Annotated in this window: 228 protein-coding genes, 10 tRNA genes, 1 other RNA gene and 1 pseudogene (2 of these 240 cut by a window edge); 103 read left to right on the top strand and 137 right to left on the bottom strand. The window is 56.3% G+C overall.

Translation table 11 applies throughout. The features are described from left to right. On the bottom strand, nt 1-1,326 hold the 5' portion of the coding sequence (locus tag HZ995_RS13625) for a nitrite/sulfite reductase (RefSeq protein ID WP_209356209.1). 342 nt of this gene lie to the left of the window's left edge; 1,326 of the gene's 1,668 nt are visible here — the first part of the coding sequence; the start codon lies at nt 1,324-1,326; its stop codon lies off the left edge, out of view. Between the two features lie 3 nt (nt 1,327-1,329). After that, nucleotides 1,330-1,632, bottom strand: a complete 303-nt coding sequence (locus HZ995_RS13630; protein WP_209356210.1) for a DUF2849 domain-containing protein — start codon at nt 1,630-1,632, stop codon at nt 1,330-1,332. 222 nt (nt 1,633-1,854) lie between these two features. Here HZ995_RS13630 and HZ995_RS13635 point away from each other — a divergent pair, with 222 nt between their 5' ends. Further along, nucleotides 1,855-2,316: an Lrp/AsnC family transcriptional regulator gene (locus HZ995_RS13635; protein ID WP_209356211.1), complete on the top strand. Its 462-nt coding sequence runs from the start codon at nt 1,855-1,857 to the stop codon at nt 2,314-2,316. Nucleotides 2,317-2,337: 21 nt separating this feature from the next. Here the strand turns inward: HZ995_RS13635 and HZ995_RS13640 are convergent, their stop codons facing one another. The 7 genes from HZ995_RS13640 to HZ995_RS13670 all read right to left on the bottom strand — a co-directional run bounded on the left by HZ995_RS13640 (nt 2,338) and on the right by HZ995_RS13670 (nt 7,916). Beyond that, a complete protein-coding gene (locus tag HZ995_RS13640) occupies nt 2,338-3,519 on the bottom strand; it encodes a cytochrome P450 (RefSeq protein WP_209356212.1) in 1,182 nt (393 codons plus the stop codon). Nucleotides 3,520-3,524: 5 nt separating this feature from the next. Continuing rightward, nucleotides 3,525-4,262, bottom strand: coding sequence for a triose-phosphate isomerase (gene tpiA / locus HZ995_RS13645; protein WP_209356213.1), 738 nt, complete (start codon nt 4,260-4,262; stop codon nt 3,525-3,527). Between the two features lie 102 nt (nt 4,263-4,364). Further along, nucleotides 4,365-4,715 carry a HesB/IscA family protein gene (locus tag HZ995_RS13650; RefSeq protein ID WP_209356214.1) on the bottom strand — a complete coding sequence of 117 codons (351 nt, stop codon included), beginning with the start codon at nt 4,713-4,715 and terminating at the stop codon, nt 4,365-4,367. A gap of 22 nt (nt 4,716-4,737) precedes the next feature. Then, a complete protein-coding gene (locus HZ995_RS13655) occupies nt 4,738-5,469 on the bottom strand; it encodes a DUF3307 domain-containing protein (RefSeq protein ID WP_209356215.1) in 732 nt (243 codons plus the stop codon). After that, nucleotides 5,462-6,100: a hypothetical protein gene (locus HZ995_RS13660; protein WP_209356216.1), complete on the bottom strand. Its 639-nt coding sequence runs from the start codon at nt 6,098-6,100 to the stop codon at nt 5,462-5,464. Before HZ995_RS13660 ends, HZ995_RS13655 begins: the two co-directional genes overlap by 8 nt. A gap of 136 nt (nt 6,101-6,236) precedes the next feature. Next, nucleotides 6,237-7,436, bottom strand: coding sequence for a glycerophosphodiester phosphodiesterase family protein (locus HZ995_RS13665; protein ID WP_209356217.1), 1,200 nt, complete (start codon nt 7,434-7,436; stop codon nt 6,237-6,239). Nucleotides 7,437-7,553: 117 nt separating this feature from the next. Then, entirely contained in the window at nt 7,554-7,916 is a 363-nt protein-coding gene (locus HZ995_RS13670; RefSeq protein ID WP_209356218.1) for an SUF system Fe-S cluster assembly protein, read from the bottom strand. Between the two features lie 175 nt (nt 7,917-8,091). On the opposite strand from HZ995_RS13670, the gene tgt reads away from it, so the two are divergent. Both tgt and lon read left to right on the top strand, forming a co-directional pair. Then, nucleotides 8,092-9,222, top strand: coding sequence for a tRNA guanosine(34) transglycosylase Tgt (gene tgt, locus HZ995_RS13675; RefSeq protein ID WP_209356219.1), 1,131 nt, complete (start codon nt 8,092-8,094; stop codon nt 9,220-9,222). A gap of 218 nt (nt 9,223-9,440) precedes the next feature. Continuing rightward, nucleotides 9,441-11,846 carry an endopeptidase La gene (lon, locus tag HZ995_RS13680; RefSeq protein ID WP_209356220.1) on the top strand — a complete coding sequence of 802 codons (2,406 nt, stop codon included), beginning with the start codon at nt 9,441-9,443 and terminating at the stop codon, nt 11,844-11,846. 64 nt (nt 11,847-11,910) lie between these two features. Here lon and HZ995_RS13685 read toward each other — a convergent pair whose 3' ends face one another. Further along, a complete protein-coding gene (locus HZ995_RS13685; protein ID WP_209356221.1) occupies nt 11,911-12,120 on the bottom strand; it encodes a hypothetical protein in 210 nt (69 codons plus the stop codon). A gap of 173 nt (nt 12,121-12,293) precedes the next feature. Between HZ995_RS13685 and HZ995_RS13690 the strand changes: the two genes are divergently transcribed. Genes HZ995_RS13690 through HZ995_RS13705 form a run of 4 tightly spaced genes read left to right on the top strand, consistent with a single transcriptional unit; the run spans nt 12,294 to nt 17,113 of the window. Further along, nucleotides 12,294-15,095, top strand: coding sequence for a glutamine-synthetase adenylyltransferase (locus HZ995_RS13690; protein ID WP_209356222.1), 2,802 nt, complete (start codon nt 12,294-12,296; stop codon nt 15,093-15,095). Beyond that, a complete protein-coding gene (locus HZ995_RS13695) occupies nt 15,067-15,345 on the top strand; it encodes a hypothetical protein (RefSeq protein WP_245168675.1) in 279 nt (92 codons plus the stop codon). The genes HZ995_RS13690 and HZ995_RS13695 overlap by 29 nt, the downstream gene beginning before the upstream one ends. Before the next feature lie 41 nt (nt 15,346-15,386). Beyond that, nucleotides 15,387-16,577 carry an RSP_2647 family RNA methyltransferase gene (locus tag HZ995_RS13700; protein WP_209356223.1) on the top strand — a complete coding sequence of 397 codons (1,191 nt, stop codon included), beginning with the start codon at nt 15,387-15,389 and terminating at the stop codon, nt 16,575-16,577. Further along, complete coding sequence (locus HZ995_RS13705; protein ID WP_209356224.1) at nt 16,574-17,113, top strand: RSP_2648 family PIN domain-containing protein; 540 nt, start codon at nt 16,574-16,576, stop codon at nt 17,111-17,113. Before HZ995_RS13700 ends, HZ995_RS13705 begins: the two co-directional genes overlap by 4 nt. On the opposite strand, the gene HZ995_RS13710 is transcribed toward HZ995_RS13705, so the two are convergent. The 6 genes from HZ995_RS13710 to HZ995_RS13735 all read right to left on the bottom strand — a co-directional run bounded on the left by HZ995_RS13710 (nt 17,110) and on the right by HZ995_RS13735 (nt 22,142). After that, a complete protein-coding gene (locus HZ995_RS13710) occupies nt 17,110-17,796 on the bottom strand; it encodes a M48 family metallopeptidase (RefSeq protein ID WP_209356225.1) in 687 nt (228 codons plus the stop codon). The genes HZ995_RS13705 and HZ995_RS13710 overlap by 4 nt on opposite strands. A 26-nt stretch (nt 17,797-17,822) precedes the next feature. Then, on the bottom strand, nt 17,823-18,428 hold the full coding sequence (locus HZ995_RS13715; RefSeq protein ID WP_209356226.1) for a DedA family protein: 606 nt from the start codon (nt 18,426-18,428) through the stop codon (nt 17,823-17,825). Nucleotides 18,429-18,566: 138 nt separating this feature from the next. After that, a complete protein-coding gene (locus HZ995_RS13720) occupies nt 18,567-19,754 on the bottom strand; it encodes a vWA domain-containing protein (protein WP_209356227.1) in 1,188 nt (395 codons plus the stop codon). A gap of 3 nt (nt 19,755-19,757) precedes the next feature. Then, nucleotides 19,758-19,925, bottom strand: a complete 168-nt coding sequence (locus HZ995_RS13725; RefSeq protein WP_209356228.1) for an apolipoprotein acyltransferase — start codon at nt 19,923-19,925, stop codon at nt 19,758-19,760. 6 nt (nt 19,926-19,931) lie between these two features. Then, nucleotides 19,932-21,296, bottom strand: a complete 1,365-nt coding sequence (locus HZ995_RS13730; RefSeq protein WP_209356229.1) for a DUF2927 domain-containing protein — start codon at nt 21,294-21,296, stop codon at nt 19,932-19,934. 6 nt (nt 21,297-21,302) lie between these two features. After that, on the bottom strand, nt 21,303-22,142 hold the full coding sequence (locus tag HZ995_RS13735; RefSeq protein ID WP_209356230.1) for an AAA family ATPase: 840 nt from the start codon (nt 22,140-22,142) through the stop codon (nt 21,303-21,305). A gap of 181 nt (nt 22,143-22,323) precedes the next feature. Between HZ995_RS13735 and dksA the strand changes: the two genes are divergently transcribed. Then, on the top strand, nt 22,324-22,746 hold the full coding sequence (dksA, locus tag HZ995_RS13740) for an RNA polymerase-binding protein DksA (RefSeq protein ID WP_209356231.1): 423 nt from the start codon (nt 22,324-22,326) through the stop codon (nt 22,744-22,746). A gap of 71 nt (nt 22,747-22,817) precedes the next feature. Next, nucleotides 22,818-23,990: an FAD-dependent monooxygenase gene (locus HZ995_RS13745; protein WP_209356232.1), complete on the top strand. Its 1,173-nt coding sequence runs from the start codon at nt 22,818-22,820 to the stop codon at nt 23,988-23,990. On the opposite strand, the gene xth is transcribed toward HZ995_RS13745, so the two are convergent. Continuing rightward, a complete protein-coding gene (xth, locus tag HZ995_RS13750; RefSeq protein WP_209356233.1) occupies nt 23,987-24,766 on the bottom strand; it encodes an exodeoxyribonuclease III in 780 nt (259 codons plus the stop codon). The genes HZ995_RS13745 and xth overlap by 4 nt on opposite strands. 39 nt (nt 24,767-24,805) lie before the next feature. Next, a complete protein-coding gene (locus tag HZ995_RS13755; protein ID WP_209356234.1) occupies nt 24,806-25,129 on the bottom strand; it encodes a HesB/IscA family protein in 324 nt (107 codons plus the stop codon). Nucleotides 25,130-25,229: 100 nt separating this feature from the next. Between HZ995_RS13755 and HZ995_RS13760 the strand changes: the two genes are divergently transcribed. Then, nucleotides 25,230-26,381, top strand: coding sequence for a deoxyguanosinetriphosphate triphosphohydrolase (locus HZ995_RS13760; RefSeq protein WP_209356235.1), 1,152 nt, complete (start codon nt 25,230-25,232; stop codon nt 26,379-26,381). On the opposite strand, the gene HZ995_RS13765 is transcribed toward HZ995_RS13760, so the two are convergent. After that, on the bottom strand, nt 26,365-26,739 hold the full coding sequence (locus tag HZ995_RS13765; RefSeq protein ID WP_209356236.1) for a VOC family protein: 375 nt from the start codon (nt 26,737-26,739) through the stop codon (nt 26,365-26,367). The genes HZ995_RS13760 and HZ995_RS13765 overlap by 17 nt on opposite strands. A gap of 153 nt (nt 26,740-26,892) precedes the next feature. Here HZ995_RS13765 and argS point away from each other — a divergent pair, with 153 nt between their 5' ends. The 6 genes from argS to HZ995_RS13795 are packed head-to-tail and all read left to right on the top strand — an operon-like array spanning nt 26,893 to nt 32,289. Then, nucleotides 26,893-28,638, top strand: coding sequence for an arginine--tRNA ligase (gene argS, locus HZ995_RS13770; protein ID WP_209356237.1), 1,746 nt, complete (start codon nt 26,893-26,895; stop codon nt 28,636-28,638). A gap of 48 nt (nt 28,639-28,686) precedes the next feature. Continuing rightward, a complete protein-coding gene (locus tag HZ995_RS13775; RefSeq protein ID WP_245168676.1) occupies nt 28,687-29,610 on the top strand; it encodes an SPOR domain-containing protein in 924 nt (307 codons plus the stop codon). After that, nucleotides 29,607-30,599 carry a beta-N-acetylhexosaminidase gene (nagZ, locus tag HZ995_RS13780; RefSeq protein ID WP_209356238.1) on the top strand — a complete coding sequence of 331 codons (993 nt, stop codon included), beginning with the start codon at nt 29,607-29,609 and terminating at the stop codon, nt 30,597-30,599. The genes HZ995_RS13775 and nagZ overlap by 4 nt, the downstream gene beginning before the upstream one ends. Nucleotides 30,600-30,602: 3 nt before the next feature. Further along, nucleotides 30,603-31,391, top strand: coding sequence for a segregation and condensation protein A (locus HZ995_RS13785; RefSeq protein ID WP_209356239.1), 789 nt, complete (start codon nt 30,603-30,605; stop codon nt 31,389-31,391). A 1-nt stretch (nt 31,392) separates the two neighbouring features. Further along, on the top strand, nt 31,393-32,064 hold the full coding sequence (gene scpB / locus HZ995_RS13790) for an SMC-Scp complex subunit ScpB (protein ID WP_209356240.1): 672 nt from the start codon (nt 31,393-31,395) through the stop codon (nt 32,062-32,064). Between the two features lie 60 nt (nt 32,065-32,124). Further along, complete coding sequence (locus tag HZ995_RS13795; protein ID WP_209356241.1) at nt 32,125-32,289, top strand: hypothetical protein; 165 nt, start codon at nt 32,125-32,127, stop codon at nt 32,287-32,289. On the opposite strand, the gene HZ995_RS13800 is transcribed toward HZ995_RS13795, so the two are convergent. The 8 genes from HZ995_RS13800 to HZ995_RS13835 all read right to left on the bottom strand — a co-directional run bounded on the left by HZ995_RS13800 (nt 32,290) and on the right by HZ995_RS13835 (nt 37,686). After that, nucleotides 32,290-33,369, bottom strand: a complete 1,080-nt coding sequence (locus tag HZ995_RS13800) for a 2'-deoxycytidine 5'-triphosphate deaminase (RefSeq protein ID WP_209356242.1) — start codon at nt 33,367-33,369, stop codon at nt 32,290-32,292. A 56-nt stretch (nt 33,370-33,425) separates the two neighbouring features. After that, a tRNA-Pro gene (locus HZ995_RS13805) sits at nt 33,426-33,502 on the bottom strand. A gap of 62 nt (nt 33,503-33,564) precedes the next feature. Continuing rightward, nucleotides 33,565-34,257: a MerR family transcriptional regulator gene (locus HZ995_RS13810; protein ID WP_209356243.1), complete on the bottom strand. Its 693-nt coding sequence runs from the start codon at nt 34,255-34,257 to the stop codon at nt 33,565-33,567. Between the two features lie 11 nt (nt 34,258-34,268). Further along, on the bottom strand, nt 34,269-34,571 hold the full coding sequence (gene ihfA / locus HZ995_RS13815; RefSeq protein WP_209356244.1) for an integration host factor subunit alpha: 303 nt from the start codon (nt 34,569-34,571) through the stop codon (nt 34,269-34,271). A gap of 114 nt (nt 34,572-34,685) precedes the next feature. After that, the gene (locus HZ995_RS13820; RefSeq protein WP_209356245.1) at nt 34,686-35,657 is read right to left on the bottom strand and encodes a beta-ketoacyl-ACP synthase III; all 972 of its coding nucleotides are present in this window, start codon (nt 35,655-35,657) and stop codon (nt 34,686-34,688) included. 3 nt (nt 35,658-35,660) lie between these two features. After that, the gene (gene plsX / locus HZ995_RS13825) at nt 35,661-36,761 is read right to left on the bottom strand and encodes a phosphate acyltransferase PlsX (protein WP_209356246.1); all 1,101 of its coding nucleotides are present in this window, start codon (nt 36,759-36,761) and stop codon (nt 35,661-35,663) included. Nucleotides 36,762-36,783: 22 nt separating this feature from the next. Continuing rightward, on the bottom strand, nt 36,784-36,990 hold the full coding sequence (gene rpmF, locus HZ995_RS13830) for a 50S ribosomal protein L32 (protein WP_209356247.1): 207 nt from the start codon (nt 36,988-36,990) through the stop codon (nt 36,784-36,786). Between the two features lie 141 nt (nt 36,991-37,131). Further along, complete coding sequence (locus HZ995_RS13835; RefSeq protein ID WP_209356248.1) at nt 37,132-37,686, bottom strand: YceD family protein; 555 nt, start codon at nt 37,684-37,686, stop codon at nt 37,132-37,134. Nucleotides 37,687-37,772: 86 nt separating this feature from the next. Between HZ995_RS13835 and HZ995_RS13840 the strand changes: the two genes are divergently transcribed. The 3 genes from HZ995_RS13840 (at nt 37,773) to HZ995_RS13850 (ending at nt 40,871) form a co-directional block, all read left to right on the top strand. After that, entirely contained in the window at nt 37,773-38,222 is a 450-nt protein-coding gene (locus tag HZ995_RS13840) for an outer membrane protein assembly factor BamE (protein ID WP_209356249.1), read from the top strand. Nucleotides 38,223-38,292: 70 nt separating this feature from the next. Then, on the top strand, nt 38,293-39,024 hold the full coding sequence (locus tag HZ995_RS13845; protein WP_209356250.1) for a GNAT family N-acetyltransferase: 732 nt from the start codon (nt 38,293-38,295) through the stop codon (nt 39,022-39,024). 41 nt (nt 39,025-39,065) lie between these two features. Beyond that, on the top strand, nt 39,066-40,871 hold the full coding sequence (locus HZ995_RS13850) for an ABC-F family ATP-binding cassette domain-containing protein (RefSeq protein ID WP_209356251.1): 1,806 nt from the start codon (nt 39,066-39,068) through the stop codon (nt 40,869-40,871). Nucleotides 40,872-40,922: 51 nt separating this feature from the next. Here HZ995_RS13850 and HZ995_RS13855 read toward each other — a convergent pair whose 3' ends face one another. Next, entirely contained in the window at nt 40,923-41,678 is a 756-nt protein-coding gene (locus tag HZ995_RS13855; RefSeq protein WP_209356252.1) for an SDR family NAD(P)-dependent oxidoreductase, read from the bottom strand. 131 nt (nt 41,679-41,809) lie between these two features. Continuing rightward, nucleotides 41,810-43,060 carry a tyrosine--tRNA ligase gene (tyrS, locus tag HZ995_RS13860; protein WP_209356253.1) on the bottom strand — a complete coding sequence of 417 codons (1,251 nt, stop codon included), beginning with the start codon at nt 43,058-43,060 and terminating at the stop codon, nt 41,810-41,812. A gap of 61 nt (nt 43,061-43,121) precedes the next feature. Here tyrS and HZ995_RS13865 point away from each other — a divergent pair, with 61 nt between their 5' ends. Then, a complete protein-coding gene (locus HZ995_RS13865) occupies nt 43,122-44,228 on the top strand; it encodes an anhydro-N-acetylmuramic acid kinase (RefSeq protein WP_209356254.1) in 1,107 nt (368 codons plus the stop codon). 76 nt (nt 44,229-44,304) lie between these two features. On the opposite strand, the gene HZ995_RS13870 is transcribed toward HZ995_RS13865, so the two are convergent. From HZ995_RS13870 to eno, 3 genes are all read right to left on the bottom strand, one after another. Next, complete coding sequence (locus HZ995_RS13870; protein WP_209356255.1) at nt 44,305-44,727, bottom strand: cupin domain-containing protein; 423 nt, start codon at nt 44,725-44,727, stop codon at nt 44,305-44,307. Beyond that, nucleotides 44,724-45,314: a GNAT family N-acetyltransferase gene (locus tag HZ995_RS13875; RefSeq protein WP_209356256.1), complete on the bottom strand. Its 591-nt coding sequence runs from the start codon at nt 45,312-45,314 to the stop codon at nt 44,724-44,726. The genes HZ995_RS13870 and HZ995_RS13875 overlap by 4 nt, the downstream gene beginning before the upstream one ends. 112 nt (nt 45,315-45,426) lie before the next feature. Then, complete coding sequence (eno, locus tag HZ995_RS13880) at nt 45,427-46,704, bottom strand: phosphopyruvate hydratase (protein ID WP_209356257.1); 1,278 nt, start codon at nt 46,702-46,704, stop codon at nt 45,427-45,429. 331 nt (nt 46,705-47,035) lie between these two features. Between eno and HZ995_RS13885 the strand changes: the two genes are divergently transcribed. Beyond that, nucleotides 47,036-48,103, top strand: a complete 1,068-nt coding sequence (locus HZ995_RS13885; RefSeq protein WP_209356258.1) for a PAS domain-containing sensor histidine kinase — start codon at nt 47,036-47,038, stop codon at nt 48,101-48,103. 15 nt (nt 48,104-48,118) lie between these two features. Here HZ995_RS13885 and HZ995_RS13890 read toward each other — a convergent pair whose 3' ends face one another. Together HZ995_RS13890 and HZ995_RS13895 are read right to left on the bottom strand one after the other, a co-directional pair. Beyond that, a complete protein-coding gene (locus HZ995_RS13890; RefSeq protein ID WP_209356259.1) occupies nt 48,119-48,985 on the bottom strand; it encodes a DMT family transporter in 867 nt (288 codons plus the stop codon). A gap of 3 nt (nt 48,986-48,988) precedes the next feature. Further along, entirely contained in the window at nt 48,989-49,408 is a 420-nt protein-coding gene (locus tag HZ995_RS13895) for a Fur family transcriptional regulator (RefSeq protein ID WP_209356260.1), read from the bottom strand. Nucleotides 49,409-49,697: 289 nt separating this feature from the next. Here HZ995_RS13895 and HZ995_RS13900 point away from each other — a divergent pair, with 289 nt between their 5' ends. After that, the gene (locus HZ995_RS13900; protein WP_209356261.1) at nt 49,698-51,281 is read left to right on the top strand and encodes a DEAD/DEAH box helicase; all 1,584 of its coding nucleotides are present in this window, start codon (nt 49,698-49,700) and stop codon (nt 51,279-51,281) included. Here the strand turns inward: HZ995_RS13900 and HZ995_RS13905 are convergent. The 5 genes from HZ995_RS13905 to mazG form a co-directional block, all read right to left on the bottom strand. Beyond that, nucleotides 51,278-52,120, bottom strand: a complete 843-nt coding sequence (locus HZ995_RS13905; protein ID WP_209356262.1) for a PhzF family phenazine biosynthesis protein — start codon at nt 52,118-52,120, stop codon at nt 51,278-51,280. The two genes, HZ995_RS13900 and HZ995_RS13905, sit on opposite strands and share 4 nt — an antisense overlap. Nucleotides 52,121-52,194: 74 nt before the next feature. Then, on the bottom strand, nt 52,195-53,601 hold the full coding sequence (locus HZ995_RS13910) for a protein adenylyltransferase SelO (RefSeq protein ID WP_209356263.1): 1,407 nt from the start codon (nt 53,599-53,601) through the stop codon (nt 52,195-52,197). A gap of 37 nt (nt 53,602-53,638) precedes the next feature. Then, on the bottom strand, nt 53,639-54,583 hold the full coding sequence (locus tag HZ995_RS13915) for a nucleoside hydrolase (RefSeq protein ID WP_209356264.1): 945 nt from the start codon (nt 54,581-54,583) through the stop codon (nt 53,639-53,641). A gap of 139 nt (nt 54,584-54,722) precedes the next feature. After that, a complete protein-coding gene (locus HZ995_RS13920; RefSeq protein WP_209356265.1) occupies nt 54,723-55,733 on the bottom strand; it encodes a Fe(3+) ABC transporter substrate-binding protein in 1,011 nt (336 codons plus the stop codon). An 85-nt stretch (nt 55,734-55,818) separates the two neighbouring features. After that, nucleotides 55,819-56,640, bottom strand: a complete 822-nt coding sequence (gene mazG, locus HZ995_RS13925) for a nucleoside triphosphate pyrophosphohydrolase (protein ID WP_209356266.1) — start codon at nt 56,638-56,640, stop codon at nt 55,819-55,821. A gap of 62 nt (nt 56,641-56,702) precedes the next feature. Here mazG and HZ995_RS13930 point away from each other — a divergent pair, with 62 nt between their 5' ends. Both HZ995_RS13930 and HZ995_RS13935 read left to right on the top strand, forming a co-directional pair. Beyond that, on the top strand, nt 56,703-57,866 hold the full coding sequence (locus HZ995_RS13930; RefSeq protein WP_209356267.1) for a M20 aminoacylase family protein: 1,164 nt from the start codon (nt 56,703-56,705) through the stop codon (nt 57,864-57,866). 76 nt (nt 57,867-57,942) lie between these two features. Continuing rightward, nucleotides 57,943-58,347 (top strand): DUF1499 domain-containing protein, encoded by a 405-nt coding sequence (locus HZ995_RS13935; protein WP_209356268.1) that lies wholly within the window; start codon nt 57,943-57,945, stop codon nt 58,345-58,347. Here HZ995_RS13935 and HZ995_RS13940 read toward each other — a convergent pair. Then, a complete protein-coding gene (locus HZ995_RS13940) occupies nt 58,285-58,599 on the bottom strand; it encodes a hypothetical protein (RefSeq protein WP_209356269.1) in 315 nt (104 codons plus the stop codon). The genes HZ995_RS13935 and HZ995_RS13940 overlap by 63 nt on opposite strands. 61 nt (nt 58,600-58,660) lie before the next feature. On the opposite strand from HZ995_RS13940, the gene prfA reads away from it, so the two are divergent. The 3 genes from prfA to HZ995_RS13955 all read left to right on the top strand — a co-directional run bounded on the left by prfA (nt 58,661) and on the right by HZ995_RS13955 (nt 61,310). Then, the gene (gene prfA / locus HZ995_RS13945; protein ID WP_209356270.1) at nt 58,661-59,716 is read left to right on the top strand and encodes a peptide chain release factor 1; all 1,056 of its coding nucleotides are present in this window, start codon (nt 58,661-58,663) and stop codon (nt 59,714-59,716) included. Further along, on the top strand, nt 59,713-60,546 hold the full coding sequence (gene prmC / locus HZ995_RS13950; RefSeq protein ID WP_209356271.1) for a peptide chain release factor N(5)-glutamine methyltransferase: 834 nt from the start codon (nt 59,713-59,715) through the stop codon (nt 60,544-60,546). The genes prfA and prmC overlap by 4 nt, the downstream gene beginning before the upstream one ends. A 215-nt stretch (nt 60,547-60,761) precedes the next feature. After that, the gene (locus HZ995_RS13955; RefSeq protein WP_209356272.1) at nt 60,762-61,310 is read left to right on the top strand and encodes a DUF4167 domain-containing protein; all 549 of its coding nucleotides are present in this window, start codon (nt 60,762-60,764) and stop codon (nt 61,308-61,310) included. A gap of 24 nt (nt 61,311-61,334) precedes the next feature. Here the strand turns inward: HZ995_RS13955 and rsmA are convergent, their stop codons facing one another. The 6 genes from rsmA to lptF form a co-directional block, all read right to left on the bottom strand. After that, nucleotides 61,335-62,177, bottom strand: coding sequence for a 16S rRNA (adenine(1518)-N(6)/adenine(1519)-N(6))-dimethyltransferase RsmA (rsmA, locus tag HZ995_RS13960; protein ID WP_209356273.1), 843 nt, complete (start codon nt 62,175-62,177; stop codon nt 61,335-61,337). 21 nt (nt 62,178-62,198) lie between these two features. Next, entirely contained in the window at nt 62,199-63,194 is a 996-nt protein-coding gene (pdxA, locus tag HZ995_RS13965; protein WP_209356274.1) for a 4-hydroxythreonine-4-phosphate dehydrogenase PdxA, read from the bottom strand. After that, on the bottom strand, nt 63,191-64,402 hold the full coding sequence (locus HZ995_RS13970; protein ID WP_209356275.1) for a peptidylprolyl isomerase: 1,212 nt from the start codon (nt 64,400-64,402) through the stop codon (nt 63,191-63,193). The genes pdxA and HZ995_RS13970 overlap by 4 nt, the downstream gene beginning before the upstream one ends. Before the next feature lie 25 nt (nt 64,403-64,427). Beyond that, nucleotides 64,428-66,515 carry an LPS-assembly protein LptD gene (locus tag HZ995_RS13975; RefSeq protein ID WP_209356276.1) on the bottom strand — a complete coding sequence of 696 codons (2,088 nt, stop codon included), beginning with the start codon at nt 66,513-66,515 and terminating at the stop codon, nt 64,428-64,430. A 97-nt stretch (nt 66,516-66,612) separates the two neighbouring features. Then, on the bottom strand, nt 66,613-67,710 hold the full coding sequence (gene lptG, locus HZ995_RS13980) for an LPS export ABC transporter permease LptG (RefSeq protein WP_209356277.1): 1,098 nt from the start codon (nt 67,708-67,710) through the stop codon (nt 66,613-66,615). Next, complete coding sequence (gene lptF / locus HZ995_RS13985) at nt 67,707-68,855, bottom strand: LPS export ABC transporter permease LptF (RefSeq protein WP_209356278.1); 1,149 nt, start codon at nt 68,853-68,855, stop codon at nt 67,707-67,709. Before lptF ends, lptG begins: the two co-directional genes overlap by 4 nt. 128 nt (nt 68,856-68,983) lie before the next feature. Between lptF and HZ995_RS13990 the strand changes: the two genes are divergently transcribed. After that, complete coding sequence (locus HZ995_RS13990) at nt 68,984-70,447, top strand: leucyl aminopeptidase (RefSeq protein ID WP_432417977.1); 1,464 nt, start codon at nt 68,984-68,986, stop codon at nt 70,445-70,447. 3 nt (nt 70,448-70,450) lie between these two features. Continuing rightward, nucleotides 70,451-70,918 carry a DNA polymerase III subunit chi gene (locus HZ995_RS13995; protein ID WP_209356279.1) on the top strand — a complete coding sequence of 156 codons (468 nt, stop codon included), beginning with the start codon at nt 70,451-70,453 and terminating at the stop codon, nt 70,916-70,918. A 9-nt stretch (nt 70,919-70,927) separates the two neighbouring features. Here the strand turns inward: HZ995_RS13995 and HZ995_RS14000 are convergent, their stop codons facing one another. Genes HZ995_RS14000 through HZ995_RS14015 form a run of 4 tightly spaced genes read right to left on the bottom strand, consistent with a single transcriptional unit; the run spans nt 70,928 to nt 74,426 of the window. Continuing rightward, the gene (locus HZ995_RS14000) at nt 70,928-71,509 is read right to left on the bottom strand and encodes a retropepsin-like aspartic protease family protein (protein WP_209356280.1); all 582 of its coding nucleotides are present in this window, start codon (nt 71,507-71,509) and stop codon (nt 70,928-70,930) included. 44 nt (nt 71,510-71,553) lie between these two features. Next, nucleotides 71,554-72,168, bottom strand: coding sequence for a MarC family protein (locus HZ995_RS14005; RefSeq protein ID WP_209356281.1), 615 nt, complete (start codon nt 72,166-72,168; stop codon nt 71,554-71,556). An 11-nt stretch (nt 72,169-72,179) separates the two neighbouring features. Next, nucleotides 72,180-74,027, bottom strand: a complete 1,848-nt coding sequence (locus HZ995_RS14010; protein ID WP_209356282.1) for an ABC-F family ATP-binding cassette domain-containing protein — start codon at nt 74,025-74,027, stop codon at nt 72,180-72,182. A 42-nt stretch (nt 74,028-74,069) separates the two neighbouring features. Next, on the bottom strand, nt 74,070-74,426 hold the full coding sequence (locus HZ995_RS14015; RefSeq protein WP_209356283.1) for a winged helix-turn-helix transcriptional regulator: 357 nt from the start codon (nt 74,424-74,426) through the stop codon (nt 74,070-74,072). Nucleotides 74,427-74,615: 189 nt separating this feature from the next. Here HZ995_RS14015 and ndk point away from each other — a divergent pair, with 189 nt between their 5' ends. Continuing rightward, on the top strand, nt 74,616-75,038 hold the full coding sequence (gene ndk, locus HZ995_RS14020) for a nucleoside-diphosphate kinase (protein ID WP_209356284.1): 423 nt from the start codon (nt 74,616-74,618) through the stop codon (nt 75,036-75,038). Nucleotides 75,039-75,116: 78 nt separating this feature from the next. Here ndk and HZ995_RS14025 read toward each other — a convergent pair whose 3' ends face one another. The 3 genes from HZ995_RS14025 to HZ995_RS14035 are packed head-to-tail and all read right to left on the bottom strand — an operon-like array spanning nt 75,117 to nt 77,569. Then, nucleotides 75,117-76,208, bottom strand: coding sequence for a flavin monoamine oxidase family protein (locus HZ995_RS14025; RefSeq protein ID WP_209356285.1), 1,092 nt, complete (start codon nt 76,206-76,208; stop codon nt 75,117-75,119). Then, nucleotides 76,208-76,888, bottom strand: coding sequence for an SDR family NAD(P)-dependent oxidoreductase (locus tag HZ995_RS14030; protein ID WP_209356286.1), 681 nt, complete (start codon nt 76,886-76,888; stop codon nt 76,208-76,210). The genes HZ995_RS14025 and HZ995_RS14030 overlap by 1 nt, the downstream gene beginning before the upstream one ends. Nucleotides 76,889-76,897: 9 nt before the next feature. Next, nucleotides 76,898-77,569, bottom strand: coding sequence for a cupin domain-containing protein (locus tag HZ995_RS14035; RefSeq protein ID WP_209356287.1), 672 nt, complete (start codon nt 77,567-77,569; stop codon nt 76,898-76,900). A 105-nt stretch (nt 77,570-77,674) separates the two neighbouring features. Here HZ995_RS14035 and HZ995_RS14040 point away from each other — a divergent pair, with 105 nt between their 5' ends. Then, nucleotides 77,675-78,214 (top strand): TetR/AcrR family transcriptional regulator, encoded by a 540-nt coding sequence (locus tag HZ995_RS14040; protein WP_209356288.1) that lies wholly within the window; start codon nt 77,675-77,677, stop codon nt 78,212-78,214. 27 nt (nt 78,215-78,241) lie between these two features. Here HZ995_RS14040 and HZ995_RS14045 read toward each other — a convergent pair whose 3' ends face one another. From HZ995_RS14045 to HZ995_RS14075, 7 genes are all read right to left on the bottom strand, one after another. After that, a complete protein-coding gene (locus tag HZ995_RS14045; protein WP_209356289.1) occupies nt 78,242-78,574 on the bottom strand; it encodes a TfoX/Sxy family DNA transformation protein in 333 nt (110 codons plus the stop codon). Between the two features lie 36 nt (nt 78,575-78,610). Then, nucleotides 78,611-78,811: a hypothetical protein gene (locus HZ995_RS14050; protein ID WP_209356290.1), complete on the bottom strand. Its 201-nt coding sequence runs from the start codon at nt 78,809-78,811 to the stop codon at nt 78,611-78,613. 172 nt (nt 78,812-78,983) lie between these two features. Next, on the bottom strand, nt 78,984-80,324 hold the full coding sequence (locus HZ995_RS14055) for a branched-chain amino acid ABC transporter permease (RefSeq protein ID WP_209356291.1): 1,341 nt from the start codon (nt 80,322-80,324) through the stop codon (nt 78,984-78,986). Further along, nucleotides 80,321-81,331, bottom strand: a complete 1,011-nt coding sequence (locus tag HZ995_RS14060; protein ID WP_209356292.1) for a branched-chain amino acid ABC transporter permease — start codon at nt 81,329-81,331, stop codon at nt 80,321-80,323. The genes HZ995_RS14055 and HZ995_RS14060 overlap by 4 nt, the downstream gene beginning before the upstream one ends. Before the next feature lie 3 nt (nt 81,332-81,334). Next, complete coding sequence (locus HZ995_RS14065) at nt 81,335-82,048, bottom strand: ABC transporter ATP-binding protein (protein ID WP_209356293.1); 714 nt, start codon at nt 82,046-82,048, stop codon at nt 81,335-81,337. Beyond that, entirely contained in the window at nt 82,045-82,827 is a 783-nt protein-coding gene (locus tag HZ995_RS14070; protein WP_209356294.1) for an ABC transporter ATP-binding protein, read from the bottom strand. The genes HZ995_RS14065 and HZ995_RS14070 overlap by 4 nt, the downstream gene beginning before the upstream one ends. A gap of 85 nt (nt 82,828-82,912) precedes the next feature. Beyond that, nucleotides 82,913-84,115, bottom strand: a complete 1,203-nt coding sequence (locus HZ995_RS14075) for an ABC transporter substrate-binding protein (RefSeq protein WP_209356295.1) — start codon at nt 84,113-84,115, stop codon at nt 82,913-82,915. Nucleotides 84,116-84,662: 547 nt separating this feature from the next. Here HZ995_RS14075 and HZ995_RS14080 point away from each other — a divergent pair. Further along, on the top strand, nt 84,663-85,778 hold the full coding sequence (locus HZ995_RS14080) for a PQQ-dependent sugar dehydrogenase (protein ID WP_209356296.1): 1,116 nt from the start codon (nt 84,663-84,665) through the stop codon (nt 85,776-85,778). On the opposite strand, the gene HZ995_RS14085 is transcribed toward HZ995_RS14080, so the two are convergent. Next, the gene (locus HZ995_RS14085) at nt 85,775-86,779 is read right to left on the bottom strand and encodes a GlxA family transcriptional regulator (protein ID WP_209356297.1); all 1,005 of its coding nucleotides are present in this window, start codon (nt 86,777-86,779) and stop codon (nt 85,775-85,777) included. The two genes, HZ995_RS14080 and HZ995_RS14085, sit on opposite strands and share 4 nt — an antisense overlap. A gap of 155 nt (nt 86,780-86,934) precedes the next feature. Between HZ995_RS14085 and HZ995_RS14090 the strand changes: the two genes are divergently transcribed. The 11 genes from HZ995_RS14090 to phoB all read left to right on the top strand — a co-directional run bounded on the left by HZ995_RS14090 (nt 86,935) and on the right by phoB (nt 97,941). Then, the gene (locus HZ995_RS14090) at nt 86,935-88,305 is read left to right on the top strand and encodes a class II 3-deoxy-7-phosphoheptulonate synthase (RefSeq protein ID WP_209356298.1); all 1,371 of its coding nucleotides are present in this window, start codon (nt 86,935-86,937) and stop codon (nt 88,303-88,305) included. A gap of 140 nt (nt 88,306-88,445) precedes the next feature. Further along, entirely contained in the window at nt 88,446-89,324 is an 879-nt protein-coding gene (locus tag HZ995_RS14095) for a YicC/YloC family endoribonuclease (RefSeq protein WP_209356299.1), read from the top strand. A gap of 2 nt (nt 89,325-89,326) precedes the next feature. Continuing rightward, nucleotides 89,327-89,971, top strand: coding sequence for a guanylate kinase (gene gmk / locus HZ995_RS14100; protein WP_209358279.1), 645 nt, complete (start codon nt 89,327-89,329; stop codon nt 89,969-89,971). After that, nucleotides 89,968-90,489: a gamma carbonic anhydrase family protein gene (locus HZ995_RS14105; protein ID WP_209356300.1), complete on the top strand. Its 522-nt coding sequence runs from the start codon at nt 89,968-89,970 to the stop codon at nt 90,487-90,489. Before gmk ends, HZ995_RS14105 begins: the two co-directional genes overlap by 4 nt. 87 nt (nt 90,490-90,576) lie before the next feature. Next, entirely contained in the window at nt 90,577-91,605 is a 1,029-nt protein-coding gene (locus tag HZ995_RS14110; RefSeq protein WP_209356301.1) for a sensor histidine kinase, read from the top strand. A 139-nt stretch (nt 91,606-91,744) separates the two neighbouring features. Beyond that, nucleotides 91,745-92,782 (top strand): substrate-binding domain-containing protein, encoded by a 1,038-nt coding sequence (locus tag HZ995_RS14115; protein WP_209356302.1) that lies wholly within the window; start codon nt 91,745-91,747, stop codon nt 92,780-92,782. Between the two features lie 95 nt (nt 92,783-92,877). Then, nucleotides 92,878-94,350, top strand: coding sequence for a phosphate ABC transporter permease subunit PstC (gene pstC, locus HZ995_RS14120; RefSeq protein ID WP_209356303.1), 1,473 nt, complete (start codon nt 92,878-92,880; stop codon nt 94,348-94,350). After that, the gene (pstA, locus tag HZ995_RS14125; protein WP_209356304.1) at nt 94,347-95,690 is read left to right on the top strand and encodes a phosphate ABC transporter permease PstA; all 1,344 of its coding nucleotides are present in this window, start codon (nt 94,347-94,349) and stop codon (nt 95,688-95,690) included. Before pstC ends, pstA begins: the two co-directional genes overlap by 4 nt. Before the next feature lie 23 nt (nt 95,691-95,713). Continuing rightward, on the top strand, nt 95,714-96,511 hold the full coding sequence (pstB, locus tag HZ995_RS14130; RefSeq protein WP_209356305.1) for a phosphate ABC transporter ATP-binding protein PstB: 798 nt from the start codon (nt 95,714-95,716) through the stop codon (nt 96,509-96,511). A gap of 5 nt (nt 96,512-96,516) precedes the next feature. After that, nucleotides 96,517-97,236, top strand: a complete 720-nt coding sequence (gene phoU / locus HZ995_RS14135) for a phosphate signaling complex protein PhoU (RefSeq protein WP_209356306.1) — start codon at nt 96,517-96,519, stop codon at nt 97,234-97,236. 15 nt (nt 97,237-97,251) lie between these two features. After that, entirely contained in the window at nt 97,252-97,941 is a 690-nt protein-coding gene (phoB, locus tag HZ995_RS14140; protein ID WP_209356307.1) for a phosphate regulon transcriptional regulator PhoB, read from the top strand. A gap of 53 nt (nt 97,942-97,994) precedes the next feature. Here phoB and HZ995_RS14145 read toward each other — a convergent pair. Beyond that, nucleotides 97,995-98,071 (bottom strand) — tRNA-Ile (locus tag HZ995_RS14145). Nucleotides 98,072-98,135: 64 nt separating this feature from the next. Further along, complete coding sequence (locus HZ995_RS14150; protein ID WP_209356308.1) at nt 98,136-98,813, bottom strand: tyrosine-protein phosphatase; 678 nt, start codon at nt 98,811-98,813, stop codon at nt 98,136-98,138. A 153-nt stretch (nt 98,814-98,966) separates the two neighbouring features. Here HZ995_RS14150 and purM point away from each other — a divergent pair, with 153 nt between their 5' ends. The 3 genes from purM to rnd all read left to right on the top strand — a co-directional run bounded on the left by purM (nt 98,967) and on the right by rnd (nt 101,850). Further along, the gene (gene purM / locus HZ995_RS14155) at nt 98,967-100,013 is read left to right on the top strand and encodes a phosphoribosylformylglycinamidine cyclo-ligase (protein ID WP_209356309.1); all 1,047 of its coding nucleotides are present in this window, start codon (nt 98,967-98,969) and stop codon (nt 100,011-100,013) included. A gap of 41 nt (nt 100,014-100,054) precedes the next feature. Next, complete coding sequence (gene purN / locus HZ995_RS14160; RefSeq protein ID WP_245168808.1) at nt 100,055-100,594, top strand: phosphoribosylglycinamide formyltransferase; 540 nt, start codon at nt 100,055-100,057, stop codon at nt 100,592-100,594. Nucleotides 100,595-100,692: 98 nt separating this feature from the next. Continuing rightward, nucleotides 100,693-101,850, top strand: a complete 1,158-nt coding sequence (rnd, locus tag HZ995_RS14165) for a ribonuclease D (protein WP_209356311.1) — start codon at nt 100,693-100,695, stop codon at nt 101,848-101,850. A 6-nt stretch (nt 101,851-101,856) separates the two neighbouring features. Here the strand turns inward: rnd and HZ995_RS14170 are convergent, their stop codons facing one another. Beyond that, nucleotides 101,857-102,363, bottom strand: coding sequence for a hypothetical protein (locus tag HZ995_RS14170; RefSeq protein WP_209356312.1), 507 nt, complete (start codon nt 102,361-102,363; stop codon nt 101,857-101,859). Between the two features lie 126 nt (nt 102,364-102,489). On the opposite strand from HZ995_RS14170, the gene HZ995_RS14175 reads away from it, so the two are divergent. Then, complete coding sequence (locus HZ995_RS14175; protein WP_209356313.1) at nt 102,490-102,897, top strand: SufE family protein; 408 nt, start codon at nt 102,490-102,492, stop codon at nt 102,895-102,897. Between the two features lie 53 nt (nt 102,898-102,950). Here HZ995_RS14175 and HZ995_RS14180 read toward each other — a convergent pair whose 3' ends face one another. From HZ995_RS14180 to HZ995_RS14225, 10 genes and pseudogenes are all read right to left on the bottom strand, one after another. Further along, the gene (locus HZ995_RS14180) at nt 102,951-103,169 is read right to left on the bottom strand and encodes a ribbon-helix-helix domain-containing protein (RefSeq protein ID WP_209356314.1); all 219 of its coding nucleotides are present in this window, start codon (nt 103,167-103,169) and stop codon (nt 102,951-102,953) included. Next, nucleotides 103,166-103,342, bottom strand: coding sequence for a DUF4169 family protein (locus HZ995_RS14185; protein ID WP_209356315.1), 177 nt, complete (start codon nt 103,340-103,342; stop codon nt 103,166-103,168). The genes HZ995_RS14180 and HZ995_RS14185 overlap by 4 nt, the downstream gene beginning before the upstream one ends. Beyond that, entirely contained in the window at nt 103,342-104,736 is a 1,395-nt protein-coding gene (fumC, locus tag HZ995_RS14190; RefSeq protein WP_209356316.1) for a class II fumarate hydratase, read from the bottom strand. Before fumC ends, HZ995_RS14185 begins: the two co-directional genes overlap by 1 nt. Before the next feature lie 140 nt (nt 104,737-104,876). After that, complete coding sequence (locus HZ995_RS14195; protein ID WP_209356317.1) at nt 104,877-105,437, bottom strand: class I SAM-dependent methyltransferase; 561 nt, start codon at nt 105,435-105,437, stop codon at nt 104,877-104,879. 86 nt (nt 105,438-105,523) lie between these two features. Continuing rightward, a complete protein-coding gene (locus HZ995_RS14200; RefSeq protein ID WP_209356318.1) occupies nt 105,524-106,018 on the bottom strand; it encodes an SspB family protein in 495 nt (164 codons plus the stop codon). Nucleotides 106,019-106,097: 79 nt separating this feature from the next. Next, a pseudogene (gene chrA, locus HZ995_RS14205) lies at nt 106,098-107,336 on the bottom strand (chromate efflux transporter). 1 nt (nt 107,337) lies between these two features. After that, nucleotides 107,338-108,141, bottom strand: a complete 804-nt coding sequence (locus HZ995_RS14210; RefSeq protein WP_209356319.1) for a chromate resistance protein ChrB domain-containing protein — start codon at nt 108,139-108,141, stop codon at nt 107,338-107,340. Nucleotides 108,142-108,260: 119 nt separating this feature from the next. After that, nucleotides 108,261-108,617, bottom strand: a transfer-messenger RNA (tmRNA) gene (ssrA, locus tag HZ995_RS14215). A 50-nt stretch (nt 108,618-108,667) separates the two neighbouring features. Then, nucleotides 108,668-108,892: a hypothetical protein gene (locus HZ995_RS14220; protein ID WP_209356320.1), complete on the bottom strand. Its 225-nt coding sequence runs from the start codon at nt 108,890-108,892 to the stop codon at nt 108,668-108,670. 34 nt (nt 108,893-108,926) lie between these two features. Next, on the bottom strand, nt 108,927-109,664 hold the full coding sequence (locus tag HZ995_RS14225; protein WP_209356321.1) for a FadR/GntR family transcriptional regulator: 738 nt from the start codon (nt 109,662-109,664) through the stop codon (nt 108,927-108,929). Nucleotides 109,665-109,768: 104 nt separating this feature from the next. Here HZ995_RS14225 and HZ995_RS14230 point away from each other — a divergent pair, with 104 nt between their 5' ends. The 10 genes from HZ995_RS14230 to HZ995_RS14275 all read left to right on the top strand — a co-directional run bounded on the left by HZ995_RS14230 (nt 109,769) and on the right by HZ995_RS14275 (nt 118,712). Beyond that, complete coding sequence (locus HZ995_RS14230) at nt 109,769-110,551, top strand: DUF2182 domain-containing protein (RefSeq protein WP_209356322.1); 783 nt, start codon at nt 109,769-109,771, stop codon at nt 110,549-110,551. Between the two features lie 3 nt (nt 110,552-110,554). Continuing rightward, complete coding sequence (locus HZ995_RS14235) at nt 110,555-111,259, top strand: DUF1326 domain-containing protein (RefSeq protein ID WP_209356323.1); 705 nt, start codon at nt 110,555-110,557, stop codon at nt 111,257-111,259. A 40-nt stretch (nt 111,260-111,299) separates the two neighbouring features. Continuing rightward, a complete protein-coding gene (locus tag HZ995_RS14240; protein WP_209356324.1) occupies nt 111,300-112,403 on the top strand; it encodes a dimethylsulfoniopropionate demethylase in 1,104 nt (367 codons plus the stop codon). Nucleotides 112,404-112,415: 12 nt separating this feature from the next. Continuing rightward, nucleotides 112,416-113,408, top strand: coding sequence for an acryloyl-CoA reductase (gene acuI / locus HZ995_RS14245; protein ID WP_209356325.1), 993 nt, complete (start codon nt 112,416-112,418; stop codon nt 113,406-113,408). A 73-nt stretch (nt 113,409-113,481) separates the two neighbouring features. Next, the gene (locus HZ995_RS14250; RefSeq protein WP_209356326.1) at nt 113,482-113,895 is read left to right on the top strand and encodes an HIT family protein; all 414 of its coding nucleotides are present in this window, start codon (nt 113,482-113,484) and stop codon (nt 113,893-113,895) included. 12 nt (nt 113,896-113,907) lie between these two features. Further along, complete coding sequence (locus HZ995_RS14255) at nt 113,908-115,140, top strand: aminotransferase class V-fold PLP-dependent enzyme (protein ID WP_209356327.1); 1,233 nt, start codon at nt 113,908-113,910, stop codon at nt 115,138-115,140. A gap of 64 nt (nt 115,141-115,204) precedes the next feature. Continuing rightward, on the top strand, nt 115,205-115,645 hold the full coding sequence (locus HZ995_RS14260; RefSeq protein WP_209356328.1) for a TrgA family protein: 441 nt from the start codon (nt 115,205-115,207) through the stop codon (nt 115,643-115,645). A 3-nt stretch (nt 115,646-115,648) separates the two neighbouring features. Further along, on the top strand, nt 115,649-116,764 hold the full coding sequence (locus HZ995_RS14265; protein WP_209356329.1) for an NUDIX domain-containing protein: 1,116 nt from the start codon (nt 115,649-115,651) through the stop codon (nt 116,762-116,764). Between the two features lie 73 nt (nt 116,765-116,837). Next, complete coding sequence (locus tag HZ995_RS14270; RefSeq protein WP_209356330.1) at nt 116,838-117,872, top strand: cysteine synthase A; 1,035 nt, start codon at nt 116,838-116,840, stop codon at nt 117,870-117,872. A 120-nt stretch (nt 117,873-117,992) separates the two neighbouring features. Next, a complete protein-coding gene (locus tag HZ995_RS14275) occupies nt 117,993-118,712 on the top strand; it encodes an alanyl-tRNA editing protein (protein ID WP_209356331.1) in 720 nt (239 codons plus the stop codon). Between the two features lie 13 nt (nt 118,713-118,725). Here HZ995_RS14275 and HZ995_RS14280 read toward each other — a convergent pair. Then, nucleotides 118,726-118,815, bottom strand: a tRNA-Ser gene (locus HZ995_RS14280). Nucleotides 118,816-118,940: 125 nt separating this feature from the next. Between HZ995_RS14280 and HZ995_RS14285 the strand changes: the two genes are divergently transcribed. From HZ995_RS14285 to HZ995_RS14320, 8 genes are all read left to right on the top strand, one after another. After that, on the top strand, nt 118,941-119,777 hold the full coding sequence (locus HZ995_RS14285; RefSeq protein WP_209356332.1) for a DUF2059 domain-containing protein: 837 nt from the start codon (nt 118,941-118,943) through the stop codon (nt 119,775-119,777). Nucleotides 119,778-119,976: 199 nt separating this feature from the next. Then, nucleotides 119,977-120,621 (top strand): 50S ribosomal protein L21, encoded by a 645-nt coding sequence (locus tag HZ995_RS14290; protein WP_209356333.1) that lies wholly within the window; start codon nt 119,977-119,979, stop codon nt 120,619-120,621. A 23-nt stretch (nt 120,622-120,644) separates the two neighbouring features. Continuing rightward, nucleotides 120,645-120,914: a 50S ribosomal protein L27 gene (rpmA, locus tag HZ995_RS14295; protein ID WP_209356334.1), complete on the top strand. Its 270-nt coding sequence runs from the start codon at nt 120,645-120,647 to the stop codon at nt 120,912-120,914. Nucleotides 120,915-120,993: 79 nt separating this feature from the next. Further along, complete coding sequence (locus HZ995_RS14300; RefSeq protein WP_209356335.1) at nt 120,994-121,599, top strand: LysE family translocator; 606 nt, start codon at nt 120,994-120,996, stop codon at nt 121,597-121,599. Further along, on the top strand, nt 121,596-122,135 hold the full coding sequence (locus HZ995_RS14305) for a GNAT family N-acetyltransferase (RefSeq protein ID WP_209356336.1): 540 nt from the start codon (nt 121,596-121,598) through the stop codon (nt 122,133-122,135). Before HZ995_RS14300 ends, HZ995_RS14305 begins: the two co-directional genes overlap by 4 nt. 62 nt (nt 122,136-122,197) lie before the next feature. Then, on the top strand, nt 122,198-123,235 hold the full coding sequence (obgE, locus tag HZ995_RS14310) for a GTPase ObgE (protein WP_209356337.1): 1,038 nt from the start codon (nt 122,198-122,200) through the stop codon (nt 123,233-123,235). After that, nucleotides 123,223-124,329, top strand: a complete 1,107-nt coding sequence (proB, locus tag HZ995_RS14315) for a glutamate 5-kinase (protein ID WP_209356338.1) — start codon at nt 123,223-123,225, stop codon at nt 124,327-124,329. Before obgE ends, proB begins: the two co-directional genes overlap by 13 nt. A gap of 70 nt (nt 124,330-124,399) precedes the next feature. Continuing rightward, on the top strand, nt 124,400-125,665 hold the full coding sequence (locus tag HZ995_RS14320) for a glutamate-5-semialdehyde dehydrogenase (RefSeq protein ID WP_209356339.1): 1,266 nt from the start codon (nt 124,400-124,402) through the stop codon (nt 125,663-125,665). A gap of 5 nt (nt 125,666-125,670) precedes the next feature. Here the strand turns inward: HZ995_RS14320 and HZ995_RS14325 are convergent, their stop codons facing one another. Continuing rightward, on the bottom strand, nt 125,671-126,258 hold the full coding sequence (locus HZ995_RS14325) for a histidine phosphotransferase family protein (protein WP_209356340.1): 588 nt from the start codon (nt 126,256-126,258) through the stop codon (nt 125,671-125,673). A 27-nt stretch (nt 126,259-126,285) separates the two neighbouring features. Here HZ995_RS14325 and HZ995_RS14330 point away from each other — a divergent pair, with 27 nt between their 5' ends. From HZ995_RS14330 to tsf, 5 genes are all read left to right on the top strand, one after another. After that, nucleotides 126,286-126,468 (top strand): DUF3553 domain-containing protein, encoded by a 183-nt coding sequence (locus HZ995_RS14330; protein WP_209356341.1) that lies wholly within the window; start codon nt 126,286-126,288, stop codon nt 126,466-126,468. Nucleotides 126,469-126,601: 133 nt separating this feature from the next. Next, entirely contained in the window at nt 126,602-127,381 is a 780-nt protein-coding gene (locus tag HZ995_RS14335; protein ID WP_209356342.1) for a GNAT family N-acetyltransferase, read from the top strand. After that, nucleotides 127,378-128,226, top strand: a complete 849-nt coding sequence (locus HZ995_RS14340; protein ID WP_209356343.1) for a lysophospholipid acyltransferase family protein — start codon at nt 127,378-127,380, stop codon at nt 128,224-128,226. The genes HZ995_RS14335 and HZ995_RS14340 overlap by 4 nt, the downstream gene beginning before the upstream one ends. Before the next feature lie 176 nt (nt 128,227-128,402). Then, nucleotides 128,403-129,185, top strand: a complete 783-nt coding sequence (rpsB, locus tag HZ995_RS14345; protein ID WP_209356344.1) for a 30S ribosomal protein S2 — start codon at nt 128,403-128,405, stop codon at nt 129,183-129,185. A 66-nt stretch (nt 129,186-129,251) separates the two neighbouring features. After that, nucleotides 129,252-130,127, top strand: a complete 876-nt coding sequence (gene tsf / locus HZ995_RS14350; protein ID WP_209356345.1) for a translation elongation factor Ts — start codon at nt 129,252-129,254, stop codon at nt 130,125-130,127. A 337-nt stretch (nt 130,128-130,464) separates the two neighbouring features. Here tsf and HZ995_RS14355 read toward each other — a convergent pair whose 3' ends face one another. The 3 genes from HZ995_RS14355 to panD form a co-directional block, all read right to left on the bottom strand. Next, nucleotides 130,465-131,226 (bottom strand): LuxR family transcriptional regulator, encoded by a 762-nt coding sequence (locus tag HZ995_RS14355; protein ID WP_209356346.1) that lies wholly within the window; start codon nt 131,224-131,226, stop codon nt 130,465-130,467. A gap of 4 nt (nt 131,227-131,230) precedes the next feature. Beyond that, nucleotides 131,231-131,668, bottom strand: coding sequence for a type II 3-dehydroquinate dehydratase (aroQ, locus tag HZ995_RS14360; protein WP_209356347.1), 438 nt, complete (start codon nt 131,666-131,668; stop codon nt 131,231-131,233). A gap of 261 nt (nt 131,669-131,929) precedes the next feature. Continuing rightward, the gene (panD, locus tag HZ995_RS14365) at nt 131,930-132,373 is read right to left on the bottom strand and encodes an aspartate 1-decarboxylase (protein WP_209356348.1); all 444 of its coding nucleotides are present in this window, start codon (nt 132,371-132,373) and stop codon (nt 131,930-131,932) included. A 328-nt stretch (nt 132,374-132,701) separates the two neighbouring features. On the opposite strand from panD, the gene HZ995_RS14370 reads away from it, so the two are divergent. From HZ995_RS14370 to HZ995_RS14380, 3 genes are all read left to right on the top strand, one after another. Continuing rightward, nucleotides 132,702-133,121 carry a DUF2852 domain-containing protein gene (locus HZ995_RS14370; RefSeq protein WP_209356349.1) on the top strand — a complete coding sequence of 140 codons (420 nt, stop codon included), beginning with the start codon at nt 132,702-132,704 and terminating at the stop codon, nt 133,119-133,121. Between the two features lie 78 nt (nt 133,122-133,199). Beyond that, nucleotides 133,200-133,649, top strand: a complete 450-nt coding sequence (locus HZ995_RS14375; protein ID WP_209356350.1) for an RDD family protein — start codon at nt 133,200-133,202, stop codon at nt 133,647-133,649. A gap of 71 nt (nt 133,650-133,720) precedes the next feature. Beyond that, nucleotides 133,721-134,539 carry an arginyltransferase gene (locus tag HZ995_RS14380; RefSeq protein WP_209356351.1) on the top strand — a complete coding sequence of 273 codons (819 nt, stop codon included), beginning with the start codon at nt 133,721-133,723 and terminating at the stop codon, nt 134,537-134,539. 67 nt (nt 134,540-134,606) lie between these two features. Here the strand turns inward: HZ995_RS14380 and HZ995_RS14385 are convergent, their stop codons facing one another. The 3 genes from HZ995_RS14385 to HZ995_RS14395 all read right to left on the bottom strand — a co-directional run bounded on the left by HZ995_RS14385 (nt 134,607) and on the right by HZ995_RS14395 (nt 139,078). Then, nucleotides 134,607-136,961, bottom strand: a complete 2,355-nt coding sequence (locus HZ995_RS14385) for a TRAP transporter large permease (RefSeq protein WP_209356352.1) — start codon at nt 136,959-136,961, stop codon at nt 134,607-134,609. Nucleotides 136,962-136,980: 19 nt separating this feature from the next. After that, complete coding sequence (locus HZ995_RS14390) at nt 136,981-137,892, bottom strand: TRAP transporter small permease subunit (RefSeq protein ID WP_209356353.1); 912 nt, start codon at nt 137,890-137,892, stop codon at nt 136,981-136,983. Between the two features lie 103 nt (nt 137,893-137,995). Further along, complete coding sequence (locus tag HZ995_RS14395; protein ID WP_209356354.1) at nt 137,996-139,078, bottom strand: TRAP transporter substrate-binding protein; 1,083 nt, start codon at nt 139,076-139,078, stop codon at nt 137,996-137,998. A 241-nt stretch (nt 139,079-139,319) separates the two neighbouring features. Between HZ995_RS14395 and HZ995_RS14400 the strand changes: the two genes are divergently transcribed. The 4 genes from HZ995_RS14400 to ilvN all read left to right on the top strand — a co-directional run bounded on the left by HZ995_RS14400 (nt 139,320) and on the right by ilvN (nt 144,050). Continuing rightward, nucleotides 139,320-140,750, top strand: a complete 1,431-nt coding sequence (locus tag HZ995_RS14400; RefSeq protein ID WP_209356355.1) for a cache domain-containing protein — start codon at nt 139,320-139,322, stop codon at nt 140,748-140,750. Beyond that, complete coding sequence (locus HZ995_RS14405) at nt 140,747-141,388, top strand: response regulator transcription factor (RefSeq protein WP_209356356.1); 642 nt, start codon at nt 140,747-140,749, stop codon at nt 141,386-141,388. Before HZ995_RS14400 ends, HZ995_RS14405 begins: the two co-directional genes overlap by 4 nt. 331 nt (nt 141,389-141,719) lie before the next feature. Beyond that, nucleotides 141,720-143,474, top strand: coding sequence for an acetolactate synthase 3 large subunit (locus HZ995_RS14410; protein WP_209356357.1), 1,755 nt, complete (start codon nt 141,720-141,722; stop codon nt 143,472-143,474). Nucleotides 143,475-143,486: 12 nt separating this feature from the next. Further along, complete coding sequence (gene ilvN, locus HZ995_RS14415; protein WP_209356358.1) at nt 143,487-144,050, top strand: acetolactate synthase small subunit; 564 nt, start codon at nt 143,487-143,489, stop codon at nt 144,048-144,050. A 112-nt stretch (nt 144,051-144,162) separates the two neighbouring features. Here ilvN and prfB read toward each other — a convergent pair whose 3' ends face one another. The 4 genes from prfB to HZ995_RS14435 form a co-directional block, all read right to left on the bottom strand. Next, the gene (prfB, locus tag HZ995_RS14420; protein ID WP_209356359.1) at nt 144,163-145,290 is read right to left on the bottom strand and encodes a peptide chain release factor 2; all 1,128 of its coding nucleotides are present in this window, start codon (nt 145,288-145,290) and stop codon (nt 144,163-144,165) included. A gap of 93 nt (nt 145,291-145,383) precedes the next feature. Continuing rightward, entirely contained in the window at nt 145,384-147,936 is a 2,553-nt protein-coding gene (locus HZ995_RS14425) for a penicillin-binding protein 1A (RefSeq protein ID WP_209356360.1), read from the bottom strand. Between the two features lie 98 nt (nt 147,937-148,034). After that, nucleotides 148,035-149,267 carry an N-acetylmuramoyl-L-alanine amidase gene (locus HZ995_RS14430; RefSeq protein ID WP_209356361.1) on the bottom strand — a complete coding sequence of 411 codons (1,233 nt, stop codon included), beginning with the start codon at nt 149,265-149,267 and terminating at the stop codon, nt 148,035-148,037. 57 nt (nt 149,268-149,324) lie between these two features. Further along, complete coding sequence (locus HZ995_RS14435; RefSeq protein ID WP_209356362.1) at nt 149,325-150,476, bottom strand: pyridoxal phosphate-dependent aminotransferase; 1,152 nt, start codon at nt 150,474-150,476, stop codon at nt 149,325-149,327. Here HZ995_RS14435 and HZ995_RS14440 point away from each other — a divergent pair. After that, the gene (locus tag HZ995_RS14440) at nt 150,475-151,860 is read left to right on the top strand and encodes a M48 family metalloprotease (protein ID WP_245168677.1); all 1,386 of its coding nucleotides are present in this window, start codon (nt 150,475-150,477) and stop codon (nt 151,858-151,860) included. The two genes, HZ995_RS14435 and HZ995_RS14440, sit on opposite strands and share 2 nt — an antisense overlap. Nucleotides 151,861-151,871: 11 nt before the next feature. Continuing rightward, a complete protein-coding gene (locus tag HZ995_RS14445; protein ID WP_245168679.1) occupies nt 151,872-152,645 on the top strand; it encodes a DsbA family protein in 774 nt (257 codons plus the stop codon). Here the strand turns inward: HZ995_RS14445 and ispG are convergent, their stop codons facing one another. From ispG to hemA, 3 genes are all read right to left on the bottom strand, one after another. Next, nucleotides 152,646-153,767, bottom strand: a complete 1,122-nt coding sequence (ispG, locus tag HZ995_RS14450; protein ID WP_209356363.1) for a flavodoxin-dependent (E)-4-hydroxy-3-methylbut-2-enyl-diphosphate synthase — start codon at nt 153,765-153,767, stop codon at nt 152,646-152,648. A gap of 107 nt (nt 153,768-153,874) precedes the next feature. Next, on the bottom strand, nt 153,875-155,068 hold the full coding sequence (locus HZ995_RS14455) for a helix-turn-helix domain-containing protein (protein WP_209356364.1): 1,194 nt from the start codon (nt 155,066-155,068) through the stop codon (nt 153,875-153,877). Between the two features lie 116 nt (nt 155,069-155,184). Then, the gene (gene hemA, locus HZ995_RS14460; protein WP_209356365.1) at nt 155,185-156,408 is read right to left on the bottom strand and encodes a 5-aminolevulinate synthase; all 1,224 of its coding nucleotides are present in this window, start codon (nt 156,406-156,408) and stop codon (nt 155,185-155,187) included. Nucleotides 156,409-156,643: 235 nt separating this feature from the next. Between hemA and HZ995_RS14465 the strand changes: the two genes are divergently transcribed. Both HZ995_RS14465 and HZ995_RS14470 read left to right on the top strand, forming a co-directional pair. Continuing rightward, nucleotides 156,644-158,023 (top strand): M20/M25/M40 family metallo-hydrolase, encoded by a 1,380-nt coding sequence (locus HZ995_RS14465; protein WP_209356366.1) that lies wholly within the window; start codon nt 156,644-156,646, stop codon nt 158,021-158,023. Between the two features lie 113 nt (nt 158,024-158,136). Then, nucleotides 158,137-158,226, top strand: a tRNA-Ser gene (locus HZ995_RS14470). A gap of 45 nt (nt 158,227-158,271) precedes the next feature. On the opposite strand, the gene HZ995_RS14475 is transcribed toward HZ995_RS14470, so the two are convergent. Beyond that, nucleotides 158,272-159,585, bottom strand: a complete 1,314-nt coding sequence (locus HZ995_RS14475; protein ID WP_209356367.1) for an ATP-binding protein — start codon at nt 159,583-159,585, stop codon at nt 158,272-158,274. A gap of 39 nt (nt 159,586-159,624) precedes the next feature. On the opposite strand from HZ995_RS14475, the gene HZ995_RS14480 reads away from it, so the two are divergent. Then, a complete protein-coding gene (locus HZ995_RS14480) occupies nt 159,625-160,530 on the top strand; it encodes an MBL fold metallo-hydrolase (RefSeq protein ID WP_209356368.1) in 906 nt (301 codons plus the stop codon). A gap of 80 nt (nt 160,531-160,610) precedes the next feature. Then, nucleotides 160,611-160,685 (top strand) — tRNA-Asn (locus HZ995_RS14485). A 64-nt stretch (nt 160,686-160,749) separates the two neighbouring features. Here the strand turns inward: HZ995_RS14485 and HZ995_RS14490 are convergent. Beyond that, complete coding sequence (locus HZ995_RS14490; RefSeq protein WP_209356369.1) at nt 160,750-162,297, bottom strand: helicase HerA-like domain-containing protein; 1,548 nt, start codon at nt 162,295-162,297, stop codon at nt 160,750-160,752. A gap of 395 nt (nt 162,298-162,692) precedes the next feature. Here HZ995_RS14490 and HZ995_RS14495 point away from each other — a divergent pair, with 395 nt between their 5' ends. Beyond that, a complete protein-coding gene (locus tag HZ995_RS14495) occupies nt 162,693-163,247 on the top strand; it encodes an invasion associated locus B family protein (RefSeq protein ID WP_245168680.1) in 555 nt (184 codons plus the stop codon). Nucleotides 163,248-163,249: 2 nt separating this feature from the next. On the opposite strand, the gene HZ995_RS14500 is transcribed toward HZ995_RS14495, so the two are convergent. The 4 genes from HZ995_RS14500 to HZ995_RS14515 are packed head-to-tail and all read right to left on the bottom strand — an operon-like array spanning nt 163,250 to nt 167,506. Continuing rightward, complete coding sequence (locus tag HZ995_RS14500) at nt 163,250-164,458, bottom strand: beta-ketoacyl-[acyl-carrier-protein] synthase family protein (RefSeq protein WP_209356371.1); 1,209 nt, start codon at nt 164,456-164,458, stop codon at nt 163,250-163,252. Nucleotides 164,459-164,487: 29 nt separating this feature from the next. Continuing rightward, nucleotides 164,488-164,745: an acyl carrier protein gene (locus HZ995_RS14505; protein ID WP_209356372.1), complete on the bottom strand. Its 258-nt coding sequence runs from the start codon at nt 164,743-164,745 to the stop codon at nt 164,488-164,490. A gap of 31 nt (nt 164,746-164,776) precedes the next feature. Next, the gene (gene lpxD / locus HZ995_RS14510) at nt 164,777-165,871 is read right to left on the bottom strand and encodes a UDP-3-O-(3-hydroxymyristoyl)glucosamine N-acyltransferase (RefSeq protein WP_209356373.1); all 1,095 of its coding nucleotides are present in this window, start codon (nt 165,869-165,871) and stop codon (nt 164,777-164,779) included. 27 nt (nt 165,872-165,898) lie between these two features. Further along, nucleotides 165,899-167,506 carry a L,D-transpeptidase family protein gene (locus HZ995_RS14515; protein ID WP_209356374.1) on the bottom strand — a complete coding sequence of 536 codons (1,608 nt, stop codon included), beginning with the start codon at nt 167,504-167,506 and terminating at the stop codon, nt 165,899-165,901. A gap of 334 nt (nt 167,507-167,840) precedes the next feature. Between HZ995_RS14515 and HZ995_RS14520 the strand changes: the two genes are divergently transcribed. Beyond that, complete coding sequence (locus tag HZ995_RS14520) at nt 167,841-168,410, top strand: YcbK family protein (RefSeq protein WP_245168681.1); 570 nt, start codon at nt 167,841-167,843, stop codon at nt 168,408-168,410. A gap of 63 nt (nt 168,411-168,473) precedes the next feature. Here the strand turns inward: HZ995_RS14520 and HZ995_RS14525 are convergent, their stop codons facing one another. The 6 genes from HZ995_RS14525 to pcaD form a co-directional block, all read right to left on the bottom strand. Next, on the bottom strand, nt 168,474-169,775 hold the full coding sequence (locus HZ995_RS14525; protein ID WP_209356375.1) for a lyase family protein: 1,302 nt from the start codon (nt 169,773-169,775) through the stop codon (nt 168,474-168,476). Between the two features lie 22 nt (nt 169,776-169,797). Continuing rightward, nucleotides 169,798-170,634: a 3-keto-5-aminohexanoate cleavage protein gene (locus HZ995_RS14530; protein WP_209356376.1), complete on the bottom strand. Its 837-nt coding sequence runs from the start codon at nt 170,632-170,634 to the stop codon at nt 169,798-169,800. 67 nt (nt 170,635-170,701) lie between these two features. Beyond that, on the bottom strand, nt 170,702-171,325 hold the full coding sequence (pcaG, locus tag HZ995_RS14535; RefSeq protein ID WP_209356377.1) for a protocatechuate 3,4-dioxygenase subunit alpha: 624 nt from the start codon (nt 171,323-171,325) through the stop codon (nt 170,702-170,704). Between the two features lies 1 nt (nt 171,326). Next, a complete protein-coding gene (pcaH, locus tag HZ995_RS14540) occupies nt 171,327-172,055 on the bottom strand; it encodes a protocatechuate 3,4-dioxygenase subunit beta (RefSeq protein WP_209356378.1) in 729 nt (242 codons plus the stop codon). Nucleotides 172,056-172,100: 45 nt separating this feature from the next. Further along, nucleotides 172,101-172,457 carry a 4-carboxymuconolactone decarboxylase gene (pcaC, locus tag HZ995_RS14545; RefSeq protein WP_432417993.1) on the bottom strand — a complete coding sequence of 119 codons (357 nt, stop codon included), beginning with the start codon at nt 172,455-172,457 and terminating at the stop codon, nt 172,101-172,103. Nucleotides 172,458-172,473: 16 nt separating this feature from the next. Next, nucleotides 172,474-173,262 carry a 3-oxoadipate enol-lactonase gene (gene pcaD / locus HZ995_RS14550; protein WP_209356380.1) on the bottom strand — a complete coding sequence of 263 codons (789 nt, stop codon included), beginning with the start codon at nt 173,260-173,262 and terminating at the stop codon, nt 172,474-172,476. Between the two features lie 74 nt (nt 173,263-173,336). On the opposite strand from pcaD, the gene pcaQ reads away from it, so the two are divergent. Then, nucleotides 173,337-174,290, top strand: a complete 954-nt coding sequence (gene pcaQ, locus HZ995_RS14555; RefSeq protein ID WP_245168682.1) for a pca operon transcription factor PcaQ — start codon at nt 173,337-173,339, stop codon at nt 174,288-174,290. A 5-nt stretch (nt 174,291-174,295) separates the two neighbouring features. Here the strand turns inward: pcaQ and HZ995_RS14560 are convergent. The 11 genes from HZ995_RS14560 to HZ995_RS14610 all read right to left on the bottom strand — a co-directional run bounded on the left by HZ995_RS14560 (nt 174,296) and on the right by HZ995_RS14610 (nt 182,550). Further along, a tRNA-Arg gene (locus tag HZ995_RS14560) sits at nt 174,296-174,372 on the bottom strand. 84 nt (nt 174,373-174,456) lie between these two features. Then, nucleotides 174,457-175,677 carry a cysteine desulfurase gene (locus tag HZ995_RS14565; RefSeq protein WP_209356381.1) on the bottom strand — a complete coding sequence of 407 codons (1,221 nt, stop codon included), beginning with the start codon at nt 175,675-175,677 and terminating at the stop codon, nt 174,457-174,459. Nucleotides 175,678-175,689: 12 nt separating this feature from the next. Continuing rightward, nucleotides 175,690-176,307 carry a Yip1 family protein gene (locus HZ995_RS14570; protein ID WP_209356382.1) on the bottom strand — a complete coding sequence of 206 codons (618 nt, stop codon included), beginning with the start codon at nt 176,305-176,307 and terminating at the stop codon, nt 175,690-175,692. Then, nucleotides 176,259-176,744 (bottom strand): YIP1 family protein, encoded by a 486-nt coding sequence (locus HZ995_RS14575; protein WP_209356383.1) that lies wholly within the window; start codon nt 176,742-176,744, stop codon nt 176,259-176,261. The genes HZ995_RS14570 and HZ995_RS14575 overlap by 49 nt, the downstream gene beginning before the upstream one ends. Beyond that, the gene (locus HZ995_RS14580; RefSeq protein ID WP_209356384.1) at nt 176,744-178,030 is read right to left on the bottom strand and encodes a SufB/SufD family protein; all 1,287 of its coding nucleotides are present in this window, start codon (nt 178,028-178,030) and stop codon (nt 176,744-176,746) included. Before HZ995_RS14580 ends, HZ995_RS14575 begins: the two co-directional genes overlap by 1 nt. Then, nucleotides 178,030-178,785 (bottom strand): Fe-S cluster assembly ATPase SufC, encoded by a 756-nt coding sequence (gene sufC, locus HZ995_RS14585; RefSeq protein WP_209356385.1) that lies wholly within the window; start codon nt 178,783-178,785, stop codon nt 178,030-178,032. Before sufC ends, HZ995_RS14580 begins: the two co-directional genes overlap by 1 nt. A 204-nt stretch (nt 178,786-178,989) precedes the next feature. Further along, nucleotides 178,990-179,304 (bottom strand): heavy metal-binding domain-containing protein, encoded by a 315-nt coding sequence (locus HZ995_RS14590; protein WP_209356386.1) that lies wholly within the window; start codon nt 179,302-179,304, stop codon nt 178,990-178,992. Next, nucleotides 179,301-179,507: a hypothetical protein gene (locus HZ995_RS14595; protein WP_209356387.1), complete on the bottom strand. Its 207-nt coding sequence runs from the start codon at nt 179,505-179,507 to the stop codon at nt 179,301-179,303. Before HZ995_RS14595 ends, HZ995_RS14590 begins: the two co-directional genes overlap by 4 nt. Continuing rightward, nucleotides 179,507-181,027: a Fe-S cluster assembly protein SufB gene (gene sufB / locus HZ995_RS14600; protein WP_209356388.1), complete on the bottom strand. Its 1,521-nt coding sequence runs from the start codon at nt 181,025-181,027 to the stop codon at nt 179,507-179,509. Before sufB ends, HZ995_RS14595 begins: the two co-directional genes overlap by 1 nt. A 15-nt stretch (nt 181,028-181,042) precedes the next feature. Then, nucleotides 181,043-182,092: a cysteine desulfurase family protein gene (locus tag HZ995_RS14605; RefSeq protein WP_209358284.1), complete on the bottom strand. Its 1,050-nt coding sequence runs from the start codon at nt 182,090-182,092 to the stop codon at nt 181,043-181,045. After that, nucleotides 182,089-182,550 carry an Rrf2 family transcriptional regulator gene (locus tag HZ995_RS14610; protein WP_209356389.1) on the bottom strand — a complete coding sequence of 154 codons (462 nt, stop codon included), beginning with the start codon at nt 182,548-182,550 and terminating at the stop codon, nt 182,089-182,091. The genes HZ995_RS14605 and HZ995_RS14610 overlap by 4 nt, the downstream gene beginning before the upstream one ends. A 169-nt stretch (nt 182,551-182,719) precedes the next feature. On the opposite strand from HZ995_RS14610, the gene HZ995_RS14615 reads away from it, so the two are divergent. The 3 genes from HZ995_RS14615 to HZ995_RS14625 are packed head-to-tail and all read left to right on the top strand — an operon-like array spanning nt 182,720 to nt 184,764. Then, the gene (locus tag HZ995_RS14615; RefSeq protein ID WP_209356390.1) at nt 182,720-183,373 is read left to right on the top strand and encodes an alpha/beta hydrolase; all 654 of its coding nucleotides are present in this window, start codon (nt 182,720-182,722) and stop codon (nt 183,371-183,373) included. A gap of 3 nt (nt 183,374-183,376) precedes the next feature. Further along, nucleotides 183,377-183,598 carry a hypothetical protein gene (locus HZ995_RS14620; protein ID WP_209356391.1) on the top strand — a complete coding sequence of 74 codons (222 nt, stop codon included), beginning with the start codon at nt 183,377-183,379 and terminating at the stop codon, nt 183,596-183,598. Further along, nucleotides 183,595-184,764: an HD domain-containing protein gene (locus HZ995_RS14625; RefSeq protein WP_209356392.1), complete on the top strand. Its 1,170-nt coding sequence runs from the start codon at nt 183,595-183,597 to the stop codon at nt 184,762-184,764. The genes HZ995_RS14620 and HZ995_RS14625 overlap by 4 nt, the downstream gene beginning before the upstream one ends. On the opposite strand, the gene HZ995_RS14630 is transcribed toward HZ995_RS14625, so the two are convergent. After that, on the bottom strand, nt 184,761-185,555 hold the full coding sequence (locus tag HZ995_RS14630; RefSeq protein ID WP_209356393.1) for a class II glutamine amidotransferase: 795 nt from the start codon (nt 185,553-185,555) through the stop codon (nt 184,761-184,763). The genes HZ995_RS14625 and HZ995_RS14630 overlap by 4 nt on opposite strands. 190 nt (nt 185,556-185,745) lie before the next feature. On the opposite strand from HZ995_RS14630, the gene typA reads away from it, so the two are divergent. After that, nucleotides 185,746-187,563 (top strand): translational GTPase TypA, encoded by a 1,818-nt coding sequence (gene typA / locus HZ995_RS14635; RefSeq protein WP_209356394.1) that lies wholly within the window; start codon nt 185,746-185,748, stop codon nt 187,561-187,563. Nucleotides 187,564-187,618: 55 nt separating this feature from the next. On the opposite strand, the gene HZ995_RS14640 is transcribed toward typA, so the two are convergent. The 6 genes from HZ995_RS14640 to recA all read right to left on the bottom strand — a co-directional run bounded on the left by HZ995_RS14640 (nt 187,619) and on the right by recA (nt 193,083). Then, a complete protein-coding gene (locus HZ995_RS14640) occupies nt 187,619-188,008 on the bottom strand; it encodes a VOC family protein (RefSeq protein ID WP_209356395.1) in 390 nt (129 codons plus the stop codon). Nucleotides 188,009-188,091: 83 nt separating this feature from the next. Next, nucleotides 188,092-188,379: a DUF1330 domain-containing protein gene (locus tag HZ995_RS14645; RefSeq protein WP_209358285.1), complete on the bottom strand. Its 288-nt coding sequence runs from the start codon at nt 188,377-188,379 to the stop codon at nt 188,092-188,094. After that, nucleotides 188,379-188,666, bottom strand: coding sequence for a DUF1330 domain-containing protein (locus tag HZ995_RS14650; protein WP_209356396.1), 288 nt, complete (start codon nt 188,664-188,666; stop codon nt 188,379-188,381). The genes HZ995_RS14645 and HZ995_RS14650 overlap by 1 nt, the downstream gene beginning before the upstream one ends. Before the next feature lie 17 nt (nt 188,667-188,683). After that, a complete protein-coding gene (alaS, locus tag HZ995_RS14655) occupies nt 188,684-191,350 on the bottom strand; it encodes an alanine--tRNA ligase (protein ID WP_209356397.1) in 2,667 nt (888 codons plus the stop codon). A gap of 99 nt (nt 191,351-191,449) precedes the next feature. Continuing rightward, nucleotides 191,450-192,001, bottom strand: a complete 552-nt coding sequence (locus HZ995_RS14660) for an MOSC domain-containing protein (RefSeq protein ID WP_209356398.1) — start codon at nt 191,999-192,001, stop codon at nt 191,450-191,452. A 5-nt stretch (nt 192,002-192,006) separates the two neighbouring features. Beyond that, on the bottom strand, nt 192,007-193,083 hold the full coding sequence (recA, locus tag HZ995_RS14665) for a recombinase RecA (protein ID WP_209356399.1): 1,077 nt from the start codon (nt 193,081-193,083) through the stop codon (nt 192,007-192,009). A 193-nt stretch (nt 193,084-193,276) separates the two neighbouring features. Between recA and HZ995_RS14670 the strand changes: the two genes are divergently transcribed. Then, nucleotides 193,277-193,882, top strand: a complete 606-nt coding sequence (locus HZ995_RS14670) for a gamma-glutamyl kinase (RefSeq protein WP_209356400.1) — start codon at nt 193,277-193,279, stop codon at nt 193,880-193,882. Here HZ995_RS14670 and HZ995_RS14675 read toward each other — a convergent pair. The 5 genes from HZ995_RS14675 to HZ995_RS14695 all read right to left on the bottom strand — a co-directional run bounded on the left by HZ995_RS14675 (nt 193,853) and on the right by HZ995_RS14695 (nt 199,869). After that, nucleotides 193,853-195,502 (bottom strand): ATP-binding protein, encoded by a 1,650-nt coding sequence (locus tag HZ995_RS14675; protein ID WP_209356401.1) that lies wholly within the window; start codon nt 195,500-195,502, stop codon nt 193,853-193,855. The genes HZ995_RS14670 and HZ995_RS14675 overlap by 30 nt on opposite strands. Before the next feature lie 15 nt (nt 195,503-195,517). Next, on the bottom strand, nt 195,518-196,174 hold the full coding sequence (locus HZ995_RS14680; protein WP_209356402.1) for a hypothetical protein: 657 nt from the start codon (nt 196,172-196,174) through the stop codon (nt 195,518-195,520). A gap of 107 nt (nt 196,175-196,281) precedes the next feature. Continuing rightward, the gene (locus HZ995_RS14685) at nt 196,282-197,436 is read right to left on the bottom strand and encodes an RsmB/NOP family class I SAM-dependent RNA methyltransferase (RefSeq protein WP_209356403.1); all 1,155 of its coding nucleotides are present in this window, start codon (nt 197,434-197,436) and stop codon (nt 196,282-196,284) included. Next, on the bottom strand, nt 197,436-198,884 hold the full coding sequence (gene guaB / locus HZ995_RS14690; protein WP_209356404.1) for an IMP dehydrogenase: 1,449 nt from the start codon (nt 198,882-198,884) through the stop codon (nt 197,436-197,438). Before guaB ends, HZ995_RS14685 begins: the two co-directional genes overlap by 1 nt. Before the next feature lie 79 nt (nt 198,885-198,963). After that, the gene (locus HZ995_RS14695) at nt 198,964-199,869 is read right to left on the bottom strand and encodes a DMT family transporter (protein WP_209356405.1); all 906 of its coding nucleotides are present in this window, start codon (nt 199,867-199,869) and stop codon (nt 198,964-198,966) included. 265 nt (nt 199,870-200,134) lie between these two features. Between HZ995_RS14695 and HZ995_RS14700 the strand changes: the two genes are divergently transcribed. Further along, complete coding sequence (locus HZ995_RS14700) at nt 200,135-202,177, top strand: ASKHA domain-containing protein (protein WP_209356406.1); 2,043 nt, start codon at nt 200,135-200,137, stop codon at nt 202,175-202,177. A gap of 54 nt (nt 202,178-202,231) precedes the next feature. After that, nucleotides 202,232-202,305 (top strand) — tRNA-Gly (locus tag HZ995_RS14705). 19 nt (nt 202,306-202,324) lie between these two features. Here HZ995_RS14705 and HZ995_RS14710 read toward each other — a convergent pair. The 3 genes from HZ995_RS14710 to HZ995_RS14720 form a co-directional block, all read right to left on the bottom strand. Then, on the bottom strand, nt 202,325-202,684 hold the full coding sequence (locus HZ995_RS14710) for a hypothetical protein (protein WP_209356407.1): 360 nt from the start codon (nt 202,682-202,684) through the stop codon (nt 202,325-202,327). Nucleotides 202,685-202,957: 273 nt separating this feature from the next. Further along, nucleotides 202,958-203,034 (bottom strand) — tRNA-Asp (locus HZ995_RS14715). Nucleotides 203,035-203,081: 47 nt separating this feature from the next. Beyond that, nucleotides 203,082-203,158 (bottom strand) — tRNA-Asp (locus HZ995_RS14720). 217 nt (nt 203,159-203,375) lie between these two features. Here HZ995_RS14720 and HZ995_RS14725 point away from each other — a divergent pair. Both HZ995_RS14725 and HZ995_RS14730 read left to right on the top strand, forming a co-directional pair. Then, nucleotides 203,376-203,451 (top strand) — tRNA-Val (locus HZ995_RS14725). 138 nt (nt 203,452-203,589) lie between these two features. After that, entirely contained in the window at nt 203,590-203,766 is a 177-nt protein-coding gene (locus HZ995_RS14730; RefSeq protein WP_209356408.1) for a hypothetical protein, read from the top strand. 16 nt (nt 203,767-203,782) lie between these two features. Here the strand turns inward: HZ995_RS14730 and HZ995_RS14735 are convergent, their stop codons facing one another. The 3 genes from HZ995_RS14735 to HZ995_RS14745 all read right to left on the bottom strand — a co-directional run bounded on the left by HZ995_RS14735 (nt 203,783) and on the right by HZ995_RS14745 (nt 206,103). Continuing rightward, on the bottom strand, nt 203,783-204,145 hold the full coding sequence (locus HZ995_RS14735; RefSeq protein ID WP_209356409.1) for a hypothetical protein: 363 nt from the start codon (nt 204,143-204,145) through the stop codon (nt 203,783-203,785). 85 nt (nt 204,146-204,230) lie between these two features. Further along, nucleotides 204,231-204,938: an RlmE family RNA methyltransferase gene (locus HZ995_RS14740; protein ID WP_209356410.1), complete on the bottom strand. Its 708-nt coding sequence runs from the start codon at nt 204,936-204,938 to the stop codon at nt 204,231-204,233. Between the two features lie 52 nt (nt 204,939-204,990). Continuing rightward, the gene (locus tag HZ995_RS14745; protein WP_209356411.1) at nt 204,991-206,103 is read right to left on the bottom strand and encodes a Ppx/GppA phosphatase family protein; all 1,113 of its coding nucleotides are present in this window, start codon (nt 206,101-206,103) and stop codon (nt 204,991-204,993) included. Nucleotides 206,104-206,346: 243 nt separating this feature from the next. Between HZ995_RS14745 and HZ995_RS14750 the strand changes: the two genes are divergently transcribed. The 3 genes from HZ995_RS14750 to HZ995_RS14760 are packed head-to-tail and all read left to right on the top strand — an operon-like array spanning nt 206,347 to nt 208,691. Next, nucleotides 206,347-206,643 (top strand): virulence factor, encoded by a 297-nt coding sequence (locus HZ995_RS14750; protein ID WP_209356412.1) that lies wholly within the window; start codon nt 206,347-206,349, stop codon nt 206,641-206,643. Between the two features lie 35 nt (nt 206,644-206,678). Then, complete coding sequence (locus tag HZ995_RS14755) at nt 206,679-207,602, top strand: methylenetetrahydrofolate reductase (protein WP_209358286.1); 924 nt, start codon at nt 206,679-206,681, stop codon at nt 207,600-207,602. A gap of 9 nt (nt 207,603-207,611) precedes the next feature. Then, nucleotides 207,612-208,691 (top strand): methyltetrahydrofolate cobalamin methyltransferase, encoded by a 1,080-nt coding sequence (locus tag HZ995_RS14760; protein WP_209356413.1) that lies wholly within the window; start codon nt 207,612-207,614, stop codon nt 208,689-208,691. Nucleotides 208,692-208,803: 112 nt separating this feature from the next. Here the strand turns inward: HZ995_RS14760 and pgi are convergent, their stop codons facing one another. Genes pgi through zwf form a run of 3 tightly spaced genes read right to left on the bottom strand, consistent with a single transcriptional unit; the run spans nt 208,804 to nt 212,520 of the window. Further along, nucleotides 208,804-210,399 carry a glucose-6-phosphate isomerase gene (gene pgi, locus HZ995_RS14765; RefSeq protein ID WP_209356414.1) on the bottom strand — a complete coding sequence of 532 codons (1,596 nt, stop codon included), beginning with the start codon at nt 210,397-210,399 and terminating at the stop codon, nt 208,804-208,806. Between the two features lie 4 nt (nt 210,400-210,403). Next, complete coding sequence (pgl, locus tag HZ995_RS14770) at nt 210,404-211,075, bottom strand: 6-phosphogluconolactonase (RefSeq protein ID WP_209356415.1); 672 nt, start codon at nt 211,073-211,075, stop codon at nt 210,404-210,406. Then, nucleotides 211,072-212,520 (bottom strand): glucose-6-phosphate dehydrogenase, encoded by a 1,449-nt coding sequence (gene zwf, locus HZ995_RS14775; protein WP_209356416.1) that lies wholly within the window; start codon nt 212,518-212,520, stop codon nt 211,072-211,074. The genes pgl and zwf overlap by 4 nt, the downstream gene beginning before the upstream one ends. Before the next feature lie 171 nt (nt 212,521-212,691). On the opposite strand from zwf, the gene HZ995_RS14780 reads away from it, so the two are divergent. Together HZ995_RS14780 and gyrA are read left to right on the top strand one after the other, a co-directional pair. Continuing rightward, a complete protein-coding gene (locus HZ995_RS14780) occupies nt 212,692-213,633 on the top strand; it encodes a radical SAM protein (RefSeq protein WP_209356417.1) in 942 nt (313 codons plus the stop codon). 119 nt (nt 213,634-213,752) lie between these two features. Continuing rightward, complete coding sequence (gyrA, locus tag HZ995_RS14785; protein ID WP_209356418.1) at nt 213,753-216,494, top strand: DNA gyrase subunit A; 2,742 nt, start codon at nt 213,753-213,755, stop codon at nt 216,492-216,494. Between the two features lie 72 nt (nt 216,495-216,566). Here the strand turns inward: gyrA and HZ995_RS14790 are convergent, their stop codons facing one another. From HZ995_RS14790 to HZ995_RS14800, 3 genes are all read right to left on the bottom strand, one after another. Then, entirely contained in the window at nt 216,567-218,042 is a 1,476-nt protein-coding gene (locus HZ995_RS14790) for a carboxypeptidase M32 (protein WP_209356419.1), read from the bottom strand. Beyond that, on the bottom strand, nt 218,043-219,182 hold the full coding sequence (gene ctaA, locus HZ995_RS14795) for a heme A synthase (RefSeq protein WP_209356420.1): 1,140 nt from the start codon (nt 219,180-219,182) through the stop codon (nt 218,043-218,045). A gap of 67 nt (nt 219,183-219,249) precedes the next feature. Then, the gene (locus tag HZ995_RS14800) at nt 219,250-219,999 is read right to left on the bottom strand and encodes an RNA methyltransferase (protein ID WP_209356421.1); all 750 of its coding nucleotides are present in this window, start codon (nt 219,997-219,999) and stop codon (nt 219,250-219,252) included. A gap of 128 nt (nt 220,000-220,127) precedes the next feature. On the opposite strand from HZ995_RS14800, the gene HZ995_RS14805 reads away from it, so the two are divergent. Both HZ995_RS14805 and HZ995_RS14810 read left to right on the top strand, forming a co-directional pair. Continuing rightward, nucleotides 220,128-220,457, top strand: coding sequence for a TfoX/Sxy family protein (locus tag HZ995_RS14805; protein ID WP_209356422.1), 330 nt, complete (start codon nt 220,128-220,130; stop codon nt 220,455-220,457). 63 nt (nt 220,458-220,520) lie between these two features. Beyond that, the gene (locus HZ995_RS14810) at nt 220,521-221,141 is read left to right on the top strand and encodes a thiamine phosphate synthase (RefSeq protein WP_209356423.1); all 621 of its coding nucleotides are present in this window, start codon (nt 220,521-220,523) and stop codon (nt 221,139-221,141) included. Between the two features lie 52 nt (nt 221,142-221,193). On the opposite strand, the gene HZ995_RS14815 is transcribed toward HZ995_RS14810, so the two are convergent. Further along, the gene (locus HZ995_RS14815; RefSeq protein WP_209356424.1) at nt 221,194-222,333 is read right to left on the bottom strand and encodes a HupE/UreJ family protein; all 1,140 of its coding nucleotides are present in this window, start codon (nt 222,331-222,333) and stop codon (nt 221,194-221,196) included. Between HZ995_RS14815 and HZ995_RS14820 the strand changes: the two genes are divergently transcribed. Then, nucleotides 222,332-222,634, top strand: the beginning of a protein-coding gene (locus tag HZ995_RS14820) for a DUF4198 domain-containing protein (RefSeq protein WP_209356425.1). Its footprint extends 504 nt past the window's final position; only the first 303 of its 807 coding nucleotides appear in the window; the start codon lies at nt 222,332-222,334; its stop codon lies off the right edge, out of view. The genes HZ995_RS14815 and HZ995_RS14820 overlap by 2 nt on opposite strands.

The raw sequence follows: 222,634 nt of genomic DNA on the forward strand, positions 1-222,634 counted from the left end.
TTTCAGCTCCTCAAAGCGCGAGGAAATACCCTGCGCCACAGGAATCGAGCGCGCGGTTGCCAGCGCACAATAGTCCATGCCGGGGCAGGCGATGATGTCAGAGATCAGGCCGATGTTTGCGGTATGCAGATCATGCGCCTTCAGTTCTTCGTAAACCGCTGGCAGATCGGCTTTATGCACGTTTGGCAGGATCACGTTCTGCTCATGGGAAATGCGCAGCTCGTCATGGCCGTATTTGCGGGCGATATCCGCCATTGCACGCATCTGAGCAGCCGTCGCGTCGCCCGGGGTCTCGCCGTGTTTCTTCAGCGAGATCGTCACGATCGCGTAATCCGCTTGCTTGTGCGCGGTCAGGTTGGTGTCTGCCCAGCTGCGGAACATCGCGTCGTCACCATAGGCCGCGTCATAGGCATCCGTTGGCACGTTGCGATAGGCCGGTGCTGCGAAATGGGTTTTGATCTCGTTAAAGAGGTCAACGTCAAAGCCTTGGAACGTCGGGCGGATCGCTTTGTAGCGTTCTTCCACGCGTTCGCGGATCTCTTCGATGCCATGCTCATGCACGGTAATCTTGATACGCGCTTTGTATTTGTTGTCGCGGCGACCCAAGAGGTTCCACACAGAGACAGTCGCCTCAAGATAGGACAAGAGGTCCTCTTGACTGACCCAGTCTTTCAGAACTTTGCCGATCATCGGCGTCCGGCCAAGACCACCGCCCACGATGATCTGATAGCCCAGCTCGCCTGCGTCATTGTTCACAAGGTAAACACCGATGTCATGCGCCTTAACCACCGCACGGTCGTTTTCACGCGCGCCAGAGACGGCGATTTTGAACTTGCGGGGCAGGGCCTGGAATTCAGGGTGATCGGTGGACCACTGACGGATCAGCTCGGCCACGGGACGAGGATCTGCGATCTCATCTGCTGCCGCGCCTGCGAAATGGTCAGCGGTCACGTTGCGGATCGTATTGCCCGAGGTTTGGATCGCATGCATGCTGACTTCGCCCAGAGCGTCCAGCATATCAGGGACATCTTTCAGCTTTGGCCAGTTGTATTGGATGTTCTGACGAGTGGTGAAGTGGCCGTAACCCTTGTCCCACTTTTCCGCCAGCAGCGCCAAAGTATCCATCTGCGCGCCGTTCAGCGTGCCATATGGGATCGCAACGCGCAGCATGTAAGCGTGCAGCTGCAGATAGAGGCCGTTCATCAAACGCAGCGGACGGAATTCCTCTTCGGTCAGAGAGCCATCGATGCGGCGTTCTACCTGCGCGCGGAACTGTTTGTTGCGCTCGGCCAGGAAGGCTTTGTCAAAGTCGTTATACTGATACATCTCTTACGCCTCTGCCTGCTTGCCATGGAAATAGTTCGACGGGCCGGTGCGGCGGAACTCTTCACGGAAATGGGTGGGTTCAGGACGACCGTCTGTGCCCGCTTTGGCATCGGCCAGATAGGCGCCAACGGTGACGTCTTTTTGCTGTTGCGCTTCGATCAGGCGCAGATCGGCATCTGCTTCGTCCGTCAACAAAGCGGCCTCGGCCAGATTGCGCGTCCAAGCGCCGGCGTCTGTCATATAGATGACATCGCCTTCGAGCAGGTGGTTGGCCGTGATGACCTTTGGGGTAAAGGCGCGTGGCATGGTGAGCGAGCTCCTGAGTACTTTTGATCGAGGCGGCGCGGTATTCCGATTTATTTCCCCTCTCAGAAGGGCATTTGGAACGGTCGTCTCTTTTCATGTTTACTTTGGAGCTAATATAGGAAATATTCCCGTCCGGTCGCTAGATGGCGATGCAAATAGAAATGTTCGTTCCGTTTAGCGAGGGGTTGGCGAACAGCGTTCCGGTTTGAAGGGGAAAATAGAATGGCGTCTGGTATAGACGATATGGATCGGAAAATCCTTGATACCTTGCAAGAGGATGCCTCGCAGTCTTTGGACGAAATTGCACGGCGTGTGGGGTCCTCTAAGACCCCGGTCTGGAACCGAATTCGCAAGCTGCGTGAGTCGGGGATCATCAAGCAAAACACGGTGATTCTGGATGCAGAGGCGCTTGGGTTTGAGGCTTGTTTCTTTGTTCTGATTCGCACGTCAGAGCACGAGGCCGCTTGGCAGGCAAAATTCCTGCAAGCGCTGCAGGACCGTCCCGAAGTTCAGGAAGCGCACCGTCTGGCGGGGGATATCGATTATATCCTGAAAGTCCGCGTCGCGAATGCGCGTGCCTATGACACCTTCTATCAGGCGCTGATTTCCGAGGTGCGGGTGCACAATGTGACCGCGCTTTTGTCGATGGAAGAGATCAAGTCGACCGCCCGCCTGCCGCTGTAACTCTTTAGTCCCTGCGGTCCTTCATCGTGTCACCATGAGCTCTTGCAGCCCATGGAAGTGATATACGTTGGCGTATTGTGGCTGTTGCGTCAGCGCGAGGTTTGGGCAGCGTTCAAAAAGGACCGGTAAGGCGATCTTTAGCTCAAGCCGAGCCAAAGGGGCACCGACGCAGAAATGCAGCCCCGCGCCAAAGGCCGTATTGGTTTTGATCGGACGGGATGGGTCGAATGTTTCGGGGTTTTCCCAGACGGCTGGATCTCTGTTGGCTGCTCCCAGCAGCAACGCGATCTGGTCGCCGCGGTTGAAGGTCTGACCTGCGACCTCGATGTCCTCATAGGCATAGCGCGTGAACATATGCAGCGGCGGATCAAAGCGGATGAGTTCCTCGACGGTGGCGTCGATTTTGTCCTCTGCAAGGAAGCCGTGATCGGTGTCATGTTCCAGCAAGCACTTGATCGCATTGCCAAATGTATGAACCGTCGCCTCATGCCCTGCGTTCAACAGCAGGATACAGGTTGTGATGAGTTCGTCGGTCGACAGCTTTTCGCCGTCTTCTTCGGCGGCGATCAGTTCCGTCAGCAGATCATCCCCGGGCGTTGCGCGTTTTTCGTCCACATAGGAGCGGATGAACTCAGCAAACTCGGTTGAGGCTTGTGCGGCGGCCAATTCGGTTTCATGCGTGCGGCTGGCCATATACATAGACACCATCGCGTTGGACCATTTCAGCAACTGATCCGCCATGGATTCAGGCACGCCCAGCAGGCGGCAGATGATCACCACGGGAATACGGGTTGCGAAAGCGGGCAAGAGATCAAACTCACCCTCGGGAAACTGATCGATCAGCTGATGCGTCAGCTCCGTGATGTCAGGTGCCAACGTCTTGATACGCCGAGAGGTAAAGGCGCGCATCACCAGACCCCGCAGGCGTGTGTGGCGCGGAGGCTCCAGTTCCAGCATCGAATGGGATTCGATTTTGTAAAACGGCACCGTATGAGGAGCGGGTTCTGTCGCCAGTTCTGCAGGGACTTCGCGGCCGAACCTGCGGTCCTTAAGAACCGCACTCACCTCTGCATGAGAAAACGCCGCCAGCATGTCGTATTCATTCCAGAAATGTAGCGGCGCTTTCGCGCGTTTATCTGCATAAAATCCGTAGGGGTTCTGGACGAACTTCGGCTCTGTCGGAGACTGGCTGACGGCGGTCATAGGATTCAGGCTGCGTCCAAAGCCGCGATGATTGCGGTGAAATCGCTGGCCTTAAGGCTTGCGCCGCCTACGAGGGCACCGTCGACATTTGAGGTCGCAAAGATCTCTGCCGCGTTGCTGGGTTTGACCGAGCCACCGTAGAGCACGCGCATGCCGCTGCCTTCAGCGCCAAAGCGTGTTTCCAGCTCAGCGCGGATGAAATCATGGACCTCCGCGATTTGCTCGAGCGTTGGGATTTTGCCCGTGCCGATGGCCCAGATCGGCTCATACGCGATGACCGTATTGGCCGCTGTCGCCCCATCAGGCAAAGAGCCAGCGAGTTGGGTTTTGATCACGTCCAGAGTCGTGCCGCCTTCGCGTTCCTCAAGACTTTCGCCAAGGCAGACCACCGCGACCAGATGAGCACCCCAAGCCGCTTCGGTCTTGGCCGCCACATCCGCGTCGCTTTCGCCATGATCTGCCCGGCGTTCGGAGTGTCCCAAGATCACATGGCTCGCGCCTGCATCCTTGAGCATTTCGGCCGAGACATCACCTGTGTGCGCGCCAGAAGTGTTCGCATGGCAATCCTGACCGCCAATCGCAACAGAGCCAGCCTCAGGAACTGCGCGCGTGATCAACGTCGCAGGCGGGCAGATCAAAACGTCGGTCTGAGTGGTCGCCGCAGCAGCAATACCGCCCAATTCGGGCAGGCTCACGCCCAGACCATTCATTTTCCAATTCCCGGCGGCCAGTTTGCGACGCATCTGCAGATCTCCTCAAATATCGTTGCGCGTGTTTTCAACCCTAGACCGGTGAGGGTCAAGGGTTGGCGCTAACGTATTTTGCTGGAACGGCAGAGAAGGGGGCTACATGCCCTCAAACTTGATCGATTCACCACAGCCGCAGGCCTCGGTGACATTCGGGTTGTTGAATTTAAAGCTCGCTTCCAAAAGCGAGACCTCATAGTCGATCTGCGTGCCAAAGAGAAACATCTGCGCCATCGGCGCGATCATCACGCGGGCACCGTCCTGTTCAACGACCTCATCCAATGGATCCTGCGTGTCCACATAATCCATCGTGTATTCCATACCCGCGCAGCCGCCTTTCTTGACGCCAATGCGCAGCCCCTGATGCCCCTCGCGGTCCATCAGTTTCACGATCTGCTTTGCTGCGGCCGGGGTGAGTGTCACCGCCTGTTTGCCTGGAATGCCGAACATGATGTTCTCCTTTGCCCCTTATTTAGGGTGCCCCGAGCAGGAAGCCAAGGGGTGGAAGCTGTAATAGAATAACATGAATTGCGAGGGTCACAAGAATGGCCCAGCCAAAGGATGCAAGCGTGCCGATGATGACATATTCCGAGCGTCGGCGGTTGGTGATCTCATCGCCATCGCGCGTGGCTTCAAAGCGCAGGACAGACTTTGCCGCCACCAGAAACCCGATGCCGATAGGATTGCCCGAAAGGATCAAGATATAGATCAATCCACGTTCTAGGAGGCCGATCATCTGGCCGCCGCCAGGCAGGGAATCCTTTGAAAATTCAGAGCCATAGGGAGCCATGAGAATTCCTATCGCAAAGCCTCCAGCTCGCGTGACGTAGATCGCGCCGCTGAGGAGCAGAAGAAAATGAGAGACCCAGTTCGGGGCAGAGCTCCAGAGGCCATCTGCCCAGAGGGTTGGGGCGAGGCCTGCGACGGTTGTCAGAGTGATGAGATGGGCGAGCTGGTCTGTGAGGTGGCTCGTGATTGTGGTTTTAGTACGTGCTTTGATCGCATCCGTTGTGATGTGGAGCGTCGCAAGAATGAAGATCGGGGCGGCGATGGATCCGGTGAAAAGGACCGCAAGGGCTAGGACAACAGCGCCATGGTAGGCGAGATGGGCAAATTCGTGTTTGTTCTCGGCGGTGCGTTTGGATTGAAACACGTAGTCGGCAAAGACATGGGCCGCGAGGAGAGCGGTGAGGGTTTCAATCATGGTCGTTCTCGAGGCTGTCAAGTGCGGTCTCTACATAGAAAAATCCGGCGCTTTCAAGAGATTTAGAAACGGCCTGGCGCGAAATGCCTAGTTCGTCTCCGACTTGGGAGTATGTCGTGTTCTCATTCATTAAGAAATGATAGACGGCGCTAGCTTGTGCTTTGGTCCATCTATTTACAATCTGATCAGCGAGGCTAGAAATTGCGATGGTTTGATCATCGTTGAAAATTGCCATCCGTCGTCCGTGTTTTGCCTCTCGTTTAATCAATTCCAAAAAACGACCAGAGTAAGTGAAAACTGGTTCAGTGTATGTATTGAGATCTTGCTGCTCTGTGAACTCTACATCGCCGTCAAGAAGCGACATGTAGGTATCGAATTCGCCAGCGATAGCCTTCAATCCCGCCCGAAACACCAAAGCACTCCGCAACGCAAACTTCGGCTCTCGTAGAACAACCTGCCAGCCATCCCCACGGTGCCGCGTAAAGAGCAGGCTCCCGCCGTGCCAAGCCTCCAGATCCTTCGCGACCTCTTGCAGGCGCTCAAAGGCGATCTCCACCTTTTCAGCGCCCAGCGCGGTGGAGTTGACCAGATCTCCGGTCAGTACCGTAACTATTTGTGTGTTTTCAGTCATTGCGCATCCAAAATAGGTTGCGAAATACAAAATGCAACCAAAAAAGGTTGCAACATGTAGTTCGCAACCTAAAAAGGTTGCATGCAAAACGGCCCAGCGTTTCCACTGGGCCGCGTTACGTTGTACTTTGTGAAAATTACTTACCCATGCAGTTCGCGTAATAGGTCACCGTCGCTGGCCAGTCAGAGAAGATGCCTTCGATACCAACGTCTTGCGCCAAGACATCCAGCAGTTCCATATACATCGCGTCGTTGTTGGTGACCTCTTTGATGGTCTGGAAGTACCAGCCGCCACCGTTCGCCAGAGGGCCTGAACGCTCAAGCGTCCAAGTGATCAGCTTGAGGCCTGCCGCTTTGGCTTCTTTGGTGTAGACGGAAGGCACGATCTTGCCGTCTTCGACCGCGACCAGCATCCACATTGGAGGCGCGATGTAGTTCACGCCTTCTGCGTGCAGCTCTGCGAAATCATGAGGGAAGGTTGAGGCATCATTCAGGTTGAACCCTTCTATGTTGTAGGACGCATCCAGAAAGACAGCCTGTTTGCCGAATTCTGGCTCTGCTTTGATCCAGTAGAGCACGTCATCGAGGTTAAAGGACTGTGCCCAGACGTCAGAGGCCGGGATTCCGGCGGCTTTGTATTCGTCGATCAGCGCTTGGGCGTAGTCTTCTTGGCTGTAGCCGTCAAAGGGCATCTCAACGGATGGGGACTTCAGTTCTGGGGTAAATTTCGCGCCAAGGTCTTTGAAGAGCTGGATGGACTCAGCGTGGGTCATCAGGGTGCCGGTGGTGGCGTAAAGATCGGTGCGCCAGTTCGCGGTGCCGTCCATATATTCGGCAACCGTTTCACCCATTTTGTTGGCCGCATCCATCTTGCCGTTCAGAGTTTGATACTCGGCCAGCGTGATATCAGAGGTGCGGCATTCCGCTTTGGCCGCTTCGCCATTCTTCGCGCCTTCAAATGGCGTGGTGCATTTGGATGCCAGATCGGTCGCAAGGATATTGGTGGTGGTGTGTAGGTCGTTTTGCGCGTGGCGGCAGACCAGTTTCTTGTCCTTGGTGAAGGTCACGTCGCATTCCAGAATGCCTGCGCCCATACGCGCGGCGGCGACGTTGGATTCAATGGTATGTTCTGGGAACAGCAAAGGCGCGCCGCGGTGGCCGATTGAGAAGTCGGATTTTTTAAATTCCATTGACGCGCAGCTTTGTAGCTTTGTTTTCAATGGGCTATCGGCCATGCGGTCGATCAGGAAATAGGGGCGCGGGCCCAGTTCGACATCAGCAGCTGTCGCGGAAACGGGCAGGGCAACGCCTGCCGCAAGGATAAGAGAACGCAGCATCAAGTAACTCCAAAATTGTGCTGCGATCTGGATCTCAGCGGCGTGTGACCGCCGCGTGAGAAATTTGTTAAATCTTCATTTAGGATTTATGGCAATGAGGCGTCACCGAGGTAACACCTACATGAAGCCGAGCTCGAGCCGCGCTTCGTCGCTCATCATATCCATGCCCCAAGGCGGCTCCCAGACGAGGTCAACGTCGACCGTGCGGATGCCGTTGACGCCCATGATGGCCTCTTGCACCCAGCCCGGCATTTCGCCCGCCACTGGACAGCCCGGGGCGGTCAGGGTCATGACGACTTTGGCGTCGTTTTCGGCGTTCAAGTCGATCGTATAGATCAGGCCGAGGTCATAGATATTGACTGGAATTTCCGGGTCAAACACGCTGCGGCAAGCCTCGACACAGAGGTCGTGCAGCGGGTGATCGACGCTGGACGGTTGGATCAGGGGCACGCCTTCCATAGGATGAGACGGATCGCTCATGGGATGTCCTTCATAATTCTTGACTGTTGATATAGGGAAAGAGGATCGGGGCGTCCAGAGGGGTCGATGCTTTGTCGCAGCCCGAGGGACTTGAGTATTTTTGGCAAGATGAAGCGGGCTTTGGTTGCAAAGCGTGCGTTTTCGAGCCTAAGAGGCGCAAAAAAGGGTAAATGAGATGACCGCGCGTTTTGAATTTGAACTGAAGGCGACAGATGGCAAGGCTCGGACCGGGGTGATTTCGACGCCCCGTGGCGAGATCCGCACACCTGCCTTTATGCCGGTTGGAACGGCGGCGACGGTCAAGGCGATGATGCCTGAGTCGGTGCGCGCGACCGGCGCGGATATTCTACTGGGCAATACATATCATTTGATGTTGCGCCCCACGGCGGAACGGATTGATCGTCTGGGCGGTTTGCACAAGTTCATGAACTGGGACCGCCCGATCCTGACGGATTCCGGTGGGTTTCAGGTGATGAGCCTTGCGGGGTTGCGCAAACTCACTGAGGAGGGCGTGACCTTTAAGAGCCATATTGATGGGTCCAAGCATAAGTTGACACCTGAACGGTCGATGGAGATTCAGCGGCTGTTGGGCTCGGATATTGTCATGTGTTTTGATGAATGCCCTGCGCTGCCGGCGGATCGGGACCGGATTGCTGAGTCCATGCGCCTGTCGATGCGGTGGGCGGAACGCAGCAAGGTGGCTTTTGGGAATCGTCCGGGGCATGCGCTCTTTGGGATTATGCAGGGCGGGCTGGAACAGGATTTCCGTGAGGAAAGTGCCAAGGCGCTGCGCGAGATTGGCTTTGACGGCTATGCGATTGGCGGTCTGGCTGTGGGCGAGGGGCAAGAAGCGATGTTTGACTGCCTGGACTATGCACCAGACATGCTGCCCGTGGACAAGCCGCGCTATTTGATGGGTGTGGGCAAGCCCGATGACATCGTGGGCGCTGTGAAGCGTGGCGTGGATATGATGGATTGCGTCTTGCCAAGCCGCTCGGGACGCACGGGGCAAGCGTTTACGCGCCGGGGTGTCGTGAATATCAAAAACGCGCGTCATGCAGATGATCCGCGACCGCTCGATGAGAGCTGCAGCTGTCCCGCCTGCAGCAATTATTCCCGCGCCTATCTGCATCATGTGTTCCGCAGCAATGAAATGATATCTGGCATGCTGCTGACATGGCACAATCTGCAGTATTTTCAGGACATCATGGGCGAAATGCGGGTTGCGATTGCAGAGGGTCGGTTTGAGGCCTGGGAAGACCAGTTTCACGCGATGCGGGCGATGGGGGATATTGATCCGCTTTAACCAGCCCTTAAGCAAAAATGCACGCAAGCTTAAATCTGGGTAAAATAGCGCGGATCTGCTCTTGTGGTCCCCGAGCCATGACGGCATTCTGATGCAAATCGCGGCATATGTGGGTTGAAACCTCGTCCCAGCCGCACCACGTTGTTAATCCGTTGAGGAGATGACAAGTGCTGCCGCCAAGCGGGGCCAGGTCATCTTGCCAAGAACAAGGAACGATTATGCAAGAGCCACTCAATTCCTCCTATCCGGTCCTGCCGCTGCGCGACATCGTTGTGTTTCCACATATGATCGTGCCGCTGTTTGTTGGCCGTGATAAGTCGGTCCGCGCGCTTGAAGAAGTGATGCAGGACGACAAGCAAATTCTGCTCTCAAGCCAGATTGATCCAGCCGATGATGATCCAAATACCGATGGCATCTATCGCACCGGCGTGCTGGCGAATGTGCTGCAGCTGCTCAAGCTGCCTGATGGCACAGTGAAAGTGCTGGTCGAGGGCCAAGCCCGCGTCACCATCACCGATTTCATTGAAAACGATGTGTTTTTTGAGGCCTCTGCCGAGTATCTACACGAAGAAGACGGCGATCTGGCCACGATCGAGGCGCTGCTGCGCTCGGTTGGCGACGAATTCGAACGGTACGCCAAAGTTAAGAAAAACATCCCCGAAGAAGCGCTGAGCGCGGTTGCCGAGGCGCATGAACCTGCGCGTCTGGCGGATCTTGTGTCTGGCCATTTGGGTGTTGAAGTCGACCAGAAGCAGGACCTTCTGGAAACCCTGTCTGTCTCTGAGCGGCTGGAAAAGGTCTTTGGCCTGATGCAGGGCGAAATGTCCGTGCTGCAGGTGGAGAAAAAGATCAAAACCCGCGTGAAGTCTCAGATGGAGAAGACCCAGCGCGAGTATTATCTGAATGAGCAGATGAAAGCCATTCAGAAGGAACTCGGCGACGGCGAAGAGGGCGCGTCCGAGATCCAGGAACTCGAAGAAAAGATCGCGGGCGTTAAGCTTTCTAAAGAGGCCAAGGAAAAGGCGGATGCCGAGCTGAAGAAGCTCAAGAACATGTCGCCCATGTCTGCCGAGGCCACTGTGGTGCGCAATTATCTGGATTGGATGCTGTCCATTCCATGGGGCACTAAGTCGCGCGTTAAGAAAGATCTGAATCGTGCCCAGAACGTGCTGGATGACGATCACTTTGGTCTGGAGAAGGTCAAAGAGCGGATCGTGGAATATCTGGCGGTTCAGCAGCGCTCGAAGAAACTGAAAGGCCCGATCCTGTGTTTGGTTGGCCCTCCGGGTGTTGGTAAGACCTCGCTGGGTAAATCCGTTGCGAAAGCAACCGGGCGCGAATTTATCCGGATTTCTCTGGGTGGAGTGCGCGATGAAAGCGAAATTCGCGGTCACCGTCGGACCTATATCGGCTCGATGCCCGGCAAGATCATTCAGGCGCTGAAAAAGGCGAAAACCACGAACCCGCTGATCCTTTTGGACGAGATCGACAAGATGGGTCAGGACTTCCGTGGCGACCCTGCATCAGCGATGCTTGAGGTGCTGGATCCTGAACAAAACTCTACTTTTGTGGATCACTATCTGGAGGTCGAATATGACCTCTCAAACGTGATGTTCCTGACCACCTCGAACAGCTACAACATGCCTGGTCCACTGCTGGATCGGATGGAGATCATCCCTCTGGCAGGCTATACCGAGGACGAAAAGGCAGAGATCGCGCATCGTCACCTGATCCCGAAACAGGTGAAAAATCATGGGCTTAAAGAGGGTGAGTTCACTCTGGAGCCTGAGGCCCTGCAAGAGATCATCCGCACCTACACCCGCGAGGCGGGCGTGCGGAGCCTTGAGCGCGAGATCGGTAAACTGGCGCGGAAAGCTGTGACCAAGATCGTGCGCAAGGCTGAGGATTCTGTCACCGTGACTGCCGACAACCTTGATGACTTCTTGGGTGTGAAAAAATTCCGCTATGGCTTGGCGGAACAGCACGACCAAGTCGGTGTTGTCACCGGTCTCGCGTGGACCTCGGTGGGCGGCGACCTGCTCCATATCGAAGCGCTGAAACTACCCGGTAAGGGTCGTATGAAGACCACCGGTAAGCTTGGCGATGTGATGAAAGAGTCCATCGACGCGGCGTCCTCTTATGTGCGCTCGATTGCGCCTGAGATCGGTGTGAAACCACCTCAGTTCGAGAAATGGGACATTCACGTGCACGTGCCCGATGGCGCGACGCCAAAAGACGGCCCGTCCGCAGGTCTGGCGATGGTGACGTCGATTGTGTCGGTGTTGACCGGTATTCCGGTGCGCAAGGACATTGCGATGACCGGCGAGGTGTCTTTGCGCGGGAATGCGATGCCAATCGGCGGTCTCAAAGAGAAACTTCTCGCAGCACTGCGGGGCGGCATCAAAACCGTGCTGATCCCGCAGGAAAACGAAAAGGATCTCGCAGATATTCCGGATAACGTTAAGGAAGGTCTTAACATCATTCCGGTAACGCATGTGTCTGAGGTGCTGAAACAGGCGCTCGTTGAGGTGCCTGAGTCCATCGAATGGGATGAGGCCGCCGAAGAAGCCGCTGCTGCGGCGCTTAAGACGGCGGAGCCAGGTTCGGGCGCTGTCGCGCACTAATCGGATCTAAGAAATGAAAAAGGCGCGTCCGGTTGGGCGCGCCTTTTTCTTTGAAGTACAAAACTTAAAGCGGTAGCGGTGCGGTTGTCCCATTTCCACCTAGTGCAGCGCCGATCACCGACAGTATGAAGATCAGGACAAGGATGCCTTCGCCAGCAGAGCTTGCAGCGGCAGCGTTGGCGATTTCAGAAGAGCTGACTCCGCCATTTTGGGCCCACGCAGGCAGCGCCGAAAACGCAACGATCATCGCAGTTGTTATTGTTAGTTTTTTCATGGTTCCTCCCCAGGTTAACCGGCCATTAACCTCGCAATGGAACATACGGACTGTCAAGTTATAGGAAAAATTGAATATATTAGTGTGACATTGTTTTTTTTTGCCACGCAGTTTCAACGAGATACTAGGGCTTTCGCATTGACCCCACCTCGTTAAAGCCGCAGGTTTGTCTCATGAGTTTTTCTAGTAAGATTACGCGCCTCCCGCGCGCTTTCTCTCCGGACATAGCGCAAGAGATCGAAACTCTGGCACCTTTCGCCAAAGGAGAGACCCGCGAGCTGTTGGAAGGTGCAATTGGCAGCAGCCCGTATTTGCATGCTTTGGTGGCGAAAGAAGCTGAATGGCTAGAGGGGGCGCTTGAGACCCCCGAGTCCTCGTTGGATGCGCTCTATGCGGCCTTACCAACCCAAGACACAAAAGCGCTACCTGATGCGTTGCGCCAAGCCAAACGCCGCGTGGCTCTGTTGACGGCACTTGCGGATCTTGGCGGGGTTTGGCCCTTGTTGACTGTCACGCAGGCGCTCAGTGATTTCGCGGATCTTGCATCAGATGTGGCCGTTAAGGCGATGATTTCGCAGGAAATACAGCGCGGCAAGCTGCCAGGTGCAACAGAGGATGACGTCGCCAGCGCTGCAGGGCTTGTCTGTCTGGCCATGGGCAAAATGGGCGCCGGAGAGCTGAACTACAGCTCAGACATCGACCTGATCTGCCTTTTTGACGAAACCCGATACGACCGAGACGACTATCTGACCGCGCGCAGCGCATTGGTGCGGGCGACCCGCAAAGCGATGGCCATGCTGAGCGATCTGACCGGTGAGGGCTATGTGTTTCGCACGGATCTCAGGCTTAGACCTGATCCGGCAGTCACGCCTGTGTGCCTCTCGATGGAGGCTGCAGAGCGCTATTACGAAAGCCTCGGACGGACTTGGGAGCGGGCGGCCTATATCAAGGCACGACCGGCCGCCGGAGATATCGCGGCAGGGCAAAAGTTTCTTGATACCTTAACCCCCTTTGTCTGGCGCAAGCATCTCGACTTTGCCGCCATTCAAGACGCCCATGACATGCGCCTCAGGATCCGTGAGCACAAAGGGTTCGGCCGCCATTGGGAGCCCGAGGGTCACAACATCAAATTGGGGCGCGGGGGGATCCGCGAGATCGAATTCTTTACCCAAACTCGGCAATTGATTGCTGGCGGTCGGGATCCAAGTTTGCGTCTGCGCGGGACCTTGCCAGCTTTGGCAGCTTTGGCCGACCGCGACTGGATCCCCAGGGACGTCGCTGAACGCCTGAGCGACCACTATGTCGCGCACCGAGACCTCGAACATCGTATTCAGATGGTGCATGACGCGCAAACTCATGACATCCCGCGTACCGAAGAGGGGCTGGCGCGTGTGGCCTGTCTTTTGGGGATTTCCGTGGATGCGTTGAAAGCCGATGTGAAGCAGCGCGTAGAAGAAGTACACACGCTTACGGAAGGCTTCTTTGCGCCTGACGCGTCCTCGGTGGTGCCCGATGCGCAGAAAGACCGTTTTGACCCCGCAATTATAGCCCGTTGGCGCAGCTATCCAGCCTTTCGAACCGAACGAGCTGCGGCGATCTTTGAACGTTTAAAACCAGAGCTTCTAAGCCGCTTGGATCGTGCCGCGAAGCCTGACGAAGCGCTCGTGTCTTTGGACGGGTTTCTCGAGGGTCTCCCAGCAGGTGTGCAGCTCTTTTCCCTGTTTGATAGCAACCCGCAACTCCTTGATCTTTTGTCAGATATTGTTGGAACAGCGCCTGCACTCGCTCGGTATTTATCACGCAACGCGTCGGTTTTTGATGCAGTTATTGGTGGTGCGTTTTTCGCAGACTGGCCCGGGGCGACCGCTTTGACCAAAGAGGTGTCAGACCAGCTTGCGCGCGAGGATGACTACGAACGCAAACTGGATACTGCGCGGCGTTGGACGAAGGAATGGCATTTTCGAATTGGCGTGCACCACCTAAGGGGGCTGGTTTCGGCTGAAACAGCGGGTAAGCAATATGCGGATTTGGCCAGCGCCGTGTTGCGCGGGATCTGGCCAGAGGTCACGGCCAAGTTTGCGGAAAAACACGGGCCCCAGCCCGGGCGCGGAGCGATGATCCTGGGCATGGGCTCGCTTGGGGCGGGACGGTTGCATGCGACGTCGGATCTGGATCTGATCGCGATTTACGACGCAGACGGTGTGGACTATTCCGAGGGCCGCAAGCCCTTGGCCGCGCGTACATACTACGCACGTCTGACGCAGGCTCTTGTGACCGCTTTGACTGCGCCAATGTCTGAGGGGCGTCTTTATGAGGTGGATATGCGCCTCAGGCCCTCGGGCACGCAAGGGCCGGTCGCCACGTCAGTTCAGTCGTTCAAATCTTACCAGCAAGAGCAGGCCTGGACGTGGGAGCATCTGGCTTTGACACGGGCAAGGCCGGTTGCAGGCAATCCGGATATACAACAAGAGATCGAGGATTTTCGCATAGACCTGTTGGCGCGACCCTCTGACGCTCATGCGGTCAAATCCGATGTGGCCGATATGCGTGCGCGGATTGCAGAGGCGAAATCACCGGCAGGGCTCTATGACGCCAAAATCGGGGCCGGGCGGTTGCAGGATATCGAGCTGACGGCTCAGACGGCAGCGCTTCTTGCGGGCAGTCCCGATCGCACTGTGGCGACTGCTTTGAACGCAGGTGTCGCGATTGGCTGGCTGGATGCCGCTGAATGTGCAGCGCTGACAGAGGCTTATGATGTCTGTTGGCGAATACAAACCGCTGGCAAGCTTCTAAGTGAAAAGCCGCTTGATCCAGATGCAATTGGGGCTGGCGGTCGTAGTTTTCTGGCTCGGGAGATGGGATGCGATGACATCACCTCGGTGGAAAACCTCCTTTCGCGCAGCACATCTGGCGCGGCTGAGGTCATCGAAACGCTCCTTGGGGCGCATGAAAGGAAGGCAAATGATGGTGGATGATCCGCGCGGGCTGATCCTTGAGTCCTATCGTATTGAAGGCATCACAGAGGGCCAATGCCGTTCGATCTTTCTGGATTGGGCGCTTGGGATCCAATTGGGCGAGGATATGGTCGCCAAAATCCGGTCTTTGCTGGATCACTATGGGCCGGACAATCCTGACCATCCGATGACCGCTGTTTTGCGTGAAGGGCTGGCCAAGGGCCAAGAGCCCAAGCGCCGGGGTGGGCGTTCGGCGCGCGTGCCAAGCTAAAGCGGCTTTTCACGGACCAAGTGCTGGGGTAGGAGGGCGACATGACTGATCTGCCTATCCTACGCCTGAAACCAAAAGCCAATGCCCGCGCGCTGCGCCACGGCTTTCCCTGGGTCTATGCCAACGAAGCTGTTACAGACCGCCGCACCAAGAACCTTACACCGGGGTCTCTGGCGGTGCTCGAGGATGGTGAGCGGCGTGTTTTGGGGCTGGCGACTGTTAATCCCAACAGCAAGATCATAGGACGCGTGCTGGATCGTGATCCTGAGGCTGTGATCGACAAGGCGTGGTTTGCAGCGCGGATTTCCAAGGCATTGGACATGCGAGACCGGCTTTATGATGCGCCGTTTTACCGGTTGGTCCATGCAGAGGCAGACGGCTTTCCGGGGTTGGTGATTGATCGCTTTGGCGACGCTTGCGTTGTGCAACCCAATGCGGCCTGGCTTGAAAGCCGCTTGGATATCTTGGCGGAAGTTCTGGCTGAGGTCGTTGGAGTTTCCAACGTCTTGAAGAACGCCTCCGGACGCGCGCGGTCTTTGGAAGGCTTGGATGACGTAAACGCGGTTCTGATAGGCGCGGCCCCAGATGCGCCTGTACCGGTACTGATGAACGGCGCGACCTATATGGCGGATCTGACGGGCGGGCAGAAAACCGGCCTGTTCTTTGACCAACGTCCCAACCACGCCTTTGCTGCGTCCTTGTCCAAGGACGCGCGGGTTTTGGATGTGTTTTCCCATGTCGGAGGCTTTGCGCTCGCGGCTCTGGCTGGCGGAGCAGCGCATGCGACGTCGGTGGATGGTTCTGCTGCGGCGCTTGCGCTGGCCTCAGACGGGGCCGCCCAGACCGGGGTTGCGGATCGGTTCACGACCCGTCAGGGCGATGCCTTTGAGCAACTCGAAGCCTTGTCCGCCGAGGGTGCGCAATTTGATGTGGTGATCTGTGATCCGCCGGCCTTTGCGCCGTCTAAACCTGCTCTGGAAAAAGGGCTGCGTGCCTATGAACGTGTTGCGCGGCTGGCAGCACCTCTGGTTGCCGAGGGCGGCTATTTGGGGCTGTGTTCCTGTTCGCATGCGGCGGAGCTGTCACTCTTCCGAAATGCCTCCGCGCGGGGCATCGGACGAGCAGGGCGTCGTGGCCAGATCATTCACACAGGCTTTGCTGGCCCCGACCATCCGCTCATGCCGCAATTGGCGGAAAGCGGATATCTCAAGTCCGTGTTCTTCCGCCTATGAAGCTCTTGCTCGACACCTGCGTGATCTACCCGACGGTGATGCGGGAGATGCTCTTGGGTGTCGCGAAAACAGGTGCTTTCACGCCGCTTTGGTCTGCGCGCATCCTAGAAGAATGGGCGCGGGCGGCGCGCAAGATCGGGCCTAACGGAGAAACGCAGGCGCGGGCGGAAATCGCCTTGGCGAAGGCCGCCTGGCCGAGGGCCGAGGTCACCTGGAGGCCCTCGCTTGAGGCGCGTTTGTATCTACCCGATGCGGCGGATATTCATGTATTGGCCGCGGCGATTGATGGATCAGCTGACGCCATTATCACGCTGAATGCAAAAGATTTTCCGAGGAATATTCTTGGGGAAGAAGGGCTTGAACGTCGCGATCCTGATAGCCTCTTGCATGAGATTTGGACGCAATCGCCAGAGGCGGTTTCCGAGGTTGCTGATCGTGTCCTTGCCGAGGCTAACCGCCTGTCTGGGGAAAGCTGGACGATCCGTCCGCTGTTGAAAAAAGCACGCCTGCCAAGGCTCGCCAAAGCGCTCGCCTAGGCAACGCCCCACTTCTGCTCAAGCTTCTCAATCGCAGCAATCCGCTCGACCGTTTTCGGGTGGCTCAACAACCACGCCGGTGCAGCCCCAGCGCGTGCTCCTGTGATTTTTTCCAGCTTGTGAAAGAGGGATTTTTGCGGCTCGGTTCCAATGCCTGCCTTAGTTAGCAAAGCGGCCGCGTATTCGTCTGCTTCGTACTCGTCATTGCGCGACAAGCGCGCTGCCAGAGCAGTCGTCAGCATATTCGCGATCCACGCGCCGACCCAGGGGATAAAGCGGCTTAACACCATCGCCAACGCCGTGCGCAAAGCATTCTGACCCGAGAAATCAATCATCCGACGCCGTGAATGGCCCAGCGCAACATGGCCCAGCTCATGGGCGATCACAGAGGCCAGCTCTTCGCGCGTGACATCGCCATCGAGGTAGCGTTTGTAAAAGCCGCGCGTGATAAAGATGCGCCCATCTGGGGCCGCCAATCCGTTGATTGGTTCGATCTCATAGATATGCACTTTGATGCGCGGCAAATCCAAGGCCGAGGCCATCTTGTCGATCAGCTGTTTCAGCTGAGGATCAACCAGTTCCGTAGATTTCTCGTCCAACTCACGCGAGGTGCGCCAGGCCGAGAAGCGAAACATTGCAAAGCCATAGACCAGCGCCAGTAGGATCGGGGCAAATTTCAACATGCCTCAGATATGGGCGCGGAAAGGCTTTATGACAAGACAGCGCGGCGGCGTTTTGCGATGTTCAGGATCACGACCGTCGCGGCAATCATCACCATAAAGGCACCCAAGGTCCGCAGGCTTTCCTGCGCATAGGCTGTGGCGAGGGGCAGATTGTCGGCAAAGACAAAGCCAAGGCCCACATAGAAAGTCACCCAGATGATTTCACCCATCACGCCCGAGGCCGTAAAAAACGCCCAGCGCATCGAGGCCGCGCCTGCTGCGAAATTCACGTATGGGCCTAGGGGCGACACGAGCCAGCGGCTAAAGAACACGCCGGTGATCCCCCATTTATCCAGATGGGTCTGTGCCTTGCGCCAGAGTTGATAGCGTTTGTAAGTGGCGTTGGCGTAGGCCTCTAAGCGGCCCTTGCCGCGACGACCCAGAAAATAGCCCGCCTGATCACCCAATAGCGCGCCAAGCAGGGTCAGAGCCCAAACCAGGGTAAAAGACAAATCGCCGGTGGCCGCCAGCGCACCGCCGGTCAACATCACCAAAGACATCGGAATAGGGATCGCAAGGCAGCTTAGGAAGGCCGTGATAAACATCAACGCCGCGCCATAGGTCACGAGAGCTTGAAGCAACGTATCAGTCATAAAACACCTCTTAACACAAAGCCCTAAGGGGCCATTCCGAGGCATCAATATGGCGCATGTCCTTAAAATATCATAATTTCGCCCCAATTTTGTTGGTCGAACGGGGACAGTCCAGCGATTGCGCAAAGATTGTTGGGGTTAACCCCGCGTGAGCTCTTTCATGCCCTTTTCCAGACCCGCCAAGGTCATCGGGACCATTTGATCCTCAAAGATCTCTTGGATCATTTTGATGGAATGGGTGTAAGGCCAGTAGTTTTCTGGCACAGGATTGATCCAGAGGTTGGACGACCACTGATCGCGCGCGCGCTCTAGCCAGACCTGACCTGCCTCTTTGTTCCAATGTTCATTGGCGCCGCCGGGGTAGGCGATTTCATAGGGGCTCATCGAGGCATCGCCAACGAAAATGCACTTATAGTCCGGCCCATAGGTGCGCAGGATTTCATGTGTGGGGGTCTGATCGTTCCAGCGGCGTTTGTTGTCGCGCCAGACGCCCTCATAGAGGCAGTTGTGGAAGTAGAAATATTCCAGATGCTTGAATTCCGCGCGAGCGGCGGAAAACAGTTCTTCGACCACTTTGATATGCGGATCCATCGAGCCGCCGACATCCAGAAACAGAAGAACCTTTACGGCATTGCGCCGCTCGGGGCGGGTTTTCACATCCAAATAGCCGTTTTCAGCTGTTGCGCGGATTGTGCCGTTCAGATCCAGCTCTTCTGTTGCCCCATCACGCGCCCATCGCCGCAAGCGTTTCAGCGCGACTTTGATGTTCCGCGTGCCCAGTTCGACCGAGTCATCAAGGTTCTTGAACTCGCGCTTGTCCCAGACTTTGACCGCTCGCTGATGGCGGCTTTCTTTCTGACCGATGCGCACGCCTTCGGGATTATAGCCATAGGCACCAAAGGGGCTGGTGCCAGCCGTGCCGATCCATTTGTTGCCGCCCTGGTGACGGCCTTCCTGATCCTTAAGACGCTCTTTCAGAGTCTCCATCAGTTTTTCAAAGCCACCCAGGGCCTCGATCTCAGCCTTTTCTTCTGGGCTGAGGTGCTTTTCCGCCATTTTGCGCAGCCATTCCTCGGGAATGTCCACGGCGTCTAGCACGTCCTCGGCAGAGATCTCGGACAGGCCTTCAAACGTGGCCGCAAAGGCGCGGTCGAATTTGTCGAGGTTGCGCTCGTCCTTCACCATGGCCGTGCGGGCGAGGTAGTAGAACGCCTCTGTGTCGTAAGTCGCGATCCCCGTGCGCAGCGCTGCCAGAAAACTGATGTATTCGCGCAGAGACACCGGAATGCCTGCGGACCGTAGGTTTTCAAACAGCGGCTGGAACATGGCTTAGGTGATCGAGCGTTCGATGACGATGGTGATGATCACACCAAGTATGGTGAAGGCGATGCCGTAGCCAGCGGTATATTGCAGCTTGTCCAGACGGTTGCCTCCGCGTTTGGAGGCGGTGCGAAAACCAAGCAAGAGGCCGATGACGGCAAGAACGATGACGATCATGGGGCGTTAAAGCCTTTCATTCTGAGGGTTTAGGGCAGCGATCTCACGCAAGCGCGCCTGTACCGCCCAATCCGGGCCAAAGCCGTACCGTGCCCAACCCAGACTGTCCAGCCGCGCGCGGCGGGCGTCTTGGGTGCGGCCGGTCATGGCAAGCGCCTCGGATTGCAGCATTAGGACAGAGGCCAGTTGCGCTGCGTTTTGGGCGCGGGTCGCGGCAGTTTTCGCCGCACTTAAACGCGCGAGCGCTTTGTCGGGATTGCCGTCGGAAATATCATAGGCAGCCAGCTGGATCAGCATATGGCTTTCCTGTGGGCCACCTTTGGCCACGCCAGCATAAAGCCGCGCGGCTTGTTCAAAATGCACTTTGGCCTGATCCAGATCATCGGCACGCAACTGACGGGCCAGCGCATAGTGGCTGAAGGCCAGGCGATGATCACGCCAGCCTTGCGCTTGTGCAAAGGCAACCGCTCGGTTCGCTGCATTAAGGCGCTGGTTGCTTCCGGGGGCTCCCAAAGCCGTCGTGATCAGACTTTTCCAGGTGTTTGGCGTAGTCGGCAAGGGATTACTTGCCCGACGTTCTCCTGACGGGTTCAGCCGTGCCAGAACACCCCGAATGCGCGCAGAGGCTTCGGCCCGTGTCATGCCGTTCTTGATCGCGGGATCGTAATAGGCCCGCAGCATTAGCATATCAAAGCCGGTCAGCACCGAATGGAAATTGTCGTCGTTAAAGACGCTGTCATGCAGACGGAAGAGATCGTTCAGAGGCCCAAGCGCTTGGGCGAGTTCTTCGTGCAGGCAATCGCGGATGTCCTGCGGGCTGGTGTCATAGGACAGAAAGATCGCAATGCGCTCGCGGTTCTGAAGCGCGGACCAATCGGTGCGATTGCTGGCCCGCGCACCGCGATAATCCACAAGATCCGTGACATTGGGCACCACGAAGCAGGCCGCATTGGGCAGAGCCCGGCGAATGTTCCGTCGCGTCACAGCATGGATCGTGATGTTCGCATCGCCCGAAGTGACCTGCGAAATGTCCAATCTTGCCTCACGACGCAAGCGCGACAAGAGCGCAGTCAGGTCCTGTTGCATCGTCTGAGTCGCGCGCCCTTCGATGCGTACGGTGATCGGCCCTTCGAACTTTGTCAGTCGGGGCAGGGCGCGGCCGCTCTCGAGCTGAAAACTCAGGTCCAGAAAGTCGCGCGCCATATCGGCGTTAGAGCGCGTGGGCGCAAAACCCGCGGTCGAGGTGAAACGCTTGATCGGCGGCAGCGTGGTTTCGGCCACAACCGCGCGCGTGGGCAGCGGCGTGTCCGTTGGCACGCTACAGGCGGTCAGAGCGAGCCCTGCCAAAAGGATGAAAGAGCGCAGCACCATCCGAGCCTATCGACCCGCGCGCGCCATGAAGGCGAGGCGTTCAAACAGATGCACGTCTTGCTCGTTCTTCAAGAGCGCGCCATGCAGTTTTGGCAGGGCATTTACGCCGTCACGTTTCAGGTCTTCGGGGCTGAGGTCTTCGGCCAAAAGGAGTTTCAGCCAGTCGATGACTTCCGACGTCGAAGGTTTCTTTTTCAAACCCTGCGTGTCGCGGATTTCATAGAATTGCGTCAGAGCCTCGGTCAAAAGAATGTCTTTGATATCAGGGTGATGCACCTTGATGATCTCACGCATCGTGTCGGCATCGGGGAAGCGGATATAGTGGAAAAAGCAGCGGCGCAGAAAGGCATCTGGCAGCTCTTTTTCATTGTTCGAGGTGATGATGATGATCGGACGATGCTTGGCCTTTATGGTCTCGCCGGTCTCATAGACATGGAACTCCATCTTATCGAGTTCCTGCAGCAGGTCGTTAGGAAACTCGATGTCGGCCTTGTCGATTTCATCGATCAAAAGCACGACTTTTTCGTCCGCCTCAAAGGATTCCCAGAGCTTGCCTTGCTTGATGTAATTCTTCACATCATGCACGCGTTCTTCGCCCAATTGGCTGTCGCGCAACCGGCTGACGGCGTCATATTCATAGAGGCCTTGCTGCGCTTTCGTGGTGGATTTGATGTTCCACTCAATCATCCGCGCGCCCAGCGATTGGGCCACCTGCAGCGCCAATTCCGTCTTGCCAGTGCCGGGTTCCCCCTTGACCAAAAGCGGGCGTTCCAGCGTCACAGACGCGTTGACGGCGACCTTTAGATCTTCGGTCGCGATGTAAGAGCTTGTGCCTTCAAATTTCATCTAACTGCCTGTTTGCAATGCGGTCTTGGCGGGCACACTACTGTGAACAGGTTTTACCTGCAATCGGGGTTCAAGAGGTAGTGACAATCTGAGTGCCATGAGTTACACGCCAAGCCAGTGAGAGGGGTCGGGCGCAATTTGTAATCAGTAATTTGGCGTCCGCCACGTTATGGGAGCTAAAATGAAAGCAGAAGTTTTCCTGCCGGAAGATTACTATCCAGCAGAAGATGAGCCCTTCATGAATGATCGGCAGATCGAATATTTCCGTCGCAAGCTAAATGCCTGGAAACAAGAGCTTTTGGCTGAAAGCCGTGACACAATCGAAGGTCTTCAGGACAACACACGCAACATCCCTGATATTGCGGACCGTGCCAGCGAAGAAACCGACCGCGCGCTTGAACTGCGCACACGGGATCGCCAGCGCAAATTAGTCGCCAAGATCGACTCAGCGCTGCGCCGGATTGACGAAGGTGAATACGGATACTGCGAAAAGACAGGTGATCCGATTTCCTTGAAACGTCTGGATGCGCGTCCGATTGCGACCATGACGCTTGAGGCTCAGGAACGTCACGAGCGTCGCGAAAAGGTTCACCGCGACGATTGATCCCTAGGGATAACGACATCAACAAAGCGCCGGGGGTTTTACCTCGGCGTTTTTCGTTTCAGAAAGGGCGTATGAGTCTTTTGGGTCTGAATATTTGCGTGATTGGCGGTGGCATCGGCGGATTAACCGCCGCGATCGCCCTGGCGCAGCGTGGCGCGCAGGTCGAGGTGCTGGAACAGGCACCCGAGATGACCGAGGTCGGGGCAGGTATTCAGATCTCTCCGAATGGGATGTGCGTTCTGCGGGCCTTGGGGCTGGGTGACGAGATCCAAAACATCGGTCGCCGCGCGCAAGCGGTGGAGTTGCGCGACTATCGCGCGTCACGTTTGGTCACGCGGTTGAACCTTGATCGGTTGGGCGCGGATCAACAGTACCTCTTTTTGCATCGTGCTGATTTGATTGATGTATTGGGGGCCGCGGCCCGCGCTGCGGGTGTTCAAATATCCTTGGGCCAGAAAGTCGAAGCCGTCAGCGATGGTCGACCCGCCGTTGTAAGCACTACGACTGGTTCGCAACGAAAAGCCGACTTGATCGTTGCGGCAGACGGTCTCCATTCTGTCGCGCGCAAAACCTTAAACGGCACCTTGGCCCCATTCTTCACGCGGCAGGTGGCGTGGCGGACGATTGTGCCAAATACCATCGGTCATCCCGACGTGGCCCGTGTTCATATGGGGCCCAAGCAACATGTGGTCAGCTATCCTCTGCGGGGCGGCGACATGGTCAATCTCGTGGCCGTCGAAGAACGCGGCGAGTGGAGCGAAGAAAGCTGGGTCGCACAGGATGATCCCGAGAATTTACTGTCAGTGTTTGGTGGTTTTTCTGAGGACGTGAAAAGCTTGATGTGCGGCGCGCAAGCTGTTGGTAAATGGGGGCTTTTTAGGCATCCGGTTGCATCGCGTTGGCACGGAGGCCGGCTAGCATTGCTGGGTGACGCCGCCCATCCAACGCTCCCATTCATGGCGCAGGGTGCGGTTATGGCCATTGAAGACGCTTGGGTCTTGGCCGCCTCGCTTGCAGAAACAGATAGCATAGAGGCAGGCCTCTCGGCCTATCAGGCGAAACGCCACGAGCGAGTGTCAAAAATCGTCGAGACCGCCAGCAAGAACGCCTGGCGCTATCACCTCAGTTTCCCGCCTTTGCGCTTTGCGGCCCATAGCGTCATGCGGCTTGGCGGGGCAATGGCTCCGGGGAAAATGATGTCTCAGTTTGATTGGATCTATCGTCACGATGTGACGCAAGACTAGGCCGCCAGTTCTACCCAGACCGGCACGTGATCAGAGGGCTTTTCACGCCCGCGCACCTCTTTGTCGATCTGGCAATCGAGCAAAAGATCCGCGCATTGCGGGCTGAGCAGGAAGTGGTCGATGCGAATGCCGTCATCGCGGTTCCATGCGCCTGCCTGATAATCCCAGAAGGAATAATGCTCTGGCCCTAAGGTGCGCGCGCGGAAGGCTTCGGTGAACCCGAGGTTCAACAGACGCCGATAGGCCGCACGGCTTTCGGGCAGGGCGGCAGCATCTTCGTGCCAGGCCTCGGGACGGCGGGCGTCTTCATCCTGTGGGATGATGTTGTAGTCGCCAGCCATGAGGAAGGGTTCTTCGGTCGCAAGCAACTCTTCAGCGCGGGTCTGAAGTCGCGCCATCCAACGCAGTTTATAGTCGTATTTCGGCCCCGGCACAGGACTGCCATTGGGCAGATAGAGGTTGCAGACGCGGACCGGCGTGTCCGCCATCACAGTTGCTTCGATCCAGCGGGCTTGTTCGTCTTCAGGCTCTCCGGGCAGGCCGCGCACAATATCTTCAAGTGGGAACTTGGACAGGATTGCCACACCGTTGAAGCTCTTTTGTCCAAAGGTTTCAACGTTATAGCCGCGATCCTCAAACATCTCACGCGGGAAATTCTCGTCGATGGATTTGATTTCCTGCAACAGCGCGACGTCGGGCTGAGCCTCATCAAGCCAAGCTGGCAAGGCGTCGATGCGGGCTTTGATGCCGTTGATATTGAATGTCGCGACTTTCATGGACCCCTCATCGCTCTCAGCGGAGCTCTCTTTGGTGTCTTACATAGAGAAACTGGTGCCGCATCCGCAAGAGCTTGATGCATTCGGGTTGTCGATCACAAACCGCGCGCCGATGAGTTCCTCGGTGAAATCGATGGTCGCATTGGACAGGAAGGGCAGGGAGACAGAGTCCACGACGACTTTCTCACCATTGCCTTCAAGCACCAGATCATCCTCGGCTGGTTGATCCAGCTTGATCTCATACTGAAAGCCCGAACAGCCGCCGCCTTCGACCGCCACACGCAGGGCCTGACCCTGATCGGCCGCGCCGATTTCGGCGAGTTGTTCAAAAGCTCGGGGCGTGACACGCGGTGGCAGTTGCATTTTCTTACTCCTGACAGGCATTTGGGCGCTTGAGTCGCCTATGAACCTGATGCGATCTACAATATATGTCGGGCAAGAGTAGTCCACAAGGAGGCGCAACATGATCGCGCCATTTGCATCTGATCCCACTTTGGCTCGGGGTCGCGCATTTTCAGAAGAAGAAAGCGCCTTTCGGTCCTGTTTTCAGAGGGATCGTGACCGGATCATCCATTCCAGTGCCTTTCGTCGTCTGAAACATAAGACTCAGGTCTTTGTGGAACATGAAGGCGACTATTACCGCACACGATTGACCCACTCGATCGAAGTGGCTCAGGTCGCACGCACGATTGCGGGCGCTTTGGGGTTGAACCAAGAGCTGACCGAGGCCGTCGCCTTGGCGCATGATCTCGGCCACACGCCTTTCGGGCATACCGGAGAGGACGCGCTGCACGAATTGATGGCCCCCTACGGCGGCTTTGATCACAACGCGCAGGCGATCAAGATCGTGACCTCGCTGGAACGGCACTATGCGGATTTTGATGGGCTGAACCTGACGTGGGAAACGCTTGAGGGCATCGCCAAGCACAATGGTCCTGTGACCGGAGAAATCCCATACGCGTTGGCCGATTACAATCAGACCTTCGATCTGGAACTCCACACCCACGCCAGCGCCGAGGCGCAGGTCGCCGCCTTGGCGGATGATGTGGCCTATAACAACCACGATCTGCAGGATGGTCTGCGCGCGGGCCTCTTTACCGAGGCCGAGATTTGTCATTTGCCCATCATCGGCGACTGTTTTGCAGAGGTGGACCGGCTCTATCCAAAGCTCGACCGCAACCGGCGCAAACACGAAGCTTTGCGGCGTGTGTTTGGTGTCATGGTGGGTGATGTTATCGACACCTCACGGGCGCTTTTAGCCGAAGCGGACGCGAAATCGGTGCAAGAGATCCGCGAATATGGCGCGCCTGTTATTGCGTTTTCAGAGGATGTTTGGGCGCAGATCGTAGAAATAAAGTCATTTCTTTTCAAACGCATGTACCGCGCGCCTTCTGTGGTGGAAAAGCGCATTCAGGTGACCAAAGTCGTCGAAACGCTTTTCCCGCTGTTCCTAGAGGACAAGAACCTTCTGCCCGCCCGCTGGCATTTTGACATCGAGCGCCTCAACGACGAGGTCTCGATTGCCCGCATGGTCTCGGACTACATCGCAGGGATGACGGACCGTTTTGCGCTGACGGAATACGAGCGACTTACCGGCACTAAGCTGCCTCTGTAGCCATTGCGCCGAAACAGAGTTTATTTCCGTCCAGATCGCGCACATAGGCTGAGAAATACGGCCCACGTTGCATGACCTCACCTTCGCAGGTGCCGCCAAGTTCCAGCGCGCGGGTATAAAGCCGCGTGACCTCTGCGTTGCTGTCCAGCGTAAAGCCCAACATTGAGCCATTGCCCTTGGTCGCAGGCTCTTTGTCAAAGGGTTCTGCGACGGCGAAGGTGAAATCAGGACCTTGCCAATAGGTCATGCGATCTGTCGCCATCAATTGCGTGACATCGCTTTGATCAAACAGGGCTTCGTAAAATCTAACCGAGGCCGCCATATCGTTCGTGCCCAATACCAAATAGTTCAACTTCATAATGCTTGCGTCTTTCTTTGAGGAGTGAATGCGGAGACCCGCGGTGTCCGGGATGTATAGGTAAAGCGGCTGACAAAAGGCGGCAGCAGCTTGTTTCCATTGACGCGCGCCATAAGGGTGGTAAACCCGCGCGAGAGCAAAAAGGATAAACCGATGAACCTCTTTTCCCAGATCCGCGAGCTGGTGATCGACAACCTACATGCCATGCTGTCCGAGGGCTCTTTGCCCCGCGGGCTGAGCTTTGACAATGTGGCGGTTGAGCCTCCGCGAGATGCGGCCCATGGGGATATGGCGACGAACGCGGCGATGGTGCTGGCGAAGCCTGCACAGATGAAGCCGCGCGATATTGCGGAACTACTGGTTCAGAATCTTGCAATGGACCCTCGGATTGAGTCCGCTGAGGTTGCGGGCCCGGGGTTTATCAACCTGCGTCTGTCTGAAACCCTGTGGCGGGATCTTGTGAAAAACGTGCTGGAAACCGGCGCGGATTTTGGTCGGTCCGGCATGGGGCAGGGCAAGAAGGTCAACGTGGAGTATGTCTCTGCAAACCCGACTGGCCCTCTGCATGTGGGTCACACGCGGGGTGCGGTCTTTGGCGATGCTTTGGCGTCCTTGCTGGATTTCGCAGGATACGACGTTACGCGCGAATACTACATCAACGACGGCGGCGCGCAGGTCGATGTCTTGGCGCGCTCTGTCTATCTTCGGTATCTTGAGGCGCACGGTCAGGACGTGGCCTTTGAGGATGGCACCTATCCGGGGGACTATCTGGTGCCGGTCGGTCAGGCGCTGAAGGACAAGGTGGGCGACGCCTATGTCGGTCAGGACGAGAGCGTCTGGCTGGTTGAAATCCGCGAATTCGCGACCGCTGCGATGATGGATTTGATCCGAGACGATTTGAAGGCACTCAATGTCACGATGGACAAGTTCTTCTCGGAAAAATCCTTGTATGGCACAGGGTTGATCGAGGATGCTCTTGCGTCGCTTGAGGCGAAAGGCCTGATCTATGAAGGCGTTCTAGAGCCGCCTAAAGGCAAAACGCCCGAGGATTGGGAGCCTCGTGAGCAGACGCTGTTTAAGTCTACAGAACACGGCGACGACGTCGACCGTCCGGTGAAGAAATCCGACGGCGCCTGGACCTATTTCGCGCCCGATATTGCTTACCATTACGACAAGGTGCAGCGCGGCTATGACGAGCTGATCGACATCTTTGGGGCCGACCACGGCGGCTATGTCAAACGGATGAAAGCGGCGGTTTCGGCGCTGTCTGACGGCCAGACACCGCTGGATATCAAACTGACCCAGCTGGTGAAACTCTGGAAGAACGGCGAGCCGTTCAAGATGTCCAAGCGTGCTGGTAATTTTGTGACCCTGCGCGATGTGGTCGAGCAGGTGGGCGCAGATGTGACCCGCTTTGTGATGCTGACCCGTAAAAACGACGCGCCACTCGATTTCGATTTCGACAAGGTTCTTGAGCAATCCAAGGACAACCCGGTGTTCTACGTGCAATATGCCCACGCGCGGGTGTGTTCTGCGTTGAAGAAAGCAGGCGAAACCGGCGCGGCTGTCACCGATGCCGATCTGGCGGGTGCTGACCTGTCACTATTGTCTGATCCAGCCGAAATCGCCGTGGCCAAAAAGGTCGCCGAATGGCCGCGACTGGTGGAAATCGCGGGGCGTACAAACGAGCCGCATCGCGTGGCCTTCTACCTCTATGAACTCGCCTCCGAGCTGCACAGCCTGTACCACATGGGCAAGGACAAGCCGGAACTGCGCTTTGTGCAAGAGGACAACACCCAAGCCACACAGGCGAAAATCGCGCTGGCACGGGCCGTAGCCATTGTTATTTCTGCAGGTCTTGGTATTCTGGGGGTAACTCCGGCACAAGAGATGCGCTGAATGCACAAGATGTCGGGGTGAGGCAAAGGCAAGCGAACCCCGGCGAGAATGGGCAACGACCCGCAGATCGCCGACAGAGCAGAGGCGATCATGGCGCAGATTCCGATGGATGGACCGCACTCCGACAGTGATCCCGGTGCTGTTTTGGGCACCGTGACCAACTGGGCTGGAGCTTCGATTTCTTTGGCATTGATTGTGGGCGCGGTGATGTGGGGGCATTCGCTTTTGTCGCGCGATGTATCCGGCGTGCCGGTGGTGCGTGCTTTGGATGGTCCGATGCGCGAACAACCTGTGGATCCGGGCGGGTCGCAAGCGGCGCATCAGGGATTGTCTGTCAATCAGGTGGCAGCCGAAGGCACCGCGCAAGCGCCCGGTGATCGTTTGGTTCTGGCCCCAAATTCTGTCGATTTGACGTCTGAAGACGCGACGTTGTCGAGCGAAGCCATCGATCTGGCCGCACGCACCGCAACGCGGCAATCGTCGGGTGCTGAGATCACGGCTCCAAAGCCGATTGATCTGACGGGATTTGCGACGACCTCGCCCTCTGGGAAAATTCAAAAAGACCCGATTGTGAGCGCGGGGGAGACCTATGGCCCGGTCCGAGCCGTTGCTGGTGGTCTTGGGAAATCTCTGCGTCCGCGACTGCGTCCAAATGCTACTCAAACGGCGTCCGCTGCTCTTCCAGCAGCACCTGCGATCAACGATGGATCTAGCCTGCCAGCCGGAACGCGGCTGGTGCAACTCGGTGCTTTTGCCAGCCCTGAAATTGCTCAGGATCAGTGGCAAAAACTTCAATCTAAATTCAGCGCCTATCTCGGCGACAAGGACCTGATCGTCCAAAAGGCCGAAAGCGGTGGGAAGACGTTCTACCGACTGCGCGCCGTCGGATTTGCCGATCTCAGCGACGCGCGCCGCCTGTGTTCCGCACTAAAGGCGCAGAACGCCGATTGCATTCCGGTCGTAACGCGATGAGCCCATTTGGGGCCGCGATTTTTGGCTGCTCGGGCTTTGCGCTTACCTCTGATGAGCGTGAATTCTTCAAGGAATACAATCCCTTCGGGTTTATCCTCTTTGCGCGAAATATCGAAAGCGCAGATCAACTTCGCACGCTTTGTGCAGAGTTACGCGAGACCGTTGGGCACAATGCCCCCATCCTGATCGACCAAGAAGGTGGCCGTGTTCAACGCCTTCGCCCGCCATTGGCGCGCGACTGGTTGCCACCCTTGGATCACGCCGCCGCACTCGGAGACCATGCCGAACGCGGGTTCTATCTACGCCACCGGATCATCGCTCAGGAACTGCTGTCCTATGGTATCGACACGAGCTGTGCGCCCATGCTGGATGTCGCGCAGCCGGACACGCATGAGTTCCTTAGAAACCGCTGTTATGGCACGTCGCCAGAGGTGGTGTCCGAGCTGGGCCTTGCCGCCGCGCGAGGATTGCTGGACGCCGGTGTTCTGCCAATTGCGAAACATATTCCAGGGCACGGGCGCGCTGTACTGGACAGCCACTTCGAATTGCCCAGAACCGGTGCGGATCGCGACGACCTAAAAATAGATTTCGCGCCCTTCAAAGCACTCAACACCGTCCCAATGGCGATGACAGCCCATGTGGTCTACGAGGCCTATGACGATGCGCCCGCGACGACGTCGAAACCCATGATCGATCTCATTCGCAATGACATCGGATTTGACGGTCTGCTGATGTGCGACGACCTGTCGATGCAGGCTTTAAGCGGCACGATGCAGTATCGCACACGCGCCAGCCTCGCTGCGGGGTGCGACGTCATCCTTCATTGCAACGGAGACCTTGCCGAGATGCAAATGGTCGCGAATGAAGCCGGCGCCATGGGCGATCAGGCCGCCGAACGCGCCATGCGCGCCTTGGCCGCGCGCAGACCTCGCGCAAAGGTTGACATGGCGGCCTTAACAGCCGAGCTTGACGGCCTAACGGGCAGGTAGGGCATGAGCGACGATTTCGTAACCCAACTCCAGAACGACCGCGTGGCGGAACGCGTGGCGGCGGAAACGCTTGTCGTGGATGTGGACGGGTTCGAAGGGCCTTTGGACGTTCTGCTGACGCTTTCTCGCACTCAAAAGGTCGACCTGCGCACGATTTCTATTCTCGAACTGGCGCGGCAATACCTGGCCTTTGTCGAAAAAGCCAAACAGATGCGGATTGAATTGGCCGCGGATTATCTGGTGATGGCCGCCTGGCTGGCTTTCTTAAAATCCCGCCTCTTGTTGCCGCCCGATCCCGAAGAAGAAGGCCCCAGCGGCGAAGAATTGGCCGCCCATCTGGCCTTTCAGCTGGAACGCCTGCAAGCCATGCGCGATTGCGCCGCGAAATTGATGGCGCGGGACCGCCTTGGGCGCGATTTCTTTGCCCGCGGCCTCACCGAGCGGGTCGAGACCAAGAAAACCATCACCTATACGGCCACTCTCTTGGATCTGATGCAGGGCTATGCGCGCATTCGCACCAAGGACGAGTTCCGCCCTTTGTTGATGGATCGCGAGGCGGTGTTCACCATGGAGCAGGCGCTGGAACGTATGCGGGGGATGATCGGCTTTGCAGGCACCTGGACAGATATCCTGAGCTACCTACCTGATGGCTGGGAAAACGACCCCCAGAAACGCCGATCGGCCACGGCGGCAACTTTTGCTGCCTCGCTGGAACTGGCCAAAGAGGGCAAGGTCGAAATCCGCCAATCCGAAACATTCGCGCCCATTGAGCTGCGCCGCCGAGAGATGTGAGATGACTGAAGAGAACGACCCTCAAGAAACAGGGCCTGAGATCGAAGAAAGCCTGTTCGAAGCACCTCCGATGGGCGAACAGGAACGTATGGTCGAGGCGATCCTTTTTGCGACCTCTGATCCCATGACCGTCGCGCAGCTGAACGCACGCATGCCCCACGGCAGCGACGCGGCCGAGGCGCTTGGCCATGTGGCAAAGCGCTATGAGGGCAGGGGTGTGCAGCTAAGTAAGATCGGAGATGCCTGGGCCTTTCGCACCGCGCCTGATCTTGGGTTTCTCATGCAAAATGAACAGGTTGAGACGCGCAAGCTTTCGCGCGCAGCCATCGAGACCTTGGCCATTATTGCCTATCATCAGCCCGTCACTCGCGCAGAGATCGAAGAGATCCGGGGAGTGTCGGTCAGCCGTGGCACGGTCGACCAGCTCTTGGAAATGGAATGGATCCGCTTTGGTCGTCGCAAGATGACGCCCGGGCGGCCTGTGACCTTTGTAGTGACGCCGACCTTCCTGGATCACTTCGCCTTGGAAAGCGCGCGCGATCTGCCGGGGCTCAAGGAGTTGCGGGCTGCCGGGCTTTTGGACAACCGTCCGCCTCCGGGCGCAGTGCCGTCTCCGGTAGAACCCGAAGAAGACGATCCGGATGTGAACCAATCCGAGATGTTTGAGGAATAACGCCCTAATCTCGTCCCATTTACCTGCTAGCTTTGGATGAAACGGCAAGGAGCATTAGCGATGGATCGCGTTCTTCATATGATTGTCCGCATGGTTATGCGTCGCCTGATGCGTCAGGGCGTCAACAAAGGCATAGACATGATGGCGCAGCGGGGCGGGCCAAAGTTCGATAAACGCCGGACCAACGATGCGGTCCGTGTCGTGCGTCGCGCCAGCCGGATGTGATTACACAGACTTGAAATGCTTGGACAATTTCAGGCCTTGGCCCTGATAATTTGACGCGATTTCGCGGCCATAAAGCTGTTCTGGCAGCTCGGCCATTTTCTCATAGACCAAACGTCCGACGACCTGCCCATGCTCCAGCACAAAAGGGGCTTCGTGGCAGCGGACTTCGAGCACTCCCCGAGACCCTGCGCCGCCTGCTGAGGCATGTCCGAATCCGGGGTCAAAGAAACCTGCATAATGGACGCGGAACTCTCCGACCATCGCGAGGAAAGGTGCCATTTCAGCAGCATATTCTGGCGGAATTTGAACGGCTTCGCGGCTGACAAGGATATAGAATGCGCCGGGATCAAGGATGATCTGGCCATTGTCGCTGCGCACTTCCTCCCAATATTCTTGCGGATCGTAGTGGCCGATGTTTTCAAGGTCGATGACGCCGGTATGCGGTTTCGCGCGATAGCCGACGAGGGTGCCTTCTGCGGGCTTAAGATCGACAGAGAAGCCAAGTCCCTCGTCAATCACCGCATCGACGTCCACAAGCGGGCTATCGGCATGCAGGGCGCGCAGAGCGTCATCCGACAGAACCGATTGCCCATCACGGAACCGAATCTGGTTCAGACGCATGCCGGGGCGCACCAGAACCGAGAAAGAGCGCGGGCAGATTTCAGCGTAAAGCGGGCCACAGTAGCCCGCCGGAATTCGGTCAAATTCCGTGCCACCATCCGTGATCGTACGGGTCAACAAATCCAGACGCCCGGTTGAGGACTTCGCATTCGCAACCGCCGTGATACCGTCGGGCAGGGCGAGGCTTTCCATCAAAGGAACCAGATAGACACAGCCCTTTTCCAGAACCGCACCTTCCTCAGTGAGTGTGATGCGGTGCATCTCGAAATCAGAGAGACGTTCACCGACGGTACGACCCTCGCCAGCGAGGAAAGACGCGCGGACACGATAGGCCACAGTGCCCAACCGCAGATCCAGACTGGCGGGTTGCACCTGACCTTCTGTTAAAGGACGATCAAGCGTGATCTCGCCATTTTCGATCATGGTTTCAATGGCTTGGCTCGGCAGAACTCCGGGCATGTCATCCTCCAGATACACAAAACGCCCGAGGCGAGCAGCACTCGAGCGATTTGTTTTGGTCGGGCTAGCAGGACTTGAACCTGCGACCTTCCGTCCCCCAGACGGACGCGCTACCAGGCTGCGCTATAGCCCGACGGTGGTGTCGTTCATAACGGTTTTGCCCGGAGGGGCAAGACCCAAATTCCAGCTTTTCTGTCACGCAGAGGCCGCCGCTTGATCAGGAGAAATCACCGCCTCAAGCGCCTTGAGCGATTGCGCCATTTTGGCGTGATGCGCCGGGTCGATATCCTGGGTGGTCATCAGTTCGGCAATCAACGCTTCACGCATAGACCAGCTTTCGGCCACATCCGCCAATGGATTGCGTGGAACCGCGCTTTTGACCTCTGGCGCGGGCTCGAGTTTGATGTCCTCGAAGTCATCGTCCTCGGTCGCAGTGGCGACAGCCGGCACCTCATATGGCGCTACGCTCTCTTCTTCGGTCTCTTGTGGCGTCTCGCCCGCAACGATGTCAGAGATCTGCGCCTCTAGCGGATCGACCTCTGGCTTTTCAATTGCTTCTGGCAGTTCACGCGCGATCGTGGCTTCGATGGCGGCGGCATCGGCCTCGTCGCTGTCCACTGCTTTGGACAGGGCAGAGATCTCTTTGATACCTTTTTCGCGCAGCAGCTTCTGCACGCCTTTGATAGTTATCCCATCATCATGCAGAAGCTTCTTGATGCCGCCCAAAAGCTGCATGTCGGCCGGACGGTAATACCGCCGACCGCCAGCCCGTTTTACGGGGCGCACCTGAGAAAACTTTGATTCCCAAAACCTTAGGACGTGTGGCTGGACATCCAACCACTCGGCAACTTCGCTGATTGTGCGAAAAGCGTCTCTGGACTTGGGCATTTAAAGTCGGCTTATTTCTTGTTTCCCGCCGCGACGCGATCTTTCATCAGATGCGACGGACGGAAGGTCAGAACACGGCGCGGATTGATCGGAACTTCCTGACCGGTTTTCGGGTTACGTCCCACACGGGCGGCCTTGTCGCGCACGCTGAAGGTTCCGAAAGAGGAGATCTTGACCTGCTCGCCTTTGACAAGCGCGTCAGACATATAGGTCAGCACGCTTTCAACCAGCTGCGCTGAGTCATTTCGAGACAGACCAACCTCGCGGAAAACCGCTTCGCTCAGATCCATCCGTGTCAGTGTATTCTCACTCATCTTCAACCCCCGTTGTCACTTTCGGTCACATTACGTGAAGGGTTTTTTCCAAGTCAAGAACAATGACTTGGAAACAAGGGTTTAAGCAATAATCATGCGTGACGGGCAGGGATGTTACCAGCGAATGACCGCAGAGCCCCAGGCCAGACCGCCTCCGATGGCTTCGGTGACGACGATATCGCCGGGTTTCATCTTGCCTTCGGCTTGCGCGACAGACATGGCAAGCGGAATAGACGCAGCCGAGGTGTTGCCGTGATCCTGAACCGTCACAACCACACGCTCCATCGGCATATCCATCTTTTTGGCGATGCCTTTGATGATGCGGATGTTGGCCTGATGCGGGACAACCCAATCGACGTCATCGGTTGTAATACCAACCGCATCCAGCGTCGTTTGCGTTGTTTTCGCGAGCTTCTCGACCGCGTGGCGGAAGACTTCTTTGCCCTGCATGCGCAGGAAACCCGTGGTGCGTTGGGAAATCCCACCGTCTACGTAAAGAATATCTCGATAGCGGCCGTCAGAATTCAGATCGGTCGCCAGAACACCGCGATCCTCGGATGTGCCTCTACCTTCCTGCGCCTCAAGGATCAGCGCGCCGGCGCCGTCGCCGAACAGCACACAGGTGCTGCGGTCCTTCCAATCCATGATGCGAGAGAAGGTTTCAGAGCCGATCACCAGAACGCGCTTGGCTTGACCCGAAACCACCAAAGCATTGGCATTGGTCAGCGCAAACACAAAGCCAGCACAGACGGCTTGAACGTCAAAGGCAAAACCCTTGGTCATGCCAAGATTGTTTTGCACCATGGTGGCCGCGGACGGGAACGTCAGGTCTGCGGTCGAGGTCGCTAGAACGATTGCGTCGATGTCGTCCGCCGTAAGCCCTGCGTTTTCCAAAGCGGCCTGCGCAGCCTTAGTGGCCAAATCTGATGTGGTTTCATCCTCGGCGGCGAAATGGCGACGTTCAATACCGGACCGGCTTTTGATCCATTCGTCAGAGGTATCCAGAGTCTTTTCGAACTCTGCATTGGGTACGATACGCTCGGGCAGGTAGTGACCAACCCCTCTCACGACAGCGCGTAATGTCATGTTTTATTTTCCGTTCTTCTCGCCTGTCCCCACGTCATCTTGGGGGAGTTGCACCGTAGATGCAACCCGCGCAGCAAGCTTTTTGCTGAAACCGGATTGCGCCAGGACAAAGGCGAGTTTGATGGCGGCAGAGACGCCTGTGGCATCCGAGCTGCCATGGGATTTCACGACCGTGCCGTTAAGGCCCAAAAAGACGCCTCCGTTCACGCGACGCGGGTCGATGCGCTTGGTCAGGCGACGCAGGCTGGTATAGGCCAGCAAAGCCGCAAAGCGGGACATTGGTGAGAATTTAAAGGCTTCGCGCAGCAGGTTACCGATCAGGCTCGCGGTGCCTTCGCCGGTTTTCAGCGCGACATTGCCGGTGAAACCGTCGGTCACAATGATATCGGCTTTATTGCCCGGGATGTCTCCGCCTTCGACAAAGCCTACGAAGTCGAAATTGGCTTCATCAGCCTTTTCGGAAATCAGCTCATGCGCGGCTTTCAGTTCCGCGCGGCCTTTGTGCTCTTCGGTGCCCACATTCAGCAGGCCAACGCGTGGGCGGTCCAGCTCCATGCCGTTGCGCGCATAAGAGACACCCATCAGAGCATATTGCAGCAGGTCCCGCTCGTCCGCGCGAATATCTGCGCCCACGTCGAGCATGATATTGAACCCCTGAGGGTTGCTGGAGGGCCAAAGGATCGCAATCGCGGGGCGGTTCACGCCGGGCAGTTTACGCAGACGCACGACCGACAACATCATCAACGCGCCGGTGTTGCCACAGGACACGCAGACATCAGCTTCGCCATTGCGTACAGAATCGACGGCAGACCACATGGATGTGTTCTTGCCCGAGCGCATCACCTGGCTAGGTTTGTCATCCATTGTGACGACATCAGCTGCGTCACGAATCTCGACACGACCCGCCAGAAGCTTGCGCCGTGACACGAGCTTTTCCAGCTCGTCCTTAGGGCCGTGCAGGATAAACCCGATATCAGGGTTCTTTTTCGCAGAACGAGAAATACCGGCAACAACAGTTGCCGGCCCTCGGTCGCCACCCATGGCGTCTACGGAAATAATGGTGCGCTTTTCACCCGCGTTCTGTTCTTCACTTAACACGGACATAGCGGCCCCAAGTTCCGTTTATTTATGCCGCTTCGTCGTCCAGGTCAATTTCGTCAGCCATAGCGACGACTTCGCGGTCGTCATAGTGACCGCAGGACGCACAGACGTGGTGAGGACGTTTCAGTTCACCACAGTTTGGGCATTCGTTTGGATTTGCAGCAACCAATGCGTCATGCGCGCGACGGTTGTTGCGGCGTGATTTGGATACTTTATTCTGCTGGACAGCCATGTCGCAACCTATTCAATGCTTGGGGGCCAAAAAGGCCCGATTTCTGAGCGTTCCGAGGCTTTACGATGATCGCTTGGCCAAGTCCAACGCTAAATTCCGATGAGCGCGCGAAAATAGTCAGAAATTGCCGCAACGCAAGTGTTATTTCTCGTCTTTCTGCGCAAGTTGATCCCGCAGACCGGCGAGCCCTGCAAATGGGCGCGCATCCTCGTCCCGCATGGGGGCGATTCCCGGCTCGGAAAAGACGGATTCGGAGAGATCTGCACCTTCTGTGCGTGGGTAAAGCGGCAGATTGAGGCTGAGTTCTTCGATGAGGATCTCTGACAAATCGATGGTGTCTCCCAAAGGATCGGCCGAATCCTCATCGGTCACTTCGTATTCCTCTTCGGTGGGCGCGGCGTAATTGGCAAGAAACAGCCGTTCTACCGGCGCGTCGATCCGGGTCGTCACAGGATCAAGCGTCACCACACAGGCCTGCACCACGGTCACGCCCAATTGCCCCTTCACGAGCCAGTCGCGTTTGCCGCGCGCCTTGATCTCTCCTTCAAAGCGCAGTTTGCGCAGATCAAGGATGCCAAGCTCGTCAGCCAGCGTCTTTAGCGCGGCACCCTCGGGCACGATCTTAAAGGAAACGGCCTTATTCTGGGGCAACTCCGCAACAGCATATGTGGTTTTTGCGGGCTCTGATGCAGGCATCGGAATTTTCCTTTTCGCAATTGAACCTTGATCCTTCATTCTCTTAGCCGATAAGTATCTCGGAAAGCCAAGACAAGAGGGCAGGGATGGCCAATATGAAAAAACCAGTGAAAGCGGCTATTTTCGCTCTGTGTATTCTTGGGGCGGGATGTTCCGCGCAGTATCGCAATCACGGCTATGTGCCCAGCGAAGAAGAACTGGCCGAAGTGGTAATCGGTGTCGACACTAAAGATAGTGTCGCAGAAACGCTGGGGGCGCCCACAGCAGGTGGTGTGCTGGAAGACGGCGGGTTCTATTACGTCCGCAGCCGCGTGCGCACAATTGGCCCAAGCCGTCCAACTGAAATCAGTCGCGAACTGGTGGCGGTGACATTTGACAACAATGGTATCGTGTCCAACGTCGAACGCTTTGGTCTTGAGGACGGACAAGTCGTCGTGCTGTCGCGTCGCGTGACGGACAATGGTCTGAACAACATCTCATTCATCCGCCAGCTTTTGGGCAACCTTGGCAGTTTTGACCCGAACGCGCTGCTTTAAGTCACGCTGTCATTATCTTGTCATGGGCGCGCACCTATATCGGGGTCGAACGAAAGAGTGAGGCCTTGGTATGGTTGGCTTGATGAAATCCCGTTACGAAGCTTTTGAGGCGACGACGCGCGCAGAGATCGAGGCCGCGCAACGTTTGAGGCATCTGGCCTTCAAAGGGGTAGACGGATTGGATGCCGACGCCTTTGACGAGATTTGCACACATATTCTGGTGAAAGACCGCAAATCAGGGGCTTTGGTCTGCTGTTTCCGGTTCTTGCCACTAAATTCCGGCAATGAGATCGCGCAGAGCTATTCGGCGCAATATTACGAATTAAGCGCCTTGCAAGACTTTCAGGGCACAATGGTCGAGATGGGACGTTTCTGTATTCATCCCGAGGTCCAAGACCCAGATATCTTGCGCGTCGCCTGGGCGGCGATGACAGCCTATGTCGACAATAACAACGTGGAACTGCTGTTTGGCTGTTCCTCCTTCAAAGGCACGGATGCCAAAGAGTATTTCGACGCTTTTGCCATGTTGCGCGACCGCCATATCGCGCCAAAACGCTGGTTGCCGCGGGTCAAAGCACCCAAGGTGTTTCAATTCGCTGCCCGCCTGCGCAGGAAACCTGACCTAAAGCAAGCGCAATTGCGCATGCCCCCCTTGCTGCGCACCTATCTGATGATGGGCGGCTGGGTCAGCGACCATGCCGTAGTCGATGAGCAGATGAACACACTGCATGTTTTCACAGGCCTTGAGATCAAAGCGATTCCCCCCGCGCGCAAACGCCTCTTGCGGGCCATGTCCGCCTGATGCTGGTTGACCTCTGCTAAGGGCGGCTTTAGCTGGTCGCCATGGCTCGTATACCTCTTTTGCAACTGAGTGAGATCACGCTGACTTTCGGCGGGGATCCGGTGTTTGATAACCTTGATCTGGTGGTGCAACCGGGCGACCGCGTGGCTTTGGTTGGGCGCAATGGCTCGGGCAAGTCGACCTTGATGAAAGTCATGGCCGGATTGGTTGAGGCCGACAAAGGGGCGATCACTGTGCCACCGGGCGTGTCGGTCGGCTATATGGAGCAAGACCCCACGATGGAGGGCTTTGCCACGCTCGGTGATTTCGCCGCCTCTGGGTTGGATGCCGGTGAACTCTATAAGGTTGAACGGGCAGGTGAGGGGCTGAAATTTGACCCAGCGCGCTCTGTCGGGACCGCCTCAGGTGGCGAGAGACGGCGTGCTGCTTTGGCCAAACTCATGGCCGAGGCGCCAGAATTGATGCTATTGGACGAGCCGACAAACCACCTCGATATCGAAGCGATTGCCTGGCTTGAAGGCGAACTCAAAGCCACCCGCGCGGGCTTTGTTTTGATCAGCCACGACCGCGCATTCCTACGTGAGCTCACCCGCGCAACCCTCTGGATTGACAGGGGAATGGTGCGTCGCCAAGACAAGGGTTTTGCCGATTTCGAAGCCTGGCGCGACAAGACCTGGGAAGACGAAGACATGCAGCGCCACAAGCTCGATCGAAAGATCAAAGCCGAAGCGCGTTGGGCGGTCGAAGGCATTAGCGCGCGGCGCAAGCGCAACCAGGGGCGCGTGCGGGCTTTGCAAGGTTTGCGTGCAGAACGGGCGGCACAAATCAAACGCCAGGGCTCTGCCGCGATGGAGTTTCAGGCGGGGCCAAAGTCCGGTCGTAAGGTCATCGAGGTCAAAGAGCTGGCGAAGGCCTTTGACGACAAACCCATCGTGCGAAAGTTGGATCTTTTGGTGCAACGCGGCGACCGGATCGCCTTTGTCGGCCCCAATGGCGTGGGCAAAACGACATTGATCAAAATGCTCATGGGCCAAGAGTCGCCTGATAGCGGCACCGTCACCCTCGGCACAAATCTGATCCCCGCGGTCTTTGACCAAACACGGTCCCAGCTTGACCCAGACATGACCCTCTGGGACAGCCTGACCGGAGACCCTGAGATGCGTGTCTCGGGCAAAGCCGACCAAGTCATGGTGCGCGGCAACCCGAAACACGTCGTGGGCTATCTCAAGGAATTCCTCTTTGACGAACGCCAGGCCCGCGCACCGGTGCGGTCTCTGTCTGGCGGCGAGAAAGCGCGGCTCTTGCTGGCAAAACTCATGGCCAGGGAAAGCAACCTTTTGGTTCTCGACGAACCCACCAACGATCTGGATGTTGAAACGCTCGACCTCTTGCAAGAGCTGCTGGATGACTACGACGGCACCGTGCTTCTCGTCAGCCACGACCGTGACTTTCTTGACCGCGTGGCGACCACGACCATCGCGATGGAGGGCAATGGTGAGGCGATTGTCTACGCCGGTGGCTGGTCGGACTACCGCGCGCAGCGCAAAGCAGATGCGCCTGAAAAGGCAGAAAAATCAAAGCCCAAAAAGGAAAAGGTAAAGCAAGATAAAGCCCCACAAGAGGGCCTTACCTTCGCCGAACAAAAACGCCTCGATGCTTTGCCTGCTGAAATCGACCGCCTTATGGCCGAGATCGCCAAGCTCGAAGAATTCATGTCAGACCCCGAACTATTCACCAAAGAACCCGTGAAGTTCCAGAAAGCCACAGAGGCTCTGGTCGAACGCCAAGAGGCCGTCGCTAAAGCCGAAGAAGAATGGATGGAGCTCGAAGAGAAAGCCGAAGGCTAGGCTTTCTCTTGCAATAAGTATCCCGGGGTGCTCGAGGGGCGGGCCCCTCGACTATTTCATCCGCAAAGCCCCATCGATGCGGATCACTTCACCGTTCAGATAGCCACATTCCACGATAAAGCCCGCCAAACGCGCGTACTCAGACGGATCACCAAGACGCGGAGGGCATGTGACATCCGCTGCCAATCCATCCATGATCTCTTGCCCCAACCCGATCAGCATAGGCGTCTTAAAGATCCCCGGCGCAATGGCCATCACGCGGATGCCCTGTTTCGCCAGATCCCGCGCCATCGGCAGAGACAGGCCCACAATGCCACCCTTGGAGGCTGCATAGGCCGCCTGACCCTTTTGACCCTCCATCGCAGCGACCGAGGCCGTGTTGATAATTACACCGCGCGCACCGTCAGGTTCTGGCGCGTTCTCTGCCATGACCGCGCTCGCCAAGCGCGCCACGTTAAAACTCCCGACCAGATTGATGTCGATGACTTTCTGAAACATTGCCAGATCGTGCGGGCCATCGCGCCCCAGTGTCTTCGCCGCTGGCGCAATTCCCGCGCAATTCACCGCGGCCGTGATTTTCCCCATGTTTTCAACGGCAAACTCCATGGCCGCCTGAACTGAGGCCTCATCTGTCACATCGGTTTCAACAAAATACCCGCCGATCTCTTTTGCTACCGCCTGACCGCGCTCGACGTCCCTGTCCAGTATCGTAACCTGCCCACCTTGCTCGGCAAAATGCCGTGCAGTGGCCTCACCCAGACCAGAAGCGGCCCCAGAAATGACAGCGGCTGTTGTGGCGAGTTTCATGAGGATCTCCGATTTTAATTGAACGTGCGTTCACTTACCCTCGGGCCGCGCGCTGAGTCCAATGTGACCGAACGTCGAAACAAAAAGAGCGCCGCTAAGGGCGCTCTCTGTTCTCTTTTGGTCGTCAAACCCTATGCCAATTGAACCAAAGCATGGCGCTTTTTGCCAGCGCTCAGTTTGATCGGAGAGGCCAGATCAGCCGCAGTAAACACCCGCCCAGCTTCTGTAAGAGGCTGGTCATCCAGTTTCGCGCCGTTTTCTGCAATCAGACGCTTGGCCTCTTTGCCAGATTTCGCGAGGCCGGATTTCACGATCAATTGCACCACAGAAATGCCATCGCCAATATCATCAGCACTCAACGAAAGCGTCGGAAGATCCGCACCAACACCGCCTTTTTCAAAGACCTCACGCGCCGTTGCCTCTGCAGCCTCAGCTGCATCCGCGCCGTGACAAAGCGTCGTGACCTCATTGGCCAAAATCACCTTGGCTTCATTGATCTCAGATCCCGCCAAAGCGCCCAGACGATCACATTCCTCCACCGGCAGCTCTGTATAGAGCTTTAGGAAGCGGCCCACATCTGCATCCGTTGTATTGCGCCAGAACTGCCAGAATTCATAAGGGCTGCGCATCTCAGCATTGAGCCAGACCGCACCATCCGCCGATTTGCCCATCTTTTTGCCATCAGACGTGGTCAGAAGCGGCGAGGTCAGGCCAAAGATCTGTTGATCGATCACTCGGCGTGTCAGGTCGATCCCGTTGACAATATTGCCCCATTGATCGCTGCCGCCGAACTGCACCAAACAGCCATAACGGCGGTTCAGTTCAAGGAAATCATAGGCCTGCAGGATCATATAGTTGAACTCAAGAAAGCTCAGGCTCTGTTCACGATCCAAGCGAGATTTGACCGATTCAAAGCTCAGCATCCGGTTCACAGAGAAATGCCGCCCGATGTCGCGCAGGAATTCCAGATAGTTCAAACCATCCAGCCATTCCGCATTGTTCAGCATCAAAGCATCGGTCTCGCCGTCACCATAGTCGATATACTTCGCAAAAACCTGCTGAATGCCGCTGATATTGTCATTGATCTGATCTTCGGTCAGCAAAGGCCGCTCATCCGCGCGGAACGAAGGATCACCGACCTTCGTCGTGCCTCCGCCCATCAGGGTGATCGGCTTGTGCCCGGTCTTCTGCAACCAACGCAGCATCATGATTTGGATCAAGGATCCCACATGCAACGACTTCGCCGTCGCATCAAAGCCGATATAGCCTGGCACCACGCCTTTGATCAGAGCTTCGTCGAGGCCTTGATAATCGGTGCAATCAGCCAGAAAGCCGCGCTCCATCATCACTGCAATGAAATCCGATTTGGGGTGGTAGGTCATGGTATCCGTCTCATATGATATGAGCGCATCTATAAGCAGGCGGGCCGCAAAGGAAAAGACCATGTTGAAGGCCAAATTGAGCAAGGGGCCAATTCGTGTCGCAGGTGCCATGTCGGGCACGTCTCTGGACGGCGTGGATGTGGCGGTGATCGAGACAGATGGTGTGACGTTTGAAGCCACAGATCGCCACGCATTTCGGCCGTATTCATCACGCGAACAGGATGTCCTGCGCGCAGCTCTAGGCAAATGGACCGGAGACGGGGTCGATGCAGCGACAAACGTCGTTCAAGAGGCGCATCTTGAGGCCTTTGGCGATTTCACAGATTGCGATCTCTTTGGCTTTCACGGTCAAACACTGGCGCATGAACCTCGTGGTCGCGGAACCTTGCAAGTAGGAGATGGCCTCGCGCTTGCCGAAGCGCTGTCCGTGCCAACCGTGTGGGATTTTCGCTCCGCAGACATCAAACTTGGCGGAGAAGGCGCGCCGCTGGCACCGTTTTTCCATTTTGCTTGCGCCAGGAAAATCGAATGCGACCACCCCGTGGTGTTCCTGAACCTTGGCGGCGTGGGCAATATCACTTGGGTCAATCCGCAATGCGAGTCCGCGGAAGAAGAGGGCGCTTTGCTGGCGTTCGACACAGGCCCCGCGAACGCGCCGATCAATGACTTCATGCTGGCCCAGACCGGACAGCCCTTTGACAAAGACGGAGCCATAGCGCGCAAAGGCACGGTAGAAACCGGAGCTCTGGAACTCTTTTTGCAAGAGGCCTATTTCACAAGAGTTCCGCCAAAGTCACTGGATCGAAACGATTTTTCGGAAATGATCGGGTTGGTCTCTGAACTCTCTACCTCTGACGCGGTTGCGACCCTAACGGCCATGAGCGCCGCTGCCGTGGTGCAAGGTATGGATCACTGTCCAGAGCCACCGTCACAGGTCTTTGTCACAGGCGGCGGGCGTCACAATCCCGTTTTGATGGAAATGCTGACGGTCTCACTGGATTGTCCCGTCGCGCCAATAGAATCCTGTGGCCTCAACGGCGACATGCTCGAAGCGCAAGCCTTTGCCTATCTCGCAGCGAGGGTGGCGCGGGGCCTGCCGACCTCTAGTCCTGCGACCACCGGTGTTATGGCCCTCGTAGGTGGAGGCACCCTTAGTGAGCCAACTTAAAGCTTGGAATTGAGTATTTTAGCAAGATGAAACCGGGTTTTCGCTTGCCAGAAATATCCCCGCCGGAGGCATAAAGTCAGCCGCGCGGGATATCAAAATCCGGAGCGGCGAGGGTGAAGCCCTCAAACTGAAATGCAGGGGATACCGTGCATCCTACCAAAGTATACTCCCCAGTGGTCTCCGCCGCCTGCCAGTGATCCTTTGGGACGATCAGTTGAGGCGCGTGACCTTTGGCAAAGTCCGGGCTAAGAGTATGCGTTGTCGCCGGGCCCTCATCTGTTGCCGAGAGATGTAATAACAGGGGCGCGCCGGCGTAATAGTGCCAGATCTCTGTCGCATCCACGGCGTGCCAGTGTGATCTTTCACCTGCTTGCAGCAAAAAATAAATTGACGTGCCAGAGGGCCGACCGTCCTCCTCCGCGATCCAGGTTTGACGGTAGTGCCCACCTTCTGGGTGCGGTGTGAGGTCGAGGTGTTTGATGATCTCTGCTGGGGTCATGGGAATACCGGTATCTGCGGGGCTGCGGTCATGGGGAGGTCTCCGGACAAGCGGGGATCTTCTGCGATTTCAATCTCTTGCTTGTAGGGCTTAAAGCCACTGCGAATATAGAAAGCCAAGGCCTGAGGGCTATCTAACGTGCATGTGTGAACGTGAAATCGCGTGATATCGCGTTGAAAGGCCAGGGTGATCGCTTGGGTCATAAGATATCGTCCGGCTCCGGTTCCGATCAGGGCATCGTCCAATCCAAAGAACGCAAGCTCGCACGCCCCAGACACGCGAAAATCCAACTCTAATAGGCCAAGGTCCTCACCATCGCGTTGCAATGTGTAGAGGTCGTAATCCGGGTTTCCAAAGATCTCGAGCAGCTCTTCATCGCTCAGATGAAGGCGCGAGAACCAGAGGTAGTTTTCACCAATCCGACGAAAGAGTTTCCGATAGTCCGATGGTGCAACAGCGTCGTGCTTTTTGAAACTCACACCTTCGATTTCAGGCGTAGGGCGCGCTTGAGGCGCATGCATCTCCAGATGTGTCACAACAGTGGTAACATGGCCCTTTGGAACTTGATGGAAACCGGCACTCAGCATTCAATACCTCTTTTTCTTGGACAGAGATCATGGTGGGCGATCAAAGGCAATCACTCGAACGAAAAAAGCCCCACCGAAAGGGCGGGGCTTTTGAAACTGTTGCTAAGGTCGCTTAGCTTTTAAGAATGCTCGCGCCCGCATATTCCGCAGTTTCGCCCAGCATTTCTTCGATGCGGATCAACTGGTTGTATTTCGCCAGACGGTCAGAGCGGCTGAGAGAGCCGGTTTTGATCTGACCACAGTTGGTGGCGACCGCGAGATCCGCGATGGTGGCGTCTTCAGTCTCGCCGGAACGGTGAGACATAACGTTGGTGTAGCGCGCGCGGTGCGCCATATCGACGGCCTTCAATGTTTCGGTCAGAGAGCCGATCTGGTTCACTTTAACCAGCATGGAATTCGCGACACCTTGCTTGATGCCATCCGCCAGACGGGCAGGGTTGGTCACAAAAAGGTCATCGCCCACAAGCTGCACTTTGTCTCCGATGAGGTCTGTCAGCATTTTCCAGCCGGCCCAGTCGTCCTCGTCCATACCGTCTTCAATCGAGATGATCGGGTAGTCGGCACAAAGATCCGCCAGATACTGCGCATTTTCCTCGGATGTCAGGGATTTACCTTCGCCCTTCAGCTCGTATTTGCCGTCCTTGAAGTATTCAGAGGACGCACAATCCAGCGCCAGATAGATGTCTTTGCCCAGCTCATAGCCGGCTTTTTCAACCGCAACTTTGATGAAGTCCAAAGCAGCGCGGGTGCTTTCGATGTTTGGCGCGAAACCGCCTTCATCACCGATACCTGTGTTGTGACCAGCCGCCGTCAGCTCTTTTTTCAGCGCGTGAAAGACTTCGGCGCCCATGCGGATGGCTTCTTTCACGTTGCTGGCGGACACCGGCATGATCATGAATTCTTGAATGTCGATTGGGTTATCTGCGTGCTCGCCGCCATTGATGATGTTCATCATTGGCACAGGCAGGACACGGGCCGAGGTGCCACCAACGTAGCGGAACAGAGGCTGCGCGGTGAAATCAGCAGCTGCCTTTGCGCAGGCCAGAGACACACCAAGAATAGCGTTCGCGCCCAGACGTGCTTTGTTTGGGGTGCCGTCCAGCTCGATCATCGCGGAATCGATGGCCACCTGTTCGGTGACATCCATGCCCACTAGGTTTTCCGCGATCTCGCCATTTACAGCCGCGCAGGCTTCGAGAACACCTTTGCCAAGATAACGCGCTTTATCGCCGTCACGCTTTTCCACCGCTTCGTAGGCGCCAGTTGATGCGCCAGAAGGCACAGCTGCGCGGCCCACCGTGCCGTCTTCGAGGGTGACGTCAACCTCGACGGTCGGGTTGCCCCGGCTGTCCAGAATTTCGCGTGCGTGGATGTCAATGATGGTGCTCATGATAGGATGTCCCGGCAGTAAATTCAGTTGGCGCTGTAATAGCAGGCTATTTTGAAATGTAAACGATGGCCGATAGCGCTAACAAAATACTACTTAAGATTGTTACAATTTCTAGATAGTACCTTCATAAGGGAGAGTCGCCTCTAGCTCACCTGTTTATAATCGTAAAAAGTGCAAGTTTGGGTCAAATTCTGGGCTAATTTGCTCGTTATTGACGCTTTCGCTGGTATTCGAAGAGGTTTTTGAATAACCACAAGAGCAGGGTAGCGTTGTGTTAAAAGCAGTTGTAAGCAATCTCATGGTCGAAGCGAAAAGCGCGACTGGGACAGGTATGGAAAAGCTAAATACGTTCGACATACTTGAAGATGCCGGCATTGGTGTATTCGAGTTAGATCTTGTGACCGGTATTTCGGTTGCCTCTCCGGCGTGGAAACGGATGATCGGCCTGGATGTCGACGAAGAAATCCTTGCTCAGGAAGAATGGCTGTCCCGCGTACACCCTGACGATCTGGAAACTGTTCAAGCAGAAGACGCAAAAATGTTCGCGCGCGAAATCAAGCGCAGCAAAGTGACATTTCGGTTCCGTCACGAAGATGGTGAATGGATTTGGATTCAGTCCGACGTCGGCATCACCGAATGGGGCGAGAACAATAAACCTCTGAAAATGGTTGGCTTGCACACGGATGTAACCGACTTCGTCATGCGCGAGAAGTCCAAGGATGACTATCTGGCGATGATCAGCCATGAATTGCGTACGCCTTTGACGTCTATTCTGGGTGCTCTGAAAATGGCCAACAGCGGTCAACTCGGTGAATTGCCCGGACCAATTGGAAACCTCATGCAACTGGCACAGCGCAACAGCAACCGCTTGCTGCACATGGTTAATGAGATCCTGGACTTTAAGTCCATTGAATCCGGCGAAATGCATTACGACCTGGAAAAGGTGAATGTACGCGATGCAGCCGCAGATGCAGTTCTGTCTATGCAGGGCTATATCCAAGACGGTCAGAAGATTTCTGTCGCCGGCGAGCCTGGCGATGATCCGATTTACATCAATGCAGACGTAAACCGCCTGCAACAGATCCTTGCGAACTTAATGTCCAATGCGATTAAATTTTCGCCCGCTGAGTCTGAAATTGAGTTGGGTCTGAATATCAAAGAAGGACAGGTGGAATTTGCCGTGCGCGACCACGGTCCTGGCGTGCCAGATGAGCTCGAAGGTAAGATGTTCCAACGCTTTACCCAAGCGCATACGACCGGCAAGAAAAAGTTCAAAAGCACCGGTCTTGGTCTGTCGATCTGTAAACAGATGACCGAAGGCATGGACGGTGAAATTGGCTATTTCAACAATGAAGACGGTGGCGCGACCTTCTGGGCGCGTTTTCCTCTAGTAAGCTAAGGCTTTTGCGGTCTCTCATTTTGGACTTGAAAGCTGTGCCTCTCGCAACATGACGAAGAGGCCGGATCCAACGACGAGTGTTGCTCCGAGGATCGTTTGCCAATCAGGCACTTCTGAAAATAGGAAATACGCCAGAATGGCCGCGCAGGGCAGGCGGAAATACCTCAGGGGCGAAACCGCGGATACATCTCCGATCCGCATGGCGGTGGTTACACAATAGTATCCGGTGACGGACAGCACGACCATCAGGCTCAACGGCCCCCAAGACGCAGGCGCAATGTGCCACGCGCCACCTTGGGTAAAATTCAGCACCGCCCCCATGGGGACAAGCAACATAAAGGCATAAACCGACAACAAAGGCGTGCTCGCCTCAGGAGGAGCCAGGCGGGATGCCAGGTCACGCAGCGCAAGGAAAAGCGTTCCCAAGACGGCCAAGAGATCCGTCCACCCGATGCCTGCGCCAGTTGGGCGAATGATGATCAAAACCCCGAGCAATCCAATCGCCACGGCGGTCCAGCGGCGCGGCCCGACCTTTTCGTTCAAAAAAGCAGCCGCAAGAATGGTCAGGATAAGCGGGATTGCCTGCAAAATGGCAGCAACCGTCGACAGCTCATTTAGCGCAAATGCTTGGAACAGGAAGAACGCCGCAGCGACCTCAAAGAGATTGCGCAGCAAAATCACGGGATGAAAAAACAACCGTGACAAAACCGCGGTGCCCGAAGCTACACAGACCGCAAGAAAGACTGATCCTCCCGCGAGCCCCATGGTTATCATGATCAACCCGGTCGTGGTGTCGCTGGATGACAGCTTGATCATCGCATCTGCGCCAGCGAAGGTCGCCATACCCATGATCATAAAGACCATAGAGCGCAGATTGCTCATGCCCTAGGCCCCGTGCGACTTGATCGGAACACCGTAAAGCTCCAGCTTATGCCCCTTGAGGCGATAGCCGAGTTTCTCGGCGATCTTTTCCTGAAGCTGCTCGATCTCGGGGTCCATAAACTCGATGACTTCGCCAGAGTTTATGTCGATCAGGTGATCATGGTGGTCGCGTTCCGCATCTTCATAGCGCGCGCGTCCGTCGCCGAATTCCAGCTTGTCAAGAATGCCCGCTTCTTCAAACAGCTTCACTGTCCGGTAAACCGTCGCCAAAGAAATCCCCGCATCGCGCGCAGAGGCACGCGCATAGAGTTCCTCGACATCCGGATGATCCGCGCTTTCTTCTAAGACGCCTGCTATCACACGACGTTGTTCGGTCATACGCAGGCCTTTGGCTTCGCAGCGGGCTAGAATCGTGTCGCTCATGGGGGCTCCGGGGTCTTTCTGATCTTTTCAATACAGGGGCAAAAGGCGGCTGGCTACAGCATTTGCCGAGTTATCCCCGACTAATGAGCCTTGACGCGCGCGCCAAAAAGGCGCAAAGCCGCTTCCTCTGATGTCTGTTGCGTGAGCTAGCAGGGCCTTGTCCCGACATCAGATGTTCTGTTCCCAAGATCACGCGTGGGGCAATCCGGATCAGACAGGCGCGTATACGGCGTGGCTTGTGGCTGGGACGGAGCACTCACATAGGCGTCCCTTGGGGCGAACAAAGACAATGGCACATTTTGATGAGCTTGGCTTGCCCAAGCGCTTGGTCGACCGTTTGGCTGAAAAGGGTCTGACCGAACCAACCCCAATCCAGAACCGCGCAATTCCGCATGCTTTGAACGGGCAGGACGTGATGGGGCTGGCGCAAACCGGCACCGGTAAAACGCTGGCCTTTGGCCTGCCGCTGATTGCGAAATTGTCGGATTATGGCACGAAACCTGCGCCAAAGACCCTGCGAGCTTTGGTTCTCGCGCCAACACGCGAGCTGGCGAACCAGATTGCTGCGTCCTTGAAAGAGATGGTCGAAGGCACGCCGTTTAAAGTGGGTATCGTGGTCGGCGGCGTCGCCATCAACCCTCAGATCAAACGGGTCGAGCGAGGCACTGATGTGATCATCGCCACTCCGGGCCGTCTGATCGACCTGATGGAACGCAACGCGCTGGATTTTGAGGACACCGATTTCCTTGTTTTGGACGAAGCGGATCAGATGCTCGATCTGGGTTTCATCCACGCTTTGCGCCGCATTGCCGACGTGTTGCCGTTCGAACGTCAGACCATGCTGTTCTCGGCCACCATGCCCAAGCAGATGAATGAGATCGCGCAGACCTATCTTAAGAACCCGATCCGCATTCAGGTTTCACCTCCGGGCAAGGCAGCGGACAAGATCGACCAAAGCATTCACTTCATTGCAAAGGCCGAAAAGACCAATCTGCTGAAAGAGCTTTTGGCCGACCACATGGGCGAGGCCTCAATCGTGTTTTCTCGTACGAAACACGGTGCGGAACGTCTGAAGAAGTCCTTGGAAGCCTCTGGTTTCACAGCAACTTCCGTCCATGGCAACAAAAGCCAGGGTCAGCGCGAACGCGCGATTAAAGAGTTCCGTGAAGGTCATGCGATGGTGCTTGTCGCCACCGATGTTGCGGCGCGGGGATTAGACATTCCTCATGTGCGTCACGTCTACAATTACGACCTGCCCAATGTGCCTGACAACTATGTGCACCGCATCGGCCGCACCGCGCGCGCAGGTATGGACGGCAAGGCCGTCGCCTTCTGCGCGCCGGACGAGATCGATCAACTGAAAGACATCCAAAAGACCATGAAGTTCACGATCCCTGTGGCCTCCGGTCGACCGTGGATGGGGCTCGAAGAGCAAGGCGGTAAGGGCAAATCCAAAGGCGGGCCGCGTCGCGGCAAGCCGGGTGGACGTGGCCGCGGCCAAGGTCGGTCTGCGCCTGATAGCGATTTTGGACCTGATCTGGACGTGACGGTGTTTGATAAACCGTCTGGCGGAAAGCCTCGGCGCGGCAAGGGGCAGGGCGGGAAACCGAACCGTTCGGGCGACAGCAAGCCGCAAGGGCGTTTTTCAGACGACGCACGGGTAGAAAGCTCTGACAAGCCCAAAAGCAAGCGGGTTTGGAAAAGTGACGGGAAACCTTCGGGCAAACCAAAAGGGCATTCTGGGGGCGGACGCGATGACAAGCCGCGCGGCGGCAAACCTCAGGGTAAACCCGGTGGCAAGTTCCGAGGCAAGCCGTCAGGCAAACGCAGCGGGCAAGGCGGGTCCGAGCCGCCGCGTCGTCGCTCGCGTTAATAGACCAAACGCCCCTGCATCACGCGTTTTGCGGCACCGGAAATGGTGACCGCGCCGCCCGTGGTGCTCAGTTGGATCACGCTAAGGCGCCCCATATCCTCGCCCTGACGGATCGTCAGCGCCTGATCCGCGCCGGTGAGATCGGCCAGCAAGGCCCCAAGAGCCGCGCAAGCGGATCCGGTGGCCGGATCTTCTGGGATATTGTCCAGAGGCGCGAACATGCGGGCGTGGATCGTGTCGCCCTCTGTCACATAGGCGAATTGTGCGAAATCCAGTGCGCCGGGATAGGTCTCGGCCCCCTGACGGAAGGCTGCGACATTGGTGACGATATTGGCCAGCGCCTCGCGGGACTTGAGTTCCGTGATCGTGAACGGCAGGCCGACAGAGGCCAAGATCGGCGCATGCGTGGACGTTTCTACGTCGGTCTCTGAAAGGCCCAAAGCGTCAGCAACATGCGCAAGTGACGGCGCTGCGAGTTTCTCCAGAGGCACTTCGGTCGTGAATCGGGCCTGCCCGTTCACTGCGTGACACTTGATCGGCCCAACCCCGAGCTCGAGCACCATGTCTGGCGGAGTGCCTTGATCTGAAAGCGCGACGGCTGTTCCGGTTGTGGGATGGCCCGCGAATGGAATTTCCATGGTGGGCGTGAATATTCTGACACGCGCGGTGTGGGCAGGGTCCTCTGGCGGGAAGACAAAAGTCGATTCTGAGAAGTTAAACTCGCGCGCGATCCGCTGCAGGTCTTCTTCTGGCAGCGCCGTTGCGTCGGGAATAACAGCAAGTTGGTTACCTCCAAAGGCTTCGGAGGAAAAGACATCATAGACGTAAAATTCGGCCATAGCGCTCACATGATAACTGGGTCAAAGCCCAGTCTTTTTGCCAAAGGCGCGGGCGTCAAGGTTTGATCCGCGGGTTACGTCCCGCAGAAGGTTGCCGTCACGCGCTCTTCATCTTTTGGTGGATGGAGAAGGTCAGGAAAAATCTTTGGCGTGTCATAGGGCGACGCGAGCGCGTCTTGCAGAGTGTGAAACAGCCCGTAGTCCCCTTGAACGGCAGAGGTGATCATGGCCTCGATCCGGTGATTGCGCGGAATGACAGCCGGATTAACGGATCGCATGAGGTCAGTCGGGTTGTCCTCTGACTCTAAACGTTTTTCCCATGTTTCTGACCAATCATCAAAAGCCTCGCGATCCACGAATTGATCCCGCGCATTGCCCTCGGAAAGGCCTCGGAAGGTATTGGTGAAGTCGGCCTCTTGCTTGCCCATGAGACCCATGAGGTCCGTGACAAGTTTCTCGTCCTCTGGACGCGGGTTGGCGATCCCGATCTTCTTGGCAAAAGCCTCGCGCCACAGCCGTTGGATCATCGCAGGCATGGCGTGAACGGCGGCGGTGAACTCTGCGACGGCCGCTTCGCGATTCTCAACCAAAGGCACCAAAGCCGTCGCGAGTTGCGCCATGTTCCAGACGATGATGTCAGGCTGGTTGCCATAGGCATAGCGCCCACGTCGGTCGATCGAAGAAAACACCTGCATCGGGTGGAAAGCGTCCATGAAAGCGCAAGGGCCATAGTCGATGGTTTCTCCGGAAATCGCGCAGTTGTCGGTGTTCATGACCCCATGAATGAAGCCGACCGAAAGCCATTTCACCACCAAAGCTGCCTGCGCGGAAATCACAGCATTCAGAAACTCCAGCGGAGACCCCGCGTCCGGGTAGTGGCGGTCCACTGCATGTTCAAACAGCGCCTGCAGGCCTTCTTGGTCGCCGCGCGCTGCCAGCACCTGAAACGTGCCGACTCGAATGTGGCTCGAGGCCACGCGTGTGATAACCGCGCCGGGCAGGGCGGTTTCGCGATAGATGTCCTCTCCGGTTTCCACCGCGGCCAAAGCTCGGGTGGTCGGAATGCCAAGCGCATGCATGGCCTCTGACACGACATATTCCCGCAGGACTGGACCGAGCCAGGCCCGACCGTCTCCGTTTCGAGAATAGGGTGTGGGGCCTGCGCCTTTGAGTTGGATGTCGCACCCTTTGGCCTCGCCGAGCAAGATGGCGCGCCCGTCCCCAAGTTGCGGGTTCCATTGGCCGAATTGATGACCAGCATAGAGCTGGGCGAGGGGTTCAGCGCCCGTTGGCACGTCATTGCCTGCGAAAATACGGGCCAGATCCTCTTCGCTGCCCTCATCGGTGATCCCAAGCTCCGCCGCGAGCGCCGCATTATAGGCGATCAGCTTGGGATCGCTGACCGGCGTTGGATTAAGATGCGTAAACAGTTGCGCAGGCAGGCGCGCATAGCTGTTGTCAAAGGGGATCGAGATGCTCATGCCGTCTATATAGAGGTCCCACCGGTCAGCGACCAGATCAGAGGCGGCCAATCCGCTCAGTCAGCAGGGCAAAAAAGCCATCTGCATCCACATCGCCCATAAACATCGCATTGGGCTTACGATCTGAGACGCCCCACCAATCGGCGACGGTCATGCCGAGGGTCAGGTCTGAGGTGGTTTCGATTTCGACGTTGATGTGGCGGCCTTGGAATAGTTCGGGTTTCAGCAGATAGGCGATCACACAGGGGTCATGCAGCGGAGCCCCCGCAGAGCCGTATTTCTCGACATCGAACCGTTCGAAGAAATCCACCATCTCGGCCATTGCGGTGCCTGCGGTTGTGCCCAGATCGCGTAAAGCCTGAATGCGAGGTGCGGTGGTGAGTACTTTGTGCGTTACATCCAACGGCATGACAGTGATTGGAAGACCTGATGTAAAGACGATCTCGGCGGCCTCTGGATCGACATAGATGTTAAACTCGGCAGCCGGAGTGATGTTGCCGACCTCGAAATACGCCCCACCCATCAGAACGATTTCCTGAACGTGATCAATGATATCCGGTGCGGTCTTAAACGCTTGACCGATGTTCGTGAGCGGACCGAGCGTGCACAGGGTGACCGTTCCGGCTGGTTCTGTCCGCAGGGTTTCGATGATGAAATCCACGCCGTGTTGCTTTTGCAGAGGCATCGTGGGTTCATGCAGGTCCGGCCCATCCAGACCGGTCTTCCCATGCACATGTTCCGCCGTCACCAAAGGACGCGACAAGGGCGCATCACAGCCCGCAAAAACCTTAGTGCCCGGTTTGTCCGCCCATTCACAGACGATCCGCGCGTTCTTAGACGTCAGCGCGAGCGGTACATTGCCAGCGACTGTGGTGATGCCAAGCAGGTCGATCTCTTCTGGGCTGCCGAGTGCCAGGAAAATCGCTGCAGCGTCGTCTTGTCCGGGGTCTGTGTCGATGATGATTTTGCGGGACTGGGTCATGTGCGCGGCTTTTTGCTGGCGGTCTTGAAGTGACCATCATTTGAATTTTGACCGCCAAGTAAAGAAATACTTATGCGGCAGCGATACAAAAACGAAAAAGGGCGCCGAAGCGCCCCTTTGGAACTCTGTGACGATGGCCTTAGCCGTCGAAATCAACGCTTTCGATCAGTTTGATCGCATCGGCACGGTTGCCCGCCAATGTCATCAGGTTCACCGTATCCGCGTCAAAGCTGCCCCAACCCTGGACCAGAGGATCCGCAGATGTACCTGCTGCGATGGGATACTCAAAGTTTGCGGTCGCATAGATTTCCTGCGCCTTCGGAGAGGTCAGGAATTCCATCAGTTTCAGCGCGTTTTCTGGGTTAGGAGAGGCTTTGGTCATCGCAACGCCAGAAATATTCACGTGGGTGCCCGCGTCCTCAAAGGTTGGAAAGACGATATTGACGCTGTCGGCCCATGCTTTTTGCTCGTCATCGCTCAGCATTTTGCCCATGTAGTATGTATTGCCGATGGAAATGTCGCATTCACCGGCCCAGATCGCTTTGACCTGTGCGCGGTCATTGCCCTGAGGCTTGCGCGCGAGGTTGGATTTTACGCCTTCCAGCCAAGTCTTGGTGGCTTCTTCGCCATGGTGATGCAGAACTGCGGAAACCAGCGCGACGTTATAGGCATGTGTGCCGGAACGAGAGCAGATGCGGCCTTCCCATTTCGGGTCCGCGAGGTCTTCGTAGGTGGTGACTTCGCCGTCTGCGACACGGTCTTTAGAGGCATAGACGATCCGTGCGCGGGTGGTCAGGCCGTACCAGTGATCTTCTGGGTCGCGGTAGGAAGCTGGGACGTTTGCATCCAGAACGTCACTTTCAACTGGCTGGGTTAGGCCCGCGTTTACAACGGCGGCCAGGCGGGAAATATCGACGGTCAGGACAACATCTGCAGGAGAGCGATCACCCTCGGCTTGCAGACGCTCCACCATGCCTTTTGCAAGAAATGCAACGTTGACTTTGATGCCAGTTTCTTCGGTGAAGGCATCAGTCAGCGGTTTGATCAGTTCTGGTTGACGGTAAGAGTAAATGTTCACTTCGTCAGCAAGGGCAGGGAGTGCAGTTGCCGCGACTGCTGCAGCAAAAACTGTGGATTTGAAGATCGTCATGGCTGTGCCATCCTTTGTTATCGGTATGGCCGTTATTAATCCTAGTTTTTTAGTAGGGTCAATACCTGAATCTTTTTATCAGACATTATTTCCGATTTTTTTCATCGGTTTTTACATCATCCCACAAAGCGTCCATTTCTTCGAGGGTGGATTGTGATGGCGTTTTGCCGCGCGCCGCCAGTTTTTCTTCGACTTTCTCAAAGCGGCGGGTGAATTTCGCATTGGTCGCCCGCAAGGCGTTTTCCGGGTCCAGACCAAGGTGGCGGCCCAAATTAACCATGACAAACAACAGGTCTCCGAATTCTTCGGCGATTTCCGTTTCCGTCAGCGTATCGCGCGCTTCTTCAAGCTCCTTGGCTTCTTCGACAATCTTGTCGATCACATGAGACGTGTCCGGCCAGTCAAACCCAACCCGCGCCGCGCGTTTCTGCAGTTTCAACGCCCGCAACAAGGCAGGCAGGCCAATCGCCACCCCATCCAATGTGCCTTTTTGCGCCTTTCCAGCGCGCTCAGCGGCTTTGATGGTTTCCCAGTCGCGGGTTTGCTGATCCGCGGATTTGTCGCGGCTTTCGTCTCCAAAGACATGCGGATGGCGCGCGACCATTTTATCCGACATCGTGTCGGCCACATCGTTGAAATCAAACAGACCTTTCTCGGAAGCCATTTGAGCGTGAAACACGGATTGAAACAGCAGGTCGCCCAGTTCTCCCTTAAGCTCATCCCAAGCCTCGCGATCAATCGCATCGGCGACCTCATAGGCCTCTTCGATGGTGTAGGGCGCGATCGTCGCGAAATCCTGCTCGATATCCCAGGGACAGCCGGTGTCCGGATCGCGAAGCCGGCGCATGATCTCAAGCAACCGTGGCATGCCGCCCTTTGGATTATGGATCAGCGCGTCATCAGCCATTGCAGGTTTCTCCGGTTCGGTGTTTGCTACGCGCAAGCTATCCAGCGCGAGGGAGAATAGCCATGCCTGTCGTCAATCGAATTGCAGATTATGCCGAGGATATGAAAACCTGGCGGCGCTATTTGCATCAGCACCCTGAACTGCAGTTTGACTGCCATAAGACGGCCGCTTTTGTGGTCGAGCGGCTGAAAGAATTTGGCGTGGACGAAATCCACGAAGGCATTGCGACGTCGGGTGTTGTTGCGATCATCAATGGGCAGGGAGATGGGCCGACGATAGGTCTGCGCGCGGATATGGATGCCTTGCCGATGGAAGAGACAACGGGGCTCGAGCACGCCTCGACCGTGAAAGGCGCAATGCACGCTTGTGGGCATGATGGCCATACGACCATGCTCTTGGGGGCGGCGCGCTATTTGGCTGAGACACGCAAGTTTAACGGCCGCGTTGCCCTGATCTTTCAGCCTGCCGAGGAAGGCGGCGGCGGGGCTGGCGTCATGGTCGATGAAGGGATCATGGACACCTTTGGTATCGGCGAAGTCTTTGGCATCCACAATGTGCCGGGGCTGGATGTGGGGCACTTCTATTCCAAACCTGGCCCGATCATGGCGGCGGTCGATACGTTCCACATCAATATTCAGGGACGCGGAGGTCATGGGGCCTATCCTCAGGAAACCGCGGATCCGATTGTGGCAGCCGTTAGCATCGTGAATGCGATCCAGACCATTATCAGCCGCAACCATGATACGCGCGACGAGGCGGTATGTTCGGTGACTATGATCAACTCTGGCTCTGCGGACAATGTGATCCCCGATACCGCCTATGTCGGTGGCACGATCCGGACCTTTGTTCCCGAGGTCCAAGACCTTATCCACAGCCGCATCCGCGAGATCGCGGCGGGGCAGGCGGCGTCCTATAATGTCGACGCCAAAGTCGAAATCGAAGTTGGCTATCCCGCAACTGTCAACAATGCCGAGAAAGTGGATTTCGCCGCCGAAGTGGCCCGCGAAGTTTCTGGCGAGGCCGCCGTCGATCCAAACACCGGCATGGAAATGGGCGCGGAGGATTTTTCCTACATGCTGAATACCCGCCCCGGCGCCTATTTCTTCCTTGGCCAAGGAGAAGGCGCGGGCTTGCACAACCCGAACTATGACTTCAACGACGAGGTTTCTCCGGTCGGGGCGTCCTTCTTTGCGCGTTTGGTCGAAAAATCGCAGCCGTTGACGTAAGGGGCACCTCATTTGCTCTTTAAATGGTCCTTCACGGGCCTATCTGGATCAAATGAATGCGAAAAGGAAAAAGACGATGACCTTCGTGTATCTTATTCTGGCGATTGTTGTCGTTTTTGCGGGTTATGTTCGGGTCGCGCCGACGAATGTCGAGAAATTCCACAGGCTGACCGATTTCACCGCAGATGCAGACGAGGAAAGCGGCGTGAAACGCGTGATTTCGGGCGACGCATCGACAATGGCAAAGCTGGATGAGATCGCACAGGCCACTCCGCGCACGAAGGTGCTCGCTGGCTCGGTATCAGAGGGGTTCGTAACCTATGTCACGCGGTCGGCAGGGTTTGGTTTTCCTGACTACGCGACGGTGAAGCTCGATGGCGACACCATCAAGATTCATAGTCGTTTGCGGTTCGGTCGCTCAGACCTCGGGGTAAACGGCAAGAGGGTCAAAGCCTGGATTGACGCTTTGCGGGCCATGTAGCCCCTCACGCACAGAAGAACTTAAACAGCCCGGCGCTATTTCGCGCCACATCGGGTTGTTCAGAGACATCTGACATTGCGCCATGAACATGCGCCCATCGACCTGCATGCAGATAAACTCGCCCAGTTCCACACGGCTGCCGGTGCGATCTGTGCAATAACACTCCACCGTACGTCCGCTGGGGCTTGTGACATCCGCAACGGCGGGCAGGGCGCTTGTGACCAAAAGACTGATAACAAAAGAACGTAGCATAAGCCCAATCTAGCATAGTTTCGCCTCTTGACCAAACCCGCGCGATACGCAACGTAGCCCCATGGTACCTTTCGAGCGTTTAGAACAAATCACCCAGCGGTTCGAGTTTCTCGAGGCGCAAATGGCTGACGGAGCCGCCGGCGCAGATATCGCCGCGCTGGCCAAGGAATATTCCGACCTGAAACCTGTGGTCGAGCAAATTCAGGCCTATCGCCAGTTGTTGGCGGACCTCGAGGAAGCCGAGGCCATGATGGACGATCCCGACATGCGGGAATTGGCCGAAGAGGAATTGCCTGCGCTGAAAGAACAACTGCCCGAGGCCGAAAAGGCGCTGCAAATAGCGCTGTTGCCGAAAGATGCGGCTGATGCGCGTCCTGCGATGATTGAAATTCGCCCCGGAACAGGTGGCGATGAAGCAGCGCTTTTCGCCGGAGATCTCCTGCGCATGTACCAGCGCTACTCTGAAGCGCGTGGCTGGAAATTCGAGATCATCGAGGAAAACGCCACCGAGCTTGGTGGCATCAAAGAAGTCGTCGGCCATATCAAAGGCGAGAACGTCTTCGCGCGCCTGAAATACGAAAGCGGCGTGCATCGTGTGCAACGAGTGCCATCGACCGAAAGCGGCGGACGTATTCACACCTCGGCGGCCACTGTTGCTGTGCTACCAGAGGCTGAAGACGTGGACATCCAGATCGACGCCAACGACCTGCGCATCGACACCATGCGCTCGTCAGGCGCAGGTGGACAGCACGTCAACACGACGGACTCAGCGGTACGTATCACGCACCTGCCAACCGGTCTCGTTGTCACCAGCTCCGAGAAATCCCAGCACCGCAACCGCGAAATCGCGATGCAGGTTCTGAAAACGCGGCTTTATGATCTGGAGCGTCAGCGGATTGACAGCGAGCGCTCGGCTGACCGGAAATCACAGGTGGGCTCCGGTGATCGCTCTGAGCGCATCCGCACCTACAACTTCCCGCAAGGGCGTATGACCGATCACCGCATCAACCTCACGCTCTATAAGCTCGACCAAGTCATGCAGGGCGATATCGATGAGATCGTCGACGCGCTCACCGCAGACGATCAGGCGGCGCAGCTCGCCGATATGCAGGGATGATTCTCCGCCAAGTCCTGATGGAAGGCGCGAAAGCGCTGCGAGAGGCGGGAATCGAAGGACCGGAACGCGACGCGCGGCTCTTACTGGCCGAGGTCATCGGCATGCCAGCAGCCCGACTGTCGCTTGAACCTGACCTTAAGGTCACCGAGGCCCAGACCAAAGAGTTTCATGGATTTCTGGCCCGTCGCGCGGCGCGCGAACCGGTGTCAAAGATCCTAGGGCGTCGGAACTTCTGGGGTAGGGATTTCGAAATCACACCGGATGTTTTGGACCCGCGTCCCGAAACAGAAACTCTGATCGATCTGGCGCTCAAGGGTGCAAAACCCGACACGATTCTCGATCTGGGATGCGGCAGCGGTATCATTGCTTTAACCCTTCTAGCTGAGCTTTCAGAGGCGCAAGCACACGCCAGCGATATCAGTCAGGCCTGTCTGGATGTGACCCTTCGCAATGCAAAAACGCTTTCTGTGTTGGGTCGCCTCACGGCAATAAAATCTAATTGGTTCAGTGAGATAAGAGGTGAATTTGATCTTATTGTTTCAAACCCACCCTATATCTCTGACGCGGAAATGGCGGAGCTGTCCCTTGATGTCTTAAACCACGACCCGCATCTGGCGCTCACACCCGGCGGCGACGGTCTGGCCCCCTACGAAGTCCTTGCGAAAGGCGCGCGCAAACACCTTGCCCCTCAGGGCCGCATCCTCGTTGAAATCGGCTACCGCCAAGGACCAGATGTGGTGCGCATTTTTCAGAACGCGGGCCTCGCGCAAGTCGCCTGCCACAAGGACCTGAACGGCCACGACCGTGTGGTATCTGCACATCAGTCATGACAAAGCGGTGAACTCCTCCGCCCAAATCGAAAAAATTCAACACTTACCCTTGTCAGCCCCGCACTGGAGAGGTAACGGTATTGTATCTGAGCGCAGGACGGCGTTTCGCAGGTCCCGCAAGATGAAAACCCCAGAAAACATGGACCGAAGATGCATAAGGGCATCTCAAGCGTCCGGGTCAAAAAGCAGTCATTCCAGAGTTTGGACAGCAAACAATGAGATCTTCGAAATCCCGTTCGCGGAATAAGAACAACCGCAATCGTCCTTCGGGCAATATCGTCAACCGTGTGTTTGACAGCAACGGCCCAGAAGGCAAGGTGCGCGGCACCCCGCAACAGATTATCGACAAATACAACCAACTCGCCCGCGACAGCCAATTGAGCGGCGATCGGGTTGCGACGGAAAACTTCCAACAGCACGCAGAACATTATCTGCGCATGCTGGCAGAAGCACAGCGTGAAATGGAAGCTCGTCGCGAGGAACAGGAACGTCAGAACCGCGACCGTCAGGCCGAACGCGACCGTGAACGTGCAGCCCGTATGGAACGTCAGGAACGCGAGGCGCAGGGGCAGTCTGATGCACCGACCGCAGATCCAGCCGACGCTCCGCAACCTGATGTCATGGAAGTTGCCGACAGCGGCGAGTCGGGTCTGGTGGAAACGCCAGAAGCCGAAGCGCCTGCTGAAAAGCCGAAGCGCAAGCCGCGCCGGCGCAAGCCTCAGCCAGAGGCTGCGCCCAGCGAAGAGCCCAAAGCCGCTGAATAAAGAAAACCCCGGTTCAGGCCGGGGTTATTTTTTGGCAACCTCACGTGCCAAAGCGCAAAAGGCTTCAAGCGAGACATTCTCCGCGCGTTCTGTCGGGGCAATGCCAGCGGCTTGAAGGCGATCCTCAATATCAGCCGTCACACCTTTGAGGGCAGCTCGCAACATCTTGCGCCGCTGATTGAACGCCTTGGCGACCACGCGGCTCAAGACCTCAGCATCCGCTTCAAACTTTGGCGTCTCCAGCGCGGTCAGATGCACCACAGCACTGCTCACCTTCGGCGGAGGCGTAAAGGCGCCGGGCGGCAAATGCATCGCGATCTTGGCCTCAGAGCGCCACTGGGCAAGGATTGCCAGACGCCCATAGGCCTTTGATCCCGGCTGCGCCACGATCCGTTCGGCCACTTCTTTCTGAAACATCAGGGTCAGGCTCTGCCAAAACGGCGGCCAGACTTTAGGCGTTAACCAACGCACCAAAAGCTCTGTGCCAACATTATAGGGCAAGTTGGCCGCAACGCGGATCGGTCCAGTCAGGTGCTCTAGGGGGTTCACTTCCAAAGCATCCCCGTTGATCACCTGCAAACGGTCTGGATAAGCCGTTGCGATCTCTTCCAGCGCCGGTAAGCACCTAGCATCCTTTTCAATCGCCAGAACCTTACGCGCGCCTTCAGCTAGCAGCCCGCGTGTCAGACCACCGGGGCCGGGGCCGATCTCGAGCACATCACAGTCAGACAAATCGCCCGCTTGCCGCGCAATCTTGGCCGTCAGGTTCAGATCGAGCAGAAAGTTTTGTCCCAAGGACTTCTTGGCAGACAAACCATGTGCGCCAATCACTTCACGCAAAGGGGGAAGTTGATCAATTCCGGCCATATTTCATCTTGCCCCAAATACTCAAAGCGCAGCCGTTGCCGCTGTCTGCGCCATAGCCATGTCGCGCGCCATACGCAAGGCAGCGATCAAACTGTCGGGCTTGGCAATGTCCTTACCGGCGATATCGAACGCCGTGCCATGATCGGGCGAAGTCCTAATGAAAGGCAAACCCAAGGTTACGTTTACACCACGGTCAAAATCCAACGTCTTGATCGGGATTAAAGCCTGATCATGATACATGCAGACGGCCACATCATAGGCAGCACGGGCACGGGCATGAAACATCGTGTCGGCGGGCAGGGGGCCAGTGATCGCCATTCCCTCCTTGGCCAGTTTTTCGACAAGGGGCGCGATGATCTGATCGTCCTCATGTCCCATCGCCCCACCTTCGCCAGCATGCGGGTTGAGGCCCGAGACAGCCACACGCGGCGACGCAACGCCAAACTTATTTCTAAGGTCGTTGACGGTGATCCGGATCGTCTCTTCCAAGAGTTCAGAGGTCAGGGTCTGCGCGACATCCTGCAGAGGAATGTGGATCGTTGTCGGCACCACGCGCAGCTGATCGCAGGCCAGCATCATGACCACTCGATCCGCGCCCGCCAGATGCGCCAGAAATTCCGTATGGCCAGGAAAGGCAAACCCCGCGCCGTCCTTCAGTGCTTTCTTATGAATTGGAGCCGTGCAGACCGCGCTTGCCGCGCCTGAGCGCGTTAGCGACACCGCGCGTTCTATGGCTTCGATCACGCCCAGTGCATTCTTGGGATCCGCACTCCCGAGGCGCGCATCGCCTGCAAAGGAATGGCTAAGCACAGGTAAATGCGTCTCGATCACGCGGTCGACGTCTGACGGGTCCGCGATCTCTTTAAAAGGCACGCGTCCGGAAAGATGCCGGGGATCGGCGATCAGAAAGAAAGGCAGCTCGGTGCGCAAGACCTCCCAGGCTCGTTCAGCCAACTCCAACCCAACCCCGCCGGGTTCTCCGCAGGTTAGGGCAATCGGCGCGATGTTTTGGGTCATTGCTGAACGATCACCGCTTCAGAGCGCAACTGATCAAGATAGCCTTCCGCGTAGGAATTCAAACGACGATTGCGCAGCGCATTCAACACGTCTTCGCGGCTGAGGTCTTCGTTTAACGCAGCCGTACGGCCACAGAGCATCAGGAAATAGAGTTGCGATCCATCGGGGCTGGTCAGAGCTGTCGAGACCTCGTGGCGGTCAAGCTTAGCCAGCTCGAGCGAAATAGACCGCGGGATCGCACTTGGTTGTTCCGCGGTGATGGTCAAAGCTTCGTCAGGACCGCCCTTGTTGATGGCATAGAGGTCATCGCAAGTGTCGACACGATTGCGAATGTCCTGCGCTTGCGCCAAAGCGGCGTCGCTACGACCTCCGGGAATGCGTAGGATGCCATATTCGATCGCTGCCAAACGCGGGGCGGGTGATGGCAATTCGTCGATACCGCGCATCATGAAAACCGCAATGGCATTACCCAGTGGGATCGGGTCCGAGATCTCGCCGGGGCGCATTTCGACCACTACCGGTTGTAGTGCTGGTGGCAGGCGATTGATCGGCAGCCATTGCATACGCCCGCCATTGGTACGTGTGCCAGCAGCCGAGAAACGCCGAGCCGCATCCGCAAAGGCCGATTCCGTGGTAAGGTTTGAAATACGTGAGGCCAGATCCTGAACTTGCGCCTGGTTTTGCGCGTTGATCGGAATTACGATCTCGGACAGAAGCACCTGCAAGCCAGCTTGGCCGCCAGAGCCAAGGGCTGCGTCAATTTCTTCGTCAGAAATCTGAACGCGGCCACGGAAGCGCAGTTGAACGACTTCTCGCCACAACAGACCGTTGCGGACGAAATCCTCAAATGTCTGCCGGTCAATCTGCGCCTCGGCCATGAGCGCAATAACCTCGTCAGCTTTCAGGTTCGCGCGGCCTGCGAATTCTTCGAGCCCTGCTGCCAATTGCTCTGCGCTAATAGATATTCCGAGCTCCGCTGCGGCCTGTGCCTTTAGGCGGTCTTCTACCAGATCCTTGCGGGCCAATGTTTCAAGATCGCCCAGTCGGTTGATGAACTGCATGAACTTGATGCGCTGATCCAGTTCATAATAGGTGACAGCCCCGTCATTCACCTTGATTGCCGGTGAAAACAGTCCCTGTGCTGATGCCAGAGTACCCATCATGCCCAGTGTAAGGCTCAGGAAAGCGGCAAAAATCTTATGTGTCATGCGTTCAGTCACCTAGGTCTTTGTCTTAGTAGGCTGCATCGTTGCAGCTTCGGCTATAGCTCTTGTCGCGTGTCTTGGCGGAAAAACCAAGCAATTCCACAGTAAAACTCAAATCTGTGACCGGTTGCACGCTGGTCGAGGATGTAAAGCGGCGTGAAACAGCCAATTGTGCTTTCACGCATTCATTGCGGTATTCCAGCCCAACGCCTGCTTCCGTGGTTCGGTTGTCCGCCACATCAAAACGCCAGTTCGCGAGGCCTGTCCAATGGCGGGTCATGCGATAGCTGCTGTCGAGGTTCCATTCCGCCAGAATGTCCGGACGGTTCTCTTCAGCATCCTGTCCCAACCAAACATAAGAGGCATTCACCCCGAGACGGTCGTTGTGCCAACCTCCACTTGCTTCAGCTTTGGTCAGAGATATCTGTTCATCCAGCAACATGCGTCCGGTGATGCTAAGTCCATTATCATGTGTCATCTGACCCGCGACCAAGAGGTCTGACGCGCGACCGGTTAGGCCGGAAGAAACAGAGAAGCTGTCCTGATCTGCTTCCCGAATGATATGTCCAAAAGACAGGCCCGCATTCCAAGTTTCGCCAAAGTGAGACATGTTCAGGCCATAGGCGAGTCTCACCCCGCGTTCTCGACGGTCATCAGATGCAAATCTGGACAGAGACAAAAGATTGCCTTCGTCAAATTCGGTTCTTGAGCTCTCGTCGTTCGCGATTGCGTCACTTGTCGCCCCATCGCGCGTCGTGCCACCGGACCAAGCAAGTTGCGCGACGGGTTCAATCACCTGTTGCGCACCAGAGGCCGTCATGCGTTGCAATGGATAGCGCATATTGGCCGCGACGGACGGGGTAACCTCAGAGTAATTGGTCGTTGTGATGGTGGCATCCTGCGCCGTGTTGACAACATCAAAAGCCAAGTGAGATTCGACGCCAAAATTAAATCCGCCTTGTGTCCACCAGGAATCCCGCCATCCGACTTCAGCGTTCAGACGATGCACATCGCGCCCATCGACGATGCCATCGGCATTGGCATCGGTCGTGATCTGAGACTCTCGTGCATGGGAATGAAACTCAAGCTCCCACAGCACTTCACCACCAAAGGCAGGTTGAATACGGTTCTGAGTTTGAGCAGACAAGACCAAGGTCGGGATGGTCTCGTTGTCTTCAGTCGTACGAAGACTTCGGAAATGGTTAAAGGCAAACCGCGTGTTCTCATCCCGTGATGCGCGGGTCAAAGCCAATTCACTATTGAGGCGGTCAAACGCGCCATAGTCATAATCCAGCAGATAGGCCTGATCGCTGGTGAACTTCGCATCAAACGACAGTGTATAGTCGCGCTTCAGGGCAAATTCGCCTTCGGCAAACAAATATCCACGAGAGTTGAACCCGCTGAAGTTATCATCAGTCACCGCTCCGTTCAGAGTGATTTCACCCGTTCGGAACGCCTGGCGGTAACGCGCCTCTAGTGTTGTCATATTTCGCGAAAAATACGGAGTTAGTGTCAGGTCGCGGTGATCACCGATGGCGATGAAATAGGGGATCTTGGCTGCGAGACCGATGCGAGAACGTTGCTGAATCGAGGGGATCAGAAAGCCCGTCGCACGGTCCTGTGTTGGATCTGGAAGGCGCATGCGCGGTAGGTAAAAGACCGGCACATCCAAGATGCGCAGCTGAGCCTCTTCGAGTAAAAGCTTTTTGTCTTCAGCGTCATGCGTGACTTTCTTCGCGCGTATGTACCAAAGTGGCGTCTCGCCTTCAGCGCAGGTATTACAGGATGTGACTTGAACGGTATTGAGTTCAGAGACGGTCCCATCAATGCGCTGAATGCTATCGGCTTGCAATTCGACCTGTTGGTCCAGAACCAATCGGGCGCTGGTTAGAAGACCGTTTTGCAGGGCTGAATCAAGCTCGGCAAAGTCTGCAAAGATCTCGACAGCACCTCCGTCGGTGACTGTAATTGGACCGGTGATGGTGATTTGGTCTGTGACCGAATTATAAACGATCTTACTGGCCGTAAGCACGGCTTCACCCGAGATCGCCTCGACGTTGCCTGTCGCGGTCAGTATGCTATTGCCACGCAGGAAAACGGAATCCGCAAGCAGCACGACTTGCTCAGACGGCGCCGCGCATAAAGGAGCGGTCAGCGCGAAGCTGCTGCATGTCGCAGCGAGCATCAATATGCGTTTTAGTGCGCGCAAATCGTCACCCGTCTTCCATATGTAAAACCAACCCAAGGGCCAAAAGCACAGACGCCAGAGGCGGGGCCCATGCTGCGAGTTCTATCGGAATTTGTCCATTTTCGCCAAGGATCCGTGCAAAGTTCCGGATATAATAAAGTCCAAACCCCGAGAGTGTTGCCGCTAGACTCATCAATCCCGTGCGTCCCATGCGCGTATGCCCCATGGTGAAGGCCGCAGCCACGAGCACCATGGCGACAAGGAACACCGGCTGGCTGAGCTCGAGCTGCAGCCACATCTGGTGACGCCGTGTGGAGAAGCCTGCGTCCTCAAGTTGGCCGATCAACTGCGGCAACTCCCAGACAGATACCGTGCGTGGTTTGCCAAAACTATCGCGGATTTGGTCGCTGGTTAGCGTCGTCGAAATCGTCATTTCCGCGCGTGTTTCAGATTGGGCCTCTGAATTTATTCCCCGATCCAGCGGCCAGATCTTTGCGTCGGTCAAATGCCATTCACCGGTGCGCAGTTCTGCTTGAGCGGCACGGATACGCTGGCTCGGGCCGCCACCTTCGCGATAGGTGACAAAGTCCACGTCCACCAAGACAGAAGCGTCATGGTTCGAACCATGCGCATAGATCACCGTTTGCCCATCATCTCCACCTTGACGCAGCCAGAGGCCGGTTGACCCAATCGAAATCGCGCGGCTTGCGCCTGTGCGATAGAAGAGGGCGAGTTGGTCATATTGCTTAGTGGTGGCGGCAACGATCGGGTTCATCGTCGTGACACCAAAGAGGCCAATCCCAAGTGCAACGCTGACAGGCGCGAGAAGGATCATGAGACCAGAACGACCACTTGCTCGCGCCACGACCAGCTCACTGCTGCGGGCGAGGTTCAGAAATAGAACCAGTGAGCTGAGGATCATTATTAACGGAAAGATCTGATAGAGTTCTTTTGGGACGTTCAACACGAGCATTTGCAAAATGCGGACAATCCCCAACTCCTGAACGCTAAAACGACGGAGTTGCTCCATCAGGTCAAACAGCACTAAAAGAACAAAGAAGACTGCTGTGAGCCCAAGGAAGTACACGAAAAAGCGGCGCGCGAAATAGAGGTGCATTGTCATGACGCAACCCACCGCAAACTAGGCAGCGGATAAGCGCGGCTTGCGAGCATCAAGGCCACCAGCAGCCCACCCAGAATCGTTGGCGCGTAGAGCGTGGGCCACATGTTTGGATCCAAGCGGACTGTGTTGACCAAGGCATTCTTCATGGCTTCCAAAATAACTAAGAGCGCGAAGGCTCCGACGGTTTGAGGCCACACACCAAAGCGGCTAAATCCGCCCAACAGCAAGGTGGCAAACCCCACGAGGGCTGAAACGATACACATCGTGATAGCCGCGATCCGACCGTGACGTTCGGCTTGAACCCAGCCCATTCCATTGAGATCCGGTTCGGTCTCACGCACTTGCCAGGCCAAAACCGCGGCCAAACGACGAGGCTCTTGCCACAGTTCCAGCGTTGGCGTGCGCTCCAGCGCTTTCAACCGGTTGCTGTTGTAGTTGAGAAACTCGCTGATGTCGTAGGTGAAATCACCGAAGTTTGTCGTGTAGAGTCGCAAACCGTCATCCGTCAGAATCTGCGCCAAGCCGTCCACCATAATCAGTTTGGGGCCGTTCTCGTCGCGTAAGAGATAGGCTTCGTCCGCTGAATAGATAAGCGTCTGATCCTCAGAGGTTTGATCATACATGAAGAGGTTCTTAAGGACGCCTTCGGGTGAGATCTCGGAAATGTAAAAGGTCACATGCTCATTGGGATGCATGAACACACCTTCGGTCAGCAATCGCGCCGTTGCATTCTCTGCGATCTCGCGCTCGCGGGTGTCCAGACGATCCAGGCTCAGCGGCACGAGATAATTCGCCAAAACAGCCATCATAACCCCAATGAACAGACCAAAGGTGAACACAGGACGCGCCAATCGCCACGGACTGAACCCCGTCGCCTGCATAACCGTCAATTCACTGTCCGCCATCTGGCGGCTGGTGCCGTAGCAGGCCGCCGCAAAAACCGCAATCGGCAGCACAAGTTTGACCACATTGGGCAGCGTCATAGCGGTGAATTCGAAAAACACGAAAACCGACTGGCCGTCGCCGATCAAACGGTCAAACAGCACCACCGCGCGATTGACCCAATAGACCGACACTAGAACCAGCGCGAAAAAGCCGAACAGCGTCATGAATTGCGACAGCATATAGCGGTCGAATCTGTTCACACCTGCGCTCCTCAGTTTTCTTTTTGTTGACCTTTTATAAAGCATTTAGCGTCTGTGGAAAACTGCTATCTGGTCAAGCGGGCACGGGCGGGCTAACTCTTGGGGCAACAGAAAACAGGAGCATCCCCGTGGTATCACCGCTGAGTTTTGAGTTTCAGGACGTCGAAATTGACGAAATCGCAGGATTTGAAGGCCGTGTGGCCATTCTGGTGGGCGCGGAAGGGCGCATGGACACCGCCGCACGCAGGGTCAATCGTCTGACCAAAGGGGCTGTGAAACGTTTGGTAGAAGCGGGCATCAAAACCGGCGATGCGCGGGTGCTTGCTTATCCGGTCGGTATGGCGGCCAAAGCGGTGGATGTGATCTGCCTCGAGCCACGCGCGACAATCGAAGAAGCGCGCGCCGCAGGTGTGGCGTTGGCGAAGGCACGCGGAGATGCGGAAGTGCTAGCTTGCCTGGGCAACCACAAACAATCCGCGCAAATCGTTATGGGCATGGCGCTGCGAGACTATGGGTTTGACGCGCATAAAACGGCAGCCCCAGCGGAAGACGCGCGCAAAGTGACGGTCATGTCGACGACACCAGCGGCTTTGAAAGAGGCCAGCGCGCCGCTTTTGGCGATTGCGGAGGGCGTGTTCTTCACTCGTGATCTGGTCAATGAACCGGCCAACCACCTTACAACAACAGAATTCGCCAACCGTCTGGAAGATATGCAAAATATCGGCCTGATCGTTGAGGTTCTAGAAGAAGACAAGCTCGAAGAACTTGGCATGGGCAGCCTTTTGTCCGTCGGTCAAGGCAGCGACAGCCCCTCTAAGGTTGTCGTGATGAAATGGATTGGCGGCGAGGAAGACGACGCGCCGCTAGCGCTGGTCGGCAAAGGCGTTGTCTTTGACACGGGCGGCATCTCTCTCAAGCCTGCGGGTGGCATGGAAGACATGACCATGGACATGGGCGGCGCTGGCGTTGTTGCTGGCGCGATGCGCGCGCTGGCTCTGCGCAAAGCCAAGGCGAATGTGGTCGGCCTTGTGGGCCTCGTTGAAAACATGCCGTCGGGCAATGCCACGCGTCCGGGCGACGTTGTAACTTCGATGAAGGGCGACACGATCGAAGTCATCAATACAGACGCCGAAGGCCGTTTGGTTCTGTGCGACGTCATGCACTACGCCCAAGAAACCTTTAAACCTGCGGGCATGATCGACTTAGCGACGCTCACCGGTGCGATCATCATCGGCTTGGGCCATGAGAACGCAGGTGTGTTTTCCAACGACGACAAACTCTGCAACGCCTTCCTCAAAGCCGCCGCCGCTGAAGGCGAGGGCGCGTGGCGCATGCCTCTGGGCAAAGCCTATGCCGATCAGCTGAAATCCCGCATTGCGGATGTGAAAAACGTCGGCGGACGTCCGGCGGGCTCGATCACCGCTGCAGAGTTCTTGCATCGCTTCGTGCAGGATGGAACCCCTTGGATTCACTTGGATATCGCGGGTGTCGCTTCGGTCAAGGCAGACACAGCCTATGCCCCCAAAGGCGCGACAGGTTGGGGCGTTTTGGCGCTTAACCGCTTGGTCGAAGACATGTTTGAGGCCAAATAACCCATGGGCGCGGCCTTTTTCTATCACCTGACGCAACGCCCGCTTGAGGTCACGCTGCCAATCCTTCTGGAGAAGGCGCGTGGCGCGGGTTGGACAGTCTTGGTCAGGGGCACAGAGGCCGCGCGGATGGATTGGCTGGATCAGAAGCTCTGGCTGGGCCGCGAAGAGGATTTCCTGCCGCATGGGCAGGCCGGAGGCCCGCATGATGCGCTACAGCCAATTCTGTTAACTGCGGCCGTAGACAACCCAAACGGCGCCGGATGCATCATGGGCGTCGATGGGGCAGAGATCACACCCGAGGAGGTGAATGCCTCGGATCGTGTTTGCATCCTTTTTGACGGCCACGACCCCGCGGCAATGGACCGAGCTCGACAGCAATGGAAAGCGCTGACAGATGCGGGATGCGCGGCGCAGTATTGGTCCGAAGAAACAGGGAACTGGGTCAAAAAGCGTGATACTGCAGACGCTTAAGCGTCACACCTAACGCGATAGGACAAGTTGATTGCGTGTCATTGTGATCGTGGGGAACCGGTTCAAGTAGCTCATTCCCAGAAGCGAGATATCCAAGTCCCCGCCATTCACCCGCGCGCGCACGTTCTTGTCGTCAAACTTGCCCAAAGCAACCGAGTCCAATCTCACCGGTGCAGTCCGAACTTCGCCATTGGCCGTCATGGCGCGACCGTGGAATTCCAAAGTCTCCAGATCAAAGCCCGCTGAAACCGCATCTTTCTGAGACAGCACCAAATCAGAGGCACCGGTATCCACGACAAAATCAATCTCGGCCCCGTTGACCAAAGCGGTCACATAGAAATGTCCGTCATAGGATTTCGGGATTTCAATCGTGCCATCCTCGGAATAGGCGACTTGTGGGGGCAGGGCAGCAGAACGGATATTATCCCAGGACCCGATCACCACAACCACGCCGATAAAGATCAGCCCCCAGATCATCAATTGCTGAATGGTGCGCCAGAAATTCGCACGAAACATCGGGCTCAGCGAGAAGGCCACAAAGACCAACAGCGCCACCAGATACACCAGATGCATGATTTCAAATTCTGACATTCAGTCCTCCGTCAAACCGATATAGGGCTCAAAGGACTGAAATGTTAGACAAAACCAAAATCTTTGAGCCCATCAAGGATGAACTGTATCGACAATGCCGCAAGTAGCATGCCCAGAAGGCGAGTAACCACGTTGATCCCTATATCTCCGAGTGCACGTTCCAGCAGGTTGCCGGCCATAAAGAGCGCAACGGCGACGAGCATGACGGCAAGGGCGACGCCAAGGATCAGGATTGGGCCTTGGATGCCGTCGATTTGACCGGAGAGCAGGATCACAGTGGCAATAGAGCCGGGGCCTGCGATCATCGGAATGGCGAGGGGGAAGACCGAAGGATCGGGAACTTCGGTCACACGGCCTTCGCGGCGTTCTTGCCGCCTTTCAAACAACATATCAAGCGCGGTCAGAAACAAGAGCACGCCGCCTGCGATCTTGAAGGCGGCCATTGAGATGCCGACGAAACCCAGAACCGCCTCGCCAAAAAACGCGAAGAGCGCCAGGATGAAGAAGGCGATGATGCAGGATCGAAACGCCACCGCGCGCCTCTGTTGCGCAGACATGCCGGGCGTGAAGGCGATAAAGATCGGCATAAGGCCGATGGGGTCGATAATCACGAAAAGCGTCACAAAGGACGTAATGAGGAATGCTGTATCTACTGCCATAATTCCCTCCTCTAAGCCTCTGCTGTTTCTAGCTTTTCCAGTGCGTCCATCCAAAGCCTTTCAGCGCGATCCAGCGCGTCGATGACTTCGGCATGTTTCTTTTGCCAAACCGCGATGTCATTTGTTTTGCTGCCATCATAGAGCGTCGGATCGGCGAGTTTTTCGTCGAGCTTTTCGCGCATCTCGGTCAGCTTGGTCACCCGATCCTCGCATTTGCGCACCTCAGCGCGCAACGCAAGAATGGCATCGCGTGAGGGGCGTTTGGGTGCTTTGGGTTTGTCTTTTGGCGTATCGGTTTTCTCGCGTGTCAAGAGCATGTCGCGATAGGCCTCAAGGTCTCCGTCAAAGGGCGCGACACCGCCGTCGTTCACGAGCCAAAGCCGGTCCGCGGTCATCGACAAGAGGTGCATGTCGTGGCTCACAAGGATCACGGCGCCGGAATAGTTGGTCAGAGCCTCCACCAAAGCCTCGCGGCTTTCGATGTCGAGGTGGTTGGTCGGTTCGTCGAGGATAAGAAGATGCGGCGCGTCCAAAGTGGCCAGCAAAAGAGACAACCGCGCCTTTTGCCCTCCTGACAGTTGGCCAACGGCAGTGTCGGCCTGATCTGCGGTCAGGCCAAAACCCGCAAGGCGTGCGCGAAGCTTGGCGGGCAGCTCTTCCTTAAGCTCTCGGCGCAGGTGGTCTAGAGGCGTCTCGTCGATAAACAGCTCATCCACCTGATGCTGCGCGAAATAGCCGATGCGCAGCTTGGAGGATTTGACAATCCGGCCGTCCATTAGACCCAACCGATCGGACAGAAGTTTCGACAAGGTTGATTTACCCTGACCGTTCTTTCCCAGCAAAGCGATCCGGTCGTCCTGATCGATCCGCAGGTTCATGCGTTTTAGGACAGGCACCTCGCCATAGCCCACGCTGCCACTTTCGATACGGATAATGGGCGGCGACAATTCCTCGGGTGAGGGAAACGCAAAGGCCCGAAGCGCCGCTTCTTGCGGGCTGGCGATGGGCTGCATCTTAGACAGAGCCTTCAGACGGCTCTGTGCCTGCTTCGCCTTATCGGCCTTATAGCGGAACCGATCCACATAGCTCTGCAAATGCGCGCGGCGGGCCTCTTGTTTCTTTGCCATCGCCTCGGCCTGCGCCAGTTTCTCGGCGCGCTGGCGGGCGAATTGATCGTAAGGGCCTTGGTAGAACGTGAGCTGCTTGTCTTCGAGATGCAGGATTGAGCCGACGGCGCGGTTGAGCAATCCCCGGTCGTGGGAAATGATAATGACCGTATGCGGATATTTCGCGAGATAGCTTTCCAGCCAGAGCGCGCCTTCGAGGTCGAGGTAGTTGGTCGGCTCGTCGAGCAACAGAAGGTCTGGCTGCGCGAACAGAACGGCGGCCAATGCCACGCGCATGCGCCAACCGCCTGAAAAGTCTGAACAAGGTTGTTGTTGTTCGGCATCATCAAACCCAAGCCCTTTGAGGATCGAGGACGCCCGCGCCTCGGCGCTCCAGGCGTCAATGTCGGCCAGTCGGGTTTGAATTTCGGCGATACTTGTTGGGTCTGTGGCGCTTTCGGCTTCGGCCAAGAGATCCGCGCGTTCCGTGTCAGCCGCCAAAACCGTGTTCAGCAATGAAACGTCAGAGGAGGGCACTTCCTGCGCAACGCCACCAATACGCGCGCGTTTGGGCAGGGCGATATCGCCGCTCTCTAAAGCCAGTTCTCCGCGGATCAAGCGAAACAGAGTTGTTTTGCCGGTGCCATTGCGCCCGACAAGGCCAACTTTATGGCCATCGGGGATTACCGCAGACGCACCCTCAAACAAAGGACGTCCGGCAACGGCATAATTGATATCAGAGATGCGCAACATGCCCCCGACTTCTCGCAGCCAAAGGGCAAAGTCAATGCGCGCTTAGAGGTCCATCGCCAGTTGCGACTTTTCTTCAGGTTTTTCCGAGGCCGCGAGATCCTGTTCGCCCCAGGTTTTCATCGCATTCACGACCTTCAAAAGCGCGCGTCCGCGTTTCGTGAGGGAATACTCCACACGCGGCGGGATCTCGGCGAAAATCTTGCGCTTCAACAGCCCATCCGCCTCAAGCAGGCGAAGCTGCTGGGACAGCATTTGTTTCGTGATCTTCGGGATCTCGCGCTGCATCGCGCCAAAACGGTTGGAGCCATTGTCGATCACATAGAGGATCATCAGCTTCCACTTGCCACCCACATGGGCCATGGCATGGATCATCGGATCGGGGGTAGAGTCTCTTTCCATAGTTAATATGAAAATCATACCTATTATGGTTAATCAATATAGGGGTCTAAAATCTCTGTAGGAGGCTTCAAATTTTCTGTGGATAAGTTTCTGGAGAAAACCCGATAGGATCGCGCGCCTTTAGGCTTCCCAAGGGGCGCTGCCCATGGTAGTGCGCGCGCAATTCAATCTTTAATCCGAGGGATCATCATGGCTCTGGAACGCACGTTCTCTATCATCAAACCTGACGCCACCCGCCGCAACCTGACCGGCGCGATCAACGCAAAATTCGAAGAAGCTGGCCTGCGCGTCGTTGCACAAAAGCGTATTCACCTGACCAAAGCGCAAGCAGGCGTGTTTTATGCCGTTCACGCTGAGCGTCCTTTCTACGACGAACTCTGCGAATTCATGGCGTCTGCACCAATCGTTGCACAGGTTCTGGAAGGCGAAAACGCCATCGCGAAAAACCGCGAAGTCATGGGCGCAACCAACCCAGCAGACGCAGCACCTGGTACCATCCGCGCAGAATTCGCTGAATCCGTTGGTGAAAACTCTGTTCACGGTTCCGACGCACCAGAAACCGCAGCAGTTGAAATCGCGTATTTCTTCTCCGGTCTGGAGCTGGTTGGCTAAGCCACACCATCTGACAAACGAAAAGCCGCGTCGCCATTGGGGACGCGGCTTTTTTTTATTTACAGAGACTTAAGTCTCTTAAGCCGCTGCTTTTAAGGCCTCTCTCAAGTCCTGCGCTCTGGCTTCCGCGGCCTCGAGCGCCCCTTCCAAAAAGCCTCCAAACCCACGCGCCGTCTCAGTCGAGCCAAAGTGAATTCCCTTTTGCCCAAGGAGGCGCAGTGGATCAGGCAACCCATAGGCGGGGTGATACGCGGCTGGGGTTTTATCGAGATCTCCGGCGATCTCGGGCAATGTGGCCCAGTCTTGTAAAAGCAGCGCCTCTGGATGTGCCATATCGGGGCCGAACAAAGCGACAAACTGGTTGAGCGCCTCTTCAAGCAACGCCTCGCGGTGAGCAGCCCGCACACGGGCAGGGACGCCCACAAAACCGAAAAGGGCGTAGGGCCCACCTTTGGCAGGTGACGCATCGTGGATTTCGACCATGGGCCCTTTACGACTCATCGCATCACCAGACAGACCGGCGTTTCGCCAATGTGGCACGTCGTAAACGGCTACAATTTTGGCCTGTCCCGCCATCCAAGTCGGAATGCTTGACATGGCTTTGATCTGAGATGGTTCCACTTGTGGATGAAAGGCGATGGTTTCGGCAATGACACGCGGAGGCAGCGCCAACACGATCTGCTTGGCTTGCACGTTGATTTCCTTGTCATTTTGAAGAACACGCGCGGAGGGGAGGCCGCCATTGTGATATACGTCAGTCAAACGCGAGCCACGGAATATGCGGTCTTTGTGGGGCGACAAAGACCGCGCGAGCGCACCAATCAGAGCCCCCATACCACCCTCAAGGCGATAGGATCCTTGCATCGATGCATATCCTCGACCGCGCTGCACTTGGCCGGATTGATCCTGATACATCAGATCACCCGCCGCGTATTGTTCAAAGACCGGAAGGTTAAACCGAGACGCCATTTCGGCCATGCGGGGTTGTCCTGGCCAGAACCACGCCGGGCCAAGATCAAAAGCGCCGCCTTTGATATATTCCGTCAGGATGCGCCCGCCTAGCCGGTCTTGCGCTTCGACGAGGATGAACTCAATTCCGTCCTGCGCCAGTCTGTCCGCAAGGGCGAGGCCAGAAAGGCCGCCTCCAACAATCAATACTTCGGTTTGCATCAGAAGGATTCCCCCATAGGGCGCAGGTCCAATTCATGCGTCCAAGTGGACTTTGGTTGATGCGCAAGTGTCAGATAAACTGAGGCAATATCCTGAGGGTTCATCATGCGATCGGGTGACAAACTATGTCGTGCTCGGCTGGCCTCGGTGTCGATTATCCCGTCCAAAATGACATGCGCTATGTGGACGCCCTTTGGACCGTATTCCCGTGCCAAGGACTGAGTTAAGCTGCGCAAACCGGCTTTGGCCGAGGCAAATGCTGCGAAATTCGCACCACCCCTCAGGCTGGCCGTGGCGCCAGACACGATGAATGTCCCGCCGCCGGTCTCAGCCATCGCAGGCAGCACGGCGCGGGCGAGATTGACGGCCGACAAGACCAAAGCGCGCCAGGTTTTTTCGAAGTCTTCGTTTGTCGTGCCCTCAAAGTCAGAGATCACGAGCTTGGCGGTATTGTGTACCACCAGTTTCGGGGTTCCATGTGTTTCGATCACCTGTCCGACTTTGCGTTGCACTTGGTCGGCATCAGTTAAATCGAGCGCTTCAAGCGCCTCGGATTCTGACCCCACGACGTTGCGTTTCAATCCAATTGTGTTGAAGCCGCCAGAGCTGAATTCAGAGATCAGGGTCTGGCCTAAGCCGGGTCCAGCACCCGCGACGAGGGCTAGGGGTGAATTGGTCATCTGGGTCGCCTATAGATTTGGAGCGGTTGGAGGCACCGCGAGATGGTCGGATTTGATCCAAAGACGCGCGCCGTCAGGACCGGCCGTCGCGTCAAGCGGCATACCGGCAGGAAGTCTGAGCCAGGAGTTCTTCTCAAACATTTCACCACCTTCGGTAAAACTCCCCTCCAGCACCAGCGCCTCAAAGCCCTTGTGGTCTTGAGAGATCGCTTGTTCTGGCTCCCAGAGTTCAATGCGAACACGTTCGCGCTCATCTTCGAAAAGAGGGATCTCTGAACGACCTTCGGAGATCCATTGAGGGTCTTGCCTTGTCGTATCGACCGACATCTGATGGCGATCATTCGGATCAAATTGCCAGAGCTTTACCAAAATCGTGGCACCCTCAGCTGCACTTGGCGTGTGAGACGTGGTGGGCGGGTTTCGCACATAGGTTCCAGTAGGAAAGTCACCGTGTTCGTCCTGAAAAACACCATCCAGAACAAGGAATTCTTCGCCGCCCGCATGGGAATGCGCAGAAAAGGCGCTGCCTGGCGCGTAGCGTACGATGGTGGTCGCTCGCGCGACCTCATCACCAATCCGATCCAGCATTCTACGATCCACACCCTTCATTGGTGAGGGTATCCAATCCTCGCGGTCCGAATGAACGACAGCGCGTTTTTGGAAATCGGCGTTAAGCTCCATCACTAGGTCCTTTCCTGCATCAACCTATCAGTAGGTAGGGAAAATCTAGGGCTTGCATTATTGAGAGTCAATGGCTACCTATCACATGATAGGTGGAGCCAAGTGATGTCACTGACAATGAAAGAAAAAATCTTGACCGCTGCTGAAAAGCGCGTGCGAGGAGCAGGGTTTTCAGAGATGAGTTTCCGGGATTTGGCGCAGGATGTCGGGATCAAAAGCGCCAGTGTGCACTATCATTTCCCGACCAAACCGGATTTAGGCGAGGCATTGGTTACGCGTTATGCAGACCGCTTCAAAGTGGCGCTGGATGAGATAGATACCGACGACCTCGAGACCGCTTTGAATGGTTTTGTCACTCTCTATTCCGATGCGCTCGTTTTGAATGAATCTATCTGTCTGTGCGCGATCATGGGGGCAGAGGCGATTGGTCTTCCTGAAAACGTCAATCAACGGACGAAGCTGTTTTTTAGTATGAATAAAGCCTGGCTCGAGGATCTTTTTAAAGCCCATGGCGTAAATGATCCGAGCGATACTGCCGCTCTGGTCGTTGCGGCGCTTGAAGGGGGAATGATCGTGGCGTCAGCGTCCGGAGATCGCGCCATATTCGATCAGATCGCTAGGGCGGTACGTCGCAAGATTAGGTAGACGCGAGAAATTCCATCGAGTGCGTCCTCAGGCGGACTTTTTTATCACTCCAATCTGATCCAGAACCCGCTCAAATTCACCGAGCCCCTTGTCAAAAGACCGCGCTTTCATGGCGTCAAACTTGACCCTCAGCGCGTCTTTCTCTTTGCCCTTACAGTCATTCCAGGGCCGTCCCTGAAGGGCCATCACCAAGACGTAGTAGCCAATGAAATGCGGCCGCTGGCCGTCTTTCAAAAGCATCTCGTAGGCGGTGTCAGCCCCCAAGGCTCGCAGTTCCTCGGCCGAATTTATGCCCACGCGGGCAAGAGCCGCCTCGTAGGCCGGGCCGAGATTGCGGATCGCTGAAACAGGTGTAGTCATGGCGCCAATCTAACACGCCTGAACGGGCTGTCATGGTCATATCATCGCCCAATCTGAATAAACTGGACCGGTTTTGCGGGTTTGGTTTTCTGCCTTTTTTGCGTCTTTGCTGGGCGCAGTCTGGCTTGCGGTTTGCTCTGGCTTGCTTTGCATTTCTAGGCTCCTTTCGGTTTCAATAAAACAGGGGTCTTTACCTGATGTGGGTAAATCTCTTTGTATTTTCAGCCTCTTCGTCATCACTGCCTCTGACAATCGCGTGCACGTATGATGTGCTATTCGAGGGGATAGGATGACGTATCAATGCGGCGAGAGTTTGCCGCAAAGGGGCGCAGGATCTGGGTATTTTCCTGCCGAAACGAAAAACGGCCCCCAAGATGGGAGCCGTTTAAACTGTCACAAACTGACAGGATTATTTTTCAGGGATGAGGCCCCTTGGGCTGAACCTGAGCACCAGCAGAAGGATCAGTCCCATCGTCAGCAGTCGCATATGCGCCGCGGAATCGATCAAGTGTGATTTCAGCGCTGACCCTTCAGCCATGCCCGAGGTGATCAACTGCATCAGCCACAGGCCAATCGGTTCCACCTGAACCCAGAAGAACCAGATCACAAAGCCACCCAGAACCGCACCAAGGTTGTTGCCAGAGCCGCCCACGATCACCATGACCCAGATCAGGAAGGTGAAGCGCAGAGGCTGGTAAGAGCCCGGTGTCAGCTGGCTGTCCAGCGTTGTCATCATCGCGCCTGCAATGCCACAGACCGCAGAGCCGAGAATAAAGATCTGGAGGTGGCGGTTGGTGACGTCTTTGCCCATGGCCTCTGCAGCAACCTCATTGTCGCGGATCGCGCGCATCATGCGGCCCCAAGGGGATTTCAATGCCGCTTGGGCCATGAGGAAGATCACGACGAGCACGATGGTGAAGAGAACCGAATAGCCGAGTTTCACCCAGAGCGTCGACGCCGTCACCGGATCGATCCCGATGGCATTCGCATTGGCTACAAAGCTCTCAGAGTTCTGCAGGTCGATCTCGTAAGGCACAGGACGTGGCATACCGATGATGTTCTTCACACCGCGCGCCAGCCAGTCTTCGTTCTTCATCACGGCGATGATGATTTCTGCAATACCAAGCGTCGCGATCGCCAGATAGTCAGACCGCAACCCAAGAGCGGTTTTACCGATCACCCAGGCCGCACCCGCCGCCAAAAGGCCACCAAAGCCCCAGCCGAGGATGGTCATATACCCATGCGCCTTGAAGTTCTCGACGCCACCGGGGTTCAGGCCACCGATATTGCCCGCATTCGCCGGATTGATCGCCTCAACAAAACCCACCGCCGGATCAAAGATCGCGCGATAGATTAAAAAACCGACCACAAGGATCCCAACGGTCGCGAAGATCTTGGCACGCCCCGCGGCCATCTTCTTTTGCACATAGACCGCCAAAGCCACCGTTGCCGCACCAAAGGCCAAGGCCAGCACGATCATCGGTCCGCCAGAGGACGCCCAAGCGCCCGGAGCAGGGGGCATAGAGGTCAGGGCGACCGCAAGGCCTCCGAGAGCGACAAAGCCCATGACACCGACGTTAAATAGCCCGGCAAAGCCCCATTGCAGGTTCACACCCAAAGCCATGATCGCAGAGATCAGACCCATATTAAGGATGAACAGCGCTGTATTGGCACTTTGGAAAATTGCCGTGCCGATCAACAGGACAGCGACAAGGGCGAAGTAAAGGGTGTTTCTTGTTGTCTCGCTCATACCGATTTCCCCTTAAATAGGCCGGTTGGACGGAACAGCAGCACGATGATCAGGATCACAAAGCTGACTGCGAATTTATAGTCGGTGGACAGGAGTTGCACCAATCCGTCGGGCTCCAGATTCTCTGGCAAGAGATACCTGAGGACCTTTTTCCAAGCATAGGTGATTGTGACTTCCGAGAAGGCGATCACAAAGCCGCCTGCGATGGCACCCAGCGGGTTACCAAGGCCTCCGACAATGGCCGCCGCAAAGATCGGCAACAGAAGCTGGAAGAAGACAAACGGCTTAAAGGTTTTGTCGAGCCCGTAAAGCACGCCCGCAACCGTCGCCAAAGCCGCCACGATCATCCACGTATAAAGCACTACGCGTTCTGGGTTGATCCCAGACAGCAGCGCCAGATCTTCGTTGTCGGAATAGGCCCGCATGGATTTACCTGTGCGCGTCCGGTTCAGGAACCAGAAGAGCAAAACCACAGCGATCACAGCCACAACAACGGTGATACCTTGGGTCGTCTTGATCGCCAGACCTTCACGCAGGCCCGTCAGTTGCTTGAACTCGCGCACCGAGATGATGAAACGCTCACCATCCGCGAATTTCTGGTCATCTGGCCCGATGATAAAGCGCACAAGGCCGTTCATGATGAACATGACACCCATGGAGACGATCACGAGGATCACGGGCTTGGCCTTTTGTTCTCGGTAAAACCGATAGACCAGACGGTCCGTGATCAAAACCAAAGCGATACAGCCAAGGATCGCGAAGGGCAGGGCCAAGAGCGCCGTGGGCAGTGGCCCAAAGCTGATCCCGATGGACTGGAACCAGAAGGTCAGAAGCACTGCAATCATTGCCCCAAAGGCCATAGTGTCGCCATGCGCAAAATTCGAGAACCGCAGGATCCCGTAAATCAGCGTCACCCCAAGCGCCCCTAGCGCGAGCTGACTGCCATAGGCGGTCGCCGGGATCACAACAAAGTTCAAAAGTGCCACGAGGGCGTTCAGAAAATCCATCTCTTAGCCTCCGAGGAATGATTTGCGAACTTCGGGATCGGCCAAAAGTTCCTTGCCGGTGCCGGTATAGGCATTGCGCCCCTGCACCATGACATAGCCTTTGTCCGCGATCTCAAGCGCCTGACGGGCGTTCTGCTCGACCATCAGGATCGGCAGGCCTGTGCGGCTGACTTCGATAATCCGGTCAAACAGCTCATCCATCACAATCGGAGACACGCCCGCGGTCGGCTCATCAAGCATCAGAACCTTGGGCTGGGTCATCAACGCGCGTCCCACGGCCACCTGTTGACGCTGACCACCCGACAGCTCACCCGCCGCCTGATCGCGTTTGTCGCGCAGGATCGGGAAGAGCTCATAGACCTGTTCCATCGTATCACTGATGTCATCGGTGCGAATGAACGCGCCCATCTCGAGGTTTTCCTCAACGGTCATCGATGTAAAGATATTGCTGGTCTGAGGCACGAACCCCATGCCCTTCACAACCCGTGCCTGTGGGCTGAGCGAGGTGATATCCTCGCCATCCAGTTTCACAGAGCCCGAGCGCACGTTCAGCATTCCAAACAGCGCCTTCATGCCTGTGGACTTGCCAGCACCATTCGGCCCCACAATCACGGCAATTTCGCCGGGGTTCACAGAGATCGTACACTCATGCAGGATATCCGGCCCGTTGCCGTACCCGCCGGTGATCGTATCACCAATCAAAAACGGTTCGCTCATCCGCCGACCGCCTCCTTGTTCTTAAGACCGGTGCCCAGATAGGCTTCGATCACCTGCTCATTGGCTTTAATTTCATCCAATGTGCCTTCGGCCAGAACCTTGCCCTCGGCCATACAAATGACCGGATCACAAAGTCGACCGATGAATTCCATGTCGTGCTCGATTACGACGAATGTATATCCGCGTTCCTCGTTCAGACGTTTGATCGCATCCGCAATCGTATAGAGCAGCGTACGGTTCACACCCGCGCCGACCTCGTCCAAGAATACGATCTTGGCGTCGACCATCATGGTGCGGCCAAGCTCCAGAAGCTTTTTCTGACCGCCAGAGACCTGACCCGCCTTAAGATCCGCAATATGGCTAATCGTGAGGAACTCCAGCACCTCATCGGCCTTAGCTCGCAGTGCACGTTCTTCGTCGGCAATCCGTTTGCGCCCGAACCATGTGTTCCAAAGCGTTTCACCTGATTGACCGCCGGGGACCATCATCAGGTTCTCGCGGCAAGTCATCGAAGAAAACTCATGCGCAATCTGGAAGGTGCGCAACAGGCCTTTGTGAAACAGCGTATGTGGCGGCAGACCGGTGATGTCTTCGCCGTCCATTGTGACACGACCAGAGGTTGGCTCAAGAACCCCCGCGATCACATTGAAAAGAGTGGTTTTTCCGGCACCATTGGGTCCGATCAGTCCGGTGATCGAGCCCCGCTCAATGGTCATTGTGGCCCCGTCAACGGCGTGAAACCCGCCGAAATGTTTATGTACGTCCTCGACGACGATCATAGAGTAGCCCCCTCGCGATTTGTCGAGTTTATAAAAGAACAGCCCGGAATTTCCGGGCTGTTCCTATTTACAAGATCAAACGATCTTAGCGATATTTTGCAGTGGTGATTTCGCCGTTCTGGATGACGATCTGGCGGTAGTTACCCGCAGATTCACCTGGGCCGATCAGCTCAACCGCAGATGCGCCGACATAGTCCACGTCGCCACCGTTTGCGATGATCTCAAGGGCTTTGCCCAGCTCACCTGGATAGATCAGCTCACCTGGTGCGTTTGCCACCATCATGACTTTCTCTTTGTATGCCGCTGGGTCAGAAGAACCTGCCGCCTGCATCGCCAACATGATCAGCGCCGCTGCGTCATAGGATTCTGGAGAGAATGGAGAGGTCGGGTCAAAGTCGCCGCCTGCTGCCAACTCGGTGTACTTCGCAGCACCTGGGCTGTCGGTACCTGGGTGTTGACCGGTGGAGCCTTCGATTTCGTCACCGAAGTTGTCCTGCAGAGCTTGGCCGATCATACCGTCTGGGAAGTGGAACGTGTCAAACGCGCCGGTGTCCAGAGCTGCACGGATGATGCCCGCGCCACCTTGGTCGACGTAGCCTGCAACAACCAGACGGTCGCCGCCTGCAGATGCCAATGCGCCAACTTCAGCAGAGTAGTCTGCTTTGCCGTCTTCGTGTGCGGCAGAGATGGTCACAGAACCGCCCGCTGCTTCGAATGCTGCGACGAAGCTGTCTGCGAGGCCCTTACCATAGTCGTTGTTGGTATAGGTGACCGCGACTTCTTTGATGCCTTCTTCCATCAGAACTTCGGTCATCACAACACCCTGACGCGCGTCAGAAGGCGCGGTGCGGAAGAACAGGCCGTTGTCTTCATTGTCGTTGTGGGACAGGCCTGGGGATGTCGCGGATGGAGAGATCATGACAACGCCGTTTGCAAGCGCCACGTTGTTCAGGATCGCGCCGGTCACACCGGAACAGTCAGCGCCCATGATGCCTTTTACACCATCAGCCGTGATCAGACGTTCTGCCGCAGCAGTCGCCGCACCTGCATCGATACAGGTGGAGTCAGCACGGACAGACTCAACAGTCGCACCACCCAGCAGAGCGCCGCTTTCGTTGACTTCGGACATCGCAAGCTCTGCGCCTGCCGCCATATGTGGGGTCAGCGATTCAATCGGGCCGGTGAAGCCCAGGATAACACCGATCTTGATGTTCTCAGAATGGCTGCCTGCGAATGCGCCACTGGCAAGCAGAGCGGTTGCAGCCGTAGCTGTGAGTAGTTTTTTCATTTTTACACTCCCATGATCGGACCATTTGTTGGCCCGTTTCAGAATTTTGCGTCGCTTACCTACGGGTTTATTGCAATATGTCTACACTAAATGTGCAAAAACCTGCCACGACCTTCGGGGCGACATGGGCAGCAGTGACGCAAATATTTTGCCAATCCGCAACCAGATTTTCCTTTTTGACCACTATTTTAGTAGATTTCACAGGAAACCCATTTGCATGGCATCTATTGTTCTGAATTTTTCCATAGAGTCAGAAAATTTCGAACAAAATTCTAAATCACACTTTTCGACCACTTCATACACCAAGAATCATCGAAGTGTTTGCCGCGCAGAATCGCGCTTTGAGCTCAACGTACTTGATCAGGCACGATCAAAAGCCAGTACACACTGATCAAACTCTGAAGGTCACGTGTTCGAGCGTCATTTGGTTGTGACTTTCGATTTAGCTAATAGATACTATCTCTTTAGGAAGTCGAAAATTCCAGTTTACCAAAGGTGAAGTCTGAAGCATGTTACTCTACATTAAGTTGATTGAGGGAATTCGAGAATGAACGCAATCGGCCGTTTCACGTCTTCATTATGCGCAGCGCTTTTCAGTCTCTGCATTCTGCTAAGCTCCCCGCTTGCTGCACGCGTCCACGAGGTCTCGATCGGTTCTGTAAACATCACGCGCGAAGTACGCGGCCTTAACGGGGCTTGGGGCTTTGGGTTTCTACCTGATGGATCGATGATCATCACCGAAAAACGCGGACGCTTGTTTTTGTACAAAGAAGGCGAGCGCATGCGTCGCATTTCCGGGCTGCCCGAAATTAAGGTTCAGGGGCAGGGTGGTTTGCTTGACGTCGCCCCTGCGCGGGATTTTGAAACGAGTTCGGAAATTTTCCTAACCTTCGCCGGCGCGCTCGAAGAAGGCATCGGAACCAGTGTTGCGGTTGCCAAACTCAATACTAATAGCCTTATGCTGGAAGACCTGCGCGTGATTTACAAAATGACCAAAGGTGCCAGAGGCGGAACCCATTTCGGCAGCCGGGTCGTTGAAGCCCCCGATGGAACGCTGTTTGTTTCGATTGGAGATCGCGGTGACCGTCCGTCCGCTCAGGATTTGTCGCGCAGCAACGGAAGCATTATCCGGATCAACCGCGACGGCTCGATCCCAGAAGACAATCCATTTCTGGATCAAGATGCACCTGAAATCTGGAGTTACGGTCACCGCAACCCGCAAGGCATGGACATAAGCAATTCAGGTGACCTTTGGGCGGTCGAACATGGCCCAAAGGGTGGGGATGAATTGAACTTGATCGTTCAAGGGCAAAACTACGGTTGGCCTGTGATTTCCTATGGCACCCATTATTCAGGAGCCACAGTAGGAGAAGGCACTAGTAAATTAGGCATGGTCCAGCCAGAGCACTTCTGGGACCCATCCATGGCTCCGTCAGGTCTGATGATCTATGAGGGCGACATGTTTCCCGAATGGCGCGGCGACATATTCATCGGGTCGCTCAAGTTCGACTATATCTCGCGTCTGTCAGGAGACCAGAAGACCGAAGTCGAACAAATCAAAACCATGGATACCCTGCGGGTCCGAGACGTGCGCGAAGGGCCAGACGGCAGCATCTGGTTCATTTCAGAGGACCGCAGCGCGATCTACAAAATCTCGCGTTAGATCGACAGACGCCCTGACAAAGACCCACGCTCGCGATAGGGCGTGGTGTTGTAGTGGCTGCGATAGCACTTTGAGAAATGGCTCGGAGAGGCAAATCCACAGGCCAGGGCCACGTTGATCACGCTCATATCGGTCTGCATCAGCAGGTTGCGAGCTTTTTGCAGGCGCAGCTCCATATAATAGCGCTTTGGCGAGCGGTTCAGGTAGCGGCGGAACAGCCGTTCCAACTGGCGCGTCGACATGCCCACATCTTTGGCGAGGATCGACGGGCTGATCGGGTCTTCGATGTTGTTTTCCATCATCTGGATCACAATCGACAGTTTCGGGTGACGCACACCGATGCGAGATGGAACCGACAGACGTTGCGTGTCTTGGTCCGTGCGGATGGATGAATAGATCAGCTGATCGGCAACCGCATTCGCAAGGTCTTCGTCATAGTCCTCGGCAATGAGTTTCAGCATCAGGTCAATCGAGGCCGTTCCACCTGCGGTTGTGATGCGATTGCGGTCGATCACAAAGACGGATTTGGTCAGCTCGATGTTCTCGAACTCTTCGGTAAAGCCGTCCTGGTTTTCCCAATGTATGGTCGCCTGGCGATCCTCAAGCAGGCCTGCGCGGGCCAACGCATAGCCCGCAGTACAAAGCCCGCCGACAGTTGGGCCTTTGCGAGACTCACGGCGCAACCAGTTCAGAATCTTTGGTGTAGTCGAATTCTGGATATTAACCCCGCCACACAAAAAGATCGTGTCGTCACGCTGCACGCTGTCCAGAGCCATATCGACGGTAAAGGTCGCACCCGCTGAACAGGTCACTGGCTCTCCGTCCTCAGAGGCCAGAACCCACTCATAGATTTCTTGGCCTGCCATACGGTTCGCGATCCGCAGGCTTTCCACCGCAGCACTAAAGCACAACATGGTGAATTCATTCATCAAAACAAAGATGAACCGGCGCGGTTTTGACCCGTTACGGGTGACATTCATCGTTGGGACAAGAGACGACATATAAAGGACTCACCATCTCGCGAATTGCTGGAAGATTAACACACATGATGCAGGAGGGCCGCGGGCGTCAAGAGAGATAATTGACCTATGGCGCTTATTGTACCGACGCAGTATAGATGCAGCGCTAACATTTTGAAAATCCCGGAGTAAGGACAATGGCGAATTGGCAAAAATCTGACTGGCGTAACAAACCACGCGTTCAGATGCCTGAGTATACGGATGCATCTGCGCTGACTTCTGTAGAAGAACAGCTTGCAAGCTATCCGCCGCTGGTCTTTGCCGGAGAGGCGCGTAGCCTGAAAGCCAAACTGGCAGCCGCGTCTCGCGGCGAGGCCTTTTTGCTGCAAGGTGGCGACTGTGCCGAGAGCTTTGCGCAGTTCTCTGCAGATCACATCCGTGACACGTTTAAGGTGATGTTGCAGATGGCAATGGTGCTGACGTTCGGTGCCAAAGTTCCTGTGATCAAAGTCGGTCGTATGGCGGGCCAGTTCGCGAAGCCGCGCTCGGCCCCAACCGAGACCGTGAATGGCGTGGAGCTGCCAAGCTACCGTGGTGATATCATCAACGAGTTGGACTTCACGTCCGAGGCGCGGATCCCTGATCCTAAGAAAATGCTGCAGGCCTACACGCAAGCCGCCGCAACGCTGAACCTGTTGCGCGCGTTCTCGCAAGGTGGATACGCCGATATGCATCAGGTCCACGCCTGGACCCTGGGCTTCACCGCCTCTGAAGAGGCGCAGAAGTACCGCAACCTGGCGAACCGCATTTCTGATGCGCTGGACTTCATGAACGCGGCCGGTGTGGACAGCAACACTGCCCATACGCTTCATTCTGTGGACTTCTACACCAGCCACGAAGGTCTGTTGCTGGAATATGAAGAAGCGCTGACACGTCTGGATTCCACCTCTGGCAATTGGCTGGCTGGCTCTGGCCACATGCTCTGGATCGGCGACCGTACACGTCAGCCAGATGGAGCACATGTTGAATTCCTGCGCGGAGTTCAGAACCCGATCGGTCTGAAATGTGGCCCGACCACAACCGCCGAAGACCTCAAGGTTCTGATGGAAAAACTGAACCCAGAGAATGAAGCGGGCCGCCTGACCCTCATCGCGCGCTTTGGCGCTGGCTCTGTCGGGGATCACCTGCCACGCCTGATCAAAGCCGTGAAAGAAGAGGGCGCGAATGTGGTTTGGTCCTGTGACCCAATGCACGGCAACACGATCAAATCGGCAACCGGCTATAAAACGCGCCCATTTGAGAGCGTGCTGCGTGAGGTCCGCGAGTTCTTTGGCGTACATGGCGCAGAGGGCACCATCCCAGGCGGCGTCCATTTCGAGATGACCGGTCAAGATGTGACCGAATGCACCGGTGGCTTGCGTGACGTATCCGAAGAAGACCTCGGCTCGCGCTATCACACCGCATGTGACCCACGTTTGAACGCAAGCCAGTCCTTGGAATTGGCGTTCCTTGTGGCCGAAGAACTCTCCAACATGCGCGAAGGCGCGGCGGCCAAGCAGGCTGTTTGAGCCAAGCATTTAGATTATAGAAGGGCGGTTCCTATGAGCCGCCCTTTTTGACTCTGGACTGACATACAGATTGAAGCAGCCCCGTGCATCGCGCTAAATGCTGCAAATGAACTTCGAAAGGCCTCTTTATGCTGAATTCAATGACCGGATACGCCAGTGCAAGCGGGTCTGGACAAGGTTTCGAATGGACTTGGGACATGCGCGGCGTGAACGCCAAGGGGCTCGACATCCGTATTCGCGTGCCGGATTGGATCGAAGGGCTAGAGGCGGGCATCCGCGCGGTTTTGACGAAATCGCTGAGCCGCGGGTCGATTTCAGTGGGGTTGCGTGTACAGGCGGTTGAAGAGGCCTCGGGCTTTGCATTGAACGACGCGCATTTGACGGACGTGCTCGCAGCTCTTGAAAAGATTGAAGATAAGGCGATGCAGCAAGGGATTTCCCTCGCGCCATCAAAGGCAAGCGATATCATTGGGTTGCGCGGTGTGTTTGAAGCATCCTCTCAGGAAAAAGACGTCAAACTTCTGACCCAAGAGATCTTGAAAACGCTTCCAGATTTGGTCACTGACTTTAAATCAATGCGTGAGGCAGAGGGCGCAAGCCTCTCGGAAATATTGGAAAATCAGATTTCAGAGATTGCTGATCTGACGGAGAAATCCGCAACCATCGCAGAAGCGCGCAAAGACGAGATGAAGGCCACACTGCAGGCAAATCTGGCACGAGTGTTAGAAAATTCCGATGGTGCGGATGAAAATCGCGTCGCGCAGGAACTGGCGACGATGGTTGTGAAAAGCGATGTGACCGAGGAAATCGACCGGTTGAATGCCCACGTCGGAGCCGCGCGTGACCTGATCTCCAAAGGCAGCCCGATTGGGCGAAAGCTCGACTTCCTGATGCAGGAATTTAACCGAGAGGCGAATACTCTCTGTTCCAAAGCCCAGAATGTTGAGCTGACCAACCTCGGCCTTGATCTGAAAACCGTCATCGACCAGATGCGCGAACAAGTGCAGAATGTGGAATGACCATGCAAAACCGCCGCGGCCTTCTTATTATCCTGTCCTCGCCTTCAGGCGCAGGAAAATCTACGCTTTCCAAGCGGTTGCGCGAATGGGACACGACGATTGAGTTCTCTGTTTCGGCGACGACACGCGCGCCGAGGGACGGCGAGCAGGATGGCGTGGACTATCATTTCCTGACTGAAGAGGCCTTTAAGAAAACCGTCGCCGAAGACGGCATGCTTGAGCACGCCCATGTCTTTGGCAATTTCTACGGCTCTCCAAAGGCTCCGGTTCAGGCCGCGATTGATCAGGGCTCGGACGTGTTGTTCGACGTAGACTGGCAGGGTGCACAGCAGATAAGCCGCTCGTCATTGCAGGATCATGTGCTGTCTGTGTTCGTTTTGCCTCCGTCGATCAAGGAACTGCGCCGTCGGCTGGAAAGCCGGGGACAGGACAGCTCTGAGGTCATTCAAAAACGCATGGCCAAAAGCTGGGACGAGATCAGCCATTGGGATGGCTATGACTACGTTCTAATCAACGATGATTTGGATGCGACCTTTGACCGGCTCAAGGCGATTATTTCAGCCGAGCGTTTAAAACTGTCCCAACAACCCGGAATGATGGATTTCATTCGTGGCCTGCATGACGAATTTATCGAGGTGGAAGAATGACCATTTATAGTCTGGATGGTGTTTCGCCTCAGGTCGCTGAGGACAGCTGGATCGCAACAGATGCAAATGTCATCGGCAAGATTGTGATCCAAGAGGGCGTGTCGGTCTGGTTTGGCGCAACCCTGCGGGGCGATAACGAAGAGATCGTGATCGGCAAGGGCTCTAACGTGCAGGAAAACACCATCATGCACACAGATATGGGCTATCCGCTGACCGTGGGCGAAGGCTGCACCATCGGGCACAAGGCGCTTTTGCATGGCTGCACGATTGGCGACAATACATTGATCGGCATGGGAGCAGTGATCCTGAACGGCGCCAAGATCGGCAAGAATTGCCTTATCGGAGCCAATGCGCTGATCACGGAAAACAAAGTCATTCCAGATGGGTCTCTGGTCATGGGCTCTCCGGGCAAAGTCGTGCGCGAGTTGGATGAACAGGGCATTCAGGGCTTGCGTGCCTCGGCACTGAACTACCAGCAAAATATGCGCAGATTCCGGGCGGGGCTTGCGCAAATCTAGCGCCAAAAGCCACCCCCTTTACATTTGCAGAACAATCCTGAACGTTTGCGCCAAGTTACATTCGCTGCCGTTCAGACCCGTTCCATCATGATTGACTCTCTGCTTGAAGCCATCCCTTTGCCAGCCGTTTTGATTGGCACGGACGCGCGTCTTTTGGGGGGCAATGAACGTGCCATTCGCCTGCAACCCAACGCCGGAGATCGCCGTGCCTTTATTCTGGTGTTTAGACAACCGGGCTTTAGCACGGCGTTCGAGCAATGCATTCGCACCAGACAGCCACAGACCACCGTGTATCTGCACACCGATGAAGGGCATGAGATCCGTTATGACGTGACCTGTTCCTATGTCGAGTTCGGAGAGACAAAAGGCGTCCTTGCCTGTTTTCGCGATGTAACCGAAGTCGAACAGGCAAGCGAAATCCGTCGGGATTTTGTCGCCAACGTCAGCCATGAATTGAAAACACCGCTGACTGCCTTGCTTGGTTTTATCGAAACCCTGCAAGGGCCTGCGCGCAATGACGAAGCCGCGCGAGATCGGTTTCTTGGCATCATGGGGGCCGAGGCCAGCCGTATGAACCGCCTTGTCGGGGATCTCTTGTCCCTAAGCCGCGTCGAAGAAGAAGCGCGCATGCGGCCGACCGATTCCATAGATGTTGCAAACATCGTGAACACCGTCGTGCGAAACCTTTGCGAAGTTGCCAAGGCTCAAGAGGTCGAGATCTCGGTCCAGGGGCTGGAGTCTGAGACCAATGTGCTGGGTGACTCAGACCAGCTGTTGCAGGTCTTTACCAACCTGATCGAGAACGCTGTAAAATATGGCGGCAGCGGTGGGGCAGTCAATGTCACATTCAAATCTGTTGACCGAGATCCGTTTCTACGCCGTCCTGCGGTTCGCATCGAAGTGAAGGATAATGGGCCTGGCATTGATCCCGTGCATATCCCACGCCTGACCGAACGGTTTTACCGCATCGACTCGCATCGCTCTCGCGAAATGGGTGGAACAGGTCTTGGCCTGGCCATTGTTAAGCACATCGTGAATCGTCACCGTGGCCGCATGAAAATCGAGAGTGCCTTGGGGCAAGGCAGCACTTTTGCGGTGATCCTCCCGAAAAATTAACGGGCAAATTGGATTTGTAGAGCAAATCCAGACCAGCTTCATAAAACTGTTACACAAGCGTCACAAAAGCGTAAGCAACCAAGCCTACTTCCGCGCTCAGGTTGCTCATAGACGAGCTTCCCTAATCAGGAGTTAAAAAATGTCCGTTAAACTGACCGTGTCCGCTGTAGCGATTGCTGCCATCGCTGCCACTTCCGCCGCAGCACGTGATCAAGTTCAAGTCGCAGGTTCTTCTACCGTTCTTCCATATGCTTCCATCGTTGCTGAAGCCTTCGGTGAAAACTTCGACTTCCCGACCCCAGTTGTTGAATCCGGCGGATCCTCCGCAGGCCTCAAGCGTTTCTGTGAAGGTGTTGGCGAAAACACCATCGACATCGCAAACGCGTCCCGCAAAATCAAAGACAAAGAAGTCAAAGCTTGTGCCGAAGCTGGTGTCACCGACATCATCGAAGTTCGCATCGGCTATGACGGCATCGTTTTCGCATCCGACATCAACGGCGAAAGCTTTGAATTCACCCCATCCGATTGGTTCCTGGCTCTGTCGGACACCGTTCTGGTTGACGGCGAGATCGTTCCGAACACCAACGCAACCTGGGCAGACGTAAACCCAGCGTTCCCTGCACAAGCTCTGGCAGCTTACGTTCCAGGCACCAAGCACGGCACACGCGAAGTGTTTGAAGACAAAGTTATCCTGGCGGGCTGTGAAGCAACTGGCGCATTTGACGTGATCAAAGCGGCAAACGGTGGCGACAAGAAAGCTGCTGAAAAAGCATGTATCGCTCTGCGGACTGACGGCGTTTCTGTCGACATCGACGGCGACTACACCGAGACCCTGGCGTCCATCGAATCCAACAAAGACGGCGTTGGCGTCTTTGGTCTGGCCTTCTACGAGAACAACACCGACAAGCTGCAAGTTGCGACTATGTCCGGCATCGTTCCTACCACCGAATCCATCGCGACCGGTGAATACCCTGTGTCCCGCCCACTGTACTTCTACATCAAGAAGGCACACATCGGCGTCATCCCAGGCGTAAAAGAATACGCTGAGTTCTTCGTAGCTGACGAAATCGCGGGCGAAGACGGTCCCCTGGCAGCCTATGGTCTGGTTGCAGATCCAGAGCTGGAAGAAACCCAAGAAGCGGTTGCTGACGAAGCAGTGCTTGGCGCAAACATGTAATTGCCTTAAGGCAATCACGAGGACGGCGGTCTCGCCGTCCTCATTCACGAAAAGCCGTTGGTTATCACCTGCGCATCCAAACAAACGGAGTATCCATGCCTGTACTTTGGCTCGTGCTGATCGTCTTTGCTCTTGCGACGGTCGGCTTTTTTGTTGGACGAATGCGTGCGTTGCAGTCAGCGGGTGGCGATAGCCGCAACCTACATTCTCTTCCTTATTTTTACGGCACCAATGTCGCTTTGAAAGTTCTGGTCCCTGCGCTTTTGGTGCTTGGCATTTGGACTTTGTTGCAGGGTGTGATCATCAACAATGTTGTCTCATCTGGCTTGCCAGAAAGCGCAATTCCCGAGGGCTCGACGATTGGTCTGGTGATGTCCGAAGTGCGCCGGGTCGCCGAGGGGCTTAATCTCTTGGTTGCTGAAGGGCTGATGAGCCAATCGCAGTCCGAGAACCTACGCGCCGAGTTTACCGACGTGCGGGCCCGCCTTGCCGAAGTCGGCATCGCGCTTGGGGCAAATGTGGAAAACAGCGTTCTGAAGGCCGCGCAATCCTATCGCTCGATGACGGCAACTGGATCTGTCATCATGACGCTTTTGGTACTGTGCCTCGCCATCGCAGGGGCTGGGTTTTCGATTGCTCAGACCCACAAGAATTTCCGCGCCCGCAATACGGTGGAACGCGGTGTCTTGGTTCTGTTGATCGCGGCCGCCTCTCTGGCGATTTTGACAACCGTCGGCATCGTTTTGTCGATGGTATTTGAAACCCGCAACTTCTTTGGCCTGCACAGCTGGACCGACTTTTTCTTCGGCTCCACCTGGGCGCCAAACTTCCGCGGAGACTCCGAACTTTCGATCCTGCCGCTTTTGTGGGGTACGCTCTACATTTCCTTTGTCGCACTCTTGGTGGCTGTGCCGGTTGGCCTTTTTGCTGCGATCTACCTGTCTGAATATGCGTCCCGCCCCGTGCGCAGCTTCGCCAAGCCTCTGCTTGAGATTCTTGCCGGCATCCCGACCATCGTTTACGGCCTGTTCGCGCTGGTGACCTTTGGCCCATTCCTTCTTCGTATCTTCGGAGACGGTGGTTACTTAGGCATCGACTGGATGACTGATGCGCGCTCAGTTGCAACTGCGGGCATCGTGATGGGCATTATGCTTATCCCATTCGTGAGCTCACTTTCTGACGACATTATCAACGCAGTGCCGCAGTCGATGCGCGATGGATCCTATGGTTTGGGTGCCACCAAGTCTGAGACCATCAAACAGGTGGTCCTGCCTGCCGCATTGCCCGGTATCGTCGGCGCGATTCTTTTGGCCACCTCGCGCGCCATCGGTGAGACCATGATCGTGGTGATGGGGGCAGGGGCCATCGCGCGCTTTGCCGGTAACCCTCTGGAAGCGCTCACAACAATCACCACACGGATCGTCAGCCAGCTGACTGGCGATGGCGACTTCGCAAGCCCAGAAACGCTGGTCGCGTTCGCCCTTGGCTTGACCCTCTTTGTCCTAACGCTGGGGCTTAACGTTCTGGCCCTCTACATCGTCCGCAAATATCGGGAACAATACGAATGACCGACGCAAGCATGCCCGAAAACGCGGTGAAAACCTCGATCCACACGCTGGATGCGCGCACCAAAAAGCGCAATGCCGCGGAAGCCCGCTTCAAAGCTTATGGGATCGCAGCTATTGCGGCTGGCCTGATGATGCTAGTGGTCCTTGTGACCACAATCGTTGGCAATGGCTTTGGTGCGTTTCAACAGACCTTCATTACCCTCGATGTCGAGCTTGTCGAAAAGAAACTCGACAAAAAGGGCAACCGAGACATTGCCGACATCAAGAAAGTTTCGACTTTCGGCTATGCCCCGCTTTTGAAAACGGCCTTTGAGACCAAAGTCGAAGAGCTGGGCATTGAGACCGATCTCAAGTCCAAATCTATGAGTGCGCTTTTGTCCAAATCAGCGCCAGCGCAGATGCGCGACTTTGTGCTGGAAGACGTGTCACGCATTGGTCAGACCGTTGAATTCACCTTCCTCGCGAACTCTCGGATCGACGGCTATCAAAAGGGGCGCGTGACGCGTGAGAGTATTGCGAATGACAAAAACGTGTCGGTCGAACAGCTTGATTTCGTAGATCAAATGGTCGAGGCAGGCGTGATTGAGAAGCGCTTCAACATTGATTTCATCATCGGCGCAGATGCATCTGACCAACGACCAGAGGCCGCCGGGATCGGTGTCGCCATGGCGGGATCCTTCTTTATGATGCTGGTGGTTCTTTGTCTGGCTCTGCCAATCGGCGTCGCAGCTTCGATCTATCTGGAAGAATTCGCACCTAAGAACTGGCTGACCGACGTTATCGAGGTGAACATCTCAAACCTCGCAGCAGTTCCGTCGATTGTCTTCGGTATCCTCGGCCTTGCGGTCTTCATCAACTATATGCACCTGCCACAGTCGGCCCCATTGGTCGGTGGCCTCGTGCTGACCCTGATGACCCTGCCAACCATCATCATCTCGACCCGCGCGTCGCTCAAAGCCGTGCCTCCGTCGATCCGCGATGCGGCGCTCGGCCTCGGCGCCTCCAAGATGCAATCGGTCTTTCACCATGTTTTGCCATTGGCAGCACCCGGCATCCTGACCGGTACAATCATTGGCCTCGCGCAGGCCTTGGGTGAAACCGCACCGCTCTTGTTGATCGGCATGATCGGCTTTATCGCGTCCAACCCACCGGACAGCCTGGCCTCGGGCCTTCTGGACCCGAACTCGGCTATGCCAGCCCAGATCTATGAGTGGGCGAAACGCGCAGACCCCGCGTTCTACGAACGCGCGTGGGGAGGCATCATTATCCTCCTCGTCTTTCTTGTGACAATGAATACCGTAGCGGTCATCCTGCGCCGTCGGTTCGAGCGCCGTTGGTAATACGGCAGAAGGACGATAAACTCATGTATGACGCACCAAATCTGGAGACCGCTGTGGAGCAGAAAAACATCAAATTCTCAGCCTCTGGGGTTCAGGTCTATTACGGCGACACCCATGCGATCAAAGACGTTTCCGTCGAGATCGAAGACAAGAAGGTCACGGCCTTTATTGGCCCGTCAGGCTGTGGCAAGTCGACCTTCCTGCGCACGCTGAACCGTATGAACGACACGATCGACATCTGTCGCGTGACCGGTGACATCCGTCTGGATGGCGAAGACATCTACGACCCAAAGGTCGATCCCGTGCAGTTGCGCGCCAAGGTCGGCATGGTGTTTCAGAAGCCAAACCCGTTCCCGAAGTCGATCTACGACAATATCGCATATGGTCCACGTATCCACGGCCTCGCGAATTCCAAAGCAGAGCTCGATGAAATCGTCGAGAAATCCCTTCGTCGTGGCGCGATCTGGGATGAGGTCAAAGACCGCCTCGATGCGCCGGGCACTGGCCTGTCTGGCGGTCAGCAGCAACGCCTGTGTATCGCGCGTGCCGTTGCGACTGAACCTGAAGTGCTGTTGATGGATGAGCCATGCTCGGCGCTGGACCCAATCGCAACCGCGCAAGTCGAAGAACTGATCGACGAGCTGCGCACCAGCTATTCCGTCGTGATCGTCACCCACTCAATGCAGCAGGCTGCGCGCGTGTCGCAAAAGACCGCCTTCTTCCACCTCGGCAATCTGGTCGAGTTCGACGACACCTCCAAAATCTTCACCAACCCCACTGATGAGCGCACAGAAAGCTACATCACAGGCCGGATCGGGTAAGAGCTATGACCGAAGATCTCCATATCGTATCCTCTTTTGACCGCGACCTCGAAGGCATTCAGGCGCACATCATGAAAATGGGCGGGCTGGTCGAAGAGGCGATCCTTGATGCCAGCCAAGCTTTGATCAAACGCGACGAAGAGCTGTCTGAGAAGGTGCGCGAACGCGATGCCGCGATTGATGCGCTCGAAGAGCTGATCAATGACGAAGCCGCCCGTGTGATTGCTCTGCGCTCACCAACTGCGATCGACCTGCGTCTGATCCTGTCGGTCATCAAAATTTCCGGCAACCTTGAACGTATCGGCGACTATGCCAAGAACCTCGCAAAACGGAATGCAGTGCTCGTGCATATGTCACCGGTCGAGGGCTCTCGTCGTGCGCTTGGTCGCATGGCCAAAGAAGTGCAGCTGATGCTGAAAGACGCGCTGGATGCCTATATCCAACGCGACGTCGAGCTGGCCCAAGAGATCCTTGAGCGCGACAATGACATCGACCAGATGTACAACGCGCTGTTCCGTGAATTCCTGACCTTCATGATGGAAGATCCACGCCATATCACGCCCTGTATGCACTTGCATTTTATCGCGAAAAACACCGAGCGCATGGGAGACCATGTAACAGCCATTGCCGAGCAAGTGATCTATCTGGTCACCGGCAAAATGCCAGAAGACAACCGTCCTAAGACTGGCTTCCTAGAGGCCGATGACGAGTCCGCAGACGCCTAAGGAAAGGACTCACTTATGTCCAACGATCACCCAAAGGTTCTTCTGGTCGAAGACGAGCCGGCACAACGCGAAGTTCTAAAATATAACCTGCAATCTGAAGGGTTTGACGTGGTTGCCGCTGCGGATGGCGACGAAGCGATCCTGCTGGTCGAAGAAGAAACGCCAGATATCATCGTTCTGGATTGGATGTTGCCAGGCATCTCCGGTATCGAGATTTGCCGTCGCATCAAAAGCAAGTCGCATACACGCTTGATCCCGGTCATCATGCTGTCGGCCCGCGCCGAAGAGGTTGACCGCGTGCGTGGTCTGGAAACCGGCGCGGATGATTACGTGGTAAAACCTTATTCCGTGCTGGAACTGATGGCGCGGGTGCGCAGCCAATTGCGGCGCGTGCGTCCGGCGTCTGTCGGCCAGCGTCTGGAATATGAAGACATCATTCTGGACAGCGAAACCCATCGCGTCACACGCAGCGACAATCCCCTGAAGCTTGGCCCAACAGAGTTCCGCCTGTTGTCGACCTTCATGGAAAAGCCCGGTCGAGTTTGGAGCCGCGAACAGCTTTTGGATCGAGTCTGGGGCAGGGACATCTATGTCGATAGCCGAACTGTTGACGTGCACGTCGGCCGTCTGCGCAAGGCTTTGTGTCTGCATGGCGGAGAAGATCCTGTACGCACGGTGCGGGGCGCAGGCTACGCGCTGGGATAAAGTTTGCGCATCACATTTAAAGTGGTGCGTAATCATTTGATTTAAAAAGATATTGGTAGGCCCGGCAGGACTTGAACCCGCAACCAAAGCGTTATGAGCGCTCTGCTCTAACCAATTGAGCTACAGGCCCTACCTTGTGCTTCAGTGGCTATCATATTGGCTTTTCGCGTCAAGAGAGCAGATGCCGCTTTGTGCTAGTTTCTGCGCTCGGCATCAAAGGACGCTTGCTCGGCCTCTTGGTCATACGCGTGCAGAAGCCAGTCTCGCAAAGAAACACCCGTTTGCGCCTGCGCCCTCCCATAGGCGCGCAGGGTATGGCCCATGATGCCCGTCTTGCGATCATTCACATGCAGATACTTAAACGAAAGCATCGCTTGTGCCTCGGCAACGGACATTCCCTCGCTGTGAATCAGATACAGCGCACTAGCGAGCCCCGCGCGGTCTGCGCCGGATTTGCAATGCATCAGAAAGGGCTTTTCGACCGAGTCAAACAGGTCCAACAGCGCCAAAAGCTCTTTTGGATCAGGCGCGTAGCGGGCATTCAGATTGAGCGTATGCATCGTGATGCCGTAATCTCGGCAATAGTGTTCCTCAAGCAAATAGGGCACCGAACCAGCGCCACCACGCAGGTTGAGGATGGTTTTGATACCTAGCTCTGCCAAATTTGGAAAGCGTCGCCCGTTGGGATAGTTCGACCGATAAACCCCCGGCGCGATCTGGTGTAAATTTGACCAATAGCGCCGGAAAAACCCGTGATCATACCAGGTCACATAGCGCTCGGCGGCGTCGACCGAGAAATCCGCCACCAAAGCCCGATTGGCCTCGGTCCGTTTGCGGCTGTCCCAAGCCTGAATGCGTTTGATCAGTGACACGCGCGCGCCTTTGCCTAACTTCTTGCGCCTATCGATACCTGATCCACCCTCTGAGGCAACCTCAATGTCGCAATTCGTCCCCTTTGCCTTGCGAGGCCGCGCGGTTTGATTTACTGGACCCCCAAAGCAGCTGATCCACCTGAGGGGCCTCTTATGAGCACTGGCAAAAACGGCATCACCTATGCGGATGCGGGCGTTGATATTGACGCGGGCAACGACCTTGTAGAACGCATCAAACCGGCTGCGAAACGCACCAAACGCTCGGGTGTGATGGCAGGTCTGGGTGGCTTTGGTGCGCTGTTTGACCTTAAGGACGCGGGCTACACCGATCCGATTCTAGTAGCGGCAACGGATGGCGTTGGTACCAAGCTGCGCATCGCCATCGACACAGGCTATATGGACACGGTCGGGATCGATCTGGTCGCCATGTGCGTGAACGATCTGGTGTGTCAGGGTGCTGAGCCTCTGTTTTTCCTAGATTATTTTGCGACCGGAAAATTGGACACCGACTCCGCGGCGCGCGTCATCGAAGGCATTGCACAGGGCTGCGTAGACAGCGGCTGCGCGCTGATCGGTGGTGAGACGGCTGAAATGCCGGGCATGTACGAGGACGGCGATTTCGACCTCGCAGGCTTCTCCGTCGGCGCGATGGAACGCGGTACAGACCTGCCAACAGACGTGGCCGAGGGCGACATCCTTCTGGGTCTGGCCTCAAACGGCGTGCATTCCAATGGCTACTCGCTGGTGCGCAAGCTTGTTGAAGTCTCGGGTCTCAGCTGGGACGCGGATTGTCCGTGGGAAGAGGGCACATTGGGCGCGTCCCTGCTCAAGCCAACCAAACTCTACGTCAAACCCGCGCTTTCTGCGATCCGCAGCGGTGGCGTGCATGCACTGGCGCATATCACCGGCGGCGGCTTAACTGAAAACCTGCCACGCGTTCTGCCAGAAGGGCTGGGCGCAGAGATCGACCTGTCCACGTGGACTTTGCCCGGCGTCTTCCAATGGCTCGCGCAAACCGGTGGCATGTCTGAGGCCGAGATGCTCAAGACCTTCAACTGCGGCATCGGCATGATCCTTGCTGTAGCGCCAGACCAACTGACCTCTGTTCAAGAAGCGCTGGCGGAATGCGGCGAGATCCCTGTGACCATCGGCAAGGTCACGTCTGAGGGCGCAATGCGCTATCAAGGCAGCCTTCTTTGACGCTCCGCGTTGCTATTCTGATTACAGGCGGCGGCTCAAACATGGTCCGCCTGCTAGAAGACATGGCCGAGCCCGGTCATGCAGCCGAACCTGTTCTGGTTCTGGCCAATGATCCAACAGCCGGTGGCCTCGCGAAGGCTGCCGCACAGGGTGTCGCGACGTCAGTTGTGGATCATCGCGATTTCAAAGGCGACCGCGCTGGGTTTGAGGCGGCCATCGACAAAGTGCTGCGAGAGGCCGACGTTGATATCGTCTGTCTGGCCGGTTTCATGCGCATTCTGGGCGCAGATTTTGTCGGCGGTTGGGAAGGACGGATGCTGAACATTCATCCGTCTTTATTGCCGAAATACAAAGGTTTACACACGCATCAACGGGCGCTGGATGCAGGCGACACAGAGCATGGATGCTCGGTGCATCTTGTGACGCCCGCCTTGGATGACGGCCCGATCCTTGGGCAAGCCACTGTGCCTGTGCAAGAGGGCGACACAGCGGAAACGCTGGCCGCGCGGGTTCTATCAGAAGAGCATCAGCTCTACCCAAAAGTGCTACGTGAGTTCGCAGCTTCTCTCAAAGCTGAGTGATATACGCATAAGCGAATAGGTTGTTTGCAATTTCGTCATAGACCACGTAGGTCTGTGGATAAGGCGACGAGCAAGACAATCAAGAAGATCACCTCTTTATGAAAACACTCACCACGACCGAAGAGCTTGCGCAGTTCTGCGACATGGCGCGCAGCCAGCCCTATGTCACCATCGACACGGAATTTCTGCGCGAACGGACCTATTATTCCAAGTTGTGTCTCATTCAGATGGCAGTGCCGGATTTTGATGGGGACGACGCTGTTCTGGTTGATCCGCTGGTGGGAGATATGTCGCTTGAGCCGCTTTACGAGCTGTTTCGCGATACCTCAGTGGTCAAAGTCTTCCACGCCGCGCGTCAGGATCTCGAGATCTTTTTCGTTGAAGCGGGTGTTTTTCCTGAGCCGTTGTTTGACACGCAGGTCGCCGCGATGGTCTGTGGCTTTGGTGAACAGGTCGGCTATGAAACGCTGGTGCGCCGGATTGCAAAGCAGAGCCTGGATAAATCCAGCCGCTTCACCGATTGGTCTCGACGCCCGTTGACAGATGCGCAAAAGAAATATGCGCTGGCGGATGTTACGCATCTACGCAAAATCTATGAATTCCTCGCGGGCAAGCTTGAGGAAAACAACCGCACACATTGGGTGACTGAAGAAATCACGACGCTGACCTCGGCGGACACCTACACGCTCTTGCCAGAAGATGCATGGCAGCGGGTCAAAACACGGACGACCGCGCCGAAGTTCCTGGCAATTGTGCGTGAGTTGGCCAAGTTCCGGGAATCCTATGCGCAAGAGCGCAATGTGCCGCGCAATCGCGTGTTCAAGGATGATGCGCTGATTGAGCTGGCTTCGACAAAGCCGGGATCTCTGGCGGACTTGGGCCGCTCGCGCCTTTTGTTGCGCGAGGCGCGCAAGGGCGAGATTGCAGATGGCATCCTTAAGGCCGTGAAAGCCGGGATCGAGTGCCCGCAATCAGACATGCCGAAGGTGGCGAACCCCAAGGACAAGGCGCAGGTGAACCCCGCCTTGGCGGATCTTTTGCGGGTTTTGCTGAAGGCCAAGACTGAAAAATCCGGCGTTGCGTCTAAACTAATCGCACCCACGTCAGATTTGGACCGCTTGGCGTCAGGTGAGCGGGATGTGCCTGCCTTGTCGGGCTGGCGGCGCGAAGTCTTTGGCGAGGATGCTCTGCGGCTTTGCGACGGTCAGATCGCTCTGACCGCCAAAGGTTCTAGCATCAAAATCATTAAACTTTAGAGCGATTTAGCGCCGGGACTGAAGCGTCTTATTCGCGCCAACGACGCGGATTGTGCGCACGTTCGCCAGCTCTTGATCGGTGCGGAACACCGCTGCTGTGATCTCGCGGGATTGCGCCGGTCCTTGACGGAATCCCGGAGGCTGAACCGCAAGAAGCGTATAGGTCAGTACGCCTTTCACGGGCTCTTGATCTTCGTTTTCAGGCTCCATGCGGACATCAAACGCGCCTTGCGTGGACGCGATGCCTTTGACACGGATGATCGCGCCACCTGCGACACGCTCGATCTTGAGCGTCGTGAGATCAGCCACCAAGGTGCCTGCATATTCGGCTTCTGGGCGACGAAGAAGAGATTCACGTTCCTGAGGGATCAGCGGGTTCACTTCTTCGGCGGTGGTTTCAACTGTTTCAGAGCCTCCGAACCAATTGAATGGATTGATCGCAGAGTCCCGCACACGCCCGCAGGCACTGAGTGTGAGCGTCGCTATAAGCAGAAGTCCGATTGTCTTTTTCATTGGCCTGCCATCTCCCTTAGTCCTTTACCGAGTTAACGCATTGCCGCCGCGTTGAAAAGCCGCTTGCTGGGGGCTGGACGTTTTCCGTTCCGCGACATAGGTGAAGGGCAACAGAGGAATGTGACCATGGCCGCAGAAGCATTTGAAGAGATTGTCGAGGATTTCGAGTTCATCGAGGACTGGGAAGAGCGCTATCGCTATGTGATCGAGCAGGGGAAAGCAATGGATCCTCTGGATGACGCGTTGAAAGTGCCGGCCACCAAGGTCGATGGCTGCGCAAGTCAGGTTTGGCTGCATCCCAAGATCGACGACAATGTCATGTATTTTGACGGTGACAGCGACGCGATGATTGTGCGCGGGCTGATTGCTGTGCTGCGCAAGCTCTATAATGGGCTCACTTTGGATGAGGTTTTGGCCGTCGATGCCAGAGCCGAATTTGCGCGTTTGGGTCTGAATGACCATCTGTCCTCGCAACGCTCGAACGGACTGAAGGCGATGATCGAGCGGGTGCGTCTGGTGGCGTCTCAGGCGTGATTTGCCCTGCGGGCAATGCCTGCGGCGCGAGTATTTATTGCAAGATGAACGAGTTACGTCGCGCTTTTATAGTGCTGCAAGACGTATAGGCGAATGGCGCTGGCGAGGCCTGCATCAAGGTCACGCGATGCATCAATTTCAGCGGCCAACGCATTGATTGGCATGTCTTTTTTACCTGCAATTTCGCGGAATGCGGCCCAGAATTCATCTTCGAGGGAGACGCTGGTGCGATGGCCTTTAAGGGTAAGGGATCGTTTGACGGGACGGCTCATCTGTCTCGTTTATGACCATCCAGATCTCGGATGGATTTCTCTGACTGTTGGATATCGCGCTGTTTCTCGGCTTTGGTGCGACCGTATTTCACGCTGTTTTCGTCAGCGCGGGCCTTTTTGGCAGCCCGCGCCTTTTCTTTTCGAAACCGGTTCAGGTTGACCGGTTCAGACATTAGTCTTTGGGACCGATCATCTGTTCTGGACGCACGACCGCGTCAAATGTCGCCTCATCCACAAAGCCAAGCGCGATGGCTTCTTCTTTGAGGGTGGTGCCGTTTTTATGCGCAGTCTTGGCGACGGTGGTCGCGTTGTCATATCCGATGGTTGGCGCCAGCGCCGTGACAAGCATCAGCGATTCCTTCATCAGCTTGTCGATACGCGCTTCATTGGCCTGGATGCCGTTGAGCATACGTTCGGTGAAGCTGTCGGCAACGTCTCCGAGCAGTTGGATCGATTGCAGCAGGTTGTAGGACATCATCGGGTTATAGACATTCAGCTCAAAGTGACCCTGAGAGCCCGCGAAAGTCATCGCCGCGTTGTTGCCCATGACGTGGGCCGCGACCTGGGTCATGGCTTCGGCTTGGGTCGGGTTCACTTTGCCTGGCATGATAGACGAGCCCGGCTCGTTTTCGGGCAGGATCAGCTCGCCCAGACCGGAACGTGGGCCGGAACCCAAGAAACGGATATCATTGGCGATTTTATACATGGCACCTGCCACAGTCGCCAAAGCGCCGGACATAAAGACCATTGCGTCATGGGCTGCGAGGCTTTCGAATTTATTCGGCGCGGTCACGAAGGGCAGGCCGGTGATTTCTGCCATATTCGCCGCAACAGTTTCGCCCCAGCCTTTTTGCGTGTTGAGGCCGGTGCCAACAGCGGTACCACCTTGCGCCAGCTCGTAGATACCGGGCAGGGCGGCTTCGACGCGGGCGATACCCTGACGGATCTGATGGGCATAGCCGCCGAATTCCTGACCGAGGGTCAGAGGCGTTGCGTCTTGGGTATGGGTCCGGCCGATTTTGATGATGTCTTTGAACTCTTCGGACTTGGCTTCCAGCCCTTCGGCCAGCTTAGTCAGACCTGGCATCAGCACGTCACGCACGGACATGGCAGTCGCGATATGCATCGCGGTCGGGAAAGTGTCGTTAGAGGACTGACCCATGTTGCAATGGTCATTCGGGTGCACCGGATCTTTGGAGCCAATCACGCCGCCAAGGATCTCAATCGCGCGGTTGGCGATGACCTCATTGGAGTTCATATTGGACTGGGTACCAGAGCCAGTCTGCCAGACGACCAGAGGGAAGTTGTCGTCAAACTTGCCTTCGAAAACTTCGCCCGCGGCCTGAATGACAGCATCGGCAATCTTGGCGTCCAGCTTGCCAGAGGCTTTGTTGGCCTGTGCACAGGCTTTTTTGATCACACCCAAGGCACGTACGATGGCGACAGGCTGTTTTTCCCATCCGATTGGGAAGTTCATAATGGAACGCTGCGTCTGTGCACCCCAATATTTGTCGGTGGGAACCTCTAGAGGGCCAAAGCTGTCGGTTTCGGTACGGGTTTGAGACATTGTCTTCTCCGGCAAAAATAGATCAGACCTGTCATAGCCGACCGCACGGAAAATACAATCGGTATAGCCTACGCAAGCGCGGCAAAATGATGCGTTTGGCGTTATTTTACTGGTTTAGCGCAAACAGACGGCAGCGGGTTTTAGTTGCCAGAGCGCGTGAAGGTATAGACACGTGCAGGGGGGAGATTGCCCCAGATTTTACGTGACTTGGTCCATGTCAGCCCGAGTTCACCGCGCAAACGCTCGTTGACCGGAGGTTTGGGGCCATAGGTGAACTGAATATAGCGTCCGTCGGACCCCATCAGGTCGAAGGCTCCGCCGACGATGGCCTGTTGAACCTCAAATGGCATCGACAGCAGTGGCAGACCCGAGACCACGGCCTTCACAGGCCCATCAACATAGGTGCTGGCGTTCTCGGCGCGATCTTCGTGCACAGCGACTCCGGGAAACTCAGCCTGAAGATGGCTCACAAAGACCGGATTCAATTCAAACAGATGCAGATCTTTTGCTGGCACGCCTGCATTGAGCAAAGCCGTGGTGATTTTGCCCGTACCGGGCCCCAATTCCACAACCGCGCCGTCGCCTTGGGGCACTTGCGCGGCCATTTCCTCGGAAAGGGCAACAGAGGAGGGGGCGAGTGCGACGACCTGGGTCGGGCGGCGGATCAATTCACCTAGAAAGATCGCGAGTTGGTTGGCCATCTAGTTGCCCTCTTATAATCGTTGCGCACTCCCTAACACGGCTTGGAACACCCGTGTGTGAAGAATTTGCAAAACGCTTTGCGTGGTTATTTTTTGCGGAAGCTATCGAGGCTGACAACGTCGGCATCCGTTGCCGCTGGCACTGCTTCGACCTCGGTCTCGGGAATTTCGAGCTCTTCTACGGTGGTGTCGTCGGTCTCTTCGTCCAAATCTTCGCCGTCCTCGTCACTTTGGCTTTCAAAGCGCAATCCGAATTCGACGGAGGGGTCCACGAAGGTTTTGATTGATTCAAACGGGATATAGAGCGGCTCTGGTGCGTCGCCGAAGTTTAAAGTGACCGAGAAGCCATCATCGGTGATTTCGAGATTGTCATACCAATGCTGCATCACAACGGTCATATCGCTGGGGTAACGCTCCATCAGCCAGTCCGCGATATTCACATCTGGGTGCCGCGTATCAAAGGTAATAAAGAAATGATGTTCTCCGGGCAGCCCATTGTCACGTACGTCTTCGAGCACCTCTTGGATGAGGCGCCGCAGTGCGCGATGCATGAGATTGCCGTATTCAATCGACTGAGACATGAAGCGTCCTAAAATTTCCGTCTTTCCCCAAACATAAATAGTTTTTCGGGAAACGGAAGATCGGCTGTGCGCTGTATCGCTAAAGAATTGCCAGAGCGCTGGCCAATGCCGTCGAGATGAGCAGAACCCAACCCAGAGGCCAGCGAAGCCCCAAAAGCAGAGCAGATGACAAGAGCATCAGAGCGAAGGCGGGCAGGTTGAAACTGGTCAATACGGGCCTCAGGCCAAAGGTGCCGAGCGAAACTTCATCAAACAGCACATGGAGCGCAAAGATCAATGAGAGGTTGAGAATAACGCCCACAACCGCCGCTGATACGCCAGACAATGCGGCCTTGAGGGTTGGCTGGTTCAAAAGGTTTTCCAGATAGGGTGCCGCAGTGAAGATCCATAGAAAGCAGGGAACAAAAGTGCACCAAAGTGCAAGCGCCCCCGCAGTCAGCATCAACGAAACGCCGCCTTCTTGATACCCAGCGAGCAGAGCCACAAACTCTGTGACCAAAATCAGTGGACCCGGCGTGGTTTCAGCCAGGCCAAGCGCGTCGATCATCTGAGGCGTCGTGATCCAGCCAAATTCTGTGCTGACGGTTTGGGTCATATAGGCCAGAACCGCGTAGGCTCCGCCGAAAGTGACCACGGCAAGCTTGGAAAAGAAGAGGGCGATCTCGAGCAGGAAGGCCTGATTGAAGATATAGACCAGCGCAATGGGCGCGCCCCAAAGTAAACTCCAGATCGCGGTTTGTCCCAGACCGTTGCCTGTGGCTTTTGGTGGCTTTTGGGGCGCGTCCTGAGGGGATTTAAAGACTAGGGCGCCAAGCGCGGCCGCACAGATCAGGATCAATACAAAGCTGATGTTTCCAACATAGATCGCCAGAAAGGCCAAGGCTGCGATGAGCCACGCGAGCGGGCCTTGAAGTGCCTTTTTAGAGACCTTCCAAAGAGCTTGAAGAACGATCGCGATGACGGCGGCTTTGATACCTAGGAATGCGGCTTGAACCCAAGAGAGCTCGGCATAAAAGATGTAAAGCGTTGCCAGTGCAAGAATGACGCAGGCGCCGGGCAACACAAACAAAAGCCCCGCGAGCAAACCGCCGAATGTTCCTCGGAGTTTCCACCCAGTGTAGGTTGCAAGCTGCATGGCTTCGGGGCCCGGCAGCAACATGCAGAAACTAAGCGCGCCGAGAAAATCCCGCTCACTCAGCTAGTTACGTGTTTCGACCAATTCTTTGTGCATCAGGGCGATCTGGGCGGCGGGGCCTCCAAACGACAGCAGGCCAATGCGCCCAAAGACGCGGAAGAGCTCGGACATACTTGGTGTCATGTTACAGCTTTGCCCCTGTTGGCGAGTCGTGGGTCTCTTCAAAGGCGTCGCGCGCCCATCGATAGAGCGCGTCATAAAGGGGAAACATTGCAGTCATTTGACGGTTGTCATCATTGTAAAGCCGAGAGAAGCCCGCAGAAATCGCCAATAACCCCGCAGCTTGCGGAGCCAACTCATGGGAGTTTGTGTCCGCCGCACGTACGACTTCGGCCATGCGCAGAAGTGGCTCATGGCGCAGACCAAAGCGGTCTATCATCGTGTCAAACGTGCAGAAAGCGCCAGCGTGAGACCAGTCTCCATCAGCCATATCAAATGCGATCGCGTTAAAGCGCTCTGCCACAGCGTCGACCTCGCTTGGGGGCACGAAGAGGATCTGCGCGTCGGGATCAACAAACCTTCGGATCAGCCAGGGGCAGGCGATGCGATCTATCTTTGGGCGGTGACGTGTGACCCAGGTCTGCGTAATTGATTGCAGTGTCGTTATTGGAACTGACGGCAGATCTACAGCCAGCCAGCCTTTTATGCCGCCTTCCAAGACTTCGGCGGCGATGCCTGAGGCGCGCAAATGCGCCGCAGCGCCGTGGCTTAGTTTTTTGCCGCGCTGACAAACAACCACGATGCGGTCTTTTAACCTTGCGCTGTCCATTCCCGCCACATCCGTATGAGATATGCAAATCGAGGCGGGCACGACGACGGGGTCTTCGGCCAAATCTTCGGGTATTCGCACGTCTAAAATGGTTGGACAGTCGGGTGTGCCGATCAATCGCATCAAAGAAGAGGGGGATATTTCGTTAAATCCAGGCACAGGGCATCCTTTGCGAAAGCAAGTCAGAGGATGCGATTGTCTGGCCTAAACCTCACGGGGAAATCGCGTGCCCCATAGCTCTTGGGTGCCATAGCGCGTGAAACCGGTCAAGAGGTGGAAGTGTAGGTTTCTGTTGCCAGGTACCTACGAACCCCGCCTGACGCAGCTAGGCGCCAGGGCTTAAGATTTCAGTATCTCCGGTCGCTTACGCGGCCATTGCTACTGGAGCACGATTGTCATTTGCAATTGTACAAGTTTCGCCGATAACGGTGGCAGACAGCCGAAACAAAGCTAACCCCTTTAGACGTTCGTCGATCCTATTTCGGCCCCATCAACAACGTATCCTTAGATACGCTCTTGGTGGAGCCGCCGGGTACCGCCCCCGGGTCCGATCCGCTTATTACGAGCGCGTTTATGTCCATAGTCCCCGAAAGGACAATTCTTATATAATTGCGCGGCTTGCCTAATGGAAGGGGCGAAATCTTTAAAAGATTTCGTTGTCGTTTTCTTTTAAAGAAAACGTGGGTCAGGTGAGCCGTTTGATTGGCGCGGAGTTGCAACAGACCACGATCTGACCTGAGTTCTCATAGGCGCGATATCCTCGACGCTGAACCTCGGCCAAAAACAGCTCCATCCCGCAAAACCGTTCAATGTCTCGCAGCTTGCGACGCACCACAAACCCATCGCGCGCCGACTTTGACGTGAAAAACGTGTGTATCCATTGATGCGGTTCAAGAGGTTTCGCGGACATGCGTCAACCAAACCCGTTTTAGGTTAACAAAAGCCTAGGATTGTTTGCGCTTTGAGCGTTCCTTGGCAACGTTTTCGCTGAGCTGCAGCGTATATGCGCTAAGTTCCGCCAGTTTCGCATCCACCAATTCGGCGTCATGGTTTTCAACGCCATCTGCAATCGCCGTGTGCAGCTCAATAATCTTTTCCCGCGACCGCGCCGAAAAGGTGATCATATTCATCAAAGGCTGAGTGGCCTCAACCGCCCCAGCCAGCTGATAAGACAAAACATGATTGCCCGCGCTGTCCACTAAGGCGCGGTGGAAAGCTACGTCGGAATCGCAGAAACTCTCGTCAGACAGCCCCGGCTGGCCTTGTCGAAAGATCTCAACCCGCATGGTCGCCAAATGATCCGCCGTCCGACGCTCCACCGCTAAAGGCGCGCAGGCGCGCTCTAGCGCATAGCGCGCCTCGCAAGCGGTTTTGAAATCCACCTCATTCATAGACATCAAGAGCGTGGACGTCGTCACATGATGCCCACGCGCTTGGTCATAGCTCAGACGATTGACAAAAGCCCCGCCAGAAGCCCCGCGTTGCGTACGGATCAGGTTCTGTGCCGCCAGCCGCTTCAACGCTTCGCGCACGGTAGAGCGTGACACTTCGAAATGGTCACAAAGCTCTGTTTCCGAGGGCAAACGATCATCGACCCGCAGGGTGCCCCCCATGATCTCTTCGCGGATGGCTTTCGCGATTTGGATCGAGAGATCTGCTTTTGACGTAGGGTCGATTTTCATTTGTCTGACATTTAACTATTGGCGTGTTTCTATTTGTCTGACATTAATAGCGCAGGGATTCAATCTATTTGGGAAATCATCTCGTGCTGTCCACACTAAGCCACATGAGCCGAAGCGCCCTTTGGGTCGGGTTCTTTGCCCTGATCCTGTTGGCTTGGTGGATGATGTACGTCATGGCGATGGACATGGATTTGGATATACTTGGCCGTCCGGGTCCAATGGGCCAAAACATGGCCGCGATGGACCCGCGTATGCCGATGTATATGCCCATGGCGAATTTCGGCCCGCTCTTTGGCATGTGGGCCGCGATGATGGCCGCGATGATGCTTCCGACGCTGATCCCAACAATGCGCGCTTACAGCGACCTGACGCGCACAGCGAACGGTACGACGGCAGGGATGTATGGCGTTGTCCTAGCTTACTTTCTGATTTGGGTAGGGTTTGCGGCGCTGATTTCTGGTGTTCAGCTTGCGCTTTTGTTTGGCGGTGTGATTGACATGCTGGGCGTGGCGAAATCCCCCTATGTCGCGGCGGGACTCTTGATCGCAGTCGGCGTCTTTCAATTCACCCGCGCCAAAGAGATCTGCCACGGCGTCTGCCACAGTCCGACCCTCTATTTCATGACCCGCTGGGACCCGAGTTTCATCGGGGGCCTCAAGATGGGCGCAGGCCTCGGGGCCTTCTGTGTCGGCTGCTGCTGGGGCTTTATGTCTTTGGGATTTGTCGGCGGTGTGATGAATTTGGCATGGATGGGGCTCGCGACCCTCTTCATGATTTTGGAAAAACTGCCTCAGGTGGGTCATGTCGTGACCAAACCGATGGGCGTGCTACTTATACTTGCAGGGCTGTTGCTGATCGCAATGCCTGACCTGGCGTATGGAGGATAACTCATGGCTGTGAAGAAAAGACCAGAAGCGGATCGCCTGCCGATCTCGCAACGGATCGACAACCGGATGGACAATCCAAAACGTCGCCGTCTTGCGCCGACCGACTGGGCGATTAAAGGAGAGCTCTTCCTGAACTGTTCCTGTGAGCTCTTTTGCCCCTGCGTTGTCTCGCTGGGCAAGCACCCGCCAACCGAGGGTCATTGTCACGCTTGGATGGCGATTGCCATCGATGAAGGCCACTATGAGGGCGAAGACCTCTCGGGCCTGAACATCGGCCTGCTAGTCGACATTCCGGGGCGTATGGCTGAGGGCAACTGGAAGGTCGCCGCCTATGTGGATGAGCGCGCCAGCGGCAAGGCCTATAACGGCATCCTGCAGATCTTCTCGGGTCAAGCGGGCGGCACCACGGGGCTTTTCACCATGCTGGTCTCTGAGATCATCGGTGCGGAACGCGAAAAGGTTGAGATCGTCCGCGAGGGCAAACGTCGTGCGATCTATATCGGCCGCAAAATCCAGGGTGAGATCGAACTGATGGAAGGCGCGGATCCTGACCATCCGGTGATGATCTCGAACTCCAAATATTGGATGGGCCCCGACATTATCGCCGCCAAAGGCCTCAAGTCTCGCGTGCGCGACTTTGGGCGCGTCTGGGATTTCGGGGGCAAATCCGCCGAGGTCTGCCCAATCGATTGGTCCGGCCCGAAGTAAGGGCTTTCCCCGACACCGCCTGCGCATTTGGGAGTTTGCAATGGCATTGATTTCACCATCCCGGCGTCTGCGCCGTACCCCGTTTTCCGAAGGCGTCGAGGCGCAGGGCGTCAAGGCCTATACGGTCTATAACCGCATGCTTTTGCCAACGGTCTTTGAAAGCCCCGAGGCGGATTACCGTCACTTGAAGGAACATGTTCAGGTCTGGGATGTGGCCTGCGAGCGCCAGGTCGAACTGCGTGGCCCAGATGCGGGCAAGCTTATGCAGATGCTCACGCCGCGTGATCTGCGGGGCATGATGCCCGGCCAGTGTTTCTATGTGCCGATCGTGGATGAAACCGGCGGTATGCTGAACGATCCGGTGGCGGTTAAACTCTCGGAAGATCGCTGGTGGATTTCGATTGCCGACAGTGACTTGCTGTATTGGGTCAAAGGTATCGCGAATGGTTGGCGGTTGGATGTTTTGGTGGATGAGCCAGACGTGTCTCCGCTGGGCATTCAGGGTCCGAAATCTGATGACCTGTTGGCCCGTGTCTTTGGAGACTCTGTCCGCGACATCAAATTCTTCCGCTTTGGCTGGTTTCAGTTTGAAGGCCGCGATCTGGCGATTGCGCGCTCTGGTTATTCGAAACAAGGCGGGTTTGAGATCTATGTCGATGGCACGGATATCGGCATGCCTTTGTGGAATGCTCTGTTTGAAGCGGGCGAGGACCTGAATGTCCGCGCCGGTTGTCCGAACCTCATTGAACGCATCGAAGGTGGCTTGCTGAGCTACGGCAACGATATGACGGACGACAACACGCCGCATGAATGTGGATTGGGCAAGTTCTGTAACACCCACACGGCCATTGGTTGCATCGGGCGCGATGCCTTGCTGCGGGTGGCTGCCGAAGGGCCCGTGCAACAGATCCGTCCAATCGCAATTGGCGGTGACAAAGTGCCGGGCTGTGATCGCCCTTGGCCGGTTTACGCGAATGGCACCAAGGTGGGGCAGGTGACTTCTGCCGCCTGGTCGCCTGACTTTGAGACAAATGTGGCCATTGGCATGATGCGGATGACCCATTGGGATGCGGGTACGAAAGTAGAAGTTGAGACCACCGACGGGATGCGTCCTGCCGTCGTGCAAGAGAAATTCTGGATTTAGGGGAGGGGTGTCATGTTCAACGCACTCGTAGTGAATAAAGATGCCGAGAGCGGCAAAACAAACGCCAGCGTACAGTCGATCGACGTGAGTGATCTTCCAGACGGGGACGTATTGATCGACGTTGAGTTCTCGACAGTGAACTACAAAGACGGTCTGTGCATTGGCCCGGGCGGCGGCTTGGTGCGCAACTATCCACATGTGCCGGGGATCGACTTTGCGGGCACAGTCGCTGAAAGCTCGGATGATCGCTACAAAGCGGGCGACCGCGTTGTTCTAACGGGTTGGCGTGTGGGCGAAGTCCATTGGGGCGGCTATGCCCAAAAGGCACGTGTCAAGGCCGATTGGCTGGTGCCGCTGCCGGATGGGCTGACAACACGTCAGGCGATGGCGGTTGGCACGGCGGGTTTCACGGCGATGTTGGCGGTGATGGCGCTGGAAAACCAAGGCATGGTCAAAGGTGAGAAGCCTGTTTTGGTGACCGGAGCTGCGGGCGGCGTTGGCTCTGTTGCGACGGCGATCCTGGCAAACCTTGGCTACAACGTCGCTGCAGTGACTGGCCGCGCGGAGGCCAGCGACTACCTGACCTCTCTGGGTGCCACCCAGATCGTTGCGCGCGAAAAGCTGAACGAGACCACAAAACGCCCGCTGGAAAGCGAAAACTGGGCGGGCTGTGTTGATGCCGTTGGCGGCGACATGCTGGCGCGTGTCCTTGGCCAGATGTGCTATGGTGCCTCTGTCGCGGCGGTAGGGCTTGCCGGCGGCGCGGGTCTTCCGGCGACCGTCATCCCCTTTCTGCTGCGCGGGGTGAACCTTTTGGGAATCGACTCTGTGATGCAGCCCTACGACAACCGTTTGGCCGCATGGCAGCGCATTGCGAGCGATCTTCCAATGGACAAGCTTGAGGCGATGATCAATCCGGCTACACTCAGCGACTTGCCATCCCTCGGATCTGACATTCTGAAAGGTCAGGTGCGTGGGCGCGTCGTGGTTGATGTAAACGCATAAACCTTGTTCTATGAAAGCGAGGCATGGCAACCGCTGTGCCTCGCTTTTTGATTCCACCAAGACGGCCTGACCCATGAGCTACGATCCCGACAATATTTTCGCCAAAATCCTGCGCGGGGAAATCCCGTCTGAGAAACTCTATGAGGACGATCACACCTATGTCTTCATGGACATCATGCCGCGCACCGATGGTCATTGCCTGATCATCCCTAAAACGCCGTGCCGCAATATGCTGGATGCGACGCCAGAACAGCTCGCCGCCTGCATCGCGACCGTGCAAAAGATGGGCCATGCGGTCATGAAGGCCTTTGATGCCGAGGGCGTCACCGTCCAGCAATTCAATGAGGCCGCAGGCGGGCAGGAGGTCTTTCACCTGCATTACCACGTCCACCCGCGTCATGCCGGCGTGCCTATGGGCCCTGCAGGTCAGATGGGTGATTTCGATCAAATCAAAGCCAACGCCGAGAAAATCCGCGCGGCCCTGTAAAGAGGTTTTCCCATGTCTCTGGATCTCGCCTTTGTGCGCAGCCAATTCCCTGCGTTTTCTGAAAGCAGCCTTGAGGGCATGCGGTTCTTTGAGAACGCGGGTGGGTCTTATGCCTGCGCGCCTGTGATTGACCGGCTCACCCGGTTTTACCGCGAGCGCAAAGTGCAGCCCTATGCGTCCTATGATGCCAGCCGCTTGGGCGGCGAAGAGATGGATGAGGCGCGGAGCCGCTTGGCGGCTTGGATGGGGGTCGACACCGAAGAGGTCACCTTCGGGCCGTCCACCACGCAGAACACCTATGTTCTGTCCCAAGCCGTGCGCGAGTGGCTGAACGAAGGCGACGCGATCATCGTGACGAACCAAGACCACGAGGCCAATAGCGGCGCGTGGCGGCGGTTGGCGGAGGCAGGCATCACCGTCAAAGAATGGCAAATTGATCCCGAGACCGGCCATCTGAACCCTGATGATCTCTCAGACATGCTTGATGAAAGCGTGCGGCTGGTCTGTTTCCCGCATTGCTCGAACGTGGTTGCCGAGATCAATCCAGTGGCCGAGATCACGGCTCTGGCCCATGCGGCAGGGGCTTTTGTTTGCGTGGATGGCGTGAGCTATGCGCCCCATGGCATTCCCGATGTGGGCGGCATGGGCCCCGACATCTATATGTTCTCGTCCTACAAAACCTATGGGCCGCATCAGGGCATTATGGTCGTGCGGAAATCCATCGGAGATATCCTGCCAAATCAGGCGCATTATTTTAACGGCGGGTCGCTTTACAAGCGGTTTTCTCCGGCGGGGCCGGATCACGCGCAAGTTGCGGCTTGTGCGGGGATCGTGGACTATTTCGAGGCTTTGGCCGCGCATCACGGCATCGATACGGCCGAGACCGGATCACAATCCGCGACGACACATGCGCTGCATGACCTGTTGCGCGACCATGAAATCGCGCTGTCAAAGCCCCTGATCGAGTACCTCAGCAGCAAGAACACCATCCAGATGCTTGGTCCTCAGACCGCAGAAACCCGCGCACCGACCTTTGCGTTGAAAACTCAGGACAATCCGGCAGAACTGGCGAAAGAGTTGTTCAAGCATGGCATTATGGCCGACGCGAGCGACTTTTACGCAGTGAGACCGTTGGGCGCGATGAACGTGCCTCTGGATCCCGGCGTGTTGCGGCTGAGCTTTGTGCACTACACCGCACCCGAGGACATTGACGCTCTGATTTCGGCGCTGGATAAGGTACTTTAGGATAAGGCTTGAGCTTTGACCAAACGCGGGCAATGATCAGCGAAACCCAAAAAGGCCCGAGCACATGCCCACCGCAGCCAAACTGATCGCAGCCATCTTATTTGCTGTGACGACCATGATCGCATCAGAGCTGTTCAAGCCCTATATGCCCGAGGGCACACAGTTCGGTTATTTCACCTATATGAACGGCGCGATTGCCGCGTCGGTGGGGTGGAAATTGCTCGGCGGGCGAGCCGGCAACGGCGTGACCTCGGCCATCAACAACGGCGTGACGGCGCTCTTTGCTCTGATCTTGTTTTTGCTCTTTAGCCATTCGTTCCGCCTGATGATCATCGAGTCCACGGGGATCGGCTATGGCAGCCTGAGCGAAGCGCTACAGGACGTGGCGCAAAAGATGGTTGATCACGGGCTGCTTGTACTGAACACCGATGTTCTTGTGGCCTTTGGCCTTGGCACCGTTGCGACCTCAATTCTGGCCGAGGCCGCCTCGCGCCGCTGGAGATAGTTTATGGATTTGTTTTTCTACGGCACGCTGCGGCATATGCCGCTGCTGAAGATCGTGCTGGGGGATCGGTTTGAGGCGATTACGTTGCACGAAGCAACACTGAGCGGGCATCAGGCGCGCGCGATTGCGGGCGAAGATTTCCCGATGATCGTTGAAATGGATGGATGTGCTGAGGGCCTCTTGTGTGTGGGCCTGTTGGACGAGGATGTGGCGCGGCTGAATTACTACGAGGGCGGCTTCAATTATGAACTGCGCGATGTGACCGTCGATACCGCGACTGGCCCGCTGCCCGCACAGGTCTATTTCCCCATCGAGCATAACTGGCAAGACAACGGCCAATGGTCACTTGAGAAATGGGAAGAGAAACACGCTGCCGTCACAGATATCGCCGCCGTCGAAGTCATGTCCTATTTCGGGATCATCGACGCAAATCAGCTCGAGTTCATGTTCCCCATGATTCGAGCCCGCGCCCATGCTCAGCTCACCGCAGCCACGGAAGACCGCGTCATCGGACCCAGTGGGTTTGGGCGCGCCGACACGCAACATTTCGGCGATGAGGTGACCCACAAAGGCTTCTTCATCATGAAAACCTCCGAAGTGGCCTTTCGCCAATATGACGGCGAGATGAGTCGCCCTGTGAAACGCGAGGTCTTTGTCGGAGGAGAGGCCTCGATTGTTCTTCCCTACGACCCCAAACGCGACCGCGTGCTGTTGGTGGAACAATTCCGTGCAGGACCGTATGCGCGTGGTGACAAAGCCCCCTGGATGCTGGAGCCCATCGCGGGCCGCGTCGACCCGGGCGAAACGCCTGAAGAAACAGCCCATAGAGAAGGGCGAGAAGAAGCCAATCTGTCCTTTGAGACGCTCCACCCAGTCGCCAAATGTTACGCCTCACCCGGGTGTAACACTGAGTATTTCAACATCTTTCTTGGGATCGCGGACCTGCCTGATGACATCACCGGCGTGAATGGCCTTGATAGCGAAGCCGAGGATATCAAGTCCTATCTCTACTCCTTTGACGCGCTCATGGAGATGACCGAAAGCTTTCAGGCCGCCAACGCACCGCTGGTTCTGGCAGCGCTCTGGCTGGCGCGCCACCGTAAGCGCTTACATCACTGACGCATTGGTGTCTTGAGTTCCCGCAAAACTCCTCCTACACAGGGTTTGTGGGCAACATAGAAAGGCGCGCCAAATGCGTATTGCATCAGATCTCGCAACTGCGATTGGGAACACCCCTCTGATCCGTCTGAACAAGGCGAGCGAAGAGACCGGCTGTGAGATCCTTGGCAAGGCCGAATTTATGAACCCGGGCCAGTCCGTGAAGGACCGCGCGGCGCTCTACATCATCAAAGACGCGCTGGAAAAAGGCACGCTGAAGCCGGGCGGCACGATTGTTGAAGGCACGGCGGGCAACACCGGTATTGGCCTCGCGCTGGTTGGTGCGTCCATGGGGTTCAAAACCGTGATTGTAATTCCCGAGACCCAGTCTCAGGAAAAGAAAGACATGCTGCGTCTGGCGGGTGCGGAGTTGGTGCAGGTTCCGGCGGCCCCTTATAAGAACCCAAACAACTATGTGCGCTATTCCGGCCGCCTTGCCGAAGAACTGGCCAAGACAGAACCAAACGGCGCGATCTGGGCGAACCAGTTTGACAACGTCGCCAACCGCCGCGCGCATATTGAAACCACCGGCCCAGAAATCTGGGAACAAACCGGTGGCAAAGTGGACGGCTTTATTTGCGCCGTGGGATCTGGCGGAACACTTGCCGGCGTTGCGGAAGTTCTGCAGCCCAAAGGCGTCAAGATCGGCCTCGCAGACCCAATGGGCGCGGCGCTGCACAGCTTCTATACGACGGGTGAACTGGCGTCTTCAGGGTCATCGATCTCTGAAGGCATCGGGCAGGGGCGTATCACAGCCAACCTCGAAGGTTTCACCCCGGATCACTCTTTCCAGATCCCTGACGAAGAGGCGCTGCCGATTGTCTTTGACCTCTTGGAAAACGAAGGCCTCTGCCTTGGGGGCTCCTCTGGCGTGAACATCGCGGGCGCCAAACGTCTGGCCAAAGAGATGGGCCCAGGCCACACCATCGTGACGATCCTCTGTGACTATGGCACGCGCTATCAGTCGAAACTCTTCAACCCGGAATTCCTGCGCGAAAAAGGCCTACCGACCCCGTCCTGGCTGACCGACGCGCCAAGCAGCATTCCAGGCGTTTTCGAAGACGTTTAAACGCTGCGCGTCATCTAAGTTTCGAAAAACCCGCGCCTCTCAACCAGAGCGCGGGTTTTTCTATTGAATTTCGCCGTGGTTGGGCCAGTAATTGAACGACACCAGACGCAGGACCGCCCCATGACTGACCTTCTCTTCCGAGACGACGCCTATTTGACCACGGCGCGAGGCAAAGTGGTCGCCCACACGCCCGAAGGCGGTATCGTCGTGGATGCCTCTCTGTTTTACGCAACCGGCGGAGGGCAGCCTGGTGACAGCGGCGCGATTTCCTGGGGCGACAGCACGATGAAAATCGCCACTGCGGTCAAAACACTCGACGGAGAGATCGCGCTAGTGCCCGCAGAACCCGCGCGCCTGCCCGAAATCGGGACAGAGATCACACAGACGCTCGACTGGGACCGCCGCTACAAACACATGCAGATCCACACGGCGCTACACCTGCTGTCCGTCGTGATCCCTTTGCCCGTGACCGGAGGGTCCATCTCTGCCGAGAAAGGCCGGTTGGATTTCGACATGCCCGACGCGCCTGCGGACAAAGAAACGCTTCAAGCGCAGCTCAACGAATTGGTCGAGCGCGATTTGGAAGTACACGAAAGCTGGATCACCGACGACGAACTGGCGGCAAATCCCGACTTGGTGAAAACCATGTCCGTGAAACCGCCGATGGGGTCAGGTCGCGTACGTCTGGTTGGAATCGGACGCGATGCGGATCAGATCGACTTGCAACCCTGTGGCGGCACCCATGTGGCGCGCACCGGCGAAATCGGACGACTGCGCATCGGCAAGATCGAGAAAAAGGGCAAACAGAACCGGCGGGTGAATATTCACTTTGACGATTAACTGTTGTGGGTAATGGCGGAGAGACAGGGATTCGAACCCTGGGTCCCCGTGAAGGGACAACGGTTTTCGAGACCGCCCCGTTCGACCACTCCGGCACCTCTCCGCGGGGGGCTTGGTAGAGCCGTCGTCTATCTCGGTTTTTTGATCGCTGCAAGGGCCGATGGTGATTGTTTGTTATCGGATTTGCCCTAAGTTTAACCCTAGACGTCAACGCCTCAGGAGAGCCCCATGTTTCACAAGCTGCGCAGAATGTTTTCAACGGCCGTCGTGGCGGGGTCTGTGGCTCTTTCTCCTCTGATCGTCCAAGCCGCTGATCGCGCGGATGTGCAGGAATTTCTTGAGGTCACGGGTTTTGATGTGGCGTTAGATTCCATCGCCCTTGGTGCGGAATCCGCGCCTTCGATGCTGGGCCTAGAGGACAATGCCTTTGGTCAAACCTGGAGTAACCTCGTGAAAGAGGTCTTTATCGTCGAAGACATGCAGACACAGGCGCTCGACATCCTTGAGGAAACGCTTGATCAGAAACTGCTCGACCATGCGGTGGCCTTTTACGGAAGCGATCTGGGCAAACGCCTGGTTCAGGCCGAAAACCTCTCACATATGGATGATGACGAGCTGAAACAAATCGCAGGTGAACAGCTTTTGGCCTTCTATGAAGCCAAAGAGGATCCGCGTCCCGACTATTTCGTCCGCATGGGCGCCGCGATTGATCCGGAAAACATCGGCCTGCGGGCGCTGCAAACCATTCAGGTGCGGTTCATTCTGGCGGCCTCACGCGCTGGTGTGATTGCCCAGGACATCGACGAAGAGGCGCTCTGGGCCAATATCCGTGCCAACGAGGCCGAAGTTCTCGCCGCGATAGAAGAGGGGGCCAAGGCCTCGGCGGCCTATACCTATCAGGATTTCACATCAGAAGAGGTTCTGGCCTATGCCGAGGCGCTGGAACACCCGGATATGCAGCTGGTCTATGAGCTGATGAATGCGGTGCATTATCAGGTGATGGGCAACCGATTTGAGGCTTTGGCGTTGCGTTTAGGCGAGTTGCAGCCAAGTCAGGATCTGTAATCCCAACAAAAGCAGGAATTCCGCAACTCCTGCTTGACTTACCCACAGGATCGGCACATAAGCCCGCATCGGCGTAAGGATCTCCTTGCGCCTTTATCTATTGCAATCTCGTCCCAAGGGGGACGCGCTGTTTGAGGTGGCTTAGGCCGGAAACGCCCGAAAGGGGACCAAATAACGCGGTAAATCGAAGGAATAGGACATGTTCGCAGTCCTGAAAACCGGCGGTAAACAGTATAAAGTACAGGCAGGCGATGTTCTGCGTGTAGAAAAACTGGCAGCCGACGCGGGTGAAAAAATTCAATTCAACGAAGTTCTGATGCTGGGCGGCGACAAAACCGTCGTAGGCGCACCTCTCGTTGAAGGCGCTGCCGTACAGGCAGACGTGATCGACCAGATCAAAGGCGAAAAGCTGATCAAATTTGTGAAGCGTCGTCGTAAGCACAGCTCTAAGCGGACTGTTGGCCACCGTCAGAAACTGACTCTGGTGCGCGTAACAGACATTCTGTCCTCTGGCGCAGACAAGTCCGGCGTAAAAGCCGCAATCGGTGCAGGTTCCGTTTCCGGCGCAGCTGTTGAAGCAGCCGCTCCTGCGAAAAAAGCGCCTGCTAAGAAAGCCGCGAAAGCCGAAGCGCCAGCCGCAGAGGCCGGTGCTGACGATCTGAAAAAGCTGTCTGGCGTAGGTCCAGCGCTTGAGAAGAAACTTCACGCCGCTGGCGTTACCTCTTTCGCGCAAATCGCGGCATGGGGTGAAGCAGAGATCGCAGACTTTGACGAGAAGCTGTCCTTCAAGGGCCGCATTGAGCGCGAAGGCTGGGTTGAGCAAGCCAAAGAACTGGCGAAGTAAGCGAGAAATAGGAGACACACGATATGGCACATAAAAAAGCTGGTGGTAGTTCCCGTAACGGTCGCGATTCCGCGGGTCGTCGCTTGGGCGTCAAGAAATACGGTGGTGAGTCTGTGATCGCAGGCAACATCATCATGCGTCAGCGCGGCACCAAGATGTGGCCGGGCGAAGGCGTTGGCATGGGCAAAGACCACACCATCTTTGCAACCACCGACGGCAACGTAAAGTTCCACAAAGGCCTCAAAGGCCGCACCTTTATTTCGGTTCTCCCGGTGGCGGAGGCCGCTGAGTAAGCCGACCTTAAGGTTTTAAGTTTTTAGGGGATCGGCGGAAACGCCGGTCCCTTTTCTTTTGTTCAGTTGGATGCAAGCGATGAGCGTTGCAACACTCCCGTTTCTCGCCTTTGGCGCCAGCCAGGTGGCAACACCCGGGCCTGCCAATATGGCGCTTATGGCCACCGGAGCCCGCTTTGGGTTTCGCGCGTCCTTGCCCTTTGTGGCGGGCGTGGCTTTGGGTAAACAACTGATCATCTGGCCGATTGGCTTTGGTCTCATGTCTTTGGCAGCCAGCGCGCCTTGGGCGTTTGAGATCCTGAAATACGCCTCAATGGCCTATATTTTCTGGCTCGCCTGGAAAGTCGCGAACCTGCGGCTGAGCGCCGCGGATGCAGGTACGAAAGCACCCGGGTTTTTCGCCGGGCTCTGGGTGCATCCGCTCAATCCCAAGGCCTGGGCCATGATCACGCAAGGCTTCACGAATTTCGTGAGCGAGGGCACCCCCACCTTGCAAGCCACCGCGACAATCGCCATCTGTCTTTTGGCCTGTCAGCTGGTGTTTCACCCGATGTGGGCTTTGGGAGGAGACCGCATCGCAAAAACCGTCGCAGGGACTGCTGCAGAACGGTATCTGATGTGGATTTTAGCAGGTCTCACAGTGGCGTCCGTCCTGTTTGCCCTGCTTGGAGGAGAGAGCACATGATGCATGATACGATCATCAATCAGGCAACGATTGAAACAGACCGCATGGATCTGCGCCCATTGCGCGTGTCTGATCAGGGTCTGATCGACGTCTATGCGGGCGATCAACAAGTTGCGCGGATGACAACCACGATCCCGCATCCTCTGCCGCCCGGAGCGACTGACGCTTTTATCAAAAGCGCACAAGCGGTTGAGCGCACGGAACATGTCTGGGCCTTGGACGGTCTTAAAAGCAATGGTGCCGAGGTTATGGGGCTGATTTCCCTAAAAGAAATCGCCGACCATAAGGTCGAAGTCGGCTATTGGGTTGCGCCTCCGTTCTGGAACACGGGCATAGCATCCGAGGCCGTGCGCACTCTGATCGATGCAAACCCGCTAAACAGCCAAGTCATGTTCGCCAGCGTCTTTCAGGACAACCCGGCCTCGGCCCGCGTACTGACAAACTGCGGCTTTCAGTATCTGGGCGACGCCGAAACCTTCTCGGTCGCCCGCGACGCGGCGGTCCCAACATGGACCTACAGCCTAAAACTTAATTGAGCTTCCCCCTGTCTTAGCGTTATGAGGCAGGGGACTTCGCAAAACCCCAAAGGACGCCTCTTATGAAATTCCTCGATCTGACCAAGGTCTATATCCGCTCGGGCGGGGGTGGCAGCGGTTGCGTGTCCTTTCGACGCGAAAAATTCATCGAATACGGTGGGCCTGATGGCGGGGACGGCGGCAATGGCGGCTCGGTCTGGGCTGAGGCGGTCGAGAGCCTGAACACGCTGATTGATTTCCGCTATCAGCAGCACTTTTTTGCGAAAACCGGTCAATCCGGCATGGGCAACCAGCGGACAGGTGCCTCGGGCGACGACATCATTTTGCGCGTGCCTGTAGGCACCGAAATCCTTGATGAAGACCAAGAGACGCTGATCGCAGACCTCACTGAGGTCGGAGAACGCGTGTTGCTCGCCAAAGGAGGCAATGGCGGCTGGGGCAACCTGCGGTTTAAGACCTCGACCAACCAAGCGCCAAGCCGTGCGAACCCCGGGCAAGAGGGCATCGAACGCACGATCTGGCTGCGTCTGAAACTGATTGCCGATGCGGGTCTGTTGGGACTGCCGAATGCGGGCAAATCCACGTTTTTGGCGGCGACCTCTAATGCGCGGCCTAAGATTGCGGACTATCCATTCACGACTCTCTATCCCAACCTTGGTGTTGTCGGCGTCGACAATGTGGAATTCGTCGTGGCTGACATTCCTGGCCTCATCGAAGGCGCCTCCGAGGGCAGGGGCCTTGGCGACCTCTTCCTTGGTCACGTAGAACGCTGCGCCGTGCTGTTGCATCTGGTCGACGGCACCTCGGGGGACCCAATTGGCGACTACAAAACCATCATTGGAGAACTTGAGGCATACGGTGGCGTATTGGCCGAAAAGCCGCGCATCACCGTGCTAAACAAGATCGACACAATGGATGCTGAGGAACGCGAGTTCCTGAAGGAAGAACTCGAAGCCGCCGTCGGCGGGCCTGTCATGCTGATGTCTGGCGCAAGCCAGGAAGGCGTGACCGATGTGCTGCGCGCCCTGCGCAGTCAGATCGACGACACCCGCCTGCGCGAAAAGAAACAGGACGAGGAACCAGCACCTTGGCAGCCTTAAGCGATGCAAAACGGCTGGTGATCAAGATCGGGTCTGCACTTCTCGTGGACCGGACCACTGGTGCTTTGCGGGAAGACTGGCTGAAAAGCCTCGCTGAGGATGTGGCATGGCTCAAGGGCATGGGCAAAGACATCATCATGGTCTCGTCAGGCTCAATCGCCTTGGGACGCGGCGTGCTTTCGCTTGGCAACAAAGACCTGCCGCTGGATCAATCCCAAGCCGCCGCCGCAGTCGGGCAGATCCGCCTAGCAGGTGCCTATGAGGACGCGCTCAAACCCCACGGCATCACAACCGCACAGGTGCTCGTCACACTCGAGGACAGTTCCAACCGCCGCCGCTACCTCAATTCCCGCGCGACTTTGGCGCAGCTTTTGTCCCTTGGCGTACTGCCTATCGTCAACGAAAACGATACCGTTGCAACCGATGAAATCCGCTACGGCGACAACGACCGCTTGGCCGCGCAGATCGCGCTAACTACCGGCGCGGATCAGTTAATCCTGCTGTCGGATGTGGACGGGTTTTACTCCGGCAACCCACAAAAAGACCCATCCGCCAAGCGTTTCGACACGGTCACGGATATCACCCCCGAGATCGAAGCCATGGCGGGCGAGGGGACCTCTGGCCTGTCCAAAGGTGGCATGATCACCAAGCTTTGGGCCGCCAAAACCGCGACCAGCGGCGGCTGTGCTATGGCGATCACCGAGGGCTCTACGCTGAACCCGCTGAAGGCACTGGAAAACGGAGCGAACGCCACGTGGTTCACCGCCAAAGGCACGCCACAACTGGCGCGCAAAAGCTGGATCTCCTCGATGAAACCCCAAGGGCAGATCACCGTCGACCAAGGCGCCGAAACCGCGCTGCAAAAAGGCAAAAGCCTTTTGCCAGCAGGCATTTCCGGCGTCACAGGCGATTTTGAACGCGGCGATCCGGTCGAAATCCTCGCGCAGGACGGACGCAAACTCGGCCAGGGGCTCACAGCCTATACAAGCCTTGAGGCACAAGCCATCAAAGGCAAACACAGCTCGGACTTCGAAGCAATCCTTGGCTACCCGGCCCGCTCTGTTATCATCCACCGCGACGACATGGCGCTTTAGGTTTCATCTTGCCGCAAATACTCCCGCCGGAGGCTCCCTTCGGCCCCATACAGACCAAAGGACAGATCTGATGAAGGACATCGCAGATATTCCCGCCCTCATGGCAGAGATTGGCCAGCGCGCCAAAGCCGCCAGTGCAGAGCTGGCCTTTGCCCCGGCCGAGGCTAAAGCCAAAGCGCTCAATTCTGCCGCCGATGCCGTCTGGGACGCGCGTGCCGCGATCATTGAGGCCAATGCGCTGGATATGGACTATGGCCGCAACAAGGGCCTCAGCGATGCCATGATGGATCGCCTGATGCTGGACGAAGCGCGCATACAAAGCATTTGCGACGGGCTACGCGCTGTCGCCGCGCAAGACGATCCTGTGGGCGAGGTTCTTGCCGATTGGGACCGTCCAAGCGGGCTGAATATCCGACGCGTGCGCACGCCTTTGGGCGTCGTGGGCGTGATCTATGAAAGCCGCCCCAACGTGACCGCCGACGCAGGCGCGCTGTGCTTGAAATCTGGCAATGCTGTTATTCTGCGTGGCGGCTCCGAAGGCTTTAATAGCTCGCGTGCAATCCAGTCTTGCTTGGTCAAAGGCCTCAAAGACGCGGGCCTTCCAGAGGATTCCATCCAGTTGATCCCAACCCGCGACCGCGCTGCTGTTCAGGAATTACTGACCATGGTAGACACAGTCGACGTGATCGTGCCTCGTGGCGGCAAAGGGCTTGTCGGCCTTGTTCAACGCGAAGCCCGCGTGCCGGTTTTTGCCCATCTGGAAGGCATCGTGCATATCTATCTGGACAAAGACGCCGATCCTGTGAAGGCGCTTGAGGTGGTGATGAACGCCAAGACCCGTCGCACCGGAATTTGTGGTGCCGCAGAGTGCCTGCTGATCCACAAAGATATTGTCGAAACGATTGGAACCGGCGTTCTAAGGGCTCTTATCGATGCCGGAGTTCGTGTTCATGCCGATGAGGCTTTGCAATCCATTGCAGGCACGATGCCAGCAACGGCAGAGGACTGGGGTCGCGAGTATCTGGATATGGATATCGCAGCAAAAGTTGTCGACGACGTTGATGGTGCGATTGCGCATATCAACACGTTTAGCTCCAGCCACACTGATTGCGTGATTACTGAGGATCAATCCGTCGCAAATCGATTTTTCCAGCGTCTCGATTCCGCAATTCTGATGCACAATGCCTCAACTCAATTCGCCGATGGCGCGGAATTTGGCATGGGCGCGGAAATCGGCATCGCGACAGGGAAAATGCATGCGCGCGGTCCGGTGGGCGCGGCTCAGTTGACCAGCTTTAAATATCTGGTCACCGGAGACGGCACCACCCGCGCTTAAGCCGATCAATCAAAATAAAGCGACAGTCTTGTGTTTGAGATCAGGACTGTCGGCAAAAATTGAAGCTCTTTCAGTGTTTGCGGCAAGAGTGCGAAGGGCACTGTTGTCGGCGAGACATGCGTTGGGGCTTCGTTTTCGGCCAGTGGCTCCCATAACAATGGATCCGCATCAATCGCATCGGCATTGGCGATGATCTGCCAGCCATTGTCATGGGAAATGACGATGTCGCCACCACGAGGCAAGGCCTGTTCAACGCATAGAATAGCCAGAAAAGCCGCCCGCAGTTCGCGCCTTGGCATAGGTTGATCCACACGCCACTGTATGATCACTCGTTCATTGCGACAATCGTCGAAAATGCTCTTAACTTCGGTCGTTGGGATCGTCTGTTCTGAGTCGCTCACCCCAAATGCGATCCGAAAGAAACGCACCCGTGCGCTGGTGTGGAAGATGCCCTCGGAAATCAGCTCCATCTCCGCCTCGGCTCCGCCCGTCATTTCAAATAGTTCAACACCGTTTGCGATGGCACCGACCGGATTTATCAAGTCATGGCAGATCCGAGAGGCTACCAAGTCCGCATAGTTTGAATTAGACATTTGAAAAACCTTAAACGAGTTAAAAACATGGAAAATCACAACGAGTTTCTGGAGCCCGGCATGTTGGTGAAACACCCGGGTCAACCCGCTTGGGGCGTCGGTCAGGTGCAGTCCAATATGGGTGGGAAAATCACAGTGAACTTCAGGGAAGCGGGGAAAGTTGTCATAGATGCTGCTCGCGTTGCGCTTGTGATTACAGATGACACCTAGAAGGTTAATCAACACTTAACATAGAGCGAACTCACGTTAACCGATACTTGGGGCTACCCCGTATTCCGCGTTGCCATCTCAGAAGCCGGCGCGTATCACTCCGAAAACGCAATGAATGGATGTCTGACCTAAAATGAGCGCCTCGCACCCTGATTTTCTGCTGCGTTTGGCCGAAACAGACGAAGACATTCGGGCGGCTCAGCATTTGCGCTATCAGGTCTTTGTAGAGGAAATGGGCGGCGATGGGCCGATGGTCGATCACGATGCGCAACTTGAGCGGGACAAGTTCGACACTTTCTTTGACCACCTTATGCTTTTGGACAAAGCGCGCGGTGAAACTGTTTCTGAACAGATCGTGGGCGTTTACCGTTTGCTGCGCGACGATCAGATGCCTCAGGTCGGGCAATTCTATACCGAGGACGAATATGACCTCTCGGCGCTCAAAGATAGCGAACGTAAGCTGTTGGAATTAGGGCGTTCCTGCCTAGCTGCAGACTATCGCGGAGGCACGGCGATGTATGTGCTTTGGAATGGGCTGGCGGATTATGTGCGCACTCATGACATCGAAATCCTGTTCGGAACGGCCAGTTTCCACGGCACGGATTTAGACAGCCTCGCGCCGTCTCTGTCTCTCTTACATCACCGCCATCTGGCCCCCGAAGAGCTGCGAGTGCGTGCGCTGCCGCAACATTTCACAGAGATGAACCGCATTGCCTATGACGATCTGGATCGTCGCGCTGCGATGTTGGCGGTGCCTGCGCTGATCAAAGGCTATTTGCGTCTGGGTGGCTTTGTAGGCGAGGGGGCCTACGTTGATCAGGTCTTTAACACGACCGATGTCTGTTTAGTGATGGACACGGAACGGCTGAGCGCCACGCAGAAGAAAATTTACAGCAGCGGGGCCAAATCTTGACCCCGACCTGGACCGGCAATGAGGACTATATCGCGCAGCGCGCGCCTAAAGGGTGGGACTGGCTCCGCGTAATCCGTCGAGGCGTTCCGGGCGTTTTGGTCATTGCCGTCTGTTTGGTGATTTTGCTGCTGGTGCGCCTGATCGAGCGCCCCTTGTTTGGCCAACGCCGCCCCATCACGCCCTATATCACCTGTTTCGTTTGCCGCTCGGTGATTTGGCTGATCGGGTTTCCTTACGAGATCAAAGGCCGACCCATGCGCCACCCCGGCGCGGTTGTGGCCAATCACGCAAGCTGGTTGGACATCTTCACGTTGAACGCGCCACAGCGGATCTATTTCGTGTCAAAATCCGAAGTCGCGGGCTGGCCCGGTATCGGAACGCTCGCCAAGGCGACCGGAACGGTTTTCATTGCACGGGAACGGCGAGAGGCGAAGCTGCAACAGGATCTCTTTGAACAGAGGCTCGGGGCAGGGCACAAATTGCTCTTCTTTCCAGAGGGCACGTCAACCGATGCCAATCGCGTTTTGCCTTTTAAAACCACCTTGTTTCAGGCGTTTTTCAGCGAGGCCCTACGCGATCAATCCTATGTGCAGCCGATCACTGTGAACTACCATGCCCCCGAAGGCGAAGACCCGCGTTACTATGGCTGGTGGGGAGACATGGATCTGGTCCCAAACGTGCTGCATGTTCTGTCGACCCCGAAACAAGGACGGATCGAACTGGTGTTTCACGACCCAAAACCCGTAAATAGCTTTGAAAATCGCAAAGTTCTGGCGCTGGATCTCGAAGAAACCACCCGCGCGGCGCATTTCAGCGAAATATCCACGTCAAAACCTGCAAAATAAGGCGCATTTGACGCTTTACCCCCTTGCGTGCCCCCGAAATCCACAGTATCAGCCGCCCATTCAATCTCGCAGGTGAGGTTTGGGTGCTTTGAGGGAGAAATCCTCAAACGTCCGCCGGTTGTCCCAAATGGGATCTCCCTCTTCACCAAGGCGTAAACCGGAAAAGGAAAATAAGCATGGCTCTTCCTGAGTTCACCATGCGCCAGCTGCTGGAAGCAGGCGTACACTTTGGTCACCAAACACAACGTTGGAATCCCCGTATGGGCGAGTTCATCTATGGCTCGCGCAATGGCATCCACATCATGGACCTCACCCAGACCGTTCCAATGCTGGACGCGGCTCTGAACGCTGTTCGTGAAACCGTTGCAAAAGGCGGCCGCATTCTTTTCGTTGGCACCAAGCGTCAGGCGTCTGGCCCGATCGCTGATGCTGCTGAGAAATCCGCGCAATACTACATGAACCACCGCTGGCTCGGCGGCACGCTGACCAACTGGAAAACCGTGTCCCAGTCCATCAAGCGTCTGAACGAGATCGACGAGAAACTGGCATCCGGCGCAGAAGGCCTGACCAAGAAAGAGCGTCTGGGCATGGAACGTGACCAGGGCAAGCTGCAAGCGTCCCTCGGCGGTATCCGCGAAATGGGCGGCACGCCTGACCTGCTCTTCGTCATCGACGTGAAAAAAGAAGCACTGGCGATTGCCGAAGCCAACAAACTGGGTATCCCAGTTGTGGCTGTTGTCGACACCAACTGCTCCCCAGATGGCGTTGACTACATCATCCCAGGCAACGATGACGCCTCCCGTGCGATCGCTCTCTACTGTGATCTGGCATCCCGCGCGGCTCTGGACGGCATGACCGCCATGATGGGCGCAGCAGGCGTCGATCTGGGCGAGTTCGAAGAAGCGCCAGCAGAAGAAGCTGTTGCAGACGCGTCCGAAGAAGCGGCCGCAGACGCGTAATAAATCTTTCATGGGGGCAGGGTAGATCCGCCCCCATTACCCACCTTAATTCTAGGAGAGACCAAGATGGCGATTACAGCCGCAATGGTGAAAGAACTGCGCGAGATGACCGGCGCAGGCATGATGGACGCGAAAAAAGCGCTGACCGAAACCGATGGTGATCAAGAAGCCGCAATCGACTGGCTGCGCACCAAAGGCCTCGCGAAAGCCGCAAAGAAGTCCGGCCGTACCGCAGCAGAGGGCCTCGTGGCCGTAACTGTAGACGGTGGCAAGGGTGTTGCTGTTGAAGTGAACTCTGAAACCGACTTCGTTGGTAAAAACGCTGACTTCCAAGCGATGGTTGCGAAGATCGCAGGCGCAGCAATCAACGTTGCTGACGTTGACGCGCTGAAAGCAGCCGATCTGGGCGGTAAGACCGTTGAAGAAACCGTCACCGACGCGGTTGCGACCATCGGTGAAAACATGTCCGTGCGCCGCATGGCGTCCGTTGAAGGCGACGTTGTGACCTCTTACGTGCACAACCCAGCAACCGACGGCATGGGCAAAATCGGTGTTCTGGTTGCGCTGAAAGGCGGCGACGAAGCATTCGGCAAGCAGGTTGCAATGCACATCGCAGCAGCAGCGCCTCAGTCCCTGTCTGAAGCAGACCTGGACCCAGCGGTTGTTGAAAAAGAGCGCAACGTTCAAATCGAGATCGCGCGTGAATCTGGCAAGCCAGAGCAAGTGATCGAGAAAATGATCGTTGGCCGCATGAAGAAATTCCTCTCTGAAGTCACTCTTCTGGGCCAGGATTTCGTCATCAACCCAGACCTGACCGTCGAAGCAGCCGCCAAAGAAGCAGGCGCTGAAATCGTTGGTTACGTCCGCATGGAAGTTGGCGAAGGCATCGAGAAAAAAGAAGAAGACTTTGCCGCAGAAGTTGCAAAAGCAGCGCAAGGCTAAGTTTTTTTACATAATATTTAAGCGCCGCACGGGTTAAAAAACTCGGGCGGCGTTTTTGTATGCACCTGTAGATTCCAACCGTACCGTGACCCGAATGATTCTGCAGGCGTAGATAAATTTTCCCTGTGTTTTAAAGACTTTAGGCGCAGAGCCCAGAAATTGCTGGGATTGCGCCTAAAAGTTCCTAGGCTAAAGCCACACTCACGGAACACCTCTAAAATATTAACCTAGCGGAAAGAGGCGTAGTCCGGAAATCCGTACCAACGTACAAAGCGATTACGGCTTTGTTTTCACACGATAAACTCGCGCATAAGTTGCATCCCAGTTGCCGTAAACCTCAGACTTCGTACCGGAAAATCTGGTTCTGGAATGTGGCTTTGGACACAGCCTGCGCCGTCGTTTGAACACCCAAAGACTCTCGCGCAAGACGAAGGTGCTTTTCTACAGTGGCGGCCGTACGATTAATGAGCAGGGCAATGTCTTGCGTCGTTTTTCCATCGCTGACCCATTCTAAAACCTCACGTTGACGGCTAGTCAGAGCACGGTTTGGATAGCGATACGGCAACTGCAGGACTTTGAGGTGGAAGATGTTGTTGAGTAGGGTGATCTCTCGGCCATGTGCGGCCCAGATCGCATCCACATCAGCCTGGCTGGCACCGGGTTTTCCAACCAAACCGATACCGGCCTTTGACCTCGGTGACAGAGATTTGAAACTCACGGAATAGCCCGCTGTGATCCCCCAGACGCGGTTAAACTCAACGACCTCAAGTTCTTCACGGCTATAGGCGCCACGGCGATAGGCATCCTCCATGATCGACCAACTCACGCTTCCATCGTGCTCAAGCGACCATTTCACCATGGGTGCATGGGTGAACATGCGTTTGGCAAAGAACTCATCCAGATATGCGCGATCATGATTGGACAGGATCACGAAATCTTCGGGGTCGCCAAGGTTATCGCCAGCACGAAACATCGTGTAGCCATAAAGCGCACGATCAAACCCAAAGGTTTGCATCTTCGCGAGATGTTTGGCCCAAAGTTCTTCGAGCGATGTCGTATTTACCAGATCTTCGATAAAGGCGAGCTGGGTGAGGGGCATAAGATCAATGTCCTAGGTGATTGCAAAGCGCATCCAACCCCAAAACATATCCATGGGCGCCGAACCCACAAATCATTCCGACCGCAACTTTAGAAATATAAGAATGATGCCGGAACTCTTCACGTGCGTGAATGTTCGAGAGATGTAATTCGCAGACTGGTAATTCCACAGAAGCAATCGCGTCGTGAATTGCGATTGATGTGTGCGTGTAGGCGCCAGCGTTGATCAAAATACCGTTGTGCACGGTTTTCGCCGCGTGGATCGCATCTACAAGCGCACCTTCGTGGTTGGATTGTAAAAAAGAAACCTCAAAGCCACGCGCTTTGGCGTGGTCCTGACACATGGTTTCAATGTCGGACAGAGTGGTTCGGCCATAAACTTCTGGTTGGCGTGTACCGAGCAGGTTCAGGTTCGGGCCGTTAAGGACAAGAATTGATGTCATAATTTCTCCATTCAACACGAGTCGTTTATCGCGAAGGTGTCCTGACGTCCAGATGGGGCGTTCCGGTTAAACCTGTTATAAGGTTACCAAGTCACAATTTTAATAGGCCGGATGGCGTATGTTCATATATCCGCATTGTGTTTTTATTTACATAATCATCATTATACGCATTGAGGGCGATGAGTAAGCCGATGATGAAAACAACATATAATCGATAAAATTCAGAACCTTATCGCACAAAGACAACCTACCCGCTTCGTCCTATGACACTTTCAAAGGTATCGGCTGTTTCTCTCCATCTTTGGTTATCGCGAAACTCAACGCGCCCGAGGCATCTCGCGTTGTTTCATAAGTCAAAACCTCAGCGACCTCATTGCTTTCTGAGAACGTCAAAACTTTCGGTGTGATCTCTGTGACCTGGTCTGCCGGCAGAAAATCATTGGAACAGATGATCAGCTCATCTCCGACTTGGCACGTCCGGGCAGCAGCGCCATTTAGAATGCACTGACGCGCGCCGCGGTCGCCATAGATCACATAGGTCGATATCCGCGCCCCGCTCTGCTTGTTCCAGATATCCACGAACTCCATCGGTAGAATGCCGGCGGCTTCACAGTGATCCGGATCCAGAGTGATGGACCCATGATAGTTCAGATCAGATTCAGTGACGCGAATACCGTGCAGTTTTGCCGCGACGAATTTCTTCATTCTATTGGGTCCAGTTTTATGTTTGAAACGCTGGCCTTGTCATATGGTTCAGCGTTTCTCGCGTCCACAGTCGCGCACGCTTTAAAGAAGAACGCATAAATTCAGGTCCAAAATGCGAAGTTTTTCCTCACATCCGGGCCTTTGACACAAAGATATCCTCTCGGAAGCCACATCAAATCAAGATTTTCGACAATCTATCACATTGATAATAAACACATTTCATAAATAATGTAAATTCTCTTCACATAAACTCTTGTAAGCCCGCACCCAATCCCCATCTCTTGTAATGTGAAAGACATTCACATCACCTTTTAACACGGAGACCGAAATGACACCTGTAGCCACCGCAACCACTCAGACTTCCCAGCTTGGTTGGTTTTCTCGCGCCGAGGCATGGCTCGACAACAAAGGCAAAGGCGCCTGGATTGCCGCGATGGTTCTGGGCTTCATCTTTGTCTGGCCAGTGGGCCTCGCCCTTCTTCTCTATATGATCTGGAGCAAACGCATGTTCAGCAAATCCCGTTCCATGACCTGCGGCCGCCGTCGCATGCATACAATGACCTCGACCGGCAACTCTGCCTTTGACTCTTACCGCGACGAAATGATCCGTCGTCTGGAAGACGAGCAGAAGAGCTTTGAAGAGTTCCTGCAGCGTCTGCGTGAAGCGAAAGACAAATCCGAGTTCGACCAATTCATGGACGAGCGCGAGAAGAAAGCGCAAGACGAAGCCGTCAAAGAAGACGCGTAAGTTACCCAGTACCCTCCCTCACCTCGGCCCCTGTACCCCAGGGGCCGCATTTTAGTGATTAAGCAAGACACGAGAGACATGACCGCCCGTTCCTATATCCTTCCCGACCCCGAGACCCAGCCAGCGTTCTATGCTGACGTGCCGCCCAAGCGGTTTTTGGCCTGGGTCATTGATGGCGTTCTGATCGGTATTCTCTGTATCCTGATCCTGCCGTTCACGGCCTTCACCGGGATCTTCTTCTTTCCGTTTCTGTTTTTGGTCGTCGGATTTATCTATCGTGTTCTGACACTTGCAGGCGGATCTGCCACATGGGGTATGCGCATGGTGGGAATCGAATTCCGCGCGCAGACCGGCGATCGCTTTGATCTGGGCGCTGCGATTTTGCACACTTTGGGCTACAGTATTTCGATCGCGATGCCTTTGTTGCAGGTCATCTCAATCATACTGATGCTTTCAAGTCGCAAAAAGCAGGGTTTGACCGATCATTTCATGGGATCTGTCGCGATTAATCGCTCTGCGCGCTTCTAAATCGCATTTGGCTTGTTGGGTTCGGGCACAGTTGCTAGTCTTTGGTTTAGTTTAACTGCTGCTCGACCCAAATGCGCCATTCTCTGCCTCTTGCACCGCAATTCTATGTAACCGCTCCGCAACCCTGCCCTTATCTTGAGGGTCGGATGGAACGGAAGCTGTTCACCGCTTTGCAAGGTGACAATGCGCAAGAGCTGAATGACGCTCTATCTCAGCAGGGTTTCCGTCGTTCGCAGAACGTGCTCTATCGACCGTCTTGCACCGATTGTAACCTGTGTTTTTCTGCACGCATCGATGTGTCCAAGTTCACCTCGTCTCGTGGTCAGAAACGCATCATGAAGAAAAACCAGCATCTGGGCCGCCGCCCGACCTCACCTTGGGCGACCGAAGAGCAGTTTGATCTGTTCCGCACCTATTTGGACGCGCGCCATTCCGATGGCGGCATGGCCGATATGGATGTGTTCGAATTCGCCGCCATGGTCGAAGAAACACCGATCCGCTCGCGTGTCATCGAATACCGCGACGAAGAAAGCGACGATCTGACGGCGGTCTGTCTGACGGATGTCCTCGAAGATGGCGTCAGCATGGTCTACAGCTTCTTTGCGCCAGAGTTGCAGAAACAGAGCCTTGGCACATTCTTGATCCTCGATCACATCTATATCGCGCGCGACGTTGGCCTGCCCTATGTCTATCTTGGCTACTGGGTGCCCGGCAGCAATAAGATGGACTACAAGGCGCGTTTCTCGGGCCTTGAGATCTTCACCGATGGCAAGTGGCAATCCTATGACACGCTGAAGGACGACGAGAGCTTGCACCGTCGCGGCGCGTCGGAATCCATTGCGCAGCAAGTGTCCAACATCTCGCTGCCGGATCCAAGTATTCGAAAGTAATACAACAACTTACACAGAAAAGGCCCCCGAAATTGGGGGCCTTTCTTTTTGTCTTATCCGCTTTGGATTAGCGCCCGATCAGATCCGGCAGGATCGTTACGATCGATGGGAAGAACCACAAGAGCGCCAGACCCGCGACCTGGATCAACACAAAAGGTATGATCCCGCGATAGATGTGTCCCGTTGTCACCGAGCTTGGCGCAACCCCACGCAGGTAGAAGAGCGCAAAGCCGAACGGAGGCGTCAGGAACGACGTCTGCAGGTTCACAGCCACCATGATCGTCACCCATTTCGGATCGAATGTACCGCCATAGATGACCGGCCCCACAATCGGGATCACGATGTAAATGATCTCGAGGAAGTCGAGCACGAAGCCCAGCACGAAGAGCACCAGCATCACGATCAGGAAAACCGTCAGCTCGTTGTCAAAGCTCTTTAGGAACTGCTGGATATAGTGCTCGCCACCAAAGGAGATCACCACCAGGTTCAAAAGCTGCGAGCCGATGAGGATGGTAAAGACCATGGAGGTCACTTTGGCCGTTTCCCGCACGATAGGGCTCAGCACTTTGCCCCGCAGCAACACGTAGCAGCTGTAGAGAATGCCGAACATCGAGAAGAGATAGGCACCATAGGCTGCAAAGAAGGCCACATAGCTTTCAAAGGCCACCTCAGGCTGGTTGATGCGCAGATCAAAGTTGATGCCAATCAGGATCATCACAATGATCGAGAAGCTCGCCCAGATGATCAGCTTGCCTGATTTCTCCTCATCTGCCAGACGGCGATAGGCCGCCAGCAGCAATGCACCCCCTGCCCCAAGCGCCGCGGCAGGTGTTGGGTTGGTGATACCACCAAGGATGGACCCAAGCACCGCCACGATCAGAACCAGCGGTGGGAACACCACGCGCAAGAGTTCGTTCTTGGACAAGAGGCCACCGGCATAGGTCATGCCATAGCCCATGATCGCAAATGGGATCACCATCAGGATCACGGTGACGCCCGCGCTGGTCGTTGGCGTGATCAAGAGAAGATCAACCAAGAACATCAGCGCGCCACCGGCCAGACCGATGTAAAGCCGGCGAGGATCTGCACTTGGTGCAACACCGCGTGCGGTGGTCAGAACCAAAGCGAAGAGAACAACCAGCGTCGCGATACCCGAGCCAATCGGCGCGGCTGCTTCAACGCGTTCCGCAAAGATCGCCGCGCGTTCTTCGTCGGTCAGCTTTGTGGATTCCTCCAAACCGCCCTGTGCGTCAATCGCTGCCTGTTGTGCAACCGCTTCGTCCCAGGCCAACTGACCATGCAGATCGATCATCGAGGCTTTACACTCGTCAGATACAGTGGTCCGCAAAGACGCCGCTTCGCCACGATCCGAGAAGCTGTCCACAATGATGGTCTGGCTGCCGATCACATTGACGGATGACAATAGGATCGCACCGCCAATCAGGGCTGCTGGTACACCAAGGAACCAGATCAGACCCTCGTTGCGGGTAATGACTTCCTCGCCATCGCTGTCAAAGGTGACTGCTGGTGCCTTGGATGGGTTCATCAACGCATAGCCAAAGGCATAGGCCGCATAGAGGAAGGCCAGCATGATGCCCGGAATGAGCGCTGATTGGAACAAAGTGCCGACCGAAAGAACCGCCGGTTCTCCGAGGAAGGTCAACGCGTCCGAGCAGCCAGCGACCTGAGCACGGGTTTCTTGGGCCGCGGAATAGAGATCCCCTGCCAAGGTTCCGAGCAGAACGATCACGATGGACGGCGGAATGATCTGCCCCAAGGTACCGGAGGCCGCGATCACACCCGTCGCCAGTTCCGGCGAATAGTTGTTGCGCAACATCGTCGGCAAGGACAAGAGTCCCATGGTCACAACCGTCGCGCCGACAATCCCGGTGGAGGCTGCAAGGAATGCGCCCACAACAACAACCGATACCGCGAGACCGCCGGGCAGAGGCCCAAACACGCGCGCCATGGTCGTCAACAGGTCGTTGGCGATCTTGGAGCGTTCCAGCGTGATGCCCATCAGAACAAACATCAGCACTGCAAGCAGGGTTTCAATCGATTGACCGGCCAGAACACGCTCGTTCATACGGTTCACGATGAAGGAGATGTTGCGGTCCATCGCGGTTTCCCAACCGCTTGGGAACACAGGCGTGTCATATCTGGGCAGATCCGGATATCTGAATATCGAGATCGTGTCCGATTTGACCCCTTGGGCAATCAGATCCGCATAAGCCGCCGATCCCGTATCAATTGCCTGATGGATCAAGAGACCCGCGCTGTCCAGCGCTGCGATGATCCCGAAAGAGATCACCCCCGCACCGCCGATTGCAAAGGCCACCGGGAAGCCAGATAGAATGCCTCCAAAGAGGCAGAGGAAGACGATAATCAGGCCGATTTCGACCCCATCAAGTCCGAATAACATAGTCTTGGTTCCCTATACCTCAGTGCGTGCCTTCATAGGCTTCTTCACCTTCGCCGAGGCTGTCTCGGTCAAGGTACTTGCCTTCGCTCTCTTCGCCTTCGACGTACTCAAGATACGAGCGGTAGAAGAAGGCAATCGCATGCAGGAACACGAGGCCTGCGAATGCTACGAGCAGGATTTTGAACAGGAAGTAAGCGTTAAACCCGTTCGGCGAGAATCCGATGGTTTCCACGTTCCACTTCAGAATGCGAGATTTGCGCATCAACAGATCGATCTGATCGGAAGCCGAGACCTTTGGGGTCACAAGGTGACGCCACATAAAGTACCAGCCATACATCCAGGTGATCACGGCCGCCGGCATCATGAAAATCAGAGAGCCAACCATGTCGATGATCTTCTTGGTGCGATAGCTGACCGCAGAGTAAACCAGGTCCACCCGCACGTGCCCACCTTGGGCGAAGGTATAGGTCGCACACATCGCAACGATCATCGCGTTATAAAGTTTCAGCTCTTCGGCCCACCAGCTTACGTCTTGGCTAAAGGTGCTGCCAAAGCCGAAGGAGATCTGCGCCGCGGTAAAGATCCGCTGCATGAACACGATGACGATCTGCTGCAGCACCATCAAAAGGCCTGCCCAGGCAAAGAACCGCCCGATCCCGTTGGCAAGGCCCTCCAGAACGCGCACGGACCGCCACATGATGGCGCGGCGCCAGAGGCCTGCTGCTGTCAGAAGAATGAATGCCGTGAAGACGACAAAGAAAAACTCTTTAGATCCGCCATAATAGACAAAGCGCATCAAGGCCTGTTTGTCCTCGGTGGTTTCCAGCCCACCGGTCCAGCTCAGCCACAAAGCCGGTTGCGTTAACGCCGCGAAGAAATCCGTGAAAGCGGACCCTAGGCTTGCGAATAACCAGACGATCGCGTCCAGCATGATCCCCAATTCCCTCAGTTTAGTGTGATTAAGTGCTGTCGCGTAAATTGATGGGGCCCACGGGCAAAACCCGAAGGCCCCTTATTACGTCAGCCGTCAGGCCTTAGCCCAGAACGCGGTCACGTTGTGCGCGATATGCGCCAACGGAGTCGGTCAGCCAGCCAGAGGACGCTTTCATGGATGCGGTGTAGTCGTCGTAGATCTTCTTGAAGATCTCGTCGCCCATGAACTCGTCATAAACTTGCTGGGACGCGGTGCCCATTGCATCCCAAACGCTGTCTGGGAATTCCAGAACCTTAACGCCACCGGCTTTCAGACGCTCAAGCGCTGCACCGTTGTTGTTCAGGTACTGAGACAGGTTCCAAACGTTCGCGTGGCCAGCAGCAACTTCAACAGCTGCCTGCTGAGACGCGCTCAGGCTTTCGAACACTTCGCGGTTCATCGCAACGGACAGACCCGCCGCTGGCTCGTGGAAGCCCGCAGTGTAGTAGAACTTGGTGATTTCCTGGAAACCAGCCTTTTCGTCCGCCCAAGGGCCGATCCACTCGGTACCGTCGATCGCGCCGGATGCCAGCGCTTGGTACACTTCAGCACCTGGAAGGTTCTGAACGGATGCGCCCATGTAACCCAGCGCTTTACCGCCGAGGCCTGGCATACGGAACTTCAGACCGTTGAAGTCTTCTGGGCCAGTGATTTCCTTACGGAACCAGCCACCCGCCTGTGTACCGGTGTTACCCGCCAGGAAGGACTTCAAGCCAAAGATTTCGCCCAGCTCGTCATGCAGAGCGTGGCCGTTGCCGTGGTAGTACCAGTTGTTGAGTTCGGTCGCGGTCATGCCGAAAGGCACGCCGGTGAAGAACGCAAAACCTGGGTGTTGGTTGACGAAGTAGTAGTCCGCTGCGTGATACATGTCAGCCTGACCTGCAGTCACCGCGTCAAATACTTCGAATGCGCCAACGAGTTCGCCCGCTGCTTTCACGTCGATGGTCAGCTGACCGTCTGTGATTGCTGTGACGTTTTCAGCCGTCTTAACAGCCGCGTCAAAAACACCTGCGAGGCCACGGCCCCAAGATGTTACCATGGTCAGGGTGCGTTTGCCCTGAGCATAGGCTGGTGCCGCCAGAGTGGACGCTGCTGCTGCAGAGCCACCAAGTGCAGATGTTCTCAGAAAAGAACGACGATCCATAGAATGTACCTCCCGATTTCTATTTAGCCACGCACATAACTCCGTGCGGTGGCGGATCTCAGTGTGCCGAGCCTAGACGCAGCGGGGGTCAAGATAAAATACCAACAACTACGTAGGGACAGCCGAAAACTGCGTAGAAAAGCTGCAAACGCCCGAAATTACGCACAAAAAATATATGGAATTGACGCCGCCTAAGGGTTTCAAGCTATGGTTCGGGCGCAAATCCACCCATCGAATCGTGATGTTTCGCTTACTAAACCTCTTCCGGCTGTCCTACGGCCAACAGCTTTTCTTGCTTGCAACACTGCCATTGATCATGGCGGTGGCGGCGATTTCTATTCTGGTGACCATTCAATCGCGCGCTTTGGCGGAACAAGAGATCAAGTCGCTTGAGGTGCAGTTGATCGAGGCCAAAAAGGCCGAGCTGAAAAACTATCTCTCTATTGCACGGACCGCTTTCGGCAATATCTACGGGCCCGCCCTGCCCGACAACGAGGCAGCGATGCTTGAGGTGACGCAGGTCCTTTCCGCGATGATCTACGGACAGGACGGCTATTTCTTTGTCTTTGATTATGACGGCAACAACCTTGTGAGCCCGCGTCAAACAGAGCTGATTAACAAGAACTGGGCCGGTCTGCGTGACCGCAATGGGATAGAGATCACCGACCGGCTTATCGAAATCGCGCGTACAGGCGGCGGCTATCACACTTTTGACTGGCCAAAACCCAGCACCGGAGAAACCGCGACAATGGTTTCTTATTCCGTGGGCTTGCAGGATTGGCGCTGGGTCGTGGGCACCGGCATTTTCATCGACGATGTTCAAGCGACCGTCGCCGCGGCCCGTGCTGGTGTGGAACAACGGATCCGAACGACATTCTTCTATATCCTTGGCATTGCCCTTGCCGCCGTTCTGTTGGTCTTTGCCTCTGGTCTCACGCTCAATATCCGCGAACGACGCCTTGCCGACGTGAAACTCAAAGCCCTCACCCAGCGTGTCTTTGACGCCCAAGAAGAAGAACGCGGCCGCGTGGCGCGCGAGTTGCATGACGGTATTTCCCAGATCCTTGTTGGCGTCAGATACGCCTTGGACGCAGCCCGCCGCCGCCTCGCACGCGGCGATGAAAAGGCCGGAGACTCTTTGGATACCGGCATGGAGCACCTTTCCACCGCCATTCAAGAAGTTCGACGTATTTCCAGAGACTTACGTCCTGGAGTTCTTGACGACCTTGGACTTGGACCTGCACTTAAAGCTTTGACTGAAGAGTTTGGCGAAAGAACTGGAATTAAAACAGAATTTCATACTGTACCTTTCCGTAACCGCCTACACGCTGACGCGAAGTTCTCCCTCTATCGTATTGCACAAGAAGCATTAACCAACATCGAGCGCCATTCCGGCGCAACCGACGTCTCCATCGACGTGCGCAGCCACAAACGTGGCGCAACTTTGCGCATCAGTGACAACGGGCGCGGCTTTACCCAGTCGCGTGACCGGTCCAAACAATCCAGCGGCTTGGGGCTGCGCAATATGCAGGAACGCATCGAACAGCTGAACGGTACACTTCGCATTCTGTCCAGCAAATCTGGTACAGTGATAGAAGCCGAAGTCCCCCTCGCCCAGGTTCTCAACGCGGATGCCGTGGATGAGACCAGTGAACGAAAGGCCAATTTATGAGTGCGACAAATGTTGTGATTGTTGACGACCACCCGATGGTCGCGCAGGGCATTCAAGCGATCCTCGAGAGCTATGACGACATCGAAGTCTCGGCCACATTGTCCAATGGGCGAGAGGTCATCGAACACCTCAAGACCCATGAGGCCGACGTCGTCCTTATGGATCTGAACATGCCCGACATCGGCGGGTTGGCGGCCACGGAAATGGTGCTAGAGACCGCGCCCGACACCCGCATCCTGATCCTCTCGATGCACGACAGTCCCGAATATATCGCGACAGCCCTACAACATGGCGCGCGCGGCTATGTCCTTAAGGACGTCCCGACCGAGGAGATCAAAACCGCCATCGACACGGTGATGCGCGGGGAACGCTACCTCTGTACCGGTGCGAAGTTCTCTCTAGAGCCACAGGATGACGAGGCGCGTGAACAGCTCACCAGCCGAGAGCAAACGGTGCTGCTGCAGCTCTCTCAGGGTAAATCCAACAAGGAAGTCGCGCTGGAACTCAACATTTCCGTGCGCACTGTCGAGACCCACCGCAAGAATATCAAATCGAAACTCGGCATCAGCTCCACCGCTGGACTGACTCGTTATGCGATGGAACATGGGCTTTTGCAGGGTCCGGGGATCGGTTACTAGCCCGAAAATCCACCTCAAACTCACATAAATTACCGCGAGCCGCATCATTCTTTATCAAAGTTGCGCAAAACGGCGCGGCATTGGTAATTTAATGTCCATATTTTTGCGGAAATTTCCGTTTTCTTGGTTGACGCCCCTTATCCACAGCCATAATGTCGCCCGCGAACGCAAAGAGGACCCAACGAATGCGCGACCTAGTCGTCATTGTAGGAAATAGGCGCATGGACCGGTAACGGACACCATAATGGAAACCATGCGCCCCCGAGATCCTCGGGGGCTTTTTTGTACATAACGCACGCAAAACCGAAAAACGGTGTGAACGGAGAAGAAAATGGCACGTCAGATGACCGGCGCGAAAATGGTAGTTCAAGCTCTGAAGGATCAGGGCGTGGACACAGTCTTCGGATATCCCGGTGGCGCCGTCCTACCGATCTATGACGAGATCTTTCAGCAGAATGACATCAAGCATATTCTGGTGCGCCACGAGCAAGGCGCGGTTCACGCAGCCGAAGGCTATGCGCGCTCAACCGGCAAGGTCGGCGTTGCGCTGGTAACTTCTGGCCCAGGCGCGACCAATGCGGTGACAGGCCTGACCGATGCGCTCTTGGACTCGATCCCGATTGTGGTTCTGTCCGGTCAGGTGCCGACCTTCATGATCGGCTCGGACGCCTTCCAAGAAGCCGACACCGTCGGCATCACTCGCCCATGCACGAAACACAACTGGCTGGCCAAGGAAACCGACACTCTGGCGGAAACCCTGCATCAGGCCTTCCATGTGGCGCGCTCTGGCCGTCCGGGTCCGGTTCTGGTGGACATCCCAAAGGACACGCAATTCGCGTCGGGCACCTACACCACCCGTCAGGAAACCAACACCAGCCACTATGAGCCTCAGCTCAAAGGCGACATCACCGAGATCACGGCGCTTGTCGAACTGATGGAACAGGCTGAGCGCCCTGTGTTTTACACCGGCGGTGGCGTCATCAACTCTGGCCCTGCGGCCAGCCAACTGTTGCGCGAGCTCGTGGACACCACGGGCTTCCCGATCACCTCGACCTTGATGGGTCTGGGCGCCTACCCGGGCTCTGGCAAGAACTGGATCGGTATGCTCGGCATGCACGGCCTTTATGAAGCCAATATGGCGATGCATGACTGCGACCTGATGATCAACATCGGCGCACGGTTTGATGACCGGATCACCGGCCTGATCTCGGCCTTCTCGCCGAACTCCAAAAAAGCGCATATCGACATCGACCCAAGCTCGATCAACAAGGTCATCCGTGTTGATATCCCGATTGTTGGCGATGTGGGTCACGTGCTGGAAGACATCCTCAAGGTCTGGAAGTCTCGTGGCCGCAAGACCAACAAAGAAGCGGTTGCGAAATGGCAGGCGCAGATCGACCAGTGGCGCGCGATCAAATGTCTGGACTTCAAGCAAGAAGGCAAAACCATCAAGCCGCAGCATGCTTTGGTACGCCTTGAGGAACTGACCAAGAAATACGACCGCTACATCACCACTGAGGTCGGCCAACACCAGATGTGGGCCGCGCAATACCTGACCTTTGACGATCCAAATCGTTGGATGACCTCTGGCGGTCTGGGCACCATGGGCTATGGCTTCCCGGCCTCTATCGGCGTGCAACTCGCGCACCCTGATGCGCTGGTGATCAACGTCGCGGGCGAGGCCTCTTGGCTCATGAACATGCAAGAAATGGGCACCGCAGTGCAGTTCCGCCTGCCGGTGAAACAGTTCATCCTGAACAACGAACGTCTGGGCATGGTACGTCAGTGGCAGGAACTCTTGCATGGCGAGCGCTACAGCCACAGCTGGTCCGAAGCCCTGCCCGACTTCGTCAAACTCGCCGAGGCCTTTGGTGCCAAGGGTATCCTGTGCTCTGACCCCAACGATCTGGACGACGCGATCATGGAGATGATTACGCATGACGGCCCGGTTATCTTCGACTGTCTAGTGGAAAAACACGAGAACTGCTTCCCGATGATCCCGTCGGGCAAGCCGCATAATGAAATGCTTCTGGGCGAAGCCGAAACCCAGGGCGTCATCCAATCCGGCGGCGCGGTTCTAGTTTAAGGAAATTCGATCATGGCTGCTCTAAAAATCAAAAAAGGCGCTTCAAGCCACTCTGCCTATAACCTCCGCCCGACCTTCTCGGATGTCGAAGAGGTGCACACGCTGGCGGTCCTCGTGACCAACGAACCTGGCGTTCTGGCACGGGTCATCGGCCTTTTCTCGGGCCGTGGGTACAACATCGAAAGCCTCACAGTGGCAGAGGTCGACCACACCGGTCACACCTCGCGCATCACCATCGTGACCAAAGGCAAACCGCAGATCATCGAACAGATCAAAACCCAGCTGGGCCGCATCGTGCCTGTGCATGAGGTGCATGACCTGACCGTCGAGGGCCCGTCCGTGGAACGCGAGCTGGGCCTCTTCAAAGTCGCAGGCGAAGGCGACAAGCGTGTCGAAGCCATGCGTCTGGCCGACATCTTCCGCGCCAATGTTGTGGACACCACGCTTGAAAGCTTTGTGTTTGAACTCACCGGTGCACCGGAAAAGATCGACGCCTTCGCAGATCTCATGCGCCCGCTCGGCCTTGTCGAAGTCGCGCGCACAGGCGTTGCGGCGCTCGCTCGTGGCGCACATTAACTAAGCCAAATAGCCAAACAAAATAGGGCGCTTAGGCGCCCTTTTTTATGCGATGCCGCATCTTTTTCTCTTGCTGAAAGTATCCCAGGGTCTGGGGCAGAGCCCCAGGGAATTAATCCTCAGCCTGCGCATCCGCGCGAGATTTACCCGACACATTCAACGCCAGCGTCGCCGCCATAAACCCATCCAGATCCCCATCCAGAACCCCTTTGGTGTCCGAGGTCTCGTGATTGGTGCGTAGATCTTTCACCATCTGATAGGGCTGCAGAACATAGGACCGGATCTGGTTGCCCCAACCCGCGTCGCCTTTGCTCTCATGCGCCTCGTTGATGGCGGCATTCCGGCGGTCCAGCTCTTGTTGATAGAGCCTCGATTTCAGAGCCTTCATCGCGATGTCGCGGTTCTGGTGTTGAGACTTCTCGGAGCTGGTCACAACGATCCCTGTGGGGATGTGTGTGATCCGCACCGCCGAGTCCGTTGTGTTCACGTGCTGACCACCCGCACCCGAGGAGCGATAGGTGTCGATACGAATATCCGCAGGATTGACCTCGATCTCGATATTGTCATCAACCACAGGGTAAACCCAGACCGAGCTAAAGGACGTGTGCCGCTTGGCCGCGCTATCAAAGGGCGAGATGCGCACCAGACGATGCACGCCGCTTTCAGACTTGAGCCACCCATATGCATTGTGGCCCGAGATCTTATAGGCCGCCGACTTAATCCCCGCCTCTTCACCAGAGGTCATGGATTGCAATTCCACCGTATAGCCGCGCTTTTCAGCCCAACGCACATACATCCGCGCCAGCATCGAGGCCCAGTCACAGCTCTCTGTGCCGCCCGCGCCCGAGTTGATCTCAAGGAAGGTGTCATTGCTATCGGCTTCTCCGTCCAGAAGGGCCTCCAGCTCTTTCTCCGCCGCCGTGATCGCCAGCGCTGCAATGGCCGCCTCGGCCTCCGCGATGACCTCATCGTCCTCTTCCATCTCGCCCAATTCAATAAGCTCGATATTGTCGGACAGCTCGGTCTCCAGCTGTTTCACGCCATCAATCGCATCCACCAGCAACTGACGCTCGCGCATAAGTTTTTGCGCGGCCTCGGCGTCATCCCAAAGGTTCGGATCCTCGACCCGCGCATTGAATTCCTCCAGCCGGAACTCCGCGGTCTCCCAGTTCAGCCGCTGTTTCAGCAGATCCACGGATTTCTCGATCTCCGTGACGGTGTTTTGAACCTCGGCGCGCATGGGATTGTCCTGTCTATCATTCTTAGTCTGCGTGATAGACCAGAGGCCAAAGAGGGGCAAGCGCCCCTGCCCCCAATCCACCGCGGTTATTGGTTAATAAAGGCCGCCCGAGCTGAGCGTGCCGAAAGAGGCGCTTGGCGTCACAACCGTGCTTTCACCCGTCGAGGTGATGACTTCGGTCACGACTTCTGTGTCGACCTCGTCAAACAGCGGCAGGTTTGAGCCCATCGCAAAGCCGCCGTCAAAGGCCACGCCAAAAACCGGCTCTTCGCCCAAGCGGAAATATTCAGCCACCACGTTGTCGCCAGAGGCCTCAGGCGAGAGCTGCGCGCCAGAGAAACGGTCGATATTGATAAACTGACCACCCGCCGGAACGCGGAAGGCACCGCCGCCGTATTTCTCGACTGCGGCCTGCATGAATTCGTTGAACACGGGTCCGCAAGTGTTGCCGCCGAAGGTGTTGCGGCCCAGAGGCGTCGGCGTGTCATAGCCAATGTAGCAGCCCGCAACCATCGTATTGGTGAAGCCCACGAACCAAACGTCTTTCGCCTCGTTGGTGGTGCCGGTCTTGCCCGCCGCAGGCACATCCAGATTGATCGCCCGAGAGGCTGAGCCCCGATCCACAACGCCGCGCATCATAGAGGTCAACTGATAGGCGGTGATTGCATCCATCACGCGCTCACGGTTGCTGGTGATACGTGGGCTACTGTCAGCCGCAAGCTCTGCAAAGGCACAATCCTCGCAAGACCGCTGGTCGTGGCGATAGATCGTCTGCCCTGCACGATCCTGAACACGGTCCACAAGCGTCGGCTCCACGCGCTCGCCGCCATTGGCAAACATCGCATAGGCCGCAACCATCTTGTAGAGCGTGGTTTCCTCAGACCCCAAAGAGTTCGCAAGGAAGGGGTTCATGTCGTCATAGACCCCAAAGCGCTCGGCATAATCGGCCACGGTCTCCATTCCGATCTCTTTCGCAAGACGGATGGTCATCAGGTTCCGGGAGTATTCAATCCCAGTCCGCAGAGGTGTCGGACCATAAAATTTGTCGGACGAGTTTTTCGGCCGCCACAAACCTTCGGGCGTGTCGATTTCAATCGGCGCATCGATAACAATAGTGGCCGGAGAGTACCCACTGTCCAGCGCTGCGGCATAAACGAAAGGTTTGAAGCTAGAGCCCGGCTGGCGCCGTGCCTGAGTCGCGCGGTTGAAAACCGACTGCTCATAGCTGAACCCACCCTGCATCGCGAGCACGCGCCCGTTGTTTACGTCCATCGCCATAAAGCCACCCTGAACTTCAGACACCTGCCGCAAAGACCAGCGTTCAAAGTTGCCATCCTCATCTTTGACTTCGCGCACCAGAACCACTTCGCCTTCGCGCAGAAGGTCGCCAGCGACTTTGGCTTTCGGGCCGAGTTCATCGTCCTCAAGCTGCTTGCGCGCCCAGGTCACATCGGCTGGGTTGATGAAGTGTCCATCGGCGTCATCCGGGACGCCTTCGATGCCGATACGCGCGTCGCGATTGCCGACAAAAAGCACAACGGCGGGGTGCCATTTTCCGTCAAGATCAATGTCGCGCGGGACTTCAACTTCACGAAGTGCTTCACGCCATGCGGCTTCGTCATTCAGCAGATCGGTTGAGATGGTTTTACCGGTTCCGCGCCATACACCTTGGTCACGGTCATACTTCTCAAGCGCGTGTCGCAGGGCGGTCGCGGCCACATCTTGAAGCTCTGGATCAAGCGTCGCGCGTACGGCCATGCCACCGGTAAAGAACTCTTCCTCACCAAAATCGCGGCTCAGCTGGCGGCGGATTTCATCGGTGAAATAGTCTCTGGATGGAAGCGCCGAGCGGAAGCTGTCATAGTCACCATTTTGAACTGAAAGTAATGGTTGAGCTACCTCAATTTCATAAACACCTTCAGTGATATACCCGTTTTCCTTCATCTCCTTGAGGACGAAGTCACGACGGCTAAGCAGTCTCTCTTTACGACGCACTGGGTGGAACTGCGATGGCGCTTTTGGCATGGACGCAAGCGTGGCGGCCTCATGCGGCGCAAGCTCTGACAGGGTCTTGTTGAAATAGGTTTGTGCCGCCGCGGCTACCCCATAAGAGTTCTGTCCAAGGAAGATCTCGTTCATGTAAAGTTCGAGGATGCTTTCCTTATCCAACGTCTCTTCGATGCGGGTTGCGAGGATGATCTCTTTTATCTTCCGCTCGATCTGACGGTCGCCAGACAAGAGGAAGTTCTTCATCACCTGCTGGGTGATTGTCGACGCACCGCGCACGTTCTGACCACGGGACCGCACTGCCTCTACAAAGGCCGCAGCGATGCCGCGCGCGTCATAGCCATTGTGTTGATAAAAGTTCTTATCCTCGGCCGAAATGAAGGCCTGTTTCACCAGATCGGGGATCTCTTCGGCGGGCACAAACAAACGCCGCTCTTTGGCGAATTCATCGATGATACGCCCTTCGCGCGAATAGATCCGGCTGATCGTAGGCGGCTGATACTGCGCCAGAGATTCATGGCTCGGCAGGTCATAGCTGTAGATATAAAGCACTGCGCCAATGGACAGTGCGACCACAGCGATCCCCATCGTCACGAATGTGAAGATGCCCCCGAAGAAAGAGAGAATAAATCTTATCACTTTGAACCCTGGCTTGTTGCTGGTTTTGTATAGCTGTGGATGACAAAGGGGTCAAAACACAACAAGGGGAAAAATCTGCGGTTTTTCGCGTATATCAGTCAGTTGTTCGTGAGATTGCGCGCCGTTTCATCCGCAACCACCCAGGCTTGCAGCCCATCGCGAATGCCATTGGCCAGCGCCTGACGCCACGCGGGGTCGGTGATATTGGCGAGGTCTCGTTCCGACGACATAAATCCGATCTCGATCAGAACCGAGGGGATGTCGGCGGCTTTCAGAACCGAAAATCCGCCCTGACGGTAAGGATGTTTGTTCAACTCCCCAACCGCGCCCTGCATGCCCAGAACCATCGCTTTCGCCAGTCGCTCGGACCGTGGGGCGGTTTCACGGCGGGCGATATCCAAGAGGACTTCGGCCACCTGATCCTCTGTGCCCGTCAAATCGATGCCCGAGAGCACGTCCGATCGGTTGTGACGTTCCGCCAGATACTGGGACGCGGCATCGCTGGCCTCATCAGACAGGGTGTAGACCGTCGCGCCCTGCGCGTAGCCTTCGAGCACCGTGTCTGCGTGCAGCGATATGAAGATATCCGCCGCGACTTCATGGGCGATCGCTACACGACGTTCCAAAGACACAAAAGTGTCTTCTCGCCGCGTGAGAATGATCTCGAAATTGCCAGCCCGGCGCAGAGTGTCGCGCAATTCACGCGCGAACTGCAGAGTGATCTGCTTTTCCGACCACTCCCCGCGTTCAGCCCCCGGATCAATGCCGCCATGGCCCGGGTCCAAGACAATTACAGTCGGCGCCCAGTCCGGTTTCGCCTCGCGCTCTTCGCGCGTGATCGCGGCCTCGGGCAGATCCCACCTCGGATCATTGGGCGCGCCGGCTTTCGCGGCAAAGTCTTCAGCACTCGCGGCCTCCAATCCCACGGACAAAACAACTGGCCCCTGCCCGTCGCCAAGTTTCATTTCAGCGGTTTTGAGCGCCATAGGCACGCTCAGGTCCGCGACCATGCGGCTCCACCCCGGTCGATAGGCCCCAACGCGCACATCCGCGATATTCTTGGCCCGATCCAAGGCATCCGCGTTGACGCCCGTCCAATCGACCTCGCGGAAATCAATCACCAACCGGCGCGGCTCATCCAATGTGAAAATCCGCCAAGGCAGGCCTTGGGACAAAGACAGATCGATCTGAACCCCACCACGGCGCGCGTCTGTTATGGCGCTGTTAGCCACGTCCACCCGCGCCAACGCCGTGAAATCCTGCGCGAACGCAGGCGCGGCAAGGCTAACGAGGGCACATAGCCCCAGACAAAAAGATCGAAGTCTGCTCATGGTCCAACTCTTTGGTTGTTTCCAAAGAGACTACATCAGACAGGCGGCGCTGAGAACTTAAAGATGGCCGCGCTCACGCATAAATGTCTCAAACCGCGCCAGACCCTCGGCGATATCGGCGCTTGAACGCGCATAAGAGAAGCGCAGCGTGCTATGGCCGCGCTCTGGATCGAAATCCAGACCGGGGGTGACGGCGACTTTCGCCTTCGCAAGGATCTCCGCCGCAAAGGCGCGGCTGTCGTCGGTGAATTCGCTCACGTCGACATAGACATAAAAGGCCCCATCGGGCGGCGCGAATTTGGTGAAGCCAGCCTTTGGCAGCCCTTCCAGCATCAAACGCCTGTTTTCGCGGTAAACGGCCATATTGGCTTCAAGCTCGTCCGTCGCATCCATCGCGGCCAGCGCCGCGACCTGCGACACATGCGGCGCGCAGATGAACATATTTTGCGCCAGCCGTTCCACCGTGCGCACATGATCCTCAGGCACCACCATCCAGCCGATCCGCCAGCCGGTCATCGAGAAGTATTTCGAGAAGGAATTGATCACATAGCAATCGTCGGTCAACTCAAGCGCCGTGACGGCTTTGGCCTCATATTCAATGCCATGGTAGATCTCGTCACTGATGAAACTCGCACCCTTGGCATGGGTGGCGTCAATCAACGCCTGCATCGCGGACCTATCCAGCATCGTCCCCGTTGGATTGGCCGGAGAGGCCACCATCAAGCCCGCGATGTCCAGATCCGCGAAATCATCCGGCACCGGTTGCAGCCGGTTTTCAGGCGCAGAGCGTAAATCCAAGGGATTGAGCGATAAGGCTTTCAGGATCTGGCGATAGCTCGGGTAGCCCGGCGCTCCAATGGCGACGGTATCGCCTGCATCAAAGAGCGCCGTAAAGGCCAAAAGAAACGCTGCCGAGCTGCCCGAGGTCACAACGATCCGTTCGGGATTCAGATCGACGTTATACCACTCCCCATAAAGCTGCGCGATCCGCGCACGCAACGCGGGCAACCCCAAGGCCACCGTATAGCCCATGGCATCTTTCCGCATGGTCTCGGCAAGAACGCGCTGAGCGGCCTGAGGCGCGGCGGTGCCGGGCTGGCCGACCTCCATATGGATGATATGCTGTCCTGCGGCCTCTGCCTTGCGGGCGGCCTCCATGACATCCATCACAATAAAGGGATCAACGGTGCTGCGACTGGACTTACGCATGAAATTCCTCTCTGGTACGCCCATGATCTTTGAGCCTTTTCTGACCAAAGCGTCAACACGCTTGACCATCTTCGCGAGCATTTTCCTTGCGGCCTTGACCTTTGTGATGGTGACGGCCCCTGCCCGCGCGGCCACGATCATTCGCGATCCCGATATCGAGTACTCGCTGGCCCAGCTTGCCAAACCCATTCTTGCGGCGGCAGGGCTTGGCAGCAACGTGCGCGTCTTGGTGATCGACGACAACAAACTGAATGCCTTCGTGGTGGATAACCGCCACATATTCTTGCACTCAGGCCTAATCTTGAAAACCGACAACGCCGCGATGTTGCAGGCGGTGATCGCGCATGAGGCTGCCCATATCGCGAATGGCCATATCACCCGCCGGATGCAGAACTTTGGCTCTGCGCGGACAGCGGCGAGCCTTGGCAGCGTGCTTGCGGCCGTTGCGGGTGCAGCGGCAGGTAATCCTGAGCTGGGCGTTGGCCTCGCGCTGGGCGTAAACTCTTCTGCGCAAAGGAACTTTCTGGCCCATACCCGCGCTGAAGAAGCCTCTGCCGATAAATCCGCGCTGCGCTATATGAAAGCCGCGCGGGTCAATACGCAGGGCACAATTGACGTGCTGGAGCTCTTTGAAGGTCAGGAACTCCTGAATACATCGCGCCAAGACCCCTATGTGCGCAGCCACCCGCTGACCCGAGACCGGATCCGCGCCGCGAAAGCTGGCGCGCAAGCGCTTGTGCAGGACGGTGATGAGGACGCAACCGCGCAATATTGGTTTGGTCGCGCTAAGGGCAAGCTGTCGGCCTTTGAACGCCCGCCGAAATGGACAAAGCGCACGCTGAAAACCAGCCCAAGCAAAGACGTGCGCCTGATGCGCGAGGCGATCATGTATCATCGCCAATCGCAGAAATCCAAAGCCATCGCCGCGTTGGACCAAGCGATTGCCATGCGGCCCCGAGATCCGTTCCTTTATGAGCTCAAGGGTCAGATCCTGATTGAAAGCCGCGATCAGCAAGGGGCCTTGCGTGCCTATAAACGCGCGGCAGACCTGGCCCCGAACAATTCTCTTTGCCTGGGGGGCTATGGGCGCGCGCTCTTGTCCCTTAAGCGCTATAAAGAAGCGCGTGCTGTCCTTGAAAAAGCCCGCAGCATTGATTTCCGGGATTCCCGCGTGTTGCGCGATCTGGGGGCGGCCTATGCGGCGCTGGGCAATCGAGGCATGGCGGCGGTCGCGACAGCAGAACGCTATGCCTTGCAAGGCCGTATGAAAGACGCGGGCATCCATGCCAAACGCGCTGTCGGCCTTTTACCTCAAGGTTCTGCTGGCTGGCGTCGTGCGGATGATATATTGCTGGCCGCAAAGCGCGCGGCGCGAAAGAAATAACGGAGAGATACGTGAAAAACGCCCTTCTGGCCGGCCTGGCCGTTGCCACTTTGCTTTTGGCCGCTGCGGTCTATTCCACGCGTGGACAGGACGCACCGAATTTCGATCTGGCAAGCCTAAGTGCGGACGAGAAAACCGCGCTTCGCGGCGAAATTCGCGCCTATCTCTTGGACAATCCCGAAGTGATCTTCGAAGCCGTCGACATCGCGGAATCCCGTCAGGCCGAAGCGCAAGCGCAACAGGATGTGACGCTGGTGTCTGTCAACGCCGAAGACATCTTTAACGACGGCTACAGCTGGATCGGCGGCAACCCAGAGGGCGATATCACGCTGGTGGAGTTCGTCGATTACCGCTGCAGCTATTGCCGTCGTGCCCATGATGATGTGGCAGAGCTGGTCAAGACCGATGGCAACATCCGCTTGATTATGAAGGAATTTCCAATCCTTGGCGAAGATTCCCTGCGCAGCTCGCAATTCGCGATTGCGGTGAAACAGATCGCGGGAGACGACTCCTACAAAGCCGCCCATGATGCTCTGATCACCATGCGGTCGGCTGCTAACGAAGTCTCCCTCTCCCGCCTTGCCACCACGCTTGGCCTCGACGCGACCCAAATCCTTGCGCATATGAACAGCGACGCCGTACGCGAAGAGATCGCCACAACCCGCGCACTGGCACAACGCCTTCAAATCTCGGGCACACCAAGCTTTGTCATGCAAGACGAGCTTCTGCGCGGCTACGTGCCTTTGGAAGGTATGCAGCAGATGGTCGCTGGGAAACGCGGCTGATTAAGCGTCTTCTGCCTTGGCCGCCTCAAGCTCGGCGGCCTTGGTTTCGACCTGCTCGACGATGTGATCGATCATCTTGTCGTTGTCCATTTTGTGGCTTTGCTTGCCCGCCAGATAAACCATTCCCGATCCAGCCCCGCCGCCGGTAAAGCCGACATCAGTCATCAAGGCCTCACCCGGCCCGTTCACCACGCAACCGATGATCGACAGGCTCATCGGGGTTTTCACGTGCTCCAGACGTTTTTCCAGCGCCTCAACGGTTTTTATCACGTCAAAACCTTGCCGCGCGCAGCTTGGGCAAGAGATGATATTCACCCCGCGATGGCGCAGGCCCAACGATTTGAGGATCTCAAACCCGACTTTAACCTCTTCGACCGGATCCGCCGAGAGGCTCACGCGAAGCGTGTCGCCAATGCCCATCCACAAGAGTTGCCCCAGACCAATCGCAGATTTGATCGTACCAGACACAAAGCCCCCCGCCTCGGTGATCCCAAGGTGGATCGGCGCGTCGGTCGCGTCCGCCAGCATCTGATAGGCGGCTGAAGACATAAAGACGTCAGAGGCTTTCACCGAGATCTTGAACTCGTGAAAATCGTTATCTTGCAGGATCTTAATGTGGTCGAGACCAGATTCCAGCATCGCATCGGGGCAAGGCTCGCCGTATTTGTCGAGCAGATGTTTTTCGAGCGACCCACCATTCACACCAATGCGGATCGAGCAGTTATGATCCCGCGCGGCCTTGATGACTTCTTTGACGCGCGCCTCATCGCCGATGTTACCCGGGTTGATCCGTAAACAGGCAGCTCCAGCCTCTGCTGCTTCAATCCCGCGTTTATAGTGGAAATGGATATCGGCCACGATGGGCACCGGGCTCTCTCGGCAGATTTCTTTCAGCGCTTTAGAGCTGTCCACATCAGGCACCGAGACCCGCACGATGTCAGCCCCCGCATCCGCCGCCGCCAACACCTGTTTGATCGTGGCCGAGGCATCAGAGGTGATCGTATTCGTCATGGTCTGAACCGCGATCGGAGCGTCTCCGCCGACAGGCACATTGCCCACCATGATCTGACGGGACTTGCGACGCTCAATCGTGCGCCAGGGGCGGATGTGGTTCAGGGACATGGGTCAATCACTCAACGCTGTGCTCGTTGAAGCATATGTAGTCTTGCGCACGCAAAGGAGCAATGCGCGCGGGTGTGAATTTACAAAGCTTGCGTGGATTTGTCCCGTTACTCGGAAACGGTCAGCTCGCCCGGAGGCGTGATCAGCGAGGCAACACGCGCCAGTTCAGGATCCGCTGTCAAATCGGCGATCTGATAGGTCTGCGTGATCGCGTCCACATCCAACGCCACATCACGTTCGACGGTTGAGCCCTGACCTACCGGACCATAGATCTCTCCGTCGACGCGGATGTAGACATAGCCCGACATCCCCGCGACCTTCAAAACCGGTGCGGTTTCGGACGCTGGCAACAGAACTTCTCCGCCAGAATTCAGTGTGTTTTCAAACACAACCGAACCATCGGCGGCTTTGATGCTGAGCCAAGATGGACGCACCGCAAAAAGCACCACCTCAGGTGGCGTGTCTTCGACAACCTGCGGGACGGCTGGCGCTTCGGGCTGATAAAGATCCGCGGTCGCCAGAACGGTGGCTTCTGGCGTGAACGCGCCGACCGATTGCGGGTTCAGCGTGGAAATCGGCGCATCGCGCGCGACAAGGACCGGCACATCCAAGGCTTGCGGACGATACAGGCGGTCCAGATCCTGCGCAGGCGGGTTGAACACGCCCGAGGCCTCCGCCATCGAGAAGCTTTCTTCTTCGCGTGCCGAGGTCAGTGGATCCAGATCGGAAAGCACCACAGGTGTTTGCTCTACCGGAACAATGCGCACCTGTTGGATTTCATTCACAACACTGACGCCGCCATAGCCAACACCCGCGATCAACGCGAGCAGAACGAGGCTGGAGGCAATCGCACGCGGCTCAAGATTGGCCAACATGCTTTCTTTTTCGGGCAGGTACGGGCCTTTGGAGCCTTTGAACGGATCAGGATTGGCCTGAGAGATCACGGTCGCCTCAGACTTTCGCATGGTCGAGGCCTCAGCCGCCATACCATGAGCCGTCTGGAACCCGCTTTCCTGGCAGAATTTGTCGAAGGTCTCTTCCGGGTTCATGCCAAGGTAACGTGCGTAGGACCGCACATAACCAGCAATAAAGCCCGGCGTCTCGAACGCCGAGGGATCCGCATTTTCGATGGCTGATATATACGACGCGCGAATTCGCAATTCGCGCTGCACATCCAATAGCGACTTGCCTAAGGTCGCCCGTTCTCCGCGCATCAGGTCCCCAAGACTGACGTCATAGTCGTCAAAGCCTTTCGGGCCTGTGTCCACTTCAACGGTTTTGCGCTTTTTGCGCCCGATCATTGCTTTACGTGCCTCACTGCCAAAACGGGCTCGAATTTGTTACCCCGATTCGAGCTGCCCCCATTCATTGTGCCTAAGGTAACACAGTGCAACAATATTTGCGAGTTTTGTGAGATTTAGCCCGCGAGCTCGGCACGATTCAGCGCACAATGCGACCAAAGTTCGTCCATTGCGTGTACGAGTGCGTTAATTTCGCCCGGACCATGCACAGGAGACGGCGTAAAGCGCAGACGCTCGGTGCCGCGTGGAACGGTCGGGAAGTTGATCGGCTGAACGTAGATCCCATGATCCTCTAGCAGTTTGTCGCTGAGAACCTTTGTGTGGACCGGATTGCCAACCATCACCGGAACAATATGGGTGCCATGATCGATGATCGGCAGGCCCAATCCCTTGAGGCGCAGCTTCAGAACTTTGGCAGCCGCTTGGTGACGGTCGCGCAGGTCTTGGTCTTGCTTCAGATGCGCAACCGAGGCCGCAGCGCCAGCGGCGACCACAGGTGGCAGGCTTGTCGTAAAGATAAAGCCCGGCGCATAGGAGCGCACCGCGTCACACATCTTTGCGCTCGCCGCGATATAGCCGCCCTGTACACCAAAGGCTTTGCCCAAAGTGCCGTTGATAATGTCCAGACGATCGGTCAGTTGATCCCGTTCGCTAATGCCGCCGCCGCGTGGACCGTAAAGGCCAACCGCATGAACCTCATCCAGATAGGTCAGCGCACCGAATTCATCGGCCACATCACACAGCGCCTCAATCGGGCCAATGTCGCCGTCCATGGAATAGACGGATTCAAAGGCTACCAGTTTCGGCGCTTTTGGATCATCTGCGGCCATCAGCTCACGCAGATGCTCTGGGTCATTGTGACGGAACACACGCTTGGCGCCACCGTTGCGGCGGATGCCTTCAATCATAGAGGCGTGGTTCAGGTTGTCCGAATAGATAATCAGCCCTGGAAAGAGCTTAGGCAGCGTTGAAAGCGTCGCATCATTGGCGATATAGGCGCTGGTAAAGAGCAGCGCGTCTTCTTTTTGGTGAAGATCCGCCAGCTCAGCCTCGAGCCGTTTGTGATAAACTGTGGTGCCGGAAATATTCCGTGTGCCGCCAGAACCCGCGCCCGTTGCATCCAGCGCCTCATGCATCGCCTCAAGCACAACCGGATGTTGGCCCATACCCAGATAGTCATTGCCACACCAAACAGTGATTTCCTGCTTGGTGCCATCTGGCTTGTTCCAGATCGCCTTAGGGAAATGACCCTTGGTGCGTTCGATATCAATAAAGGTACGATACCGGCCTTCGTCATGAAGGTTTGTCAGGGCTTGGTCGAGCGCAGCGGAAAAATCCACGGGCTATCCTCCGATATGCTGGCTGTGCAGCTTGCGTTTCCAAGGACTTCTACGCGAAACCCGAGGCATTTTAAATAGGCATTCGTTATATAGGTATATAACTTACCAATTAATTTATACGGTGCATGGGCTTTGTCTATGCGACACATTGTAAAGCCACAGGCGTATTTGGCTAGACAGCAAGTCTTGCCTTGCTAGGGTGACGCAAACTCCAATTTTTCAAAGGTTTCGAGACATGGATCTTCAACCCGTCCTGAATAGAATTGATGCGGATATCGATGCCGCCACCGACCGCCTGCTCGATTTATTGCGCATTCCGTCGATTTCAACCGACCCGGCTTTTGCCGAGGACTGTCAAAATGCCGCGGATTGGTTGGTCAAAGATCTGACCTCTTTGGGAATCGATGCGGCCAAGCGGGAAACGCCGGGTCACCCTATGGTTGTCGGCCATATCGACGGTGCAGGGCCGCATGTTCTGTTCTATGGCCACTATGATGTGCAGCCGGTTGATCCATTAGAGCTTTGGGATTCGCCACCTTTTGAACCAGCTATTGAGGACGCTGGTGGGGTAAAACTGATCCGGGGCCGTGGGGCATCTGATGACAAAGGCCAGTTGATGACCTTTGTCGAGGCCTGCCGCGCGTGGAAGGCCGAGCATGGCGCCCTACCCTGCAAAATCACCTTCTTTTTTGAGGGCGAAGAGGAAAGCGGATCGCCGTCGCTGGTGCCTTTCATGAAAGACAATGCCGAAGAACTAAAATCCGACATCGCGCTGATCTGCGACACGGGACTGTTCCAAAGCAAGACGCCTGCGATCATCACCACTTTGCGCGGTCTCTTGGGCGAAGAACTTACCATCAAAGCCGCCGACAAGGACCTGCACTCCGGAATGTACGGCGGTCTCGCACGCAACCCAATTGCGGTACTCTCCAAGATCATTGCCGGGCTGCACGACGAAAATGGCCGCGTTACGGTGCCGGGCTTCTATGACGGGGTGCCGGAGCTGACCGACGAGATCAAAGCGCAATGGGAGGCCCTGAACTTTGATCATGGCGCGTTCCTTGGCGATGTTGATCTCTCCGAGCCCGCCGGCGAAGCAGGCCGCACGCCGCTCGAGAAACTCTGGTCACAACCGACCTGTGAACCCAACGGCATCCTCGGCGGCTATACAGGCGATGGATTCAAAACGGTTCTACCTGCACAGGCCTCTGCCAAAATCAGCTTCCGCCTTGTCGGCACTCAAGACCCGCTGAAAATCCGTGAGAACTTCCGCGCCTATGTGCAATCCATGCTGCCAAGCGACTGCACCGTAGAGTTCACGGGTCACGGGGCATCCAAAGCCTCGGCCATGTCCACGAACCATCCGGCCTTTGAACAGGCCCGCGCAGCGCTCAGCGATGAATGGCCAGAGGCGGCGGCATTTGCCGGATGCGGCGGCTCTATCCCGATTGCCGGGCATTTCAAAACGATTCTGGGCACCGATGCGATGTTGATTGGCTTTGCAAAGGACGACGACCAAATCCACTCGCCCAACGAAAAATACGATGTCGAGAGCTTCCATAAAGGCATCCGCAGCTGGGCGCGCATCCTGCATGCGATGACCAAAGACGCCTAAGCCCTGATTTTTCTAGCGAATTCGCTGATCAAACCGCAGGGGCAAAAAACTTTTCATTCCGAGTGTTTTGCCCCTTGCACCCCCTGACCGCTTTTGGCTAAACAGCGCCTCACGGAGAGGTGGCCGAGTGGTCGAAGGCGCACGCCTGGAAAGTGTGTAGGCGGGAAACCGTCTCCAGGGTTCGAATCCCTGTCTCTCCGCCACTATCCCGAGAGATTGTGATAAACGACATGCGGCTCCCGCCTGTGCTATTTCACTAGCACAATATCGGCCAGAAGCCCGCCGAGGTCCTGACTGTGACCCAGCACCAAACGCCCGCCGTGCGCACGGGCAGCATCGGCTGTAATCGACAGGCCTAGACCGACACCACTGACTTTGTTCTGATTGCGCGCCGCGTCCAGTCGGGCAAAAGGCTTCACGGCCTCTTCACGCAGATCCTCAGGGATGCCGGGACCATCATCTTCGACTCGGATCTTGATCTGTTTCTCGCCTTCAATCAGACTCACCCGCGCCCGCGTGCCATAACGCACTGCATTGTTGATCAGGTTCTCCACCGCGCGTTGGATCGCCACGCGCCTGATCGAGAGCCGCATTTCACCCGAAATAGGCTCCAATGAGACATCCGCCCCATGGGTCGCTGCAAGGTCGACAATGGTGCGCACGAACGGTCCCAAGTCGGTCGATTCCGCATCTCCTTCGGCTGCGTCTTTGGCAAAGGTTAGAAATTCATCCAACATCCGTTGCATGTCTTCAACGTCGCGCTCAAGCGGTTCGCGTTCATCCTCCTCCAGCATACTCAACCCCAGGCGCAACCGCGTCAGCGGCGTGCGTAGGTCGTGACTGACGCCAGAAAGCATCAAGGTGCGCTGCTCTAGATGGCGTTCAATCCGCGCCCGCATATCGAGAAAAGTCTGTCCAGCCGCACGAATTTCCGAGGCACCTTCTGGTTTGTAACTTAACTTTCGCCCTCGGCCGAAAGCCTCTGCTGCCGTCGCAAGCCGAGTGATCGGACGCAATTGATTTCTCAGATAGATGAATGAAATCAATGTCATAAGTCCGCCGAAGAAGACCATATTAACCAACAGCTGGTGCGGATTAGAGGCCGACACTCGTCCGCGTGCAAAGTCAAAGCGAAGGATGCCCAGTGACGTTTCAATCAAAACCCTCACAAAGCGATCATCCGGCAACTGAACCGCATACACGCCCGGAACTCGGTTCTTCAATTCACGCGTCACGATGATACCCGAGAAATCAAACCACCGCCGCAAAGACCCGCTGATAGCACCAACATCAAAGGCAACATTCAGATCCAACCCCTGCGTGAGTTCTCGCGTCCCAACCAAGGCTGCTGTCGGCGTGTCATAGGCGTTCATCTCATCCAAAACGAGGTTCAATTCGCGCACCAGATTGCCGGTAAGCTGCTCCGTCACCCCTTCGAAGTGACGTTGGATAAACACAACCGAGACCACCAATTGCAGCGTCACCACGGGCAGAATCAGAATTAACGCTGCGCGCCCATAGATCCCGCGGGGCATGTATCGTTTGAGCCAATCGAAATTCATGGCTAGAACCATGCACATAGACGTGCCGAAAGGAAAGAGATGACTGACGCCAAAGCCCCTGAAGTCGGGATCGCCCAAGAGCTGGACCCCGGCCTGCGCAGAATTCTGGCGCCGAACCCCTCGCCGATGACCTATTGGGGCACCAATACTTATCTGCTGGGACACTCAGAAATCACCGTCATCGACCCCGGCCCTGCCGATCCTCGCCATTTGGATGCGATTTTGGCCTCTTTAGAGGCGGGGCAGAAAGTCGCGAAAATCGTCGTCACACACGCGCATCTGGACCATTCGCCGCTGGCCTCGATGCTGTCAGATCGCACAGGCGCGCCAATCTATGCCTTTGGAGATCATTTGGAAGGTCGTAGCGAGATCATGCAGAAACTCTCGGCTCAGGGATTTCTGGGCGGCGGCGAAGGCGTCGATGCCGCGTTCAAGCCTGATGTGTTGGTCGCCAACGGCGATCAGATCGGCATCGAAGACGGCCAGCTCGAGGTCCTCCATACCCCGGGCCATTTCGGCAATCACATCAGCATCGCGTGGGATGACATCTGTTTCACCGGAGACCACGTCATGGGCTGGGCCTCCTCACTGGTATCGCCCCCAGACGGAGACCTCACCGACTTTATGGCCTCCTGCGATCTCTTGGCCGCGCGCCAATGGCGCCGGTTTCACGCAGGCCATGGCGCGCCGATTGAGGATCCCAATGGCCGCCTGACCTGGTTGATCACGCACCGGAAGGGTCGCGAAAAAGAGATCCTCGAGACCCTGTCCAAAGCACCCGACACCGCCGAAGGACTGGCGCGCAAGATCTATACCGATGTGAACCCGGCGCTCTTGCCGGCTGCTGCCCGAAATGTCTTTGCACACCTCGTTGACCTGACAGGACGCGGCTTGGCGAAACCGACCCAAGATATTGAATTTACGTCACCTTTCGAGATCATTTAAAAAATCTGAGGCAAAAACGAAAAAAATGTAACACCCCCTCTGGACGCCGGAAAATCTTATAGCTATACGGTCCCACATGTTCCGGCGTAGCTCAGCGGTAGAGCAGTTGACTGTTAATCAATTGGTCGTAGGTTCGATCCCTACCGCCGGAGCCAAACTCTCCTAAACGATGCGAGACTTTGGTGTTTGTTCGAAAGGACAAACGCAAAGGGCGCTGCTTTAGCGCCCCTTAAACAATCCCCCCAAAAGCCCCCGCACGATGCGACGCCCGGTGGTTCCGGTCAGTTCTTTGACTACCATGCGTTTCATCTCATAGCCGATGTCGATGTCTTTGCGGCTGCGCATCCGGCGCGAGGTGGAACGGCCGGCGCGACCACCGGAAAACGCCGCGCGGTAGAAAAATTCTCGTTCCGCGACTGACATCTCCTCTTCACGCGCTTCCTCCGCTTCTGCGGCTTTTGCTGCGGCTTCGGCACGCGCTTGAAGTATCTCGTAGGCAGACTTGCGGTCCAGCGTCGTTTGATATTTCGCGGCTAGGTCAGAGCCAGCGATCAGTGCCTTGCGCGTCGCTTTGCCCAAAGGCCCGAGTTTCGAAGACGGCGGCCGGATCAAAGTGCGCTCCACAACACCCGGCACGCCCTTTTTCATCAGCATCGAGGTCACGGCCTCGCCGACGCCGACCTCTTTGATCGCCTCTTCCGTCGAAAACCGAGGATTGTCGCGATAGGTCTCGGCTGCCAGTCGCAGGTTCTTGCGATCCCGCGCAGTAAAGGCGCGCAGGGCGTGTTGAACGCGATTCCCCAACTGACCGAGGATGTCCTCAGGGACGTCCGCAGGGTTCTGCGTGATGAAATAGACGCCAACGCCTTTGGACCGGATCAGCCGCGCCACCTGCTCGACTTTATCCACCAAGGCTTTAGGCGCGTCTTCAAAGAGCAAATGCGCCTCATCAAAGAAGAACACGAGCTTTGGTTTGTCAGGATCCCCAACCTCGGGCAGCTCTTCGAAGAGTTCAGACAACAGCCACAAAAGAAAGGTCGCATAGAGCCGCGGTGACGCCATAAGTTTGTCGGCAGCCAGAATGTTGATCATCCCTTTGCCTTCTGCATCGGTCCGCATGATGTCCGACAACTCAAGCGCAGGTTCGCCAAAGAACTGCGTGGCCCCCTGGTTTTCCAACACCATCAAGCGGCGCTGGATGGCTCCAATCGATTGAACCGAGATATTACCGTAGCGCAGAGCCAAATCTGCGCGGTTTTCCCCGACCCAGACCAGAAGAGCCTGTAGATCCTTTAGATCCAAAAGCGGCAGGCCTTCTTCATCTGCCAGACGGAAGGCAATGTTCAGGATACCCTCTTGCGCCTCAGAGAGTTCCAAAAGCCGACTGACCAACAAGGGGCCCATTTCAGCAACAGTTGTGCGGACAGGATGGCCCTGATCACCAAAGAGATCCCAGAACGTCACCGGACAGGCGTGGTAGCTGTAATCGTCAAACCCAATCGTCTCTGCCCGCGATGTAAAGGCCTCGTGCAACTTGAAGCCCTCACTGCCGGCTTGGGCCAATCCGGACAGATCGCCTTTGACGTCAGACAGAAAGACAGGCACGCCTGCGTTGGAGAATCCTTCGGCCAGGATCTGCAGTGTCACGGTCTTACCTGTCCCTGTGGCTCCGGCAATCAGGCCGTGTCTGTTGGCATATTTCAGGTTCAAAAACTGCTTTTCGCCATAGCCCTCGCCACCGCCGCCAATAAAGATACCTTTGTCCACGAAACACCCTCGCCAAATACCGCCTCTAAACCCTAGGCTATCTCCATAAAATCGCAACGCTTTGGCCAAATACAGTGGGAATTTTTGTGCGAGCGCAGCAATTTACGATATATTCAGCTTAATGAATAAAGACCGTTCACTTTTTCCAGAGAGCCTGTTGACGTGCGAGAAAATACAACGTAGCGTCCAGCCCATAAATAAGTCGGCCAGTCCGACGGGGAGTGTACGAATTGAAGGGGGCTTGCGGGCCCCCTTCTTCTTTTTTGCGCATTGTTTCAGCGAGTTAACCATTGGCAGGATGCCGCTTGGGATTGTTCTCAAACTGGAATTCAACCCTGACAGGAGACGCGCATCGTGCTATGCCCGCAAAAGACAAAACATCTTTGGATAATAACGTGAAAAAGCTATTCTCCTTAACGGCGAGCGCCCTTGTTGCACTGTCAACCTCTGCGTTTGCACAGGAAACCACAGGTGATCAGGGGTTGAGCCTTGGCACACCTGCCGCCCCGACGGTCACGCAAGAGGTGATTGGGGATTGGACCCTAAATTGTCGCTCTAACGGCGAACGCGAATCCTGCGAACTGTTCCAATTGCTGACCCAAGCAGATGGTGCTCCGGCAGTTGCTGTGACGCTTTTCCCGGTCGCTGGACAAGGCCAGGCGGTGGCGGGTGCCAATATGATTGCGCCGTTGGAAACGCTTTTGACCGCGCAGCTCTCCATTGCTGTGGATGAGAACCTGCCCCGCGTTTACCCCTTCGCGTTTTGCAACGCGAATGGCTGCCTCTCGCGGGTTGGCCTCACCCAAGAAGACCTCGACAGCTATAAAGCCGGCGGAGCGGCCACGATTTCTATCGTGCCAGCCGCGCAACCTGACCGTTTGGTACAGGTGCAGATGTCTTTGAAAGGCTTCACCAAGGCCTTCGACACGGCGATGTCAAAACTGCAATAAGCTTAGACTGAACGCAGGGCCAAAACTGCGTTCAGACCGCCAAAGGCGAAGGCATTGGACAAGGCTACATCAACCTTCGCCTCGCGCGCCTCATTAGGCACCACATCCAACGCACATTCGGGATCTGGCTCCTCATAATTGATGGTTGGCGCAATGACGCCGTCTTTCAGAGCCATGATACAAGCCAAAAGCTCGACCGCTCCGGTGCCGCCAATCAGGTGGCCGTGCATGGATTTTGTCGAGCTGATCATCAGATTGTTGGCGTGTTGGCCAAAGACATCCGCCACAGCGGCGCACTCGGTTTTGTCATTGGCTGCCGTGCCTGTGCCATGGGCGTTGATATAGCCCACCGTGTCTGGTGCGATCTTTGCGTCCGCCATCGCGCCCGAAATCGCCCGCGCTGCACCGCGTTTTGAGGGCATGACGATATCGCTGGCGTCCGACGTCATGGCAAAGCCCGCCACTTCGGCCAGGATCTCAGCCCCGCGCGCTTTGGCGTGTTCATATTCCTCAAACACGAAGATCCCAGCGCCTTCGCCCTGCACCATGCCATTGCGGTTGGCAGAAAACGGGCGACAGGCGTCCTTGGACATGACGCGCAGGCCTTCCCAGGCCTTGACGCCTCCGAAGCAGAGCATCGATTCCGAGCCTCCGGTGATCATCACAGGCGCAAGACCGCCATGCACCATCTGAAAGGCCGTGCTCATCGCGTGGTTCGAGCTGGCGCAAGCCGACGCGACGGTGAAACTCGGCCCCTTGAGGTTAAACTCCATGCTCACATGGCTCGCCGCCGCGTTGTTCATGAGTTTTGGCACTACGAAAGGATGCACCCGGTTTTTACCATCCTCATAGACCGTGCGGTAATTGTCATCGAGCGTGGTCATACCACCACCCGAGTTGCCCAAAACAACGCCAGAACGGGCCGAGAGTTCGTCACTAAACTCAAGCCCCGCTTGGGAAATTGCCTCACGCGCTGCAATCAGAGTGAACTGTGTGAAGCGGTCAAACAGGGACATCTGCTGACGATTGAACAGACCCTCAGGATCAAACCCTTTCACCTGAGCGCCGATCTTGACCGCCAGACGGTCCACGTCCCGCATCTCTAGCGCGCCAATCCCGCAGCGCCCTTCCCGCATCGCTTCCAGAGTTTGTGCAACATTGTGGCCAAGGGCGTTGATCGTCCCTGCCCCGGTAATAACGACGCGTTTCATTGTGGGTCTTTCACTTCGTTTCGTCGGCCCTAGGCCTGTTCTGACACCAGTTTTTCGATACCAGAAATAATAGTGGCGACGTTTGAAATATCAAAATCGCTCTCGCTTGGCTCATTTGCATTAAATGGGACCGAGATATCAAAGGCCTCTTCAATGGCAAAAATGCTCTCAACCAGCCCAAGGCTGTCGATGCCCAGATCCTCTAGCGTGCTGTCAGGCGTGACATCGGAAACCTCCAGAACCGCTTGTTCTGCGATGATCTCGATTACCTTGTCCTTGACGCTCATGCCAAATCCTCTCTCTTGCCTGAGCAGTGATTTAGTCACTGTCCGCAGGTTTTGAAACCGCTTTCTTCAATTTTGCAACGTCAGCAAACAAGCGTGGCAGGCGGCGTAGCCCCTTATAGGCTTCGACCTGGCTTTCCATCTTCATGGCGGGATATCCCAGCATAAAGCGCCCTTTTGGAACATTCGCCAGAACCATAGTCCCTGCCCCCGTGATCACTGCGTCTCCGATCGTCAGGTTGTCCCCAACGCCCGTCTGACCTCCTAGGACCACATTGTTACCGATCTGTGACGATCCGGCGATTCCGACCATGCCGCAGAGCAGACAATCGTCGCCGACAACGACGTTGTGGCCGACCTGCACGAGGTTATCGAGCTTGGTGCCATTGCCGATGATCGTGTCGCGAATAGTGCCGCGATCGATACAAGTGTTTGCGCCGACTTCGACGTCATCGCCAATGGTAACCGCTCCAATCGAATGGATGCGGGCCCAAGACTGGCGGCTCTCTATCGAGGACTGCCCCAAGGCCTCGCGCGCATCTTCAACCTGATTTTTCTCAGGCGTCACAAAGGAGAAGCCGTCTCCGCCAATCCGCGCGCCGGGCTGGCAGATAAAATTAGCGCCAATCTTAACCCGCGCAGCGATGCTCACATGGTCGCGCAGGAAGGCATTCGCTCCGATCTGCGCATCCATGCCAATATAGCACTGAGGCCCAATGACCGAGCTATCTCCGATCACAGCACCGGCTTCTATCACGGTCAGAGGTCCAACGGAAACATCCGCACCGAGCTGCGCTTCGGGACTGACGACTGCGCTCGGGTGAATACCCTGATGAAATCCATGCCCCAGATCATACATCTCGGTCACTGACGCCATGGCGAACCGTCCACGATCCGGCAGGATCGCAGCCTCAAGCCCAAGGGCCTGCCAATCCGCATCAGGCCAAAGCATTGCGACTTTTGCAGCGCCTTCGCTCAGGTTTTCCGCAAATATTGGCTTCATCGCGAGCGCCAAATCGCCCACGCCCGCATCCTGAGGCTCGGCCACGCCGGTGACAAGCAAGTCAACGGCCCCAACCGCCTCGGCCCCAACGGCGTTTGCGATGTCTTTGACGCTATAGGATGTCATGCGGCCCCCAGATCTTCTGGGGCAGGTTTAGCCGCGAACCGCTGGCAAAGCCACCCCTTCATTCTCTAGAGCGCGCCAGATCTTGGCATCCCGTCCATAGACGTCGCGACGGTACTGCATATGACCTTTCGCCTCGGTGAAAGCGGTTCGGTACATGATGTGCACGGGGACCTTCTTCACCAGATCGATCTGCGTTTCACGACCGGTGTCCAGGGTGTCATGGAACAAGCCCTTCGGGTTAGAGCTTTGTTTCGCCAGCAAAGTATAAGCAAATTCAAAAGGCTTATGAAGGCGGATACAGCCATGGCTATAGGCGCGTACTTCGCGAGAGAAGAGGCTCTTGGCCGGTGTGTCATGCAAATAGATGTTGTGACGGTTCGGGAACATGAACTTCACCAACCCCAAGGCATTGCTGTTGCTTGGCGCCTGTTTGATATCAAACGGGAAAGTTCTGGCTGAAAACTGCGAAAAATCCACCGCGCCACGGTTCACGACCCGACCGCGCCCATCATAAAGCGTCAGATGGCTAACCGCGTTTGGATTGGCCTGCAGCATCGGCAGATATTCCTTGGTCGCAATCGAACGTGGCACATTCCAGGTCGGGTTGATGACCATATGCTCCATAATGTCGGAAAACTCGGGGCTACGGCGATCTGTGTCGCGGTGCCCCACGACGGTGCGGCTTTCAAAAGTGATCTTGCCGTTGTCGATGATCTTGGCCGAGAAATCGGTCAGGTTCACCATCACATGGCGCTCGCCCTTGGGCATATTGGTCCAACGCTCACGCTCCATCGCGACCATAATGGACTTGAGACGCTCTTGGGCAGGAACATTTAATTCGGCAATCGTCGACGGTCCGGCAACACCATCCGCGGTCAGACCATGTGCTTCCTGGAATTCCTGAACTGCCTTTTGAACGTCAGCATCAAACTTGGTGGAGACGCGGCGCGACAGATAGCCCATGCGGATCAGACGGTCACGCAGTTGCACCACGGCGTTACCCTGATCGCCTGGCTCTAATTTCTTGGCGCGGATCGGAGCTCCCCAGCCTCCGCGGCCAAGCTGGCGTTCCAGCAAAAGCTTTTCTTTACGCAGACGGGCATATTCCGGGGTCTTTGGTGCGAGGCTCTGAATGAACTTCTCTGGGTCACTCGCTGCAAAGTTTGCCAAGTATTTCTCTCGATCACGGTACGGCACCTTGCGAACAAGCCCGTCATCAATGCGGGACGGGACGAGCATTCCGGTCTGGACATCGCGGGCATAGTCCAAAAAGGTCTCGGAAATCTTAACTTCGACCAAACCGAGGTCACGCTTCGTGCGCGCGCTGCGAATTTGCGATTTCAGGCCAGCAATATCGTAGTGCTCAGGCACCAAACCGTGTTCGCCTGATCGTTCCAAGGCATCAAACAGAGCGCTGCGGCGCTCGCGGAACTCTCTCCCCTTGCCGGTCCAGAGCGGCTGGAATTCTACGCTTCGATAATAAGCCGCGATGTCTTTGTCAGCAGAAGCGGCCTCGGCGACGGCTTGCATAAACGCAGTAACTTGTGTGTCGCTTTTCGCTGAAACACCAGATGTGGACAATGCCCAAACCAAGGCCAAGGCCACCACATTTGACATAAGACGCAAGAAATACATCGCTAACTACCCCAGAACATGCACATGTGTCGCTTAATTTTGTGAAGCCGTCAGGGGGAATTGTCCATTCACATTTACCTCATCGAGACATTCCCTCGGGGATTTCACCGTAAAGGTCACAATGTGTGACTTGAAAGCGGCAACTGTTAACCCAGCAGAAACAATGCAGAGCATTTGCGCAAATTTTCGCCCAAAGCCCCGAGATCACACTGTTTTTCTAAAATGAAACCTTGGTAAACGAATCGAGTTGTGTCATAACTATGGCGCATCTGGGGATAATTTTAATGATCGCGCGGCGGCGCGAGTTAAGAAAGCGACGGGACAGGCGCGAAATATGTTGACCGATAGCTCTCAGGGCATGACACGGCGCGGACTATTACGCGCCTTCGCAGCGACGACGGTTGCAGCAGCACCGACTTTCACGAATGCATCCGGATTTCTGCGTGGCGCAGGCGATATCCGTAGATTGAAAATGTACTCCGGCCGCACCGGTGAAAGCATCGACACGATCTATTGGATCGAAGGCAAATACATCAAAGACGCCGTTGATGAGATCAACAAATTCATGCGTGATTGGCGCACCAATGGCGTGATCAAAATCGACACGCGCACCGTCGACATCATGGCCGCATCCCTGCGCCTGACCGACACCAACGAACCATTTATGTTGCTCTCGGGCTATCGCAGCCCTCAGACCAACGCCATGCTGCGTCGCAACTCGCGCGGCGTTGCAAAGAACTCTCTACACATGAAAGGCCAAGCCGCCGACCTGCGCCTTGCAGATCGCTCTGTAAGCCAACTGGCCCGAGCTGCTGCTGCCTGTCGCGCGGGCGGTGTTGGCCGGTATTCCGGTTCCAACTTTGTGCATGTGGACTGCGGACCGCTCCGCACCTGGGGCCGCTAAGGTTTCAGACAGAGGTAAAGAAAAAGAAAACGCTCCCGAGGGAGCGTTTTTTTGTGTCTGTATTTAGCGTGCAGCAAAGATCGACTGGGCGATCTCACGACAGGGTGCGACAGACTTCTGCGGGTCAAATAAATCGTCCCAATCCAGATCCCGTCCACAAAGTTCGGGTAAAGCCTCACGCAGAGGCTTACCTGTTTTTGACGCCGCCTTGACCAAAGCCTGTGCCTCTGGGCGCGGCATATGCTCAGCCAACATAAAACTGATCTGCTCTGCCATCACGCCATCATTGGCCGCTAGGATCGCGTTAATCTGATCCTCATTCGCCGTCAGCGTCTCGGCCAACACCTGAGCATGCGCCAAGGACGCTCCAACTGCGATAAAGATCTGAGGAAAAAGCGCCCATTCAATCGGCCATTGTCCCCCATCACGGTCCTCGGCTGGATCGGCAGCACCAGCCAAACCCGCATGGGCCGCTTTCGCAAGACTCGCGAGGGTGCGAATGGTCTCGGGACCAACGGGGTTGGATTTCTGTGGCATCGTAGAGGACCCACCCCCAGCCCCTGCACTGACTTCGCGGATCTCGGACCGCATATGCAAGATCAGGTCTCCGGCAAATTTCGACAGGGCAACCGAGATTTGCAACAGCCAGGACGCGAGGTTCACCAATCCGGTGCGATCCACATGCCATGGCGCAGCCGCGGACAGGCCAAGCGCCCTCGCCAGACCCGCGCCAATCTGAGGCCCGTAAGGAGCCGTGGCCGTATTGCCTCCAGAGGCGCCACCGAATTGCACCAAAAGGATACGCCCACGTATGTCCGCCAGAGTTTTCTCGAGCGCGATCAAGGGCTGGGTCCATTTCGCGATCCGAAGCCCCAATGTGATCGGTGTTGCGATCTGACCGCGCGTGCGGCCTGCAACGACCAAGGTTTCATAGGTCTCTGACTTTGCGGCTAATGCATCAATCAACTGGCGCAACCGACCTTCGACCACATCCAGAGCCTCGGCAACCGCCAAAGTCATGGCCGTATCAACTACATCCTGACTGGTTGCGCCCCAGTGCAGATATTGACCATGCTCGGGATCCAATTGGCCGCGTAATTCCGACACCAAAGCCGGAACCGCCACGCCAGAGGACAACACGCCTTTGGACAAAGCCGCCAGATCCACCGAAGCATCAGTCAGGCCATCGAAGATCGCCTGCCCCGAGGCTTTTGGGATCACGCCCAGCTCACCCTCAACCTGCGCCAGCGCACGTTCAAAGCGCACCATGCGCGCGACCTCTGCACGATCGCTAAAAATCTCGGACAGCTCGGCATCGCCAAACTGCGCCTCATAGATCGCGCTTTGAAATAGTGAAACGGCCATGTGATCCCTGCCCTTTTGCGCCCTATGCGGCGTGTTTCGCCAAGCCTAGCATCTCGCGCGCTTGTGCAAAAGTCGCGACGGGACGCTCGTATTTCTCGCAAAGCGCCACGGTCTTTTGAACCAAAGCCGCGTTGGAAGGCGCGAGGGTGTTTTTGTCCAGACGGATGTTGTCCTCAAGACCTGTGCGTGTGTGGCCACCCGCCGCGATACACCATTCGTTCAGCGTGATCTGATGACGGCCGATACCAGCGGCGCACCACTCAGACTCTGGGCTCAGACGCTTGAGGGTTTGGACGTAGAAATCAAAGACCTCTTTGTCCACAGGCATCGCGTTTTTCACGCCCATCACGAATTGCACATAAGGGGTGCGCGGCAGACGACCGTCTTTGTGCATCGCAACCGCCTGGAAGATGTGGCTGAGGTCGAAGGCTTCGATCTCTGGTGCCACGTTGTAGGTTTTCATTTCAGACGCCAGCCAATCCACCAAATCCGGGCTGTTTTCATAAACGCGGGTCGGGAAGTTGTTGGAGCCCACGGTCAAAGACGCCATGTCAGGCGCCAGAGGCAGCATGCCGCCCCGCTCGGTGCCTGCGCCAGACCGGCCACCGGTCGAGAACTGCACGATCATACCCGGGCAATGCTTTTCCAGCCCCTCTTTGAGGGCTGCGAATTTCTCGGGGTCAGAAGACGTGGTCTCGTCGGCATTGCGCACGTGGCAATGGGCGATGGTCGCGCCGGCCTCGAAGGCTTCCTGAGTGCTTTCGACCTGCTCCGCGATGGAAATCGGAACAGCGGGGTTGTCGGCCTTTTTCGGCAAAGAGCCGGTGATGGCGACGCAGATAATGCAAGGTTTGGTCATCGGTGCTTTCCTGATGTGGGTAAAGGGGCGACTGGAGCCGCCCCGCATTGACTTGGATTTAACGACCTTAGATGTCGAAAAAGACAGTTTCGTCTTCACCCTGAATTTTGACGTCAAAGCGATAGACCACCTGACCGTCGCGTTCCGAGCGTTTCGCAATCAGCGTGGCTCGACGTTTTTCCCATTCGATCAGGTTGATCACCGGGTCTTTCGCGTTTGCTTCGACTTCATCGTCGAAATAGATGCGTGTGTTCAAGCCAATGTTGATCCCGCGCGCCACGATCCACAGGTTGATATGCGGTGCCATCATGCGGCCATTGCGGCCCATCGTGGCACCCGGTTTCACGGTGTCAAAGCCCCATTCACCGGTTTCAAAGTCGGTGATGACACGGCCCCAGCCACGGAACCCCTCTTCGACGTCGCCTTCGCATTCCGGATGCGCATAGACACCTTCGCTATTGGCCTGCCAGGCCTCAAGCAGCACGTCTTTAATCGGAGAGCCGATACCATCGACAACCACGCCTTCGACGCGAATACGTTCGCCTTTGGCGTTCGGGCCTGCGATGTCCCAACCCAGTTCTTGCTTATAGATGTCAAAACCAGCGGCCCCCGGGGCCAGACCGATATGAACATAAGGACCCGCCGTTTGGGATGGGGTTTCCTTCAAATACTCAGGAGTGTTCGAGGTCATATCAATTGCCCTCCAGACGGTTTTCAAACAGGGTCGAGCGACGACCACGCAGCACGATGTCAAAGCGATAGCATTGTGTGTCCAGCGGGATGGTCGCGTTTTCGTCAAGCTTCGCCACCAGCATATCGACCGCGCGCTCGTCGGGGATGGTTTTGACGATCGGGCAGCGGCTGATCCAGGGATCGCCTTCGAAATAACACTGTGTGATCAGGCGCTGCGCAAAGGCCGTGCCAAAGATCGAGAAGTGGATATGCGCCGGACGCCAGCCATTCACATAGTTGCGCCATGGGTAGGCACCGGGCTTCACCGTGCGGAAGAAATAATAGCCGTTTTCGTCGGTCAGAGTCCGACCACAGCCGCCAAAGTTCGGATCGATTGGCGCAAGATAGGTATCCTTCTTGTGGCGATAGCGTCCACCTGCATTTGCCTGCCAAGCTTCGACCAAAGTGTTAGGCACACCACGGCCGTTTTCATCCACCACACGCCCATGCACGATCAGGCGCGGGCCGATGGGGTTTTCACCGGGCTTGGCGTAGTTGTTCAGCAGGTCATTGTCCAAAGGATCAATGTCATTGTGGCCAAAGACCGGACCTGTGATCTCGCTCGCAGAGTTCTGCAGCGAAATCAGCGAATACTGCGGCGAGCGCGACACAGATGTTTTATAATGCGGTGTCAGCGCTGGCGGGTGCCATTCGCGGTCACGTTGGTAGAATTCGGCTGGTGTGTACATCTTGCTAAGTCTCCTCCTTTAGAGGGTAGTTTGGCACCTCTGACTTTAGGTGTCGTCTTCCATTTCAGCGTAGGTTTGTTTCGCCAGTTTCAGCGCGTGGTTGGCGCGGGGGACGCCCGCATAAATCGCCACATGCTGAAAAGCCTCAAGCACGTCTTGCTTGCTGGCACCTGTGCGGGCGGTTGCGCGGATATGCATGGGGATTTCTTCAAAATTCCCGGTCGCCGCCAAAAGCGCCAGTGTGATCATCGAACGTTCTCGTTTGCTGATGCCATCCGAGGCCCACACCGTGCCCCAGGCCCCTTCGGTGATCAGGTCCTGGAATGGCACGTCAAAGGGCGTCTTTTGCGCCTCAGCTCGGTCGACATGAGCATCGCCCAGCACAGACCGGCGTACCTTCATGCCCGCTTCGTAACGATCAGACAAATCCGCTCTCCTTCAGAAACTTTGTGATAAGCGCCGCATAGTCTTGCGGCTTCTCAACACAGGGCAGATGGCCCGTGCCGTCGATGATATGGAACTGAGATCCTGCGATCAGGTCCAAGGTGGATTTCGTAAGCTCTGGCGGCGTCGCCCCATCGTCTGACCCGCAAATGCCATAGGTCGGCAGGGTCAGGCTCGCGGCCTCTTCGCGCAGATCCGCATCGGCGATGGCCGCGCAGCAGGAAACATACCCCAGCGTATGGGTTCGCTCGAGCATGTGCTTCCAAGCCAGACAATCTGGCGTCGAGCGGAATTCTGGCGCGAACCAGCGTTCCATGGTTGGCTCTGAAATTACTTCGATGCCACCCTCATTGATCGCATCAATGCGGGTGTTCCACAGCTCGGGCGTGCCGATCTTGGCTGCCGTGTTGGACAACACCATCGAGTGACACAGATCCGGCCGCGTATAGGCCAGCTTCTGCGCAATCAGACCGCCAATCGAGAGACCAATGAAAAAGACATCCTTGACTTCCAACCGGTCCAGAAACTGCGCAACATCACCGGCCAAGTCGTCAATCGAATAAGGACCGTCAGGGACTGATGAGAGCCCATGCCCACGTTTGTCCATGCGGATATACCGCAGAGATGTCGGCAGCAGCGGCAGCACCGCATCCCAAAGGCGGAAATCTGTGCCAAGTGAGTTTGCGAACACCACCGGACGGCCCTCGGGATTACCATCTTGCCGCCAATTGAGTGCCAGGTTGTCAAATTCTGCGATCTGCATCGTCCATCCCTACCAATGCTGGCCCGTGAGCCTTGTGTTGAATGCAGATTGCACTTACAAAAACAGAAAGTAAAATGAGTTTTTCCGCAACTTACTTTCCAAAAACAGAAACTATGATCGACCGCCGCATCAAATTCCGCCACATCCAATGCTTTGTGGAAATCGCCCAGACCGGCAGTTTTAAACGCGCCGCGGAAACACTGTTTTTGACGCAGCCCGCGATCTCAAAGACCCTCAAGGAACTTGAAGACATTCTGGGGTGCAACCTTATGGAGCGAAGCCGAGCGGGCGTCAGCCTTACCACAGACGGCGCGCGCTTCCTGCAATATGCGCAAATGGCACTGGCCAGCTTGCAACAGGGGTTGCAGGACCTTGGCAACGAAAAAGACACGCAAACCGAGACCCTCGCCATAGGGGCGTTGCCTTCGGTGACGGCTAAACTCTTACCCGCGGTCTCTAAACGCCTATCTCAAGACCCCCACCCCTTCACCCTACGCATTCTGGACGGCCCGCATAAATTTCTTTTGGACAAGCTTGTGACGGGCGAGATCGACATGCTCTTGGGGCGCATGGGGGATCACCGCGATATGGTGGGGCTCAATTTCTCTCTGCTCTATCGCGAAAAGATTAGCTTCATTGTGCGCAAAGGCCATCCGTTTCTAAAGGATGCGACTTTAGAAGGCTTAAAAGACTGGCCCATCATCTATCCCGACCGCAACGCCGCGATCAGGCCCAGCGTGGACAGGTTTATGGTCGAACGCGGGATATCTGATCTCTACCGCCGTGTGGAAACCGTTTCCGGCGCATTCGGACGGCGTTATGTGGCGGAAAGCGATGCGATCTGGATTATTTCAGACGGCGTTGCCGCGAGCGAAGTGGACGCAGGCCGCCTGGAACGTCTACCGTTTGACACTGATACCACTTTGGGACCCATCGGCATCGTCACCCGCGAAGATTGGGACCTCAGCCACCCTGCCCGCATCTTCAGACGCGCACTGCGCGAGACGGTCGAGGATCTTGGACTGTAAGAAAGTGGCGCACCCAAAAGGATTCGAACCTTTGACCTCTGCCTTCGGAGGGCAGCGCTCTATCCAGCTGAGCTATGGGTGCCTGAGGCTCGTTATACCTTGGCCGAAATCTTCTGCAAGCGGGAAAGCGGGGCGGATTTGAAGAAAGCCGCCACGTACCAATAAGTTACGCCAGCAGTTCGTTGGCCAGCTCCAGAGCATCAACCAAAGTGTCGACCTCGTCTTTGGTGTTGTACATACCAAAGCTCGCACGGCATGTCGCTGTGACACCCAATCGTTCCATCAGAGGGCCTGCGCAATGGTGCCCTGCCCGCACAGCCACGCCGCGTTTGTCGAGGATGGTCGAGATATCATGCGCATGTGCCGCACCATCCAACGTCAGGCTAAAAATCGCCGCCTTGCCCGGCGCCTGACCCTGAACATTGAGCCAATTCAATGTCTTGAACCGTTCCAACGCATAGTCGCGCAAGTCGTTCTCATGACGCGCGACATTCTCCATGCCGATCTCCATGAGGTATTCCAGCGCCACGCCCAGACCGATGGTCTGCACGATGCCCGGCGTGCCTGCTTCGAACTTCATCGGCGGATCGTTGTAGATCACGGCATCCTGCGTGACCTCTTTGATCATGTCCCCACCGCCAATAAACGGGCGCATCTCTTTCATGCGGTCGCGCTTGATGTAGATCGCACCAGACCCCGACGGCCCATAAAGCTTGTGGCCGGTGATCGCATAAAAATCACAGCCCAGATCTTCGACATCGACCGGCATATGAACCGCGCCTTGCGAGCCATCCACCAAAACCGGTACGCCACGCGCGTGGGCCTCACTCGTGATGGTTTTGACGTCAACAACTGTACCCAGAACGTTAGAACACTGGGTGATCGCCACCAGCTTGGTCTTGTCCGAGATAGCGTCGACCACGCGTTGCGGGTCCAGACTGCCATCTTCGGCTATATCGACCCATTTCAGCACAACGCCCATGCGTTCTCGCAGGAAATGCCACGGTACAATATTGGCGTGGTGCTCCATCACCGACAGGACGATCTCGTCACCCGCGCTCAGATGCTCCATCGCCCAACCGTAGGCCACAAGGTTGATGCCCTCGGTGGTGCCAGAGTTCAGAACGATCTCGTCCGGGTCTTTGACATTGAGAAACTTTGCAATGGTACCGCGCACGGCTTCATACTTTTCGGTCGCGAGGTTGGACAGATAGTGCAGCCCGCGGTGCACATTGGCGTATTCCTCGGCGTAGCCGCGGGTCACCGCATCAATCACCACCTGCGGCTTCTGCGCAGAGGCACCATTGTCCAGATAGGTCAGCGGTTTCCCGTTCACCTCGCGCGCGAGGATCGGAAAGTCTTGGCGGATTTTGTTGATATCAAACATGCGTCTGTCCAGTTAAACGCTGATAAAGGGGGCCACAAGCAGTGAGATCACCATCACGAGGCCAACGAAGGTCAGAACAAGGCTGCCAAGGGCGCGGCCAATTGAGTCAAACTCATGCGCGCCCTTTTGAAACTGAAGGATAATCCAGATACCATAGAGCCCCGCCAGATTGATCGCCAAAACGGCGAGACTGAAAGAGGCGAAAGACACGATTAGCCCTGCCCCTTCGACGACAGCGCGCATGATTTGCAGCCAGGCGACATAAGTCAGCACAGTGGCAAATGTGCCCTGCCCGCCCAATTGACGTCCTGCGAATGTCAAAAGCGCTGCCGAGGTGGCGGCGACGATGGTCATTGTCACGAAAAGGCCGAAGGGTGTGACCACATCAAGGAACATGACACCGGGAAAGATCTCGACCGGGAAAATCAGAACCCGCGCGAAAATCGCGACCGTCGAAAGCATGACGCCCACAACAAGAAGCACCCAAGACACGCGCACCGGCAGATGCATCGCTTTGATCTGCTCAATTGCCTCTGCGGGGCGCAGGACGGTCAGGATCACGAGGTCTCGGAACTGTTGCATCATGAGGATGTCGCCATGTTGCTGCGCAGCCCAGACATCCAGAACCATGTGAACATCAGGATCGCAATCAGACCGACGCTGTCATAGACCACGCCCGGCCCGATGAAGCCGCCGACGAGGCCGCGGAACAGCGAAATCGGTGCAATCGCCAACAGTGCCCAAAACAGCGCAAAGCGGCTGGTAAACCCGTCAACCTTGCGTCCGAAGATCCGCAAAACGGTCTGAACGACAATAGCCAGCACATAAAAGGCCAGCGGCATGATGAAGATCCAGACCAAAAGCTGACCACCCAAAAGCATATTCAGCTCTAGGCCTTGCAGATGCGCTTCGCGCGCCAGACGTGGCCATTGCGCGATAAAGATCGTCACGCAGGCCGCCATCAGGATCGCAAGACCTCGGTCTTCACGCACACCCATCGCGAGGCGGCGGGACACAACCTGCCCCGGCCCCCTATAGGTTGCCAGAATATCACGCGTGACAGACATTAGCCGCGACGACGCTCCAGCCAAAGTTCAAGGCGCTCTAAGATTGACGCCCTCAAGGCTTCGTTCTCGATCTCATCAACGGCTTCGGCAAGGAAGGCCAATGTCATGAGGTCGGTTGCGATGTCCTTTGGAACGCCGCGCGCGCGCAGATAGAACAGACCTTCTTCGTCAATCGCACCAGAGGTCGAGCCGTGCGAGCAGGCCACGTCATCGGCATAGATCTCGAGTTCCGGTTTCGCGAGGAACTGGCTGTCGTCATCCAGCAGCAGAGACTGGCTGATCTGATAACCATCAGTCTTTTGCGCGTCAGGCTTTACAAGGATCTTGCCTTGGAAAACGCCTGTCGCGCCATTGCGCAGAACCTTTTTGAACACCTGACGGCTTTCGCAATTCACCGCGTCATGGGTCACGAAAACCGTGTCATCATGGTGGAAATCACCGTCGCCCACACAGGCTCCAGCCACATGGGCCACCGCGTCATCGCCGGTCAGCTCGATCACACATTCATTGCGCGTCAGGATGCCGTTGGCTGTCACTGTAAAGGATTTGAACACGCTTTCCGTACCAAGCCGCGAGAACGTATGCGTGACAGCGCGACGCTCGTGGTCGCGTCCTTGCGAGCGGATGTGGTGGAATTCAGCCTTATCGGCCACATCGACTTCGATCATCTTGTTGAACCGCGCCGCAGCCGGGCCGTTTTCCAACAAGGTCAGCTTTGCCTCTGCGTCAAGTTTGATCACATGGTGCAAAATCGCATCCGACGTGGTCGACTCGTGCTTATAGATCAAACTCACCGGTTTGCTGACCTGACCAGTCACATGGATCGCAACCCCATCCGTTGCCAACGCCGTATTCAGCGCCGCCAGAGGGCGTTCGACCGGATCCTGACCTTTGATTTCAAGCGTGCCGTAAAGATCCTTCGCCCAATGAATGTCCGCTTGTCCGATATCCGCGAGGCGCTCAATCGTCAGGCCTTCGCCTGCGAAATCATCGGAGGCCTGTGCATCAAAGACGCCATCCACAAAGACGATCTTAAGGCGGTCGATCTCGTGAAACATTGGCTCTTCGTCATTGTCAAAGAGCGCAGCTTCAACCGGTTCCGCGGAGGTCAACGTGTCCGGGCGGGTGTATTTCCAATATTCGTCGCGGGCATGAGGCAACCCCATTGCTTTTACACGCGACAGCGCGTCTTGACGTGCCGCCGACAACCACGCACCGCTCTCTGGCAGGGCAACGCCCTCCAATTGGGCGGCGGTGGCCTCTTGTTTCAATTGAGCCAAACGCATCAGGCGACCTCCGCCAGAATGTCAGCGTAACCGTTCTGTTCGACCTCAAGAGCCAGCTCTGGGCCGCCGGTTTTCACAATACGGCCGTCTGCCATGATGTGCACGACGTCTGGTTTGATGTGGTCGAGCAGACGCTGATAGTGGGTGATCACCAGGAACCCACGCCCCTCAGAGCGCAGCGCATTCACGCCATCAGAGACCAGTTTCATCGCGTCCACATCGAGACCCGAGTCGGTCTCATCAAGGATGCACATCTTTGGCTCGAGCATCGCCATCTGCAGGATCTCGTTGCGTTTTTTCTCACCGCCAGAGAAACCCATGTTCACAGGGCGCTTCAGCATATCCGCGTCGATTTTGAGCGTCTTGGCCTTGGCACGAATGTCTTTCAGGAAGTCCGCCGCAGAAAGCTCTTCCTCGCCACGCGCCTTACGCTGAGCGTTCACCGCGGTGCGCAGGAAGGTCATGTTGCTCACACCCGGGATCTCAACCGGATATTGGAACGCCAGGAACAGGCCCTCGGCTGCGCGCTCTTCGGGTTCCATCTCAAGCAGGTCTTCGCCATCGAGAGACGCTGCGCCCTCGGTGACCTCATAGCCGTCACGGCCCGACAGAACATAAGAGAGCGTCGATTTACCAGAGCCGTTAGGGCCCATGATCGCATGCACTTTGCCAGCTTCTACTGTCAGGTCTACGCCCTTCAGGATCTGCTTGTCTTCGTCTTCCAGTTTGACCTTCAGGCCTTTGATTTCCAACATGTTCTTTTCCTCATCCGCCCGCACATCAGGCGGTTCATTTCCGTATTACAAAGTGAGCCACCAAGGACCCAAAAAACCCGCTGACGAAACTCACCGCCAGCACTTGCGTGGCCCCAAGCATCGGCGCGATGCTGCTGACCACCAAAGCGAAAACCGCGCAGAATGCCCCTGTCGTGCAGGCCGGCAAAAGCGCGCTTCGCCACATTATTTCAGCACCACAGCAGTGCCCGAAGCCGAGACCATCAACATGGATTGTCCGATGACCTCATAGTCCAGATCCACACCCACGACCGCATTCGCGCCTTTGGCCATGGCCCGCTCTTCCAGCTCGCGAAGTGCCGTGTCCCGCGCATCCTGCAGCTTGCTTTCATAGGCACCAGACCGGCCGCCGACGATATCTGTAATGCTCGCAAAGACATCGCGGACAACATTCGCGCCCATGATGGCTTCGCCCACCACGATGCCGCGATAGTCGACGATCTGATGACCTTCGATTGTATTGGTCGTGCTGACGATCATAGCGATCCTCCAATCCAAGTGATCAGCATCATCACGGCCAGACAAACAAAGCCGATGACGCCCGATGTGACGATGACAGAGCCGCCAATCAGCCCTTCGGTGTTGCCGCGTTGTTTGCGGATCCCAAGGCCGATGAGGCTGCCGACCATCATGCCGACACCCACGCCGAGGCTCTGTTGCATAAGGGCTTGAATGGTTTCCATCAGCCCACAGACCCCTCAAGCGAAATTGCCACAAGCTGTTGAGCTTCCATGGCAAATTCCATTGGCAGCGCTTGCAGAACCTCTTTGGCAAAGCCGTTGACGATCAGCGCGACCGCCTCTTCTTCGTCCATGCCCCGCTGGCGGCAATAGAACATTTGCTCGTCATCAACCTTGGAAGTGGTCGCCTCATGTTCGACGCGCGATGAGTTGTTCTTGACCTCAATATACGGCACCGTATGGGCCCCGCATTTGTCGCCGATCAGCAAGCTGTCACACTGCGTATAGTTCCGAGAGTTCTTGGCCTTGGGGTGCATCGAGACCTGACCACGATAGGTGTTCTGCGCAACGCCTGCCGAGATGCCTTTGGACACGATCCGGGACTTGGTGTTTTTACCAAGGTGGATCATCTTGGTGCCGGTGTCGGCCTGCTGGTGGTTGTTGGCAATCGCGATCGAGTAAAACTCGCCCTGGCTTTCTTCGCCGCGCAGGATGCAGGAAGGATATTTCCAAGTGACGGCAGAGCCGGTTTCCACCTGCGTCCACATCATCTTGGCGCGATCCCCACGGCAATCTGCGCGTTTGGTCACAAAGTTATAGATGCCGCCTTTGCCGTTCTCATCCCCTGGGAACCAGTTCTGAACGGTAGAGTATTTCACCTCGGCGTCTTCTTCGATGATGATCTCAACCACAGCGGCGTGCAGCTGCGCGGTATCGCGTTGCGGCGCAGTACAGCCTTCGAGGTAGGACACATAAGAGCCCTTGTCCGCAATGATCAGCGTGCGTTCAAACTGACCGGTGTTTTCCGCATTGATGCGGAAATAGGTGGACAGTTCCATCGGGCACCGCACGCCCGGTGGGATGTAAACGAAGGATCCATCGGAAAAGACCGCAGAGTTCAGCGTCGCATAGAAGTTGTCCTGCACCGGAACGACCGAGCCAAGGTATTTCTTAACCAGCTCAGGATGCTCTTTGATCGCCTCAGAGATCGAACAGAAAATCACGCCCGCTTTCTTGAGTTCCGCCTGGAACGTCGTGCCCACAGACACCGAGTCAAAGACCGCATCAACCGCAACCTTACGGCCCTCAGCTGGCGCATCCTCAGCGCCTTCAACGCCTGCCAAAATCATCTGTTCTTTCAGAGGAATGCCGAGCTTTTGATATGTTTCCAGGAGCTTAGGATCCACGTCGTCCAAGGATTTCGGCTTTTCTTCCATGCTCTTTGGACGCGCATAGTAGTACTGATCCTGAAAATCGATCTCAGGATAGCTGACCATCGCCCAATCGGGCTCTTCGCGGGACAACCAACGCTGGTAAGCCTCAAGACGCCATTCAGTCATCCACTCAGGTTCGTCGTTCTTTTCAGAAATCAGACGCACGATGTCCTCGGAAAGACCCTTTGGGGCGTATTCCATTTCGATTTCGGTTTCCCAACCGTATTTATAGGCGCCGCCGACCTCGCGCACCGCGTCCACGGTCTCTTGATCGACACCTTCTTTTACGTCTTGGTCCAAAATGGCCATCTGCGTCTCCTTCAATCACGCCGCGCGGGCGCGGAATTTCTGCCATTGAGCCAGCCAAGCTTTGGCAAACCCCATGACCTCTTGTTCTGTTGTCTGCGGACCAAGGCTTACCCTGATCGCACTTGACGCTGTGGTTGCGTCATATCCCATGGCTTGCAGCACGGCGCTGGCTTTGACCTTGCCCGACGAACACGCCGAGCCTGCCGAAATCGCATAGCCCGCCAGATCCATCTGCATCACCTGTGTCTCGCCCTTCCACCCGGGCACGGCGAAACAACTTGTGTTGGGAAGGCGGTTTGCACCTTTCCCAACAAAAATTGTCTCATTTGCTGCGCTTTCAATGGTCTCTTCCAATAAATCGCGCAATTTTTCGATGTCAGACCAAATGCCGCGCTCGATACCGCGCTGTGCGGCCTCGGCTGCCGCCGCAAACCCCACAGCACCGATGATATTTTCGGTGCCTGCACGACGGCCCATCTCTTGACCGCCGCCTTTCAGGCGCGCCTCAAGATCAATGCCGCGTTTCATCACCAAAGCGCCGATGCCTTTGGGGCCGCCCAGCTTATGCGCCGAGACAATCGCCATATCTGCGCCCAGCCAATTGAAGGCCACAGGCAGTTTACCAAAGGCTTGCGTCGCGTCCGTCACCGACAGGCCCTGCGGCAATGACTGGATCACGCCGGTCTCGGAGTTCGCAAGTTGCAATGTTGATGATCTGGGATCGATGACAGTGACGGCGCCCGTGCTATCCACCGCATGGGAATGCACATCCGCAACCCAAGCGCGCACCGCGTCATGCTCTACATCACAACCAAGAATATCTCGCCCCTGAAGCGCCAAAGACGCGGCCTCTGTAGCGCTCGAGGTAAAAACAACCTCCGCCCCATCCGCGCCAAAGGCCGAAGCCACCGTCTGACGTGCCTTTTCCAAGGCAGATTTCGCCGCCCGGCCTTCGGAATGGACCGAAGAGGGGTTGCCGATGAGGGACATCGCCCCAATCATCGCTTCCCGCGCCTCAGGACGCAGCGGCGTCGTGGCGTTATGGTCTAAATAGGCGCGCATCAGTCCTCATCCACCACCGCAAACAAGGACGGCACTGCCGGACATGGCGCGAGGCCGTTTTCCACAATATCGGACAGGCGGGTTTGGTGCAGGAACACATAAACATGCGCCGAAAGGCCTTCCCACAAACGGTTCGCCATGGACTGCGCCCGAGAGCCCGATTGCCCACCAGAGGCCCCCGCCCCCGTGTGCAGTGCCGACACGGTTTCATCCACCGCCGCCAGCACATCCACAATCCGAATCTCGGCTGTTGGCCGCGCCAAACGATAGCCACCACCGGGCCCACGTACAGAGTCCACCAATTCAGCACGGCGCAATTTCAGAAAAAGCTGCTCAAGATAGGCCAGCGAAATATCCTGACGCTCGGAAATCTCGGACAAAGTCACAAGTTTTTCAGTGGGTTGCAACGCAATATCCGCAAGGGCTACGACCGCGTAGCGTCCCTTCGTCGAGAGTTTCATAGCCCCAATTCCTCGCGCGAATTCGTTGACCTCCGTCGTCGCATTGCGTAGACCGCTTAAAACGCCAAACGAAGCAGGCCGCAGCGGCCTGTAGTTAGAATAGTTCTAAAGTGCCCGAGGGATTTCGTCAAGAAACCTTTACACTTTATTGAAGGAGGCAGGCAGACATATGCCAGAGGTCATTTTTCCTGGTCCAGAAGGACGTCTTGAAGGCCGCTATCACCCGCAAAAAGATCGCGACGCGCCGATTGCCATCGTGCTGCATCCGCATCCACAATTCGGCGGGACGATGAACAACAAAGTCGTCTACAACCTGCATTATGCCTTCTACAACATGGGTTTCACCGTTCTGCGGTTTAACTTCCGTGGCGTGGGCCGCTCTCAGGGCGAGTATGACCAAGGTGTTGGCGAGCTCTCTGATGCCGCGAGCGCGCTGGACTACCTGCAATCCATGAACACCAACTCGAAACATTGCTGGGTCGCTGGCTTTAGCTTTGGCGCTTGGATCGGTATGCAGCTTTTGATGCGCCGTCCGGAAATCACGGGTTTCATCAGCGTGTCGCCACCTGCGAATATGTACGATTTCAGCTTCTTGGCGCCCTGCCCGTCTTCTGGCCTGATCATCAACGGCACTGGCGACCGGGTTGCGCCTCCTGCGGACACCACCAATCTGGTGAACAAGCTGCACGAGCAAAAAGGCATCACGATCACCCACACTGAGATCGAAGGCGCGGACCACTTCTTTAAAGAACCGCATATGGATCACATGATCGGAGACGTCACCGACTATGTGAAACGCCGTCTCACCGAGAACACGCGGTAATCCATGAGCTACGTTGAAAACCTGGGCGAAAAGCTCGCACGTGATGTTCTGAAGGCCCAAAAGGAAACGGGCGATCTGAATATGGTGCAGACCATCGGCCAGGTTCTTGAGGCCTCGTCCTCGACTTTGCACGAAGCCTATATGACCGCCGTGCGCGTCTATGACGCCGAAGAGCGCGCGCGCAAGACGCTTGCCCAAATGCTCGGGAGCCAGCCGCCACGATGACGAAGACGCTCGACCAACAGATTGATTTTCTGAATGAAATCGACAAGTTGAAGAGCGTCACCCGGTCAAGCTACATCGTGGATGGTTCGCGATTTGAGAATTCAGCCGAACATAGCTGGCATCTGGCGCTCTATGCTTTGATCTTTGCGCCTCATGCTGGCGAGGACGTCGACATCCTGCGCGTCATTCAGATGCTTTTGTTGCATGACATTGTCGAGATCGACGTGGGCGATCATCCGATTGACCTCCCCACCGACTGGGAGGCTGTCGCCGTCGCAGAGCAAGCCGCCGCAGCGCGCATTTTTGGTATGTTGCCGGCCGCTCAGAGCACGGTTTTGCGGGAGATCTGGCAAGAGTTTGAAGCCGCGCAAACCCCAAGCGCGCGGTTTGCCAAAGCGCTGGATGCCTGCCAACCGATCTTTCAAACCCTTAACAACGCAAGGGAAATCCCAGATCACGTCGAGATCGTTCAGGACAACCTCAAAACCGGACGCGCCCGTATGTTGGTCGACCGCTTCCCCGAAGCCCATGCCTATGCGTCTCAGGAACTTGGATGGACAAAGGAAAGCCCCTCACAGGACTTTTTGAAACGTCTCGCGTTCCTTATCGAAGTCGACCGCCTGAAAACCGTCACCCGAGCCACGAAACTCTGCGACAACTCGCGTCGTGAAACCAGTGGCGAACACTCTTGGCACATCGCCATGTATGCATGGGTCCTGGCTGAACATGCTCATGCAGATATCGACGTCGCGCGCGTCTTAAAGATGTTGCTGATCCATGATCTGGTGGAAATCGACGTCGGAGACGCCCCGATCCATGGCGACCATGACATTGCTGACATCGAAGCGAAGGAAGCCGCCGCAGCAGGCCGCATCTTTGGCCTTTTGCCCGACGCACAGGGCCAAGAGCTACGCGCCCTCTGGGACGAATTTGAATCCGCAGAAAGCGATGACGCGGTTTTTGCGAAATCCGTGGACCGCGTGCAGCCCGTCAACGCCAACCTCGAAACCGGCGGCGGCAGCTGGGTGGAATACAAGGTCTCTCGCCAGCAACTCGAAGACCGCGTCGGCTGGAAAGTCGCCAAAGGCGCGCCGGATCTTTGGGATCACCTTCAGGCGCGCATTGGGGCTTGGTTTGAGACCAATGCTGAAAAGCTAGAGGCCTAGGCCGCGACCTCGGCTCGGTTTGGATTAAAGTCCATTTCGCTAAGCCCTTCAGATGTAATCGAAATCATCTTCCCCGGAGCCAGCTCGATCCATCCGTCCTCATCGGTTTCCAGCGGCTCGGACACCACGGCCCAGCCCCGCCGCGTTTCGCTATACCGATAGTAAACCGACGGTGCGATATGGTCGCTGGAATACCGCGCGGCATAGAGCGTTTTCCCATCTGAGAATGCCGCTAAAAGCCGCATATGGGGCGACTCTCCGGTTTCGCGGCTCTGGCTTTCCAGCCACGCCACCGACTGCTCCAGCGCAGCGCAGGGGTCGTGATCCAAGCCATATCCCAACGCCAAGAGGAACAGAACTTCGCTGTCCGTGCCACCCAAGCGTTTGCCATAGAGGTCGTCTGGAACAGCCATATCGGCGGCCTTGCGAAACTGTTCAAAGCCGCCAACCTGACCGTTGTGCATGAAGGTCCAATTCCGCGCGGCAAAGGGATGGCAATTGTTGCGCGAGGAGCTGGCGCCGGTCGACGCGCGCACATGGGACAGGAACAGCCGCGATTTCACCTGATGTGCCAATGACCGCAGGTTTGGATCCGACCACGCGGGATAAACATCCCGGTAAAGTCCCGGTTCCGGTCGCGCGTCATACCAAGCGAGCCCAAACCCATCCGCATTGGTGGTCGTTTTGCATTCCGTGGCCTCAACACTCTGCGCCACCAAAGAATGGTCCGGTCTCGTGATGATATCTTCCAGGTAAATCGGTTCCCCGATATATGCGGCCCAACGGCACATGATCTGACCCTCGCTTTGTGATTGGCCGGGGGTATAGCCACCGTGCGCCCCAACCGTCTATGCCTCGGGATGCACAAGCGCGATGTCAGATCTGCACAGTCGCCACCACATAGCGCCTATGCACGCAAGAGGGCTGGTGTTTTCTGCACTGCCGCGTTAAGGGCTGCGCGAACATATCAAGGGCAGACTCATGGATCTCCGCAATATCGCGATCATCGCACACGTTGACCACGGCAAGACCACGCTGGTGGACGAGCTTCTCAAGCAATCTGGCGCGTTTCGCGAGAACCAGGAAGTGGCCGAACGTGCCATGGATTCCAACGAGTTGGAAAAAGAACGCGGCATTACCATCTTCGCGAAACCGACCTCGGTGGAGTGGAAAGGCACGCGGATCAATATCGTGGACACTCCTGGTCACGCGGACTTCGGCGGCGAGGTTGAGCGGATTCTGTCCATGGTCGACGGCGTTGTTCTGCTGGTGGACGCGGCCGAAGGCCCGATGCCTCAGACCAAATTCGTGACCTCCAAAGCGCTGGCACTGGGTCTGCGCCCAATCGTGGTTCTGAACAAAGTCGACAAGCCCGATGCAGAGCCAGATCGCGCGCTGGATGAGTGTTTTGACCTCTTCGCGTCGCTGGATGCGGACGAAGATCAGCTTGATTTCCCACATCTTTACGCCTCTGGTCGTTCCGGCTGGGCGGATGCAGATCTGGATGGTCCCCGCAAAGACCTGCACGCGCTGTTTAACCTTGTGGTCAACCACGTCCCTGCCCCGCGCCAGGTCGCGAAACAGGACGATGATTTCCGCATGCTGGCCACCACGCTGGGTTCTGACCCCTTCGTGGGCCGTATCCTGACTGGCCGCGTTGAAAGCGGCAAACTTAAGGTCGGCGCAACCGTTCAGGCGATTTCCCGCATCGGTCAAAAGATCGAGCAATTCCGGGTCACAAAGATCCAAGCCTTCCGTGGCCTTGCGCAACAAGACATCGAAGAAGCCACCGCAGGCGACATCGTCTCGCTCGCGGGCATGTCCAAAGCGACCGTGGCCGACACAATCTGTGCCTTGGCGGTCGATGAGCCTCTGGAAGCGCAACCGATTGATCCGCCCACCATCACCGTGACCTTTGGCATCAACGACAGCCCTCTGGCAGGTCGTGACGGCAAGAAAGTTCAGTCGCGGGTGATCCGTGATCGTCTGATGAAAGAGGCCGAGTCCAACGTCGCGATCAAAATCACCGACACACCAGGTGGCGAAGCCTTTGAGGTTGCGGGTCGTGGCGAACTCCAGATGGGGGTTCTGATCGAGAACATGCGCCGCGAAGGCTTTGAACTGTCGATCTCACGCCCTCAGGTTCTGATGCGCGAAGAAGACGGCCAGAAAATGGAGCCGATCGAAGAAGTCACCATCGACGTGGATGACGAATATTCTGGCGCAGTGATCGAAAAACTGACCGGCGCGCGCAAAGGCGATCTGGCCGAGATGAAACCGGCGGGTGCTGGCAAAACCCGCATTATCGCGCATGTGCCATCGCGTGGTCTGATCGGCTATCACGGCGAATTCCTGACCGACACGCGCGGTACCGGCGTTCTAAACCGCGTGTTCCACTCCTGGGCCCCTTACAAAGGCGCGATCCCGGGCCGTCGCGCGGGCGTTCTGATCTCGATGGAGAACGGCGTGTCCGTGGCCTATGCGCTCTGGAACCTGGAAGAGCGCGGCAAGATGATGATCGGCGCTCAAGAACAGGTCTATCAGGGCATGATCATTGGCGAACACAGCCGTGACAATGATCTCGAGGTGAACCCTCTGAAGGGTAAGAAACTGACCAACGTGCGGGCTTCTGGGTCTGATGACGCAGTGCGCCTGACCACGCCGATGAGCCTGTCTTTGGAAGAGGCGATTGCCTATATCAACGACGACGAGTTGGTCGAAGTGACCCCGAATGAGGTGCGTCTGCGCAAACGCTATCTGGATCCGCATGAACGTAAGCGGATGTCCAAGCAGGTCTAAGGACAAGTGGGGGCCAGCCCCCACACCCCCGGGATATTTCCAGCAAGAGAAAGACTTACGCGTCGGGTTTTCCGACGTGTTGGTCAAAAAGGATGGTATTGCCATCGGGGTCGGTCAGCATGAAACTGGCCGGTGCGGTGCCGTTTGCATCAGCGGGCGTCTGGATGTCGATCCCTGCAGCTTGGAGGCGGCTTTGAATATCGCGTACGTCTTCGAACGCGCCATCAACAGCAGCCGCGTCTTGCGTCCAGCCCGGATTGATTGTTAGAATATTACCCTCAAACATGCCCTGAAACAGGCCGATCACAGCCTCTCCGCTTTTGAGGATCGCATAGTTGTGCTCGCTACCGTCATGGAAGCTCTCAAACCCGAGTGTTTCATAGAATCTAATTGAGGCCGCGAGGTCTTTGACCGCGAGGCTTACGGAAAATGCGCCGAGTGACATGTCACTGGTCCCCCTTAATTTTCATACTAGGGGGAGCCTATCAGGCGATTTCAGATATCCTAAGGAGAAAGCGGTTCGTGAGGCTACTCAGAGGTTTCCACGACCATAAGTTCGCGTTCAGACGCGCCGCGCGCATGGCTTAGCGCCTCTTGGTACTCTGGGCTGTGGTAGCAGGCGACGGCTGTGTCGACGTCAGGGAATTTAGCGACCACATTGCGCGGGCGTTCTTTGCCCTCAAGCTGCACGAAACGACCTGCGCGCGCGATGAAATGGCCACCGTGTTTGGCGATCGCAGGACCGGCGAGCTCGGCATATTTGCCATAGGCCTCAGGGTTAGTAACGGTCACATGAGCAATCCAGAGCGCGGGCATCATTCGTATCCTTCTACAATCACAACGGTTCGGTTCGAGCTGCGCAGGGCGATCGGCAGGATCGCCTGATATTCGTCAGACTGGTACCAGGATTCAGCGACTTCGCGGCTGGGGAATTCGATGATCACATGGCGATCGGGTGCCGGACCTTCGACCACAGATTGAAACCCGCCTTTGGCCAGGAACCTGCCGCCAACCTTCTTGGCGCTGGCGACAGTTTGTTCGGCGTAGGTCCGGTAATCCTCGCGGTTGGTGACCTCAATCCCTGCGATTACATATGCCACCATCCGCGAATTCCTTTTCGTTAAAGCAGCGCTTCGGCAGCTTTGATCGCGGCCTCAGCATTGCTGGTGTCTTTGGCGCCACCCTGGGCCATGTCCGGACGACCACCGCCGCCTTTACCACCCAATTCAGCCACCGCAGCGCGTACGATGTCAACGGCGTTCAGATCTTCCGTTAGGTCCTTTGTAACGCCTGCTGCAACGGCCGCTTTGCCGTCGGCATCTGCGATCAAAAGAACCGCACCGGATTCGATCCGCGCTTTATGTTCATCAATCAGCGCCGGCAGGTCGCGCCCCGACACACCTTGCAGCACCTGAGCGATGAACTTCTTGCCATTGATCTCTTTGACTTCCGGACCAGAGCCCTGCCCTGCGCCACCTGCCATCGCGAGTTCGCGACGCAGTTGCGCGACTTCGTTTTGCAGGGCTTTGCGTTCATCCATCAGAGATTTCACGCGATCCAAGGCGTCCGTTGGCTGTGCTTTGAGCAACCCAAGAATGTCTCCAAGGCTGGCGGCCTCGGCTTGCGAATGCGCCACAGCCGCCGCGCCTGTCAGCGCCTCGATCCGGCGCACGCCTGCAGAGGACGCGCTGTCGCCCAGGATCACCAGTGCGCCGATGTCACCGGTCTGTTTGACGTGTGTGCCGCCGCAAAGCTCCAAGGAATATGTGTTTCCGTCCAGACCTTTACCAGTATCGGCGCGGCCCATGGACACGACGCGTACCTCGTCGCCATACTTCTCGCCAAAGAGCGCCTGCGCGCCAATGTCACGAGCGTCATCCGGCGTCATGATGCGGGTTTCGACAGGAGTGTTCTGGCGGATATAGGCGTTCACCTCATCGGCAACCTGGGTCAGCTCTTCCGCTGACAGCGCCTTGGTGTGGCTAAAGTCAAACCGCAGACGATCTTCTGCATTCAGCGAGCCACGCTGCGCCACATGTTCACCAAGCGCATTGCGCAGAGCCTCATGCAACAGGTGAGTTGCCGAGTGGTTCGCGCGGATCGCGGTGCGGCGCGCGTGATCGACCTCCAGTTCGACTGGATCGCCTTTGGTCACAGTGCCTTTTTCGACCAGCACCTTATGGGCATAGACCTTACCGTCCGCGAATTTGCGCGTATCCTGAACCAGAGACACATCATCGCGATTGTCCAGACGACGGATCACGCCCGTGTCGCCAACCTGACCACCAGACTCCCCATAGAATGGGGTTTGGTTCACGATCACCCAGCCAGTTTGACCCGCTTCCAGCGCGTCAACCACATTTCCGTCTTGCACCAGAGCCACAACCTGCCCTTCGGCCTTTTCGGTGTCATAGCCAAGGAAGTCCGTCGTGCCTGCTGTGTCGAGCACATCAAACCAAACCGTATTGTCCGCAGCTTCTCCAGAGCCCGCCCAAGCCGCGCGCGCCTTGGCTTTCTGCTCTTCCATCGCTGCATCAAAGCCGTCGGTGTCAACCTCACGGTCCTTCTCGCGCAATGCATCCTGTGTCAGATCGAGCGGGAAGCCATAGGTGTCATAGAGTTTGAAGGCCGCGTCGCCCGACAAAGGCGCGCCCTCTTCAAGCCCATCGAGCTCGTCATCAAGCAGCTTGAGACCGCGGTCCAAAGTCTGTTTGAACCGGGTTTCTTCCAGTTTCAACGTTTCTTCGATCAGCGCTTGCGCCTGCGTCAGCTCAGGATATGCCGCGCCCATCTGCTGCACCAAAGCTGGCACCAAACGGTGCATCACAGGATCCTTCGCCCCGAGCAAATGCGCATGACGCATCGCGCGACGCATAATGCGACGCAGGACATAGCCTCGACCATCGTTAGACGGCATCACTCCGTCCGAAATCAGGAAGGACGTGGAGCGCAGGTGGTCTGCAATCACGCGGTGATGCACGTTCTTGTCGCCGTATGGATCAACTGATGTGGCATCCGCAGACGCTTCGATCAGCGACTTCATCAGATCGGTTTCATAGTTGTCATGGCTGCCCTGCAGCAGCGCGCCGATCCGCTCCAAACCCATGCCAGTGTCGATGGACTGCATGTCCAGCGCCTTCATCGAGCCGTCTTCGAACTGTTCGTTCTGCATGAAAACGACGTTCCAGATTTCGATGAACCGGTCGCCGTCCTCTTCGGGGCTACCGGGAGGGCCTCCCCAGATGTGATCGCCGTGATCGTAGAAAATCTCGGTACAGGGACCACAAGGGCCAGTCGGCCCCATCTGCCAGAAGTTATCCGAGGTCGCGATGCGGATGATCCGATCCTCTGGCACACCGACTTTCTTCCAGATTTCAAAAGCTTCGTCGTCGGTGTGGTAGATCGTGGTATAGAGCTTGTCTTTCGGGATATCGAACTCTTTGGTGATCAATTCCCATGCAAACGGGATCGCGTCATCCTTGAAATAATCCCCAAACGAAAAGTTCCCGAGCATCTCGAAAAACGTATGGTGACGCGCTGTATAGCCGACGTTGTCCAGATCGTTGTGCTTACCACCTGCGCGCACGCATTTTTGCGAGGTCGTCGCGCGCTTATAATCGCGGGTTTCGACACCAGTAAACAGGTTTTTGAACTGCACCATGCCCGAATTTGTGAACATCAAAGTCGGGTCGTTTCTGGGCACCAATGGGCTTGAGGGCACGATCTCGTGGCCCTGTTTTGCGAAATAGTTCAGAAAGGTCGACCGGATGTCGTTCAAGCTTGGCATGGGTAGGCTCTTTTAAGGTGTTTCACACGTCAAAAGTGGGTTTATCCTTAGCCAAACAAGGTGTCCACAGGCGAGTGGACTGTTTTGCGCATCAAGTATTTATGCGGTGAGTTTTTTCACGATATCTCCGTTACGAATGACACCATTGCTTTCAATCGAACAAAGAATGCCGCGCAGCCGATATTTCACATTCTCAGGATCATTGATCCAATCAAAACTCTCGCGCCCATAGCGGACTTTCCACTTTGCGCAGGCGGTGTTGAACTCTTCAGAAACCTTAAGGACCACATCGCCGACCTGTAGACGTTGCCCCACGGGCAGGTTTTCATAACTTAGGTCCATATCCAGAATGAACGTATCGCCCGGATGCGCAACATTCTCGCGATCGCGCCACACGGCATCCAATACACGGCTGTTCAGAATGCAGACCTGAATCTGAGGGTCCGGACTACCATCTGGTAGCTTCAACCAAGGCTGCGTTGCCCAACGCTCGCCTGGAATGCCGTTTTCTTTGGTGAATTCCATCTGTTCCGGAAAGGCACGTTGATTTCGGCCTGGCCTGGAACACAACATAGAAACGGCCGCCCCATCTTTTGGAGCGGCCAGTATCTCAGGCAAGAGGTCATCAAGCTCTGATCGGGTGATATGCACTTGGGCTATCCTTCAAGCAACTCGTCGTCACCTTTTTCACCCTCAGGCAAATCAAAATCAAGCCCATGCGCGGCGCGGATTTTATCTTCGATCTCAAGCGCGATTTTTGGGTTCTCCTTCAGGAAGGTCTTCGCGTTCTCACGCCCCTGCCCAATCCGCTCGTCGCCATAGCTGAACCAGCTGCCAGACTTCGCGACCACACCAGCTTTGTTACCCAGATCAAGCAGCTCGCCCATCTTGGAAATGCCTTCGCCATACATGATGTCGAATTCCACCTGCTTGAACGGAGGCGCAACCTTGTTCTTCACAACTTTCACGCGGGTCGCGTTTCCGACGACCTCATCGCGGTCCTTCAAAGCGCCGATCCGGCGGATATCCAAACGCACAGAGCTATAGAATTTCAGAGCATTACCGCCAGTGGTCGTCTCTGGGCTGCCAAACATGACGCCTATCTTCATCCGGATCTGGTTGATAAAGATCACCATGCAGTTTGACCGCGCGATCGAACCCGTCAGTTTCCGCATCGCCTGGCTCATCAGACGTGCCTGGACACCCACGCTGCTGTCGCCCATGTCGCCTTCAAGCTCGGACTTAGGTGTCAGGGCCGCAACAGAGTCGACGACGACCATATTCACGGCACCAGACCGCACCAAAGTGTCTGTGATTTCAAGCGCCTGCTCACCGGTATCCGGTTGCGAAATCAGCAATTCATCGAGATCCACACCCAGCTTACGGGCATATTGCGGATCCAGCGCATGTTCGGCATCCACAAAGGCACAAACGCCGCCTTTTTTCTGTTCCTCTGCAATGCAATGCAGAGTCAGTGTGGTTTTACCCGAACTTTCAGGGCCATAGATTTCAATGATCCGGCCCTTTGGCAGACCGCCAATGCCCAGAGCGATATCTAGGCCCAAGGAGCCGGTCGAGGTCGCCTCAATCTCCTGGATCGCATTGCCCTCGCCGAGCTTCATAATCGAGCCCTTGCCGAATTGGCGTTCAATCTGCGCCAAAGCGCTGTCCAGCGCCTTTTGCTTGTCGTTGGAAGTCTTGCTGCTCATGTTCAGTAAATCTGCCGTTGCCATTGGTTCACTTCCTTATTCCACACCCAGACTTGGGCGGCAATGATTGCTTGTGTTCTCTTCTTGTTCTCATCTTTATGAGATCAAAACAAGAACATTTCAAGAAAATAATTTCAATTCTACTTTTTATGATCTGGGTTAAGCGTTAGTTTACAGGATAGATAAAACACTCGAAATCGAGGCATGAGACGAGTAAATGCTTGTTTTCTGGAAAGAAAAACTGGTGATCCTCGCGGTCCCCAAGACCGGCACGACGGCATTGGCCAAAGCTTTGGGATCATCTGCCGACATCATCATCAATGATCCTCCGGAACTCAAGCACGCGCCGCTCTATCGTTACAATCGGTTTTTCAGGCCGATGTTTGAGAAAGCATGCAAACAAGAGCACATGGATGTGATGGCGATCATGCGCGAGCCCGTCAGTTGGTTGGGAAGTTGGTATCGCTATCGGCAGAGAGGTTTTCTTGACGGGAAACCCACCTCTACTCGTGGGATCAGTTTCGACGAATTTGTTCAGGCTTATCTTTCCGACGACCGCCCGCCTTTTGCCAACGTCGGAAGCCAAGCCAAGTTTCTTGAGCCTCGTCCCAATGGAACGCAAGTTTCCCATCTTTTTCGATATGAAGCTCCCGCTCGGATGTTGGCTTTTCTCAGTGAGCGTTTAGGTCGCGAAATTTCTTTGGATCAGGTGAATGTGTCCTCACAGGCCGACCTGACGCTTTCGGCAGAGACACGAACCAGACTTCAAACCGTTCATTCCGCAGATTTTTCGCTATACGAGTCCCTCAACGACCCGATTTAACTGTTTGTCAACCGTGGCGGTCAGCTGCGCCAATGAAAACGGCTTTGGCAGAAAGGTCGAATTTTCGATACTCAGCCTGTCTTCACTGAATTTCCCATCTGCGTAGCCTGAGACAAAAATGACCGGCGTGTCTGGTCGTTCGGCGCGCGCCTTTTTCACCCAGCTTGGGCCGTCCAATCCAGGCATAATGACATCCGTCACGATAAGGTCGATCCTTAGTTCCTTGTCTTCAAGAATCTTCAACGCCTCTGTCGCGGCCCCAGCTTCAAGAACGGTAAGCCCTTTGATCCGCAGTGCGCGCGCAGCAAAAGCCCGCACCGGCGCCTCGTCTTCGACCAAGAGAACGGTGCCCGCAACGGCAGGCGACAATGCGAGTGGTAGCTCCGTGGCATCCTCGGTTGTGAGTTGCACCTCCGGGGACACGGCGGGGAACAAGAGCCTGAAAGTGGTTCCTTCGCCGACTACACTATCGACAAAAATAAATCCCCCGGACTGTTTTACAATTCCATAGACCGTTGAAAGGCCAAGCCCCGTTCCCTCACCAACCGGCTTCGAGGTATAGAAGGGCTCAAACACCTGCTGAAGCTTGTGCTCTGGGATCCCTACCCCGGTGTCACGCACCTCGACACTGACATATTCTCCGACTGGTACGGTTGCGCGATCCCGAACAAGTGCACTATCCAGATTGAGATTTTCGGTTTCGATAGTGATGACCCCGCCCCCTTCCATCGCATCGCGTGCGTTGACCACGAGATTCATGATCACCTGTTCAAACTGCTGTCGATCCACACGGATGGCGTTCAAGCCATCGCCATTTACGACATCCAGTCGATAGTTATCCCCCACCAAACGGTTCAAAAGGTGAGTCAAATCGGCCAGAGTCTGTTCCAGATGGCTAACCTCAGGCTGCAATGTTTGTTTGCGCGAGAATGCCAGCAATTGACCAACGAGGCTGGCTGCCCGGTTCGCGTTCTGAGATATTTGCGTCAGATCCGCGAATGCCTCGTCACCCTTGTCGTGACGCAAAAGCAAAAGATCGCAATGCCCCGTTATGGCTGTCAAAAGATTATTGAAATCATGCGCAACACCGCCCGCAAGCTGTCCAATTGCCTGCATTTTCTGACTTTGTACGAATTGCGCCTCAAGCGTCTTTAGCTCGGTCGCATCATTGAGAACGGCGTAAAGAGCCCCTCCGTCGCTATCCGTCATTTGGCCAAGCGTCACCTGCAGGAAGGCTTCAAGCGACTCTGTTTTTAAACGCAAGAATTCGGTGGACGTGTCCGACCTGCCCTCAGACACTTCTTTAAGCCAATCCTCGAGTGGCCGACCCAAGCCTTCAAACAGGTCCCGAATTCCTGTGCCCTCTAGGGTATCCACATTTATTAGACCTCGCGCAGCGCGATTGGCCTGCAGGATCTCTCCGTCGCAGTTGAGTTTTAGCGTCGCGACCGGAAGATCTTCGAACGTCAACGAAATGTAGCCTTTGGCAGCCTCATGTGCGGGCAAGATGCAGATCTCTTTCCGCACGCGCGTGTCACCAATTGTCTGAAGAAAACACGGCAGAAGACCGCTCTTGGTTCGCAACGTGTTAATGCTGCCGAAATAAGGTGCGTCATCCACAAGTATCTCGGACAATTACGCAAGCCGATCACCGAACAAACTTCGCGCAGCCGCGTTCATGAATAAAATCGAACCATTCCGCCCAACCGTGATCAGCGGCACAGAATGGTCCTCGGGGACGGCAGGAGTAGCGTCGCTGCGTCCGGTCACTTCCCACAAAAAGAGGTCCTTTTCGATGTGCGTAACACAGAGATCGGTCATCCCCTTTCGCGTGACCAATGTTTCCGTGGCGTGTTGCTTTAAGCGTGCGGCGTCATGCAGCCGGCTCAGCGTGTCTTGCGCATCCACGATAAAGACGCTCAGCACCTTGATCAGATTGGATTCGATGAGGCCATCGTCCCGTGCGGCGTCGTTGCGATAGAAAACCTCCCCATCCGAGGACACCAAAAATTTCTTTTCTGAATCTTTGCCGATGACCGATTGCATGCGCTGCGCAAGCCCTTTCGCAGTGTTGCGCATTAGTCTGGCGTATCCCCATAGAACGACCGGCAAAGCCAAAAGACCGGCCGCGACGCTAACAGCGAAAACCTTTAAAACCAAGACCTCGACGAAAAAACTGGATAGTGCCGCGATGAGCGCAAGTGACAGTATCACTTTGGTCCACGACTGCGACCGGTCAGCCCCCTGTCCTGGCGGTGCAATGTTTTGTAAAATCAATACGAAGCCCTGCATTCATCTGCTTTCTCATCACGAAATTGCCGCAGAAATTCTTTACGAAGCCTTAAGCGCTTCGATTTAAATCGATCAATTGCCACAGAAAAAGGTAAAGCTCTGAGGAATCAGAGTTTTTGTAATACGGCCGCAAAAAAACCGTCACAGTTTTGGAGCGGCGTCCACTGGGTCTGAGCTTTAATGCTCCATTCGGGATGCGTTCTCAAAAAGGCTGCGACCTGTTCTTCATTTTCTGAGTGACACATAGAACACGTAGCATACACCAGCGTTCCATCAGGCGTGACCAAGTGGCTCGCCTGATCCAGAATCTCCGCCTGAAGCTTTAAAAGCTCTTCAAAGTCTTGCCGTGTCATCCGCCATTTTCCTTCCGGATCACGGCGCCAGGACCCGCTACCCGAACAGGGCACGTCGCAAAAAACCAGATCGAAGGGCTTTGCGGAATTCAGGTCATCAGAGCCTAATATACGCGCTTTATGCCCTGCACGTTTGGCGCGGACGGGCAGATCCTGCATCCGACGCGGGATCGCATCATGGGCGCAAAACGTTCCATCAACGCGCGCGGCCATCGCCAAGAGTTTGCCCCCACCGCCCGCGCAATAATCAAGCACGCGCGTACCATTGCGCAGAGGCAAAGCCTCAATGGCGGCCTGACTGGAGGCATCCTGTAATTCGACAAGTCCACTTTGGTAAGCACCAGATTGTGCAATCTGGCGCGCGCCATTTAGGACGGTCAAAGCAGTGTCGCTGGCCGGGTGGGGTTCTGCTTCGATGCTTTGCTGCCTTAGGGTCTCAATGGCCGCTGGGCGATCCGTTTTACGCAGGTTACAGCGCAAGATAACAGGTGCACGCTCTTTGAGTTTGGCCTCAACCAACTCAAAATCTTCGCCCAACGTTTGACGCAACTCTGGTATCGCCCACTCTGGAAGATCATACCCCACGATGGGTTTGTCACTTGGCAGCTCTGCAGGTTGCAGCTTGTCAGGTCCATAGCCGTCGCCTGCAAACAGCGCATCCAGATCCTGATCTTGCAACGTTAGTAGCCCCATCATCAGAGATCGCCCGGTCAGCCCACCACCAACCTGCTCGCAGCTATTGCGACGGCGCAGGACATCATAGACATGATCCCGAATGGCCGCGCGGTCCTTGGATCCGGCAAACCGAGACCGGCGCGCCCAAGCGGTTAAGGCGCGCTCGGCTGGCGCGCCCTCAAGGATCTCATCAAGGATCTCAATTGCTGCCTGAACACGGGCCGCCGGACGCATCAGCCGATCCGGTAGTTCGGGCTCTCGCGGGTGATCTGCACGTCATGCACGTGGCTTTCCTTAAGCCCCGCACCGGTGATCTTCACGAAATTGCAGTTCTTGCGCATCTCTTCGACGGTCGCATTGCCCGTATAGCCCATAGCCGCGCGCAAGCCGCCGACGAGTTGGTGGATCACAGCGCCAGCGGATCCCTTATACGGCACCTGCCCTTCGATGCCTTCCGGCACCAGCTTGTCGCTTGCGGCATCTTTCTGGAAATAGCGATCAGCCGAGCCGCGCGCCATGGCACCAAGGCTGCCCATACCGCGATAGGATTTGAACGAACGACCATTATAGAGGATCACTTCGCCCGGAGATTCATCCGTGCCCGCAATCATCGAGCCAACCATGGCACAGGAGGCCCCTGCCGCGATGGCTTTAGCAAAGTCACCCGAGAATTTGATGCCACCGTCCGCAATCACAGGCGTATCACCCGCTGCGCGTGCACAATCCATGACGGCCGAGAGCTGTGGGACACCGACCCCTGCCACCATTCGTGTGGTACAGATCGAGCCCGGCCCGATACCGACTTTCACCGCATCAGCCCCCGCATCAATCAACGCGCGGGTCGCATCATAGGTGGCGACATTGCCCGCGATCACCTGCACTTGGTTGCTCTCGCGTTTGATGCGCTGCACAGCTTCGATCACGCCCGCGGAATGCCCATGCGCCGTATCTACGACCACAATATCCACTCCGGCATCAATCAGCTGCTCAGACCGCGCGAAGCCACTGTCGCCAACCGACGAAGCAGCTGCCACGCGGAGCCGTCCGAGGTCATCCTTACAGGCCGTGGGGTTCAGAACAGCTTGTTCGGTGTCCTTAAGCGTCAAGAGACCCGTCAACTTGCCAGCCCCATCGACCACCAAAAGTTTCTCGATCCGACGCGCCTTCATGAGGCTCTTGGCTTCTTCGAGATCCGCAGGTTCCTGCAACATCGCCAGATTGTCGGAGGTCATCATGACGGACACTGGCGTGTCATCCGATGTCGCAAACCGCATGTCGCGGTTGGTCACGATGCCGACGACCTTGCCCGCGTCATCTACCACTGGGAACCCAGTCACACGATAGCGCTCTTGCAGGGCTTTCGCGTCCGCCAGTGTTTGATTGGCCTTCAATGTGATCGGGTTATACACAATCCCCGATTCAAAGCGCTTCACCCGGCGGACCTGTTTGGATTGCTCTTCCACATCAAGGTTCTTGTGAATAACCCCCATGCCGCCCGCCTGCGCCATGGCAATCGCCATTTTCGCCTCGGTCACCGTGTCCATAGCAGAACTCAGCAGCGGGATATTCAGAGCGATGGATTTCGTCACCCAAGTGCGTGTATCCGCGGTTGTCGGCAGCACCTCAGAGGCGCCGGGGACCAGCAAAACATCGTCAAAGGTAAGGGCCTCACGAATCTCCATCACACATCTCCTTGGGTGGGGTCGTTTGGCGCCTCTCTATTTCACTTATCGGCCAAAGAGGAAACCCCCATTCCGCCACTTATGCAGGGGTTTGACGCGATTTCAGCAGGGAATAAATCGGCTCGAGCGCCCCGGCGGTGGTGATCACCACGACACCGAGCGCTTCACGCAGGCCAAAAGGCTCTCCGGCCCAGATCGCGGCGGTGATCGCGCCGACGCTGACTTCGGTCATAAAGAGAATGCCAATGAGGCCCGGGCTGATCACGCTCGCCCCCCACATCAGAGCAAAAGCGGGTGGTATGATCAGTATGACGGCGACTGGGATCATCCAATAGAGCACTGAGACAATGGCGGTTAACGATGGATCCGCCCCAGCGCCCTCCAGAGGCAGCAGTGTCATGGCCAAGGCCACCAAACTGCTCATCACAAAGAAAGTCAGCGCGAAATCCACGCCCTTCCCCGGCCCCGCCGCTTTGATCCGCACAGCCGCAAAAGCCCAGATGATACCAGATGCCAAGCCCATCCAATCGCCGACATTCATGCGGATCTGGAAGTTCTCTTCAAAGCGGATGATCAAACAGAGGCCCAATAAAGCAAGCACAATTGTCACGAGGCGGACGCGTGTGATCGGTTCGTTTTGCGTGAAACGCGCCAACAACGTGCTCCAGAGTGGCGTCAGATAAAACAGCAGCAAGGCGCGCACCACATCGGTGAAGATCAGCGCACCGGAATAGAGCACCAAAGAGATGCCGGCCAAAGCGCCTCCGACCGCGAGGGACATGCCGCCGTTCAAAATCGAGCGCGCGCGGTAGAAAATGAGCGGCAACAACAACGCCGTGGGCAAGATCTGGAACACAACCACCGCCCAAACGCCCGAAATCCCAACCTGCTCAAGCGCGCGCAGCGGTATCCAAAATACGCCCCACAACACGCCCGAGATCGCGATTGCGATCATAGCAATGGTCTCAACGCGATGTGAGGTCATGTTGGGCGGCTCAAAGCAGTAGTAGATTCGTTTCTCCGAGAAACCATGACAAACCGGCTGAAATTTGGGACTCACTTTCCGCCCGAGATACGCGGAGATGCGACATTGGCGACAATTTCAACGCAGTTTCACCCATCCGCGCCGTAACTACGCATTTCACATACCAATTAATGCCGCTCTATGTCGTGAAAATGGCGTTTGTCGCCTTTCCCTTTGCGACAATCCTCCTATTGTTGCCTCACGACTTAGACTGACAGGTATCCTCATGAGCTCTGACCCACTCGTCATCTTCACCCCTTCGGGCAAACGCGGCAATTTTCCTGTAGGCACGCCAGTCCTTACGGCGGCGCGTCAATTGGGCGTCGATCTGGACTCGGTCTGCGGCGGCCGCGGGATCTGTTCGAAATGTCAAGTGACGCCCTCGGTCGGAGAATTCCCGAAACACGGGGTGACCGTCTCTGAGGACGCGCTGAGCGAGTGGAACGCGGTTGAAGAGCGCTACAAGTCCAAACGCGGATTGATAGATGGCCGCCGTTTGGGCTGTCAGGCGACCGTGCAAGGCGATGTGGTCATCGATGTGCCGCCGGAAAGTCAGGTCCACAAACAGGTGGTGCGCAAACGGGCTGAGGCGCGGGACATTACCATGAACCCCTCGACCCGCCTTTACTATGTCGAGGTCGAAGAGCCCGACATGCACAAGCCATCTGGCGATCTGCAACGCCTCTATGAAGCGCTGAAAAATCAATGGGATGTGGACGTTCAACGGGTTGAGATGAACATTCTGCAAGACGTGCAGAAAGTGCTACGCCAAGGCCAATGGAAAGTCACTGTTGCGGTGCATCTTGGCGACCACCTGCGCCGTCCAAAGATCATGCATGTCTGGCCCGGCTTTTATGAGGGCACGATCTATGGCCTCGCGGTAGACCTTGGCTCCACCACCATCGCGGCCCATCTTTGCGACCTTAAGTCTGGCGAGGTCATCGCCTCTTCGGGCCTCATGAACCCGCAGATCCGGTTTGGCGAAGACCTCATGAGCCGCGTCAGCTATTCCATGATGAACGAAGGCGGTGACAAGGAAATGACCCGCGCGGTTCGCGAGGGAATGAACGCGCTGTTCGTGCAGCTGGCGGCCGAAGCTGGTGTCGACAAGGCCCTGATCGTGGATGCGGTCTTTGTCTGCAACCCGGTTATGCACCACCTCTTCCTCGGCATTGACCCCTTCGAACTGGGCCAAGCGCCGTTTGCGCTGGCGACGAATGAGAGCATTTCTCTCTCGGCCCACGAGTTGGATCTGAACATTCACCCTTCGGCGCGCATCTACCTCTTGCCCTGTATCGCAGGCCATGTCGGCGCGGACGCGGCAGCTGTTGCTTTGTCAGAAGCCCCTGACAAGTCAGAGGAACTTGTCTTGGTCGTCGACGTTGGCACCAACGCCGAGATCCTTCTGGGCAATACAGACAAAGTCCTTGCCTGCTCGTCCCCAACAGGCCCAGCCTTTGAGGGTGCTCAGATTTCCTCCGGCCAACGCGCCGCCCCCGGTGCCATCGAAAAGGTCGAAATCAACCCCGAGACCAAGGAACCCCGCTTCCGCGTCATCGGCTCGGACATCTGGTCCGATGAAGACGGTTTCTCTGAGGCGATCGCCACCACCGGCATCACCGGCATCTGCGGCTCTGGCATCATCGAAGTCATCGCCGAAATGCGCATTGCGGGCATTCTGGATGCCTCTGGCCTCATCGGATCCGCTGAACAAACCGGATCCGCTCGCTGCATCGCCGACGGGCGCACCAACGCCTACCTGCTCTGGGATGGCTCCGCCGACGGAGGTCCAACCATCACGGTCACCAACCCAGACATCCGCGCGATCCAGATGGCCAAGGCGGCGCTCTACTCCGGCGCGCGGCTCTTGATGGATAAGTTCGGCGTCGACACTGTGGACCGCGTGACCCTCGCCGGGGCCTTCGGCGCCCATATCTCGGCAAAACACGCAATGGTCCTGGGCATGATCCCCGATTGCACCATCGACAAGGTCACAAGCGCAGGTAACGCCGCAGGCACCGGTGCGCGAATTGCTTTGCTGAACACCGACGCGCGTCGTGAAATCGAAGAGACCGTGCGCAAGATCGAGAAAATTGAAACCGCTGTAGAACCGCGTTTCCAAGAGCATTTCGTCAATGCCTCAGCGATCCCCAACAGCGTCGATCCCTTCCCGATCCTTGAGAGCATCGTCACCTTGCCTTCCGTCAGCTTTAACACCGGAGGCGACAAAGAAGCCGCTGGCGGACGTCGCCGTCGCCGTCGCGGATAAGGCCTCAGACCCGCTTGACGCCCTGCGCGTCAGGCGGTACCCCCAAGACATCGAGCGGGTATGGTGAAAAGGTATCACACGAGCTTCCCAAGCTCTGGTTACGGGTTCGATTCCCGTTACCCGCTCCAAGCCTTCAGAAATCTGGTCTCAGCGCGCAATTCCACCCACAGATGCCAATGGCTTGCGCTTACAAAAATCGTAGGTGGCGATATAGCTCTCGTTTCGACGACTATAGGCAATCCCTGCGTCGCACCCCATAGACCCGTCAAAGTAACGTGTCACACCAGCAGCCCCCGCAATCGCACCAGTTTGTTTAGACGACAACACACGCAGGCTAAGACCTGCGCGCGATTGCGCGTCAGACGATCCTCCGGAACTCACCGGACCGATCACCCAGGACACACCTGCAAAAAGCGTTGGATCGAAATCATCGGCTAAGCGGAGCCCCTGGGCCTGCGACGTCCCTGCGGACAAAATAAGACAAGAAATGACAGCAAATTTTCTCATGACAAACTCACGTAAAAAGATGCGCCCACACTGGCAAATCCTACGCGAGATCATGGAACTTTCGAGTAACGTAGGGGCAATTGTTAAAGGTCTGTTGCCTGCCAGCACCTACGAAATCAACATTAAAAACATGGGATTATGATTGTACAAAATTTGGCAACAATACTTGGGCGCATCACAGGAGATGAGACCCGTGTCACACGATAACTTGCCTTGTTTCAAACAACAGAGCGACCGTGCTAAAGGTATATTTCGATTTAGTCAGGGGAAAAGTGGCGCGGTTGACGGGGCTCGAACCCGCGACCCCCGGCGTGACAGGCCGGTACTCTAACCAACTGAGCTACAACCGCGCGTGACCTTTCGGTCTATGGTGCCCTACCTGGGCCAGGTTTCAGAGTGGCGCGGTTGACGGGGCTCGAACCCGCGACCCCCGGCGTGACAGGCCGGTACTCTAACCAACTGAGCTACAACCGCTCTCTGAAAAACCGCTTGTGCCGTGGCCGTCGCGGTGAGCTGTGGTTTATGCGTCCGCGCTTGCAGCGTCAAGCGAATTAGATGTGCCTTTGACGATTTTTTTGCACGTTTTTCATTCCGTGTTTTGCGCCGGGTTTGGGCGGGCAAAAAAAATCAAAAAACATATTTTTTGCTCTTGTCCTCCCCCCAGATTACAGATTAGAACCCACGCCACGGCGGGTCGTTAGCTCAGTTGGTAGAGCGCTTCGTTTACACCGAAGATGTCGGGAGTTCGAGCCTCTCACGACCCACCATTTCCTCCCTTAGCTCTATCGACACATGCGCAGGTACTGCCGCAATTGATCATGTTTTGCGCGCAGAGTGGGCGCAATGCTGCCCTATTACCCGTTCATTAAGCCTCTTGTGACATACGGCATAAGAGGACCTCTGCCATGATGATGAACCCCAAGGCGTTTCTGCCCGCCTTTAAACAAACGCGCCACGGGCGACTGTTTGAGCTGATCAAACAGGCCGATTGGATCAGCGCGACGCATCACCACAAAGAGACCTCGCAAGAGGCCGAGATGCTGGCGTTTCGCGATATGGCGGCGGGGTCTTTGTTTCGCTAACTGAGCGCTCGGCCCGTTATCTTTCGTTCTCGCGAAAGGCTTCTGGATCAAGCCGCGCCTGCCAGTGGTAGTAGGTTTCAATGCCATGCGCGTTGCCAAAGGCGATCAATTCAGTTCCGATTTTGCCCGGCTCAGCAAACCTGCCGACAATATAGACCATCGGCTTGAGTGGCGGATCATGCGGGATATGCCGCGAGGCCACCCAAGCCTGCACAAAACTGTCCCGAGAGCTCGCTTTGTCTAACCCAAACTCGATGGCGTGCGTCTCGGTCACGCAGTCGATAATGTTGTAACTGTCCCCGAAATCATACCGGATCTCTTGCTCGCCCCCGAGGGACGCGCACAAGAGTGCTGATGCCATGGCTTCGCTGATATCCATGACACTTATGGTATCGTTAACCAAGGTTAACGCAAATAGGCCACGACGCGCTTTGGGTTAGGAAACCCCGGTTATTTGCATGGGCTCAGCCGCGAAAACCAGTCGCGACCACGAACTTCTCTGACGAATCCGCTCGCGAACTCGGCGGCTTCATATTCACCACTTTGTTGAATTTCTGCTTAAGCAGCTTTTGCAGCTCACCCTCGGCCCCACCGGCGAGAACTTTGGCCACAAAGGTGCCGCCCTCATCCAGAACATCAAAGGCCAGATAGGCCGCAGCCTCGCAAAGCGCGATAATGCGCAGGTGATCGGTCTGTTTATGCCCCGAGGATGAGGCGGCCATGTCAGACATCACAACGTCCGCTTTGCCGCCCAGCCAGTCTTTGACCTTCTCATCCGCGTCGTCTTCCATGAAATCAAGCTGATGGATCTCGGCACCCGGCAAAGGGTCGACCTCTTGCAGGTCAATGCCCAGAACCGTGCCGACTTTCTTACCGGCTTTCTCACCCAGAGCGTTCACACGCGGCACCGCCACTTGCATCCAGCCCCCGGGCGCGCACCCAAGGTCCACGACCCGAGCCCCAGGCACCAGAAACCGGAATTTATCGTCCAGTTCCAAAATCTTAAACGCCGCGCGCCCGCGATAGCCTTCGGCCTGCGCGCGTTTCACGTAAGGGTCGTTCAGTTGCCGCTGCAACCAACGGGTCGAGCTCAGGCTACGGCCCCGCGCGGTCTTGACCTTTACGGTCAGATCGCGCTGACCTCGACCGGATGTATTTTTCTTTTTGACCATAAGTCCGCCTCAGCAAAGAGCGCCCAAAGGGAGCAATGCGCGCCCTATAGCGCTAATAGACGCCGTCTTCCAGCACCCCATCCGCGCTCATTTGAGCATAGAGCAAGCCTTCACGCAGACCGCGGTCCGCCACAGACAACCGATCCGTCGGCCAAGCGCGCAACAACGCCTGCAAAATCGCCGAGCCCGACATGATCAACGCATGCCGATCCTGCCCGATCCGAGGATCCGCCCGCCGGCCGGCAGGCCCAAGGCGCAGATAATCATTGATGACCGCATCGATCTGTTCCGAGGACATCCGCAAACCATCCACCTTGGTACGGTCATACCGGCGCAATCCCAGATGACTCGCGGCCACCGTCGTCACAGTCCCTGAGGTGCCAACGATCTGAAACCCTTCGCGCGATTGTTCGTCCGCATAGGGTGCGAAATCCGCCAGTTTCTCTTCAAAGAACCAGCTCATCAACGCAAAGCGCGCGGAATCATCGTCTACGTCATTGAACTGATCGCGCAGCGTCGCGACCCCCAAAGGCACAGAAATCCAATCCACCACCCGCGCGGCCGGAAACGGCGTTTCAAGCTTATTGAACCCGGAATGCATGCGCATGATCGCCTTGGGACGATCCACCGGGGCCACGTTGCTCAGATCAATCCAAACAAGCTCGGTCGATCCACCGCCAATATCCACCACCAAAAGCTGTTCCGTCTTGGTGCTCACCAAAGGCGCGCAGCTGATCACCGCGAGACGCGCTTCTTCCTCGGGTTTGATGATTTCAAGTGTTAGCCCGGTCTCACGCCGCACCTGCTTGACGAAATCCTTGGAGTTCCGTGCTCGCCGACAAGCCTCGGTCGCCACCAAACGCATGCGCTTCACGCCATGCCGCTTGAGTTTCTGCTGACAGATCCGCATAGCTTGAATCGTACGCCGCATGGATCCACGCGACAGACGACCGGTGGTCTCTAGCCCTGCCCCGAGTTGCACAGATTTCGAAAAGCTGTCTACGACATGAAACTGACTGCCCTTAGGTTGAGCAATCAGCATGCGACAGCTGTTGGTTCCCAGATCCAAAGCGGCGTAAAGCTCACTGGGATCGGGTCGGTTCGGCGCGGGGCTCTCTACCGGTTTTGGGAACGCGCCCGCACCTTTGGGACGCTTTGGCGCCATAGTTCACGCCTTCCATATCGAGTTAACCCAAGCCTAGACCCGATATCAATTTCCCGCAATCCCGCAGATTTCCAATTCAAGAAGATCATTAAGATTTTTCATGGGCCCCGCTGTGGAGGGACGGCAACAAACCGTCTATGACACAAGAGGTCGCAGCTTGCGTCCCATAAGTCGAAAACGAACATAGAGAACTCCCCCCCTGTGATTACCTATGGATCACCGTTTAGGAGGTAGAATCAGATCATGCATGACGTCACGATTGTTTATTGGCGCGATATCCCAGCCCAGGTGATTGTGGGCAAAGGGCGTCGCGGTGCGAAAAAACAGCTCGCAGAGCGGTTTGAGCAGGCAATCGACCGTGCGGCGATGAAAGTCGGCGCGGCGGACACTGATGCATATCTGGCCGAATGGCGCAAAGCCGCGCCCTACCAAATGGACGGAACCCCAGCCGAAATCGTCGAAGCCGAAGCGGCCCGACTTGAGGCAGAGTTTGATCAGGAGAAAATCAAGGCCCTGATCGCGAATGAAGGATGGGAATGACCCGCGTGCGGGGCAATCAGCTTTGGGAGGCCGTCATGGCGCTTTTGAACTTTAAAAAGAAAACCGAGTCCGGCACCGTTGTGACGCCGGAGGTTGAGGCCTTTCTGGATGGCTATTCCATCGAGGTCATGCCGCGCACCGCAGAAAAGGTCGAGGATTTCCGCGACCTGCTGCCCCAGGGCACCCGTGTCTATATCGCCCATATCGAAGGCACTCCTATTGAGGACATGGTGAAGACCGCCGCGCGTATCGCTGGCGAAGGCTATAACGTCATGCCGCATTTCCCAGCGCGCATCATCAAAGACAAAGCCACGCTGGAAAACTGGATCGCCATGTATCAGGGCGAAGCCGGCGTGAAACAGGCGCTTTTGCTGGCCGGTGGTGTAACCACGCCGCATGGCGATTTTGACAGCTCTATGCAGCTTTTGGAAACCGGTCTCTTTGACAAAGCAGGTTTCACCAATCTGCACGTCGCAGGCCACCCTGAGGGCAACAAAGACATCGACCCAGATGGCTCTACAAAGAACGTCGACGACGCGCTGCGCTGGAAAAACAAGTTCAACGAGACCACCGATGCTTCTATGGCGCTGGCAACCCAATTTGCCTTTGACGCAAAGCCGATCATCGCCTGGGCGGACGGTCTGAAAGAGGCCGGCATCGACCTGCCGATCCACATCGGCATCGCCGGCCCTGCGAAACTGCAGACCCTGATCAAATTCGCCATCGCCTGCGGCGTTGGCCCTTCGCTGAAGGTCCTTCAGAAACGCGCGATGGATGTGACCAAACTCTTGCTGCCTTACGAGCCAACCGATGTGATCGCCGAGCTCGCCGCCCACAAAGCTGCGAACCCGGATTTCAATATCGAGAAGGTGCATTTCTTCCCACTGGGCGGCATCAAAACAAACGCAAAATGGGCCATCGACAACGGCGGTTCCTCTACGAAACCTGTGAACGGATAAGGAAAAAGAATGACCCGTACCGTTGTAGAATCCGGCTCTAAGACCGCCATTATCGGTTTTGATCAGCCATTTGCCGTCATCGGCGAACGCATCAACCCGACTGGCCGCAAGATCCTGAATGCCGAGCTGGAAGCAGGCAATTTTGAGCGCGTCAAAGCCGACGCCATTGCGCAGGTCGAGGCTGGCGCGACCATTCTGGACATCAACTCGGGCGCTGTGTTCAGCAATAAAATGGCCGAAGATGTGCGCTATGCGGACAACAACTTTGTTGAACCAGAGCTGATGCGTCAGCTGGTCGAAGTTGTGCAAAGCGTCACCGACATCCCGCTCTGTATCGACAGCTCTGTGCCTGGAGCTTTGGAAGCTGGTCTTGAGGCCGCCAAGGGTCGCCCGTTGCTGAACTCTGTGACCGGTGAGGAAGAGCGTCTGGAACTCGTGCTGCCTCTGGTCAAAAAATACAACGTACCTGTGGTTGCGATCTCCAACGACGACACCGGGATCTCTGAGGATCCAGAAGTGCGCTTTGCGGTTGCGAAAAAGATCGTAGAACGCGCGGCGGATTTCGGCATTCCAGCCCATGACATCGTGGTCGACCCTCTGGTGATGCCAATCGGCGCGATGGGCACCGCTGGTCTGCAGGTGTTTGAACTGAACCGCCGTCTGCGCAATGAGCTGGGTGTGAACACCACATGCGGTGCGTCCAACATCTCCTTCGGCCTGCCAAACCGCCACGGTATCAACAACGCCTTCCTGCCTATGGCAATGGCGACCGGCATGACCTCGGCGATTATGAACCCAGTGGCGCTGCCTGTGGGTCCAAAGAAGATCGCTGAAAAGAAAGCAGAGCTGGAAGCAGCGGGCATCGTGATCCCTGCGGATATGGATGATGAAGCCTTTGTGACCATGTTTGGTATGGGCTCCACCAAGCCACGTCCTGGGAAAGAAATGGAAGCGATCCGCGCGGCGAATTTCCTGACCAACAATGACGACGGTGGCGCGGCTTGGATCAAGTTCAACGCAGCCCCTGCGAAAGAAGGCGAAGAAGGTGGCCGCGGTCGCCGTGGCGGCGGACGTCGCCGTCGCGCCTAAGCGCTAAAACAAAACAACAAAAGCCCCGCCAATGCGGGGCTTTTTGGTGTCCGATTTCTTTAAAAGAAATCGAAGTCGGAAACTTTCAAAGTTTCCGCATCACTTTTGAAGCTCAGCGCAGAGCATTGATTTTACTGATGATTGCAGATGTCGCGGGATGCACATCACTCAGATCCGCATCCTCCTCAACGGCAGGCAGCAATTTATTCGCCAGCTCTTTCCCAAGCTCGACACCCCATTGGTCATAAGAGTTGATCCCGAGGATCACCCCCTCGACAAAGACCCGATGTTCATACAGCGCCACGATCTGTCCCAAAACAAAGGGCGTCAGCTTCTGATACACCAAAGTCGTCGACGGCCGATTGCCCGCAAAGACCCGCTGCATTGCATGGGCCTCCAGCGCCTCTCCTTCATGACCCGCAGCCGCCATCCGCTCTTTCGCAACCTCATAGCTGCGCCCCAAGAGCAAGGCCTCTGATTGCGCTAAGCAATTGGCCAGAATAGCTTTGTGGTGATGCGCCAGCTCAGGCTCATGGCCTTCAGCGCCCACCATGAACTCACATGGCACAACTTGTTTGCCCTGATGGATCAGCTGATAAAAGGCGTGCTGTCCGTTCGTGCCGGGCTCTCCCCAGACGATTGGACCAACAGTCTGAGAGACCTCTTTGCCATCGCGGGTGACGCTTTTGCCGTTACTCTCCATCTCCATCTGCTGCAGATAAGCCGGAAAGCGCAGAAGGCGCTGCTCATAGGGCAAGACCGCCCGGGTCGCGTGCCCATGGATCTGATGGTGCCAAATTCCTACAAGAGCCAAGGCAATGGGCATGTTTTGTGACAGATCAGCCGTCACGAAATGCTGATCCATTGCTTGAGCACCACGCAGGAAGTCATTGAAATCATTTGAGCCAATAGCCAACATGATCGACAGACCGATCGGACCCCACATAGAATAGCGGCCCCCGACCCAATCTTCGAACCCAAAGACCCGTTCCGCTGGAATTCCAAATGCCGCTGTGGCCTCTAGGTTCGTAGAAATCGCCGCAAACTGAGCCGCGGGATCAGTCACAGATTTTGCCATCCAATCCCGCACAGACGTCGCGTTCATCATGGTTTCCTGTGTCGTAAATGTCTTGGACGCCACCAGAACCAAGGTCGTCGCAGGGTTCAGACCATCGAGCGTATCCGCCAAATCCGCTCCATCTACATTCGAGATGAAATGCGTGCGTGGCCCGTCGGCATAAGGTTTCAAAGCAATCGTAGCCATAACCGGCCCCAGATCAGACCCGCCGATCCCAATATTCACCACATCGGTGATTTTACCGCCCTGCCCTTTGAACTCACCAGACCGCACGGCCTCGGCAAAATCGCCCATCTTGGCCACGACCTCTTTGACGCCCGGCATCACGTCTTCGCCGTCAACCTCCACAGGCCCACCGTCCAGATTGCGCAGCGCGGTGTGCAGAACCGCGCGATCCTCGGTGACGTTGATCTTTTCGCCCGCAAACATCGCGTCGCGCCATTTCACGACCTCGGTTTGCTCCGCAAGCCTCACCAGATCTTCCCAGCAGGCCCCGGTGATATCCGTCTTTGCGTAGTCAAAATAGAGACCATCTGCTGTGATCGAAAACGCCTTAGATCGCCCGCTATTTTCAAATAAATCAACAATACGAGGCGCTTGCGCCTGATGAGCTTTTAACACGTCCCACATAGGGTTACTCCGTCCAATGAACTGTTGCGCCGTCCAAAACGGCGGCGATGGGGGCCTCAACATGGGGCAGAGTCCGCGCCTTTTGGAGCGCATCCATCTTGTCCTGCCCTTTGAAAACGACGTGCTTGGCCAGCGCGCCATTCAGAACCCGCGCCGACAGCGTGATCCGCGCTTCGGGCTGGCTTTCAGGGCGCACCGGCAGCAAAATCGGCGCCTGTGCGTCCAAAGCTGCCGCGATGTCGGGGCTATCGGGAAACAAAGACGCCGTATGCATATCCGCGCCCATGCCCAAGACCGCCACGGCAATGGGCAGATCGGCCTCGATGGCCTCCATCAGCCCCGCGAGTGACTCTTCTGGTTCCGGCGTTTCTGCGTAAAGCGGAACCATCCGCGCCGAAGCCGCGCGATTGACCAGCAGACGTTCGCGCACCAGCCGCGTGTTTGAGCGCGGATGGTCGCCCGGTACCCAACGTTCGTCTGTCAACACAACATCGACGCGCGACCAATCGAGATCGGCAGCACAGAGGTCGTCAAAAATCGGCCCTGGCGTGGTTCCACCCGGCACCGCCAGCATCGCGCGATCTGCATTATGCAGCGCGACCGTCAAATCCCCCGCGATTCTTTGGGCGACCTCAATCGCCATCATGTCAAAATCGCTGTATTTTTCGATCTTCATCGACCAATTTCCCGCCAGTTGCGCCCGTCGCGTTCGATCAAAAGATCCGCGTCTGTCGGGCCGTTAGAAAAGCTCTCATAAGGCTTTGGCACATCGTGACGCGCCTCCCAGCCCTGAATGATCGGGTCGGTCCAGGCCCAGGCGGCCTCGACCTCGTCGTCGCGCATGAACAGCGTCTGATTGCCCCGGATCACGTCCATGATCAGCCGCTCATAAGCGTCGGGCGTGTCGGCGTCCTCGCCCAAGGCCTCAGCAAAGCTCATGTCCAGAGGCACATCCATCAAGCGCATGCCCCCAGGCCCCGGTTCCTTGATGGTCACGCGCAGGTTAATACCTTCGTCGGGCTGCAATTGAATGCGCAATTCGTTGTGATGCTCGCCCGCCTCGGGGCCGAAAATCGAATGCGGCGTCTGCTTGAAGACCACATTGATCTCGCTATCGCGCGCCTTCAGCCGTTTGCCCGTGCGCAGATAAAACGGCGTGCCTGCCCAACGCCAATTGCTGACGTGGCATTTCAAAGCAATGTAGCTTTCCGTCCGAGACCGCGGATCGCCCACGTCCTCGCGATAGGTCACCTCGTCAGAACTGTCCGTATATTGGCCTCGCACGATGTGGTGCGGCTCAACCGGTGTCAGCGCGCGAATGACCTTGAGTTTTTCGTCCCGCACCGCGTCTGGTTCAAAGAAGGACGGCGGCTCCATGGCGGTCAAACACAAGAGCTGCATCAGGTGGTTTTGCACCATATCCCGCATGGCACCCGACTTGTCATAATAGGCACCACGCCCCCCGACACCCACGTCCTCGGCGACAGAAATCTGAATGTGATCAATGTATTGACTGTTCCAGAGCGGCTCAAAGAGCATATTGCCAAAGCGCACGGCCATCAGGTTTTGCACTGTTTCTTTACCAAGGTAATGGTCGATGCGGTAAATCTGGCTCTCATCAAAATGGCGACGCAGCGTGGCGTTCAGGGCCTTGGCACTCTCTTGATCGCGGCCAAATGGCTTTTCGACGACGATCCGCGTTTCCGTATCCACCAACCCATGTTTGTGAAGGCGTTCGGCGAGCGCTTCAAACAAGCTCGGGCCGACCGAGAAGTAAAACGCGCGCACCTTGTCAAAGGCAGGCAGTTTCGCCGCCAGATCCGCCCAGCCCTCTTCGCCCAACGCGTCGATGGTCACATAGTCCAGCGTGTCGACAAAGCCCGAGATCTGATCGGCATCCGGCGTGCCAAGCGCATCCTCGACCGCCTGAACCACGAAATCCTGAAACCCAGACAGATCCAGATCAGACCGCGCAGCCGCAATAATCCGAGACCCAACCGGCATCTGCCCATCGCAGAACCGTTTAAACAGCCCCGGCAGGATTTTCCGGCGCGCCAGATCGCCTGTGCCCCCAAAAATCACCAGATCGAATGTCTCAACCGGAATAATACGCGAAACCATGCTACCCTCTGCTCCCTCGCCCTCGCCCGAGCGACTGTTAGCGCAAACACCGCTTAACAATTGACCGTCCGTTAAGCAAGTCTACTTCACATCTCTGTCAGTATATCTGTAACGACTTTCCCTCATAGGCATATTTTCATAAGCAAGATCGACCAAAAGAAAGACAGGCATATGAAAGACGCGGTAAATTTCGGCAAGTTTCAGGATCCCTTTGTAACCGCAAAGGGCGACACCCGCGCGCATGTGCCACTGAGCGATCCGCAGACGCTGTGGTTCAACACAGGTACGCTCTGTAATATCGAATGTGAAAACTGCTATATCCTGAGCTCTCCAACCAATGACGCGCTGGTCTACCTGACGGCAGATGAGATCACCGACTATCTGGATCAGCTTGAGGACCGCAATTGGGGCGTGCGCGAAATCGCCTTTACGGGCGGTGAGCCTTACATGAACCCCGAAATGAACGAGATGACCCGCCGTTGTCTGGAACGTGGCTACGACGTCCTTGTTCTGACCAACGCCATGATGCCGATGCAGCGCAAGAAGGTGAAAGAAGGCCTTTTGGAGCTGAACGCCGCCCACCCCGGCAAGCTGACCATGCGCATTTCGGTCGACCATTGGTCCGAAGAGCTGCACGACAAAGAGCGCGGCAAGGGCAGCTTTGGCAAAACCATCACCGGCATGGAGTGGCTCAGCGAGAACGGGTTCGCCATGGCAGTCGCTGGGCGCACCGTTTGGGGCGAGACCGACGCGGACTCCCGTCAGGGCTATGCGGATCTTTATGCGAAACACGGGTTTGACATTGATGCGAATAATCCGGGCATGACCGTGCTTTTCCCGGAAATGGACGAAACCGTCGAAGTCCCCGAAATCACCACCGACTGCTGGGGTATTTTGAACAAGCAACCGACCGATGTCATGTGTTCAAACTCTCGCATGGTGGTCAAACACAAGGGGGCCGACGCCCCCAGCGTGATTGCCTGCACCCTGCTTCCATATGAGAAAGAATTCGACATGGGTCGCACGCTGGAAGAGGCCGAGAAATCCGTGCAACTTAACCACCCACATTGCGCGAAATTCTGTGTTTTGGGCGGAGCAAGCTGTTCGGCCTAAACCACCCCAAATTTCGGCGAATTCTCCACAATGGCGATGCAGCCATTGCACCCCATATGCTGCCTCTGTTATAAAAGCTTCAACTAAATATTGAGCCCAAGACAGAAGCGAGCCAAGACTTGAGCGACACGCCTGAAACCCCTGAAAACGAAGAAGAAAACATCGTAGAGCGCATGCATCACGACGGTCCAACTGTGACCATCGAAGAAGAGATGCAGACCTCATATCTCGATTACGCGATGAGCGTGATCGTGAGTCGCGCGATTCCTGACCTTCGGGACGGTCTGAAACCGGTCCACCGCCGCATTCTTTATGCGATGCACGAGACCGGAAACAGCCACGAAAAAGCCTATCGTAAATCCGCCCGTCCGGTCGGCGATGTCATGGGTAAATACCACCCGCATGGCGACGGCGCGATCTATGACGCGCTGGTTCGGATGGCGCAGGATTTCTCGATGTCTCTGCCTTTGCTGGACGGTCAGGGTAACTTTGGCTCGATGGACGGCGATAACCCGGCGGCGATGCGTTACACCGAGGTGCGCATGGACAAGCCGGCGGCCTTTATGCTGGCGGATATCGAAAAAGACACGGTCGATTTTCAGGACAACTACGACGGCAAAGACCAAGAGCCGACGGTTCTGCCTTCCCGCTTCCCGAACATGCTGGTCAACGGCGCGGGTGGTATTGCGGTGGGTATGGCCACCAATATTCCGCCTCACAACCTTGGCGAAGTTTGCGATGCCACGCTGGCTTTGATCGAAAACCCAGACCTGAGTTCCGAGGATCTGATCGAATACGTACCCGGCCCTGATTTCCCCACAGGCGGCATTATGCTGGGCCGCTCTGGCGCGCGGAAGGCCTATCTTGAGGGGCGCGGATCCGTCATCATCCGTGCCAAGACCCGCGTCGAAGAGATCCGCAAGGACCGCTACGCCATCATCATCGACGAGATCCCCTATCAGGTCAACAAAGCCTCGATGATCGAGAAAATCGCGGAACAGGTCCGCGAGAAAAAGATCGAAGGCGTGGCCCATGTGCAGGATGAATCAGACCGCAACGGCGTTCGCGTTGTTGTCGAGCTGAAACGAGACGCAACGTCAGAGGTCGTTCTGAACCAACTCTTCCGCTTCACACCGATGCAGACCTCCTTTGGCTGTAACATGCTGGCGCTGAATGGCGGCCGTCCAGAACAGCTAACTCTGCGGGCGTTTCTGACATCCTTCATCGACTTCCGCGAAGAAGTCGTCGCGCGCCGCACCGCTTACGAGCTGCGCAAGGCACGCGAACGCAGCCATATCCTCTGTGGTTTGGCGGTGGCTGTGTCCAATGTGGACGAAATCGTCGCCACGATCCGCGCCTCGGCCGACGCCGCCGAAGCACGCGAGAAACTGATGACCCGCCGTTGGCCTGCCGCTGACATCGCGGGCTATATCCAGCTGATTGACGACCCGACCCACACGATGAACGACGATGGGACCTATAACCTGTCTGAAACCCAGGCCCGCGCGATCTTAGAACTGCGTCTGCAACGTCTGACCCAGATTGGGGTCAAAGAGGTCACCGATGAGCTCGAAGAACTGGCAGGCAAGATCAAGGAATACCTTGAGATCCTTTCCTCACGTGAACGCATCATGGGTCTGATTTCCACCGAACTCATGGAAGTCAAAGAGAAATTCGCCGTCGACCGCCGCACCGAGATCGTCGATTGGTCCGGCGACATGGACGACGAAGACCTGATCGAACGCGAAGATATGGTCGTGACGGTCACCTCCGGCGGCTATATCAAACGCACCGCTCTGGCCGATTTCCGCGCGCAGAAACGCGGCGGCAAGGGTATTTCGGGCATGCAGACCAAAGAAGAGGACGTGGTCACGACCCTCTTTGTGGCCAACACCCATACGCAGCTCTTGTTCTTTACGACCGACGGTATGGTCTACAAACTGAAAACCTGGCGTTTGCCGCTGGGCGGACGCACGGCCAAGGGCAAGGCGATTGTGAATATCCTGCCGATCCCGACGGGCGTGTCTATTGCGGCAATCATGCCGGTCGACCGCGACGAGAAGGAATGGGACGACCTGCAGGTGGTCTTTGCCACCAACCGCGGCACTGTGCGGCGCAACAAGCTGTCTGACTTCACGAATGTGAAGTCCAACGGCAAAATTGCGATGAAATTTGAAGGCGATAGCGAAGATTGGTCCATGATCGACGCCCGCATTGCCTCTAACGATGACGACGTGATGCTGGTCACAAAATCCGGCCGCGCCATTCGCTTCCCGGCGACAGATGTACGGGTCTTTAACTCACGCGCGTCAACCGGTGTGCGGGGCGTGAAATTGGGCGACGATGACCGCGTGGTCTCCATGTCCATCATCCGCCACTTTGACGCCACCTCTGATGAACGCGCCGCCTACCTCAAAATGCGCCGCGCGGTTGCAGGCGCTGTTGATGACGAGGCGGCCAGCGACGAAGAGGCCAATGAAAACGCGACCATCAGCCAGGAACGCTATGCAGAGATGTCTGCTGCTGAAAACCTGATCCTTACGATCACCACAGGTGGCGCAGGCAAATTGTCCAGCTCGCATGATTACCCGGTGCGTGGTCGTGGCGGCATGGGCGTTGCGGCGATGGACAAAGCCATGCGCGGCGGCGCTCTGGTGGCGTCCTTCCCGGTTGAGATGGGTGATCAGATCATGCTCGCGACCTCTAAGGGTCAGTCGATCCGCGTGCCTGTCGATGGGATCTCCTTCCGGTCACGCTCTGCGGGTGGCGTACGCGTGTTTAACACCGGAAAAGGCGAAGAAGTCGTTTCTGTCGCGTGGATCGCCGAACAGAATGAAGACGATGAGGGCTCCGAAGAGTAACTCCCTCTACGTCACGAGAAACAAAAAGCCCCGAGGATTACCTCGGGGCTTTTTCAATTCTATATCAGCGCATTACAGGCCGTATATCTCACCGAACTTCAACTCAAGATAATCAAGCAAAGGCACAGGTGACACCTCTGATCCAGTCGCATGCATGATCGTATCAACCGGTTTTCTCAACCCACCATGCTGCTGCAGATTCTCACCCAGCCATCCCGTCGCCGCCGAGGTATCCCCCCGCGCCAACTGCTGATCCAGATCCGGCACCGCCGCCCGCATCGCCGCATTCAAACAGCCCGCATAGACATTGCCCAAAGAATAGGTCGGGAAATACCCAAAGAGCCCCACCGACCAATGCACATCCTGCAAGACACCGTTGGACGGCTTATCGACCGCATAGCCAAAATCGCTCTCAAATCGGTCATTCCAGGCAGCCTCTAGATCCGCAACCTGCAGATCACCCGCCATCAACGCGCGCTCTAACCCAAAGCGCAGCATGACGTGTAGGTTATACTGCACCTCATCGGCTTCGGTGCGGATATAGCCCTGCTTCACACGGTTGACCGAGCGATAGAACTCGTCTGCCGAGGCAATCCCAAAGTCTCCAAACGCGGCCTGCATCTGCTCAAACAGCCATCCGGTAAAGGCACGCCCCCGCCCGATTTGGTTCTCATAAATCCGGCTCTGGCTCTCATGCACGCCCATCGACACGCCACGTCCCAAAGGCGTCAGCAGATAGTCCTGAGAAATATTCTGCTCATAGCAGGCATGCCCGACTTCGTGAATTGTCGAATAAAAACAATTAAATGGATCTGCCTCGTCTACGCGCGTCGTGATCCGCACATCAATGCCCGATCCAGAGCTGAACGGATGCACGGCCTTATCAATGCGCCCCTTATCAAAGCTATAGCCAAAAGCCGCCGCCAGCTCATGGCTCAGTTTCAACTGCACTGCTTCGGGGAAATGTCCGGTCAAGGCTGCAGGTGCCTCAGCCTCTAAACACGCGCCACGCAAAGCCACCAACCGCGGACGCATCGCATCAAAGATGGCGGCGATTTCTGATGCCTGAGTATAAGGCTCGTAGTCTTCCAAAAGCGCATCATAGGGATCACCGCCCGCCGCCAGCGCCTCCGCTTCCTGACGACGCAAGTTCACCACTTCCTCAAGGATCGGCTGGAAGGCAGCCACATCCTCATCCGCCCGCGCCTGTGCCCAGATACCTTGCGCCTTTGACGTCACCCGCGCGAGCTGGCTCGCCAATTCCACGGGCACCTTTTGCGTCCGCTCATAGCTGCGCGTCACTTCACGCAGCTGAGCTTGCCCTGCTTCGTCGAGGTCTGACGCATCAATCGAGGCGATCCACTCCGCAACCCGAGGATCAATCCGGCGCGCATGTAAAACCGTCTCCATCGCGGCCATTTCTTCTGCCCGTTGCGGCGCAGACCCACGCGGCATCATGGTTTCCTGATCCCATCCCAGACGCCCAGCCACTTGACCCAGCGCTTGAGTTTCGCGCTGGAAAGCCATCAAATCATTGAAAGAACTCATTTACGCCTCACGAATAGAAGTAGAGATCGGATAGAAGGACAAGAACCGCGCTCGCAGGATCAACACCCAGACCAGAACCGCCATCAACTGATGCACAATCGCGAGCTGCCATGGTGCAACATACAGAACCGTCGCGATGCCCAGAACGATCTGCACCGCCAAAGCCGCCATCACAGCATTAAACGCAAACCGCGTCGCCCCATGCGCAGAGCCGCGCGCGCGACGCCAGACAACAACCGCGAAGATCACCAAGAGGTAGCCCCACATGCGGTGAATGAACTGCACAAGCCCGGGGTTCTCAAAGAAGTTGCTCCACCACGGCGTCAGACCAAAGGCATCCGGTGGAAAGAAACCTCCCGCCATCAGAGGCCAATCGGTGAAGGTGCGCCCCGCATCAATGCCCGCAACCAGCGCGCCCAAAAGGATCTGCACAAAGCTTGCATGCAAGAGCCCCGTCGATAGCGAATAGAGCTTGGCTTCTTTGCCTCGCCGCGCCTGCATCAAGTCTTTCTCAGGCCGCGACAGCAACAGGATGTACCACGCCAACACGCCCAAAATCACAAAGGCCAACCCCAGATGGGTGGCCAGCCGATAGGAGGCCACATCCAAGCGGTCTCCAGACAGGCCCGAGGACACCATCCACCAGCCAATCGCACCTTGTAGACCTCCCAGAAGCCCCACAATCCACAAACGACGCGCCCAACCCGTCGGAATGTTGCGCGTGACCGCAAAACCAAGGAACCCAAGTGCCCACACAAGCCCCACAGTACGCCCAAGCTGGCGGTGCCCCCATTCCCACCAATAGATGACTTTGAACTCGGCCAGGCTCATGCCCTTGTTTTGCAACTGATATTCAGGAATCTCGCGATACTTGTCGAACTCCACCTCCCAGGCCTCCACCGACATCGGAGGCACAGCACCGGTGACGGGCTTCCATTCAGTAATCGACAGACCGGAATCCGTCAGCCGCGTCAGCCCACCGACAGCGATCATCATGACAACCATAACAAAAAGGATACCCAGCCAAATCCGGATCCCGCGCCGCGCGCCTTTTGGCGCCTGATCGATCACGCCCCCTGCCGGCATGGCCACATCGGCCTTTTCGCCAACCTCTTCAAAGATGCTGCGCTTCTCGCTCATCGGTGGATCCTCAACTGATCTTATTTCGCCAGAGAGTAGGTCGACGCGCGAGGGGCTTCAAGTGCGCTCAATCGTCTTTGCGGTCTTTCCAGCGCACCATTTGCCGCATCATTCCATGCAGCATCTGAATATCGGCACGCGTCATCGGAAAACGCGACCACATATTGCGCAGATTGATCTTCATACCTTCGGCTTTGGGCTCGGGGAAAAAGAACCCTGCCTCATCCAAACGATCCTCAAAATGGCGCGCCAAGGCGTCGACGTCGCCCTGACTGGCCCAATCGCTGCCGGCCATCGACATGCGTTCAGGCGCGACGTCCGCCGCACCACGCATCCACTCATAGGCCGTCAACAAGACACATTGCGCCAGGTTAAGCGAGGCATATTCCGGGTTCACAGGCACATTGATGACCGCATTTGCCAAGGCAATATCGTCATTCTCTAGCCCTGCCCGTTCTGGCCCGTAAAGAACCGCAACCTTCTGCCCCGCCGCGATTTTCTCGCGCGCCACATTCATCGCATGCTCCGGCGTCATCACCGGCACCGTCAAGTCCCGAGACCGCGCGGTCGTGGCAAAGACATAAGTACAATCCGCAACCGCCTCAGCGGTCGAGCCACAAATCTGCGCCTCATCCAGCAAACGCCCAGCCCCTGAGGACATTGCAATCGCCTTTTGGTTCGGCCACCCGTCGCGCGGATTGACGATCCGCATCCGGTCCAACCCGAAATTCCACATCGCCCGCGCAGCCCCGCCGATGTTTTCCCCCATCTGCGGGCGCACCAAAACCATGACCGGTTGCGGGGTTTCACTTGGCATCAGGCTCTCCTGTCAAAATCCGCCTGCTCTTAGCGTGGCCAAAGGGTGCAAACAACCCACGCCCTTTTCTTCTTGCCAAAAATACTCAAAACTCAGGCTTAGCCACAGGCGCAGACAAAGGAGATATCATGGCAGTCGATGAAGGCCTCGTAGAGATCCTGCGCGAAGATCTAGCGCACACGGTCAATATCACCGAGAAACGCATGTTTGGCGGGCTTTGCTTTATGCTCAATGGCAATATGCTCTGCGGCGTTCACAAGAACGGCGGTATGTTCCGGGTCGGCAAAGAGCTGGAGGCCGAGGCGCTCGCCATTGAGGGCGCGCGTCCCATGGATTTCACAGGGCGTCCCATGGCAGGATTTATCGATGTCGAAGATGACCTTCTTGGCGACGATGACCGTCGCCTCAAGATGCTTGCGCTCGCGCAGGCCTACGTCGGGGCCATGCCCGCGAAATAGAGCTGGATAGCCAAGCCGCAAAATCCACGCTATAGAGCCCGAAACAGAACGGAAAGACGCGTCATGGCCGAGCAAGACCTCCCGCAGATCTATGTGATCACCCCGCCAGAGTTTGAACTGAGCACCTACCCCGATCAACTCGCCAAGGTCTTGGATTCCCACGAGATCGCTTGCGTCCGTGTCGCACTGGCCACCCGCGACGAAGACCGCCTGAGCCGCGCGGCAGACGCAATCCGCGAGGTCTGTTATCCGCGCGATATCGCTCTGGTCATGAGCGAGCATGTTCTGCTGGCCCAACGTCTTGGGCTGGACGGCGTGCATCTTTTGGACGGCGCGCGCAGCATCCGCAAAATCCGCAAGGATCTGGGCGATGACGCGATTGTCGGATCTTTCTGCGGGGCCTCGCGCCACGACGGTATGTCTGCCGGAGAAAGTGGCGCGGACTACGTTGCCTTCGGCCCTGTGGGGTCGGCCCCTCTGGGCGACGGCAGCATCGCCGAGCCAGAGTTATTCGCATGGTGGTCAGAGATGATCGAAGTGCCGGTCGTGGCCGAAGGCGACCTTAATTCCGAGATCATTCGCACGCTCGCACCGATCACAGATTTCTTTGGCATTGGCGAAGAAATCTGGCGGGCCGAGGATCCGGCGGCGCAATTGCAAGCCTTCATAGACTGCATGAAGTAAGAGGGTTTATCCCCTTACTTCAAACCCTTACAACCAGACGTGAAAGTCGCACTCAAAGCAGAGTGCGTTCAATCACCCAATAGATCCCAATCGCTGAAATCATCATAGAGGCAGGCACTGCGATCATGGTGCGGTACCATGGTTTTTGGCCAAACCAGAGCCCAACGGCCAGGAACGCCAGAGCGATCACGGTCAGCTGACCGACTTCTACGCCGATGTTGAACCCGATCAAGGCTGGGATGAACTGTCCTGCTGGCAGGCCAAACTCTCCGAGCACCGAAGCAAACCCCAGCCCGTGCAACAGGCCAAAAACAAAGATCACGATCGGCCGCCACTTGGTCAGCTCTGTGGTCCTCACATTCTCGATCCCCACATAGACAATCGAGGCCGCAATGATCGGCTCGACAATGCTGCCAGGCACAACCACCCACCCAAGCGCGCCAAGCGCCAATGTGACGGTATGCGCAGCCGTAAAGGCCGTGACCTGCCACAGCAGCGGCCCCATACGCAGGCTAAAGAAGAACAGCCCCAAGACGAACAGAATATGATCCAGACCCTTTGGAAGAATGTGATCAAACCCAACAGGGATATAGGCGACAAAAGTCTGCCACCCGCTCAGCTCTTGGCCGCCTCCAATCTGGATCGGCTCGGAGGTCTGCCCACCGGCCAGTAGCCCCGTGAAAGGCGCTTCGACGCCTTGCTGGCGCAGAACGAGGTCTCCGTAGGTGTCGCCCCAAGCCACTGTGATTGCTTGGGTATTCGCAGGGATTTCGCCACTCAGAACAGCAAGCCCCAACCGCGCGACCTCGGGAACGGCCTCGGCGCTGACTTGGATGTCACTCAAACTCAGGGCAACTGGCGATCCGTCGGCGACAACCGTGACGCCAGACAGAAACGCAGCACTTCCCGCGCGAAACAGCTCCGCAACCTCGGATCCGGGCAAGGCTTGCAACGCGTCATAATCCGCAGCCTCCGCCGCATCATCCGTGTCTGACACCGACGACAAATCGATCCCCGCCAAAAACGCCTCGGCGTTCAGGCGCAGCTCTAGCGTCAAAGCACTTCCCTCGACCGAAAGATCCGCAATCGTTGGATTGGTTTCATGCGCTTGCGCAAAGGTGATCGCCATGAGCATTGACAATACCGCCAATAGCTTCAGCTTAATCAGTGAAGTAAAAGAGTTAAATTTCATGCGTATTGCTGCCCTGTTGATCTGTCAGTCTGTGTTGTTCGCCGCTCCGGCGGCCGTTGCACATGAGTTTTGGATTGCTCCGGAAAAATATCAAGTCGAAGTTGGGGAAAATATCCAAGCGGATTTTGTAAATGGGCAGGAATTTCGTGGCGGCACGCTCGCGTGGTTTGACAAACGCGTCGACCGCGCCGAAGCGATGATCAGCGATATGATTTTTCCCATCGGGGGTCGACTGGGCGATGTCCCTGCGATCACACAAATCGCACCCGAGGACGGGCTGATGGTTCTGATCACCGAGGCC

The organism is Cognatishimia activa, assembly GCF_017798205.1.
GTDB lineage: Bacteria > Pseudomonadota > Alphaproteobacteria > Rhodobacterales > Rhodobacteraceae > Cognatishimia > Cognatishimia activa_A.

What these genes read in the sequence shown, in the direction of transcription:
- rsmA (WP_209356273.1), bottom strand. Translation starts at nt 62,177, where the DNA reads ATGGCCGGAATTGATCAACTTCCCCCTTTGCGTGAAGTGATTGGCGCA.
- HZ995_RS14195 (WP_209356317.1), bottom strand. Translation starts at nt 105,437, where the DNA reads ATGGCCAACCAACTCGCGATCTTTCTAGGTGAATTGATCCGCCGCCCG.
- HZ995_RS13855 (WP_209356252.1), bottom strand. Translation starts at nt 41,678, where the DNA reads ATGAAACTCGCCACAACAGCCGCTGTCATTTCTGGGGCCGCTTCTGGT.
- typA (WP_209356394.1), top strand. Translation starts at nt 185,746, where the DNA reads ATGGATCTCCGCAATATCGCGATCATCGCACACGTTGACCACGGCAAG.
- HZ995_RS14800 (WP_209356421.1), bottom strand. Translation starts at nt 219,999, where the DNA reads ATGCCAAGTGAAACCCCGCAACCGGTCATGGTTTTGGTGCGCCCGCAG.
- pdxA (WP_209356274.1), bottom strand. Translation starts at nt 63,194, where the DNA reads ATGACCCAAAACATCGCGCCGATTGCCCTAACCTGCGGAGAACCCGGC.
- HZ995_RS14525 (WP_209356375.1), bottom strand. Translation starts at nt 169,775, where the DNA reads ATGGCCGTTTCACTATTTCAAAGCGCGATCTATGAGGCGCAGTTTGGC.
- HZ995_RS13875 (WP_209356256.1), bottom strand. Translation starts at nt 45,314, where the DNA reads ATGCTGAGTGCCGGTTTCCATCAAGTTCCAAAGGGCCATGTTACCACT.
- purM (WP_209356309.1), top strand. Translation starts at nt 98,967, where the DNA reads ATGAGCACTGGCAAAAACGGCATCACCTATGCGGATGCGGGCGTTGAT.
- lptG (WP_209356277.1), bottom strand. Translation starts at nt 67,710, where the DNA reads ATGACAATGCACCTCTATTTCGCGCGCCGCTTTTTCGTGTACTTCCTT.
- HZ995_RS14440 (WP_245168677.1), top strand. Translation starts at nt 150,475, where the DNA reads ATGAAATTCCTCTCTGGTACGCCCATGATCTTTGAGCCTTTTCTGACC.
- HZ995_RS13935 (WP_209356268.1), top strand. Translation starts at nt 57,943, where the DNA reads ATGACCTTCGTGTATCTTATTCTGGCGATTGTTGTCGTTTTTGCGGGT.
- HZ995_RS13630 (WP_209356210.1), bottom strand. Translation starts at nt 1,632, where the DNA reads ATGCCACGCGCCTTTACCCCAAAGGTCATCACGGCCAACCACCTGCTC.
- HZ995_RS14040 (WP_209356288.1), top strand. Translation starts at nt 77,675, where the DNA reads ATGTCACTGACAATGAAAGAAAAAATCTTGACCGCTGCTGAAAAGCGC.
- HZ995_RS14230 (WP_209356322.1), top strand. Translation starts at nt 109,769, where the DNA reads ATGAGCCGAAGCGCCCTTTGGGTCGGGTTCTTTGCCCTGATCCTGTTG.
- prfB (WP_209356359.1), bottom strand. Translation starts at nt 145,290, where the DNA reads ATGCGCGCCGAGGTTCAAAACACCGTCACGGAGATCGAGAAATCCGTG.
- pstA (WP_209356304.1), top strand. Translation starts at nt 94,347, where the DNA reads ATGACCGACGCAAGCATGCCCGAAAACGCGGTGAAAACCTCGATCCAC.
- HZ995_RS14110 (WP_209356301.1), top strand. Translation starts at nt 90,577, where the DNA reads ATGATTGACTCTCTGCTTGAAGCCATCCCTTTGCCAGCCGTTTTGATT.
- rpmA (WP_209356334.1), top strand. Translation starts at nt 120,645, where the DNA reads ATGGCACATAAAAAAGCTGGTGGTAGTTCCCGTAACGGTCGCGATTCC.
- HZ995_RS13845 (WP_209356250.1), top strand. Translation starts at nt 38,293, where the DNA reads ATGGTTGGCTTGATGAAATCCCGTTACGAAGCTTTTGAGGCGACGACG.
- HZ995_RS13800 (WP_209356242.1), bottom strand. Translation starts at nt 33,369, where the DNA reads ATGCCCGGAGTTCTGCCGAGCCAAGCCATTGAAACCATGATCGAAAAT.
- HZ995_RS13745 (WP_209356232.1), top strand. Translation starts at nt 22,818, where the DNA reads ATGAGTCTTTTGGGTCTGAATATTTGCGTGATTGGCGGTGGCATCGGC.
- pcaC (WP_432417993.1), bottom strand. Translation starts at nt 172,457, where the DNA reads ATGAAGGTACGCCGGTCTGTGCTGGGCGATGCTCATGTCGACCGAGCT.
- HZ995_RS14815 (WP_209356424.1), bottom strand. Translation starts at nt 222,333, where the DNA reads ATGAAATTTAACTCTTTTACTTCACTGATTAAGCTGAAGCTATTGGCG.
- HZ995_RS14325 (WP_209356340.1), bottom strand. Translation starts at nt 126,258, where the DNA reads ATGTCTAATTCAAACTATGCGGACTTGGTAGCCTCTCGGATCTGCCAT.
- recA (WP_209356399.1), bottom strand. Translation starts at nt 193,083, where the DNA reads ATGGCAACGGCAGATTTACTGAACATGAGCAGCAAGACTTCCAACGAC.
- phoU (WP_209356306.1), top strand. Translation starts at nt 96,517, where the DNA reads ATGACCGAAGATCTCCATATCGTATCCTCTTTTGACCGCGACCTCGAA.
- scpB (WP_209356240.1), top strand. Translation starts at nt 31,393, where the DNA reads ATGACTGAAGAGAACGACCCTCAAGAAACAGGGCCTGAGATCGAAGAA.
- HZ995_RS14290 (WP_209356333.1), top strand. Translation starts at nt 119,977, where the DNA reads ATGTTCGCAGTCCTGAAAACCGGCGGTAAACAGTATAAAGTACAGGCA.
- alaS (WP_209356397.1), bottom strand. Translation starts at nt 191,350, where the DNA reads ATGCCAAGCTTGAACGACATCCGGTCGACCTTTCTGAACTATTTCGCA.
- ndk (WP_209356284.1), top strand. Translation starts at nt 74,616, where the DNA reads ATGGCTCTGGAACGCACGTTCTCTATCATCAAACCTGACGCCACCCGC.
- HZ995_RS14395 (WP_209356354.1), bottom strand. Translation starts at nt 139,078, where the DNA reads ATGGATCGTCGTTCTTTTCTGAGAACATCTGCACTTGGTGGCTCTGCA.
- HZ995_RS13735 (WP_209356230.1), bottom strand. Translation starts at nt 22,142, where the DNA reads ATGAAATTTGAAGGCACAAGCTCTTACATCGCGACCGAAGATCTAAAG.
- HZ995_RS14755 (WP_209358286.1), top strand. Translation starts at nt 206,679, where the DNA reads ATGGCGCTTTTGAACTTTAAAAAGAAAACCGAGTCCGGCACCGTTGTG.
- HZ995_RS14185 (WP_209356315.1), bottom strand. Translation starts at nt 103,342, where the DNA reads ATGTCTGAACCGGTCAACCTGAACCGGTTTCGAAAAGAAAAGGCGCGG.
- HZ995_RS14055 (WP_209356291.1), bottom strand. Translation starts at nt 80,324, where the DNA reads ATGAGCGAGACAACAAGAAACACCCTTTACTTCGCCCTTGTCGCTGTC.
- HZ995_RS14065 (WP_209356293.1), bottom strand. Translation starts at nt 82,048, where the DNA reads ATGAGCGAACCGTTTTTGATTGGTGATACGATCACCGGCGGGTACGGC.
- HZ995_RS14045 (WP_209356289.1), bottom strand. Translation starts at nt 78,574, where the DNA reads ATGACTACACCTGTTTCAGCGATCCGCAATCTCGGCCCGGCCTACGAG.
- dksA (WP_209356231.1), top strand. Translation starts at nt 22,324, where the DNA reads ATGAAAGCAGAAGTTTTCCTGCCGGAAGATTACTATCCAGCAGAAGAT.
- HZ995_RS13725 (WP_209356228.1), bottom strand. Translation starts at nt 19,925, where the DNA reads ATGATCGTCATCGTTCTTGCCGTCATCGGCCTCTTGCTTGGTTTTCGC.
- HZ995_RS14095 (WP_209356299.1), top strand. Translation starts at nt 88,446, where the DNA reads ATGACCGGATACGCCAGTGCAAGCGGGTCTGGACAAGGTTTCGAATGG.
- HZ995_RS14390 (WP_209356353.1), bottom strand. Translation starts at nt 137,892, where the DNA reads ATGCTGGACGCGATCGTCTGGTTATTCGCAAGCCTAGGGTCCGCTTTC.
- HZ995_RS13900 (WP_209356261.1), top strand. Translation starts at nt 49,698, where the DNA reads ATGGCACATTTTGATGAGCTTGGCTTGCCCAAGCGCTTGGTCGACCGT.
- prmC (WP_209356271.1), top strand. Translation starts at nt 59,713, where the DNA reads ATGATTCTCCGCCAAGTCCTGATGGAAGGCGCGAAAGCGCTGCGAGAG.
- fumC (WP_209356316.1), bottom strand. Translation starts at nt 104,736, where the DNA reads ATGTCTCAAACCCGTACCGAAACCGACAGCTTTGGCCCTCTAGAGGTT.
- sufB (WP_209356388.1), bottom strand. Translation starts at nt 181,027, where the DNA reads ATGGCCATTTTGGACCAAGACGTAAAAGAAGGTGTCGATCAAGAGACC.
- HZ995_RS14070 (WP_209356294.1), bottom strand. Translation starts at nt 82,827, where the DNA reads ATGATCGTCGTCGAGGACGTACATAAACATTTCGGCGGGTTTCACGCC.
- HZ995_RS14090 (WP_209356298.1), top strand. Translation starts at nt 86,935, where the DNA reads ATGGCGAATTGGCAAAAATCTGACTGGCGTAACAAACCACGCGTTCAG.
- panD (WP_209356348.1), bottom strand. Translation starts at nt 132,373, where the DNA reads ATGAAGAAATTCGTCGCGGCAAAACTGCACGGTATTCGCGTCACTGAA.
- HZ995_RS14410 (WP_209356357.1), top strand. Translation starts at nt 141,720, where the DNA reads ATGGCACGTCAGATGACCGGCGCGAAAATGGTAGTTCAAGCTCTGAAG.
- aroQ (WP_209356347.1), bottom strand. Translation starts at nt 131,668, where the DNA reads ATGACATCAATTCTTGTCCTTAACGGCCCGAACCTGAACCTGCTCGGT.
- zwf (WP_209356416.1), bottom strand. Translation starts at nt 212,520, where the DNA reads ATGGTTTCGCGTATTATTCCGGTTGAGACATTCGATCTGGTGATTTTT.
- HZ995_RS13670 (WP_209356218.1), bottom strand. Translation starts at nt 7,916, where the DNA reads ATGAGCGATCCGTCTCATCCTATGGAAGGCGTGCCCCTGATCCAACCG.
- ispG (WP_209356363.1), bottom strand. Translation starts at nt 153,767, where the DNA reads ATGTCCCTGAACCACATCCGCCCCTGGCGCACGATTGAGCGTCGCAAG.
- ilvN (WP_209356358.1), top strand. Translation starts at nt 143,487, where the DNA reads ATGGCTGCTCTAAAAATCAAAAAAGGCGCTTCAAGCCACTCTGCCTAT.
- pcaQ (WP_245168682.1), top strand. Translation starts at nt 173,337, where the DNA reads ATGAGTTTTTCCGCAACTTACTTTCCAAAAACAGAAACTATGATCGAC.
- HZ995_RS14030 (WP_209356286.1), bottom strand. Translation starts at nt 76,888, where the DNA reads ATGACCAATTCACCCCTAGCCCTCGTCGCGGGTGCTGGACCCGGCTTA.
- tyrS (WP_209356253.1), bottom strand. Translation starts at nt 43,060, where the DNA reads ATGACCTACCACCCCAAATCGGATTTCATTGCAGTGATGATGGAGCGC.
- rpmF (WP_209356247.1), bottom strand. Translation starts at nt 36,990, where the DNA reads ATGGCTGTCCAGCAGAATAAAGTATCCAAATCACGCCGCAACAACCGT.
- HZ995_RS13865 (WP_209356254.1), top strand. Translation starts at nt 43,122, where the DNA reads ATGTTGAAGGCCAAATTGAGCAAGGGGCCAATTCGTGTCGCAGGTGCC.
- HZ995_RS14565 (WP_209356381.1), bottom strand. Translation starts at nt 175,677, where the DNA reads ATGTTTGATATCAACAAAATCCGCCAAGACTTTCCGATCCTCGCGCGC.
- HZ995_RS13870 (WP_209356255.1), bottom strand. Translation starts at nt 44,727, where the DNA reads ATGACCCCAGCAGAGATCATCAAACACCTCGACCTCACACCGCACCCA.
- HZ995_RS14680 (WP_209356402.1), bottom strand. Translation starts at nt 196,174, where the DNA reads ATGCAGGGCTTCGTATTGATTTTACAAAACATTGCACCGCCAGGACAG.
- HZ995_RS14670 (WP_209356400.1), top strand. Translation starts at nt 193,277, where the DNA reads ATGCTTGTTTTCTGGAAAGAAAAACTGGTGATCCTCGCGGTCCCCAAG.
- HZ995_RS13755 (WP_209356234.1), bottom strand. Translation starts at nt 25,129, where the DNA reads ATGCAACTGCCACCGCGTGTCACGCCCCGAGCTTTTGAACAACTCGCC.
- HZ995_RS14780 (WP_209356417.1), top strand. Translation starts at nt 212,692, where the DNA reads ATGAAAGACGCGGTAAATTTCGGCAAGTTTCAGGATCCCTTTGTAACC.
- HZ995_RS14810 (WP_209356423.1), top strand. Translation starts at nt 220,521, where the DNA reads ATGGCCGAGCAAGACCTCCCGCAGATCTATGTGATCACCCCGCCAGAG.
- HZ995_RS14805 (WP_209356422.1), top strand. Translation starts at nt 220,128, where the DNA reads ATGGCAGTCGATGAAGGCCTCGTAGAGATCCTGCGCGAAGATCTAGCG.
- HZ995_RS14175 (WP_209356313.1), top strand. Translation starts at nt 102,490, where the DNA reads ATGGCCGCAGAAGCATTTGAAGAGATTGTCGAGGATTTCGAGTTCATC.
- rnd (WP_209356311.1), top strand. Translation starts at nt 100,693, where the DNA reads ATGAAAACACTCACCACGACCGAAGAGCTTGCGCAGTTCTGCGACATG.
- HZ995_RS14625 (WP_209356392.1), top strand. Translation starts at nt 183,595, where the DNA reads ATGACGAAGACGCTCGACCAACAGATTGATTTTCTGAATGAAATCGAC.
- HZ995_RS14300 (WP_209356335.1), top strand. Translation starts at nt 120,994, where the DNA reads ATGAGCGTTGCAACACTCCCGTTTCTCGCCTTTGGCGCCAGCCAGGTG.
- HZ995_RS13915 (WP_209356264.1), bottom strand. Translation starts at nt 54,583, where the DNA reads ATGACCCAGTCCCGCAAAATCATCATCGACACAGACCCCGGACAAGAC.
- HZ995_RS14790 (WP_209356419.1), bottom strand. Translation starts at nt 218,042, where the DNA reads ATGAGTTCTTTCAATGATTTGATGGCTTTCCAGCGCGAAACTCAAGCG.
- HZ995_RS13840 (WP_209356249.1), top strand. Translation starts at nt 37,773, where the DNA reads ATGGCCAATATGAAAAAACCAGTGAAAGCGGCTATTTTCGCTCTGTGT.
- HZ995_RS14590 (WP_209356386.1), bottom strand. Translation starts at nt 179,304, where the DNA reads ATGATCGTCAGCACGACCAATACAATCGAAGGTCATCAGATCGTCGAC.
- HZ995_RS14735 (WP_209356409.1), bottom strand. Translation starts at nt 204,145, where the DNA reads ATGGATATCAGCGAAGCCATGGCATCAGCACTCTTGTGCGCGTCCCTC.
- HZ995_RS13715 (WP_209356226.1), bottom strand. Translation starts at nt 18,428, where the DNA reads ATGACTGATACGTTGCTTCAAGCTCTCGTGACCTATGGCGCGGCGTTG.
- ctaA (WP_209356420.1), bottom strand. Translation starts at nt 219,182, where the DNA reads ATGAGCGAGAAGCGCAGCATCTTTGAAGAGGTTGGCGAAAAGGCCGAT.
- HZ995_RS14200 (WP_209356318.1), bottom strand. Translation starts at nt 106,018, where the DNA reads ATGTCTCAGTCGATTGAATACGGCAATCTCATGCATCGCGCACTGCGG.
- HZ995_RS14085 (WP_209356297.1), bottom strand. Translation starts at nt 86,779, where the DNA reads ATGTCGTCTCTTGTCCCAACGATGAATGTCACCCGTAACGGGTCAAAA.
- HZ995_RS14275 (WP_209356331.1), top strand. Translation starts at nt 117,993, where the DNA reads ATGACTGACCTTCTCTTCCGAGACGACGCCTATTTGACCACGGCGCGA.
- HZ995_RS13705 (WP_209356224.1), top strand. Translation starts at nt 16,574, where the DNA reads ATGAAGCTCTTGCTCGACACCTGCGTGATCTACCCGACGGTGATGCGG.
- HZ995_RS14745 (WP_209356411.1), bottom strand. Translation starts at nt 206,103, where the DNA reads ATGGCGCCAAAGCGTCCCAAAGGTGCGGGCGCGTTCCCAAAACCGGTA.
- HZ995_RS14650 (WP_209356396.1), bottom strand. Translation starts at nt 188,666, where the DNA reads ATGGTGGCATATGTAATCGCAGGGATTGAGGTCACCAACCGCGAGGAT.
- HZ995_RS14060 (WP_209356292.1), bottom strand. Translation starts at nt 81,331, where the DNA reads ATGGATTTTCTGAACGCCCTCGTGGCACTTTTGAACTTTGTTGTGATC.
- HZ995_RS13920 (WP_209356265.1), bottom strand. Translation starts at nt 55,733, where the DNA reads ATGACGATCTTCAAATCCACAGTTTTTGCTGCAGCAGTCGCGGCAACT.
- HZ995_RS13795 (WP_209356241.1), top strand. Translation starts at nt 32,125, where the DNA reads ATGGATCGCGTTCTTCATATGATTGTCCGCATGGTTATGCGTCGCCTG.
- HZ995_RS14285 (WP_209356332.1), top strand. Translation starts at nt 118,941, where the DNA reads ATGTTTCACAAGCTGCGCAGAATGTTTTCAACGGCCGTCGTGGCGGGG.
- HZ995_RS13910 (WP_209356263.1), bottom strand. Translation starts at nt 53,601, where the DNA reads ATGAGCATCTCGATCCCCTTTGACAACAGCTATGCGCGCCTGCCTGCG.
- HZ995_RS13665 (WP_209356217.1), bottom strand. Translation starts at nt 7,436, where the DNA reads ATGCTGCGTTCTCTTATCCTTGCGGCAGGCGTTGCCCTGCCCGTTTCC.
- pcaH (WP_209356378.1), bottom strand. Translation starts at nt 172,055, where the DNA reads ATGTACACACCAGCCGAATTCTACCAACGTGACCGCGAATGGCACCCG.
- HZ995_RS13820 (WP_209356245.1), bottom strand. Translation starts at nt 35,657, where the DNA reads ATGACATTACGCGCTGTCGTGAGAGGGGTTGGTCACTACCTGCCCGAG.
- HZ995_RS14405 (WP_209356356.1), top strand. Translation starts at nt 140,747, where the DNA reads ATGAGTGCGACAAATGTTGTGATTGTTGACGACCACCCGATGGTCGCG.
- HZ995_RS13720 (WP_209356227.1), bottom strand. Translation starts at nt 19,754, where the DNA reads ATGTTCCAGCCGCTGTTTGAAAACCTACGGTCCGCAGGCATTCCGGTG.
- HZ995_RS14740 (WP_209356410.1), bottom strand. Translation starts at nt 204,938, where the DNA reads ATGGTCAAAAAGAAAAATACATCCGGTCGAGGTCAGCGCGATCTGACC.
- phoB (WP_209356307.1), top strand. Translation starts at nt 97,252, where the DNA reads ATGTCCAACGATCACCCAAAGGTTCTTCTGGTCGAAGACGAGCCGGCA.
- HZ995_RS14695 (WP_209356405.1), bottom strand. Translation starts at nt 199,869, where the DNA reads ATGACCTCACATCGCGTTGAGACCATTGCTATGATCGCAATCGCGATC.
- HZ995_RS14005 (WP_209356281.1), bottom strand. Translation starts at nt 72,168, where the DNA reads ATGGCAGTAGATACAGCATTCCTCATTACGTCCTTTGTGACGCTTTTC.
- HZ995_RS14630 (WP_209356393.1), bottom strand. Translation starts at nt 185,555, where the DNA reads ATGTGCCGTTGGGCCGCATATATCGGGGAACCGATTTACCTGGAAGAT.
- HZ995_RS14255 (WP_209356327.1), top strand. Translation starts at nt 113,908, where the DNA reads ATGTCTCTGGATCTCGCCTTTGTGCGCAGCCAATTCCCTGCGTTTTCT.
- HZ995_RS14240 (WP_209356324.1), top strand. Translation starts at nt 111,300, where the DNA reads ATGGCATTGATTTCACCATCCCGGCGTCTGCGCCGTACCCCGTTTTCC.
- HZ995_RS13930 (WP_209356267.1), top strand. Translation starts at nt 56,703, where the DNA reads ATGCCTGTCGTCAATCGAATTGCAGATTATGCCGAGGATATGAAAACC.
- HZ995_RS14465 (WP_209356366.1), top strand. Translation starts at nt 156,644, where the DNA reads ATGGATCTTCAACCCGTCCTGAATAGAATTGATGCGGATATCGATGCC.
- eno (WP_209356257.1), bottom strand. Translation starts at nt 46,704, where the DNA reads ATGAGCACCATCATTGACATCCACGCACGCGAAATTCTGGACAGCCGG.
- HZ995_RS14645 (WP_209358285.1), bottom strand. Translation starts at nt 188,379, where the DNA reads ATGCCCGCGCTCTGGATTGCTCATGTGACCGTTACTAACCCTGAGGCC.
- HZ995_RS14710 (WP_209356407.1), bottom strand. Translation starts at nt 202,684, where the DNA reads ATGAGAAAATTTGCTGTCATTTCTTGTCTTATTTTGTCCGCAGGGACG.
- HZ995_RS14575 (WP_209356383.1), bottom strand. Translation starts at nt 176,744, where the DNA reads ATGTCTGTCACGCGTGATATTCTGGCAACCTATAGGGGGCCGGGGCAG.
- HZ995_RS14370 (WP_209356349.1), top strand. Translation starts at nt 132,702, where the DNA reads ATGACACCTGTAGCCACCGCAACCACTCAGACTTCCCAGCTTGGTTGG.
- HZ995_RS14730 (WP_209356408.1), top strand. Translation starts at nt 203,590, where the DNA reads ATGATGATGAACCCCAAGGCGTTTCTGCCCGCCTTTAAACAAACGCGC.
- HZ995_RS13940 (WP_209356269.1), bottom strand. Translation starts at nt 58,599, where the DNA reads ATGCTACGTTCTTTTGTTATCAGTCTTTTGGTCACAAGCGCCCTGCCC.
- HZ995_RS14500 (WP_209356371.1), bottom strand. Translation starts at nt 164,458, where the DNA reads ATGAAACGCGTCGTTATTACCGGGGCAGGGACGATCAACGCCCTTGGC.
- tgt (WP_209356219.1), top strand. Translation starts at nt 8,092, where the DNA reads ATGACCGCGCGTTTTGAATTTGAACTGAAGGCGACAGATGGCAAGGCT.
- HZ995_RS13650 (WP_209356214.1), bottom strand. Translation starts at nt 4,715, where the DNA reads ATGTTCGGCATTCCAGGCAAACAGGCGGTGACACTCACCCCGGCCGCA.
- HZ995_RS13765 (WP_209356236.1), bottom strand. Translation starts at nt 26,739, where the DNA reads ATGAAGTTGAACTATTTGGTATTGGGCACGAACGATATGGCGGCCTCG.
- rpsB (WP_209356344.1), top strand. Translation starts at nt 128,403, where the DNA reads ATGGCTCTTCCTGAGTTCACCATGCGCCAGCTGCTGGAAGCAGGCGTA.
- pgi (WP_209356414.1), bottom strand. Translation starts at nt 210,399, where the DNA reads ATGTGGGACGTGTTAAAAGCTCATCAGGCGCAAGCGCCTCGTATTGTT.
- HZ995_RS14750 (WP_209356412.1), top strand. Translation starts at nt 206,347, where the DNA reads ATGCATGACGTCACGATTGTTTATTGGCGCGATATCCCAGCCCAGGTG.
- HZ995_RS13660 (WP_209356216.1), bottom strand. Translation starts at nt 6,100, where the DNA reads ATGACTGAAAACACACAAATAGTTACGGTACTGACCGGAGATCTGGTC.
- HZ995_RS13640 (WP_209356212.1), bottom strand. Translation starts at nt 3,519, where the DNA reads ATGACCGCCGTCAGCCAGTCTCCGACAGAGCCGAAGTTCGTCCAGAAC.
- purN (WP_245168808.1), top strand. Translation starts at nt 100,055, where the DNA reads ATGGTCCGCCTGCTAGAAGACATGGCCGAGCCCGGTCATGCAGCCGAA.
- HZ995_RS13695 (WP_245168675.1), top strand. Translation starts at nt 15,067, where the DNA reads ATGAAAGGAAGGCAAATGATGGTGGATGATCCGCGCGGGCTGATCCTT.
- gmk (WP_209358279.1), top strand. Translation starts at nt 89,327, where the DNA reads ATGCAAAACCGCCGCGGCCTTCTTATTATCCTGTCCTCGCCTTCAGGC.
- HZ995_RS14335 (WP_209356342.1), top strand. Translation starts at nt 126,602, where the DNA reads ATGAGCGCCTCGCACCCTGATTTTCTGCTGCGTTTGGCCGAAACAGAC.
- HZ995_RS14320 (WP_209356339.1), top strand. Translation starts at nt 124,400, where the DNA reads ATGAAGGACATCGCAGATATTCCCGCCCTCATGGCAGAGATTGGCCAG.
- lon (WP_209356220.1), top strand. Translation starts at nt 9,441, where the DNA reads ATGCAAGAGCCACTCAATTCCTCCTATCCGGTCCTGCCGCTGCGCGAC.
- HZ995_RS14480 (WP_209356368.1), top strand. Translation starts at nt 159,625, where the DNA reads ATGACTGACGCCAAAGCCCCTGAAGTCGGGATCGCCCAAGAGCTGGAC.
- HZ995_RS14305 (WP_209356336.1), top strand. Translation starts at nt 121,596, where the DNA reads ATGATGCATGATACGATCATCAATCAGGCAACGATTGAAACAGACCGC.
- HZ995_RS14050 (WP_209356290.1), bottom strand. Translation starts at nt 78,811, where the DNA reads ATGACGAAGAGGCTGAAAATACAAAGAGATTTACCCACATCAGGTAAA.
- HZ995_RS14225 (WP_209356321.1), bottom strand. Translation starts at nt 109,664, where the DNA reads ATGAAAATCGACCCTACGTCAAAAGCAGATCTCTCGATCCAAATCGCG.
- HZ995_RS14075 (WP_209356295.1), bottom strand. Translation starts at nt 84,115, where the DNA reads ATGAAAAAACTACTCACAGCTACGGCTGCAACCGCTCTGCTTGCCAGT.
- HZ995_RS14180 (WP_209356314.1), bottom strand. Translation starts at nt 103,169, where the DNA reads ATGAGCCGTCCCGTCAAACGATCCCTTACCCTTAAAGGCCATCGCACC.
- obgE (WP_209356337.1), top strand. Translation starts at nt 122,198, where the DNA reads ATGAAATTCCTCGATCTGACCAAGGTCTATATCCGCTCGGGCGGGGGT.
- HZ995_RS14760 (WP_209356413.1), top strand. Translation starts at nt 207,612, where the DNA reads ATGACCCGTACCGTTGTAGAATCCGGCTCTAAGACCGCCATTATCGGT.
- HZ995_RS14400 (WP_209356355.1), top strand. Translation starts at nt 139,320, where the DNA reads ATGTTTCGCTTACTAAACCTCTTCCGGCTGTCCTACGGCCAACAGCTT.
- ihfA (WP_209356244.1), bottom strand. Translation starts at nt 34,571, where the DNA reads ATGAGTGAGAATACACTGACACGGATGGATCTGAGCGAAGCGGTTTTC.
- HZ995_RS14640 (WP_209356395.1), bottom strand. Translation starts at nt 188,008, where the DNA reads ATGTCACTCGGCGCATTTTCCGTAAGCCTCGCGGTCAAAGACCTCGCG.
- HZ995_RS13700 (WP_209356223.1), top strand. Translation starts at nt 15,387, where the DNA reads ATGACTGATCTGCCTATCCTACGCCTGAAACCAAAAGCCAATGCCCGC.
- HZ995_RS13890 (WP_209356259.1), bottom strand. Translation starts at nt 48,985, where the DNA reads ATGAGCAATCTGCGCTCTATGGTCTTTATGATCATGGGTATGGCGACC.
- HZ995_RS13635 (WP_209356211.1), top strand. Translation starts at nt 1,855, where the DNA reads ATGGCGTCTGGTATAGACGATATGGATCGGAAAATCCTTGATACCTTG.
- HZ995_RS14015 (WP_209356283.1), bottom strand. Translation starts at nt 74,426, where the DNA reads ATGGAAAGAGACTCTACCCCCGATCCGATGATCCATGCCATGGCCCAT.
- HZ995_RS14435 (WP_209356362.1), bottom strand. Translation starts at nt 150,476, where the DNA reads ATGCGTAAGTCCAGTCGCAGCACCGTTGATCCCTTTATTGTGATGGAT.
- pcaD (WP_209356380.1), bottom strand. Translation starts at nt 173,262, where the DNA reads ATGCAGATCGCAGAATTTGACAACCTGGCACTCAATTGGCGGCAAGAT.
- HZ995_RS14610 (WP_209356389.1), bottom strand. Translation starts at nt 182,550, where the DNA reads ATGAAACTCTCGACGAAGGGACGCTACGCGGTCGTAGCCCTTGCGGAT.
- guaB (WP_209356404.1), bottom strand. Translation starts at nt 198,884, where the DNA reads ATGGAGATTCGTGAGGCCCTTACCTTTGACGATGTTTTGCTGGTCCCC.
- HZ995_RS14235 (WP_209356323.1), top strand. Translation starts at nt 110,555, where the DNA reads ATGGCTGTGAAGAAAAGACCAGAAGCGGATCGCCTGCCGATCTCGCAA.
- HZ995_RS13885 (WP_209356258.1), top strand. Translation starts at nt 47,036, where the DNA reads ATGGAAAAGCTAAATACGTTCGACATACTTGAAGATGCCGGCATTGGT.
- prfA (WP_209356270.1), top strand. Translation starts at nt 58,661, where the DNA reads ATGGTACCTTTCGAGCGTTTAGAACAAATCACCCAGCGGTTCGAGTTT.
- HZ995_RS14385 (WP_209356352.1), bottom strand. Translation starts at nt 136,961, where the DNA reads ATGTTATTCGGACTTGATGGGGTCGAAATCGGCCTGATTATCGTCTTC.
- xth (WP_209356233.1), bottom strand. Translation starts at nt 24,766, where the DNA reads ATGAAAGTCGCGACATTCAATATCAACGGCATCAAAGCCCGCATCGAC.
- HZ995_RS13775 (WP_245168676.1), top strand. Translation starts at nt 28,687, where the DNA reads ATGGGCAACGACCCGCAGATCGCCGACAGAGCAGAGGCGATCATGGCG.
- HZ995_RS14220 (WP_209356320.1), bottom strand. Translation starts at nt 108,892, where the DNA reads ATGTCCGCGAAACCTCTTGAACCGCATCAATGGATACACACGTTTTTC.
- tsf (WP_209356345.1), top strand. Translation starts at nt 129,252, where the DNA reads ATGGCGATTACAGCCGCAATGGTGAAAGAACTGCGCGAGATGACCGGC.
- tpiA (WP_209356213.1), bottom strand. Translation starts at nt 4,262, where the DNA reads ATGCGTCGCAAACTGGCCGCCGGGAATTGGAAAATGAATGGTCTGGGC.
- HZ995_RS14570 (WP_209356382.1), bottom strand. Translation starts at nt 176,307, where the DNA reads ATGGTTCTGGATGTCTGGGCTGCGCAGCAACATGGCGACATCCTCATG.
- HZ995_RS13730 (WP_209356229.1), bottom strand. Translation starts at nt 21,296, where the DNA reads ATGGTGCTGCGCTCTTTCATCCTTTTGGCAGGGCTCGCTCTGACCGCC.
- HZ995_RS14505 (WP_209356372.1), bottom strand. Translation starts at nt 164,745, where the DNA reads ATGAGCGTCAAGGACAAGGTAATCGAGATCATCGCAGAACAAGCGGTT.
- mazG (WP_209356266.1), bottom strand. Translation starts at nt 56,640, where the DNA reads ATGGCTGATGACGCGCTGATCCATAATCCAAAGGGCGGCATGCCACGG.
- pgl (WP_209356415.1), bottom strand. Translation starts at nt 211,075, where the DNA reads ATGAAGATCGAAAAATACAGCGATTTTGACATGATGGCGATTGAGGTC.
- HZ995_RS14355 (WP_209356346.1), bottom strand. Translation starts at nt 131,226, where the DNA reads ATGCCCCTCACCCAGCTCGCCTTTATCGAAGATCTGGTAAATACGACA.
- HZ995_RS14000 (WP_209356280.1), bottom strand. Translation starts at nt 71,509, where the DNA reads ATGTCAGAATTTGAAATCATGCATCTGGTGTATCTGGTGGCGCTGTTG.
- HZ995_RS13710 (WP_209356225.1), bottom strand. Translation starts at nt 17,796, where the DNA reads ATGTTGAAATTTGCCCCGATCCTACTGGCGCTGGTCTATGGCTTTGCA.
- pstC (WP_209356303.1), top strand. Translation starts at nt 92,878, where the DNA reads ATGCCTGTACTTTGGCTCGTGCTGATCGTCTTTGCTCTTGCGACGGTC.
- HZ995_RS13685 (WP_209356221.1), bottom strand. Translation starts at nt 12,120, where the DNA reads ATGAAAAAACTAACAATAACAACTGCGATGATCGTTGCGTTTTCGGCG.
- HZ995_RS14520 (WP_245168681.1), top strand. Translation starts at nt 167,841, where the DNA reads ATGTTGACCGATAGCTCTCAGGGCATGACACGGCGCGGACTATTACGC.
- plsX (WP_209356246.1), bottom strand. Translation starts at nt 36,761, where the DNA reads ATGTCCGTGTTAAGTGAAGAACAGAACGCGGGTGAAAAGCGCACCATT.
- HZ995_RS14380 (WP_209356351.1), top strand. Translation starts at nt 133,721, where the DNA reads ATGCGCCATTCTCTGCCTCTTGCACCGCAATTCTATGTAACCGCTCCG.
- HZ995_RS14025 (WP_209356285.1), bottom strand. Translation starts at nt 76,208, where the DNA reads ATGCAAACCGAAGTATTGATTGTTGGAGGCGGCCTTTCTGGCCTCGCC.
- HZ995_RS14595 (WP_209356387.1), bottom strand. Translation starts at nt 179,507, where the DNA reads ATGGAAACCATTCAAGCCCTTATGCAACAGAGCCTCGGCGTGGGTGTC.
- HZ995_RS14105 (WP_209356300.1), top strand. Translation starts at nt 89,968, where the DNA reads ATGACCATTTATAGTCTGGATGGTGTTTCGCCTCAGGTCGCTGAGGAC.
- pcaG (WP_209356377.1), bottom strand. Translation starts at nt 171,325, where the DNA reads ATGACCTCGAACACTCCTGAGTATTTGAAGGAAACCCCATCCCAAACG.
- HZ995_RS14685 (WP_209356403.1), bottom strand. Translation starts at nt 197,436, where the DNA reads ATGCGTCCGGCGGCCCGTGTTCAGGCAGCAATTGAGATCCTTGATGAG.
- acuI (WP_209356325.1), top strand. Translation starts at nt 112,416, where the DNA reads ATGTTCAACGCACTCGTAGTGAATAAAGATGCCGAGAGCGGCAAAACA.
- HZ995_RS14455 (WP_209356364.1), bottom strand. Translation starts at nt 155,068, where the DNA reads ATGATCGGGCGCAAAAAGCGCAAAACCGTTGAAGTGGACACAGGCCCG.
- HZ995_RS13995 (WP_209356279.1), top strand. Translation starts at nt 70,451, where the DNA reads ATGGGCGCGGCCTTTTTCTATCACCTGACGCAACGCCCGCTTGAGGTC.
- HZ995_RS14700 (WP_209356406.1), top strand. Translation starts at nt 200,135, where the DNA reads ATGAGCTCTGACCCACTCGTCATCTTCACCCCTTCGGGCAAACGCGGC.
- pstB (WP_209356305.1), top strand. Translation starts at nt 95,714, where the DNA reads ATGTATGACGCACCAAATCTGGAGACCGCTGTGGAGCAGAAAAACATC.
- HZ995_RS14080 (WP_209356296.1), top strand. Translation starts at nt 84,663, where the DNA reads ATGAACGCAATCGGCCGTTTCACGTCTTCATTATGCGCAGCGCTTTTC.
- HZ995_RS13905 (WP_209356262.1), bottom strand. Translation starts at nt 52,120, where the DNA reads ATGGCCGAATTTTACGTCTATGATGTCTTTTCCTCCGAAGCCTTTGGA.
- HZ995_RS14475 (WP_209356367.1), bottom strand. Translation starts at nt 159,585, where the DNA reads ATGAATTTCGATTGGCTCAAACGATACATGCCCCGCGGGATCTATGGG.
- HZ995_RS13955 (WP_209356272.1), top strand. Translation starts at nt 60,762, where the DNA reads ATGAGATCTTCGAAATCCCGTTCGCGGAATAAGAACAACCGCAATCGT.
- HZ995_RS14250 (WP_209356326.1), top strand. Translation starts at nt 113,482, where the DNA reads ATGAGCTACGATCCCGACAATATTTTCGCCAAAATCCTGCGCGGGGAA.
- HZ995_RS13970 (WP_209356275.1), bottom strand. Translation starts at nt 64,402, where the DNA reads ATGACACATAAGATTTTTGCCGCTTTCCTGAGCCTTACACTGGGCATG.
- HZ995_RS14615 (WP_209356390.1), top strand. Translation starts at nt 182,720, where the DNA reads ATGCCAGAGGTCATTTTTCCTGGTCCAGAAGGACGTCTTGAAGGCCGC.
- HZ995_RS14170 (WP_209356312.1), bottom strand. Translation starts at nt 102,363, where the DNA reads ATGAAAAAGACAATCGGACTTCTGCTTATAGCGACGCTCACACTCAGT.
- HZ995_RS14620 (WP_209356391.1), top strand. Translation starts at nt 183,377, where the DNA reads ATGAGCTACGTTGAAAACCTGGGCGAAAAGCTCGCACGTGATGTTCTG.
- HZ995_RS13655 (WP_209356215.1), bottom strand. Translation starts at nt 5,469, where the DNA reads ATGATTGAAACCCTCACCGCTCTCCTCGCGGCCCATGTCTTTGCCGAC.
- HZ995_RS14530 (WP_209356376.1), bottom strand. Translation starts at nt 170,634, where the DNA reads ATGACCAAACCTTGCATTATCTGCGTCGCCATCACCGGCTCTTTGCCG.
- nagZ (WP_209356238.1), top strand. Translation starts at nt 29,607, where the DNA reads ATGAGCCCATTTGGGGCCGCGATTTTTGGCTGCTCGGGCTTTGCGCTT.
- HZ995_RS14265 (WP_209356329.1), top strand. Translation starts at nt 115,649, where the DNA reads ATGGATTTGTTTTTCTACGGCACGCTGCGGCATATGCCGCTGCTGAAG.
- HZ995_RS13810 (WP_209356243.1), bottom strand. Translation starts at nt 34,257, where the DNA reads ATGCCCAAGTCCAGAGACGCTTTTCGCACAATCAGCGAAGTTGCCGAG.
- HZ995_RS14375 (WP_209356350.1), top strand. Translation starts at nt 133,200, where the DNA reads ATGACCGCCCGTTCCTATATCCTTCCCGACCCCGAGACCCAGCCAGCG.
- HZ995_RS14430 (WP_209356361.1), bottom strand. Translation starts at nt 149,267, where the DNA reads ATGAGCAGACTTCGATCTTTTTGTCTGGGGCTATGTGCCCTCGTTAGC.
- argS (WP_209356237.1), top strand. Translation starts at nt 26,893, where the DNA reads ATGAACCTCTTTTCCCAGATCCGCGAGCTGGTGATCGACAACCTACAT.
- HZ995_RS14115 (WP_209356302.1), top strand. Translation starts at nt 91,745, where the DNA reads ATGTCCGTTAAACTGACCGTGTCCGCTGTAGCGATTGCTGCCATCGCT.
- HZ995_RS14515 (WP_209356374.1), bottom strand. Translation starts at nt 167,506, where the DNA reads ATGTATTTCTTGCGTCTTATGTCAAATGTGGTGGCCTTGGCCTTGGTT.
- HZ995_RS14010 (WP_209356282.1), bottom strand. Translation starts at nt 74,027, where the DNA reads ATGTTGCGCATCTCTGATATCAATTATGCCGTTGCCGGACGTCCTTTG.
- HZ995_RS13690 (WP_209356222.1), top strand. Translation starts at nt 12,294, where the DNA reads ATGAGTTTTTCTAGTAAGATTACGCGCCTCCCGCGCGCTTTCTCTCCG.
- HZ995_RS13785 (WP_209356239.1), top strand. Translation starts at nt 30,603, where the DNA reads ATGAGCGACGATTTCGTAACCCAACTCCAGAACGACCGCGTGGCGGAA.
- HZ995_RS14270 (WP_209356330.1), top strand. Translation starts at nt 116,838, where the DNA reads ATGCGTATTGCATCAGATCTCGCAACTGCGATTGGGAACACCCCTCTG.
- HZ995_RS13760 (WP_209356235.1), top strand. Translation starts at nt 25,230, where the DNA reads ATGATCGCGCCATTTGCATCTGATCCCACTTTGGCTCGGGGTCGCGCA.
- HZ995_RS13835 (WP_209356248.1), bottom strand. Translation starts at nt 37,686, where the DNA reads ATGCCTGCATCAGAGCCCGCAAAAACCACATATGCTGTTGCGGAGTTG.
- lpxD (WP_209356373.1), bottom strand. Translation starts at nt 165,871, where the DNA reads ATGACATCCTATAGCGTCAAAGACATCGCAAACGCCGTTGGGGCCGAG.
- HZ995_RS13895 (WP_209356260.1), bottom strand. Translation starts at nt 49,408, where the DNA reads ATGAGCGACACGATTCTAGCCCGCTGCGAAGCCAAAGGCCTGCGTATG.
- HZ995_RS14035 (WP_209356287.1), bottom strand. Translation starts at nt 77,569, where the DNA reads ATGGAGCTTAACGCCGATTTCCAAAAACGCGCTGTCGTTCATTCGGAC.
- HZ995_RS14330 (WP_209356341.1), top strand. Translation starts at nt 126,286, where the DNA reads ATGGAAAATCACAACGAGTTTCTGGAGCCCGGCATGTTGGTGAAACAC.
- HZ995_RS14260 (WP_209356328.1), top strand. Translation starts at nt 115,205, where the DNA reads ATGCCCACCGCAGCCAAACTGATCGCAGCCATCTTATTTGCTGTGACG.
- HZ995_RS14580 (WP_209356384.1), bottom strand. Translation starts at nt 178,030, where the DNA reads ATGCGTTTGGCTCAATTGAAACAAGAGGCCACCGCCGCCCAATTGGAG.
- HZ995_RS13850 (WP_209356251.1), top strand. Translation starts at nt 39,066, where the DNA reads ATGGCTCGTATACCTCTTTTGCAACTGAGTGAGATCACGCTGACTTTC.
- sufC (WP_209356385.1), bottom strand. Translation starts at nt 178,785, where the DNA reads ATGTTGGAAATCAAAGGCCTGAAGGTCAAACTGGAAGACGAAGACAAG.